Origin of the sequence: Paenibacillus sp. FSL R5-0527 (assembly GCF_038008055.1) — a bacterium.
Taxonomy (GTDB): Bacteria; Bacillota; Bacilli; order Paenibacillales; family Paenibacillaceae; genus Fontibacillus; species Fontibacillus macerans.
Genome location: NZ_JBBOYI010000001.1, coordinates 1,522,057 through 1,752,742, shown reverse-complemented (window position 1 = coordinate 1,752,742; position 230,686 = coordinate 1,522,057). Strand labels below are relative to the sequence as shown.

Sequence of the window (230,686 nt, the reverse complement as noted above, 5' to 3'; positions counted from 1 at the left end):
GAAACGCTTCTTTGACGGATGCGTGCTTTTGCAGTCTGGCGCGGACATAGGAAGCGTGGGATCCCATATATTTGCGCAGCGCAGCTTCAAACAGCTCCGTTTTGTCTCCAAAAGCCGCGTATAGGCTTGGCCGCTGAATCCCCATTCTCGAAGTCAAATCGGTTAAAGACGTAGCTTCAAACCCCTTCTCCCAAAACAATTCCATGGCGGCCTCTAATGCCTTTTCCTTATCAAATTCGCGAAGTCTGGCCATCGTTACCTCCATCATTAAGTATCGATTGGTATAAAATAATTCTATTTTTAAAAGTGTCCATTGTCAATGATCGCTGAAATCACAATGAAATTTGTTGACAAAAAAAGTTTTAAGGCAGTATAGTTTATATTAAATTATGTACCGGTCGGTATATAAAATTCTTTTTTTAGCGATGGAGGGTAAAAGATGGAGAAATCCCAAGCGAAAGCAAGCGCTGGCGCCCGTACTGGCAAGGCTGCGTCTCAAGGAGCCGCCTTAACGTCCGCATCGGCTGCCTCTTCTTTCATGTCGTACAAAATAGCCCTGTTGTTCGCCATCGCCTGCGGCCTGGCGGTTTCCAACGTTTACTATGCACAGCCGCTGCTCGATTCACTGGCGGAACAATTCGATATTACCCGGTCGTCCGTTGGAAGCATCATTACCGTTACGCAAATTTGCTATGCACTAGGGCTATTTATGCTGGTGCCGCTCGGCGATCTTCTTAATCAGCGCCGGCTTATCATCGTGATGATGCTAATATCCGTAGGGGCCCTTGCCGTTGTTGGCACCGCCAATACCGTCACCGTGCTGTTTGCCGGTTTAGCGGTTGTAGGATTGCTTGCGGTCGTAACGCAGGTGTTGGTATCGTACGCCTCCACTTTAGCCGCCCCGGCCGAACGGGGAAGGATCGTCGGGTTGGTGACCAGCGGAGTGGTGATCGGAATATTGCTCGCGCGAACATTTGCCGGGATTTTAACGGATATCGCCGGATGGCGCTCGGTTTATCTGGTCTCTGCAGCTTTAATGCTGATCATGGGTGTAACTTTATACCGGGTACTCCCGCAATATCACGGCAAAAAGGAACCATTATCCTATCCGCAATTGCTGCGCTCGGTGGTTCAATTATTCGTACAAGAAAGAGTGCTGCGCATCCGCGCAGGTTTGGCTTTACTCATATTCACGGCGTTTAGCACATTATGGACATCCCTGGTGCTGCCTTTGAGCTCGCCTCCGGCATCGTTATCGCATACCGCAATCGGGGCGTTTGGCCTGGCCGGCGTTGCCGGAGCGTTGGCGGCGTCTAAAGCGGGGCAGCTTGCCGATCGCGGCCTGGGGCAGAGAACGACGGGCTTGGCGTTGGTATTGTTGCTGATATCTTGGCTGCCGATCAGTTATACCGAATACTCCTTGCCTGTCCTGGTCATCGGCATCCTCCTCCTTGACGCGGCAGTGCAAGCGGTGCATGTCACGAACCAGAGTTTGATTTTTGCCGTGCGTCCCGAAGCGCGAAGCCGGCTCACTGGGGGATACATGATCTTTTATTCCATCGGCAGCGCAACCGGAGCTATCGCTTCAACCCATATCTACGCTTACTTCGGCTGGAGAGGGGTATGCCTGTTCGGCGCCGCCGTCAGCGCCATCGCCCTAGTGTTTTGGGCTTTGACCCTTCGGCAGATTAGACCGGCAGACTAGACCAGCCACATCGGGAAAGCGGACAGTCTTCCTGCCGACCGGTAAACCCCTCATAGAAATGGCCAGCCCCGGCCAGCGCCGTCTACCGGGTCGAAAACGGGAAAATCGCCGAGGCGGGAATGGCGGCCGCTTCAGCCCGCGTGGCCGCGCGCAGCGAGAGACGGATGCCGAAATAACCGAAGGAATTAGCCCTTCAGAAACTTTTCATCCCCCTATTACGTAAAAGTTGATATATGACGATGTTTGTTGATGTTTGGAGGTGGGGGAATTGATAAGAAACCGGAACCGGAACCGGTCCCTGCTCTTGCTTATTCTTGTCCCGCTCGCCGGCGGTCTGCTCTTTGGGGGCGGAAAACCGGCCGAGGCGGGCTATTGGAACGATTTTTGGGGCGGGGTCAATGAACTGTCGCAACTCCCCTCCGAGGTGAGTGAATTAAAAGCGGATTACCAGAACGCTTTGGACAAGCTCGATGCGACGCAGGAAACGCTGGAAAGCTTCCGCTGGCAAAACGAGGAGCTAATGGCGCGCAACAGGGAACTCGCCGCTACCGTATCGGCTTTGACGGAGGCGCAACAGATCCGTGACGCCAATGCCCGAAAAATCCGGGTGATGGTGTTTGCCGGCCTCGCGCTGTTTGCGGGCTATTTTATCGTGCTGCGGCTCATCCGGTTGGCGCTCCGCCGCTGATTTGCCGCTACCGGAGAGGAGGAGTCCATAATGGATATTCTAAAGCACAACGACGGCCTGGCAGGGTTGGGCGGGCATACGGTTACCTTCGACTTGCGCGAAGCCGACAAGCTGCACCTGCTGCACCCCGGACAAGTCATCGCTTACCGCGGCCCGGCCCATCACCGGACCGACAGACTGATGAATATGAAGGGCATCTACCGGAAACGCAAGCTGCTGCGGGCCGATTTCACGGGGCCCTGCCGGGTAACCGCCTCGCTCCCTCCCGCCATCGGTTTGAAAGTGCTCGAGTTTGCCGGGGAGAGCGACTTGCTGTACGACTTCCGGCATCTCTTTTTTTATACCGAAGGCATCCGTATGGAGAACCGCATTCTCAGCATGAAAAACATGATGATCACCCGTGACGCGGTAAAAGTCAAATTTTCCGGCCTAGGGCAAATCGGGATTCTGACCCAAGGACAGGTGATCGAGCTGCCGCTGCATCCCGAAGAGCCGCTTTACGTGGAAGCCGGACGGGTGCTCGCTTATCCCGAGCGCGCCAAGCTGGAGCTCTCCGTTTACGGCAATCATCTGGCCAGCCAGCATATGCGCTACCAATGGAAAATGACCGGACAAGGCTCGGTGCTGGTCCAATCCGGCGGCCCCGGAAGCGGTGAACTGGTACGGGATCTGCAGGCCGAGGACGGCATCATCAAGCGTTTCTTGCGCGAGGTGATCCCTTTTGGCGGCGTGTTTATTAAGTGATCGGCCTCCAAAAATAGGGCTCAAAACAACAAGCGGCGCTTGATTGCGGGACAAGTGCAATAGCGTGGATAAGCCCAATAGCGTGGATAAACGCATTAGTGTGAATAAGCGCAGTAGCGTGAATAAGCGCAGTAGCGTGAATAAGCGCAGTAGCGTGAATAAGCGCAGTAGCGTGAATAAGCGCAGTAGCGTGAATAAGCCAATAGTGTGGATAAGCGCGGGTGGCAACTGCTAGCGTAGAAAATGTACCGTACAGCTTGATCATTCGAGATTAACACGTTAATCAAGCGCCGATTTCTGGGTCGAGCCCAAATTTTTCTGGGTCGAGCCCAAAATAGCGGCACTTTATGTCCTTATTATTCGGAGCCAAGCATGTTCGTCCCCATTAGCGGCATTTTTTGACCTTATTTTCCTATGAAGGGTCCAGAACGCGGGCATTTCCTTGTGATTCGAGAAAATAGCGGCATAAAATGCCTCTATGTCTCTCAAATGGACGGATACTGCCGGAATAACGGCATTTTTTGCCCTTATGTTTTTCGAAGCAGTTTTTCAAAGCAATTTATCAAAGCAGATTCTAAGAGCAATCTGTTTGGCAGGTTGCCCCGGCACAATACAAAAGAGCACCGCCGGTTTATCGACGGGCTCCTCTTTGATGTACAGCGGCGTCCCGCTCGCCTGTGGCCCTTCGGTCCAAGCGGCCAAGTGCCATGGCGCTGAAAGGCTAACCGGGTTAGGATGCAGAGGTGCGCCTGATGGTTTGGTCAAGCGCCGTTGCTGTTTTGAACCTTTTAGCTCGTTTCATTTTTTTATATCTACAGATATGGTCTTATTGTAGGTTTTAATATAATCGAATCCGTCCAGCATTAGGAGTTCCGGTTTGTCCGTGGTGTTAAAAGAATACGTATTCTCCCACAAAATGTTGCCGTTTTTCAAATCCCAAGGGCGGGATGCGGAGATCGATGATACGGGAACTACGTTACCGCCGGCTTGTATGGATAAATGGTCCGTTTCCAAATGTACAAATTGTTTTCTGGCGATCACGATATCATAGCCTGTGTCGGTTTTGGTTACGCTGCGAATCCATATCTTTTCATTTCCTATTTTGATGGATCGGTCTGATGGTGCGGCAAGGGAAACGGGTTCTTTTACTTTCTGATATCCCGGGAAATTTTCGAGTACAAGTTCAATGGTCTTAATCTTGTCTGTTGGAAGCACATCAAATTCAATTTTGAATCCCGAACCATCCGATCTCATTCCCCGAAATTCCACCTCCGTTCCATTAACATAAAGCTTTGTATCGGCTGAATATCTTGGGGGTTCCTCTAATTCATAATGTCCCTTCACGATGGTTGAAGATGGCGAAGCAGTGATGGAGTCATAGTGGACAGTCCCCTGATCGACAGGAACGGATTTGGAAATATCCTCTTTAATGATACTCTTCATCGCTTGAGTAGGGTCAAATTTGAAGGAAATAGGATACGATGCCCGTCCCCCATTGTCCAGCCGTTCACTAAATGTAGCGGTTAATGTTCTGGAGAATGGACTAACCGGCTCGAATTCGTATACTCCCTCGTACCGGGTCTCGTCTTTGCTAGAATCGCCGTTTCCTTGTGTAGGATTTGCATCGGTCAAAAACCCTTTCAATCGATCCACACCGTAACGAACGAAACCATTTTCATCCAATACGGAGCCTGCGGGCCGGTCAATGGTGTAATAAATTAAAAACGCGTTATCGTCGGCGATAACACCGTTAATGGTAATGACAGTACCGTCATCAAGCGTTTTGCTTTGGTTTACCTGTTGTCCGTATCCTTGCTCCGCCACTTCGGAAAAGCTCAGAGAGGTCAACTCGCTTTGATTAAGCAGCTTGCCTCCGTAATAAGCGAAGGCAGGATATTCATACATTCCAGCAATCAGAAGGAGCGCCGCGGCAGTTGATATACCCCATGTCAAAGCCGGATTCTTCTTTCTTTTCTTAGCGGGAACATTCTGTAGCGCATTGCGAAGTCTGCCTTCAAGTTCCGGCGGAGCCTGTACCCTATTCAAGATCTGCTTATGCTCCTGTAATTTCTCTTCGATCGTGTTCATAACGATCACCTCCGATCATGACTTTTAGTTTTTGGATGCCTTGCGAGATTCTTGATTTGATGGTTCCAAGCGGCGCACCGGTTATGTCCGCAATCGTCTGATACGGAAGATCATGAACATAACGAAGTTCGATCGCTTCCCGCTGCTGTGCGTTCAAATGAGATAGCAGCACCTGCATGTCCATCTCGGATTCCGTATAGCGATATGGATTATCGTCAGCCAATGCGGAAAGTGATAGTTCCCGTTCGTCTTCCAGCGGAAGAAACCGCGCCTTTTTGCGGAGCAACGTTTTGCACCGATTGACGAGAATGGTTTTGCTCCAGCTGTAGAAAGCATCGCCCTTTTGCAATTGATCAATCTTTTCATACAGCGTAACAATCATGTCTTCCATCGCATCCATCGCGTCGTGCTCGTTTCCCATGTATGCATAGGCAAGACGATAATAAGCGTCCTGATCGGCTATGACTAGCTGCAGTAAAGCTTCCTTGTTGCCTTTTTGGGCTTGTTTGACCAGATGGCTTACTTTCATGTCCTCCCCCCTTTTCATAAGTAAGAGACCGCAGAGGTTATAAAAGTTCATTTTGCACAAAAAAAGCTCCACACCCAGGTCTCAGGGAAGTTACTGCATCCCTAAGAGGTTGTAGAGGGGATAGATTTAATTGAAACTATATACCATTTTGGAATAAGTGTTTAGGTTATGCGGTCATCTTTATTTCAACTTTTCGAGCTAGTTTTAATGCCCCTTGATCGATATATTTCATATAATAATGCGACAAAATAAATAAGGGCACCATAGAAACCATAAACGTAATTGCATAAGCAAGATTATAACTACAATAATGAATCACTTTACTAAACAGGAACGCGGAGAACGTATTTAGGAAAGTGAAATGAATGAGGTAAAGGGAAAATGAAATCTGTCCTAAATAAGCAAACGGCTTCCATCCAAACACATGCTGCAGCACTTTTAAACGAAGCAGAGCAAACAAAATCATAGCAGAACCTAGGATTCGGGCAAGAAGCCGCGGATCGATGTTAAATTGAATCCATGCATTGATATTTTTTGTCCACACTTCTATCGGTTCGTACATCGTCCCCATTAATGAAGTATAAGGCGCTGAACCTAAGTAAATCCCTATTAAAAGCACAAGTACTGCCATTATTTTACTTTGAACCCATTTGTGCTTAAGCAAATCGGCCAGCAGCATTCCCCACAAAAAAGCGACAAAATAGGTTTGAATCAAAGCAATGGATAAGACCACATACACCATCCATCTTTTTTTCACTCGTCCGAATAATGCAAGAAAACCGAAAATTAAAAAAGAACCTAATAGCTCATAGCCCATTGTCCAAAGGACTGGATTGTAAGGATGGGCATCAAACCGGAAAAATGGATCAAAAATAGCGGCCTTGATAACGGTATATACATTTGTATCTAAAGCGTAGTAGTCCTTTTTCATATCCGTCCATGTTGTTCCCCATATTTCTTGGAGGTAAAAGGCCTTCGTAATAATTGCTAGATACACAAGCAATACGGATACCGCTGCCGGCACGGCAAGCCGAATGTACCTTCGTATAGCGCTGGAATGCAACAATTTTTGAAAGGTCTCGCTATCGAGCTCTTTTTCAAACATTTTGACACTGAGCACATAACCGCTTAACACAAAAAACAAACACACGGCAAATTGTCCATTATAAAATAGATTGATCGGAGAATGTCCGTACCAGATATCCCATTTAAAATGAGCTTGTTCCGGTCTTCCGTTTAACGCAGCTGGATAAAATACTTGTACGTAGTGCGAAATAACCACGGCAAATGCCGCTAGTCCCCTGATGCCTTCCAAATAGAATAGCTTTTTATCGGATGTCACTTCATTCATTTTTTATTTTTTTCCCTACTTTCATGAATAGAACTACTATAACATGCGATGCTGCGCGATTAAATGCACATAGTGAATCATTTTTTATTTTATTCCAAACGGTACCATGCATCCATTGTGATTCTATACCTTTCGTTTCTACTGTTCTCTCTTTGAAATCTCCCTTATCGGTAATTCATCAAGATAACATTCTGTTTCTGAATCAAGCAGATCATTCCCGGCCTCCACAGCAACTATATGACTCTGTGGTTTTATCGGTTTTAAGTGGGAGACTTTTTAATGGCTGCTCTGGCGTACTTTTTTAGTTAACATATACAATTATCTTTTCGTATTTCTTATTTTTATCATTAGTCATATTCATAACCTCCATTTTGATGATATTTGATCACGTCCAGCTGATCGACTCCACCGTTCTCTATCCTCTGCACCAGGAGTCGTGTAGATCATGGTCATTGCATAATTGAAACACGTGATCTGAAGCCTTATATTCAGCGGAATGTGATGGCCAAAATGGACTTGAATGCGGTTAAGGAAAGCCAGGAGGCCATTGCGAAGTGTATTGAAGAAAAATTCTAAGAGAAGACGATTTTGAAGTATTCAGACAATTCGTGGCCCATAATTTCGGAGAAATGCATAAGGAGGTATCAATAAAGCTTCAGTGCCTGTTATACGTAAAGGCAATAAAGAACAATATGTATATTTTAGCAAGCAAACATTATTGGATTTGGAAAGTTACTTGCAGATTAGAGAACTAAGATATTTACCTGAAAGGACCTAAAGCTTTTATTCATTGCAGCACCCATAGATCGTAAAGGAAAAAGTCGGCGTTTGACTGGGCAATCTATCGAGAAGTCAATTGAGAAATCAATTAGGACATTCATCCATACAAACAACAGTGATATATACACATTTAATAGATGATGAGGTGCGCAATCCTGTAAATAACATAGATCGATAACCCTTTGATCTCAATACACTTTTTCGTTTTAGATGAAAAGCAAGTTATATTTGACACATCATATGTTGCCTGTTTTAATGCTTTTTAATCATTTTTTATTTTACATTACAGCCAGTAGCTTTAGCTGGATCTTCGAATCCCCAATGCCATTTAACTCAATCTGCAGCTTAGTTATAGTGAGGAACTGATAGATTTATCAATCAGACGGGAAGCTGCGTATATCGCGGTAGACTGTCTGTAGCGAGCAGATTTAGGTAATTCTGTCGTTGTTGGGAGGGCTAATTCAGTACGTAGTCCTGTGACGCTTTTGCGTCACAAAATAAAAAACAATGCAGATACAACTTGTGTTGTATCTGCATTGCAAGATCATATCGCTTCCGTCGTACCTCTTTTTTAAGGCCACTTAGTGTCAGAACTTTTAAGAACAATTTCTCCTTTTGGTAAACCTGATCCACCGTAAACAGTCACTGTATAAGTGCCTGAAGGAACTTTTGGATTACTATCATTATTTGCAACTTCTACTGTTTTACCTGCTTTAACGGTTTCATTAAAAATAACCGTATTCTTGCTGTTGTGCTTTACTTCGACTCTAAAAGATTCTGCTCCTGTATTTTTTGCATACAGTTTAATATTTGGATATCCAATTGTCACAGAATAATTTAATTTGTGAATATGCTAATATCATAACACAACAAGGTATATACGACCAAATCAGTCATTAAATTACATATACCAACATTGTTCGCCAATAATCTAAGATTCTGATTTTACTTTTTTTAAAATTTCTCCTGTAAAACGAGACTTTCACATTCTTCGACCAAATGAACCGATGCCTCTTCAACGAGATCCTTGGCAACAAGTTCACGCTCAGTGGATCGCTAGTATGCGCAATCATTGATAACAATGTAACTAAGGACAATATTTGTAAATATAATTATTTATTTTGGAGGATTCATTATGAGGACTCAATTGAAATCTACGCTCCTATACGTAAATGGGAAGACCTTCGTTATTATTTTTTTTCTAAGTTTACGAAATTCTCCATAAGTCTGTTGGATATTTTCAACGCGTCGGCTTTGTTAGAAGCTGGTGCAGTTATTAAGTTTCCTTCCCCCTGAACCCACCGTTCAACACTTTTTTCGTTTAATTCATTCAATTGAATTGTTAATTCTTTTCTATTAAAATCTGCAAAAATGATACCATATCTGTAGTTCTCAGGCTTCCAATCAGCCTGTTGATTAACTTGTGTTGACATCATCTTACCATACCCCTCAGAATCAAACAGAATATCTACTTTCCTCATATTTTTTTGTAACTCTAACTCATTTTTTCCACTACCTAAAGTACCTGAAAAGGTACGCTCACCATTCAACTTTCTTTTTAAAGTACCTTGCATAACGACAATTTCAGTTTGGATAATAGAGTCATCATTCAAAACCGTTGAGTAACGAACTCCATTTAGTTTTATGTCCACTGAGATAGGTCGTATGTAGATTAAAAGCAATACAATAGCACTTACTACAAAAATGATTAATATAAATGTAACTGTCCCCTTCTTACTCATCAAGAGCCTCCTTTTTGTATATAAAGTGGATAAATACAAAATAAAGAATAGAAAACTGATAATTTTCAGTTTTCTATTCAGCAATAACTATTTATTAATATACATCTGCCATAAAAGAAGCCATAGGTGGATAATATTCTTTAATAATATCCTGATCAGGGTCACTGTGTGTTCCGCTGTAGTACTTAAGTGTAGGAATGGCACTAACTACATGTCCGGCGGTCTGTGACTCAATATAAAACTGCCGGGCACGTATTACCGACTCCCAGTAACTTGATTGAATAGTATCGTTTGTAGGTATTGATACCGCAATAGCCTCACCATTTTTCCCAACTCCTCTTAAATATGCAAAACAGCTAGACTTAATGAGTGTGATGTGAGTGTTAAATGATAATAGGTATCTTCTTTTTTCTCAGGTTTTACAAATGCAAAGCAAACTGTTGTAGCCGCAGAGCCATAAATATTATAATCAGAACCTGAAAGACTCTCCGGTTGACCTCCATCTGGCCAAAGTAGCTCCCAAGGGTACCAAGAAATTGCCCTAACTGTAGCAACAATTTTTTGAGCATAAATAGAGATTAATTTGTTTAAAAGTCTTTCGGCATTGTCCTGTTTATACCACATATCGAAGTCTATTCTATCCGTCATACTACTTGTTAAATCTTTAGGCACAGCATAGATAGAATAAACATTATAGTATTGTTTGGTTTTACTATCGTAAGTTCTAGAAGGTCCTTTCGAATACCAAGTATTTGAACTCGTACTGTCAGGTACTTCCGGAAACTCTGGTATGGAATTGATTGAGTATTTCCCTTCATTTTCTAATAACGTCTTCACCTCATTATTGTTCAACTTTTTTATCCCCATAGAAACCAATTCAGCCTCAACCCTATTGTACTCTTCTCGTTTTGCTTCTAGTGTGAACGGAAGCTCTCCTGAAATACCTTTTTCCTCTATCGCTTCAGCTAAAAGCAGTTCTGAATTTATCTTACTAAGTTCATCCATTTTAGAACAAAATATATTTTTGAGATATTTGTCATATAATTCCACATACTCCATATTGGTTCAAATTGGTATATAGTACATTAATATTAAAAATTTATAACCCTGGCTCATCGAGAACGCAGCATGGAGAGTAGCGTTGGTTAGCGGATAGATAGCATATATGATATGGGGGGGGATCGGAAAGGAAAGCTGACATTGTCCGAAATGGCTGCCGTTCGTCATATTGTGAGCGAACCTCTACAAGCACTAGGTTCTACTACAGGAAGGTCCATCCTCATTCGCAAAGGTGGATATCCAAACAAATCACTAATAATAAAGATGAGATAAGGGGATTATAGGGAATAATCATATCAACAGAAAGTGCTGAAAGCCGGCTTGAAGGAGGATATTTATGAAGAAGTTTCTTATGAAGTGTTCTTTAGCATTAGTTGCAGTGGTTGGGCTGACAGATGCCCCTTATGTTTTGGCATCGCCAAAAGCGAATGGGGAGTGCTATCCGATAACATTTTTTGATACTCTTGAAAAAGCTGTTACAGAATATAAAGAATTAACGGCTTCTTCGAGTCCTGTATTAATGCCAACATGGTTACCATTTGATGCAACTTTAAAAAGTGTACGTATTGTTGGATGTGGATCTGTCCTAAAAACGGAATATGTAAGTGATAATCAGAAAATCCGTGTTCACGTTAATCCTCAAATTGAGAATTCCAAATTAAGCGGGAGTTACGCCGCCTCCTTAAGTGATGGAACAAAAGCTGAATACAAGGATGGCAAATTATTTTATGTATTACGGTTTGATAAAGAAGAGAGGAACTACATGATCGTCATTGATAAAATAAATGGTAAGCATATCAAAGAAGACGCAGCTATAGAATACTTGCAAAAAATTGCAAATTCTTTGGCTATGGTTAAGGAAGATAGATAATTTTTCAAATAACCGCTCTCATGGTTTGGATGTACAAGAAAAGACGGTTGAGAATTTTACTCAACCGTCTTTTCTCTCAATCCAATGTCTTCATAACTCCATAGGCACTACAACCGAGGGCTAAGGGTGTAGTGACCGCATTCATTTCACCACATTGTTAATCAAATTGTATATTTATAGCCAACGCATCTTCATTTCTTAGTTTTAAGCAGTATGTTTTGTATAGAGCCTTAACTAATAACCACCATGTTGAGCTAATACGGTAAAAATAGGTTGCTGAAGTAAACCCGAAACAGGTAGAATTAGTGCTAACGATAAAAGAAGGCTACAGATCAATTTCTTTTTCATACTACCTGATACACCTCACTAATTATTTTTTTATATTTAAAACAAATCTCTTCAGTAGCCACATGTCTGAATTGTTCAAATAAAACCATGAACTTAATAATACTGTCCTCCTTATTAATCATAACTGAATTTTCCAAACCTTGCAGCATATATTTAAATCCTTTTATGTAGTCACCTTTACGATGAAAATATAGTGATAGGTCATATAAAAAACCAGGGTAGTAATCAGGAATCACCTGACTTTTATACAAATCATTTGTTTGTGGATATACGAATGTTTCGATTTCTGAATTAAATTGTTGGAGAATATGATCCACATCAATTTCATAACGATTTGCGGCATACATAATATTAACCAAAGCTACAAGTATCTCATCCGGTTGACCCTTTATGTATTCTACATATTCTTCTAAAACACTTATATCACCTCCCATAAGCTTATTGGCATAGATATTAGCTGTTGCCCATTCCTTGGATAAATTCAACCAATATAGGGTTTCAGTATCTGTTTCTTTTACCCAGCTTAGATCAGCGTAGTCATATGTGAATTGCAAGGCTTTTTTATAGTCATTCCGACCCTCACATACGTTTGCTTTCAGAAGTTTCGGGTAAGCTAAATAGACAAAAAACGGTCTACTCAACTTGCTTTGTATTTCCTGAAGTGCTGACTCGGAACGTGATTCTCTAAAATACTGTATCTTAGCCTTATTTTCCATTTCATTTGCCAATATTTCTACCCGATCCCATTGATGAAGAGAACGATACAAATTAGCCAAGTCTTTTAGTGCGTCTAGTTGCTGGATTTCATCCATTCGTTCAACATAGGGTTCAAATTGACATGCAATCCTAACATTTGATACCTGGTCTTTTCCAATCCGTATTTTAAACAGCCGGTATTGACATAAAGCCAATCGTTCTGAATATTGCTTTCTCTCGCTCATGGCTACATTTTCATACAGTATTTCTGCCGCTTTATAATTTCCGCTTCCGAATAATTCCTCGGCCAGTTCAAACAATGGGGTGGAATACATCAAATCATCCAGTAAAAAACTTGCCATTTCATGAATACAGTCCAACTTACCTAATTCAGCACACCTATGAAGAAAGGGACCGATTCTTCGCCAGTTTGGATTAATATCTTTTAGAAACTCATTAATATAGTTTTCATAGAAATGTCCTTTAGGAAATCCCAATATCTCTGTAACACGATCCAAATGATCGACGGTTAAGGTTCGGTTGCCATTTAATAAATAACTAAGTGTCCCTACGTTAATATCTAGCTTTATAGCAAGCTGTCTTGTGTTTAAATCGTTCTGTTTCATATAAGAAATAACTTCAGCAAGTATCGTAGATGAGTTCAATGAAACCACTCCTTATTTTTATATTTTCAATAGATTAAGGATTACATCCACAATGCTGGCCTCTGGAATTTTATGTATATTACAAATATATACTTTTTTTGTACTATGGTCAATTTATTCATTATTTTGTAGCATGTCTCTCGCTTATAGAATGATGTTGTATTATTTTAACCAGAACCTGTATCCGTTTGGGTTTGGGTTTTTAGTACATTGTTTGGAATTATCCGCAAAAGTTAAAAAGATATCTTGCATAATAAAGTCAGTTAGGTTGTTTGAACGTTTTAGGGATGTAGCTTCTTCCGAAACGAAATCAACCTACAACTATTGGGTTTCACTTATGGAGGCTTTTCATTGAAGCTAAAGTATGTAAATACACAGCTGAAATAAGAAAGGGAGTGGTTGCATGCTTCGCTCCAATCCGAATGTGCAAAACAGCTACGAATTAGTTTGTTTGACCGCCATTCTGACAAAACATCAAGAAGATCGCCAACCACCTGACCAAGCTGGCCAGATAGGGCGATCTTCTTGTTTATTAATATTTGATAATTCAGTTTCACATCCCTTTCAGCCCGTTAAATGAAGCACCAAAAAGAACCTGAGCAGGTGAACTCCTTGTGTTGAAAGTTTAACTGTGCTATTTCTTGGTTTTAGGTTTAGGTCTCGTTAGTTCAAAACTATGCCTTACCATATCATGAAGATCATCTTCCGGAAGTCCTTCATCTAAAATGATCGTATTCCAATGCTCTTTATTCATATGATATCCCGGCTTGACTTCCTTGAATGCCTGTCGAAGAAAATCGGATCGTTCAGGATCACATTTAAGGTTAACGCAAAGATGTTTATCTCGATTGAATATCAAGGGAAATAACTTCTTGTTTTCTTTATGGCGAATGGCCGTCCATCCTTCTCCGAAGGGTTGATCTTCAAGACTGGGGGCGAAACGTCAAAAAGCCGCCCGGAAAATCACCGGGCGGTCATCCTGCCGGAAATAGCGGTCATTTGTAGCGCTATTTCTGCGATCTCCAGCGGTCTCCTTAATATCTGCCGCCGGTAAACAAGCTCTCTCCGTTGCTGGCAATGACCTCTTTATACCAGTCAAAGCTGTCTTTCCTCATCCGCTTCAGTGTACCGTTCCCCTCGTTGTCTTTGTCCACATAGATGAACCCGTAGCGTTTGCGCATTTCGCCGGTACCGGCGCTGACGATATCGATCGGCCCCCAGTAAGCGTAGCCCAATACTTCGCAGCCGTCTTCCAGCGCTTCGCTGATTTCAATCAGATGCCGGCGCACATAATCGATCCGGTAGGCATCGTGGATTTTGCCGTCTTCGGCAATGACATCCACGTCACCGAAACCGTTCTCGACGATAAACAGTGGCTTCTCGTAGCGATCATACAGCTCATTGCAAACGTAACGCAAACCTTTCGGATCTATGGCCCAGCCATACGAAGATTTCTCCAGGTACGGGTTGTCTATGCCGCGGACTCCGCCGGTCGTCCCTTGAATCGGCATGCCGGCCTTATGAGTGGAGCTCATATAATAGCTGAACGCCAGGAAGGCGCAGGTATGATCCCGAATCAACTCCTTATCCCCGGGCTCCGTGTTCAGATGAACGTCAAATTCCTCGAAAACGCGGTTCATGTAAGCCGGGTAGTGGCCCCGCAGCATTACATCGGAATAGAACAGCGACCGTCTGCGGAATTCGTAGGCTTCAAACACATCGTCCGGATGGCATGTATTCGGGTAAAAGGCGCTCAACGACAGCATGCAGCCCACCTGATTGTCCGGCATAATCTCTTTGCCCAGCTTTACCGCCTTCGCGTTGGCCACAAACATATTGTGGCTGGCCTGGTAAATGCGCCGCACTTTATCCGGCCCTTCATCAATCCGGCAAGCCCCAGCGGCAAACGGAATTTTATGCATATTGTTAATTTCGTTGAAGGTCATCCAGTACTTCACTTTATCCTTGTACCGCTTGAATATCGTTTCACAGAAACGGCTAAAGAAGCCGATCAGCTTCCGGTTCTCCCAGCCGCCATATTCGGTTGCCAGATGAAGCGGCGTCTCGTAATGGGAAATGGTCACCATCGGCTGAATACCGTATTTCAGCAATTCATCAAACAGGTTGTCGTAAAAAGCGAGACCGGCCTCGTTAGGCTCCGACTCGTCGCCTTTCGGAAATATCCGCGACCAATTGATTGACGTGCGGAACAGTGTGAAGCCCATTTCCGCAAACATGGCGACATCTTCCTGGTAACGGTGGTAAAAGTCGATCGCCTCATGGCTGGGATAATACTTGCCGGGCTCCACCCTCTCATCCGCCACACCAGATATAATGCCTCCGCGGCAAACATCTGCGATAGACGGACCTTTGCCGTCCGCATCCCATGCGCCTTCCGCCTGATTGGCGGCAATGGCGCCCCCCCATAGAAAATCTTTTGGAAAAGCCGATCTTGATCTGTTCATTGTATGTTCCTCCTGGTTTTTTATTCTTTTTCTAAAATTTCCGGACAGGTCAGCTTCGGCCGACGATGGTGAGCAGTTGCTCTCCCTCAACCACTTCTTCTCCTTTCTCCTTCATCACCAACACGTCCATATATAAAGCCGTATTGGATACAATGATCGGAGTCGTGGTATCATAGCCCGCCGCACGAATAGCTTCCACATCAAATTCCGCCAATAGATCGCCCGCTTTGACCGTATCGCCTTGTTTGACATGCGAGATAAAATACTGCCCTTTCAGCTTTACGGTATTGATCCCGATATGAATCAGCAGCTCAGCTCCATCCTCCGTCACCACGCTGTACGCGTGCCCCGTTCGGAAGACAAGCGCCACGGTGCCATCTGCCGGCGCATACAGCTTGCCCTCGGAAGGAAGAATAGCCGCCCCTTTCCCCATCGCCAACGAAGCGAAAGCCTCATCCTCCATTTCGGTTAAGGGGATGATCCGCCCTTTTAACGGGCTGAGGATTTCTTGCTTCTCATAGATTTGCAAATCCGATGCTTGTTGCCGTTCAATAGCTGTAGCTCCCCGGGCGGTTGATCCTGCCGGTTCCGCATCCGTATTCTCTTCCACAGGATCGTCGAAGCCAACGAGATACGTCAAAATCACACTGAGGACAAAAGCCACCCCAAACCCGATCGCATAGCCGATAAAACCCGGGCCGACAAAAGCCGGAAAGGTCAGGATGCTTTTGGGGACGAGCGCCACCGCGGACGCGTGATAACCGCCGGCAATCGCGCCGCCGATCCCTCCGCTGATACAGGCCACGATAAACGGCTTCTTCAATTTCAGCGTAACCCCGTAAATCGCCGGCTCAGTTACACCGAATACCCCGGTGATAAATGCGGATAGCGACAGAGACTTCAGCTTTTTATTTTTCGTTTTCAGGAACACGCCGAGGGATGCGCCGGCCTGGGAGATGACCGCAGGCCCGTACAACGGCGACAGAGAGTCCCGGCCGTATTTGGCGATATTATTGAGCATGACGGGAATAAGCCCCCAGTGAACTCCGAAAATGACGAGCACCTGGAAAAGAGCGCCAAGGGCAAACCCTGCGATGATCGGGTTCAAATTATACAGCCATGAAATCGCCGATGCCAGTCCGGTCCCGGCATAGGTGCCGATGGGGCCGATTACCAGATACGTCAACGGCACCATCAAGATCAGACAGATGACAGGCACAAACAAAGTTCGTATGCTTTCATGCAGCTTGTTCTTCAGAAATTTCTCCAGGTAAGACAATACCCACACGGATAAAATGATCGGAATGACTGTTGACGAGTATTGCATCAGAATAACGGGAATCCCCAAAAAATCGATGCTCGTGCCAGCCGTTTTCAGGGCCACGATATCCGGATAAATCAGTGCGCCGGCAATCGTTACGGCGATGAATTGATTCGCCTCAAACTTCCGTGCAGCCGTAATGGCCAGAAAAATCGGCAGGAAATAGAAGAAACTGTCCGCCGCCGCATACAACAGCTTGTACGTCCCGCCGGCCGGATCCAGCCAGTGGAAGTTCGTCGCCAGCGTCAGCAGCCCTTTAAGCAGCCCGGCCCCGGCCAAAACGGTCAGGAGCGGACTGAAGATGCTGGAGATCAGGTCGATCGCCCTGCTGAGCGGCGAACCTTCTTTTTTGGAACCTGTACTCTCTGAAGATTCGCTTTTGCTCTCAAGATGGGCAATGCCAACAATCAGCTTATAGACATCCGCTACCGCATTCCCCACGATAACCTGGAACTGCCCGCCGCTACGAACGACGCTGATGACTCCGTCCAGCTTCTCGATGCTGCTTTTATCCGCTTTACTGTCGTCCCTTAGGGTAAAGCGCAGGCGGGTGGCACAATGGATCAGCGATTGGATATTATCCCTGCCGCCGACGTAATGAACGATACGTTCGGCCAATTGATCATACTTCATGGCGTTATCTCTCCTTGTCAGATGAAAAATAAAAAAACCTGAACCGGCACTGCATCGATTGCGGTGCTGATTCAGGTCAAGCCTGCCCGAAAGCAGTAACTATCCTGATGCGTACATGTAGTTTTCCTCATTCCCGGCTCACAATCCGTTGAATATGAATCGTGAGGTACAGCTTTTCATCCTGCGACATCGTGTGATCATACTTTTTTTCAATAAACGAGCTTATTTTCTCAACGCATTGAAACGCCTGGGGGTAGGAGGACTTTACGACACCATACAATTCTCCGTCCCGATCGCCCATCGTACTGTGGTTGAAAATACGCTGGGCGAAAAATTTCAGATGGGTGACGAAACGGTAATAGTTCAAAGAATTTTCATCCAGCGTGATCGTAAAATGATATTCTACAATCTTGAGAACTTCCTGAAGAAACTTCGTAAGGTTCACCACATTATGCATTTCTTCATTCAATTCGGCGTTGACGAAATGAAAGGCGATAAAACCAGCTTCGTCATCCGGCAAGCGGACGTGCAATCTTTCCTCGATCATGTCCAGCGCCGTTTTGGCTACAGCATATTCGTCCCTATGAATACGCTTGATCTCCCAAAGCAGCGCATTGCTTACTTCGATCCCCTTGCGGACGCGTTCCACAGCTAAACTAATATGATCCGGCAGCGAGATATAGATGCTTTCATTCAAATTTTTCTTGAGCGTTTTTCTGGCATAGCTGATGATATCATGAGCCAGATCCATCTCTTCCGCCGAAACTTCTTCAAGCAGCTTTTTATATTTTTCATATAAACCGGCATCCTCCAGGTAGAACCTTTTCTCGATCCGGCCTTGGTTTACCGCGTCCCCCTCCTTTTTCTGAAACCCGATGCCCTTGCCCATCAAGATCAGTTCATCGCCCCGTTCATTGACCGCGCTTACAATGTTGTTATTAATTACTTTTTTATTTGCATTCCGATCACCCCCCTCGCCCTTCAGATGTCAGCCGCTTGTCCAGGTCCCGCTCCAGAAGAGGCTATATCCCGTTCGCCATTTGAACCGGAAAAAATACCCAAAAAAAAGACAAGGCCTCAGCACAAATAAAACACAGGTCTGTGCTGAGGTCTTGCCTGCATTAAATCAGTAACAATCCCCAGTATATACATTTAGTTGTAAAAATTATTCAACAAACAGACTTACATTAATAATTAACTTAGAAAGCGCAATCATGGAAGCGATGTAACCATAATAATCGATACAATCAAAGAAATCAATAGGTAACTTCAGCAAATTTTTTTTGGCTTAAATCTTGTAAGCCTTCATCGCCTTGCGCAGCTCTTTCAGCGTCGGTCGTTTGCCGTACAGCAGCACGCCCGTGCGGTAAATTTTCGCCGACAGCCAGCCGAACAGGAAAATCGCGGCAGCGAGGATAAGCAGCGAAAGCGCGATCTCCCACACCGGCGTTGTTCCGACGCCGATCCGGACGATCATCGATACGGGCGAAACGAACGGGATATAGGAGCTTATTTTAAGCAGCATCGAATCGGGGCTGCTCAAGCTGAAAATCCCGATGTAAAAAGCGACCAGCGACAGCATCGTAATCGGCATCACCGCCTGGCCGAGCTCCTCCGTCCGGCTCACCAGCGAGCCGATGGCGGCAAACAGCGTCGCGTACAGGAAGTAGCCGAGGATATAGAAGACTAGCCCAAGCACCAGCACCTCGACGCGGATCTGCGATAAATCGAGGTTGAAATCGGCCAGCACCGGCTGGTTGTACGGCAGCGAAACGTTGACCGCAATGACCGCGGCGAACACGAAAATCTGCAGCAAGCCGATAAAAAACATGCCGATGATTTTGCCGAACATCTGCGCCAGCGGCGACACGCTCGTAATGAGAATTTCCATGATGCGCGAGCTTTTTTCCGCCGTCACCTCGGAGGCGATCATATTCCCGGTCATCGTGATCGTCATGAAGAACAAAATGATCAGCGCGTATACGACGACATAGTTGATCGCGCCGGGCTCCGCCCCGCCGTTGCCGCCCGGCCCTTCCTTGGCTCCGTCTTCCGCGGCGGACTTTACGGCATCGATTTGCACCGGCGCGTTGAGCGCGGCGATCTGCTCCTCATTCAGCATGCCCTTCGTAATGTACTGCACCTTGACGTGCTGCAGCGCCGCCTGCAGGGCGGTTTGCAGATCCGCCTTCATCTGGCCGGACTCGGACGTATACGTCACCGCCGGAAAACCGCCATCCGCCCCGGATACAAACTGCAGATAACCGTCGATTTTGCCCGCTTCGAGCTCTTGACCCAGGGCGGCCTCATCCGCGTTTTCGTAGGGGATCAGCGTAAAACTAGCTGCCGGCTGCTTTTCCGCATAGGCCGTTAAGGCTTTCGCCAGCTCCGGCTGGCCGGCATAGACGACGCCGATCTTCGACGGCTGATCGTTGCCCCCGGCAAATTTATCGATAAAATAAGGCACATGGAGGCCGACAGAAACGAGCAACGCCAACACGACCGTCGTGATGATAAAGGCTTTCGTCCGCACCTTGTTCATAAACGTAAAGCCGATCACCGTACGCATTTTATTCATTCGACTCGCCTACCTCCCGAATAAAGATTTGGTTGAGCGTCGGTTCCTTAATCTCAAAATGCTCCACTTCGGCAGAGTCCATCGCGGTTTTCAGAATCGCCTGCGCGGCGGACGCATCCTTGATCCGGAGCAAATAACCGTTATCCGTCCGCTCCACCGCTTTAACGCCGCCTAACCTCTCCAGGCCGTTCACTTCCCCCGCCGTTTTCAGCAGCACCTCTTCGCGGGGATACCGTTTCTTAATTTCCTGCAAATTGCCCTGCAGTACCGTGTTGGAGTGGTGCAAAATCGTAATGTTGCGGCACAGCTCCTCCACATGCTCCATCCGGTGCGTGGAAAATAAAATGCTGGTGCCCTGATCGCGCAGCTCCTTCACCGTGGCCTTGAGCAGCTCGACGTTAACCGGATCCAGACCGCTGAACGCCTCGTCCATGATGACGATTTTCGGCTTGTGGACGACAGCGGCGATGAAGCCCATTTTTTGCTGGTTGCCTTTGGACAGCTCCTCGATTTTTTTGTCGTAATATTCCGGCACTTCAAAACGGTCGAGCCAATATTTCAGGCTTTTGTCGGCCTCCGCCGCCGACATTCCCCTCAGGCGGGCCAAATAAATGATTTGGTCGCTGACCTTCACCTTGGGGTACATGCCCCTTTCTTCCGGCAAATACCCCATCTCGTGTTGGAGCTCCCGGCCGTACGGCTTGCCATGGTACAAAATGCGTCCGCTGTCCGGATAGATCAGCCCCAGCACCATCCGCATCGTCGTCGTTTTGCCGGCCCCGTTTGCGCCAAGCAGACCGTAAATTTCCCCTTCCTCCACCCGAAGCGAAATATGATTAACGGCCGTTTTTTCCCCGAACTGCTTCACCACGTTTTCCAAAACCAACGGATATGCCATCATTTCTCCCCTTCTTTCATAAAAAAATCGCCCGGAGGATAACCCTGCATCCATAACTTCAAAATTTCCTCCAGCTCCATACTCCGGCTTTGAATCACCTGCAGTCCATGGTTCCCGCACCACTGTGTAAAATCGCCATTGTTCCTAACGGCCAGCTTGCTGATGCCGGGGCCATTCTCCCGGAAAATTACGGTGCCAGGGAAATCACCCGGCGTCAAGTTTTCCCCTTTGAGCCAAAATTCTTTCCAGCTTCCAAGCAGCAGGTCTTTTTCGGCCATGCCGAGCACCTTGCCTTCATGAACGAGGGCGATGTAATCGGCCAGCCGCTTCACTTCTTCAACCATATGCGTACTGAGCACGATCGACACCGCTTCGCCACCCTCATCCATAAAATCTTTCAGTTCCTCGATCATCGTACCCCAAGCGAACGGGTCAAGCCCAGACGAAGGCTCGTCAAGCAGCAGCAGCTTCGGTTTGGCCGCCAGCGCGGCGGCGATTTCGAATTTACGCCGTTCGCCTTTGGACATCCGGTTTAAACGTTCGCGCCGCGGCACATCAAAACGGTCCATTAACCGCTCAAACCGCTTCGCGTCCCAATCCGGGTACCAATGGGAGCGGAATTTCGCCGCTTCTTCCGGGGTCACAAAGTTCTCGTCCACCGCCGGATTTTCCGGAACATACCCGATTTGCCGGCGAATTTCAAGCGGCAGTTCACCGCCTGGAGCGAGGCCGTACCATTTGATTTCTCCCTCATCCGGTGCAATGATCTGCAAAATCATCTGCATGATCGTGCTTTTTCCCGCTCCATTGGGTCCGACCAAAGCGACGATATAGCCTGCGGGAATTTGCAAATTCAGCGGGCCGATCATTTTCCTGCGCCCCCGTTTTACGGCCCCAATCAGCTCTATAGCCAGCTCGAATTCCATCAGCTTTCCTCCCCCTTTTTGTCCCCCGGTCCGTATTTCATCCGCAAAACTTGCAAAAACAGCTGTTTCAGCTCTTCCTCTCCGAAATTCATCGATTTCCCGGTATCTACCGCCGCGGCGATGGCCTGCTGCACGACCGTTTTGCGGTATTCACCGCGTTCCTGGGCCCCCACCTTCGCCACAAAGGTCCCGGTTCCTTGCTTCGTCCGCAGCAGCCCCTCGTTCTCCAGATCCTGATAAACGCGGCGAACGGTGATTACGCTGCAGTTCAGGCTTCCGGCGAATTCCCGGATTGAAGGCAGCAATGTTCCTTCTTCGATTTGCCCGCTGACAATCAGCGATTTGAGTTGCGTTTCGATCTGATGATACAACGGCGCTCCGCTCTCCTCATTCAGTTGAATGGGAATCCACATCGCTTTCGTCACCTCCGCCTTCCAGCGCTTTTCCCAAGGTTCCCATTATGCCAGATCCCGCACGGCCAGCTTGCGCTTCGTGACGGCGGCAAACAGGTTTAAGCCCAGTGTTCCGCAGACCAAGGCCCCCCACATCAGCGGCGACAGGAGCGCATATCGCCCGGAGTAATCTACCGTCAGCTTGATCAGATTCCCCCCGAAGCCGTTGACGACAAAAGCGAGCAAAGCGACCAGCACCATCGAGGCCATCGACATCCAAAGATATGTGCTGCCTTTCTTTAAAAATTCAAAGTAAATGTACGCGCCGTTAAGCAGCAATCCGTAGCCGCACCAAGTTAAGGCAAAAGCAATGTATCCCGCCAGACTCAGCTCGCTTCGCAGGGTTGCCGAAAGCAGATAAAGCGCCGCAAAATAAAGCACGCCATTAAAAAAAATCGCCGTAACCAACTGTATAATCCGGCCTAGCATCACCGCGTCCGCCGGGATGGGAAGCGTGCGGTAAAACCGCAGCATCTGCGTATATGAATCTTCTTTAAGGTAGTTAAAAGAGCGCCGCGAAAAATAAAAACCGGTAAACGGAATCAACAGCAGCATGAGAAAATCCGCCAGCGGTTTAAGAAAAGAAGCTTCCCGTTCACCGGGTTCGAACATAAAGCTCATCATCAGCGCCATATACAGCATAAACAAAACGTTCCAGATCAGATACAACCGGTCCCCGTGCAGATCCCTTTTGAAGATGACCCAAGCGTCTTTCCACCTGTTCAATACGCTCAACCTTTCTTTTTCGAAATGTAAACTGGCTCAAAACCGAAATCAGTGGTCGACAAAATAAATTGTCTTGATAATCCCTGCATGCTGCTTTGCACGATTATTCCTTTTGTTCAGGGGGGAGAGGGTAGGGGCTAATCACGGTCCTTTCATTTTTCCCGGTGTCTTGCCCCATTCCTCCCGTCGGGTCTGCCTTCACTTCTCCTAAACCTCCTTCTCAACAAACCTGTCTAACGTTCTCGAACATGTCTGCTTCTCCCAAACCTATTTTCTTCTCCTGAATTTACTCTCTGCTTCCGGATCAAACGGGATAATCGTGCAAAGCGTCCGGACAGCGGGGATATTGATCTCCCGATATTTCTTGCCACGATCGGTTTCCGGCCTCCCTGTCAAGCGCCGATTATTAGGTTGAGCCGTAAAACTTCTACCCAATTTGGGCCGGATACGGTTTAAAGCAAACTCCGAACCGTGCGCTGAATTTTGCGTCAAACTGAACTGTATCTACTGTGTATATATTTATATACAGTATAATGACTAGGGGGGGATTCGTCAAACCTCCCTGCTCAACACGCCTTCTGCAAGCAAAAAAATAACGCCCCGAGTTTATAACTCAGGACGTTACCATATGCGGGACAAGGGATTCGGTTAGCGCTTTGGGTAATGCTTGATTAGCGCTGGGTTAGCACTCGGCTAGCGCGGGTTAGCACTCGGCTAGCGCGGGTTAGCGCTCAGCTAGCTCGGGTTAGCACTCGGCTAGCGCGGGTTAGCACTCGGCTAGCGCGGGTTAGCACTCGGCTAGCGCGGGTTAGCGCTCAGCTAGCGCGGGTTAGCGCTCAGCTAGCGCGGGTTAGCGCTCAGCTAGCTCGTTCCCCGCATCGTCAGACGCCGAGAATCACTTCCCATACCGGCTTGGTATGGCCGCCCGGGTACATCAAGTACAGCAGCACGTAGACGGCCACGCCGGTAATCGCCGTAAAAAACCAGATCACCGAAGTCGTTCTGCCCCATTTGCGGTGTTTCGCGTACTTTTCCCGGAATCCAAGCACCAGCGTCGTGAGGCCGAAGACGGCCGCCACCGTCGCCAGAACGATGTGGAAAATGAGGAAAGTCTGATAATATCCTTTCAGGCTGTCCGGACCGCCCCAGGACGTATTCCCGATAAACACCGTACGGGACATATAAATCAAAAAAAACAGCAGCGCCGCGACCGCGGCGGCGATCATCGTCTTCTTGTGGGCTTCCCGTTTGCCCTTAATGATCAATCGCCACCCGATGGCAACCAGCACCGCACTAATAACGATAAACGACGTGCTGATCGTCGGGAACAACGTGTACAGATCCAATTTCGAACCTCCTAAAAGTTTTGTGAGGACTGTATCCTTGAATTTGTTACGAACAAAACTGGCTTCGTACCCAGCAAACTGATCGTTCCCCCACCTCACGTTGGAAAAATCCAATAGATTGCCGGACATCGAATGCTATTTTGGACTCAACTCGCTTATTTCGGCCCAAAACCGAAACCGGTGCGTGACCGGGAAACAGGTGCGATTGCGTTAAAGTGTGTGTAAATGATCGAATAAAAAAGCGCGAAAAATCTAACGGTTGTGAGCGACGCTATTTGGGTAAAAACGGGGGTTTACAAGATGTAACGGTTGCCAGCGTGCTTATTTCCCTTTTTTTCGCAGGAAAAGGGGCTGTTTCGCCCAAATAAGCGCGAATACAACCGTTAGAAATGCAACCTTCGTTTTTTCGGCCGAATAAGCGCTATGACAACCGTTAGCATAAAATTGTGCCGAATAGTTGTACCTGATAGATGTGCCGGTTAGATCGATCATTCGAGGCAACCCCATTGGTCAAGCGCGATTATTCCGTCATACAGCATGATCCCGCCCCGCGGCGCCTTTATTCCGCAACTTTCCCCGGCGGTATAATCGCCGCATCCGAACGGAGATCGGAAAGTTCCCGCACCTCGGAAAGTTCACGCGCCTCAGAATGCTCACGAACCCCAGAAGACTCACGAACCCCAGAAAGCTCGCGCGCCTCAGAATGACCGCGCGTCCCGGCAAGCTGAACCGCCAGTTCTTCATCGTCGCCTCCGCGGTTCTCCTGCTTGTACCACTGGTAAAAAACATATGCCAGCATCGAGGCGAAGATAAACTCCTGGATGAACTTCATCAAAATGCCGCCCACCTGCTGATCGATGCCGGGTTCCAAGAACCCGAAAAACTGCGGACCGCCGAATTGGCTTAACAGCATCGCGGGATTTCCCGAAACGCAGTACCCCATCGCTCTCGCCCACACGTTCGGATCGCTGTAGGTCGCGTAAAGCGGCTCCTTCGCAAAGATGATCAAGCCGCAGGCCGGCGTAAGCAGCACCATGTTCAGAAAAATAAACCCCATTTTCTTCAGCCCCTGCGCCCCCGGGCGTTCAGGCAGCGGGTTCACCAAAGTCCACCACATCAGCCCCGAAGCGATAAACAGGACGATGTAATAAAGCCGGTGCACGCCGAAATGCAGCATCACGTAATCGTGAACCGCCGGGATATGGTAAAACGAAAACAGTCCGTTAAACACCACGGCCGCCGCCACCGGCTTCACCAAAAACCGCAAATGGCGCAGCGGGCTTCCGGCCAGAAACGCGGCGACTTTCCGCCATACCCAAGGCGGGATCCCCAACATCAGCAGCGGCGGAGCAACCAGATAAGACAATGCCATGCTGAGCATATGGAAGCTGAACATCATATGCCCCAGCAGTTCGACCGGACCGCCCTGAGCCAGGTACAGCAGCGCCATCCCTGCCGCGAACAGCAATTTTCGCCCCGCCGGCACGCGTTCCTCCGCGGCCCATTTCCCGCCGCCCGGACCGATCAGCACGAAATATCCCGCCGTAACCAGCAGCATAAAGGCCAGAAATACCGGACTCCAAACATCCGCAAATTTAAAATATTCTAATCCAAGCATCGTAAAACCTCCCTCCGCCGCCGGATTTTCTGTCTAAATTGTGAAAAAAAGAGGGGGGCCATGATCTCCGGATCAGACCCGCCTCTTTTTCATCTTACCACCACATCCAGTATAAAGCGGCAATGACCGCGGTAAAAGCGACAAAGAATCCCCCGAACATAAACAGGATCGGGATCATGTGGCCTTTATCCTTCATGTGCATCCAGTATCCCAGTTGCACAAGCACCTGCAGCACCGCCATCACCAGCAGCAGAATGACGGTAAACGCCGCGTTCACTCCGCCGGCGGCGACCGCCGCGAAAGCGATCAAGGTCAAAACGATGGAGAACACGAAAGCGATGATATGTTTCTGCGGGCCCTCATGCCGCTGATGGCGTTTGACCGCTTGCGTGCCGTTTGTTTCCTGGCTCACCATCTGTTATACCACCTTTCCGAGCAGGTAGACGACCGTGAAAATGAACACCCATACAACATCGATAAAGTGCCAGTAAATGGCCGACACGTACACCTTCGGCGCCGTTACGACGGTGAGGCCTTTTTTGAACAGCTGACCGATCAACAGCGAGATCCAAAGAATACCGAACAAAACGTGAGCCCCGTGGAACCCGACCAGCGTATAAAAGGCCGAGCTGAACGCGCTCGTCGTCATGCCGTATTCATCGCGATGTACGTATTCGTAAAACTCGTAAATTTCCAGGACGAGGAACGCCAAGCCGAGCACGACCGTGACGGCCAGCCAGGTCGCCAGCTTCTTTTGATCGCCGCGGTGCATCGCCTGGATGGCGAATACGCTCGTCAAGCTGCTCACCAGCAGGATAAACGTCGCCGCCGCCGTCATCGGCAGGCTGAACAATTCGGCCGCCGACGGTCCGTCGGCGACTTGGTTCCGCAAAGTCAGGAAGGTGGCGAACAACGTGCCGAACAGGACGGACTCGCCGCCGAGAAACAACCAGAAGGCCAGGATTTTATTGCGCCCTTCCAGCGTCGCCTTCTCCGGCTCATGAGGCAAAGCGCCCGCAGCCTGATGCGCATGTGGTGTCGTCATGCCGTAACCTCCTTCTCATTCGGCTCTTCCGGTTCGATATGCCAGCCATGGTCGTCATACAACGAACGAAGCAGCATGCATCCAAACGTAATCGCCAAACCGATGATGACTACAATATACTTATTGAAAAGCAGATTCAGGAAGCCGTTCCCGAAATCGTCATTGGTGAACATAAAACCTAAACCGGCGATAAACAGGCCCACCGACATCACAAACGGAAGGATCGTCGGCGAAGGCATGTGAATCGGTCCCACCGGTTCCGCCGGCGTCATCTCCTTGTTGCCGGCCATTTTCTCTTTCCAGAAAGCGTCGAGCCCGCGCACCAGCGGAATTTGCTTGAAGTTGTATTCCGGCGGCGGCGAAGGAATCGCCCATTCCAGCGTACGTCCGTCTTCCCAAGGATCGTTTGCCGCGCCTTTCGGCTGTTTTGCCGTAATTCCGACGTTGATCAGGAACACGATGACGCCCACGCCCATCAAAAACGCGCCTACCGTACTGATCAGGTTCAGCAGGTCAAAGCCCTGGTTCGGCAAATACGTAAACACGCGGCGCTGCATGCCCATCAAACCGAGGAAATGCTGCACAAAGAAGGTCATATGGAAACCGATGATAAACGTCCAAAACTCGACTTTTCCCAATCTCTCGCTTAACATGCGTCCGAACATCTTCGGCCACCAATAGTGCAGACCGGCAAACAAGCCGAGCACCAGGCCGCCGACGATAACGTAGTGGAAGTGCGCCACGACAAAATACGTATCATGATACTGATAGTCCGCAGGGGCCGAAGCCAGCATAACGCCGGTAACCCCGCCCATGACGAACGTCGGGATAAAGCCGGAGGCGAACAGGTTCGCCGCCGTAAAGCGGATTTGCCCGCCCCACATCGTAAACAGCCAGTTGAAGATTTTGATCCCTGTCGGCACGGCGATCAGCATCGTCGAAATGGAGAACAGAGCGTTTGCGACCGGCCCCATCCCCGTCGTAAACATATGGTGAGCCCAAACCATGAAGCCGAGGAAGGCGATCAAAATCGTCGCGAACACCATCGAGCTGTAACCGAACAGCCGCTTGCGCGCAAACGTCGGAATAACTTCGGAAATCACGCCGAAAGCCGGCAAAATCAAAATGTACACTTCCGGGTGGCCGAAAATCCAGAAAATATGCTGCCAAAGCACCGGGTTCCCTCCGCTTTCCACATTGAAGAAATTGGCGCCCAAAATCCGGTCAAAGGTCAGCAGCACCAGGCCGACCGTAATCGCCGGGAACGCGAACAAAATGATGGCCGAAGTGATAAACGTCGTCCACGAGAACATCGGCATCCGCATAAAGGACATGCCCGGCGCGCGCATCGTAATGATCGTCGCCAGGAAGTTCAGACCGCCGATCAACGTCCCCAAACCGGCAATCTGCAGCCCGATCGTGTAGAAGTCCACGCCGTGCGTCAAACTGTAAGTGTTTGAAGACAGCGGCGTATAAGACGTCCATCCGGCATCCGGAGCGCCGCCCATCAGCCAGCTGAGGTTCAGCAGCAGACCGCCGAACAAAAACGTCCAGAATCCGAGCGCGTTCAAAAACGGAAACGCCACGTCCCGAGCCCCGATCTGCAGCGGGATAACCGCGTTCATCAGGGCGAAAATGACCGGCATGACGCCGAGGAAAATCATCGTCGTGCCGTGCATCGTAATCAATTCGTTAAACTGCTGCGCCGACACGAAATCGTTCATCGGCTTTGCAAGCTGCACGCGGATCAGCAGCGCCTCAATCCCGCCGATCCCGAAGAAAAATCCGCCCGCCACCAAATACAATATGGCGATTTTTTTGTGATCGACCGTCGTTAACCAGTCCATCAACCCCTTGTGCCGCTTGACACTGTGAGCATGAGCCAAGGTTTGTACCCCCTTTAAATTGCTATCCATCCATCAGTAGGATAATTTGCTGTTTGCCAAATAGTCGGCGATGGCGTCGATTTGGTCATCCGTCAGCCCCAGGTCTTCCTTCGGGTTCGGCATTTTGTTGCCGGGTTTTACCTTTTGCGGATCCGTCAGCCATTCCACCAGATTATCCTTGATCGGTTTTCCGTCCACCGGCTTGCCCGACGCTTCCGAATTATGTAAGATGCTGGCAACGGTTTCTCTGCTTCCGATCCCCGTCAGATTCGGTCCGACCGGGCCGCCTTGATCACCAACAGCGTGGCAGCTCAAGCATTGCGTCTTGAACACTTCCGCGACTTCCGGATCGGCGATCGTCTGAACCGGGGCTTTCATGGCGTCCACCCATTTGTTGAAGGAATCCTCGCTCACCGCTTTAACCCGGAATTCCATGAACGCGTGGGATTTCCCGCAGAGCTCGGCGCATTTCCCCAAGAAAACGCCTTCGCGGGAAGCTTCGAGCCAGGCTTTATTGATCGTCCCGTCCGTATTCGTGTCGATTTTCCCCGCCAGGGAAGGTACCCAGAAGGAGTGCAGCACGTCGGCCGTTTTCAGCTCAAGCGCGATTTTCTTGCCGGTTGGAATAACCATGTCCTGGGCCGTCGTAATGCCGTAATCGGGATAAGTGAATTCCCACCAGAACTGGTGCGACGTTACTTTGATTTTGACGGCATTTTTATCCTTCGAGTAGTCTTCGCCGATCGCGAACACCTTTTGCACCGTAGCCACGGCCAGAATAAGTACCAGAACTAACGGGATGGCCGTCCAAATAATCTCCAATTTAAAGTTGCCTTCGACTTGCTTCGGCACTTCGGTTTGTCCCGGTTTGCGCCGGTACTTCACCAAGACGTAAGCGGCGATGCCAAACACGATCAACATGACGACGATCATGATCGAAATCGACAGCTTGATTAGTCCGAGTTGCCCTTCGGCCACCGGTCCCTGCGGTCTGAGCACGGACAGGTCCTCGCGGCCGCATGCGGACAAGAGGAGCGAAAGTCCGGCAAACAAAGGCAACAGCCGCTTTACAGCCTTCCACGGTTTCATCATTCATCTACCCCACTTCTTCCGTTTTCTTCCGATCTGGCATACAGTTTCCAGAGAGCGAGCGCTCAAAAATTCCAACAGCCTATCACGGAAACTACATTCCTGTCAATTACAACAATCACCTATTAAATATATGATCGAACCCCTGTTTTGTCAATGATTGAAGGGGAGTTCACAAATTGTTCAAAAACCCGAAAAAGCCCGCCACCAAAGGATTTGTTAGCGTTTTCTAGGTTTCGACATAGGTCGAAAGGGCTGCCAAATTTTGCGTAATCCCCGCCGTGCGAGAGCGTTTTCCGGCTCTGCTTCATTTTTGACATTTCTTTAAACATTATTTCATTTTAGCCAAAAAAAAGAGAGCCCACGCTCTCCCTTATTTTGTCAGCACCAGCGGACCGTCCTCCGTAATGGCCAGCGTATGCTCATAATGGGCCCCCAGGCTGCCGTCCGCCGAGCGGATCGTCCAGCCGTCATCCTCCCACAGCACGGCCCCCGTATCCCCGCCGGTAAAAATCGGCTCAATGGTGATAACCATGCCCGGCCGCAGCGTCACCCCGCTCTTCGGCCGCCCGAAATTCGGCACATCCGGCGGTTCGTGCATCGATCTCCCGATGCCGTGTCCGATCAGCGCCCTGACGATGCCGACGTTCGCCGCCGTCGCCACGCGCTGCACGGCGTAGCCGATGTCGCCGATTTTGTTGCCCGGGTAAGCCTGGGCAATCCCGGCGTCAAGCGCCTTCTCGGTCGTCTGGAGCAGGTTCTCTGCGTCCGGCCCGACCTTTCCGACGCGGTAGGACCAGGCCGAGTCCGCCAGCCAGCCGTTTTTATTGACCACGATGTCGATCGTCACGATATCCCCCGCCTGCAGCTTGCGGTCGTTCGGGAACCCGTGGCAAACGACGTCGTTGACGGAAGCGCAGGTCGCAAACGGAAAACCGCGGTATCCTTTTTGTTCCGGCGTGGCGCCGCGCTCCGCCAGAAACGACTCGACAAAGCGGTCGATTTCCAGCGTCGTGATCCCCGGACCGATCAGCCGGGCAATCCCTTGGTGGCACTCCGCCAGAATGCGGCCGGCTTCCCGCATCCGCAATATTTCCTCTTTCGTCTTTAATTGTATTTTCACGCTTTCCGATTCTCCCCTCATGATGAACGAAAATTTGACGATGACGATTCCATTTATTATATGTAGATAGAGAAGAAAAAAAACGTCCCGGACGCGGGTCCCGCGCCGGAACGAACACAGACTAATCTCAAATGGCTAGGATACGGATGAATCAAGCTTGCCCAGCTCAAGCTCAACAAGGTGGGTCAATTCCTCTTCATAGCCGCCCATGATGCGATACTTGCGAACATATTCTTTCACGAATTTTTTCGGATCTTTCGGTTTGAAGATTCGGGTCATTTCCCGTAAACTTTCTTTAACTTCATCGTGACCTTTCGTTGCCATATGAATTCCCTCCCAGAACGTTTAAAGGTAAATGCTCCGATGCCAGAGAACGCGAAATGTCTTGATCCATGTTTTTATGCAGTCGCTGCGGGCTAGTTTTGGATGACCTCGTATTTTTTCATTGTAGCATATTCGGCATCAGGTTTCAGCTTCTTCCAAACATACATTTTTTGCCCTGCGCCCACATTAATTATATTTATATGTCCGGCCGTAGGTTAAAATAAGGCTTAACCGCAAAAAAGTCAGCTCGACTTAAACAGGAGTGATATTATCTTCATGACTTATCAAACGCCTAAAATCATGATCTTGTACGCCAGCTACGGGGATGGCCACTATCAAGCGTCCAAAGCCCTCGAAGCCAGCTTCCGCAGCAAAGGCATTGCGGATATCGTCCTGCTGGATTTAATGGCCGAAGCCCATCCGCTGCTGAATGAGCTGACCAAATTCGTGTACATGCAAAGCTTCCGCACGCTGCCGCTTATCTATGGTTGGGTGTACAACGCGACCAAAGAAATGCAGTTTGAGACCTCGCCGCTCGGCGTCATCAATTCGTTTGGCATGGGAAAACTTCAGCAGACCATCGACCAACTGCAGCCCGATATCATCATCCACACCTTCCCCCAACTGGCGATGCCCAAGCTGAACAAAAGGACCGGCAAATCGCTGCCCCTGGTCAATATCGTCACCGATTTTGACCTGCACGGGCGCTGGATTCACCCGAGCGTCGACCGCTATTACGTCGCAACCGCCGATTTGAAGCGGGAGATGACGTCGCGGGGCATTCCCGCGGGGAACGTCGTTGTCAGCGGCATTCCGCTGAAGCCCGATTTCTTCAAGGAACCGTCTCCGGGCGGCGAAATCGCGGGCCGGCTTGATCCGCGAAAGAAAACGGTTCTGCTCATGGCCGGCGCTTACGGGGTGATGACGGGCATCCGCGATATTTGCAACCGGCTCGTGTCCTCCGGACGCCATCAGGTCGTTGTCGTTTGCGGCCGCAACCGGAATTTGCACCGCGGGCTGAGCAAGCAATTGGGCGAGCATCCGGACGTGCATGTCTACGGCTACGTCAGCGAGGTGGCCGCGCTGATGCAAGCCTGCGACTGCATTATCACCAAGCCGGGGGGAATCACATTGTCGGAAGCGCTGGCCTGCCGGCTGCCGATTTTCTTGTATCGCCCGGTCCCCGGGCAGGAGCTCAACAACGCCCTGTATCTGCAGAAAAAAGGCGTGGCTATGGTCGCCGAGGATCCCGGAACGCTGACGGGACAAATCGAAGCTCTCCTAAGCGATGAGGAGCGCCAGGCCGCCGTCGCCCGGGAAATCGAAAACCTCCGCAGGCCGGAGGCCGCGGAGGCGATCGTGAACGATATTATGCGGCAATGGTTTACGCCGCCGGAAGGAGAGCTGGTTCTTACCGCCGAGGGCTCGTCATACATTGGGTAGTAAGAATCCAGCTTTGTGAAAGAAGGTGATGCCGTGTCTCCCTTCAAATCTTCCACCGGCCTGTACGAGAACGTCGCCGGATTTCTTTGCTATTTGTTCGCCTTTGTGGGCGGCGTCGCATTTTTGGCCCTCGAACGAAGAAGCCGGTTTGTGCTGTTTCACGCCCTGCAATCGGTCATGCTGTTCGGCGGGCTGATGCTGGCCCACGCGCTTTCCGGCTTCCTGCCGGTGATCGGCGTGGTCGTCAACCTGCTGCTGACCGTTCTGGGCGTCACGCTTTGGGTCGTGCTGATGCTGGCCGCGCTGCAGGGCAAATGGCTGAAGCTCCCCTGGCTCGGCGAACTGGCGGAGAAGCAGCTGCAGCGGATGTAGCCAGGGCTAGGGCTAGCCCTAGGGTTAGAACAAGGCCCAGGGCTTGTCCCCGGCTGCAGAGCAAACGCGGACCAGGACCAGGCCAGAGGCCTGACGGCAAGCCAATTAGCCCTGCTCCGCTTCCTTGGCCCCGGCCTCGGCCTTGCGGCGTCCTCCCAGCCCGTTGAACAGCAGGTTCATGACGATCGCCGTGACGCTGCCCGCCACGATGCCGTTATCCGCCAAAATGCGCAAGTAGGCCGGCAGCCGGTCAAAAATATCCGGCTGCACCGTCACGCCCAGCCCCATGCCGACGGAGCAGGCGATGATCAGCAGATTTTCGTGCCGGTTCAGATCGACCTGATCTCCCAGCATCCGGATGCCCGAGGAAAGCACGAGTCCGAACAGCGCGATCATCGCCCCGCCGAGCACCGAGGTCGGCACAAGCTGCGTCAGCGCGGCGATTTTGGGTACGAAGCCGATCAGGATCAGCAGCCCGCCGGCGACCACGATCACGTCGCGGGTTTTGACCCGGCTCATTTGGACAAGGCCGACGTTTTGCGAATACGTGGTGTACGGGAACGAGTTGAAGATCCCGCCCAGGATGATCGCCAGCCCTTCGGCCCGGTAGCCGCGCGTCAGATCCTTTGATGTGATGTCTTTGTCCACGATTTTGCCGAGCGCCATAAACACCCCGGTCGATTCGGCCACGCTGACGATCGCCACCAGAATCATCGTCAAAATCGCCGACGCGTGGAAGGTCGGTTTGCCGAAATAAAAAGGCTGGATCGCATGGAACCAACCGGCTTCCTTCAGCGGCGTCAGGTCCACTTTGCCGGCCAGCGCGGCCGCGAGCGTCCCGATGACCAAGCCCAGCAGGACGGAAATAGAACGCGGAAACCCTTTGGCGAAACGGTTCATCAGGATGACGAACAGCATCACCCCGAAGCCGAGCACTAGATTGAGCGGGCTGCCGAAGTCCGGGTTTTCGCCCGGGCTGCCGCCGCCCAGATCGGAAATGGCCACCGGAATCAAGGTGACCCCGATGATCGTTACAACCGAGCCGGTCACCACCGGCGGAAACAGGGCGATAAGCTTGCCGAACAAGCCGGCAAACAGGAAAACGAACACCCCCGAGGCAATGATTGCTCCGTAAATGGCGGAAACCCCCATCCCGTCCTGCAGGCCGATGGCGATCATCGGCGAAACCGCCTGAAAAGCGCAGCCCAGCATCACCGGGAGCCCGATGCCGAAGAAGCGGTTGCCCCATACCTGCAGCAGCGTCGCCACGCCGCAGGCGAGCAAATCGATCGCGATCAGATACGTAAGCTGCGCTTGCGTGAAATTGAGCGCGCCGCCGACGATCAGCGGCACGATGACCGCGCCGGCATACATCGCCAGCACATGCTGGATGCCCAGCGAAAATGTTTTAAGCGGATGCCTGTGCTGCTGAAAAATACGTTCTCGTTCCATATTGAACCGTTCCCCCCGAAATTCATTCATGCCTTAAATAATTGCAGCTGCGTTTTGTTTCCCCTATTAATTAGGCTCTTCAACAAAGGTAACCACGCCGTCTTCCAGCGCAGCAACCCGGACCAGCGAATCGACGCGGTATCCCGCTTCCTCCAGGAGGCGGGCCCCCGGCTGAAACGATTTTTCGATGACGATGCCGATGCCGGCGACGGACGCCCCAACCTGCTCAACGATGCGGGCAAGGCCGAAGGCGGCTTCGCCGTTGGCCAGGAAGTCGTCGATGATCAGCACCCTGTCGCTCGGGGACAGAAATTTTTTGGACACCGTAATTTCATTCGTCTCCCGCTTCGTAAACGAGTACACTTTCTCCACGAGAATGTCGTCCTTCAGCGTCAGCGATTTATGCTTTCTCGCAAAGATCATCGGAACCTTCAGTTCCAGCGCCGTCATGATCGCCGGGGCGATGCCCGAGGATTCGATCGTCAGCACCTTGGTGATCCTTTCTCCGGCAAAACGCCGGGCGAACTCTCCCCCAATCTCCCGCATCAGCTCCGGGTCCATTTGGTGGTTCAGGAAGGAATCGACTTTGAGCACCTGATTGCTCAGCACGATGCCTTCGGTCATAACCTTCTCCTTAAGCAGCTTCATTGCAAACCTTCCCCCTTCAATTTTCGTTCCTGCAAAAAACAAAAAGCCCATTTTCCACAATCGGAAAATGGACTACGCGCAGGTAAGCCGCTCTAAATTTCAACTTAACGCCGCAAGCCTTCGGATCTGCTTGAACAGCCGCTTGGCCCGCTTAACCCCTGGGACGCGAAAAGACGCGAAAAATAGAGCTCCTCCCGTAGTCCGATCATTTCCGGTGATCAGGTAGAAACATGCAGGCCAATCCCCGCACTTATACGAGAAAAACATCGAACCTCTTTTAAGCAATGTCAGAAGTATAACGCAAATCGCCCAGGGAAATAAAGAGGGATTTCGTCCCTTTATTGAATATTTTGTAGAAATTCAGCCCCGGCCCCTTGCCGGGACCGAAAAAACCGGCTTATAACAGCTTATATCGGCCGGAATTCGCGCGGCATGAGGTTGGTCAGCAGCGATCTTAACTCGCCGTCTTCCTTGTAGCTTTTCTCTCCCGTATCGAGGCGGCGCACCCGGATTCTGCTGTAATCCGCGCCAGAGTCGGTCGGCTCAAAGACCAGGTTTTCCCGATCCGTCAGCCGCAGCTTATACCCCATTTCCTCGAACATTTGCAAAAAATCCGCTTCCGTCGGCAGCTTGCCTTCGTCCAAAAAGATAAGCCCCCTTAATTCCTTCGGTCCCTCGCTATGCATGACTTCAAAATGGACGATGCATTCCATGCAAATTCACGCTCCCTAATCTCTTACGGTCGATGCGTATAGCATCCCCCGCGTTTTCGGCGGGCATCCGCGCCAAGCGGGGAGTTAACCCGCGGTTTCCGTGCCTGAAAACGGCGCCGCCGCCTAATTATTACTACGTACCATCTCTCCGGTCGGCAGGAAGCGTTTGTGACATTCCGGTGAAATTATCCAGTGCCCCTAAATCACCTGCGCCAAATTTCCCGCGTACCCGCAAGCCCGCGCACCCGCGAACCTAAACCTGCTCCGAACCGCAATGCGGGCACCACTTGGTGCCTTTGACGAGCATAGACCCGCAGATTTGGCATTTGACGGTTGCGATCGTGATGCCCGGCGAAGGCTTCTCTTCATCAGGCTGCTCCGCTTTTTGCGTCCATGAGCGGATTCGCCGGTCAAGCTCCTCCTGCCGTTTGCGTTCCCGTTCCAGACTGCGGAGCAGCCGCTCCTCCTCTTCGGGATCGGCCGGTTCGCGGACCGCCTCGCTGTCCCTCTTCTCCGCGGATTCGATCAAATTGGCCGAAAACAGCAGCTGTTCCAGGTCGATGGTTCTCTTCGTTTCCTTCCCCGGCGGTTCCGGGCTGGCGGCAATTCGGGTATCCTCCGCCGTCGGCGCCGCCGCCCTTACCGGCTCGATCAAATCCTCCGGAATGACCGCTTTTTTCCGTTTGACCAGCTTATGTCCGCAATACTGGCAGAAAACAGCGTCCTCGGACACCGCCCGCCCGCACGCTCCGCACAAACGCTCGTTTTTTAGCTCGGCGACTTTCGCCCGGATCTCGTCCCGCTCCTCGGCCAGCAAGTCGCAGGTTTTGGCCAGATCAAGCATCTCCTTCTCGGCGTAGGACATGTCTTTTTTACGGTAGCCTTCGTAAAAAATTTCCCCCATCTTTTGGTAATACAAACCGAGTTCCCGTTCGATATTTGAAATTTGCGTGTTAAGTTTTCCGATTTCAACGACGTTTTGCGCGCGATCGGTCACCTTTCCCGCGCCATCTTTTAATCGCTGTAAAAAATTCATGATGATTCCTCCCCGCGAAATATTCATTATCATACCAGATTTTTCACCCCGGTGAAAACTGTCCTCAGGCTTATGACGCGGTATTTGACCGTTTTGTTGCTCTGTTGAATACGCTTTCTTTTTGATTCGGGAGGGCGTTCACGGTACAATTAAAGGGAAAACCTGAACTTGATTAGGAGTAGATAGCCTTGAGCGTATTAGATACGAATTCCGATGACAGCGTGCTGAAGCAACTGGATTTAAGGGAGCTGTACCAGTGGGAGATCGGCGAGGATGAGCTGCGCAAGCTGGAGGAATGGAAGAAGCTGCCCTTCCTGTACGAGCTTGCCCTGGATGAGCTGGGGAACAAAATCAAGCTGATCCAAACGGAGTGGAAAATCCACAACGGGTACAGCCCGATCGAGCATATCAAATCCCGGATCAAAGAGCCGAAAAGCATTCTTCAAAAGCTTGAACGTAAAGGCCTGGACTTAACCGTCGACAATATGGTGAACCAAATCCACGACATCGCCGGGATGCGGATCGTTTTTTCCTTCGCGCGCGACATTTACAGCCTGCTGGATCACCTGAAGCACCGGGAAGACATCACCGTCCTGGAGGTCAAGGATTACATTGAAAATCCCAAGCCCAACGGCTACCAGAGCCTGCACGTCATCGTCGCCGTACCGCTGACCTTGTTCGAAGGCCAACGGTGGATGAAGGTGGAAATCCAGATGCGTACCCTGGCGATGGATTTCTGGGCGAGCATGGAGCATATTTTGTACTACAAATACGACAAACAGGTACCGCCGCACGTCGTGCGCGAGCTTTCCGAAGCGGCCAAGGCCGCCGACGCCCTGGACAAAAAAATGCACGGCCTGCGCAAAGAAATCATGGGCGTATCCGAAGCCGCTTTGCCGGAGTAGGCACGCCGCGGGGCAGGCGGATGCGCCGGGTGCAGGCGAGTGCGCCGGGTGCAGGTGAGTGCGCCGGATGCAGGCGAGTGTGCCGGGTGTAGGCGAGTGCGCCGGGTGCAGGTGAGTGCGCCGGATGCAGGCGAGTGTGCCGGGTGTAGGCGAGTGCGCCGGGTACGGCACGTACGGCGGGTGCGGCGTGTGCTAGGAAATCATGGGATCTAAGCCGCTTTACCGGAGTAGGTACGTCACGGGGCGAGCGGATGCGCGGGTTGCGGCGGGTGGAGGCGAGTGCGGCGGATGCGGACGTGGCGAGCCGGTGGTGCCAGCTCTGTGCGGAGCGGAGGATAACCGTAAAAAGTACAACTATTTTCGATGATCTGCCCGCTCTCTCCAAAATAATTGCAAAAAGCGCAAATATTTACTCCTCAAACTCTACCTTCTTTCCAGACACCGATTAAAACTGCACTTTTTACATCTATTAAGCATTCTCCAACCTTTACCGGCCAAAGTACCTGTAATTTTTGCAGCTATTTCGGCCGGTTTGTCATTTTGCCGCGTCTTTTTTCTAAATAAATGTATACCCGACTTTTGTTGCATCCGGCGTTTTCGGCAATCTGCCGAGCGTGCCCGGACGGCATCAGAACGCTTTATTTTGCCGTGCTTAGCTTTTCAATCGCTTGCTGTTCGGACGGCATAAAAAAGAGATCATTCCCGCTGTTGGATTCATAGATGAAGTCCCGCAGGCTTTTACTGGCATATCCCGAAAAATCCCCAACGATGGCAACCTTCGCCTGATAATTGATGAACTTCTGAACAATCTCGCCCGCCAGGCGGGTCTTTAGGTCAAAAAAGCTTTCATTTATCAGGGATTGATCCATCACAATCCGATCGCAGCCAGTTTCATATCGTACGGTGGCCATAAGATCCAGTGCCGACTGAACGTCATGTATAACCACTTCGTTGCTGCTTACGACAGCGATATCGCGTCCGTTAGCTTCCACCTTTTTGATTTGCACAGCAACCCTCCTCCTTTTCGGACTTTCTTATTTTTTAGCGATAAACCTTTGAATATAATCATGACAAATTAAGCGATTATCTTCACCGTTCGGGGTCGGAATTTCAGTGACCCTAAAAAAGCTTAGACCTACAACCATGGCAAGCAGCCCATAAGCAGCGCCGGCCGCATCCAGGGCTGAAAGATGCCCCGATTCATGACCGCGTTCAAAAATCCGGGCAATTCCCCCGCAGGTCAGCCGTATAGCTTTTCGGCAAAATTTCCTGCAGACGGGGGGTCCATCGCCGCTTTCGAAAAAAACTGCACAAACAGCCTGGCCTGATCGTCATGGGGGAGATGCATCTGACCGCCCCGTCAATCGCCGAGACATTGATTTTCCTTTGCCCCTTATCAAGAGGCTGCAACGGCGGCAAAATGTATTTTAATGTAATGTTTAACATTTCATGGGCGTTCATGGAGCCGTCGATTTCCGCTTGGATTTTGACGCCATAGTAGGCCAGAAACACCTTAAACGCTTCGATCGTCAGATGATCCTTGTTTTTATAGTAGTATGTGACAACCCCCTTTGAGCAGTTTGCGTCCTCTGCAACCTTATCCAGCGTAAGTCCATCCATTCCGTGCTTGCTGATGCAGGTCAACGTGGCATTGATGACGTCCGCGCGGCGCTTTGGCTCCATTCCTAATTTGAACATCTTTTCACCTGTTTCTTTTTTATACTGACTAGTCGGAATAAATAAAAGATAGATTACCGACTGTCGGCTGCTAGTACTGCCAACCGTCGGCCTGCAAAATAACGGCACTTTATGTACTTATTATCCGCAGCCAGGCATGTTCATCTCAATTAGGGACAATTTTGGCCCTTATTTTCCTAGGAATGGTCAAAAACGAAGGCATTTCCTGGGGATTCGAGAAAATAGCGCCATAAATCGCCTCTATTTCTCTCAAATAGACGAATATTGCTGGAATAAGGACATTTTTTGTCCTTAACTGGGGGGACTGAACAACCGCAGCTTCATCGCAGTCAGCGATGCACTTTGCCGCGGCGGTACCGGCGGCTTTTCACTGGCCGGGCGCGGGTGGCACGTCAGTGCTGGCTGCGGGCGGGCGCGTCAGTGTGGGCCGGGCGGCGCATCAGCGCGGCCTGCCGCGCAGCGGCGCGCCGAGCCGCTCGGCCCGCTGCCGCACCTGGGCGGCTACGAGCGCCAGCCCCTGGGCCGCGCCGGGCACGCCAGGCAGCAGCGCCGCCCACGGCGCCGGGTCCGGGCCGCCCGGCGGCTCGCCGGCCGCGTCCGGGCGGCCCAGTTCCACGCCGATGTCGTGGAACTCCGGCCCCGGCTCGTGCAGCCGGCCCTGCTCCGCCGCTTCGGCGAGCCACTCGGCCAGGGCCGCGCCGCCGCCCGGCCCGGACGCCCGGCGCTCGCCTTCGCGCGGCCCGGCGGCCCGGCGCAGCGCCGCCTCGGGGTCCGGCAGCGGCGCGGCGGCCGCCCAGGCGTCCCACACGGCGGCGGCCAGCGTCTCGGCCGTCCAGCCGAGCGCCTTCAGGCGCAGCACGGCGTTGCGCGCCCAGGCCGCCTCGGCGGCGGAGACGGCCTCGGCCGCCCGGGCGCAGCCGGGCACGCCGCAGGCGCAGCGCACGCCGCCGCTGTCGCCGCTGCTGCCATCGCTACTGCCTCCGCCTTTGCCGCCGCTGCCACCATCGATACCGCTATCACCGCCGTTACCGCCACTATCGCCGCCATTACCGCCACTGCTGCTATCACTGCCGTCGCTGCCTCCGCTACTGTCACCTTCGCTGCCGCCTCCGCTACTTCCGCCGTCGCTGTCGCCATAGCTGCCACCGCCCCTGCCATCGCCCCTGCCACCGTTACCGCCACTATAGCCGCCATTACCGCTACTGCTGCTATCACTGCCGTCTCTGTCGCTACAGCTGTCGCCATAGCTGTCACCGCCCCTGCCACCGTTACCGCCACTATAGCCACCATCACCGCTACTACTGCTATCACTGCCGTCTCTGTCGCTACCGCTGCCGCCATAGCTGCCATCGCCCCTGCCGCCGTCCCGCCCCGCGGCTTCGCGCCAGGGCGGGCGCTCCGGCAGCAGCGCCGCGATTCCGGCGGCCCCGCGCTCCAGCAGCGCGGCCAGCTCGCGCGGCCGCTCCTGCAGCCGCCGCAGCAGGGCGCGGCCCGCCCGCTCCCGCTCCGCCGCCGGAGCCAAGGGCAGCGTCACCGCATGCTTCCTATCGATTTGGCAGACCAGCCCGTCTGCCGTAAGGCTCAGGGAGCATCCCCTCCCCTCCGCCAACGATCCCGTGCGGCTCATCCGATCCCTCCTTCCAGGATGCTGTCCGTCTGCAGCGCAATCAGGCTGCGCAGCTCGTCGTCGCTCATTTCCGTCAGCCACTGCTCGCCGGAGCCGACGACCTGCTCCGACAGCGCTTTTTTCCGCTCGATCAACTCATCGATCCGTTCCTCCAGCGTCCCCTGGCAAATCAGCTTATGCACTTCGACGTTTTTCTCCTGCCCGATCCGGAACACCCGGTCCGTGGCCTGGTTCTCCACCGCCGGATTCCACCAGCGGTCATAGTGGACGACATGGTTCGCCCGCGTCAGGTTCAGCCCTACTCCGCCGGCTTTCAGCGACAGCACGAACAGCGGCGAGCCGCCGCCCTCCTGAAACAGGCGCACCATCCGGTCCCGGTCCGCTTTCGCCACGCCGCCGTGCAGGAAAAACGGCCGTTCCCCGTAACGGTCGGCCAAAATCTCCTGCAGCAGCTCGCCCATCCGCACATATTGGGTAAAAATCAGCGCCGCTTCCCCGCTGTCCGTAATGATGTCCAGCAGGTCGCCGAGCCGCTCCAATTTGCCGGACCGCAGGGCCGGGTTGCCGGCGCGGGCTCTTTCCGCCACCAGGTCGGGATGATCGCAAATTTGCTTCAGCCGGGTCAGCGACGACAGCACCAGCCCCTTTCGGGCGATACCGTCCCGCCTGCCGATATTCGCCATCAGTTCCTCCGTTACCGAGCGATATAAACGGACTTGCTCCGCCGAAAGCGGGCAATAAGATTTCAGCTCGATTTTTTCCGGCAGATCCTTGCGGATATCCGGATCGCTTTTCAGACGGCGCAGCATAAACGGCGCGACCAATCGGCGCAGCTTTTGCAGCTCGCCGGTCTGTTCGCCGGCGCCGGCCTGGTAACGCGCGCGAAAAGACGCATGGGATCCCAAATAACCGGGATTGAGGAAATGAAAGATCGACCACAATTCGCTGAGCCGGTTTTCCACCGGCGTTCCGGTCATGGCGATCCGATGGACGGCGCTCAGCTTCATTACGCTTTGGGCCTGCTTGGTGCCGAAATTTTTGATGTACTGGGCTTCATCCAACACCACCGTGCCCCACTCCAGCGCCCGCAGCTCCCCGGCGTCCCGGCCGGCAAGCTGATAGGTGGTCAGGATCACGTCGCAGCCGCGGCACGCCGCAACGAACCGCTCCCCGTGGCAGCGGCCGCTGCCGTGGTGGACGTACAATCTGAGCTTTGGGGCGAACCGGCTTAATTCGCGCTGCCAGTTCCCGAGCAGGGACGTCGGGCAAACGATCAGCGATTGACCGCCCCCTCGGCTGGCATTGTCCAGCAGCACGCTGATGACCTGCACGGTTTTGCCAAGCCCCATATCGTCGGCAAGCAGGGCGCCGAACCCCAGCTCCCGCATCGCGGCGAGCCACTGGTAGCCCCGCTCCTGATACGGCCGCAGCGTGCCGTTAAGCCCGGGGGGAACCGGCCGGAGGTGTCCGGCGCCGCGGGCCAAGCCCCCTTCGATGAGCATGGACAGCATTCCCGCCGTCTCGATGCTCTCGACTTCCACGCCCTCAAACAGCGCTTCCCCGGCGCCGCTCGAAAGGTGCATCAATTCGCGGAACGTCAGCGCGCCGTTTTCATGGCGTTTCATAAATTTCAGAACCTGGCGGATTTCCTTGTTGTCAATCTCGATCCATTCACCCCGAAAAAAAACGAGCGGTGTTTTCGCCGCAGCCAGCTCGGCCAGCTCTTCCCGCGAAATTTCCCGGCCGTCCAGCACCGCCGCCGCCTCAAACGCGACCAGTTGCTCAACGCCCATTCGGGGCTTTTCCTGGGCGCTGTCTCCAGGCATGCCCGCCCAGCCCCGGGCTTTGAGGCGGACGCCGGAAGTACGGCGGCCTTCCCGGGTCCAGCGCGAGGGCATCTGCACCGTGACCCCGGTTTTGCGAAGGGTTGCCACTGATTTGCTTAGGAATGAAAACACCTGCTCCGGCTCCAGCAGCAAGCCTTCCGGCCGTGGCCCCTCAAGCGCGGCGGCGATCTCCGGGGACGCCTCCGCCGCTTTGGCCAGCCGCAGCAGCACATGTTCCTGAACATTCCGGTAGAGCCGGCCGCGAATCTCCATATCCCGCTGCGGATAACTCCAAATGAGCCGCAGCGGCAGAAGGACTTCGGCATCCTCGGCCCCTTCGGCCCAAAACGTAAGCCGCCACTGCGGACGGTCCGGATCCCCGTCTTCCGTCCCTGGCCCGTGTTCCCCCGCCGGTTCGATGCGCAGGCACAAGCGGAAGCTCCCCGTCTCCGGCGCGCCGGCTTCCCGCTCGGGGGACTTTGGCCGGCCGCCTCCGGCCTCCGCGATCTCCTCCGTCAACTGCTCCAGCTCCGCCGCGCTTCCCTGAACGTCCGCAGGTTGTCCGCCGCTGAGCAGTCCGTTCCACCACAGCTCGGCCAGTGGCGAATAGCCCCTGCGGTAATCCGCGCGGCTCGGATTCAGTTTCCGGCCAAGCTCACCGGCCGCGGCCCTGGTCTCATGATCGATCATCGCCATCAGAAAAGATTGCAGCACCGACATTTGCCGGTCGAGGAGCGGACCGTCTTCTTCGGCGGCGCCGGTTTGCACCGCGGCCAGGCAGACGGGAGGCATGGAGCCGGCCAGCTGGCGGAACCGCTTCGCATCCCGCTCCGCCGTGAGCAGCGGCCCCCAGGCCGGACGCAGCTGGGCCTGGGCGCCGCGGCGCCGGCCGGCGGCCGGCACCGGCCTGCTTCCGGGCGCGATCCGTCCCCGCCATAGCAGCTCCAGCGCAAACTGCGCCGCCTTGCTCCAATAACCCATCTCCGCCCCGGGCTTGATCCCCTCTCCTTCCCAGTCGGTCTTCTCCCAGCCCAGCAGAAGCCGCCAGGCCTCCGGGACGGGCAGCGCCAGACCTTCAAGCGTGCGGCCGATCAGGCTTTTACGCTCTCCGGACTTAAACGATTTGCGGACGGAGGAAACCGGAAAGCGGACCTCCGCCAGGCGCAGCGCGGCATGCCCGAACGGGCGGACGCCCGGCTCCGGCTCCACGCGCCTCATCACCGAGGTCCATGCATCCACCTTAGCTTCAGATATTTCACCGGAGAAGCAGAACAGAACGTCCCCCAGCCATATTCCATATAGACGTTGATTCATGATGGTCTCCCGTCAATTTCCTGTTTCCAGCCAATTTTTTCTACTACCATCTTATACGAAAACCGGGTTATATAAAACCTGAAGCCGCCATAAGGAGATTCGCTTCTCCTCCGGCGGCTTCAGGCAAGGCGGATACGAACCCGCATATGGCCGGGCTCCCTCGGCTTGCTGTTTTATTTTACGGCGATGACTTCGATTTCGACGAGGCCGTCCTTGGGCAAGCGGGCCACCTCGACGGCGCTGCGCGCCGGATACGGTTCGGCGAAAAACGATCCGTACACCTCGTTTACTTGGGCAAAATCGTTCATGTCTTTCAGGAACACGGTCGTTTTTACGACTTTGTCCAGCCCGCTGCCGGCCGCTTCCAGCACGGCTTTGACGTTGCGCAGCGCCTGCGCGGTCTGCGCCTGGACGCCTTCCGCGAATTGTCCGGTTTCCGGCACAAGGCCCAACTGGCCCGAAGTAAAGACCAGATCGCCCAGCCCGACCCCTTGCGAATACGGCCCGATCGCTCCAGGGGCAGAAGTTGTTGAAATCACTTGTTTGTCCATTTATATCCATCCCTTTCTCAAGTTGAATTACCCGTTTGCATCTATCCGCGCAATCAATAATTCAACTTCTATACTTTCATCTATTGTAGCGATGTTCATCTGCCTTGGGCAAGACTTGTCTCCATTCTTTGTGTCTCCGCCGGCTGCAGGGGCAGATAAAGGGCGAACACACTGCCTTCCCCTTCGGCGCTCTTCATGCGCAGAAATCCTCCGAGCAGGCGGGCCAGGTTGCTGCTGATCGGCAGGCCGAGTCCCGTCCCGCCGTATCTGCGGCTGATCGATCCGTCCGCCTGCCGGAACGATTCGAACACGGCCGATTGCTTATCCTTCGGAACGCCGATCCCGGTGTCGGTTACGGCAAACACGAGCCATTCCCCTTGCTGGACTTCGCCTAGCGCGGCCCGCCGGATGTTGAGCGTCACTTTTCCTTGATGCGTAAACTTAAAAGCGTTGGAGAGCAGGTTCCGCAAAATTTGCGCGATCCGGTGAGGATCGGAAACGATCGTTTCCGGCAGCCCTTCTTCCACCCGCACCTCATAGTCCAGCTTTTTCTGCGAGGCCATAAGTTCAAAATGAACCCGCATCCAGTCCGCCACTTCCGTCAGCACCACTTCCTCGTCCATGATTTCGAGCCGTCCTGCCTCCACTTTGGACAAGTCGAGGATGTCGTTGATAATTTGCAGCAGGTCGTGGCCCGATTTGTAGATGATTCGTCCATACTCCGGCAGTTCGTCCCCGGCGTCCTCGCTTTCGGCGATGATTTGCGCCAGATTGATGATGCTGTTCAGCGGCGTCCGCAGCTCATGCGACATCGTCGCTAAAAATTCAGATTTATAGCCGTTGGCGAGCGTCAACTGCTTGGCCCGGTCCTCCAGCCCGATTTTCGCTTTATGCAGCTCATCCGTCTGCTTTCGCAGCAGCTCGTTGGCGTGCTTCAACTCCAAATTTTGCCGATGTCCCATCTGAAAATCGCGGAGAATCAAGGCAAATACAAAACTAAAGAGCACGGCGAGCGGGAGCATGATCGGCATAATTTTAAACAGATAGGTATGTATAGGGGTAACCCCGAAAAGTATAGTGTTCAAACAATTTATGCCGTTAACGGTCAGGATCGTGACAATCCCCATAAAGGCAAAGCTTTGCTTGGCGCGGTTAAACCAAATTCGCAGGCCGGCGCAAACCGCTCCGAGCACCGTCAAGTTCACAAGCCCGAAGAGCGCGGCGTCGCTTACGCCAAACGATAAGCGCACCAAGCCGATCCCGAGCCCGATCGTCAGCAGGGTAAGCGGGTGCGGATAAACCAGCGTCGCAATGATCAGCGGAACGATCCTGAGGTCGAAAATGATCCGGTCATCCAGAGAGAATCCTAATTTGATGCAAATCCAGCCCGCCGAAATCATCACCAGAACGGACAGAACGTAATTGACGCGCGGCGAAAGATTCCTGAATACATATTTGTGCATCACATTGGCCAAATAAGCGACCGCAATCAGCATTCCCAAATTGATCAGAAGCGTGTTCCCTAGGCTCATAGGCTTCCCACCTCCGTCGGTTCAATGGTATGTATAAGCGATTATCCGGGAGTGTCCTTCTCCATTCCGTTCCGGTAAGCATTTACAAACAGCTCGGCATAATGCGGATCCCACTGGCTTCCCCGGCCCTGCTCGAGGATTTCGAGCGCCTGGGCGGGCTCCAAGCCTTTGCGGTAAGGGCGGTCCGAGGTCATCGCATCAAAAGCGTCCGCCACCGCGATAATCCGCCCAAACAGCGGGATATCTTCCCCGGCAAGCCCGTCCGGATAGCCTTTGCCGTCATACCGCTCGTGATGCGATCTTACCCCAGGCAAAAAAGGAGCCATGGCATCCGCCGGCTCGATCTGCTTCAGGATGGCTTCGCCAAGCACCGGGTGCTGTTTGATCTGCTCCCATTCTTCATCCGTCAGCCGGCCCTCCTTCAGCAGCACGGCGTCGCGAATGCCGATTTTGCCGATGTCGTGCAGAAGCGCCGCCTTGCGCAGCTCGTCGATGCGCTCCTCCGGCAATTCGGCCAGCCGGCCGATTTTCACCGCGTATTCGGCCACCCGCAAGGAATGCCCGGCCGTATACGGATCGCGGGCGTCCAAAGCGGCGGCCAAGGTGGCAAAATAGCTGTCGACCAGCTGGCTGTTGCGCGCCGCCTCGGACCTAAGCCCCCGCAGCATATGATTAAACCCGGACACGAGCCGGGAAAACTCATCGGAATACAAATCCGCGGCCTCCGAGCGGAGATCCCCCGTTTTTACTTCGGCCATGCGCTCATACAGATGCTGGATCGGCAGCATGATTTCCCGCGCCATCAGCCTGGAGCCAATGAAGGCGAAGCCGAGGCCGACCGCCAGGATATATCCCGCCCACTGCCAGTATGCGTAAGCGCCGTACCCCCAGTCCTGAAGCCGGAACTGGACGGAGAGATTGTACAGCAGCAGCGGGGAGGCGCCGATCAGAAAAAAACTCCATTTTAACTTTCGCGATACGGGAACGAATACCCTTCCGCCCAGCGTCAATTCCCTGCCGAACAATTTGCGGCTCCAGGCGCTAAGCTCCTTCAAAACCGGGCGCACCGCATAGGAGGTCAAATAAAACTCGATCAGTGCGTGCATGCCGCAGACGAGAACGCAGCCCAGGGAGGCGAGCAGCACATAATAGGAAGGAATCGTGATCCGGCCGGCGGCCGTAAGCTCCAGCGACAACACAGCCCCGGGCACGACCAGGCCGAGCAAATGCGGCCCGAGAATGCGTTTTACGGCCAGGGAAGGCATCCGGTGCACTCTGATATAAACGTTTTGCAGAACCTGAAAACTCCCGATCTCCTCGAGAAAGGCGCTTCTGACCGGTTTAAGCTGCAGATAAAAGACGGTGCCTTCCAGCAGGAGCATGACGCAGACCGATACGCAAAGCACCCCTGCAAGCCAGATGTACTCATCCCGGGAAACATCCAGCGGCGCAGCGAAAATCAAGCTCGCAATCGCAATGCCCGCCAGAAAGGAGCCGGCCGCATAATTAAGCATGAGACGACGAATAAAAGTTCTGTATACCGTCACGGCGTGTTCCGCCTTCCATTCGCAAATTGTCGGGTAACGCCCGCTTCCTGTATTATCGGCATGAACCGGATCGCATTTCAGATAATATCTGGAACTTTTTGTTTAAAACTCCTTTCTTTTTGTATCTGTATATTCTAGGACCCCAAACGCACGAACGGATCAAACGTCACTTTGGCAATTTAAAAATAAATATTTCAAATTATTGAAAATTGCTCTTAAACCTGCGAAGCCTTGCATGATGGCACATACGCCATTTTGCAAGGTTATTTTATGTCACAATGTACGTGATTTTTTTCACATTAACCTATTTTTTTATATGCTAAAATGCCTTCGAACAAAGGTTATAAGACTCCTTTAGGCCTAGTCCGATCGGCTATCCGGCGGGCTTCCAACCCTATTCGTTATTAAAATGTCTTCACATTTTAATATATAACATCTTTTAAATGGAGGGTTCTATCATGAAAAAAGCATCACTCTTACTCAGCAGCGCTCTTGTACTAGGGCTGTTGGCAGGCTGCGGCTCCGGCGCCCCGGCGGGGAACGGCAGTGCGAAACCTGCGGACACCGCCCCGGCAACGGCGGAAAACGGCGCGAACGCCAACGGCTCCGCGGCTTCGTCCGAACAAGGCCAACATCAGGATGGCGTCTATTACGCGATCGGCGAGGTCGATCCGGACTCCGGCTGGCAATCGTACGTGACTTTGACCGTGTCCGGCGGCAAAATCACCGACGCGAAATGGAACGCGATCAGCGAAAAGGCTCCGGTCGACAAAGTGACTTATTCCAAAGAAGGCAAATACGGCATGAAAGCCGGCGGCGCTTCCTCCGAATGGCATGAACAAGCTGAAAAGGCGGAGCAATTCCTGCTCGAAAAACAGGATCCCAAAGCGGCCGCTTTGAACGATGAAGGCAAAACCGACGCGATTTCCGGCGTTTCCATTCATGTGAGCGACTTCTTTAACCTCGCGGATAAAGCGCTCGCCGCCGGACCGGTGGAACCGGGCATCTACAAAGACGGCACCTACCACGCCGAAGGCGACGCGTTCGATCCGCATTCCGGCTGGAAGGAGACCGCGGACGTCGTGGTGGCCGCAGGCAAAATCATTAAAGTCAACTTCAGCGGCGTCAACGACAAAGGCGAAGACAAGAAACAAAACTCGATCGACGGCAAATACGGCATGAAAGCCGGCGGCGCCCAAGCGGAATGGCACGAAGAAGCCGCCAAAGCGGAAGCGTATCTCGTGGAAAAACAGGACCCGGCTTCCCTTACTTTTAATGAAGAAGGCAAAACCGACGCGATTTCCGGCGTATCGATCAGCTTGAAATCCTATTTCGATCTGGTTGCCAAGGCACTTGAACAAGCGAAATAACTACTACCAACCTATACGAGAAGGTGAACCTCTTGAAAAAGATAGTCGTTTTGGGCGGCGGTTACGGCGGTGTCGTCACTTCCAAGCATCTGGCCAAACTGTTCAAGAAAGACAAGGACGTGCAAATCCAGCTCATCGACCGAAACCCCTATCACACGCTGCTGACCGAATTGCATGAGGTCGCGGCCAACCGGGCTCCGGAGGACTCGGTCAAAATCGAGCTCAAGAAGATTTTTGCCGGGCAAAAGGTGGACGTGGTTCTCGATTCCATCGACAACATCGATTTTGGCGCCAAGAAGCTGCGTTCGGCGAAAAATACGTACAGCTACGATTACCTCGTGATCGGCACGGGCTGTAAACCGACGTTTTTCGGAATTCCGGGCGCGGAGGAGCATGCCTTGACCTTATGGTCCTACGAGGATGCCGTGCGGCTTAAAGAGCAAGTTCGCCGCATGTTCAGCGAAGCGGCCAAAGTGACCGATCCGGTCAAACGGCGGAAGATGCTTACCTTCGTCGTTGTCGGGGCCGGGTTTACCGGGGTCGAGCTGGTCGGCGAACTGGCGGAGTTCCGCGACGAGCTGTGCAAGGAATTTTACATCGACGCGGGCGAAGTCCGGCTTGTCGTGGCGGATATGGCGCCGAAGATTTTGCCGATCCTGCCCGACAAGCTCATTCAGAAAGCGGCCAAACGCCTTCATAAAATGAACGTGGAGATCATCACGAGCGCGAAAATCACCGGCGTAACGCCAGCCAGCGTACAGCTTGGAGACCGCGGCGAGCTTGAAGCCGACACGATCGTGTGGACGGCCGGCGTCGAAGGCTCCGAACTCGTCGGCAAGCTCGACGTGAAGCAGGAAGGCCGCAAGCGGATTGTCACCAATGACAAGCTGCAAAGCATCGACCACGAAGATGTGTACGTCGTCGGCGACAACATTTTTTACATTCCGGAGGGAGAAACCCGCCCGGTGCCGCAAATGGTGGAAAACGCCGAGCAGGCCGGCCCGCTGATTGCGCATAACATTTACGCGGACGTCCACGGCAAACCGAAGAAGTCCTACAAGCCGGGATTCCACGGGACGATGGTGTGCATCGGCAGCCGCTACGGTGTGGCGAATGTCGGCCTGCCGAATAAAATGTTTATGTTAAGCGGCTTTATGGCCATGCTCAGCAAGCACATGATCAATATGTATTATCTGTTCACCGTGGCCGGCTTTGCGAAAGTCTGGACTTATATGATGCATGAATTTTTCCATGTGAACAACCGCAGAAGTTTCGTCGGCGGCCATTTCGCCAAACGTTCGCCGAACTTCTGGCTGCTGCCGCTGCGCCTTTTCGTCGGGTACAAATGGCTGGAAGAAGGTCTCGACAAGCTGCCGAAAATTATGAAGGAACCTTCGAAAATCTTCCTGATTCCGGCTCCACCGCAAGCCAGCGACGTTGTATCCGCGGCCAGCGAAGCCGCCGGCAAGGTTACGGAAACGGTTGACGCCCAAGCTGCGGCATCGGCCGTAGAGAGCGCTTCGACCGCTGTCACGGCGCTGCCTGTTCCGGGATTTATCAAATCCATCGTCAACTGGTTTATGGACGTGTTCTTCTATACGTCCGACGGCGGATATACGGCGTTGGCCACCGTGTTCCAGTTCTTCATGGTATTCATGGAAATCGCGCTTGGCGTTATGATTATCGTTGGCCTCTTCACCGCGATCGCTTCGGCGGCCACCGTCGCCCTCGGCGTCATGATCTGGTCCTCCAGCATGGCTTCCGCGGAAATGCTGTGGTACATGACGGCCGGCATCGCCCTGATCGGCGGTTCGGGCAGCGCGTTTGGTCTGGATTACTACGTTCTGCCTTGGCTCAAGAAACAGTGGAAGAAAATCCCGCTGGTACGAAGATGGTATTTGTACACCGAATAGCAACCATAGCAAGTGACAACCAGCAATTCACCCCCTTGACGAATAATCCGGAGTAATGGGCGCATAAGCCGCGCATTACTCCCCTTTTTCTATTATTGCCGAGTCAGTGGCCCTTGTTCCCTGCAAGCTTACCGCATACCAAGGAGTGTGTCCTTATGAAACCTGTACTCTTCCAAGACGCTTGTCGTTTATTGCAAGGCGAATTATCGCCCGAGGCCGGCATTCATCCCGATATAACGGCAGAAGAAGTCGAACCGTTGGCGAACCTCCTGGAACAATACGATATTCCTAGGGTGCGCCAGCGCCGTTTGTTGACCATTTACATCGCAATCAAGCTCGCCCTTCAGCGCCACAGCCGGTGCGATCATGCGGCTGCCGGCGAAGAGTTGACCCGTTTGGTGCTGGACGGCGACTATCTATACAGTTTTTACGTAGGTTTATGCCTCAAGTGGGAGGAATACGATCTCCTGTCCCATCTGGCCCCCATCATCAAACAAATTCAAATCAAACGCGCGGAAGGACGCGCCGAAGACGAACGGCTGCTTAAGGGCTGGGAGCTGTTCCTGCAGCTGGACTTGAACCGGACCACGACCGGCCGGGCGATTTAGAATTACATTGCGGTTTAGCCTTGAGAATACGAGTTCACGGGAAACGACAACAAGGAGGGGCTTTCCATGAAACTTCATGAGGCGCTTGACATTTCTTTAAAAGCGGTAGACCGGGAAATCGAAAATATGGTCAAATTTGACCGGGACATTCCCCGCGCCTCGCAGCTTGCCAAAAGCATCATCGAACTTATCCGCTCCGGCGGCAAGCGTGTCCGCCCGCTGATGGTCATCGTCGGCAGCCGCTTCGGCCCCGCCCCGGATGAGCAAAAAATTTGGCGTTTGGCCGCGGCCGCCGAGTTTATCCACGCCGCCTCCCTGATTCACGACGACATCATCGACGATTCCCCGGTCCGCCGCGGGCAGAAGGCGATGCATATAAAGCTGGGCGTGAGCGGCGCGCTGCATGTGGGCAACTACATGTCGGCCAGGGTAATCGAGCTGATCTCCGTTTACTCGGCGGACCGGGACAAATACGCGTACAATTTGTCTTCCCTGGCTACGACGCAGTTATGCCTGGGCGAATATCAGCAGTTGGCTCATCTTTACGATTACGGCGTGACGATCGAGCAGTATTTGGAAAAGTCGAAAAACAAAACCGCGCAGCTAATGGCCACCTGCTTGCAGACCGGTGCCCAGGCATCCGGGGCGGACTCAGAAACGGCCGAGCTGCTGTACGCCTTTGGGGAGAAGCTCGGCATGTCGTTTCAAATCCGCGACGATGTGCTCGATTTCACCCAATCGGCGGAGCAGCTCGGCAAGCCGGCCGGCAGCGACCTGCGTAGCGGCCAGATCACCCTGCCCGTGCTGTTTGCGCTGCAGGACGAACGGCTCGCCCCCCGCATCCGGGCGATCACGGCGGCAAGCCCAGCCGCCGAAGTCGAAGCTGTCGTCGCGGCCATCCAGGCGAGCGGCGCGCTGGAGCAAACCGAACGCCTGAGCAGCCGCTACTTAGACGAGGCACGGGAAATCATCGGCCGCCTGGCCCGCTACCCGGCGCATCGCGATCTCCAGGCCTTGCTCGACTATTTTGGCGGCCGGGATCAATAGGCGCGAGGCGGCTGGTTATGAAAACCGCCTGACAGCCCCTTTTAACGGCTCTAACTTCGACTTTGGATCGACTTGAGGGAATGTTGTATGGGGGGTCACCCGCCGTTAAAGTCGTGTTCTTATCTATTCCCTCTTCGGTTCTACTCCGAGAGCCCTTCCCCTTTTTTCAGAGTTGAAGCACTGAGTACTTCGGCTCTAGCGTCAACAATGTAGAGGCGCCACGATCCAGCGGGGTCAGTGTATCTACCTTTTGCACCGTAGCCGTTTCGAGCAGTGTCACAAATCGATACCAGGTGAGGGGGCTAAAGGGACTGTTTAAAGGGTTCGTGTCTTGATGTTCCTTCCTGCTGCCTGCCTTTGCACGATTATTCCTTTCGTTCAGGGAGCAGGGGGTGGGGCTAAAGCAAGTCATGGGTTCCAAAAAAAGAGTAGAAAAAAACAAAAAAGATAAGGAAAAAATGAGGCGGTTCAGGTGAGATTTTCGGCTTGATAAGGGAACGCATGTTTGGTATAATGAAATAAATGGAACCTATGTTCCTATATTTTTAATTCGGGGGCGAGCGGATATGGAAGTCAATACGGGAACGGAACTTCAACCATTCAGTAGCCGTTTTAACTGCGAGCTGGACTGCATGGAGGCGCTAATCGCGATGAAATGGCCAAGCGGCTTTGTCTGCCCGCGCTGCGCTTACACCCGGTGCAGCCGTCTGGCCTCCCGGCATATCCCCTTGTTCGAGTGCGGAAAGTGCAAGCATCAAACATCGCCTTTGGTCGGCACGATTTTTGAAGGAACGCATCTGCCCCTGGTGAAGTGGTTCCAGGCGCTGGAGTTGTTCCTGCTCCCTGACGGCATCTCGGCGATGCGGCTGCGCCAGGTGATCCGGGTCGCCTACAAGACCGCGTGGTCGATGCTGCAAAAAATACGTCATGCCGTGGGGGAGTTCGATGCCCGGGAGCTGCTCTCCGGAGACGTGAAGGTGAACAGCGATCAGTATGGGCGTAATCCGTCCCGGTGTCAGCTTTCGCATCCGTACGCCTCGGCGGTCGTAGCCGGCTGCACGGTAACGGAGTCGGGCGAGCCGGAGCAGGTCAAAATCCGCCTGGTGCCGCATAAGCGGGGAAGCGAAGAAAGGGCCAACCGTCACGATCTAACCGCGTTTATTAGCGGGCATGTGGATGTCCATACATCGGCGGTACAATTGTTCCCTCTGGCCTTTCGGCTGTATACGCCCTTGCGGAGAGTGGTGAGGGAGGCGTGGGAATCGCTGAAGAGTACGTATGGAGCCTTGGGACTGAAGCATCTGCAGGCGTACCTGAACGAATACACCGGACGCCGCCGGCTGCGCCTGCCCGGAGGACTGCCCGGAGCGGAAGAAACGATGCGGCAGGAGTTGCTGCAGATGTGTGTGGCGATTCCGGCGCTCCCTTACCGCCGGCTGATCGCGCGCCAACCGAACCAGCCCCTTGCGGCTGCGGCCTGATCGTGGTGCTTGAAAATATGGGGGGAGTTTGATGCGGATCAACTTAATGGGTAGGGGTTAGCATGAACTGTGCGGGCGTTGCTGCAGACGGAAGGGTTCAGGCTACAGCATAATCACGGTCTTTTCGTTTCCCTCGCGCCTTGTCCTTGATCTCTTGTCTTGATCTCTTGTCTTGATCTCTTGTCCGGTCTGTTTCATCCCTCTAAATCTGATTTCTTCCCCCATGTCCGTCTAAATTATCTCGAACCTATCTGCTTCTCCACCCAATATTTTCTTCTCCCGAGCTCGTCTTTCTCTCTGCTACCTGATTAAACGGGATAATCGTGCAAAGTCTCCGGACAGGGAGTGTTGATCTGCCGCCCCCCCACTTCCCTAACCTCAAGCTTTCCAAGTTGAGTTATAAATTCCAGAATCTCAAAAAAACCGTCCCGAGACTTTCGTTGCAGTCTTGAGACGGTTTTTGATCGACGATACAGATCAAGATAAAAGACAGCTCTTATTGGAAATATCCAATAGAATCCGCTGCAAGTCGCCTGTTATGCTCCACACCAATTACACACCAATTGCAAACCATTTACACGCCACCTGGCGGCAGCGCCCGGTCCTTACTCCAGACGCTCTCCATTCGAGGCGATTACCTGCTTATACCAGTGGAAACTTTGCTTGCGGGAGCGGGCCAGCGTGCCCCGGCCTTCGTTGTCTTTATCGACGTAGATAAAGCCGTAGCGCTTCTTCATCTCGCCGGTTCCGGCGCTGACCAGGTCGATGCAGCCCCAAGGGGTATAGCCGATGAGGTCCACCCCGTCGGCGATCGCTTCCTTCATCGCCTTGATGTGCTCGCGCAGGTATTCGATCCGGTAATCGTCGTGAATCGAGCCGTCTTCCGCCACTGTATCGGCCGCGCCAAGGCCATTTTCCACCACCATCAGCGGAATTTCGTAACGGTTGTAGATGTTGTTCAACGACCAGCGCAAGCCGGTCGGGTCAATTTGCCAATCCCAGGCGCTGGCTTGCAGGTAGGGATTTTTGAGCCCCAGCGATAAATTTCCGCCCACCTGCTCATGCTCCGGGTCGGCGCTAACGCAAACCGAGGAGTAGTAGCTGAAAGTGTAGAAATCGACGCGGCCCGCTTTTAAAATCTCCTCGTCCCCATCCTCCATCACGATCTCGATGTTGTTTTCCCGAAAATACCGCTTCGCGAACCCGGGGTAGGCCCCCCGCACCTGCACGTCCGAGCACAGGAAGTTGCTGAGGTTATCCTTTTGCTGGGCCAGCAGGATATCGTCAGGGTGGCATGTCCGCGGATAGGAGCACATATAGGCGATCATGCAGCCGACCTTGAAATCCTTATTGATGTCATGGGCCAGCTTCACGGCTTTAGCACTGGCGACAAACTGATGGTGCAGCGCCTGATACAAGAGCCGCTGATCCGTTTTGGCCCCATGCCCAAGCTCGGCCCCCTCCTCCGGCATAATGGCGCCGGCGATAAAGGAACCGAACGGCATGGTCAGGATATTGATTTCATTAAAGGTCAGCCAATACTTGACTACGTCTTTATACCGGTTAAAAATCACTTCGCAATACTTCACGTAAAAATCAATCAGTTTGCGGTTCGTCCATCCGTTGTATTGCTGGGCCAGATGCAGCGGGGCCTCGTAATGGGATATCGTCACCAAAGGCTCGATCCCGTGTTTCTTCAGCTCCACGAACACCCGGTCATAAAACCGCAGGCCCTCTTCGTTGGGCTCGGCGTCGTCGCCGTGCGGGAAAATCCGCGACCAGGCGATCGACATGCGGAACACCTTAAAGCCCATTTCGGCGAACAACTTGATATCATCCTCATAACGGTGATAAAAATCGATCGCTTCGTGGCTGGGATAATAGGCGTCCGGCTCCAGTACCGGCGTAATCCGCCGCGGCGTCATATGGGTGCCGGCGGTGATTACGTCGGCCGTGCTCAGCCCCTTGCCTCCTTCGTTGTATCCGCCTTCGATCTGGTTGGCCGCCGTAGCGCCTCCCCACAGAAAACCTTCCGGAAAAGCTATAGCCGTATTAGCCGTATATGCCATTCGTACGTTCCTCCCCAATTATTGAATTTCCCAATTTCCTTAAGACCGCCGCCTCAAATGACCACCGTCAGCAAATCGTCCTGATAATCGACCGCTTTCCGTTCCGTTTCGATGACATCCAAATAATCGCCCGTATTGGAAATGATCACAGGCGTGGTTATATCATATCCTTCCGCTTTGATCGCTTCGGCGTCAAACTCCATCAGCACCTGGCCTTTGCGGACCCGATCTCCTTGTTTGACTTTGGGAGCGAAATATTTGCCTTTCAGCTTTACGGTGTCCTTGCCCACATGGATCAGGATATCCACGCCGTGGTCGCTGGTGATTCCGATCGCGTGTCCCGACGAAAACAGCGAGGTCAGCACCCCGTCGGCCGGAGCGACGACATTGCCTTCGGCCGGTTCAATGGCGATCCCTTTGCCCATGGCCCCCGAAGAAAACGCCTCGTCCGCGATTTCCGACAGCGGTTTTACCGTTCCCTTGAGCGGACTGCCGATCGTCTCCTGCTTCACCAGCGTTTCGGTATTGCAGGCCTCTTTTGGCTTGGCATCATCCTCTTCGTCCTTGTAACCGCCGAAGAACATCAGCAGGAAGCCCAAAACGAAGCTGACGGCCATAGCGATGATGGCCCCATAAAATGCGGCATCCATGCCTTGCGGACCAATAAAGCTGGGAAGCATGAAAATACCCAGACCGCCCATGATATAGATTTGGCTGCCCATGGCGCCGAGAATAGCGCCGCCTGCCGCCGCCGCAATACAGCTTAAAATGAACGGCTTCTTCCGCGGCAAAGTAACCCCATAAATCGCCGGTTCCGTAACTCCGAAAATCCCTGAGATAAAAGCCGGGATTGTCAGCGATCTTAATTTCGCGCTTTTCGTTTTCAGCATAATGGCCAACACCACGCCGATCTGGGCAAACGAAGCACCAAACGTGCCGGCGAGAATCGGATCATGCTTCAGCACCGCCAGATTGTTGATGGCAATCGGCACAACTCCCCAATGCAGCCCGAAGATAACTAATATTTGCCAGAATGCACCCATCAACAAGCCTTCGATCACCGGGCTTAAGTTGTAAAGGAACAATGTGCCTTGCCCGAGCAGTTGGCCGGCCCAGGTCGAGAGCGGACCGATGATGATGAGCGACAGCGGAACAACTACCAGCAAGGTGAAGAAAGGAACCAGAAACGTTCTGACGACACTGGGGATAATCTTTCTAAACAGTTTTTCCAGCTTCGCTCCGACATACGTGGAAACGATGATCGGAATAACGGTTGACGAATAGGACATCAGGATAACCGGAATGCCCAGGAAAGTAATGTACACCGGCGACTCGAAGATCGTGCCGCTAAACAAGGTATACAGCGGCTTGCCCGACCCCATAATGCTGCTGAGCGTCGGATACACGAGTGAAGCCCCGATAGCCATGCCGATAAAAATGTTGGCGTTGAATTTTTTCGCCGCCGTATACCCGAGGAAAATCGGGAAGAAATAGAACAGACAATCGCCTATGGCGTTTAGAATCTGGTATGTTCCCGAAGTGGCCGTGAGCCAGCCCAGAGCCAAGAACAAGGCGTTGAACCCTTTGATCATCCCGGTGGCGGCCAAGACGCCCAGCGTCGGCTGAAACACTCCCGAGATGATGTCGATGAATCTGTTGAACAAGCTCATTTTTTCCCCGGACGGCTCCGCCGCCGCTTCCTGAAAGCCGCCGATTGCGGCCACATCCGCATATACTTCGGGTACGTGATTACCGATAACGACCTGGTATTGCCCGCCACTTTGGATGACTGTGACAATACCGTCCATCGCTTTTAACACTTCCGTGTTGGCCTTGCTCTCATCCTTCAACTTAAAACGCAACCGGGTTATACAGTGGGTCAGGCTGGCTACGTTTTCTTTGCCGCCTACGTTTTCGATAATGGCTTTCGCCAATGCTTCATATTTCATCGCTGCTCCTCCTTAATTATTTGCTAGTATTTATAAAAAAGGCGAAACCATACGGGCAGCTTTTCGCCGCCCCGTTTGGTTTCGCCTGCATGACCAGTAACGATCCGTTCCGGTTATTCGGTTTCTCTTTGCGTTACGCGATGCGTGTGAATCGTCAGGTACAGTTTTTCCTCGTCGGAAAGCGGCATGCCCAAATATTTCTCGATCTTTAGCACACAATCGTAAGCTTGCTTATACTTGGCTTTAACCTGCTTCAGCAAAAAATGATCCAGCGTCTCGACCTTTTCCCGTTTGTTTAAACGTTGGAAAAAATAGCGCAAATGCGTAATAAACCTTTCGTAGCTCACCGACTGCTCGTCAAGTTCGATATTGTACGAATATTTGATGATATTCAAAATATCGCGGATCTTCTGGGTATGACTGGCCACATCGGCCACTTGACGGCTCCCGCCGTTCGTTTGGGCGTTGATCAGATGGAGCGCGATATTGCCCGCCTCATCTTCGGGCAAGCGATTGCCCGTCACCTCCTCGATGAACTCCAGCGCTTTTTGCCCGACCTTGTATTCCTTCGGGTAATACTTCCGGATCTCCCAGATTAGCGGGTTGGCGTTGGCCAGCCCCCGGTCGTGCAGCCGGAACGCGTTGTAGATATGGTCCGTCAGGGCAACGTAGATAAAATCGCTTAGTTTGGTTTGCAGCATGTTTTTTCCGTACTCGATGATGTCGTAGCACAGCGATACGTATTCGGTGGGGATGTCGTCCATCAGCAGCTTGAATTTTTCGGAAGCTTCCGTCTGCTTAAGGATAAACACCTTCTCGATCAGCCCCTTATCCACTTCGTCTCCCGCGCTTTTCTTGAAAGCGATGCCCCGCCCCATCACGACGAATTCCTCGCGCTCCTCATCTCTGGCAATGATGGCGTTATTGTTGAATATTTTTTCGATGATCATCGAAAAATTGCCCCCTCCCCTTTTAAGCAAATGAGTTAAGCAACCAGTTTAACGCTGGGCGGAAAGCCTGTGCCGGGCGTAGCGGGAAACGGCGCATCAAATGTAAACGAATACATTACGAAATTCGTACATGCCGGGCAACAGTGGCCTGCCCCCAAGAAACGCAGCGATTGTCACTTGCTTCGCCGACTAAAACCAAAAAAGGCGGCCCAAAAACATGACAAATCATGTCCCGGGTTTCGCCTTTTCAGTAACAATCCCAAATTCAGAATACCATCGAACATACCATTTGGCAAGCAAAAATGTTTACGCTTTCAGTCAGTCTCTATATCCGTTTATAATCCGGCGAGCATCCTCACCGCGAGAAGCTTGCAGCGAATCTTACAGCAAGAATACAGTAAGAATACAGTAAGAGCCTTACAGCAAGAAATAGTCTCCGAGCGTGCAGAACAATATAACCATGCTGATCACTTGGTTCAGATTGTACGAGGCCACGTTCATCCGTTTGCGGTTCGATGGTTTGATGATCTTATGCTCCGTCAGCAGCAAAATCACCGCAAGGATAATACCCGCCGTGTACATCCAACCGAGATGCCGGATTGGGATCAGGGCGATCAGCAGCAGCACCATGATCAAATGCAGGCCGGCCGCGATTCTCAGGCCGTTTTTGAGGCCAAAAGCGCTGGGGATCGACCACAGCCCGTGGCTCCGGTCAAAATCGATATCCTGCGAGCCGTAAATGATGTCGAACCCGGCGATCCATAACATCACGATCGTGCCGAGAATAAACGGCGTGAAAGCGAACTTCCCGGTCACGGCAAACCACGCGCCGATCGGGGCGGAAGCGATCGTGAAGCCAAGGTACAAATGGCTTAGATAAGTGAACCGTTTCGTATAGGAATAGGACGAGATCAGGAAAATCGCCACCGGCGAGAGCACGAAACAAAGCGGATTCAGCATGGCCGCCGCGAAAATAAAGATCGCATAGTTGACTATGACAAAAACGAGCACCTCCCTTGCCTCCAACAACCGCCGCGGTAGATGGCGATGGGCAGTGCGCGGGTTCTGCGCGTCAAAGGTGCGGTCGACGACACGATTGAAGGCGTTCGCCCCGTTCCGGGCGGCGACCAAGGCGATCAGCCCCCACAGTATGACCCGCCACGACGGAAACCCTTCCGCCGCCCACACCATCGATATGATCGCAAACGGCAGCGAAAACAGCGTGTGCGAAAACATCACCAATTCGCTGTACAACCTGATTTTGGAACCGATTTTTCTAGCTACTTCCATGATATAGTCACTCTCCTTCGTTGCGATAAGCATAGGACTGGGGTGGCTTGGACGGGAAAGGTAGCTTTGGACGGGCAAGGTGAGTTGGGCCGTAAGGCATACGGCCATCCGCTGCCGTCGGCCGTCGCCTGGCTGTCCCCGAATAGCCGGGCAGCAGGTATGCCGAGGATCCGTTCAATACTCGGGGTCTCAAGGGCTGGACAAAAAAAACGCCGCCAACCTTGCCGGCCGCAGAAACTGCCGCAGCCACGAATTCCCTGTCCCCGCTTCCGGTCACTTTCCAGCGCCCGCCCCAGGATAAAATAAACACCGCCGCTATGGGCCGACGTTATGGGCCGACGCTATGGGCCGACGCTAGTACCGTGGTTAGCAGTAGCGGCAAAAAATGCCGCTATTCGCCGCTCTTTGGCCGCATTATGGCAAATAGTTACATTTTATGCCCCTATTTCCGAGGAACCCCCACCAAATTGCCGTTTTTTCCATCTCCGTCCGAAAATAGCACCCTTTTGTGCCGTTATTTTCCGCAGGGCGGCCCGCGCCGCGAAATAAGGGCATAATTTGCCGCTATTTCTCCGCTCCGGCGACGTATAGGTCAAGAGCCGCCGGGAACGGGGACGGCCGGGGATCAGCCATAGGCCGGAGCGCTCTGCACGGGCGCCGGCGGGGATCAGCCATAGGCTGGGCCGCTCTGCACGGGGCGCTGATGTGAACTAGCCATGGGCTGGGCCGCTCTGCACGGGACGCCGGCGGGGATCAGCCATAGGCCGGAGCGCTCTGCACGGGGCGCCGGCGGGGATCAGCCACGGGCCGGGCCGCTCTGTCCGGGACGCCGGCGGGGATCAGCCATGGGCTGGGCCGCTCTGCACGGGACGCCGACGGGGATCAGCCATGGGCTGGGCCGCTCTCTGCCGGGGGCAGCGGGTCCGGTGCGCCGGTACCTGCGGACCGGCTGACCGAGTGACCGGGCGAGCCCGGCTGGCAGGGCTGACGGTGCTGGCCGGCGGTTAGGCCAAGCCGGCCAGCACCGCTTCCAGCGCGGACAACATGCCGTCGATGTCGGCTTCGGCGATGACGAGCGGCGGTTGGAAGGCAAGAACGTTGCGGTTGACGCCGTTTTTGCCGATAAGATAGCCGCGGTCCTTCATCGCCTCGAGCACGTCATCGACGAGCCCGGCCCCGCGCTGCGGCTCATCGGCGCACAGCTCCGCGCCGAGCATCAGCCCCGCGCCGCGCACGTCTAGCGCGAGCTGAGGGAACCGCGCGGCGAGGCGCTCAAGCCCGCCGCGCAGCTGGGCCCCGAGGCGCTCCGCCCGTTCGGGCAGGCGATGCGCCTCGATGTAGTCCAGGACCGCGAGCGCGGTCACGGACGAAACCGGGTTGCCGCCGAACGTGGAGGCGGATGGCCGGGTGAAGCTGGCGGCGATTTCGTCGGTGGCGGCGAAACCCGCCACCGGGATGCCGCCCCCAAGCGCTTTGGCCATCGTCACGATGTCCGGCGCAACGCCGTAGCGGTCCATGGCGAACATTTGGCCCGTACGCCCAAACCCGGTCTGAATTTCATCGGCGATCAGCAGCACCCCGTGCTGCTCCAGCAGCCGCTTCACTTCAGCGAAATACCAGTCCGGCGGCGCGATGATGCCGCCATTGCCCTGGATCGGCTCGGCGATCATCGCGGCGATCTCACCGCCTTTGGCTGCCAGCGCCGCCCGCAGCGCCGCGATGGAGCGCCGACCCGCTTCATCGGCGCTCATCCCCCGCTCGTACGGGCGGGGGATAAACGTCACATCCGCAGCTTCCGCCAGCTGCGAGTCGGTGCGCCACATCTGCAGGCCGGTGACGCTCATCGTCAGATACGTCCGGCCGTGCAGAGACTGCTCCAGCGCCAGAAAGCCGCGGCGTCCCGTATGCAAACGGGCGAGCAGCAGCGCCCCTTCATTCGCCTCCGACCCGCTGTTCACAAAAAACGTCCGGCGAAGCCGCCCGGGCAATACCCCGGCCAGCCGCTCGGCAAGCTCCACATTGGGCTGCGTCAGATAAATCGTGCACGTATGCTGCAGCGTACGCAGCTGCTCCGCCGTCCGCTCGGCGATTTCCGGATTGCAATGTCCGGTGGCCACGACGGAAACGCCGGCGAAAAAGTCGGTGTACCGCGTCCCGTCATGCCCGTACAAATACTGCATTTCCCCTTTGACGAGCTGCGGCGGATTGCGATAAAAATGGCTCGTGCATGGATAAAAATACCGCTGCCGCTTTTGCAGCACACCTTCCGGTCCGATATACGTTTGCATAATTTTCCGCTTCCCTTCTGTTGAGTAAGTCTTGTAAAGGAGCAAGTATAGCGATCCGCCCAACCTGCCCCGCAAAACGACGCTCGCTTACCGCACGCTGCGGGTGGCGTTTGTATAATGGCTGCCTAGCTTGAGTAACAGCTGCTTATTTGGGCCCGCAACCTCTTTTGTTCTCGTCTCCTACTGTATACCTGCCTCCACTGTTGCTCCTACGGCCTTACTTGCAGCTGCCGATTCATTTGGTGCAATTCATTTGACGCCGCCTCATTTTGTGCCCGCGGCTTCTATTGCAGCCTTCGCCCCATTCGTGCCCGCAGCTTCTTTTGCAGCCTTCGCCTCATTCGTGCCCGCAGCTTCATTTACTACCGCGGACTCTTTAGCGGCTGCTGCTTCCGCCTCCGCCTCCGGCTTCGCCGCACTGGCGCTGCCTCCGTCGAACTGCAGCGCTCCAAGCGTATAGCCGGCATAAACCGGGGGCAGCTTGGCAAACTCCGCTTCAGCCGTATCCGGTGCCGCCGCCGCGTTTTTATACGCCCGTACGATACGTTCCAGGTCCTCCGCCCGGTAGGTCGCCCCTTCAATCCGCAGCACGGACGCCCCTGCCGCGGCCAATTCTTTGACGGCCGGCAGCAGGCACAGCTCCTTGGCGAGCATCAGATGGTTACGGCCGTATACGTCCCGGTAAACCGGGTTTTCGCCCTTGTCGGTTTTCAATACGAGGATGTGGTTGCCGGCGTAATGGTTGTCTTCTTCGGCAATCGGTTCGAACACCTCCGTATTTTCATACAGGTCATGCTCCATGTACATGATCGCCGGGGAACCGTGGACAATGACCTCCAGCGCTGCGGGCGCCTCGGCCAGCAGTGCCGCCAGATCGTTTAACGGCATCTCCATGGACGCCGTCATCCGGGTCAAGCCCAGCCCCCGGTAAAAATCGGCGGACAATCTGTTGTACACGTTCAGATTAAAGTCGCCGATCAACGGATATCCCTTGCCGGCAAATTTGCGGATCGCGCCCAGATTCGTCACCATCAAGCCATCGATCGGCAGGCGTTCCCCGGACAGCAGGGCGTCGTAAATTTCAAACTGCAGCTCGTTCATCATTCGCGGCAGGGACAAGTACAGCTTCGCCTTGCCCTTGAGCTCAGCAAGCTCTTTGACGTCGGCCTTCGTAAACGGGCGGTCCGGTTCAAACACGTCGCCGGACAAATACACATGGTCGGCTCCGGCCTTCAGCGCGGCTTTGGCCTGCTCCGTGTTGTTTACGTGTACGGAGACCTCCGCAGAGCCGGCACCCGATGCGGTAGCGCCCCCTGAGCGGCGAGCGCCTTCCCCCGGCTCCCCATGCCGCGCTTTATTCAGCCCTTCCCGAATCGCCGCAATCCGCCCCGCGCTAAGCTCCCGCTCCTGCGTCGGCGTGCTGAACACTTTGCCGGTGCTGTAAAACTTGCCGGTCCCTTCGTAGCGGCGGTTGATGTTCGCTAACCCCGGCCGGCCAAACGCGTAAGCGGTGGAGAAATCGCGTTTGCGGTTTTGGTACAGCAGCTCCGTGTCGCGGCTGCGTTCAAAGCCGACCGGGTCGGCGATGTAGCGGTCGATGGCGTCGCCGTAGGCGCCCACCAGCATCAGAACGAAATCGGCGTCGCGCATGCGGCCTTCGATTTTAAAGGAGGTGATGCCGCCGTGGATCAGTTCCGGGATATGCTCGTACATGAACATGTCTTTCACGGCCAAAGGGTATTCCGCGGGATACACGTAGCCGTCTTTTTTAACGCGGTAATCCCAGCGGCACGGCTTCATGCATTTGCCCCGGTTGCTGCTCATGCCGAATACCATCGAGCTGAAGTAGCAGTTCGCGCCATGCACCGAGCACATGTCCCCATGCACGAAATATTCCAGCTCCATTCCGGTCGCCTGCTGCAAATAACGGGTGGCCGCAAGATCCATTTCGCGGGACGTGACGACCCGGGTTACCCCCATTTCCTGCAAAGCCCGGACCATCTCCACATTGTGCACGTTCATCATGACCGAAGAATGGACATCGATTCCAAGCCCCATCTCCTTAATCAGCGCCAGGAGGGCAAAATCCTGTACGATAATGGCATCGGGACCCGCGTTCTCCAGAAAACGCAAGTACGCCCGCGCCTCGTCCAGCTCGCTTTCGTTCAGCAGATTGTTGACCGTGACGTACACTTTTTTGCCGCGTTCATGAGCCATCCGCACCGCCTCGGTAATTTCCTCCAGGCTGAAATTGTAGCCTTTGCGCATCAGGCGCATATTGAGGCTGGGGCCCCCAAAATAAACCGCGTCGCAACCTGCGTCGATCACCTTTTTGAAAATTTCGAACGTTCCCGCCGGTGCCAACAATTCGACTTCTCTTCCGTTAAAATAACGCGCCACCGCGTCCTCCCCCTCATCCCTGTATAAGTTAAAACTACTCCCGCCTTTCTTAAGTCCAACTAGAGTAATTTTTCGGCTATCCAATACACTGCATGGTTATCTCTAATGGATATGGCATTTACAAAAAGTGGCAGCCAATAACAACAGCGGCCAAAAGCATGTAGGATACCACGAACCACGTATCCAGGCTCTTCCACGTCAGCAGGTGGTATTCCGTGCGCGGCGCGCCAACGACGAACCCCCGGGCCTCCATCGACAGCACCAGCTCCTCCGCCCGGCGAAACGCGCTGACCGTGACCGGCACGAGCAGCGACACGAGCAGCCGCCCTTTCTCTTTCCAGGGCAGCTCTTTCAGGTCCGCGCCGCGGGCCGCCTGCGCCTTGAGAATTTTGTGCGTTTCATCGAGAATCGTCGGGATGAACCGCAGCGCAATGCTCATCATCAGCGTGAGCCGCTCGGATCTTATGCCGATGCGCCCAAGCGGCTTCAGCACGCCGCTTACGCCTTGGTTCAGCAGGCCCGGCGTCGTGGTAAACGTCAACAGCGCGGTAAAAGAAACCAGCAGCCCCATCCGGGCGGCCGCCATCAACCCGCTGCTAACCCCGCCCGCATACAGCGTCCAGGAGCCGGCGCGCCACAACTCCGCTCCTTCATGCACCGTCATACATTGAACAACAAAGATGAACGCCATTAGCGTCCAAAGCGGCTTCGCCGCCTTGACGTAATATTTGAGCGGTATTTTTGTCGCCAGCATGTATGCGGCGGAAAACGCCGCCGCCGCGCCAAGCGCCGCCCACGAGCCAACGGCCACGATGGCCACGAGGTACAGCAGCATCCCGGTCAGCTTGGCCCGGGGATCAACGCCGTGCACCCACGAGCCGGTGTCGATGCAGCGTCCGAACAGCAGTTTGTTCCGCATGTCATCCGCCCCCCTCTCTCGCCGCGCCGCGGACTGCAAACGCCAGCTTTTCCGGGCCTGGCCGCCCAACCGCGTTTGGCTGAACCACCTTTTCTTCCGGGAGCGGCTTGGCTTTGACAGCTTCCGGCCCCACTTCCGGCTCTACCTCTAGGGCAGCCGCGTCCGGAACCGGACGCTGGCTCTCCGTATCCGGCACAGCAGCCGGCGCCGCGTCATTGCCCGCCATGGTGCTAGGCAACGCGCCCTTCCCAGGCACCACCGGGGACGCTGCGGCATTGCCTCCCACGGCGGAGGGCGACGCGCCCAACTCCGGCTCCACCGGGGACGCAGCGGCATTACCCACCACAGCGGAAAGCGCCGCGCCCTTCCCAGGCACCACCGGGGACGCAGCGACATTGCCCACCACGACGGAGGGCGACGCGCCCAACTCCGGCTTCACCGGGGACGCTTCGGCATTGGCCACCACGGCCGAAAGCGCCGCGCCCTTCTCAGACATCACCGGAGACGCAGCGGCGTTCTCCGGCGCGGCTCCCGCCGCATCCATCACCGCGCCCCCCGCCAGCTCTGTTCGCGGCAGCAGCCGCGCCAGCCGCTCGGCCAGCGCTTCCGCCGTCAGGCAGGGCTCCTCCGCCTCCAGCCCAAACCGGGCGCTCACCGCCCTCCAACAGTGGATGCTGTCGGGCAGCTTCAGCCCTTCCGCCTCCAGTCTCGCGGCTTCCCGCACCAATTCGCCCGGCGTGCCTTGAAACGAAACCCGCCCCTCCTTCATGACGATCCACCGCTCCGCGTACGGAAGCATTTCCTCCATACGATGGGTGACGACGATCACCGTCTTGCCTTGCTCCCGGTGCAGCCGGGCCAGCATCCCGGCCAGTTCGGCCCGGCTTTGCGGATCAAGCGTCGCCGTCGGCTCATCGAGCGCAATGACGTCCGGCTCCATCGCCAGCACCGCGGCGATCGCCACTTTGCGCATCTGCCCGCCGCTCAGATGAAACGGGTTGCGCGCCAGGAACGAATCGTCCAGCCCGACCAGTTTCAGCGCCCGGCTGGCCCGTTCCCTGGCTTCGGCCGCCGGGCAGCCGAAATTTAGCGGCCCGAAGCACAGATCCTTCTCTACCGTATCTTCAAACAGCTGCTGCTCCGGGAATTGGAACACCAGCCCTACCCTGCGCCGCAGTTCCCGCAGCCCGGACGCCTTTTCCCCGGCTTGCAGCGTAACGTCCAGCACCCGGGCTTTTCCTCCCGTCGGTTTTAGCAGCCCGTTGAAAAGCTGCATCAGCGTCGACTTCCCCGAACCGGAAGCGCCGGCGATCGCCGCGAAGGCCCCGCGCGCCACACGCAGGGTTACATCCTCAAGCGCGCTGTGCCGCCATAGGCTGCGATCGTCGTACGCAAAGCTTACTTGCCCGAAATCAATGGCCATAACCAGGATGCCTCCTCTTTGCCGCCCCGCGCCAAGTCTTCCGAGACGGAAATCCCCCGCCGCTCCAGCTCCCGCCTCAGCTTCATCCGGAAAGGGAGAATCAGGCGGCAGGAGCCGAGCAGCGCCTCGTCCCGGAACAAATCCTCCGGCGGAAGATCGGCGGCGACCGCCCCTCCGCCAAGCACGATCGCCCGGTCGGAGGCCAAAATTTCTTCGGCGTCATGAGTGATCGATACCATCGTATACTGTCCGCTCTCCCGCATTTCCCGCAGGATGCCGAGCAGTTCCCCCCTTGCCTTCTCATCGAGCATGGACGAGGCCTCGTCAAAAATAACGATGTCCGGCTCCATCGCCAGAATCGCAGCGACGGCCACCCGCTGTTTCTGCCCTCCGGACAATTCCGCAGGGTGTTTGCTCAGCAGATGGCCGATCCGCAGCTTTTCCGCATATGACCGGACGCGGCGCCGCATTTCCTCTCGGGGCAGGCACCGCCCTTCCAAACCGAAGGCGATGTCCTCCTCCACGGTCGCGCCGATAAACTGATTGTCCGGGTTCTGAAAAACCATGCCAATGCGCGGCCGCAGGACATGCACCGTCTCCCGGTTCAGCGGCACGCCTCCTATAAGGATGACGCCGGCGTTTGCGGCCAGCAAACCGCCGAGCAGTTTGGCCAGCGTTGATTTGCCGCAGCCGTTGGCGCCAACCAGGGATACCCAGCCGCCCCAAGGGATGTTTAAGCTTACATCGCCAAGCACCGGACTTGCCGGGTCATAAGCGAAAGAGACCTGATGCACCTCATAAGCGAATCCGTTTTTCTCCAATTTCTCTCCGCTCCCTTCTCCTTTGATCCGGCACGCAGACCGGCAGACTTAGGGCAGGCCAAACGTTATTCCGGCACAAAACCGCTGAACAGCTCCAGCTTCGACAGGGACGGAATCAGATACTTGACCGCGATCCCGACGGCTATGCCGGTGAGCACGCCCATAAGCAGCAGCATCGGTAAATAATAGTAGATTTTCGTCGTGTGAAAATAGAGGGAGGCCGCAGTCAGTTGCCCGATATTGTGGGCGATCCCTCCGACCGTGCTGATGCCGATCAGGCTAAGCCGCTTCCGTCCGATAAGGAGCAGAAACCACATCGCCGCAAAGCTGAACAAAGCCCCCATGATGCTGAACAAAAAGCTGGAAAACGAACCGAAAATAAACGCCGTGAGCAGCGTTTTAAGCAGCACCATCATGAACGCGTCCCGGGTTCTGAGGAAATACAGGCACGTCAGCACCATAATGTTGGCGAGGCCCAGCTTGGCGCCCGGAACGCCCATATTGACGGGAATGATGGATTCCACCAGGCTGAGCACGACCGCCACCGCGGCAAAAATCGCCACGATCACCGTTCTTTTTAAGATCAGATTGGATGTTTCATTTAACGACGGCATCCAGATCGCCCCCTTCCCCGGCGTTCACAACTTCAACCATCAGCTTGTGCGGCAGGCAGACGATCGTTCCGCCGTTGCGGTCGATGAACCCGAAAGTCAGGCACAATTTGTCCGGACAGTCGGCGTCGATCATTTCAATGCCGTAATCGTGGATTTTCAGCAGGTTGTAGCCGTGTTCGGTTTTGATTTCCACGGTTTGTTCTTCCTTAGTCAGCTCCACGGTTTTATACAGCTTCCCGCCAACCGTAATGTTGGCCACGCGCTCGCCATTTTTGTGAACTTTTTCACTTGAATCTCCGCCAAGCCACCTTGGCACGAGAAAAGCCAGTGCGATGACCACGACCAATCCGATCAACAGGATATCTCCGCGCTTCATGGCAAACTCCCCAAACTTCCTTATTTTTTGATTATATAAATCTTAGATGAACCCATTATACATGCTGCCCTCCGTCTTCAAATGTGACAAATGTCTCTTCCCTGCCCTTGCCTCCCGCATTTCACAAAATCATCACTTGGTCATACATTTTATGGAATTTGCCGGTTGAATTAGTGTGAAAAAGATCAGCGACATTGTGAAAAATATCACTTTTACGGCATGTTGGTATTTGCTACACTCAAGGCGACATAACCGGACCGAAAGAAGGCTGCGATCATGAAAAAGAACAAGACGCCCATTCTGCTATTCACCCTCGTTTTGCTGGCCGCGCTGCTCGGCGGCTGCGGCGGCGCAGGCAGCGCGGCCGGAGGCGCGGCTGGCGGAGCAGGCCGCACTGCCGGCGGCTCTGCAGGCGCGGAACCGGCGCAAGCCAACGCAGTCCAGCCGAAATCGCAGACGTATTTTATATTCGACACGGTAGTGACCGTACGGATCTACGACGAGCGGGCCGCCGAGCAAAATTTCAAAGACCTGGATGCCCTGCTCAAAGAAATCGACAGCCGTATCAGCCGCACGGACAGCAGCAGCGAAATCTATAAAGTGAACGCAAACTCCGGCATCGTCCCGGTCAAGGTGTCAACCGAGACGTTTAACCTTGTGGCGAAAGCGCTCGATTACGCCAAGCGGACGGACGGCAGGTTTGACCCCGCCATCGGCAACCTGGTTAGCCTGTGGAACATCGGCCATGAAGGCGCCCATGTCCCGCCGGAGGAAGAAATCGCTGAGGCGAAACGCTTGACCGATTACCGCAAAATTGAGCTGAACGAGGCGGCGCAGGAAATTTATCTTCAAGAAAAAGGCATGTCCATCGACCTTGGTTCGATCGGCAAAGGGTACGCGGCGGACCGGATCTACGACTATTTGGCGAATCAAGGCTTTCACAGCGCGATCATCGATCTTGGCGGCAACGTCTACGCGATGGGCGCAAAGCCGAACGACGACGAATGGAACATCGGCATCCAAGATCCGGGCAAAGAGCGCGGGAACTCAATCGGCACTATTCGGGTGAATGATAAAACGATTGTAACCTCCGGCATTTATGAGCGGTTTTTTATCGAAAACGGCAAGCTGTACCAGCATATTCTTGACCCTACAACCGGTTATCCGGTGGACAACGGGATCAGCAGCGTGACGATTGTGACCGATAAATCCGCGGACGCCGACGCCCTCTCCACGACCCTGTTCGTGCTGGGGATCGACAAGGGCCTGGAATTCATCGAAAACACGCCGAATACGGAGGCCCTGTTCATAACTAAAGATAAAAAGCTGTATGCGACCTCCGGCTTCAAACAACTGCTTCATAAAACGAACGACAGCTACACGTTTGCCAATTAATTAGTACCGCGGCGGCCTTTGCTTCTAAGAAAAACAACGCCTGCCGGAAACAAAACTTCCCAAGTACAAGCGTCTAGGACGATGAGTTGCAAAACGTACAACTGAATTTCAACGGAGAAGCGGGTTAACACGTTTTAATTGCATTTCATACAACTAAACCCAAACCTTTGCGCAAGTTTTCCGAATAGTGCAGGTTTAATTGCATGATTTGCATTTTAACAAGCGCCCCGCTCCATTTTCCGGTCAATAACTGTATCTTTTGCAACTATTCGGCGGTAATTACGCAGATTTCTATAAGACTCCCTTCTCCGGTACCATCTTCCGGTAGCGAGGTCATTTGTGGTGTGAGGGGGACACTACTCTAACGGACACCAGCGGCCTTATCCGCCTATTTCCCGGGTATTTCCCAGCCAAACGGACCCACCTGACCCTATTTCACTCTAAATCAGTTCATCTAGGCCGATTTGAGGTAAATAAAGGCATTTGTGTCCGTTACATTTTGCAAACCTCCGTTTTTCCGCAGGTAGCGGCTCTGGTGTCCCTTAGCCCTCAGATTCCTCTCCCCCTCCCCTCTCTACCTGCACATCGTCTTCTACCCGCCGGAAATATAAAAAGCCCCCGGCTCTAATGAACAAACGGGGGGCCTTATCGGTTCTATTGCATTTTCTTCAAACTTGAGTTATAATTACTCATTAGATTGTTACTACCCGTATCGCAGTTCCTCAAAAGATTATAACTCTCCTTATACCTTCCGGTATGAAATTCCTATTTTAATGACCCAATAAAGTAAGAATTTAGTGTTTTTCTGATTCACACTGGCGCGGTCATCGGAGCCGCAAGGACAAATGAGAGGTAGGGCATTTGTTGTTTTGGAAACCGTTGTTGGTTGTAGTCGAAGAAGGAACGCCCGCTTAAGTCTTCAAGTGTACATGGAGACCGGGGTAAACAATAACCATAAACCGGAGTCGGCTGTTGCCGACGCCGGTTTTTTAATACGGAATACGCGAGATGCAGCGGGAAAATGCCAGATTCAACAGCTGCTGATCGTAAACCCGATATTTCCGGTTCTGCTCCAGCACCCAGCGGGCAAAACCGAACGCCCGGGCATATTGATGCTGGTCGGCGGCATTGATCTGAAAATACATGAGCTCCTGCATAATCCGGTCTTCCTCATGGGACAGCTGCAAGCCCAACTGCGAAAATTGCCGCTGCCGGACTCTCCGAGCGGAATCGTCCTGGATGGCTTTATGCACATGGGATACTTGTCCGGTATGCATACGGTAATACAGCAGGTTCATCGGGATATTCGCCATTTTTATGTGCGGGGCCAACCGGTTCCACAGCTCATAGTCTTCGGCATGGGGATAGTTGCTGTCATATTGGACGCCCAACCGGTGGATCATGCTGTTGCGCATCACTACTGTCGGATGGCAAATGCAGCAATGGAACAGCAGCCAGGTCCGGATTTCTTCGTGCTCCACCGGGTTTACCTTCGGTCTCTTGCCAATGGAATAAGTAAACGCTGAGGCGCACAATTCGATGGACGGATGCTCATCCATAAACGTCACCTGAACGCCCAGGCGGTCCGGCGTAGACAGGTCGTCGCTGTCCATCCGAGCGACATATTCCCCGGTCGCCAGACTTAGACCTTCATTTAGCGAAGCGACCAGACCGTAGTTTTGGGGATGAAAGATTTTACGGACTCTGGGGTCCTCGACCAGCGAAATCAAATGAGCGGATCCGTCCGTAGACCCGTCATCGATTATAATAAATTCGAAATCGGTATAGGTTTGATTCAGTATGCTGTTGATAGCTTCCTGAACATAAGGGGCGTTATTGTATACCGGCATAATGACCGAAACTTTGGGCATGTGAAATATCCCTCCATCATAAAGTCTCTAAACTAAAAGTAGTTTATAGACTAACATATGATAGTAGAGTCCCGGTGGACTAGACCAATTGCGGGATTTGAAAAAAAAGGCGATCCCCCGAATCTTCGAGGACCGCGCGCCAAGGTTTCTGTCCGGCTTTTTTCTTCGGGCAGCGGCGTATTTCACTAGTCTACCGGCCTAATCATCTGTCAAAACAAAATCGTGTTGAAAGATTCAGGCTCCAGCTCGAAGCCGTACGTTTCCGTTCCGTCCGAGATCCGCACCGTTCTCGTCTCCTTGAACGGGTTGGCGATCACTATAACGCGGCCGCCATCCGGCCTTTCGCAGCTGACCGCATTGCCGTACCAATGTCCGTGCTGGCCGATGCGCTTTGATCCCGGCGCGACAAAATGCGAGAAATGCTTCATTACGTAATACTCGGGGTTAAAGATCGCTTCCTTCCGCTCCGGATCGGCCGTAATCAGCGAATTTTGTTCCCAGCCCCAGGTGCTGCGGCCCTTTGGCTCCAGCACCATGTTCCAGTAAATATAAGCGTTGACCCGGTTCGTGAAATAGTGCTGATACAAATTGAAGACGTATTTGGCGTACTCCCAAGTGTTCGTGCCGTCGCCGCATTCGTTTTCCGTCTGCATATAGCGAAGCTCCGGGTAGCTCAAGGCCGTGCGCTGGATCGCCCATTTGCCGGCCCACTGATACCCGACGCCTTTGACATACTTGTAGGCCTCCGGGTCGCTTAACACCGTATGCGCATACGCGTCGTGGTCGGCGGCTTTTTTCTTCAGCCACTCGTCCCACGGTTCCGGCGCATTGATCGTGCCGAGCCAGATTTCCGTATCGAGCCCGTGTTTGTCGAAGGCCGGGCCAAGATAATCGCGGATAAATTCGCGAAGCTGCTCGCCGGTCCAAACGCAGGACGGAAATTTTTGATCGGCCACGACCTCGTTTTGGACATGGACCTGATGGATCGTGATGCCTTCTTCCCGGTACGCCTGGACGAACTTCACGAAGTATAGGGCGTACGCCTCCAGGTTTTCTTTTTCCCAACGCAGCGTTCCATAGTTATAAGCCTTCGGAGTTTTCATCCACGCCGGCGGACTCCAAGGCGAAGCAAACAACTTTAACTCAGGGTTTAGGGCCAACGCCTCCTTGATGTAAGGAATCAGATACTTGCGGTCCCGTTCGATTGAAAAATGCTCCATCGCATAGTCGCCGTCGGTTTCGTTGTGGCTGTACCATTCCAGAGCATAGTCGCTCGCCCCGATCGGAAGCCGGCAGATGCTGAACTTCTGCTCCCCGTCGGGGTGGAACAAATGATACAATACCCGCTTTCGTTCCTCTTCCGGGAGCCCGTTTAACGCCACGTATCCCAGCTCGTTAAAGCACCCGCCAAAGCCTTCCACGCTCTGAAAAACTTCCTCCGTCAGCGTCAGGTCCGCCGCCCTTTCACCCGCGATCGCGGTTGGCGCGGTTTTTTCCACCCATTGCCGCTCCCTTGAGCTTGATATCCATCGTTTCGGTTGTCCCATAGGAAAGAACCTCCTTCTTGTTTAACTTGAGAAAGCTCGAGCGAAAAGCATAAGCACAAAAAAGGTCGTTATTCCGGCGATATCCGCCCATTTGAGAGAATAGAGGAAATTTATGTTGCTATTTTCCCCGGTCGCAAGGAATTGCCGGTGTTTTGGGCCATTCATAGGAAAATAAGAACAAAAAATACCGCTAATGGGGATGAACATGCCTGGCTCCGGATAATAAGAACATAAAATGCCGCTATTTTGAAGGCCCAGCCGACGCTGGGTTTGCTCCAGGCAGCAGCCTGCGGTGAAGCACCCACCGGTTTCTATATAAGTTGAACTTTTGAGTATTGAACCCGCTTGCCTTACTTCCGCGTTTCTTTAGTTCAACTTATACAGGTTAGCCAAATGTATGCTTCGCTCAGCCCTTCACGGCCCCTTCCGCGATGCCTTCCATGATGAATCTTTGGAAGAAGCCGTAAATGACCACCACCGGGATCGCCGTCAGCACAAGCGAAGCCAGAATCAGCGACCATTCCTTGTTGTACTCCCCGAACAGCATGTTGGTGGACAGGATCAAGGTGTAATTGTCCACGTCCGTCAGCATCATCAGCGGAAGCAGGAAGTCGTTCCATATCCACAAAAAGTCGAGAATGGCGATGGTGACGGTAATGGGCAGAAGCAGCGGCAAAATGATCCGGAAAAACGTCTGGAATTCGCTGCAGCCGTCGATTTGCCCGGACTCCTCCAGCTCCCGCGGTATCGATTTGACGAAACCGTGGTACAGAAAGATCGCCATGTTGACGCCAAGGCCGATATAGATGAGCGCCAACCCGTAGGTGCTGCCCTGCACGTGCATCGTTTTGGCCATCCGGGTGAGCGGTATCATGATGGAATGAAACGGCACCAGCATCGAGGCGACAAACAGCAGGAAAATGAAGTTGCTCAATTTGCCCCGGGTGCGGGATAACTTATAGCCGGCCAAGGCCGAGCAGAAGACGATTCCGCCGATCCCGAGCACGGATACGATCACCGAGTTCAAAGAACTGTTTAAGAGATGGATTTTCTCAAATGCCTGCGAATAGTTCTCAAAATGCAGCTTGGCAGGAAGCGCGACAAACGAAGCGAACATCTCCCCTTGGGTCTTAAACGAATTGACGACCGCCATATAGATGGGGAAACACGTGAACAGGGCGCCGACGGACAAAACCAGCCCGATCAGCAGCGAATTGATTTTTTTCATGCTCATGCTTCCACCTCTTTTTTCTTCATGACGTTCATCTGAATCAAGGTGACGACCAGCACGATGGCGAACAAAATCAGCGATTTGGCGCTGGCATACCCGTACCGGAAGTTGTTGGAGAACGCCTCCTCGTAAATGTTCATCGTGATGACCTGCGTGCTGCGCCCCGGACCGCCCCCGGTTAAACCGTACACGACGTCAAACACCTTGAAAGCACCGTTCAGCGTCAGGAAAAAGCAGATCGTCACCGCGTGCGTAATCATCGGCAGGGTCACGCTTTTTAACGTTTGGAACGAATTCGCGCCGTCGATAATGGCCGCTTCCTTCAAGCTTTGCGGCACACCCTGCAGGGCGGCCAGATAGATGATCATCATGTACCCGACCCCGTTCCACAGCGAAACGATCAGGATCGAGTAGAATGAGTATTTCGGATCGCCCAGCCAGGCATGGTCCAGGAAGGTGAAGGCCGCTTTTTCGACGAGCTGCGGGATTACCTGCGAAAACACGAAGGTCCACATAAAGGAGCTGATGATTAAGCTGATCATGTTCGGCATGAAGAAGATCGTCCGGAAAAACCCTTTGCTGCGGGTCCGCGTTTCGATCAGCACCGCCAGCAGTAAAGCGATTACGTTTTGCAAAATAACCATAAACACGACGTACTTCAGCGTAAACAGCAGCGCATTGATGAAATCCGGATCCTCCGTGAGCGCCTCCACGATATTCGCGATCCCCACAAAGCTGTAGTCCTGATTCAAGCCGTTCCAGTCGGTAAACGTATAATACATTCCGCCGAACGTCGGGATGAGCAGAAAGATGGTGTATATAATGAGGGCCGGGGCCGTAAAAGCCAATAGGGAAAAATACTTCTTATAGATCTTGGACGGCATGTTTTTCTCCCCTCCTGTCATTGTCTATGGATGCGGCGGTTCGCCGAAAGTTGAACTTAGGAAGTGTACGAGAGAAGGCAAGAGGGGGAAATGATTCTGAAGAAACGGCAGTGGTCGCCTTTGTGAGCGGATTTCTACCTTTTCTGAATTTAGTTCAATCGTAGAAATCCGCGAACAACAGCGATCGTAAGAACATTTCACCCGGCTGCCTTTTTTCGTTACAAGTATTAGTTCAACTTATCTGTTACTTATTAACTTTGTTAAAGGATTTCCAGGCTTTGTCCAGAGCGGTGATGACGTCGTCCTGCGAGATTTGTCCGGCGATATAGGATTGCAGGGCTTTGCCGGATTCGTCTTTAACTGCCTGCGGAATCCGCGGGTCTTGATACGATTTGCCCGCTTTCACATAAACCATAGCGTCGTCCACCCATGGATAGCTGCTGTAGTCGTGCACGGTGGCGACCGGGTTAAACTTCAACGCCTGGTAGAACGCGCTGGAATCCTTGTCGTCCAGGATGTAGTTGATGAAATCGAGGGCCACTTCTTTGTTTTTGCTCGTTTTGGACACGGCCAGGGAGGTGGACGTGCTCAAGTTGATCATCGTAGCGTCCGGATTGTCGTTGATCGGCAAAGCCGCCACGCCAAAATCGATATCGGGATTGGATTTCAAAATCGTCTCGGCATACCACGGACCTTGCACCCACATCGCCGCTTTTCCGGTGGCGAACATCGCCGCTCCGTCGTCGCCGCCGACTTCAAGACCGTTTTTGGTGCCGTTGGCGTAGACCAAATCGATGATGTTGAACATCTCCTTAAGTTCCGAAAAGGAGCCTTCGTCTTTGTTCATCCGGTCGATGAAATCCGGGGTTTCCGTATTGACCATCGCTCCTACGGTCAGCGGCAGGAACAGTTGGGGGATCCACGACTCTTTGTCGGACAGAACAAACGGCGTGATGTTGCTTTGTTTGAGCTTTTCGACGACCGCCTTCATTTCCGTTAACGTGGTTGGGGGAGTGAGGCCTTGTTCTTTAAAAATCGTCTTGTTGTACAAATACCCCCAGGATAACGTTTCGAGCGGCACCGCGACGACTTTGCCGTCCTCCGTCGTGACCGAAGGCTTTACGCTGTCCAGCAGCTTGCCCACGAACGGCTGATCGGACAAGTCCTCCAGATAACCGGCTTTATAGAAGGGCGGAATTTCATTAACCGCGTGAATGGCGAACACGTCGGGAGCGTCGTTCGAAGCCAGTCTCGTTTTCAGGATTTGCGGAGCGGTATCGGCCGGCGGCATCTCCAGTTGAACCGTAACGTCGATGTTCTTATCCGCCTTTTCCTTGGCCACGAAGGCATCGATATACTTATCGTAATGTTCCTTCAAACGAGGCTGGGCGATAAACATTTTCAAACTGACGCTTTTGCCGCTGGCGCTTCCGCCGCCTGCCCCCGGCGTTTCGTTATTCGCCGCGCCGCTTCCGCCGCCCGATCCGCATCCGGCGAGCAACGTTGCGATTAAAGCCGTTCCGACGATCCCCTTCCACATCTTCATCATTTATGACCTCCTGAACGATTAAGTTTGTTTACGTTTTCATTTTAATCAAAATATGTAAGCGCTTCATTGGACGGGATTAGACTCCTTCATTGGATATTTTTAAACCTTGTGAAGCTTTTCTCGCTTCTCCCGGCGAAAGCCCGAAATGCTTTTTAAACACCCGGTGAAAATAGGACACATCCTCGTACCCCACCATCTCGGCCACGCTCTTGATCGCGACCTCTTCGTCCGCTCCCAGCCACTCCATCGCCTTCTCCATTCTTAATTGCAGCAAATAGTCCGTAACCGTAATGCCGTACTCCTGCTTAAACGCTTTGCTCAAATACTCTTTGCTGACAAAAAACAGCTTGGCCAACTGCTCCAAACCGATCTGCTCGGCATAATGATGCTCAAGATAGGATTTCACCTCGCCCAAATGCAGCTTGTTTTTAAATTTCCGCTGTTTGATCAGTTCCTCCAATGCGGCCATATAGCAGCCTTCCATCAAGCCGGCCGCTTTGTGAAAAGAGTCCGGCACCTCCGTATGCTCCACCAAACGTCCGGGCTCGGCGGCCAGTGCGTTGGCCGCGCAAAGTTCCTTTAAATACAGCAGGATTTCATGCACAAAATAGCGGATCGTCTCCGGCTTCAGGGCCGCGGCAAGCTGCGTATCCGACCGCAGTTCGCCGAACACTTTGCGGATTCCCTCGCCGTTCAATTCATTAAAGCAGGACCCCAGCCGCTTCTTGTAACCGGCCAGCTTCGCGGACAGCTCCAGGTCGATCCCCTGACGGCCGCCGCGCTGCCGCAAGGCTTCCCCGCATTTGGCCAACACCGCGTTTAATTCCTGGGGATCGATCGGCTTCAGCAGATAGTCGGCCGCATTGTAGCGAATCGCCTGTCTGGCGTAATGGAAATCGTCGTACCCGCTGACCACGATCACCTGCTTGCCGGGAAAACGGTCATGGATGCTGCGCATCAGCTCTTCGCCGTCCGAACCTGGCATGCGCATGTCGGTAATGATGAGCTCCGGACCAAGCTGCTCGATCAGCCGCAGCGCCTCCAGTCCGTCCTCGGCCTCCCCCGCGACCACCATGCCCAATTCATCCCACCGGCCCAGGTTTTTGATAATGTCCCGGTTCCACTCCTCGTCGTCGACGATCAACACTTTGAACATGTTTCATCCCTCCTTCTGCTCGGGAAAATGCAGCGTTACGCAAGTTCCTTGGCCCGCCTTGCTGTTCATGTCCACTTTGTATTCCGCTCCAAAATACATTTGAATCCGCGAAGCCACATTGATGAGCCCGATACTCGTCCCCTGCGTCCACACTTGCTCCAGATCTTGATTCAGCTGCGACCGCAGCCGGTTCAGCTGTTCGGGTGCCATGCCGGCTCCGTTGTCCCGGATCATGATGAGCACTCCCGCGGCAGGTTCGCGACGGATCGCCACCTCAAGGCGCCACTCCCCTGCCTTATGATCCAGGCCATGGACAAACGCGTTTTCGACCAAAGGCTGCAAAGTCAGTTTGGGAATCCGGCATTCCAGTACGTCATCGGAAACGCCCAGCTCGTAATGAAGCCTTTTGCCAAACCGCCGCTGCTGAATATTCATGTAATGATGCAGATGTTCAAGCTCCGCTCTGAGGGTCGCCAGCGTATCCGGATCGCGCACGATGTAACGGAACATTTCGCTTAAAGAGCGGATGATTTCGTAGCTTTCCGCCGGTTTTTGCGAGAAGATCATCCCGCCGATCAACTGCAGCGTATTTTGCAAAAAATGCGGGTTGATTTGCGATTGCAGCGCCTTGAGCTCGGCCGTTTTCTTTTCCAGGCGGATTCTGTATTCCGTATTAATATGCTCCCTGATCCGTTCCCCCATCGTGGCAAAATTGGCTTCAAGCAGCCCGATTTCGTCCTTTCGCCTGCTCCGGGGAAACGCCTGCCCCTTGGTCAGATCCAGCTTGCGCATCGCCCTAGCCAGGCCGATGATCGGTTTGGTCGTTTTCCAGGCAAAATAAAAGGCGAACAGCGCGGAGACGGCCACGGAAATCATCCCGACGATCAACCCGTAATTCATCGTTGCCCGGGCGCTTTCGTTTATGACGGCGATCGGGACGACTTTCACCAATCGGAGGCCGGCCGGGTCCACCGTATTGTAGAAGACGAACTCTCCGTCCGTTTTGAAATAGCCCGGACCGGTTTCCTTGGACTTGGACAGCGCCGCGGCCGCATTCTCGGGCAGGACGCCGCCTTTGCCGTAAAGAACGCGGCCGTTCAAATCCGTGACGAACACGGACTGCTCTTTTCCTTCGCCGAGCAAATTCATCGTTTGATCGAAATAAGACCAAAGCACATCCAAGGAGATATACCCGAGCTTCTCCTGGTTTTCAAAACGGTTAATGCTGCGGATCAAGCGTAATTTGTCGGGGGCGGACGGGGGCGTCTCGACGATAAAATCTTTGTTCTGCACAAGCAAATCCCGATACGCGCGCGGCATGCCGCTGATCGTTTCCACGTCGTTTCGCATCGAATTGATCGTAAACAGCGTACCTGTGTCATGCAGGTACAGGATGACGCCGACGAGATGATTTCCGCCGCTGTAATACACGCTGTTGAGCGTATTAAAAACGTTCTGCTGCGCCGTAAAATGGCTGGCCGGGGTTTCCCCTTCGGGCCGGTTCAAATAATCGGTCAGCCCCGGGCTGATCTGGATGGAGTAAATCAGATTGTTCAGCCTGGCGAACTGCTCGCCCAGATAAATCCCCGTCCATTTCATGTTGGACAGATTGGTGCTTATCACTTGCTCCTCCATCGAGGTTCTGCTGTTCTCCGCCGCCAGCGCGGCAACGACCACGACGGGGACGACCGCGATCAACATCATCGTCAAAATCAACTTGTTGCGGATACTCGTTTTAAACGGATCGATGACCCGCTGCCGCAGTCTGCCAAACATGCGATCCCCCCTGATGCCGGAAAATATAGTAGAAAACGCCTCGCAGATGCGGGAGGCGTCTGAAACAATCTATTGTTCTTCAATAATCTTGAATCCCCAGGGCTCCAGGGTCAGGGTCTCACCGGGACTTACCGGCGCGCCCGAGAGAAGTTCATTCCCCTCCCCGTGAGGGTAATTTAGCGATGCCGGCAAATCGGAATAGTTAAAATAGTAGCGGACGGTTTTGCCCATCCCGTTAATCCCGTGTTTGGTAATGAGGGGGAAACGGATGTCTTGATCGGCCCCCCATAAACCGGCCTCCTTCACGGCATGCTCCAGGATCTTGCCCATGATGGCTTCGCCGGTCATGCAGCCGATATAAACGGCCTGCCCTTGGCCGTACCGGTTTTGCGTCACCGCGGCGTATTTCCCCCAATGCGGATGGTCGTAATAGGCGAGCACCTCTACCTCCGCCTCCGTCGGCGTGAGCAGTTCCATCCACGTATGCACCTGGTTGTGCTCCGCCCCGACCCGGAACGGATCGTCTTTCAGCGATACGTTTCGGGGTTCAACGAACATGCTGTACGAAACGCCGCAAGCCTTCCCGATCACCCCCGGCTGGCGTTCGGTGCGGACTTTGACATTTTCGTCCGTAAATCCGCTCTTAAAAGTATAAACGATGTGCCCGCCGTCATACACGAACCGGTTAAGGCGTTCCAGCAGTTCATCGGAAGCCGTGTACAGCGCCGGCACCACAAGCAGATCATACCGCTCAAAGCTTGGGGTGGCGGGCGACACGAAGTCGCAGCCGACATTCATCCGGTACAGCTCATCATACATCATCCGGACGATATCGTTGTAGTTTTTGGCGCTGGTAAAATTAAACTTAAACCATTCCAACGCTGTCAACGACTCGTTGCTGACGAGGATGGCGACTTTGTTCTCCTTCTTCAGGTTCGCCAAATGCGGCGATAACCGGGCAAAATCGCGGCCGATCGTTTTGGCTTCCTCATAGACCGGATTAGGTTCGAAATCGTGGCTGAGCAGGCCTTTCCAGTACGTTTCGATGGAATTGTGGATCGAATGCCAATGCCAATAGGCGACCATATTGGCCCCGGAGGCCAGGTGGCTGAACGCCTGCAATCTCAGCTGCCCGGGATACGGTGTCCAATGGGTGAAAGCTTGCGCCTGCGTCTCGATCACCAAATAATTCGTTCCTTTGGTAGAGCGGGCCACATCTCCGCCGAAGGAAATTTCGCTGCCGGTAAGATCGTCCTGAGAGGGATGATAGATGTCCACCCCGGTGATGTCGAACGGGCGGGCGGCCGCAAAATGGTCGACGTCCGGCTGGATACCGTAGGAATGCCCCCGCCACTCAAAATCGAAGTTTTGCGTGACGAACTGATCCGGCCGCTTGTATTCGTTTACGATCGACACCTGCCAATTCAGAAAATCGGTGACCAGCTTCCGCTGGAACTTGGCAAACTCCGCGCCCAGGCTGCCGTTAATTGTCCCTACCACCGAGGGGAAGTCCTCCCAGCTGTTGATCCGGTTGCTCCAGTAATCCAGCCCAAACGCCCGATTCACCCGGTCCAGCGTTTTGAATTTCTCTCTGATGTATTTGACGAACAGCAGCTGGACGTTGGCGCCCGCCGTGTGGTAATGCTTCGTTTCGTTGTCGGTCTGGTAGCCGATGACCGCAGGGTGGCCGCTGACCCGGGAAATCAGTTGGCGGATGATCCGCTCCGCATAAAACAGGTACGCTGGATGGGTGATGTCCATAATTTGCCGGGCGCCGTATTTGCCGGGGCCTTTGGCCGTTGTCGCCAGTACGTCCGGGTGCTCCTTGACCATCCAGGTCGGCACGGCATACGTAGGCGTTCCGACGATGACATGAATCCCCGCCCGATGCATCGCGTCCAGCACCCGATCCACGGAGGTGAAATCGAACACCCCGTTTTGGGGCTCGTGCGTGCTCCACGTCGATTCGGCGATCCGCACCACGTTGATCCCGGCCTCTTTCATCATCCGGATATCTTCGTTCAGACGTTCGCAAGGCATATATTCGTCATAGTAAGCGACACCGTAAAGCAGCTTTTCCATAAGTTACCTCCCGAAAGTGATCACAAAATGATTACGCTTTCATCGTATTAAAAAAAGCTTCCCCCTTCATTGGACGAAATTAAGCTTTTGGGGTGGACGATTTTAAACCGCCGGGGGAAGGCGCCACAAAAACTCTGTTCAACGCCGCGAAGTTTTGGTATGCTTAACCTCATATCCATCCTCCCGCAGGATGCAAAACCGCTAGAAACAACATAGAGGAATCGCTTAAATATGAACAGCAAAAAGCGCACATACCCCAAAATCCGCCTGGCCGTCCTCTTTTCGCTGATCGTCGGGCTCGCCGTAATTATAACTACGTTTATTTCCGCGGCTTCATCCTATAAAGCCGAAAGAAGCATTTTATACAACCGGACGCTGGAAATGAACTATTCCACTTCGCTGCAGATGAGCCGCACCTTAGGCACTTTATTCAAATCGATGCGGCTGGGGCTGCATACCGTATCCATTCATCTCTTCGACGCGGACGAGGCCTCGCAATCCGCCGACATTCAAGCCAAACTGGATTTCTTCAAGAACAGCAACGACTATTTCAACTCGGTGTTTTGGGCGGACGCCAAAGGCGTCGTTCGCAGCATCGCTTCGCCGAACTATCATTTGGCCGGAACCAAGCTGGTGTCAACGCCGGCGCTGGAAGCCCTGGCAACCCGGAAATCAACGTTGTCGAAGCCTTATACCGGCACAAGCGGACGGCTCATCATCCTGATGACGGAACCCGTGTTCGATAGAAACGGCGTCTATCATGGGTTCATAGGCGGGACGATTTACCTGGAGGAAAACAACATCCTCGACAGTATTTTCAGCGAAAATCTGGCGGATAAGACGGGCTCTTATTATTATATCGTGGATTCCAGCGGCCAGCTGATCTTTCACCCCGACACCAGCCGGCGCGGCGAAAACGTTAGTGAAAACGCTGTAGTCCAAGCTGTAAAAAACGGTGAAAGCGGCCGAAAACCCGTGATCAACACGAAAAAAGTCTCTTTTTTGGCCGGGTACGCCACGGTCCCTGAGGTCGGTTGGGGCATTATCATGCAAACGCCGATCAGCATGGTGGAAAAACAACAAGAAGAGCAGGTTCGCAAAATGCTGCTGATCATGGCCCTTCCTTTCATCCTGATCATGGCGGCTACGATCTATATGGCGCATAAGGTCACCGAGCCGATCGTATGGCTTGCCCAGTTTGCGAGAAGTTCGGTCCGCAATGCCAAGAAACTGCCGCCGATCCGGACAAGCCATTGGATTTGGGAGGCCGACTTGTTGACGAAGACCGTGCTGAACTCCCTGAAGACGATGCAGGATCAAAATGAACGGCTTACCGACAGCACCCGCAAAGATCCGCTGACCGGCCTGCAAAACCGCAGGGCGCTGAATGAGGTATTGGCTTTATTCGATTTCGCCAAGCATTCTTTTTCGATGCTCATATTGGATATCGACCGGTTTAAGCAGATCAATGACACGTACGGTCATCAAACCGGGGATGAAGTGCTGAAATTTGTTTCGGATCTCGTTCAATCGGCCGTGCGGCAGAAAGATTTCTGCTTCCGCTTCGGAGGCGAAGAGTTTATCGTCATTCTTCCCGATACCCCGCTGGCCGTTGCCATTCAAACGGCGGAACGGATTCGCGGCCAACTGGAAGGCACGGTAAGCCCGGCCGGCCGGCCGGTCACCGTTTCCATAGGAGTCGCCGAGTTTCCCGTTCAATCGGATGATCTGGGCGAGTTGTTCCGCTTAGCCGATAAAGCGCTTTATCAAGCCAAGGGCGACGGGCGCAACCGGACCGTTGCGGCAGATGAGAGCTGGGCGGAAGAACGTGTCTCGATCAAGGACCGGTAGCGACCGCTCCTTTTTTTTGCGGATTTGTCACATCCGCGGGCCAGTGATACGTTGTATTAGGGGAAAGGGTGTGAGAATGTGGACGATGTCGATCTGTCGCAAACGATAACCGACATTCTGGAGGGTGACACCGAAAAGTTCGCGGAAATCATGCAAGTCTATCAAAAATCGATTTTCCTGTATTGCTACCATATGTTAGGCAACTATGCCGAAGCCGAGGACAGCGGTCAGGAAGTATTTTTAAAAGCCTACCGTTCATTGGGAAAATATAAACGCGAAGTTCCATTTGGGGCCTGGCTGTACAAAATCGCCTACAATCATTGCATCGATATGATCCGCAAGCGCAAGCTGGCCAAGTACCTCCCCTTCTTCTACCGGGATGACAAAGAGAACAAACCGGTGGACTTGCGGATCGAAGCCCATTATTTTGATGAAATTGTGCATCGGGCCCTGTCGAAGTTATCGGCGGAGGAACGGAACTTGCTGATTTTGCGGTGCGTTGATGAGAAGAGCTATGAGGAGATCAGCCAGATTCTCGGCCGCAGCAACGCCGCTCTCCGCAAGAAATACGGGCGGACGGCGGCGAAATTCCGCCAGTATTACGCTCAGGCGAAAGGAGTATGTGCTTATGATATCGGACAAGGATCAGGATCTGAAACAACTTTTTCGTGAAGCGCAGCTTCCCGAGGTGGACCTGACCCCCAAAGTGATGAGCAAGCTGCGCGCCGAAAAAACAACAAAGGCGCGATTGATCGGGAAACGTAAAGTAGGTTTGCTGGTCATGGCCGGAATGCTGCTGGCGGCCTCCACCGCTTTTGCGGCGTCAAACTACTACTATGCCTTGAAAAGTAAGCACGGGGACATTGTTTGGGAAGAAAAGATATTGGATAAGAGCAGCCCCGAATATAAAAAGCCTTCCATGGACGAGCAACGGCGTTCACTGAGCAGCGCCGGTTTATCCAACGATCTGCTGAAAGATGGGGAGGCTGCGATTTTTTACGTGCTTGAGAACAATCCGAATCATCAAATCGACATCGAATGGAAGCGGGTTCCCTTCCACGATTTGACCGAGCTTCGTTCCCGCATGGCGGGGCAGCCGGTAAAGCTGTTTGATCGTCTCGGAGGCGATTATAAATTCGCTCATGCCACGGTCTCCTTCTACCCGGCCCTTTATGAGAATCCGCTAACCGATAAAGAAGAGGCGGAGATCGCCGAAAAACTGCGGAAGCAAGCGGAAGAATCGGGCAAGGGCTATGCGATGATGCCGATTGAGGTCTCGAAAAATTACTGGATTATTATGAGCTCTTACCAAAGAAACGGTAAAACAGGCATTCTCGCAACGATTTCCAAAACCCCCGGAAAGCAGACGGTTATGCTGCCCGAAGAAGACAAGGACAATCCGCGCGAGACCCTTGAGGTTAAGGGTATAAAAATGCTGTATACCGAATTTGCAACCGGCCGGAATATTCAATGGGTCTATGATATCCCGGGCAGCAAGGAGGCCGTTCATTACATGATCGAAACCGGCTTGCAAATGAACAAAGACCAGTTGATTGAACTGGCCGAGTCTTATTTGGATTAAGCGATATAGCTCCCGCCCTGCCTGCCTGTTTGCGGAATCCGCAGGCAGGGCGGGGAAGATTGCTGCCATAAGAACATAAAATGCCGCTATTTCGGCAATACCCGCCATTTGAGAGAAATAGCGGCATATTACGTCTCTATTTTCCCTCGTCGTAAGGAAATGACTTCGTTCCGGACCATTCTTAGGAAAATAAGTACATAAAATGCCGCTAATGGGGATAAACCTGCTAGGTTTCGGATAATAAGCACATAAAGTACCGCTATGTTGAAGGCCGACGGTTCGACGGTTGATCAGCAGGTAAGTCAGTTGATTGGTCGTTGCAGCAGCCGGCTGTGTTAATCGCCGATTTATAGATTGAGCCCCTAAATACCCTCTATATCCCGCGCTTTTCTCTTTTAAACCCCACCCTTCGCGGCGGCCCCGTCCGGGACATCGATTCGTTGTTACCCGGTTCGAGATATGGATTCGTCCGGATGGCTCACAAAATCCCGTCCGTACACTTCCTCCTGAATTTGTTCAAGCGTCTTGCCGCGGGTTTCCGGGGCCATGACCACGCCGATCACCGCGGCGATGACCAGGAAGCCGATCATCACCATACCGGAAGCGGCAAAACCCATGGAAGTAAGCATGGACGGCACCACCAGCGAGATCAGGCCCACCGCTACCCGGGCGGTGCTGAACAGAAAGCCCTGGGCTTTGGCGCGGTATTTGGTGTGAAACAGCTCGCCCGCCCACAAGCCGTAGAAGGCTTGCGCTCCGAAGCCGGCGGCGACGCCCCACAGCACAACAAAGGCCAGCAGCTCGGCCATGCCCATGCCGCCGAAGGACAGGATCGCCCAGGCGGCAATCCCCATGAATGCGCCGATTCCGTACAGCACTTTCCGGTTGGCTTTATCGCCGAACTTGATGAAAACGAAATACGTCGAGGCTACGGTCAGAATCCAGAGAAAGGCCTGCAGCAAATTGGCCTGGGAGGAGGTGAGGCCGCCGACCCGCTGGTAAATGTAAGGCATAAAGTAGCCCATCACGCCCGCCACCAGGTTCCAGAAGCAGTAAATGCCCAAGAGCAGAACGATCGAGCGCAGATTGGCGCGGCTCTTGAACAGCTCGGCAACCGAACTTTTCGCCGCCTTGCCGCCTGCCAGCGCCTTAGCCTTGGCTTCCCTGGCTTTTTCCTCCTCCCAGATCTTGCTCTCGCTAATCTGCTGCTGCATGATCCAGGTGATCAGGGCGATGACGAACAACTGCCCGAAGATCAACCGGCTGCCCAGCAGGCCAAGCGGAGCCAGCGCCACGGACAGCAGCAGCGATATCGCCGGGCCGATGGACCAGGCGAGTTGCCCCCAGCCTACCCGGGCGGCCCGTTCGCCCGCCGGCGCCTCTTCGGAGATATACGTCCAGGCGGCCGGGATCGCCGCGCCTACCGCGATGCCGGTGATCACATAACCCGCCAGCAGCATCGGAAAATTAAACGAAAGGGCGACGAGCAGAACCCCCAGCATGTACACAAGCAGATCGTATTTGTAAATCAGCTTGCGGCCGTATTTGTCGACCAGAACTCCGCCGATGAGCGCGCCGATCGCCGACCCGAATCCGTTGGCGCTGAGGGCCCCGAGCAGGCCCAGCTTCACGTCGTCCAGCTTCAGGTATTCGACCCACAAGGTAAGGCCTCCGGCGCCGGCGACGATGGAACCGGCCTCCAGGTAATTCGACATGGCGACGGTGATGGTTGACTTGAGGCCGTTCTTCTTCGTTGCTTGAGCGGCAGCCATCACACCCGCCCCTTTCCGGATTCCGGCTCCAGGTGGAACACTTCCGTCAACTCGCGGGATTCCGGACTGTTGTCGGGATTGGTTCGCATAATGTCCTTCATGTAATCCCACCATTTGCGGCAAACTTCCGTCTCCGCGCTTTTGGCCCAGAGCGCTTCATCCTCGATTTCCAGGTAAGCAAACAAGGTATGGGTCGTTTCATCCAAAAAAATCGAATACGTGCGAACCCCGTGGCTTAGCAGCATCTCCTTCATCTCCGGCCACAGTTCGTCATGACGTCTCCGGTATTCCTCATGGCAGCCTGCAAAAACTTGCATGATCGAGGCTTTCCGTATCATGTTACAGCTCCTTCCCGATCCTCAAAATTTTCACGCCTTGTATGTTGGCGCTTACACCTTTCACTATATAAGCGGGGCGTTTTTGCCTGTAGGAGAGATTCTTCGGATCGGGTAGACATTCTTCGGAATATGATATAAAACTGCGGGACGCCAGACCGACAGCCATCCAAACATGCCCTGGACCACGCACCTAGCCGGTTCCTGCAGTCCCCCGGTACTCGGACGGGAGCTGACCGAAATGCTGCCTGAACAGCCGACTGAAATAGCGGACGTCCTGATATCCGACGGCCCGGCTGACGTCCCGCAGCTTTGCCGCAGGGTCGGCGAGCAGCCTTCGCGCTTGCTCCAGACGGGCGCGGGTCACGTATTCGAGCACCGTTTCTCCGGTTTGCAGCTTAAAATACTGGCAAAAATACGTAGGGTTCATATGGACCTGCTCGGCGATTTTTTTCACCGTAATCGGGCTTCCCAGGTTCCGGCCGATCCAGTCCTTGGCCGCTTCAACCGGCTTGACTACGGAGCCGGACCGCGCCTGCCTAAGCGTCGTCACGGCCCGCCTGATCATCCGCAGCGCCAGCACCTTCAGCTCCTGCAGGTTCACCGCTGCCCGCGCCTCCCGCAGCGCCTCTTCGGCCCCCGAATCCCCCACCGTCTCCCCGCACGTTTCAAACAGGGTGGACTGTATCAGAAGCAGCACATTTTCCGAAACTTTGCGGATTCGCGCCGGGGAGGAATACCCGCCGATATGCTCGAACAGCTGCCTGCACACCGCCTCCGCCTCGGCGGCATCGGCCTGCCCGACCGCCCGCTTCATCCGTTGCAGCAGTGAAGGGAGAAGGCCGCCCGGCTGTTCCCCGCCAGTCTCGCCGCCGCTGTGGTGGATGCGTCCGTACGGAAACACCCGGTTCCCCCCTTCCAGCAGGCGGTGCTGCATGGCGGAAAGCGCTTGCCGCTTCGCGTAAGGCAGCAAATACAAATCGCCCATCGGCTCCGCGGATGAGACCGATACGGTAAACGGCGTGTACGTTCTTACCGCTTCGCGGATTCGTCCGGCCGTCTCCAGGGCGGCTTCTTCCCATTCGCCGCCGTCGCTTGCCGCGTCCGGCCCCGGCCGGCACAGCAGCGCCCAGAAATCCGCGCCCGTCCCCCGCCACCACCAGCCGCTCATCCGGTGTTTTTCCGCCGCCGCGCCGACGATTTCACCGGTCATATTTTCCAACGCGTAAAAATAAGCCTGCCAATCTTGAGCGGTAAAGCTTCTCGCTTTGACCGGCAACGTGTCCATAGAAACATACAGCAGGATGTACTCTCCTTTCGGAAAAGAATCCACCCAGAACCCCAAGCGGGCCAGATCGCTTTCGTCCGCCGTGATCCGGGCGAGCGCCTGCGTCTGCTGCGTGAATTTGAGCATCGCCTCCTTTTGGCGCAGCGCGCTCCAATGGTAATTTTGCAGCCGCCGCTCCTCCACTTTTTGCTTGATCTCCGCGAGCACTGCCATTAGCTGCTCCCGGTCGAGCGGCTTTAGTAAATAATCGGCCGCGCCTTCCTTCAGCGCTGTGCGGACGTATTCGAAATCGTTATAACCGGTCAGCACGACGGCCAGAAACGAACGGACTTTGCCCGCTTCCCGGACCAGGGCGAGCCCGTCCATTTCCGGCATGCGGATGTCGGTGATCAGCAGATCGATTTCGGCATCCCGCGTTTGCAGGAAGTCCAGCGCCTCCCTGCCGTCCCCCAAAGCGGCCAGCACTTCCCACTCCTCGCCGCAGGAGGCGACCAGCCGCTTAAGCCCCCGGCAAATTCGCGGTTCATCGTCCACGATCAATACTTTGATAGACCTCATACCTGTCCCTCCTTTGACGATTCCTTCGGGTCTTCCGCGCTCGCCCGCTCGATCCCCGGAATGCGAATGATAATGGTGGTGCCCTCACCCACCACACTTTCCATTTGCAGACCGTACCTGCTTCCCAGCGTATATTGAATGCGTGCGTTTACATTTTTCAGGCCAAAGCCGGAATCCTTCCGCTCCATGGACACGCTCTGCAGCTCACGGTTCAGCGCCTCAAGCCGCTCGCTGCCGATTCCCGGGCCGTTGTCCCGGATGCGGAAGACGACTTGCCGCTCACCCGGGAGCGTGCCTGGTTCTTCAGCGATATGCAGCCCGATCTTTAGACTCCGGCGGCTCTCCATTCCGTATTTCACGGCATTTTCCACGATCGGCTGCAAAATAAACTTGGGCGTGTACCAAGCGGTGTTCACCTCTTCCGTAATCGTAAAATCCAGCCGCTCTTCAAAGCGGAAGGCCTGGATCGTCAAATAATCGCGGACGTGCTGCACTTCCTCGGCAATCGTAACCCATCTCGATTTGTTGGACACCGAGAACCGCAGCATGCGCCCGAGCAGGGTCACCATTTTTACGACCGTTTCCTGCTCCCCTTCTTCCGCGGCCATGCTGATGCTCTCCAGTGTGTTGTACATAAAATGAGGGTTGATCTGCGACTGCAGCGCGTACAGCTCCGCTTCTTTCTGGCTTAACTCGGTCTGCACGTTTTTCGCGATCAGCTCCCTGATCATCGACACCATGAAGGTAAAGCTCCGCGCCAGCATCCCCACCTCATCCCGGGATTGAATCCCCGGATCGACGTCAAACCGGCCTTTGCCGACCTCCTTCATCAGGCGGGCCAATTTCATGAGCGGCCTCGTCACCCGGTAGGAGAAAACGGTGTAGAGGACCAAGGTCACAAGCGCGAACCCGGCAAACAGCAAACCGACGATATTCCGGGTGATGTCGGCCTGCTTCGTCAGTTCTTTCAGCGGGATGCTGTACATCAGCCTCCAGCCGTATCCGGCGGAACGCGAGCTGCTCATAATCCAGGTTTTCCCGCCCGCCTGCTTGCGGAAGCTGCCGTTTTGCACCGGATATTCGCGGATTTCGGCGTCGTAGCCGCCGATCCGCGCGCGGTCGGTATGGTAGAAAATTTCGCCCTGCCCGTTCAGCAGCCAAAATTCCGCCTGCTGGTTCTGTTCGAAATTTTGCAGTATTCGATCAATAAACGACATTTGCACCGCGATAAACATCGTGCCGAGGCTGGTGCGATTGTCCACGTCGTCAATTTGCTTCGTGATCATGAGGTAAGGCTCGCCGCTGCTGAATTTTAGCCCGAAATCGCTGGACAGCAGCAGCTTCGCTCCGCCCCTTAGCTCCAAGTCCTGCCCGTAGGGAATCAGCAGGCCCTTGCTGTCCAGCCCCGTAAAATCGAGGCGGGAAGCGGAGAACAGCCGGTTTTTGGATAAAATGAACACCCCGAGAATTTCCGAATTGCTGCCTTCGAGAAACGTCTTGGACAGATAATTGTTCATTACATAGGTATCCGTATTGAGATCGGAATTGCTCTGGTAGGAATCTTTGCGCAAAATGCGTACAACGTCGGTTGAGCTGAACAACTGCTCGGGAAGCACGGCTAGCTTGCCGATATGCTGATCGATCGAGCCGTTGGCCTGATCAAGGAACTTCGGCATGTACTCGCCGATTTGCTGCACAATCGATTTTTCGTATTGCCGGTAAGAAATGACGCCGAGCAGCGAGATGGGAAGTACGGTGAGCGCCACATAGACGATCAGCAGCTTGGAGCTGAGCCGAAAATCCCGGAACCGCCGCCTTCCTCGCCTAAAAAACATATTCATCCACATTATCCTTGGTAAAATCGAGCGGCTCCCCCATAATCACTGAATCCCCCTTCACCCGAATCTCCCCGACATTGCGGACAACCTGGCCGTTGACGGGAGGTTGGCCGTCAAGCAGATTCACCGCCAGCACGATCGTCAAATACCCCAGCCGTTTCGGACTCCAAAGGGTGGCGTTTTTGACGGTCCCGTTCTTTAGATATTCCCGCATCAGATTCGGCGTGGACAATCCAACCGCGTGGATGCTTCCGGCCTGCCGCTTGTCTTCAAGCGCCTTGGCCGCCGCCGGCAGCGCGACGGAGGAGGTGCCGATGATTCCCGCCAAATCGGGATACTCCTCCATCAATCTGATCGCCTCCGTGTAGGCGAGCTGCGGATCGTCATTGGCCGCGGCGGTCTCGACCAGCTTCATGTCCGGATAATATTGCGCATTCTGCACCTTAATCCATTTCATCCACTCGTTCATGTTGGAGGCGGTGGAAGCCCCGGCCAAAACGGCGTATTGCCCCGTTTCATCCATTTGGATTGCAAGCGCATCCAACAAATGGCGCCCGAGCGTTTCCGGATCGACCATATTGACGAACAGCTCCCGCCCTTCCGGCTCGGTATCCGAATCCCAGGTGATTACCCGGATGCCGCTCTGCTTCGCTTCCCGCAGCACGGGCAGCAGCTTGGCCGAATCGTTGGCCGACACCGCGATCAGATCAACCTTGCGCGAAATCAGGCTTCGGATGACCCGGATTTGCTGCCCGGTGTCCGCCACCGGCGATCCTTCATACAGCAGGTTCGCTCCCAGATCGGCGGCCGCCTCGCGCGCCCCGTCCTCCACCAGATTGAAATAAGAATTTTCCGTGGCTTTCGGTACCATGCCGATCGTGTAAGTTTCCTGGGCAACCGGGGCCGCTTGGCTCTGGGTCTCCTTCTCGTTGGAATATATGACGTCGTATTTGACGGCCGCATCCCCGTTTCGGCAGCCGCTGATGACGACAGCAAGCAGCAGCAGCGCTGCAAACTGCAGCCCGGTGGACCTCGGCCTTGCAATTCTCGGCCTTGCAAACCGTTGTCCTGCAAACCGCAGCCCGGCAAGCCGCAGCATTGCAAACCTCAGCATTACAAACCTCTGTCCTGCAAACCTCAGTCCTGCAAATCTCAGTCCTACAAACCTCTGTCCTGCAAACCTCTGTCCTGCAAACCTCTGTCCTGCAAACCTCTGTCCTGCAAACCTCTGTCCTACAAACCTCTGTCCTGCAAACCTCTGTCCTGCAAACCTCTGTCCTACAAACCTCTGTCCTGCAAACCGTTGTACTTTAAGTCGTTGTCCTGTAAGCCATTGTCCTATCATCCGCGTTCCTATAAGACACATTCTTAACATCCACATTTCTATAAGCCGCATTCCTATACCCCAGCGGCGCAAGGTTCTTCCCCCTTCCTAATTGCACAATATGATTTAGCGATTCAATCGTATCCCCATGTTTTTTTGTTGTCAACGCAATATCGGACTTTCAAATGTTGTTTTGTGTTGTTTCTTGTTGATTCCATTGTCCGCTTCGAAAAGGCAAAGGTATAATATGGTTTGAATGTAGATTTGAAGTTTGGCGAGAGGGGGACAGATGATGGACTTAGTTGACGATGCCTGGTTTACCGTAGAAACGGTTGACAACCGCACCTACGCCATTAGTGAATACGGCCATTGGGAGAAGGTCCACTCTTTTTTGCTGATCGGTGAAGACAAAACCGTCCTTATAGATACAGGGCTAGGCATAGACAATATTAAAAGAATTGCGGATAAGCTGACCCGCTTGCCGATCGTTGTCATCACGACGCATGTCCATTGGGATCCAGCCATGGCGAATTCGATTGCATTTTGGTACACGAAGCCGAACGCGACTGGCGGGTCCACGGCATTCCGGGGTTGCCGATCGAGGTCACCCGTAAAGATGTGAGGCGCGATATCAGCCGCCCTGCTCCAAGGCGTTTCTAACCCCCAACCCGTTCAGCTTTCCAGCGCGGGTGGTCCTTGACCAGGGCCCCAGGCGAGTGAAACGCTGCTGAACATCAAAGCAGGAGTCCGCCGATAAGTCGCGGGGATTTTTTCATTACGCCGATAAAACTAACAGAAACTAGGCTGCCTGAGAAACTTCAGCGAATAACATAAGGACCTAAAGTGTCGTTATTTCGGCGATCCCCGCCCATTTGAGAGGGATAGCGGCATTATATGTCTCTATTTTCCCTCGTCGCAAGGAAATACCCGCGTTCTGAACCGTTCAGAGGAAAATAAGTACATAAAATGCCGCTAATGGGGATAAACAGGCTAGGTTTCGGATATTAAGCGCATAAAGTGCCGCTATTTTGAAGGGCGACGATGATAGGTCAGCAGATAGGCCAGTAGGTAGTCAGTAGGTAGTCAGCAGGTAGTCAGCAGGTAGTCAGCAGGTAGTCAGCAGGTAGTCAGTAGGTAGTCAGTAGGTAGTCAGTAGGTAGTCAGTAGGTAGTCAGTAGGTAGTCAGTAGGTAGTCAGTAGGTAGTCAGTAGGTAGTCAGTAGGTAGTCAGTAGGTAGTCAGTAGGTAGTCAGCAGGTAGTCAGCAGGTAGTCAGCAGGTAGTCAGCAGGTTTGTCAGGCAGGTTCGTCGTTCCAGCAGCCGGCTGTCAAGCGCCGATTTCTAGGTTGAGCCCGGTTTTAGGGGCAAAAACTCCCCCAAACGTTTGTCCTCCCACCCCTCATTGGAAAAATCCAATAGATTGGTGGATAGCGAACGTCATTTTGAGCTCTCATTGGAAAAATCCAATAGAATTCGCTCAACCGCCTCGTTTTTCGCCCTACCCAGCCTATTCTATTGGAAAATTCCAATCAAGCCGTTGCATTCACCAACACGTTTACATTCTATTGGATATTTCCAATCAGAACATTGTGCCAGGTCGCAGCGACCTGCCTCCCGGCTAGATTAGAGCTGGAATATCGGCTTATAATCCGCTTAGATTTTGCTCAACTCCTCCAAAAAGGCCGGTCTTCCACTATACAATGTCATTAGTTCATCGACCATTTGTTGTTGATGGGTTTCGCCCGCTATCTTTTTGTATCTCGTAAGAATGCCGCATACGTTCCGGTAATGTTTTCGTGTGGACGAAGCTTTCGCCGCCAAGCGGATATGCTCTTGATACAACGATAGCACCTCGTCCTTAAACCGCTCCGTCAGTCTGCCGGCATAGGTTTCAATTTCGTCCGGATGCTGCCTTACATATTCCACAAGCCCGTCCAAATCGTTTTCCGCTTCAACCAGCTTAAGGTACAGCCTTTCGCCGCGCCAACCTTTTTGTTCCATCAACTCTTGCTTTAATTGACGATAAAATACTTTCTTATCTCCGCCAATCAATTGCTTCAGCAGGCTGTAATATTCAAAATGTCCATCCAGCAGCAGTTCTTTGGCTAGTTTGATCTGTTCTTCCTTAAGCGATAGTTGTGTATAGGCGTCATATCTGATTTTTTTCCATTGGAAAACGAGCCCCGATAATGCTTCGTCTTGAGCTTCTCCTTCCAAAGCCAAGTCTATGACTTTATGAAAATCCCCTGCCTCCATAAACTTACGCATATACCATTCCCGAAAAAAAGGAAACCGGAGATTTTCCGTGATAAAATGTTCGCTTTCTTCAGGTGTGCTGTATTCCTGTATGATCCCAAACAATATGCGTAACATACTTTCATTACTGTATTTCTTGTACTCGTTGTCGGCATTTTGGCGGATCAAGTGTTCGATCTGCGCTCTCAGCTTGCTCCTGAACGCTTCAACGTCGGCAAAACCGGCGCATATTTCAAGCAGTCCGTTTCGGTAATCATCCCATCTCCCGCAGAGCCCGCCATCGATCTGATCGATCAACTTATTAAATACCCGCTCTTGCCCATCCGCATCCAGATCGCGACTCTCTCCGGCAATTTCCCCGATCAGTTCCAGCGCTTCATCGGCCAAAACGCCGATGTCCCCGTCCGAATCGTCGGCATACTCAAAAGCTTCCATAGTTTCTTCCAGTAACAAAAGGGTGATATCCAAAGCCAGTGGGAGGTTATCCGTCCCCCTTGCCTTCTCTAATATTTCACTCATCTCTTGCGTAAAATCATAGGTTTCCCCATACGGAATGAAGCCGTCCCGACCCGTATATTTTCTGGCGATAGCTTGGATCAGCTTCCGGCAATTCTCCAGTTCCTGTTTGTCGTCCCCTTTGGCATATTTGACCAAAAGGGAGTTTCTTAGCATTGCATCCCCCCGGGCAACTTCCAGAATAATCGCGATCAATTCATCCTTGGAAAGCTGATTCAATACCTCTTTCAACACCGGCTGCCTTTCCGTCCCCGGTTGCTCCGTTTCGTTACGCTCCTCTTCCTCACTGCTTAACATATCCGACAGTTCATAGTAAGCCGCCACTTTGTGCTTGCAAATAGGGCCGTAAGAATAAGGGCAATCACAATGAGAATAGAGGATGTCCCCGTTCTCGCCAAGCTTGACGACGATCTCGTAATGGTCGCCTCCTTCCACCTGGCAAATATATTCCCGATCTCCTTGGTGATAGACGTCAACAACACGGTCATCGATGTAGTAGTCGTATCCCTTAGTTAAAACCGCTTCGGCTATGTCATTCTCGAAATGGTTGATATTCATCCGCAATTCCCTCGTTTTTCTTCGATAAATGGTTCTATCAATAATATAGCACACGAATTCTCACGATAGAGTCATGGAAGGAAAAAACTATCTTTTGTCGAAATTTATAGGAGATGGCTCGAAAATGCTCGAAATGAAGGGGGGTGCAATCATGGAAAAAACGATCGTACATAAGCTTGTTGACGAAGTGATGGACGAAGTGCTCTCGAGCAACCGTGAAGCCCTGGAAAGCGCAGGCGTTTCCAAGGCCAGTGTGGAATTGGCCGTCCGGTTGTCGGCGATGACGACCGTGAAAATCCTCGAAAAGCTCGAACTGATCGAAAAAGATTAAAGAGAACGCCGAACCGACCGTGGAGATCGTGGACGAGTTTTTATCCGCTCATCAGGGCAAGTCAAATCGAAATAAGCAACCTGCTCGAAGACAAAAAACCCGAACGATGCCAAATCCATCGTTCGGGTTCTCTAAAACATCTTCATCCTGGCAAAGTAATGTGAAATGCCCGCCCTGATTCAGAGGCGATGGGTTGTCTTAATTCACGCCGTACCGTTCCCATAAAGCAACAGTTCATACAGTTCGGACAGCGCGCTCACCGTCACCGTCGGAACGGCGGAAGACGCCTTCCTGTTCCGGCCAGGCTGAGATGAACGGCGCACCCAAACCGTTTTCATCCCGGCCTGCTCGGCGCCGGCAATGTCGGTGTCCAGGTTGTCGCCGACCATCACGCATTCGGCGGAGACGACTCCGTATTTGCGCATCGCCAGTTCGTAAAGCCAGGCATGAGGTTTGCCGATGCTCAAGATCGGACCGCCCGTAATCGACTCGACAGCGGCGAGGAGAGATCCCGTTTCGGGAACAATCCACTCGTCTTCCCCCGGATGCATATAATCCGGATTCGTACTGATGACGTGCGCCCCCCGGGCAACCTCGTTCACGATTTGCTCCAGCCTGCGGTAATCGAACTTGGTATCCCGGCCAATGACGACAACATCGGCGGGATCGGACTTCGCCCAATCCAACACGCGATGGCCGGCATTCTCCAACGATGCGTTTAGGCTTGCGCTCCCTGAAACCTTCACCGCCACCAGGCCATAGACATCCTTCAAGTAAGCTGCCGCCGCTTCCGTGGCGCTTATGATCAGCTCTCCTTCCAGTTGAAGCCCCATCTCCGCCAGCCTGGCGCCAATTTCTGCGGAATTCTCCCGTGAGTTGTTCGTAATAAAGCCAATCCGATAACCCTGGCCCCGCAGCAGGTCCATCAAGTCGTTGGCCCGTTCGGCCAGCTTCCGGCCGAAATAGATGCACCCGTCGAGGTCGAAAAACAAGGTGCTGATCCCGTCCATCCATCGATTCATCCCGAAGCTCCGATCTATCGTGTCTTATTTTAACTTGTTCCGCTCTGCCGTTTCTTGACCTGTCACATTCCTGTCTTCTCCGCCCCAATCCCTCCTGTATCGGCCGTCTTTTTTACGTATGCGTCCAACGTCTGCGTACCGCCCTCGCCCTCCAGCAGAATGACCTCGAATTGCGGAACGCCGCCGCGCATTTTAACGGACAAAATGTGATGGATGTCGCCCGGTCCCTCGAAGCAATGCAGTCCGCCCGTTTTGCCCATTTGAATATACTGACGCCCGCGCTTCTCGGTCACTTCCAGATAGTGCACGTGACCGGATACGACGGTGTAAGGACGTTCCGCGAGCAGCCGCTCCAGCCGTTCGAAGACCGGGTCCGGCTTCTTCCAGGCCGGCTGATGCAGGCAGACGAACGTCCAGTCGACGTCGGCGTTGTCCGCCAGCACCCGCTCGAAAAAGTCGATCTGCTCCTCGCTTAGATGCGGGTCAATGAGCGTATCCTCGGTCATCTTCCAGGCCTCTGCCGGGACGTTGTCGCCCGCCAAATCCCGCATCAGGTCCATGAACAGCGCCTGCGGATTGCGGATCAGCTCCCGGTTCGCCTGCTGCATTAACTCCAGCATCGCCTCGGGCAACGACAGCGGCGCCGTCTCCGTATTCGCGACGAGGAACAGCGTCCGATCGTAACGGAACGCATAATAATCGATCCCTTTGCGCTCGCGCCACACCCGGATCATCGCTTCCGTCCCGTAATCATGGTTGCCGACCGTCTGAAACACCGGGACGCCAAGCCCCGCCAGCAGCGGGTCGATGCGATCCCATTCCCCATGCGCTTCCGCTTCGTCCGTCCAGTACCCTTCCACCAGATCGCCGATCGAGACGATAAAGTCGGGATTCAGCCGCTTCGCTGCTTCCAGCCCTTTCTCAAACATTTCATGCACCGCTCCACCGGTCCGGTCGCTGATGAAGGCGAAGTCATAATCGCCGCCCTCCGGCACCGGCAGTTCTCCGAACCACGGGCCTTTGGTTGTGCTGAACTTCGTATCGTCGATGAGGATATCGCGTTTTTTCGTCATTTCCATAACCTCCTGTTAATTAGATTTAAGGTTGAATGAGCGCATTCGCCTGCTTGGCCGCTTCCTTCATCGCTTCCTCGGGCGTCTTCTGGCCCTGCAGCGCAGCCTGGATCTGGTCTGTAATGATCTTCTGCACGCGGGTGCCGCCCGTACCCGGGAAGTTGAACCAGGGCACCATCCCGTCGATCTGCTCGTACGTTGCTTTGTAGACAGGTTTTTCCTCCAAAAACTTCTGCATTTCGGGATCATCCAACGCGGATTGCCGCGACACCATATAGCCGGTGGATTTGGAGATTTGCACGGATCGCTGCGGATCGATCAGAAACTTCATGAAATCCCATGCCGCCTCCTGCTTAGCCGGATCCTGGGTGAAAATCATCAGGTTCGCCCCGCCGGCCGGCACGATGCGTTTGCCGCCGTATGTCGGGAACGGGGCTGTCCGCAAGTCGAATTGCGCCGTCGGCAAAATCTGGCCGAGACCGGCCGTCGTATTGGCCAGCATGGAAACATCGCCCTTCGCCATTGATTCGAAGGTCTGCAGCAACTGCAATAGCGGCATCGATTTATCCTTATTGACCATGTCGGTCACCGCCCGGACAGCGTTCACGCTCGCTTCGGAGTCCAGACCGACCGTCTGGCCGTCGGCAGACATCATGCTGCCCCCGTACGTCTCCATCAGCGCCTGATACAACCAGCCGAAGTCGATCGGCACGCTGGCGCCGTAATGGCCGTCACGGGTCAACTGCTTGGCGACCGCCGGGAACTCTTCCCAGGTCTGCGGCGGCTTGTCCGGGTCCAGCCCGGCCGCCCGGAAATGATCGGCATTGTAGTACAGGATCGGCGTACTGATGCCGTATGGCAGTCCGATCAACTGCCCCTGCTCGTTTTTGCCTAAATTCAACATGGTGGGGAAAAAGTCCGACATGTCGTATCCGTCCCGCTCGATGAACGGCTCAAGCGGCACCGCGTGCATCACGTCATTGGCAAACCGGGTGTAGAGCAGGCCGTTCGACACGATGTCCGGCAGCTTTTTGGCCGCCGCCTGCACCTGCAGCTTCTCCACAATGCCCTCGTAGCTGTTTTGCACAAATACTGCTTTGACCTTCACCTTGTTCTGCGAGCTGTTGTACTCGTTCACCAGGGAGTCGATCAGCTCGCCGCCCCAAATGTTCCAAAATTCGATCTCCACCGGCTCAGATGCTTGCAGCGACGCCGCATCCGCGGACCCGGAAGGCGCCGCCGACGGCGCGCCGCTTGAACCCGAAGTCCCGCAAGCCGCCAACGCGATGGACAGCAAGAGCAGCAGCAATCCCGTTATTGTTTTTCTCACGTCGATTCTCTCCTTTTCTTATGGCGTTTTATATGAACCAGGCGGGGTCCGGCTAACCTTTCAGACCGCTCTGGGCGAAACCGTCGACAATGTGGCGCTGGGCGGCCAAATATAAGACCAGCACCGGGACCATGGACAACGCCGCGATCGCCATCGTAGCCCCCCAGTCCATCTGCGTTTCGGTACGGAAATATTGAAACGCCAGCGGCAGCGGCATTTGATCCGGGTCGGTCAGTACGAGCAGCGGCCAGTTAAATTCGTTAAAATTGGCCATAAACGCGATCACGCCGAGCGTCCAGAGCATTGTGCCGGACATGCGGATGTACACCGTCCACAGCACCCGGACCGCGCCGCCCCCGTCAATCGCGGCCGCCTCCGCCAGTTCCTTCGGGATCGCCAGGAACGACTGCCGCAGCAGGAAAATCGCGAAGCCGCTGGCCAGATGCGGGACGATGACGCCGGCCAGCGTGTTCAGCGCGTTCATCTGATTCACGATCAGATACGTGGGCACTAGCGTCACTTGCATTGGAATCATCATCGTCATCAGCACGAACAAAAACAGGACGTCCCGGCCCGGGAACCGGTAATAAGCGAAGGCGAACGCCGCGCACACGCCGACGAGCATTTGGCCAAGCGTCTGCAGCACGCCAATGCGCAAGCTATTGACCAACCACCGGAAAAAGGGCACCTCGGTCAACGATTTCACATAATTTTCCGGGTGCAGCGGCCCTGTCCAGACAAGATGTCCGGAGAAGACATATTCCTCCGACCTCAGCGAAATTGACACCATCCAGACGATCGGCACTAACGTCAGCAGCGCCAATCCGATCAGCAGGACATGCTTGCCTATCTCCTCCATCCGCTTCCAAAAGCGCTCCATTTCGGCTACCTCCTTTTGATCCATTGGTTACGAATAATGAACTGTACTCCGGGACAAACGGAGTTGAACGACCGTGATGAGCAGGACGAAGGCAAACAGGATGACCGAGATCGCCGCCGCCTTGCCGATGCTGAAAAACTGGAACGCCTCCTGGTACAACTGGTACACCAGCACGTTTGACGAATTGTTCGGGCCGCCGCCCGTCATAATTTTGATCAGCGCAAAATTTTGGAACGAAGAGATGATGCCCATAATGACGATAAACAGCGTGATCGGCGACAGCAGCGGCAGCGTAATATGAACCAGCCGGCGCAGCCGACCCGCCCCGTCGATCGAAGCGGCCTCGTACAGGCCTTTGTCGATCGCCTTCAGTCCCGACACATACAGCAGCATCTCGTAGCCGAAGCCTTTCCAGATGCCGACGATCGCCACCGCCCACAGGGAGGAGGAAGCGTCCGACAGCCAGTTCGGTCCGTCGATGCCGAAGAGCATGAGCAAGGCGTTGACAATGCCGCGCTGATCGTCGTACATCAAGCTCCAGACAATCGCGACGACGGCGATCGGGGAGACAACCGGCAAGTAGAAAAGGAACCGGTACACCACCCGCCCCCGCAGCAGACTCTCCATCAGCAGAGCCAGCCCGAGACCGAGACCGATCGAGACCGGCATCGTCATGAGCAGGTACAGCAGCGTGTTGCGCATGGACATCCAGAATACTTCGTCGTGCAGCAGCCCGGTATAGTTCGCCAAGCCGACGAATGAGCGGTCCGGGCTGATCATGTCCCATTGCTGAAAGCTGAGCAGGAACGTGAACAAGAACGGGTAGACAAAGAAGATCGCGTACAGCAGCATAGCAGGTACCAGAAAAAGCAGGGGCAATAACAGCATTTTTCGGCGATAACCGATCATGGGCTTCCTCAAAAACGGACTCCTCCTTTTTATGCAAAAATGAGAAAAAGCTCGTCCCAACAATACATAGAGGCCAATAAGCCTGTATGATTGTTGTTCAGAGCTTTCTCTTAGACATCACTCTAAACAAGAACCGCAAGGATTCGGATTGATTGCAGATGGACCGTCAGCTGCTGCTGCCGACATGTCTTTATTTTAATCTCGATTGTTTATCGCCGTATTATCGGATTGTCAATCGAGTGTTAAAATACGAACTCAGTCGCTCAGTTGCGCAAAGGTCAGGTTCCACAACGATTTGTCGCTGACCGATAAAGACGTGGCTCCCGCTACCAGCGCGGCGGACGCCTCGGCTTCCGTCCGGATCAAACCACTGGCGACAAGCGGAGTCGATTCCAGATCCGCCGCGAACGTCCGAATGATTTTGTCGATCACGCCGGGCATCAGCTCGACGCCGTCCGGTTCCAACTGGCGGCATAACTTCAACCCGTTCTCCAGCGCGCCCGAATCGATGACGAACAGATGCAGGATGGCGTACAGGCCGCAGCGCTTCGCTTCCTTGATCAGATGCGCTTTCGGCGTAACGATGCCGTCGGCTCCCGCGTATTCGGCAATCCATTCGACACTCTCCCGATCGGTGCTGGACAAGCCGCGAATCAGATCGATGTGGACGAACGCCCCTTTGCCGGCCTGCTTCGTCAGCCGGACGCTGTCGACGATCTCTTTTACGGTTCCCCCCATGAAAAAAAGGTTATCCACAGCGCTGTCCAACGCGGCGTTCAAATCCTCCATCCGGCGGACGGCGGCGATAATCGGATGGCCCCCAATTTTGTGCAACAGCCGCATCATTTTTTTCGCTCCTGTGTTCATGTTGATACTTTTATTATCGGCGCGGATTGTTCGTGGAACACTTGCCTTGGATTAAGGGAATGTAAATGTTCGAAGAAAGACCTTGCTTAAAAATCCACTTCAATCCCTAAACCATACTCATCCGACAAGGTTATATAAGGTCCGTCGCAGGTGAAGCCGCCCCGGATCTTTTCGTTTTCTTTAAAATACATAAAACTGTCCAAGTCTCCATAGACGAAGTTCGGTCTGGATGCCACCAAAGCCGCGCCTGCCGCAATCCCGATCCGGCTCTCCATCATACAGCCAAGCATACACTCTATTCCGCTTGCTTCCGCGATGGAATTGATTTGCAACGCTCGATAAAGGCCGCCGCATTTCATCAATTTAATATTGATGAGGTCCACCGCCTCTTTCTTCACCAGTTTGATCGCATCCTGCGGAGAAAAACAGCTTTCATCGGCCATGATTTTCAGAGGCGATTTCGCGCGGACATAACGAAGCCCGTCGATGTCCCAATGGGGAAGCGGCTGTTCTACCGCCTCCACGCCGTATTCGGCATAGCGGTGAATGACGCGAAGCGCATCGCCGGCGGACCAGCCTTGATTGGCGTCCACTTTCAACCGGATGGCCCCGCCGACCGCTTCCCTGATCCGCCGGATCGCTTCAATATCGTCGTCCGGATTCAGGCCTGCCTTAACCTTGATCTGGCGGAATCCTTGTTCCGCCAACTGGACAGCTTCCTTGGCCATGTCTTCCGGAGCGCCGATGCCGATCGTCCTGTCCGTCTCCATTTGCTTGGCCATTCCGCCAAGCAGGCGATACAACGGCAGCTTCGCATATTGGCCCATAATATCGTAAAGGGCGATATCGATGGCCGCCTTGGCGGCGGCATTATGAACCAGCGTTTTGTCCAGCAAATGGTGAATGGAATCAATGCTGAACGGGTCCAGTCCGATTAAGGCCCGTTTCAAAAGGAGCACCGCGCTTACGATCATGTCGGCCGATTCGCCGGTCACAAACGTGGCGCCGCTTCCTTCTCCGTATCCGACAAGACCTTCATCCGTTTCAATCTTGACGATGACGGTTTCGCTATGACTAATGGAGCCCAGGGCAATCACGACCGGCTGCCGCAATTCCAGCCTTACCTTTTTCGCCGTAATTTCTTTGATTTTCATCGAGTTATGCGCCCTCCTCCCTGTTCATTTATTTTGCCAATGGGGATGCATGTTTCCGAGCACGGCAAAAACCTTGGCCTCTTTTGTACCGGGGTTATACACTAGATGGGGCACATTTTTCTTCATATAAAGGCTGTCCCCTTCCTCCAGGCGGTAGGTCCGTTTATCCGTCCGGTATTCGATGCACCCTTCGAGCACATAACAAAATTCCACGAAATCATGAGTCACCATTTCATCATAGTCCGTCTTACCCGCTTCAATCTTCACCAGCAGGAACGACATATCCGGCTTCTCGCCATTTTTCAACCGGACCGGCGACAGCAGCCGATATTTGGCATGCGCCTGGGGAAAGGTCAGCTCCGCCGCCTGTTCCCCCGCCGCGATAAAAACATCCGCCGGCACTTCATATTCCAATAGAAACAGCAGCTCGACATTCAGCGTTCTGGCGAGTTTTCTAAGGACGGACAGGGAGGGTTCCGCCAGATTGCGTTCGATTTGCGAAATATAAGCGGGCGTGACGCCGGCCAAACCGGCCAAAGCCGTGGTAGACAGCCCCTGCTCCCGCCTTAAGTCCCTGACTTTTTCACCCTTCAGCTTAAAAGAAACTTCCTTGCTGCTAATGGCGCTAACCTCCTATCGTGGATTTGACAATCCATAGAATGGTCGCCGGCTCTTCGTTCGGATTAAAAAGATAATGTCCTGTTCTCCTGGGAATAAAAATGCTGCCGCCTGTTTCGATCCGCACGCTGTCATTTCCGTATCGATACTCAAGCTGCCCTTCCAGGACATAAATGCCTTCGTCCGTGTCCATCGATAAATCCTCGGTGGAGATCCGTTCATGGGGAGGAATCTCCAAACGGAGCACCTCGATTTCCGGAGGCTGGGCGCTTCTCCAGGCCATCGGCGTCAACACTTCGCACTCCCCGGGCAGGTTCAGGAATTTGATCGTTGCCCGCTCGTTTTTGCGAAGCACGATCACCTCTTCATCGGGCTCTTCGGCAAACAACAGAGTGGCCGGGATGTCCAGCTCCTCGGAAAGCCCCCTTAGCACCGGCAGCGAGGGCTCTTGACGGTTATTTTCCAGGTTGGACAGATAACCCGTGGTGACTCCAATCCGCTTCGCCAATTCCGCTAGGGTGAGATTTTTCTGTTTTCTCGCTTCTCGCAGTATATCTCCCAACATACTAATGAGTCCTTTTTGTTTTATTTTCTTGTGAACAGGATCGGTTCCACTGTAAGTTCAAACGGGATGCTTAACGAGGTGATCCGGCCGTCCACGCCCGTAGCGAATGAAACGGGATGCGGGCCGCCGAGCAGTTCGAACGTAAAAATATCGTAATGCAGGTGTTTCACATCCATGGAATTGTTATGAAATTGCATATGCAGCGCGCCGTCCTTCACCGTGATGCATATATCGCCGTAGCCAGGGTTCGTATACTCTCCCGCGTATTCTTCCAAGTCGTGGCTGTAAGGTTTGCCTTCGATTTTCGTATCGTAAATCGCGTGAAGTTGTCCCTTCATCGCGGCCAACAAGGTATTCATGCCATCCTGATATGCCGTGAACCAGTCCTTCTCGCCCGCGTGTCCAAGATACCGGTCATATATTTCCATGGATAACGCCGTCGTAAACAAATTGCTGTTCGCATTGGTGAGGATGGCGCAGCCGATGCGGTCATCCGGCATAAAGGAAATTAAGGCGGAGCCCCCATTTACATTTCCCCCGTGATCCACCACTTTGCGCCCCCGGAACAAATCGACCGTCCACCCCAGCGCATAACCGACCGTGACGCGCTCCGGAAATTCGAACGGCAGGATCTGATACGGGATGTTCGGTTTGTGAAGCTCTTTAAACAGCGCCGCATCGATTAATGGCTGCTCTCCCGCTTTGCCGCCGTTCAGGTTAAAAGCCACCCATTTGGCCAAATCATCGATTGTTGTATTGATGGAACCTGCCGGCCCCATCGCATCGATCACTAATGGCACGGTTTCCTTGTTGACGCCATGTTCATCCGGCGTATACAATCTGGCGTATTTGCTGCTCGGATCCGGATACGGAATACGGAAGCTGTATTCCTTAATGCCCAAAGGCGAGAAAATTCGCTCCTCAACGAATTCCTCCCAGGTCATGCCGCTGATTTTCTCGATTAAGTATCCAATGGCCGCATACATATGATTTTGGTACTGAAAGCCGCTTCTGAACGGGATATTGTTCTTCAAATGACGGATACGGTTAACCGCCAAGTCTTGACGGTTTAAATCATCCCAATTGAACCACATGAGTTCATGTCTCGGCACTCCGGTCCTGTGACACAGCAGATCCCGCGTAGTGGCCTGTATGGAGGCTAACGGATCGGACAGTTTGAATTCCGGCATATACGTCCGGATCGGCGCATCCAGCTTCAGCTTCCCTTCATGGGCCAGAATCGCAGCGGCTGTCGCCGTAAACGACTTGCTGGAAGAGCCGATCGGCAACAAGTGTTCCTTGGTCATCGGAATGTTCTCATCCAGGTTCGCGTACCCGAAAGCCTCGGAATAAATGACCTCCCCATCCTTGATGATGGCCACCTGGGCACCGGGCACGTTCAGGTCGGACATCGCTTTTTCGATGGTCTCATGAAGACCGTTTAAGATTGGATCGCTCATGTGATACCTCCTATCGATTAAGAAGATTCGGTGGGTTACCGCAGTTAACGCCTCATTTTCGAAACCCCTCTAGTCGTGCTTAGAAGTTATGACTATTATTTTAAATGAATCATTTTAATTGTAAATATAAATGTTCGACTTTTTATTTTTATATTTATAATTCAGCTTTTGCAGAACGTGAACCAGGGGAGTAGTACCGAAGAACTGGCGGGTGGCGGGCGTAACAGGGAACAGGTGAGCGGGCGTACGGGGCGGCATCCAGGGGGACTAGGTGCGAAAGCGTAGAAGAGCGCTAGGCGCGATTCTAACGGTTGTGAGCGACGCTATTTGAGCTAAAACGGGGGTTTGCAAAATGTAACGGTTGCCAGCGAGCCTATTCCCCATTTTTCGGCGGTAAAAGGGCTGTTTTCACCCAAATAAGCGCATATACAACCCTTAGAAAAGAAACCTCCCGATTTTCGGCCGAATAAGCGCGATGACAACCGTTAGCGTAGAAAATATTTCGGATGGATCGATCATTCGAGGCTAACCCGTCAGTCAAGCATCGATTTTTAGGCAGACTCGTAGTTCTTCTTTTTAAATTTATACGAAAATGTAATTCCTTATTTTTACGTAAAAGGGCTCAGCTGTCCAGAAATTCTCTTCAGAATTTTTGGACAGTAGGTGAGCTGGTTCTCCTTCATGTGTACAAAATTAACCTATGGGCTCGCTCTAACTTACCCGGTTATTGAGTCTTTTTTCTTTCTTGGGAAAGTAATCCTATTCTAGTTTCTCGTAAGGGAACGACAGATACAATCTGGCGTCGGCTTTACACGGGAGGCTTTCAATCCACGCTCCCGTATAGGGAGCGACCACGAATGCGGCCGCAAATAACAGCGCGCGCTGGACTTTCAATCCACGCTCCCGTATAGGGAGCGACGTTTATCCAGGATAACTCACTGTCCAACTCCGACACCTTTCAATCCACGCTCCCATATAGGGAGCGACTTGAAGCCGGTGAGGTTTGCGAGGGATGCCATATACTTTCAATCCACGCTCCCGTATAGGGAGCGACCATCGTAGCTCTTCACGTGGCCGAGGCCGAGAAGCCTTTCAATCCACGCTCCCGTATAGGGAGCGACCGTATTCAAGGATGGACACGCATGAGGGAGTTCATCTTTCAATCCACGCTCCCGTATAGGGAGCGACGATATGCATTAATGAGCCGTCCGCAGCCGATAGCTTTCAATCCACGCTCCCGTATAGGGAGCGACGAGTTCTATTTTGCAACGGCAGACGGTCGTATCATGCCTTTCAATCCACGCTCCCGTATAGGGAGCGACCGCCCTAGTTAATCAAGTACGTGGCGTAACTGTGGCCTTTCAATCCACGCTCCCGTATAGGGAGCGACCCTGATATATAAGACGATCTTTGACCCAACCGTGCTTTCAATCCACGCTCCCGTATAGGGAGCGACCCTAGCACCAAAGAGCGCGGGGAGTTTCCAAGGCTTTCAATCCACGCTCCCGTATAGGGAGCGACTAATGGAAAGAAAATCGCCCTGGCGCTTTTAAGGCTTTCAATCCACGCTCCCGTATAGGGAGCGACAACGGGATTGTGTCGGCCTGGAATCGAATTTCGCTTTCAATCCACGCTCCCGTATAGGGAGCGACGGCGATCATTTCAACCCCGCATCCAGCAAGGGTTTGAAAACGCTTTAGTGCGAATCCCCTTTTTTATGGTTAATAAATGGGGTAAGTATTGACGTAAAATCCCGAAATCCCGCGCTGGGCAAGAGGTGCGAATGTCCCGGGGTTTTTATGTGAGCTTGGGGTTCGCACCGCCACTATATTCCGTTTTGTTAGAGAACGATTACTTCCCGGTTCATGCTCCAAGGTTACTCCTTCGTATACCGCTCGTTAAACATATCTACATAGGCTTTATGTGGGAATAGCATTGGGTTATTAATCAGCATCAAAAGCTGGTTTAGTTGAAACGTAAGTGAGAGCAGCGAGATTTCTTCTTTTTCCTCACTCTTGCTATCCAGGTTGACGAGTACTCGGTAATTCCGCAAATCGTACTGCTTCTTTTTTTCCTGTGCTTTCGCTGCTTGCTCTTCACTCGTTTCTCCCGAATCCTTTGGCTTGTACCACTCAAATGCCTTGCGATAATCCTCATATTCTTCTTCGTTGTGATTTAATTCATTATACCAATATTCCAGATCCTGCAGAGCGGAAGTCAACGCAACAGTCAAGCGCTTCCCCTTAGGGTGGATAATCATATCGAAACCGTCCGGTATCTTCAGTTCCGATTCGCTGGTATGACACAATATCCGAAGCGGGCGCGTAGAAGTCTGTGTGTGTTTATTTTCTTGCAGGCTATCGCCAAAAATAACGTCAAAATTCATTCTGGCAACGGCTCTTTGAGACGTTTTAAGCCCCCTGATTCCATTCAGCCAATTCTCCAACGCTCCAAAATCCGGACTTTTACTCTTACATTCCACCACGACAGCAACCGCCTCGATCGGAATATATTTTAAGGTTCCATGCCGAAAAATATAGGGAGTGTATTGTTCGTCGTAAATGGCCAGATCGACTTCATTGGATACCCGCCCGGCGGAATCGATGATAAACACGGAACGGGCGATGGAAAACTTCTTCGGAATCAACTGCTCAAACATGGCCTTCCAGATTTCTTCCCGGAAACCGCCTGATGTTCCCGGATGCTGGCTCTGAAAACTAAGTTGGCTGACGATCGATGCCTCCAGTTCGGCGTAGTTGTTCACGATATGGCGAATCGCTTTCTGCCTGTTTTCATCCGCAGTTTCATTACTGTTGCTTTCTTTGCTCATCTTTTAACCTCGCCTGTTTCAAAGTCATTCTTCCATATCCGGCGTTCGTCTTCCCTCCGATACCTTCCTGTTTCAAGGCCCGAAGCACAAGCTGCTCCGCAATCTCCAGCCACGCATCGGCTTCCTCACTGTCCGACTCACAGAACAACATAATTCGGAAATCAGCCACCACCGAGAGGAATGGAACGGGAATCGGCGAATCATCGTCACGAGGAGCATTCGCTCCGCTTTCTACCGGCGCATACTCCGCTTCCGGCCGAAGCCGTTTCGAGGTATCACTCGACAGACTGTTGTAGCTTTGATGATGCGGCGTCATCACATCCGGCAAAAGAGCCGTACGGACCGTTTCGGGCGTTGGAAGCGCATCGAAAAAGCGGATATATCCCGCTTCCTGTTGCGTACCGAACAGTACCTTGTAGCTGTCGCCGTCCATCCGAAAAGACGGGTGCTCCGCCCCAAGATACCGGTGGCAGTAGTGAGCAGCCAGCCCTTTGAGCGCTGTTCCCGGAATGTACGGCACGCCATAAGTCTTGTGCAGCGCCATGCCTGTTTCCAGTACCGTTTGCTGGCCTTGGCCGATAATGCAAGGCGACTCGCTAGAGACAAAGAAAGGTCTATGCCGCCCGGCCATTTTCTGATAGTGTCGCTGATACAGTTTCCTATACCAATCGATTGACTCGGTCCAATAAGTTTCGTATTCTTTCACAACCCGATCGTAAAAAACACCTTTGGTCTCCCCATTTTTGTCCACGATCATTCCGAGGTCGGAATCCTCCTGAAAACCCCGGTATTTGTTCAACATCTGATGCAGATTCACGGCTTCCCCTCCTTTCCTTGATTCATGGGTCAGGATTCCGGCTGGCGGAGCAGCGTTTCGCTGTACCGCTTGAACCAGGTTGCGGCATGCAGAGCACGGCGGGATAAATATCGATAAGGCCCGCTGTCCTTAGGAAGGCTCTTGCTTGTTAGTTCCCCCCGATTGAGCGCTTCCGCCATATGACACAAATAGTCTGCATATGCTTTTCTTACGATCGATTCGGAATCTTCCCCAGAGACGGACTTTGCTTCGTAAAACGCCACAGTCAGCCGCAAGCCGTTCTGAAGCAACAGTGACGGGAATTCGCGGCTTCGCCGGAAGTATTCGGCCGCATCCGAAGAATCCGGATCCATGCTGCTGATGTGACGAAAAGCCACTTCGGCATATTGGTGTTCATAAGAGTTCATACACTTTCTCCTCCGGAAAAACGACATTGCACTCGTCCTTTGCCTACCGTCAGATTGCCGCCGATTTGCAGCATTTTTGTACCGGACAGCCTGCTCAGCAAGCTTTGCTCCGTCAGTCCTTCGATCCTGGTGTACAGACGGTCGCACCAGACAATGCCGTACAGGATGGACTCCGTCGGCAAATATTCCTCAGACCACAACATCCCGTTCTGTACGGTCTTCGTATCGGGCGAAATGCGAATCCGCGGCGTCACTTCACAGCACATGGTTACAAAGTACTGAAAACTCTCATCGGAAACAAGCACTAAACGTTCTTTAAACATACGACGAGACACGTCGTCTGCGAAAATCCGCTCACCTGCCCATGTGGCCAAAAGATCAAGTTTATCCGACTTCAAGGCCCTGCATTCAAATTCATCGAGGAAAAGAGGAAGCGTGTTTTCATCCTTCCAGTCAGCCGCCGAATGAACCGACGGAGCTTTACCATCTCCGGATGCCGAGTTGGTCAATGCGCTCCCGTTCGTAATCCAGGCGCGGGAATCGGTTAGTTCTTGCTCCAGCTCCCCGATATCCGGACAGGCAACCATACCTGCGGCCGCCAGATCGCGGGCCAGCCGCCGGACGGCAAGCGGGCAAGTGACATACGCAAAAGTTCCATAAAAGCTGGCTACCGGGAACGCAAACAACCGGCTGTCCGAAAAGACGAGCGCACCCGCATTTCCCTCAATTCCCTTGCCCCCGGAATCTCTTTGATCCGCCTTTCCAAAAGCGGCATTCAGCCACTCCTCTTTCTTCAACGGAACCGAAGCGGCGTTGCCTTCCCTCTTCTCCAGTTCCGCCGCCAGCGATTCACGCTGCACTCCTTTTATGCTGCTGCCCGGGATATAGGGCCATTCAGTTATTTTTTCTCTCATCATTGGCATATCGATCGCGCCTACACCCTGACCGGTCCCGATATGGACCGGGGACAGACAATGAATCCAATACATCTTGCTGCCAGCAATCATCGAGATTCCACCTCCTGATTTCGTTCATCTCCGCTGTACGCTTTGTCATCCCACACGCCCCATAAAGCCAGTCCAAACCCGTCGTTTCTGTCAAGCATGGCCGTTCGCCGGTTGCGGTCGGATACGGATTGCAGCCACAGCTTTTCCGCGAGCAGCCGCGGGTTCCCCCGCTCGACTTTGAAGAAGTAGACGCTCCCGGCTGGAACCATACGCCGGATGGCCTTTTCCTCCCGCTTACCATAGCTCCAACCAGAAATGGGCTGCCAGCGAGGGACGCAAGCCCATTTGAGTTCCAAAACGATATCTTCCTCACCCACTGCTTCCGGTTTTCCTCTTAAGTCGCTATCAAGCCATCCCGGTAGCCAGCCTTTCGTAAAATACGCCGGGGTTGCCAGCACCATTCGAATATAGCAGGCCCCGTCCAAAGCCTGGAGAATCGAGTCGGGACAGGACCAGACCTCGCCAGCTTCGGTTTCACTGAAATGCGCTAGACGCCGTTTGCCGCCAAACGAGTGGATCGCCGACAAGCCTTTCGGCCAAGCGATGTTCGACTCAGACAAATCCGCTTCTGCCAGCAGATACGCATCCTCAGGAAACACCAGCGCCTCGGTGTCGAACAAAATCCCCTCCATCGCTGTGTGCGATGCCTTGTCAATGGCTACATGCGTGCGGACATCTCGGGGGAACGCCCGCAGGAACGGTTCAGATGCGGCTTCCTTGACGTAAGTCGAACCACCCTGGACGTTTTCCGGCAAGCGTGTCTCATCCGCATACCAGTTGTCCAGCGGTTTCAGCCAATCTTCCGTTAACATGTGCGTTCCGAGCCAAGCGATCATCCATTCAGCGGACAGATATTGCGGCGCTGCGGCCGCGCCCTTGCCTGAGGCACCCGCAGCGGGCCAAAGCCGGTCTCCATGCCAACCGCTTCTGCCTGTACCGAGGAACCCTTCCCCTTCTCCCGGCTTGTGGGGGACGATCCTGTCCACTTCCAACCGGTTCCCGGCCTGCCGAAAATGCAGATCCCGAGGAACCGGGAAATAAGGTTGCTCCTTATAATGCAAAAGAGGACCGCGCACGGCCAGCTTGGCTACCTCGAGCTTTTCTTTCTCGCCGAACGCGGTTGTATGACCGTGTTCCTCCGCCAGCTTCTTCCCCAGCAGCGTACGGAGCGTGCCGGCGACAACACTGGGCGGCACTTCGCTCATGCTGTGCGCCTTGGCGCCGGGATTCGCCTCGAACGGACGGCCATCCCGCAGCATCACCGGTTCAAGAGGGCGAATTTTCAGCCATTGTTTCATAGATCGCACCCGCTTTCTCTAGATTGACGGCAATGATAAACTGCTCGGCCAACATACGCAACCGCTCCAGCAGCGCGCCCTTCCCGCCCAGCATATCGAGCATGGGCGAGACCAGTTCGCGTTGCACCGCTTCCACTGTCAGATGCTCGGGCTTTTTACGAACCGCCAGCCGCTCCAGTTCCTTTTCAAACAATCTGCGCGTCCGCTCTTGATCGGAAAGCCAGAGCGAGCCTTGGCTCAATCGGCTGTACTCCTCATACAAGCCACGCAATTCATATGCAAACGAGAACGAAAATAACTTATCCCGATACCATTGCTGTATCCGCTGCAGACGTTCCACCGGCTGCTCGTCAAAAGACAGGCGTATCCGCATCTGATCGCCGCCGTTGCGTTTGCGGTAAACAATAGCCAGGCTGTTCCGCTCCTGTTTGGCCAAACGCTCGGCTTCCGCCGCCAGTTGCCGAACGTCTCCAAGCATTTCCATCATATGTACGACCGCAATTCCGATGGACAGCGTAGGCCGTCTTCCGTCTTCAGGCATCGCTTCCCTCATAACGCAGGCAAAAGATTGCTGCAAGCTTGCCGCCGCTTCCAGACACTTGTCGATCGGCAAATAGGCCATGACGTCATCGCCGCCGCTGTAAACCAGCCGACCTTCACAGGCGTTGATGATGTTTTCCGCACTGTCGGCGAACCGCGACAGGCGTTCCGTGAACAGGCCATGCTGCTCAAATGTGGACAGCTCGTTTAGAGCTTCGCCCATTCGGTCCCCATCGCAGAGCAGAAACGCATAATACGGTGTCGGGCGAATGCCGATTTTCCGATACAGCGCCTCGAGCTCCGCTGCCGCCTGGGACACGAGCTTCCGCTTTTTTTCATCCTGTATAGGCGGATTGGCATGTTCGTCCACAAAATCCTCGATCCTGCTCTCATAAAACAGCCTAAATAATTGGCCTTCACCGTTCGGATTCAACTTGCCGAACACCGGGTCAATCTCCCGCAGCCTAGAAAAGTAGCCTTCCACTTGATGGCGCAGGTTCTCATCCTTCCGCAGCCGCCGCTGGAAGTTGTTGAACGCCACATCGCAGACGGACAAGAAACGGCTTCCGGCACGCGTGTACAAAGAGAGCCGCTTTACCGCCGAAATGGCATCCAGCGTTTCATGCGATTTGATGCCGAAACGGGCCAAGTCGTTCTGCTTGTCCATCAGCAGCACCGACTCGCGGCCACCGTCAAGGCTCGATTTCTTTTCGCCGGACATTTTTGCCGGTTCGTTCTGTTTGAAATCACGCAAGGTTTTACGGGCGGTCAGCAGCTGTTCGGCGCGTCTCAGCGCTGTTCCGTAATCGTTTAGGTCAGGAAGCGGAACCCAGACCGCATAGAACTCGATAAAGTCCTTAATTTGCCGATCCCACAGATTTTCATTAACATACGGCCGCAACCTCTCCAGCGCTTCGTCGGAGATTTTTTTCCAGGCCCTGGCCACTTCAATGCGGATATCCAGAGCAAGCTGCCCTGGGGAATCGGATTCGACATAACCAAGCAGCTTGTTCGTCACTTTGGTCCGATCCGGCGAAGCTTCCCAATCGATATGCGGATATACGATTATGCCGTTCTTGCCTCGAAAAGCCTCTGCCGCCGCACGGCTAAGCCTGGAGAGAAGAAAAGAACCGAACCACAGATCTCCCGTCCGCCTTGCCTGGGCGATGAAATCCTGCACAGGCCCGATTGAGAACAGCATCAGTTTTCGTTCAGCCACTGCCATTCCCTCACCTTCCCCGAATTTAAAAAAGCAGTAACCGCCGAGGCGGTCACATCCTGCCGGCTGGTAGGTTGACCATTGCTGTGAATCCTCATCGGGTTTTTCGCCCGGCGTTCCGGAAGATACTCCGGGGCTATGTAAACGGCGCTGGGGTGGATATCTTTCCCTTTGAATCGCTGGCTCGCTTCGTACTGCTTGCGTTCTATCTTCTTAAACTCTTTCTTTGACGTTAACTGCAAACGTAAATGACCAAGTCTAGGCTGGTTTAACACAACCGCCGCGCTGATCGCTTTAAAACCGTTTCCGACGGCAACGGCCTTCACAATTACCGGCGAAGCCAGGCGATCACGGTCTTTGGGCACAAGCTCAATATCCGACGGCTCGTATCCCTGATCTTTAGGCGGATGCTTTTGGGTGTCGTTCTGAAAATGAAAAATAATCGGCAACCCTAGTTGAGCACGCGGAAAAGCGACATAGTCCGGGCCTTCCTTGATCGTAGTCGACTTCAGATGATCTTTAACGCCAATTTTCGTAATGCGGCGGATTGAGTCAGCTTCCGGCCAAAATGACCTTGAAAAGCGCTTGGTGCCTCCTTCCTTGTACTCATTTCGAGCATTGCGAAACTTCTGCAGCTCCCTGATGGCCGTTCCCCACACTTTGACAGGCTCTGTATCGCCGCCGTCAAATTTGATCGTGGTGCTTAAGGTTGGCCACTCACGGTACGTTTGCTGAAAATTCGCTTCATTCGAAACCAGGTGTAATTTATATTGCTCCACTTTTTCCTGAAACCATGTTCGGAGTTCATCCGCCCTCGCTGTTTTAGGGGAAAAATTACTGCAATACAGACTCCCGCAGCCTCTTCGCGTTCGCGAACCGATACCGCCAAAATTGATCCAAGCCCATAAAGCGCATTCCACATCAAGCTTGAGCTCTTCCAAGTCCTGAGCGTGTGCTTTTTCGTTAGACTTCGGCAAGTTGTACTCAACATGCAGGGTAAAACAGAAGTTATTCAAATATTGCGGGTCTTCCTGCTTCATTCCCAGGAATGAGAAGAGCGCGTACTGACCTTCCCACGGCTCTCTGACCATTTTTTTCTTACTTTCATCAAACATTGGAGTAGATTTAATTCTCGACGAATCGGTTTCAACCCATATTTTCACCGCACTCGGTCTTTCTGTACTACCGAAAATCTCTACCTCCCGGCTTCTTAATTCCGCTACGTTTTGATAAGTGGCCCCGCGAGTAGCCCGCCACCAAAAACGAAGCTGACCGCGGATCGCGCTACTTCTTACCGGACGCAGCTTGTCAATCCACTGCGGCTTCACCCCTCCGCCGACCATCGGCGTCACCACTCGGATAGTGAAGCAGTCGCGAACCATTTTCTTATTTGCGTCATCCAGTAGCGATTGAACCTCTGACGGCCTCAATTCGGGAGCTTTTAACGTCCGCACTTGGCTTCCACCCCTCTTCTAATTCGACTGATTACGACCCAGGAAAAAAGAACCATTCGCCTTGTTCCACCTATTTCGACCCCTCTCGACCAAAACCCTTTTTTCCATAAATTTCCTAATATGTTATAGGCTTAAAGCAAGAGTGAGAAACGAATCTGAGGGTTGTGATTGCCTTTGTGAGTGGATTTCTACAGCGATTTCCAAGTTAAGCAAAAAACTCCCCCGCGAGGAAGGAGCTCAATAATTTGTCTAATCGTGGATTAGGCTCAATTCATCTAAAAAGGCAGGTTTGCCGTTTATAAACCCGTTAATTCCATAACCCCCCCTTAACTTTATCTATCTCCTCTTTCTAAGCGAAGGAGTAATCATCTAGGCAATTGATAAAGGGGGGCTTCACTCTAAAATCACTCCACATTAAACACGCGAACATTTCCACATTCCTTGAGTGTACAAAAAAAGCCTTTAACCAAAGGCACTTTTCATAAAGATTCTCCTATTCGGGAAGTGGCTATTGATCCTGGTAATCGCAAAGAATCAGACCTTCTTTCATTCCACCCTCTCGTGCAGAGAGGAACGCTGAGGCTTGAGAGTGGCGTTATCTTAAGGGGCACCTTGGTATTGATTTTACATCTTTCAAGCCACGCTCCCGCATAGGGAGCGACCTGGATAAGAGCATATCCGGGCGGCCTGGCGGACTTTCAATCCACGCTCCCGCATAGGGAGCGACCGAATAGGTCATTCCCCCTTGTTGTATTTTGAGCGACTTTCAATCCACGCTCCCGCATAGGGAGCGACGCGGCTCGAAGCGCTGCCTTTTTGCCTGATGCTGTTCGCTTTCAATCCACGCTCCCGCATAGGGAGCGACGCAGATGCCTGCCGTTTTTCAAACATTTCTTTTTCTTTCAATCCACGCTCCCGCATAGGGAGCGACGTCCGGTCTGTAGCCCATATCCTTAGTGATTTTAAAGCTCTTTCAATCCACGCTCCCGCATAGGGAGCGACTAACCCCCTTCGTCGGTATCGCTTGAGCCCCGGAATGGCTTTCAATCCACGCTCCCGCATAGGGAGCGACCAGCATGCCAATATCTTTGTCTGTGGTGTCGTTATACTTTCAATCCACGCTCCCGCATAGGGAGCGACTGCGTTCATCTTAATCCCACACCCAGCAAAGGTTTGGAAACGCTTTAGTGCGAATCCCCTTTTTTATGGTTTAAAAATAGGGAAAATTTAGCCGCAAAATCCCGGAATCCCACGCCAGACAAGAGGTGCGAATGTCCCGGGGATTTTATGTGAGCTTGGGGTTCGCACCGCTGCTATTTCCCCCGTTTTTTACAGCCAATTGATTCTCTTCCTCTTAGTACTTGAAGGCTACATCGTCGTATATTTCTCGTTAAAGTCACAAAGCCTTACGCACTTATTTCGATTCCAATCGGCCAAAACCTTTTTTCCTCACAGTTTCCCAAATATCTCTCTAATGAATCGGTCTACTGACTTTGTAGCCAAGCTAGTTGAGCAATAAACTCCCCTACGAGGGAGGAGTTCTTTAATTAGACCGGTCATGAAATTGACTAAACTCGTCCAAAAAAACCGATTTTCCGCTATACAAATCCGATAATTCCTCCCACGCTCCCGCACAGGGAGCGACACAGGACGATCGCAAAGCCTTCGCGGTCCGACACTTTCAATCCACGCTCCCACACAGGGAGCGACTCGTGTTACTAGTGGAGGAGGCCTACATAAAACCGGCTTTCAATCCACGCTCCCACACAGGGAGCGACGGCTTACGTGTGACTGTCGAGGTAAATCCAGATGCTTTCAATCCACGCTCCCACACAGGGAGCGACTTCGACTAATGTAATGAGAGAGACGTCAGCTATAGCTTTCAATCCACGCTCCCACACAGGGAGCGACGCCCGTTGGCTTCGAAGGTTTCACCGATGCAAATTCTTTCAATCCACGCTCCCACACAGGGAGCGACTGTTTTTCATTATGGCAAATGCTGGGCTGTTTCACTTTCAATCCACGCTCCCACACAGGGAGCGACGGCGTCGAGGATCAGCTGCAGTTCGCGCGTCCGCTTTCAATCCACGCTCCCACACAGGGAGCGACCTTACCTTGTGACCGATACTCAATTCGGCCTTTTTCTTTCAATCCACGCTCCCACACAGGGAGCGACGCTGGACCGTTGATGATTACATCAAGGCCGGGAGAGCTTCAATCCACGCTCCCACACAGGGAGCGACTTTTCCTGGACGGCATGAAATACCTCAAGGTACAAGCTTCAATCCACGCTCCCACACAGGGAGCGACAATCCAGCGGCTGGCTTGCTACGTTAGCGGTCCGGCTTCAATCCACGCTCCCACACAGGGAGCGACTCCGTCCATCTAACCCCCACATCCAGCAAAGGTTTGGAAACGCTTTAGTGCGAATCTCCTTTTTTGTGGTTTAAAAACAGGGTGAATCTGTCGCAAAATCCCGCAATCCCGCGCCGGGCAAGAGGTGCGAATGTCCCGGGGATTTTATGTGAGCTTGGGGTTCGCACCGCTGTTATTTCCCGCTTTTACCAACCAATTGATTACTCTTCAGTACTTCAAGGCTACATCGTCGTATCTTTCTCGTTAAAGGTACATAGCCTTACGCACCTATTTCGATCTCAATCGCCCAAAAACCTTTTTCTCCCACAGATTTCCTAATATCCATCCATGAATAATCGGTCAATTTGGCCGTATAGCCAAGCGGCGCGACTTCTAAATTGAACAAAAAACTCCCCCGCAAGGGAGAATCTCATTAATTTAACCCGTCATGGATTTGGCTCAACTCGTCCAAAAAGGCCGGTTTGCCGCTATATAAATCCGATATTTCCTCGATCATTTGGCGTTGACGGGCGCTGCCGGCTATTTTTTGATATCTTCTAATGATGCCGCATACGCGTTGGTATTCTTTGCGTTTGGAAGCGGCGCTGGCCTCCAAGCGAATCCGCTGCTGATACAAAGCGATCACTTCGATCTCAAACCGCTTCGCCAGCCGGTCGGCATATCTTTCAATTTCGCCCGGATACTCCTTCACGTACGCCAGGAGCTCGTCCAGGTCGTCTTCCGCTTCAATCAGCCTTAGATACAACCCTTTGCTTTGCCAATCCTTTTTTCGCTTGCAGCTCTTGTTTTAGGTGATGATAAAGGGCTGCCGTATCACCGCCGGCCAATTGTTTCAGTTCTTCATCATATCCAAAATCTCCGTCCAGCAACAGCTCCTCAGCCAAGGTTTTCTGCTCTTCCTTAAGCGATAACCGTTTATAAGCCTCATATCGCAGCTTTTTCCATTGAGTTACCAGTCCCGGGAGAGCTTGATCTTGAGCTTGGGCTTCCCCTTCCAAAGCCAGATCCACGGCCTTCTGAAAATTCCCCTCCTGCATGAACTTCTTGATATACCATTCCCGAAAAAAAGAAAACCGGAGATTCTCCACAGCAAATTGTTCGACTTCTTCCGGCGTGCCGTATTGCTGGATCATTTCAAACCAGATGCTCAGCATCCCTTCATTGCTGTAATCTTTATGCTCGTTGCCGGCGTTTTGGCTAATCAATTGTTCGATTTTCATTCTTAACTTGTTCCTCAAAGCTTCAACATCGGCAAAGCCGGCACAGATTCGCAGCAATCCAATGTGGAATTCATCCCAGCCCTCAAAAATCTCGCCATCGCTCCGCTCCATTAACTTCTCGAATACCCGCTGTCTTTGCTCCACATCCAGGTCGCGGCTTTCCTCGGCGATTTCCCCGACTAGTTCCAGCGCTTCTTCTGCCATAACGCCAATATCTCCGTCAGAGTCGTCGGCATACCCGAATGCTTCTATGGCTTCCTCCATAAGCAAAAGGGCGATATCCACGGCCAGCAAGGGGTTGTCCGTATTTCCAGCCTCTCAAATGCTTCACCCATCTCACGCGTAAAATCAGCGGTTGAACCCGTACGGGATAAACCCATCCCGGCCCGCATATTTTCGGACAATGGATTGAATGAGCCTGCAGCAATTTTCCAGTTCCTGCTGCTCATCAACCTTGGCATATTTGAGCAAAAGAGAATTTCTTAAGAATGCATCCTTCCGTGCAACATCCATGATAATTCCGATCAATTCCTCTTTGGGGAGTTGCTGCAACACTTCTTTCAGCTCCGGCGGCTTCATTTAAATAATAGTCATACCCTTTATCTAAAATCGCATCAGTTAGGTCATCCTCGAAATGGTAAATGTTCATAGGCGGGCACCTCATTTTCCCTTCTATAAAAGAGATTCCAGTTCATAATATAGCACATGAATTTTAAGAGTGAAGGTAAAAGAATCTCCCATCCTTTTATTTTTATTCCTAACAAAATGTGACCGATTGCCGTCCATAACTGTGTTATTGGTAAAAGGAGGACAATGCTACCATGCAGCGATCCATGACCCGGCCGGGAAATCATGTGATGAAGAGCTATGAAACTTACGCCAACATGCTGTTCCGGATTGCCATGGTTTATCTGGGCAGCCGTGAGGATGCGGAGGAAGCCACTCAAGATGCCTTCATCAAACTAATGGAAAAAGCACCCGAGTTCAAGGATGCCGAGCATCAAAAGGCCTGGTTGATCCGGGTGATCACCAATCATTGCAAAACGCTGCTTCGCAGAGGCTGGCGCAAGCGGGAGGTTAAGCTGGAGGGCGCCGAGCCGGTTACGGCCGGTGCTGCCGAAGATTCGGCACTGCTCCATCTTGTAATGGCGCTGCCCGTGAAGTATAAGGCGGTCATTCATTTGTACTATTACGAGGATTACCGAGTCCAGGAGATCAGCAAGATTTTGCGGATCAGCGAGTCTGCGGTGAAAATGAGGCTCCAGCGGGGACGACAGCTGTTAAAACTCAAGCTGGAAGGAGAAGAACAGCCATGAATGAAGAACAATTCCGGATGAAATATAAGAAAGCGGTGGATACGATGACAACGAATGAAGCGATGAAAAAACGGATGGAAGACAAACTGCAGGAGCTGCAGCAAGAACGGAAACGTCCGCGCAAAATGGCCTATATCGCCGCCAGCATCGTACTCGCTGCCGGTATCGGTGTGACTGCGTCCGGCTTTTGGAAGCAAGCGAACGAACCGACATCGCCAAGCACCGAGGTAGCCCGGGTGAATCCAGACACGCCTCCCCCAAGCTCATCCGATAGTGTTGTGATTCCCAAGATGGAGCTGCCGAATATGAACTCCGGTGTCAAAGCGAAGATGATCCCTCTGGTCGTCTATAAAGGCAACGTTTATACTCAGGCGGCAACCCGCATCGACGCCGCCGACGCGACTGCGCTGCGAGGCGATAAGCTCGGCCGGACGACGGGCGGCATCGATGAATGGAGCGGCAAGGATAAGTACATCGAGTTGGCCTCCAACATCGGTGAAACGGACATCTACGCCGTAAAGGGGTACGATACGGACTTTCGGATTATGTCCTATACTGAGATCGACGGCCAAGTATATGCCGAGCTGTTCGAGCATACCAACGGCATCACCGTAAGCAGCGGAGCTGATCTGCTCGGTAAACTGAATCTGGAAGACCGGATCGCCTCGGCCAAATGGGAGAGCTTCGACAGCTGGAACAACGGCCTGCAGCAGTATACGCCGCTGGCAAACGACGAAACGCTAGGCAGCTTCCTAGCGGCCCTTCAGGACGCCAAACCGCTGGCAGCAGAACCGCTGATAAATCAGGGCATCTACGATGACGTTAACCGCAAATCACTCTATCTGACGCTCAAGGACCATACCCGCGTGGAACTGACGCTGTTCGGCCGGGGACTGGTACGCTACGGCAATGCACCGGTCTTTTTCGAAGTCGAACCCGGTGCGTTCCAAGCGTTGTGGGAGCATATGACACCATAACAAGGCCGGCAATAAAGCAGCGGCTTGTTTCTTCGGAAGCAAGCCGCTGTTTTTATCTGCTCCATATCATCGTGGACATCGGCCATCGTCATAGCTTTAAATTCAACTTATATCGTTTTCTCCAATTACTGGGTGATGCTCCAAACTTAACGGCTCTGCAAACTTCACATTGTGAAAGTACCGATTGTTCTGCGCTGCGTGCTTAGCACGGTCTTCAGACTTTGATACGTCAAGTTCAACGAATTTACCGTTCGAATCCTGCAAAGTGATTTTTAAGCTGTCGGCGCCTACGTTTAGAGTCAATACCGAGCTCGGCTCAACATCAACTTTTACGATTTCGAATGGGGATATGTCGATCATGGCCTGCAGTGCGATATGCTTAAAGGCGTAGCGGTATGCCCGGTTAACTGCATCTTTCTTGTAGCTTGCCTCTATAACGCCTTTGCCTGCCTTCACCAAGTAATTCAGCGACTGCAATTCAACAGGAATTCTAGGCGCGATCGTCAAGGTATGATGAATCAAATCAGGACGCATGCCTAAGAAGTACTGATACCATACGCGAAGATGCTCGGCATTCGACCAGGCCTGCAAATAGGCACCTGTCAGCTTGGCCCAGCTCTGGCCTTCATGCGGATAGGCGTTCATATTTTCACACAATCCCCCGACTACCCCAAGATTCAAGGCCTGCCAGTTCATGTTCTTGAACAGCTTGTACGCCGTCTCTTCCTGTCCAAGTTCAATCATGCGCTGCATGGCTATGCCGTTCAACCAGAGCCACACGGCACCATTATGGTAAGCCGCGTCTTTATGGTAATGAGGCGTCAAATGAAAGGGATGGAACAACGGATGATGCCGTTCCAGAGAAGAAACGCCCCATGGGTAGACGAGTTCTTCCCAAGCCGTGCGGATTGCCTGGCATTTGAACTCATGGTCTTCAAACAGTTCGAAGGCGAACAATTGGTTCGGCCTTAATGAGAATTCCGCCTGATCATGCGCGTCTAAACGATCCGCCAAAAATGGATGCGCCTGATCCCGAAAGTCGATGCCGAAATGATGCTGCAATTTCTCGGCGATGCCATTCCATTTGACGGCATTCTCCGTGTCGTTCATAAATTCGGCGAAATAAACGCCTGCACGCAATTGATTGTACCAAAGCGCTTGAATGTCATTAGCGCGGGTATCACGCGGTGAATACGAGTTCAAGTCGGCATCCCTCGCATCCATCCAAGTTTCATTAGCGGCGTGCATCAGGTAGCCCTTTTCATCCACCCAATATTTAATGGAGCTCTCGATGCTATTACATACGGCAGGGTATAGTTCCTTGATAACATCCGTATCCCCGGAGTATTTCACATAATCCTGCAACTGGATAATAAATCGCGGTGTACCATCCGTCGTATGGTAATCGATATTTTGAGGAGCCAGGATGTTTGGCACTCTACCGAAAAAGACCGAATTCTTATCCGTATTCTGGAACTCGGCAAAGGACAGCAATATATTTCTGGCCTTCTCGAACTGTCCGGTAACGAGACAGGCCCCGGTCAGAGATATAAACTGGTCTCTTCCCCAATATTCATTGAACCAGGGCAGACCGGCATATATGCCGTCGCCCTGCTGTCTGGTAACCAACTGATCCATCGTCATATGAATCCAGTCCAGCGCCAGAGCGAGGTCCTTATCATCGCTCTCCAGATGAACATTGTGCTGCAGAAAATCCTCCATCCGTTTCATACGTGCAGTTTTCCATTGGAGGCTATTGTCTCTGGTACCATGAATCAAGGCTACCGCTTCATCCGCCGTCTTCTCCGCCGCGATATAGAATCCGCCGGCATTTGCCCCGGTAGTTAAAATGCCCTGCTTAAGTTGAACGGCTTGCCCGTCCTTGGAGCTTACGGCAATGATCCAATCCCCCTCCATCGACTGGAAGAAGACATTTGTCTCTTGCTGGCTCAGCAGCTTAAGCTTCTCCCCCGTGAAATGAATTCCGATCGTACGCTCGGCTCCGGCAACTTGAATCTCCAGTATGTTCTTGTAGTCGAACATCCACAGTTCTTCCTTGAGGCCTCCTTCGTGAATCCGTTCCATTTTGTAAGGATAAACCCAAACCTCGGACTTTCGGTTGTCCAGTGCTTTATGGTCCGCAGTCAGAGCATAGCCGCCAAAAATCCGGTTCTTGGCGATGTTCATCCCCGCAAAGAAAGAGTGCTCCGCATGATTCGTATCATGAGACTGCGTAAAATAATATGCCGCCTCTTTATTCGTAAAAGAAACAGCCCGATTCGCTTCTGCGGGTACGAATATTCTCATTGCATCCAGAATGTTGCTGTTCGGTTGATGACTGCTCATAATTAACCTCCTGAATTCGCCTTAATCGCTTAAATACAAGGCCGCCATGAAAGATCACAGCGGCCCCTGGTAAACAGTCCCATTCTTTTACTTCAAGTCTATTCTTTGACAGAACCTACTACAATCCCTGAAACGAAATATTTCTGCATGAACGGATAAATCATCAGCAGCGGCAAAGTAGAAACTACGATTTTGGCTGCGTTCAAGGTCCGGTCGGAGATCTTCGCAAGCTCCATTAGTTTCTCCGGATCGGTAATGTTCTGAACCTCTACGCTCAGCTGCTGAATATAGGTCTGCAGCGGATAGTTTGAAGTTTTGTTGATATAGACCAGTGCGCCGAAATAATCGTTCCAATGGCCAACAATCGTAAACAGCATGACCGTCGCCAACGTAGGCAACACAACGGGAAGAAAAATGCGCATCAGGATTCTCCATTGCGAAGCCCCGTCAATCGTGGCCGCTTCTTCAAGCGACTTCGGCACCCCGCGAAATGCGTTCATCAGCAGGATGACGTTGCCGATCGGAACGGCCCCTGGCAAAATCAGGGACCAAATGGAATCGAGCAAATGAAGCTGTTTGACCACCATAAATGTAGGGATCAGACCGCCAGAGAACAGCATGGCGAAAATAACGATGTTCATGTACACCTTCTGGCCGCCGAACTGCCTCGGGCTCTTCGATAACGGGTAAGCGGTAAAAATCATTAGCGTCATATTGACGAGCAGACCTAAGGCTACCCGTTCGACCGAGATCATGAACGAACGCCAAAACTGGGAATCCGATAGCAATTTCTCATAGGAACTTAACGTCGGATTGACCGGAAAAATACTGACCAGATTCGCGGAAGCTGCCGCGTTATCACTGAAAGATATAGCTACCAGGTTAAGCAAAGGAACTAGACAAGATAAGGTAAACGCCAGCAATAATATCCAAATAATAATATCTGCAATGCGGCTTTTTACGATTTGAGCGGTAATGGGAGCCACCCCCTTCTTCTAGAAAATGCGATAATCAGTAAGTTTTTGAGCTAGCTTATTCGCGGAAAGAATCAAGATAATACCGACCACCGACCGTAAAAGGCCTACTGCCGTTCCCAAGCTATATTGTCTTTCCACGAGACCTACCCGGTACACGTAGGTATCAATAATATCCGCAGTCTCATAAACCAGCGGATTGTACAGGTTAAAGATCTGGTCGAACCCGGCATTCAGTACATTAGGCAGGTTCAGGGTCGTAACGAGAATAATCGTAGGCATCATGCCCGGAAGCGTAATATGCCACAGCTGCTTCCAGCGATTTGCTCCGTCAATGGAGGCTGCCTCATATTGGCCCGGATCAATCGACGTCAATGAGGCCAGGTAGATGATCGATCCATATCCGAATCCCTTCCATACATCCGTTAGAACCAGCATCGGTCTGAACCAGTCGTTGCTGGCCATGAATAGGATCGGGTCAATGCCGAACCAGCCGAGGAACGTATTGATCGGGCCCTCATAAGAGAAAATATTCATCACTACGGTAGCCAGAATCGCCCAGGACAGAAAGTTCGGCAAGTAAACAACCGTTTGCATAAAACGTTTGGCAAAACGTACGCGCATTTCATTCAGCAAGAGAGCAAAAATGATGGATACCAACGTTCCCGCAACAATTTTCCACACAGCAATGATAATGGTATTGGCAAAGATCAGTTTGCTGTCGGGAATTTGCAGCATAAACTTGAAGTTATCCAGGCCTACCCAGGCTGAGCCGCCGATCCCTTTGGCAGGAATATAGTTCTGAAATGCCATTACAATTCCAAACATCGGAATAAACGAGAATATAATCAGAAAGATCATGCCAGGCAGCATCATGAAGTGGAAGGCTGCTTGATCTTTTTTATTCTTCATTAAGGATCATCTCTTTCAACTTCAATTGGAAGCGAGCGCTTCATTAACTTCCTTGGTAATGATATCGCCACCGGTCTTCTTCCAGCTGTCGACAAAATTATCGAAGGCATCGGGAGTCTGATCGCCGGTAATAATTCTCAAATACATTTCAAGTTCCATTTTGGATAAGGTCGGCCATTTCAATGACATGGAAGGCGTCGTTCCAAAGAACACCGGATTGACCTCCTTGATATTCGCCTCCTTCACCATGCTCGCTGTACTAATGCTGGATGCATAACCTGCCCATGCTACCGAATCCGGAGCCTCGCCTTTCTTCACGCTGTCAAGATATCTCTTGTAAGAATTATACGCGTTGATGTCATTGTTGCTGATCAATTTGCTGGCATCGCCTGTTTCCAGGGCTTCCTTCATAATGTCAACGTTGCGGTAGAAAGCGTCATAGTAGTCGATATTAACCATAATCGGAGATCCACCTACGTTAAGATTGCTATAATCCTCGAACTCTTTCAGAGTCGCTTCGTCCTTCTCTTGATAGCGCTGATAATCAAATTGGAGACTGACCATTTTTACGGCTGCCTCAGGATGTTCGAAGCCTTTGCGCACAACCAGGTAGCTACTGGAAGGATTTCCGGTGAACATCGTAAGCGAACCATCCTCGGACTGCGGAGCTACATAAGATACCCACTCTGCATCCGGATTAAGCTTAAGCGTATCCGCTACTGTCCAGCTTCCCCACCAGTTATCCAGGAAGGAACCGCTCTTGCCGCCAGTAAGCAGCGCTTTACGGTCATCCCCTGTACGAACCGCGAGCTGGCGGTCGATCAGGCCTTTCTTGTACATGTCGGCGATTTTAGTAAGCGCAGGCTTCATTTCGGGCTGGATCGAACCATATACCGCATTTCCGCTGCCGTCGTCAATCCACTGTTTCGGGTACGCTCCGTATAAGGAGAAGATGTTGTTCAACGAATATTGGCCGCCGGAAATACCGGCAACGTTCTCATTGTCAACGACGAGGCCAACCGTTTTTCCCGGTCCGTTACCGCCCGGATCTTTTTCAATGAACTGCGTAATAATGTTCTCCACATCTTCCAACGTCTTAGGCTCTTTAAGTCCTAATTTGTCCATCCAATCCTTCCGCAGCCAGAGGACCCCCGGACCGTGAGAAATTTCCGTAGTTGGAATCGCCATCAATTTACCGTCGAATTTGGCATTCTCCAGTACACGTCCGCCGTAGGAATCATAGATCTCTTTAATCCGGTCGCTTGCCGTATTGTTATATGCTTCTGTAAGATCAGCGATCAAATCGTTCTCATACAACTGCTGTAATGTTGAATAATCAGGAACGACCATAATATCCGGAATTTCGCCGCTGACGATCGCCATCGATACTTTCTGGTTGTAGTCTGTTCCGTCATTGGCTTCGAACTTTGCAATGTTCTGTACGTTAAGCTTCTCCTTGAAGTATCTTGTCCAGACATTGTCCGTAGCGTTATCCTTCTCATAAGGAGTTCCATCCAGCATCGAATAGTTCGATGCCGTTTGACCCACTGTATAAGTTACGGTCTCGGGATATTTCCCAAAAGGAGTAGTCATCGCTTCTTCCCAAGCAGGAGCATTCGCAGTAGCTGCTGCAGAACTGTTATTTCCCTTGTCGGAGTTTTGGCAACCGGCGAGGGACGCTGCCACCAGTAGCGCTGCCAACACAAGTGAACTTGCACGCTTTGTTTTTGATAACATCGATAGACCTCCCTATTTTTATCTTATTAAATTTAATAGCGTTTAACTCACACGATTTTAAAACGGTTTCAAAGCGCCGGCTTGCTAAAAAACCTGAATTCCATAAGTACAAATTTATTCTATGATTGACATGAATAAACGTAAACGAAAAAAAATTACGTTTTATATCAAAAAATACTCGCATTCTCCAGGTCAAATTGCCCGTTCGATAACCGGTAAAGTAAAATCATGCTGTAAAGCAAAATCATGCTGTACATGAAGCAGGAGGATATAATGTTAACGATTCTGGTGGTAGACGATCATAAAGAAGAACGCGAAGGGATCGCCTTCCTTATTAAAGAGTTGGGTCTCCCTCTTCAGCTGGAGACGGCAGACAATGGCCCCAAAGCACTCGATTACTTGAAGCGGCAATCCGTCGACATCTTGTTTACCGATGTAAGGATGCCGCAGATGGACGGTCTGCAGCTAACGAGACAGGCTCTGGAGCTTCACCCCGGGCTCAAGGTCATTCTGTTCAGCGGCTTCGCTGAATTCGAATATGCCAAGACGGCTTTAGCTTTGGGAGTCTCCGATTATCTGCTCAAGCCGATCAATGTCGAAGCTTTCCAAACGACGATAAAAAAAGTGATAGACGAATTGACTGACCGGCAGCAGCAGGACGAAGCCTCGCAGATGAAACAGGCTTATGTAAAGAAACATATTCTCTTTACCTTGGTTAACGGCATCGGGGAACCGCCGTCCATGCAAGGATTGTGGCATGACTTCCCTACCTACTATGAAGGAATGCTCCTGCTGGAATTCGAGAAAAATTTCTTTGAGAACGCTGATCCGGAATTCGAGGAATTTCTGCTCTCCCTGCTCGATACCCCAGCCGACTATTTAAACATGAACGGCTGCCAGAGTCTACTGCTGTTCCCTGAGCAAAGCGGTGTTCATTCAAGTATTTCCTATCAAAAGCTGGCAACGCGTATTCATGATCATATTTTGATGAAATATAGAGCAACCTGTTACATTGGCATTAAAAAAGGGTTAACCGCCATACAGGACCTGTCCGAGATTCTGCCGGAATTGGAGCAATTGATGGAATACCGCTTCTTCCTGCCGGATACCTTCGTGTTTGACACGAAGAATGAACTTCTGTTCTCCGAGCAGCTATTTCCCGACCTGTCCGACACCCAGATTATTGAACAAATCCGCAGCAATATAAAGGACAGAAATATTTTTAGCTTGAAAGCCAACATAGAGTTGCTCTATCAGAAATACTTAAGACAGATTCGGTTTTCGCAATTGTATGTCAAGCATACCTTTTCAACGGTATATCAAAGTATGATGTCTTCCATAAAAGCATCGGAGCGGGAAATCCATCTGGGGATTGATAAAATATATAAAGCTGACGATTTGAGAGATATCAAGAGCATTGTTTGGGAAGGAGTCGTCCACCTTGAACACAGCTTCGGGAATGCGGAGCCTGCCCAGAATAAGGATATCATGTCTATAAGACAGTATATTGAGGATCATTTTGCCGAGGATCTGAGTCTGGAGCTTCTTGCCTCGAGAGTATATTTGTCCCCCCATTATTTAAGCTCGATGTTCAAGAAAACGACCGGCTGCGGGATCAACAAGTACATTAAAAACGTACGCATGCAGAAGGCAAAGGAACTGCTGACAAACACCCATTTGAAGATAGCCGATGTATGTAGCGCTGTGGGTTACCGCAACATCTCTTACTTCTGTCAGAATTTCCGGGATTTCTATGGCCATACCCCCGAGAAATTCAGACAGTATAACCAAGGTGACCTTGAATCCGTGGAGGACTAACATGCAAATCTGGCGATCTCTCAAGAAGTATATCCATGACTTGAACTTTCAGACGAAAATCAAACTCGCCTTTTTGCTAATCAGCATGATTCCGGTCATCGTACTGGGGAGCTTCTGTTTCTCGGAGACAAGATCGCTGCTCATCAATCAGTCGAAATCCGATTTGAACGCCGCCCTGAATCAAAGCGCTTTAACCCTTAACAGTCAACTGGAAGCATACAATAAAATCGTAAACTTTCTGAGATTCAATCAGGAAATCGTAAATGCCGCCAACCATACGTATACCAGTACTTTTGAAATGTACGACACTTTCGTCAACGTGATCGATCAGAATTTCTATACCGCACGCAATTTGAACACAAGCATCGAACAGCTCACGCTATATACGGGAAGCAATCTCCATCAGCATGGGCAAACGGTACACCCTATTGATGAAATCAAGAATACTGACTGGTATCCGCCGGTCATGAACTCCACCAATGTATTGTGGTTTTCTGACAACGATAAAATTTTTAGCGTCACCCGGATTCTTAATACGAAAGAGAGAAATCCGAAAGATAATATTTTGTATGCATGCATCAACTATGAGAGTCTTATGCAGCCTTTTGAAACGTTGGAGGCTCAGGGAGCGAAGCTCCTTATATTGGATGGTGAGGGGCAAGCTGTATATTCCTCGGAACAAGAGTACCCTGCTTCTCTTTTCACGGAACCGTCCGTAGAGGAATTGGATTGGAATGGAGAGAAATATACCGTACTGCATTCAAGCATTTCTACCTCTGGGTGGACGGTATTCCTGTACAAACCTACAGGTCTGATTACCAATTCAGCCTGGCGGATCGTCTCGACCGTTCTGCTCATGATTATAGCCTGCATAGCCGCGGTAGCTGTAGCTGGCTCCCTGTTCTCACGCAAATTTATATCCAGGATTCAGCATCTGCGAAATAATATGAAGACGGTTGAGGAAGGATCGTTGGAAGTGACTGTATATAGTGACTCCAAGGATGAGATCGGGGATCTGATCCGGGGCTTCGGAAACATGGTCGTCAAAACGGAGGACTTGATCAATAAAGTGTACCGAGAAGAAATAGCGCGTAAGGAATACGAAATGAAAGCTCTGCAGGCCCAGATCAATCCTCATTTCCTCTACAACTCGCTCTCGCTGATCAATTGGCGTGCGCTGCGGATCCATGCAACCGACATTAGCGAAATGGCCCAGCTCTTATCCACGTTTTATCGCACGACGCTCAATAAGGGCGACAATATGATACTGGTAGCGAATGAGATTTTAAATGTGCAGTCGTATATGAAGATCCAATTGATTATGCACAGCAACAGCTTCGATGTAGAGTATCAAATAGACGAAGCCATTCTCGCCTATCATATGCCTAACCTGATGCTTCAGCCGCTTGTGGAGAATGCGATAATTCATGGAATCGAAAACAGGGGCAAGGGTGGAGAGATTAAACTATCGGGCAGATTGGAGGATGGTTGTATCGTTTTTCAGGTAGAAGACAATGGAATCGGTATAGAACCGGAACGCCTTGTTCAATTGCTTGAATCCAAACCTACAGGCTATGGACTTAAAAATGTGCATGATCGTACAAAAGTGATGTACGGCCCGGAATACGGATTATCGATACAAAGTGAAGTGAATCAGGGGACCAGGGTTACGCTAAAATTCCCGGTAAACAAACACTGATAAAAGAAGACGGATCGCAGGATACGATGGAGTGACATCGCTCTCCGGAAATCCGTCTTTTGGAGAATTCCAGATGCCGGCGAAATCGCTAATACGAAGGCGCTCACTTGAGATTTTACTGATATTCCGCAGTTTCGTCCAGCAAGGTAATGACAAGTTGAATCCCGTCCTTAATGCCTTGCATGTACAAAAGTTCATTCTCTAAAGCCCGCCTGAAGTGATGCTTATCCTCCCAATCCATATACTCCGGCAGCTTCTTTTTATCCTCGTCGGGAAACATCGCCTCAAAAGCCGAATGTTCTTCGGCACGAAGTTTACGCATCTCAGGATCACGTGCGATCCGTGCCGACACGTCATCCAGCCTTTGCTGAATTGCGCTTTGCAGCCATGCTGGAAATTGCATTGTTTCTTCCCCTCCTCTAAAAATAACCTTAGCTCTATTATGGAGGAGTTTATAATTGAATTTAATGAGTTTTGAGGGTAATATTTTTGATAGTTTTAAAAGGTTAAGTTTTAGACGGATCGATCTCAATCTTCAACCCTTCCCCCCTCAAACCGGGCAACACAAAAGGAACCCGCATCTTTTCGATTCCCGTTTTGTCATTTACTAAGGTAAAATAAGCCAATAAAATGCCTTTAACGGCATTTTTCGTGGACAGGTTCGCGCACCAGCAACTCGCCAATGGTAACCTCCCTTTCGCTCTCACCAAACCCGAGGGCAATATGATAATCGAAAAAAGGAACGGAGCTCTTGCTTCCGCCAAGACACACAATCGGGAATCTCCATTTGGTAAAATCCTTTACCGTAGCCTCGGCCTCTTCTAAGGTAAGAGTTTTAGGCCCAACGTTCAGGTTGCTTAATCCATGACGTATCACTGGATAATACGCAAACTCCATGAGGTGATCTCTAAACTTAGGAATTAATGCCCCATGTAGATAGCAAGGGCCGATCATTCGGCAAAACCTCCCTAGCCCGACCGGTGAATACCCTGATAAATCTAATTTTTGGTTCCCTAGTACTTGACGCTTCTTGGGTGATAGCCACAGAATCGCCTTGTCCATCGTTATTTTCATTAGAGCTTATTCCATCATTTCAGTTATCTACCATTAGTTTCTATGGTATAATTTGGTTTGTACAACATATCAGCTAACAGGGCGGCAGCCAAATCTCCCGGAAGGGAGGTGAGGCTATGACAGTATATGAAGCATTATCCTTGATGCTCGCATTCGGCATGTTTCTGATTGCCGTGCTGTCTTTCCATAAAAGGAAATGAGCCGCCCTGTGATTAGGATGACGGCTCATTTCCAATGACCTGAATCTGGCTGCCCGCTCTTTTAGCGGTGGTTGTACAGGGGACCGGCTGCAACCGGTCCTTTTTCTATTTTTATGTTATCACATTGAAAATATTCAGGCAATGCATTTACTTTACAGCGCCCGTTCCGGCTAACACGTCGTCATCTTTTATACTAAGCTTACCGGTAGACAGCTGGCGAGCGAACTGGAATACGTATCTCGACCGGCTGGGCAATTTTCCGGACAAGCTAGCCACCGAGCTTAAGCCCGCCAATTAATTCTATAGAAGCGGAGTTGGGTTGACTCCAACAAGCGTAAACGGCTGCCGACGTTCTCTCTGGCGTCGGCAGCTGAACCAGTAAATCAAAACAGCCTGGATCGAACGCCTTACGCTACCTTTCTATACGATTGCCGGATTGGGCCCGAGAATTCGCAAGTGTCAAGTTGCGAAATTTCGTATGGTGTCCAAATATTTTCCCCGGTCGTATTGAAAGTTTAGTTCATGCGATTCGCTAATATGTCTGACTTCTTCCAGCTTTTCAACTAATTGTTCAGCAAACTCAATTATATTGTTGCGTGAGAAAACAAATCGTTTTGAAGACGGTAAAGACTTATCCATAAACGGGGATTGCTCTGTAAGCCAGATAACAGCGTCATCTTCATGGAAAACATCCACGTAATATCCCCCGCAGCCAAATATTCCACACGTGCATGTAAACATCGGATATTTGCCTGGACTAAGCAATGATTGAAAAAAAACTTTTTCCACAAAAACCTCATCTTCATCAAATTTGTGTCCATTAACGTAGAGATCAACTCTGTAATCCAGCACCGGCATTAACACTCTTTTATGCTTGGAGATCTTTTTGTACTCCTTCCTGACCTCCATCTCAATCTCAACGGATAAAGTATCGTGCATTAATTTCATTTCGTAAATGCTCCTCTCCCAGGAGTACACCAGGTTCATTCCAAAAAACGACTATATCGAGTATAAAAAGTCGTTATCATATCAAAGAAATTTTGACGCAAATCTGCTAAGTGATGATCACTTTTGATTTTGGTTTTTATGTATTCGAATATTTTATCCTGTTCCCTTTTATGTGTGACGACAACAAAACTGTAATCTAGCCCCATAAAACCACCTCATTGCGATATGAATTAACTATTATTGCAAAGTATACATCCATGACACGAGAGATAGACACCATGCTTATCGCATTTCGGATAACCGTATGGAATGGTGGGGCTGTCATCTCCTTCTTCAATCTCAGACCATTCCAAGTAGTTGTTTATATCGACACTTCTTTTTTCAAAAGCACTAATCATTAATTCAAATTGTTGCAAGCATCTCTGGACCATTTCTTGATTAGGTTCATAATTGAGCCGTTCCCATCCTAACCCGTCCATAGCTGATGCAATAGTTCTAAGCATAAATTCTTTCTCCGCTTCAAAAGAGTCGATTGTCCACGGCATTTCATCAATGTCAAAACCCACCGTTCCAATCCCAACGCAAGCTTGATCCCTCTGGGCCAACCAGATGACCAGTTCTTTCTCTCGGTTTGTTGTAGCTAAGATCGACCCGCTTAAAGCAAGGACCTCAATAAAAACGGAAGTCAATCCATTGGACATATGCAAATCTTCAACGGAATAAGCCGGATCTTCGGGTAATGAAATACTATTCCCCATCCCCACACCCACTTTCGGTTCTTTTAATAGGATTTGAAATCCTCGTCATAACTAAAAACTCCAAATGAAGCGGGCTTGGATTTCTTATCCTTCATTCGATTCCCTCCTTAGCTTATCCTTGCCCTAATCGGGCCAGCGCGCGCTTGGCGGCAAGCTTTCCATTATGCATTCCATGTTGTGAAAGCTCTCTTAATTTCTCTCTAGCCGGCAAATATTTGTGATAACCCAAAATGTCGCATGCCCGTTCTTGCACATACATATCCTCGTCATCCAAAAACTTTAGCAGAGTATCCAAGTGGTTATACGGCGTTAACGCCAAAACACTGTAAATATACTGGCATCTTACATCATCGTCCAAATTGGGGGGTTGCAGCATATGATTGATTTGCTCAATACTTTGAAGGTCAGCAGCGTTCGACTCTTTATTGTTATTTTGACCTTGCGGATAATCTTTTTTCAGATCGTCCCAGTCGTGATTCGGATTTTGTTCCAATGCAGCAATAAAAGAGCCGGCGCTCCTAAAAGCAGGAGAAAGATCGGTTTCTTCATGATTCAAATAACAACATATTGAACTCCCTGATACCAGATTGACTTATTGTAACCACAGTATTCCCATTATATGTTAAACCCGGATTTTAAGCATTGAGGTATAGTAAAGCTTGTGCTACGATAAAAATAGTAAAGGAGCCGTGCTCGCAACACGGACTCCCTGTACACTTGCCGCCTTAAAGAGCGGTCGGCTGTGCTAAGGTGCTACGATCGAAATAGACCGCATCCTTTGCGTGGAGGGCGGTCTATTTCTTTGTGTTTTGATTAAGCGCTATAATGGCCACAACCAACGTCAACAGCGCAATGATTAGCGCGCCAAAACTGATCATGATCATCAAAGTGTCTTTAATCGCCACAGGCATCACCTCCCTTCCGGGAGATTAGCCGACCACCCTTATAAGCCAGTTTCGTGTACATGCTTATTGTAACAGAATTTGGCAGCCGGGTAAGAAATGATTTTAACAATTTTATTGTTATTGCTCGTACTTTGCCAGAATCCTCCCAACGTATTGCCGAAAACCCTCCCGCACTTCGGATGGCCCCACAATTTCGCATTTATCCCCAAAAGCGAGCAGCTTGTCGTAACCAAATTCATTAGGAATGATAGGATACGCAGCCAAGCAAGTATTTCCCTCTACCTTGATTACATTTCCTTCGCCAAATCGCTCAATCACTTTGTCCATCATAGAGCGGTCAATACGGATCGTAACCGAAACCCAATCTTGATTCATCCAATCCGCTCCATCCATCGGAAGCGGCGAAAAATCCCGCGGCACAAAAGTTTCCGGAGAAACTTCCAGTTTGCTCATACGAGCCAGTTTGAATATCCGGTAATCCCTTTTTTCAACACAATAACCTTGCAGATACCAGCTGCTTTCTTTGAATACGACCCGGTAAGGTTCGACTTTTCGGGAACTTACATGGCCCGCCTTATCAACGTAATCAAAGATCAGGCAGCGATCTTCATTCAAGGCCGTTTCCACATGGCTCAGCAGCGTGCGCAACGATTCATTTCCCTGATTCAACGATAAATCGACAACAAACTTTCCTTCCGGAATCGGTGTCCCGTCTTCATGACCAATAGCGCTCAATTTCTCCAGGACATGGACAATTTTTTTATGATTAAACAGCTGCTTATAGCTTTTCAAACTGGTTACCAGTGTTTGAACGTCTGTACGCGTAAACAACTTTTTGTCCACTTTATACGATTTCATCAGGCCAACGCCGCCCGTTGCTCCTTGATGGGTGAAGATGGGCAGCCCGGCAAACGTCAATGTATCGATATCGCGGTAGATGGTTCGTCTGCTAACCTCAAGTTTCTCGGCCAGTTCCCGCGCACTGATAACCTCGTGTTCCAACAATATGACGATTATCGCAATTAAACGGTCTATTTTCATGCCGCACCTCCTCCTCAAGTATGCCATACTGCTGTCATATTTGGCATGCTACGCTATATGCGCATTCAAAATGAACCTTATGGAGGCAGTTAAAAATGAGCAACTTCAACATTGAAAGAAAGGCATCTTTCCGTATGATCGGATTTAAAACCGCATTGACAGGCGCAGCAAGCGTCCACTCGCCGTATTTTTCCAACCAGAAGACTTCGTTTTTCAAAAGCACCGTAGACAACGGGAAAATGGCGGCATTGCGTCCATTGGCAGAAAGCCTCTACGGTTACGCTGCCGTGGCCATGAATCACGACACTGCGTTTTATTATGCCGGCGTCCAATCTTCCCGGCCCTTGCCGGACGGGGCAGAAGAAGTATGGTTCCCGGAAAGCGAATATTTGGTTCTATCGGGCGGCGGCGGTTTGTCGCGCCTGGCTTTTGATAAACTGGAGGATCAGGCTTTTGGGACCATCTTAACGGATACTTATGAGTGGGAATATTCCGGCGCTCCAGTCGCAGAAATTTTGCTTAACGGAAATCCGGCAGACGCAGAAGTGGAAGTATGGGTGCCTGTAAAGAGACGTAATGAGCAGTAGACTTATATAGACCGCATCCTTTGTCTGGAGGGCAGTCTATTTCTTTGTGCTTTGATGGATCGCTACAGTTCTTTTAACTTCACAGCCTTTTCTCCCAGTCGTCCCGCCCTAACTGGCGCTCTCCAATCCGCCAAAATTAAGGACAAAGCGGGATTCCCTCCCGGTTCCCTCTTCCGGGATAATAAAAGAAAGAAATATCCCTTAAAAAAACAAAATTGGGAGGGAATGTTGATGTTGCACCGTTTAAAAGGAATGGCCCTATTATCACTGAGCTGCTTGTTAGCCTGGACCGGATGGGCCGGCTCCAGCCAGGCCGCCGCTTCTCTATCGGAGAAGGCTCTCGAAGCTGAGGTGGAGTGGAGCAGAGAGTACGGCGAAAGCTACGCTTCTCCCCAGGGGCGTTCGGTGATCCCCACTACTGATGGGGGTTATGCCGCGGTTGGCGCTGCCGATAACGGCGGCGAAGAGGTAGGGTATGTGGTCAAGGCGGACGAGGATGGTGCCGTGGAGTGGGAGCAACGGCTGCAGATCACCGGAGACTACACCAAGGAGGGCGTTGAGGCCCGCCAAATTATCCAGACGCAGGATGGAGGATATCTCGTAACCGGTGCGATCACCGACCGAACCGAGAGACCGATCACCCTTCCTTATTTGGCCAAGCTTGACGGCCAAGGACAAATCGAATGGGCCCGCTATTATAAAGACCTATATATCGGAACGCATTTATATGCGGGATCCGTGGCGGAAACCCCGGACGGAGGTTTTGCCGTTACCGGGTACAGCGTCAATTCGTATTGGGAAGCCCCCGCCTACCTGCTTAAGGTCGACAATGAAGGAAACCAGCTTTGGTTTAAAACGTACCGCTTTGGGGAAGGAAATAACCAGGTTTTTAATGAGGTCATCACCGCGCCCGACGGAGGGTTATTGGCGGTAGGCTATATCGACAGCGTGATCAACTCGGACGCGGACGCCTCCGTGATCGTGAAGGTGGACGCCCAAGGTGAAGTCGAATGGGAGCAGAAGCAACCCGCTCCGCAGACCGGCCGCGCCGCCTATTCGGCTCAATTGTCGGCGGACGGAGGTTATATCGTATACGGGTTGATGTATCCAAACGATGAACGAACCGCTTTTCTCCTGAAAGCGGATGCAGATGGCAATATCGTTTGGGAGAAAAACTATTCTCCCCGCGACGACAACGGCTCTTACAGACAATTAGTGACCACAAAGGACGGATACGCTCTTTTAGGCAGTTCGACCCGCAAGGAAGATTCGAAGTATCAATACCAGATCTCCTTCATCAACCAGGATGGCGAGCTGACCGGCAAACTGCAATATGCGGCTCCGGGACTTGCCGCCGTAGGAAAAGGATCCCCCACTCCGGACGGAGGCTTCATCCTGTCGGGCCAAGTGAAGGAAGAGGGAAAATACCGCATGCAGTTGGTTAAGCTCTCGGGAACTGGCCAAGAGCCTGGTGATCTGGAATTGGCGGACCTTCGCTTCGTCGATTCGGCCGTGAAGCTGGAGATCGGCGAGCGTAAGCCGAGCGTCCTCGAAGCCGTTTATACGGACGGAAGCGTCACCGATGTGACGTATTTTGCCGGCTTCAGTTCTCTGAATCCGGAGATCGCCGACGTGGATAAGGCAGGCGTGCTCACGGGCATATCCTCCGGAACCGCCGATATTGTCGGCGAATACGGCGGGCTTAGAGCCGTTCTATCGGTTACGGTTAATGACGGCTCAGGTGAACCCCAGCCCGGCCCCGGACAATTCTACCTGGATTCGGAAGACTACTCAGTAACTGTCGGCAGTGAGTTGGATATCGAGGCGTTGTTCACCGGCGAGGACGGAAACACGTTGAACGTCACCCGCGAAACCCAGTTTACGACGGCTAACCCGAAAATCGCCCAAATTGACGAAAGCGGCTATATCACCGGCATTAGCCCGGGACTCACCTCCGTGACCGCCGTCTACCAAGGCCATGCTTATACGTCCACCCTTCTCGTCGTTAGACCGTATACACCGCCCGTTGTGATGGACGACTTTGACGACTTTAGAGTAATTGAGGATTTGGACCGGTAAGAGCCACGCTGCCGCTTACCGCAAAAGCCCATCCATTTTTAAATGGACGGGCTTTTTGCCGTTTGGACTTCTAATTGCACCGTTGCTTTCGAACCGTCATCGGTGTCAAACCTCATCTCCCAGTTCCCTTCCTGATCCGGTCCAAAAATGTGCTCATATGTCGTGTTCTCTCCGGCACCAAGCTTAGCTTGAACCCAAGTTAGGTTCGTTGGAGAAATTAGTTTATAGTTGACGGAGCGTTATCAGATCGTCGGAATTGGTAAATGCTGAGCATGCAGAGGTAACCGCAATCAAAAGAAGTGCTGCTGCCAGAGCATATAACCTCTTTTTCATATCTACAACTCCATATTCATAATATATTTTCCTTTTTAAGTTAACTCAAATGCTGTATTGTGTAAATACTTGCTCAAAATTGGATTAGACGGAGGAAACATTTGCGACATGTTCAAAATCAAATTATCCCTGGCACCGATTGTACTAATTATATGCACTCTGGGATTCGGAGCGATTTCCCTGTTCGTACAAGACAACGAAATACGCCATTTCGATCAGGTTATCGCCTCGTGGATTCAGCATTGGGAGACCCCGGCTTTGACGGTGTTTATGAAGTTTTTTACGACGATCGGCGGGGGGCTGCCGCTGATTCTTGTGATTATCACGGCCATGGCAGTTTTATATACCGTCCTGGGGCACCGGAGAGAACTTGTCTTCTTGGCCGGTGTTATGCTTGGTTCAACCGTACTGAACTGGGCACTAAAAACGCTGTTTCATCGCGCGCGCCCCGTCATTCACCGGATTATCGAAGCTGAAGGCTACAGCTTCCCGAGCGGACACTCCATGGCCGCGTTCAGTTTTTACGGCGCCCTTGCTTTTCTGATTTGGAGACATGTACCCACTTCATTGGGCCGCTCGCTAATGATCGTTCTGAGTACCCTGTTTATTTTGGCCATCGGAATCAGCCGAATTTATTTAGGGGTGCATTACCCGAGCGATGTTCTCGGAGGTTATTTCGTTAGCGGGTGCTGGTTGACTGCGAGCATTTTGTGGTATAAGAAAAACGTACTCGATCGTACTCCCTAAGAAGCCAGACTGCATTAAGCGGCAGTTTTAAACCGCGATAGAATGCGGGGCATGAAGCCGCCTAACAAGAAGGGTAGTTCCACGAAATGCAAAAGTGCAGGCGGTTTTTGTCGAAATCCCTCAAAACAGGCAGTTCAAATGCCGTGGGGAAAGTGCAGTTCGTCTCCGGTCAAAAGCTGCTTTTTTATCGGATAGGCCCAAATGAGATGTACTTTTGCACTTCAATCGCTCTAAAATCGTTATTGGCGAAAAATAGGATGCACTTTTGCAGTTGACCACATCGCCCCCATCAGGTCGTCCTTCTTCCTGTGAAAAACGATGAACTCGGCTTTCAGCTTTCAGCGTTCAACTCCACCGCTCCCCAGCATCTCATTAGCTATGGTCAGAAAATCTTCCCGGCTGATTTCGAATTGTCCGAAGCGAAAGGAATATCCCCAGTTGCGTTTTCCCTTGGTGAACGTAAGCTTGTCCAACAGAGCGGCGATTTTAACGGTGCGGCAGGGGAAATAATGCATATTCCGGCGATATGGAATAAAGTCATCGCTCATTTTAAATGGATATACGATATCGTCTGCCACCTGGCCAATCGCCGTAAACGCCTGCAGAACTTCCCCGCCCTTCATCTCTGTCCGCGGCGAGTAATAGATGAGCCAATCGCCCGACCGCATTCTTCCGAGCGGGCGGGCTTTCCCATGGCAAGTCTGGGCGATCCCTTCCCTAACCCCGCGGCTGACATGCGATGCGGAGACTACGCCAATCCAATAGCGGCTCCCTTTAGTTATATCGTTCCCGGCAAACCCCAAATCAGGTGACTTGTCGATCATTTTATCGCGGCCTCCTTTTGATTTGTATAACGAAAGTATACAAAAACGCTGCTGACAACAGCATGTCAGTAGCGTTTCACGGATTTGCAGTGCATATTAGTTATATGGTTTTATTGCTTTGATAACCGCCGATTGAATATAGTCTTCCAAATAGCCGCCAGGCTCCCAATCCTTAATAAACTCATGGGATTGATCTTTCGGTTCAACGGCAATTTCCTGAAATCCGCTGTTCCGGAGCATTTCCTTAACTTCTTCGACGGTATTTTGATTAATTAGATAATTTAAAACCCAGCGGATTTCATGAACAGCATCCGCCAGGTTGTTTGTCTGCCTTTCGAAAAACACAGCATAGCTCCGGAGACAGCAGCCGGTTGACTTCGGCATGGTTTAATTCATAATAGCTCCATGTGCCCTTAGTCTCTCTGGTGATTAATCCGGCTTCAAACAGAATCTTTAAGTGATACGAAAGTTTCGATTGCGGCATATCCACGATATCCATTAAATCGCAAACGCACACACTTCCTTTTTGCGTCAGTTCATACATAATTTGCAGGCGTTTTTGATCGGCCAGCGCCTTGAACTTAGCTTCATATTTTGCAAAATCAACCGTTTCATCCGCCTTCGAAATGACGGGCAGCTCTCTTATCATATCACCACGCTCCTTTAGCAGCAGGCTGGGCAACAGGGTGCGGCCGATTTCGCAACCAGCGTTTGGAAAATCTTCGCTTGTTTCCGATCTTTTCGGTTCGGCCACATCCATGCCCGGCGCGCCTGTTGTTCAATTTCATTTTGCTGGAACTGCATGAGTTTCTCCATGACATAGTGATTCATCATCGTGCCCCCACCATTCATCAAATATTTTTGATGTACGAATCATATCACGGCCAATTGGGAAATTCAACATTAAATCAAAATAGTTTGATTTTTTCTATTCCGCACAACATAAGTGATTGATAATATAATTGATTGATTATATAATCTGTTTTGCTGAGTTCGCCAATTTTAATGAAAGGTGTTAACAGATGACCTCACCCGAAACCTCCATCGCTGAAATGGCGGAAACGCTGAAGTTGCTTTCGGATAAGACGCGTTTAATGATCGTCGCCCTCTTGAAAGAACAAGAGATGTGCGTATGCGATATCGTGGATATTCTTGAAACGACGCAGCCTAATATCAGTCAACACTTAAAGAAATTAAAAACGGGCGGAATTGTGAACGAAACCCGCCGCAGCCAATGGATTTATTACGCATTAAACGTCGGCGACAAACCTTATTTGAACGATATCTTAAATCAACTCCCTTCCATGAAGGAGAAAATAAAAGCCCATCATCCTAATCGTTGTTGTTAACCCGGGAGGTCTCCTATGCTTATTATCGCCACAATGGTCTTTCTTGTTACCTTGATTTTCGTTATCTGGCAGCCAAAAGGGTTAAACATCGGGTGGTCCGCATGCGGAGGCGCCATTGCCGCCTTAATCTGCGGCGTTGTAAATCTGCAGGATGTGTGGGACGTAAGCCGAATCGTTTGGAACGCCACATTGGCGTTTGTTGCAATTATTCTGATTTCCCTTATTTTGGACGAAATCGGCTTCTTTGAATGGGCCGCGCTGCATATGGCTCGTTTTGCGCGCGGGAACGGCATACTAATGTTCATCTACGTGATCCTGCTCGGAGCCGTTGTTGCTTTTTTCTTCGCCAACGATGGGGCCGCCCTTATTCTTACACCGATTGTCCTGGCCATGGTCAGGGCGCTCCATATGGATGAGCGCATGATCATTCCCTTCATCATGGCCAGCGGCTTCATCTCTGACACGGCATCGCTGCCGCTCGTTGTCAGTAACCTTGTGAACATCGTTTCGTCCGATTTTTTCGGGATTGCTTTCTTGGAGTACGCAAGCCGCATGATCATCCCGACCCTCTTCTCGGTTGCTGCGAGCCTGCTGGTTCTATACTTGTTTTACCGGAGGAGCATTCCGAAGAAATACGACGTATCGCAGCTCCTGAGAAATCCGGTTGAAGCGATCAAAGACGTTCGTTTGTTCAAGATTTCCTGGGTTATTTTGGCGGTCCTCTTTATCGCCTATCTCGCCAGCGAATTTATTCAGATCCCCATCTCCATCATTGTCGGCGCGGCAGCTTTGGTTTTACTGCTGTTCGTAAAACAAAGCCGGGGATTTCATCCCTGGAAGCTCGTCAAAAGCGCTCCTTGGTCTGTGGTGGTTTTTTCCATCGGTATGTACGTGGTTGTCTATGGGCTCCGAAACGTAGGTTTAACGGATCAACTCGCGGAGATGTTCGAATGGATCGGGGCTCAAGGCCTGTTCGCCGCAACGATCGGGGCTGGATTTATTGCGGCAATCCTGTCGTCCGTCATGAACAACATGCCTACGGTCATGATCAACGCCCTGGCCATTGACGGAACAAGCGCAACCGGACTAATAAGGGAAGCATTCATCTATGCGAATGTCATTGGTTCCGATTTGGGGCCCAAACTTACGCCAATCGGTTCGCTGGCCACCCTGCTTTGGCTCCATGTCCTAGCAAACAAAGGCGTTAAAATCACGTGGGGCGCGTATTTTAAGACGGGTATCGTCTTGACGGTTCCCGTATTATTTTTAACGCTCTGCGGTTTGTTCATTGGGCTAAAAATAATAGGTTAGTTCAAAAAAATAATGAATGTAAAGGGGAATTTGAAAATGAGTACAAAACCGCTTGTTTACTTCTTGTGTACGGGAAATTCTTGCCGCAGTCAAATCGCCGACGGATTTCTGAGCGCTCTTGGCGGAGACAAATACGAAGTAAAAAGCGCCGGCCTTGAGGCACATGGGCTTAATCCCCGCGCCGTTCAAGTGATGCGGGAAGCCGGGATCGATATCAGCGGAAACAGTTCCGATGTCATCGATCAGGACATCTTAAACCGCGCCACTTACGTTATTACGTTATGCGGACATGCGGACGAGCACTGTCCTGCGATTTCAAATCCAAAGATGATCAAATGGCATTGGGGTTTCGACGACCCGGCCAAAGCAACCGGCACCGAAGAAGAAATCATGGCGCAGTTCCGAACTGTTCGGGACGCTATTAAGGCCAGAATCGAATCGTTCGTTCGGGACGGCCGGTAAAGAGGTTCTGCCCGCGGGATTCCACGTCAGGAGGCCTGCTATACGGAGGAGTCCAAAGAGTTTCCGGTACTCCTCCGACTGCGGCAGGCGAATGTGGTAGACTGCATACATTCTTAGCAAGAAACTAAGATTTCACAAAAACTTTACGATCATTTAATTCTTGGATGTCGCGATGATTGTGGTCGTAGTATTTATAAAATTCATTCAGTTGCTCCTGGGAAAGTTCAACAGGCTCCGTTAGAATATACCATTCCACATTTTCGGTTAATGGAGGTGTCGTCAAGGACCCCAAATAATGATAATAGCCCAAATGAGCAGGGAGCAATTGGCCGATATCCAGGTTGTCGATCGTTATTCCCTTCTCCCCTTGTGCATTCGCTTTTGCCGCGTCCAAAATTTGCCCGAAGGCTTTATTTTCTTCTCCTGCAGCAAACATAACCCCGATCACGGCGATCCGGCCGTCTTGAGCTTGGTGCACAAAGTGCCCTTCAAGCGGAAAGTGCTTGCCATCGATCGTATGCTCGCTTTCGGCATGAAAATGAACTTGGGACAGCGTAAACGTCCGATCATTTATTTCTGCGGTACCGCGTAAACCCACCTGTATGCTGTGCCCGTTATCCTCAATGGAAGTGCCCACCTGATCATAGCTTAATGCCAAATCAGTTCCCTCATAATCAATAAGCTTGGATGTAACAATGTTTATTGGAGATTGCATTTTCCCCGATACAAATTCCCACTCCTCTTGATGGTCATACGTGAAGTGGCTTACTTCCTTAACCGTTGGATTTTCTTTCTGAGAATCCGTAGTTAAGTTGGTTGCCGCGTGACTCGCAGAACAACCCGCCAACAATATAAAAGCCGTAAATCCGAATACAATGAAATTTTTCTTCATACTATACCCTCTTAACATCTATTTTCTTGATCATTATACTCCTTACCCATTTTGATGTAATGCATCTTACCAACCATATTCAAACGGATACTATAGTTCTACGGGTACAACAAATTATTCAAAACTTCGACATATATGTAAATATTATTACCTAATATATATTATAATCTCATTGACAATTATGGGGTCATAATATAGTATGTAGTAAATAAATCCAATATATGGATTATCCATCATTAAGGGATCAATTTCCATAAGAATGGACAGGCTTCTTTGGAATTGGTTCATAAAAAGTTCATTGAAGGGAGGGATTTACAGGCTCCGATTACCCGCGTCTCAAGTCAATGAAAGCGTTGTCAAAATTGAACTTGGAAGCTCGCAGAAAATTCTATTAAAAAATGCAAGGAGGAGTAGAATCATGACAGCCCGGACTTTTGTGAATCGTCATAAGTTTTTTATGAAATGGTTTGTTGTTTCGGCAGGTACTCTGTTTCTGATGCTGGCAGGTTCGTTGGTGTTTGCGGACAGCGCTTCCGCGCACGGATATTTGACGGACAGCCGCGCCCATCTATGTTCCACGGGCCAAAACAGCGATTGTGGACCAGTGAAATGGGAGCCTTTCAGTGTGGAGGGCCGCGGAGATTTCCCTGAATTCGGCGTCCCTGACGGCCAGATCGCCAGCGGCGGGAAATTTTTTGAACTCGACGAACAAACGGCCGATCGCTGGACCAAGGTAGATATGGTAGGCGGGGAGCATACGTTCCATTGGAAGCTTACAGCCAATCACAGCACGAATACATGGGATTATTATATTACGAAAAAAGACTGGGACCCCAATTCCCCGTTAAAACGGGCGGATCTTGAGTTGTTCTGCCGCTATATCGATGACGGCGCGATTCCGCCAATCGACGTTTATAACGATTGCTTTGTGCCGAACGACCGGGAAGGCTACCACGTCATCGTGGCCGTTTGGGATATTGCGGATACAGTGAATGCTTTCTACCAAGTGATGGATGTGAACCTCAGCATCAATCCGTCGGCGCCAACCACGCCCGAGCCCGGTTTCCCGGGAGACCCGAACCGTTTCGGAAAGTACCTCATCTGGAATCCGATCAGGGTCTATACCGAAGGTGAAATCGTTGTGCATAACGGGCAATTCTGGCAAGCCCTGTGGTGGACCCAAGGACAAGAACCCGGAACGACGGGAGAATGGGGTCCGTGGAAGCTGATCGGCGACGTGCCGCCTGGCGAGGAAAGCAGCGCGGGATCGGGCAGCGTATAAGAGCGCATCCTGCAAGAGCCAGAGGGGAATTCCCTCTGGCTCTTTGATCGGTTATTTTTTCAAATGATACGGAACCGTGGCGACGATGACATCCCTCCGGTAAAGCAGATGCGCGCGAATCAACAGGCTCGATTGATTGTGCAGGATATTGTGCCATCCTTTTTTCGGAATAAATTGCGGGATGACCACAGTCACCTGATAATTTGCTTCGTGCGCCTTTTTTTGCACCGTATCCACGAACTTAATCAACGGGTGAATTATGCTTCGATACGGAGAGTACAATGTCACCAATCTAACGTCCGGCTGCCATTTTTTCCACTTCTCTTCAAACACCGCTTCGTCCGCCTTCTCAAAAGGGACGTGCACCGCAATGATTTGATACGGGGACAGGGACTTGGCATAGTTCAGCGAATTCTCCACCACGCGCGTGATTCCTGCAACGGGTACGATCACCACGTTTCCTTCGATCGGCACAGCCCGCTCGCAAGTTGAAATTCTCAACTGTTCCGCAATCGCTTCGTAGTGCTTATGAATCCGATAAAAGGAGTAAATAATTAAAGGTAAAAAGATAAGGACCGGCCAGACATTATGGAACTTGGTGATGAAAAACACCACGCTGACCAACAGACTGATCAAGGCCCCGATGGTATTGACCAAAAATTTCTTGATCCAACCTGGAGGTTTTTCCCGTAACCACTTTACCATCATCCCTGACTGGGACAGTGTAAAAGGAATAAACACGCCGATCGCATAAAGCGGAATTAAAAGTTCGGTTTTCCCTTCGAAAACGATGATCAGCAAAATCGAAAACAGCCCCAGGAAAATGATGCCATTCGAATACCCCAGCCGGTCTCCGCGAACCGTAAACGCTCTTGGGATAAACTTGTCTTTAGCCAAATTAACGGCAAGCAACGGAAAAGCGGAATATCCGGTGTTGGCAGCCAGAATAAGAATCAAAGCCGTCGTTCCCTGAATGAAGAAATACATGATATTTCTTCCGAAAGTGTGTTCCGCGATCTGGGAAAGCACGGTAACCTCCGCAAGAGGGCCTACGCCATAATAATAAGCCAGAAAAACAATTCCCGTGAACAATACAGCCAATATGCCCCCCATGGCCAGCAAGGTTTTTGCCGCATTACGCGGAGCCGGCTCTTTAAAGTTGGGGATGGCGTTTGAGATCGCTTCTACCCCTGTCAAAGCGGAACATCCGGAAGCAAAGGCACGAAGCAGCAAAAATAAACTAATTCCAGCCACCGGAGAACCAAGCGGAGCGTGTAATTCCGGCGAAATTTGGCCGGTCATGATTTTATAAAGGCCGGAACAAATCAAAATCACCAGGGCTAGAACAAATAAATAAACGGGAAAGGCAAAAATCGTTGCCGATTCGGTGACACCACGCAAATTGAGAATGGTAATTAACAATACAAAACCTACGGCTATGGGCACCGTGTATGGATGAAGGCCCGGAAAAGCCGAAGTAATGGCGTCCGTACCGGCCGAGACGCTTACCGCAACGGTCAAGATATAGTCAACAAGTAATGAACCGCCGGCAATCAGTCCGGGAATTACACCCAGGTTTTGCTTGGAAACCACATAAGCCCCACCGCCGTGAGGATAAGCAAAAATAATTTGCCGGTAAGACAAAATAAGCGCAACCAGCAAAACCAAAACACCAGCAGCAATGGGAATCGAATACCAATAGGCTACCGCTCCCACGACCATTAAAACAAGCAGGATCTGTTCCGGCCCGTAAGCGACCGATGACAAGGCATCGGAAGAAAGGATGGCCAGCGCTTTGGTTTTGCTTAGCTTCTGTTCGCCCAGTTCCGTTGATTTTAACGGCCGTCCAATAAGAAATCGCTTTATATAAGAAAGCACAGGGGGTCACCGCCTAAATTACGTTGTTTTTTTATATTGCTCGGCAGAAATAAGTATTATTTCAAATACAAACTGAAGATTAAGGGCAAATCGGCCAATTTGAGGCAATAAAAAAACACAGAGACCCCTGTGCTAAATTTCACAAGCCATGCAACCCACTCCTGACTACGCTTAGAAACAAAATAAATCATACGTTCAGTGTAAAAGTTTGTAAAGCAGGAGTATGGAAGGTGAACTCTCGGAATCATACAAAAGATCATATGTTAATCGCTTACAATTCAAGAATACTCTCCAAATCAACGTTTATTAATGACTGACGCTATTTTTTAAACATTTCAAAAAATAAATTGAACCAACAGCATATACCAGGGTACCTCTTCATTGGATGCCGAGATCATCAGCGAACTGATCTTATCCGGAAAAGCAAGTGCAATTGCGGCGAAAAAAAAACAGCTGGCGGAATCCGCAAACCGGTTGTTTACGGAGTTTTTCCCGCAGCTGCCTCGTACCGGCCATCCACTAAGCTTCTATAGATGGCTTCCCATATCGGATAATGCCGATGGAACGCACATGGAGAATTATTTTCTGAATATTTACGAATAGCCCTTTCTTCCACCAATTCTCTGGAGGAATTACAACGAGGATTAGCGATTTTGAGTAGCCACTTTCCTGAATTGATCGGTTCGCGCAAAAATGCGGCTCCCCTTTAGGACATATTGATCGCTGCCTTTCCATGTATGCGATGTTTTATTTTTTCTTCTAATTTGCACATAATTATATGGATCAGGCGCATATACTTTATATCCTTTAGCCCGGCATCTGCTTAAAAATGAGACGTCTTCTCCTAGCGACACATGGGGAAATCGGACGCGGTCGAACACACGTCTTTTAAATAAGATGGTCCCTCCCGCAACTACACCGACGAACTTATTCTGTTGTTTGGGAAAGCGAAGAACGAGCAATTTCTTGGCTTCGAGGTACGCCAAGTACGCTCGTTTTCCCACCACATCGGCATTTGACCGGTTTAAAGCCTTCATTTGCCCGGTTAGATAATAAGGCGAGTAGAAATCGTCATCGTCAAACTTGGTGATGTACAGGTATTTCGTTTTACTGACGGCATAATTAAGGCAGCTGCCTAAGGATTCTTTTTCAGGAAGCTTGTAGACGGAGACATTTTTATACTTCCGGGCAATTTTTCGGTACTTATCTAATTCCATGCTATCTTTATTCAAGATAATAACCAGTTCTTTTACCGGGTAAAGCTGATTTCTGTAATTTTCAAGAATATTATTGAAAAAACGCGGGCGGTTCGTGCTTGTTATGATGGATATCCCTTTTAACGAGCTAGAAGTTTGGCCCAACTCCCTTTCACCTCCAAGTCAATCAATAACGGTATATGCTGAGCCGCATAGCAGTGCTTGTTCGTTTGTTCCTGCAATGGCCGGCGCCATCTCCTTCTTTTATTTCAGCAGGATTTGCGTTTGAAGCAACATGGCTCCCCATATCAGAAGGCTGCCTCCCCAGCATGTTCGCGAAATCCAGCGCTCGGCCGGCCCCCCGTTTTTAAACAACCGGAGAGCGATTTTAAGCTTCGGCAGCAGCAGGAAGTGAATCCCTTCGTCTCCGAATATATCCCCGGCGAGGTGCGCCCACCAGCCGATGACAAACCCGATCGCTGCCATATTGATGATTTCCGGTTGCTGAGCGAAAAAATTAAGCAGACCTATGGATAGTACGGCCGCAAACTCCGGGGTATGAATCACCCCGCGATGTTTAACCAGCGGAAGAATGAGAAAGGCAAAGCCGGCGAAGGCCGCAATCCAGTGTAAGTCATATATCGCGTACCCTGCTAATAATAAAGCGCCGATACCGATCAAAACCAAACTGCGCAGCCTTGCCAGCAGCCAGAACAGGATAGCAGCCCCGAGCCATAACGGCCCGCTCTTCACCCATTCCCCTAAATGTCCCGGTACATTTCCAAATTGCTGATAAGCCATTAACCCTATACCGACGATCCCGACAAATCCGGACAAGGTTTTAAAGAGACGCCGGTATCGCAGGGGAAACTGGATTCGATTGCTCACCGTGCTGGTTTTATGATCAAAATCCGGAAATACTCCGCCGATTCCTGCCGCAGCCACAAGCGCGGCTGCAATTCCTGCATCGGTTTGCATGGCTAATGACGGCATCATAAGCAGGCCGGCCGATCCCGCTGTCACTGCCAAAGCAACATGCCCTTTTTTATTCACATTCATCACCTTATTTCTGCAATAATGAAAACACCTTAAAGGCGGCCTTTCTATTCTACAAGAATTTTTAAAATTTGCGAACAAAAAACAACCCTTGCCCCGGAAAAACAAGACAAGGGTTGCCGGCTAGGTTCCCAGCAATAAATCCGGCTTCGCGATATTAGGGCGCTGCACCAGCAACAATTCCCGTCCCTGCCGCAAATAGGACTTGATCGTTTCCACCCGGCAGTTCAAGACATAAGCCGTTTCCTCGGGCGTCAGCCGATGAGCGTACTTGAGAATCATCGCGATCCTGGGATAAAAAGGTACCTGGCGTAGCAATTCTTCCGCCTCATCCCCCGGTTCGCCGACGCGCTCTGCTTCGGTACCGGTCTGCACTGAGCAGGATACGGCGAGCGAATACAGCCATACATGAAACGGAACGGAGAAATCGTATTCACCGAGCCGCTGCCTGGCCGTCACAAATGTACGGACTACTAGATCCTGAACCGCGGTTTTATTCCCGGCCATCCGGAAGCATAAGTCGAAAACCTGTTTATTATACATGTCTATCAGCTTTTTGAAAGCGCGGAGTTCACCGGCAAGCGAACGTTTAATCAGGCGATCGGGCTTAATCTTCATGGTCGGACACCATTGCTTTCAGCTTAACAATTTCCAGCTTGCGAATCCGATGGCGGTCTTTTTCCCGGACTGTAAACTGCAACGGGCCGTACGTCCATTCGCTTCCCTTCTTTAAACCCGGATTTTGCGTATAGACCCATCCCCCGATCGTATCCAGTTCTTCGTCAAGCAATTCGATGCCCAGCAGCGAACAGACCGACTCCAGCGAAACTTTACCGTCCACGAGAATGTGGTTTTCTCCCAGCTTTTCAATTTCGGCTTTTTCTTCCGTATCGAATTCGTCGCGGATTTCGCCGACGATCTCTTCCAAAATGTCCTCGATCGTGATCAAACCGGAGGTGCCTCCATATTCATCGACCAAAACGGCCATATGCACCGATTCCTGCTGCATGCGCAAAAGCAGATCCTTTACCGGCATAGCTTCCGAGACAGACAGGATCGGCTGAATCAGCTTGCGTATTTCCACCTTCGGATCATCGCTTAGCTGCATCAAAAATTGCTTGGTATTGATATAGCCAAGAATATGATCCTTGTTGCCCTCCACCACGGGAAACCGGGTATATTGCTCGGATTTCATGATCTGCAGCGCCGCTTCTTTGCCGGCATGAACGTCGATGCACATCATATCCGTACGCGGCACCATAATTTCACGGGCCAGCCGCTCGTCGAAAGCAAAGATTTTGTTCACATACCCGTATTCCGCCTGGTTGATCATCCCGCTCTTATAGCTTTCCGTAAGAATAATGCGCAGTTCTTCCTCGGAATGGGCCTCCTCGTGTTCTTTGGCCGGCTTAATTCCGAAGATGCGCACCAGGCGGTTGGCGGAACCGTTCAAAGCCCAAATAAACGGATACATCGCTTTATAGAAGTAGATCAAAGGCTTAGCCGTCAGCAAAGAGACCGTTTCCGCTTTTTGAATGGCCACGGTTTTAGGAGCCAATTCGCCCAGCACGACGTGAAGAAAGGTGATCGAAGCGAACGCGATGCCAAAGGATAAAATGCTGCTGACTTCCGCAGGCAATCCGTACCGGTTAAAGACAGGATGCAGGATTTTCTCCACGGTGGGCTCCCCCAGCCATCCAAGTCCCAACGCGGTGATCGTGATGCCGAGCTGGCAGGCGGATAAATATCCGTCCAGATTGCTCGTAACCCGCTGCACGGCCAATGCATTTTTCCGGCCTTCCAGCACCATCTGATCGACCCGGCTTGATCTCAGCCGTACGATGGCGAACTCGGCCGCCACGAAAAAGGCGGTAGCCAAGATCAGCAAAGCAACCAGAAACAAATTCAAAGCGTACATGCAAGCACTCCTCGTTTGATCAATTCTTCGGAACTTTTTATTTATGAGTTCTTATGAACTTATAATATCAAAGTTCATATGTCGATATCAATATCTGACTTTGCCTGTTTTGGGGCAAATTGCTCCAAATTCGAACTTCTCCACGCCTTTTTAACCCGCAATGCCCGATTTGCTTCTTCTTTGACTTTTTCTCGTCACCGTCGTAAGATGAGTTCGTAAGAACTTATATGGAGGAATTAAACATGGAAACATTCCATCTCACCCGCAGTGAAATGTCGCAGCTCCTGCTTAGCCTGAGCGGTCAAAGCCAAAAAGCGCCCAAAAACATCCTCCAGGAAGCATGGGCGAAATCGCATAAGGAATTGATAGCAGGCGGCAACTCATTAGGCGCCTTTATCTCCACGGCCCTGCCCCCGATCTTTGAAAAATTGATGAACATGAATCCAAGCGATCTAGGACTGTCGCTTAACGATATCGTTGCCTTGGGCTCTCAGATCGAATACAACCACTTTGCACTGACAGCGGTGCAAAATTGGGTGAAACGCGATTTGAAGGAGATTATCGGTACTCCGAGGTTAGGAAAGAAATATTCGGTCGAACAGGCGGCAATTCTGTTCATCATCGAGGATTTGCGGGCCGCCTTGGACCTGGAGTCCATCAGAAAGCTGCTTTTGCTGATCTTCCACGATTTTAATGATCAAGCCAAAGATCTCATCAGCCCCATCGATTTGTACGCAGGCTATTCCGGGATTTTCGAGGAGCTTGACCAGAACAATGACCAGGTGCTGGATCTCCAATCCGGCCACTTGAGCAGAGACAAAAAACAGGATCATCTCATGGAAACGACCGTGAAGAAAAAAGCGGATGAATTTGCGCTTGGTCTTACCGGCTTAAATCCCCAGCAGCAGGAAGCGGTCAGCAATACGATCGTAATCGCCATGTTGTCCGTTCAAACCACGTATTTTCAAACCTTGGCCAAACGTTTCCTCAACGCTTCTCTTTTTCTGCACAATTTAAGGTAGGGAGATGAGCGGGCCAAAGCAAAAAAGCGCGGCTTCCGAGTTTTCGGAAACCACGCTTTACTTTATATTATGAAGATGCTAGCCCTGTTCATTGTTTCACTAGATTAAATCGGACTTTTCCAACAATCTCTTGATGATAGCGGCAATTTCAGCCCGCGTTATGAACGCCTTAGGCTCCAAATTCATGTTATTTCTTCCCGACACGATCCCCGCCTGAACCGTATCGGCTACTCCGGCCGTTGCCCAAGCCGAGATTTCCGTTTCATCTTGATAAGGCTGCAAAATAGCATCCAGGGACGAACCACTCGCAATGCGATCTTTCAACCCTGTTATCTTCATAGCATTGGCCACGATCGCCATCGCCTCTTCGCGGGTAATTTTCCCATCGGGGCGGAACGTTCCGTCCGTATATCCTTTGATCAAGCCATATTCGTATGCCGTGTTCACGGCACCGGAATACCAGTCCGCCGCTTTAACATCGGTAAAGGAACTTGCTCCTGCCCCAACACCCAATCCGAGGCCGCGAACAATAATCGCCGCAAACTCGGCGCGGGTAATCTCCCGATCAGGGCTAAACAGATCGTCGCCCGTTCCACCCGCGATCATCCGGGAACCCATGTCATTGACGTAGTTTTTGGCCCAGTGGTTTTCCATATCTTTAAACGCCAACGGGTGCCATACTACCGCATAGGTGCTGTTCGTCAAACTATTGATTTTGGCGTAATAGATGCCATCTTCTTTGATCACCTTGGTGGGTACATGACGAACGAATCCATCCGGTTCTACCACCACACCGGTGGTAATCCGGTTCGGGTCGATCCCTTCCGGAAGCGCTAAGGCGCGCTCCACATATGCGTTGAATTTTGCCGCTTCTTCGGTACGGTCACCGTAGACCGCGCTCACTTTGAAGTTAAGCGGAGGTACGACCAGCGTCAGTCCGTCCCGCTCGGCCGCAGTCTCCACCGTACGTACAGTCTCTGCCTGCGGTTCGGAAATTTCAATCTTGACTTTGATATCCTGCAAAGCCAGGTCTTTACCGAAACGCTCCGAAATGGAATCAATATCGATTTGTTCCGCAGGCAAGGTGTAAGTTGCCTTCTCCGTGCGAATCACCACAACGGCTTGCTCGGTTTCCATATTTTTGATCATGCGTCCATTGAATTCGCCAACGACAATATCGCTCCCGGCAGAAACAGATAGCGTTATGGTAGCGCCTTTACCTTCGTCTGTGAGCCGCTGCCGCAACTTTTCTTCGTTCACGGTAATGGTCATGATTTTTTGTCCGTTCACGTCCTCTATGGCAGCCGTTCCCACATTGTCAAGCTTCCCGTTCACAAGCACGTCTACCCCTGTATTCTCCTGCTCTGGCTTCTGCTCTGGCGCCGGCTGAGAAGAGGAATTGCTATGATTATTTCCCGACCCGGTATGTGTACCGGAATTTCCGTTATCACTCCCTGGTGTGTCTCTCGGCGTAACGGCATTGGACGGTGCAGACGGCGCACTGCTGCCTACGGCATTTTTAGCTTTCATGATGAAGGTGTACGTGGTTCCGTTCAATAAACCTGGGACGGTAATCGAACTTGAACCGGCGTCTCCGGTGGCAACAAGCGCCCCTTGCGCAGTGAAGACTTCGTATCCCGTAATCGCACTTCCGCCGTTATCCTTCGGAGCCGTAAAGGTAATCTTAGCGCTGCCTTTGCCCGCTTCCGCCGTCACATCGGTTGGTGCTGACGGAAGGGTTGCAGGCGTTGCGCTCACCTGATTGGACTCGCTTCCGAGTCCTTTATCGTTACCTGCCCTCACTACAAAATAATAGGTTGTTCCGTTATTCAAATCCGGCACCAGATAAGTTGCACTTGTCACTGTCGCGATGGAATCGGCGTCAAATTCACCCGGTGTGGTCGACATGTACAGATTGTAATACGTGGCCCCGGTCACCGTGTCCCATCGCAAATCAACTTGACGGTCCCCTGCCGTGGCGGCCAAATTCAGCGGACTAGCGGAAATATCCGGTAAGCCGACAACTTGGGTAACTGTAAAAGTTGCACTTGCCATGTTGTCTGCCGATACAGTAACCGTGGCCGTGTAAGTTCCCGCCGCCAGTCCAGGCTTGGCTTGAATCGCAAAGGTTGTTGATGCATCAGGATCCAATGTACTTTGCAGAGGCAAAGTAAAGTCAAATGCGTTGGCATGAACACCGCCGAGCGAGACGCTTAAGTTTGAAAGGCCGATGGTGCCTGTATTAAGAATTCGAATCGCTTCCGCTTCCAAACGGCCGTAACCTTGAACCAGCCCAGGCAAGGTCATATCGCTGATCGGCTCAATGGAGAACGTATGGGCTATCGTATAGGTGAAAGTTGCAACCTCGCTGCTTTCCGAGCCATTTTTTACGGCAATAGCCTTCAAGATCACCGTACTGCCCGGCGTTCCCGCAATAGTGACGGCAGGTCCGCGCGGACTATCGGACGTAGGGTTGGTTCCATCTGTCGTATAGTAGATGGCTGCCCCGGGCGAAGTTGCGCCGAGCGTTACTAGGCTGTGATTTGCCAGCACCGTACCACTGGCCGGATTGGCCGTTGGAGCAGCCAGGCGCTCTTTAACCGATACGGTTATGTTTTTAGCTGCCACGCCGCCATTTCCGTCGCTGACTTGAACCGCAAGCCAGTCTGTACCGTAATACCCTTCTGCCGGCGTGTAACTGACGGTACCTCCGGGAACGATATCGGAACTTCCGCTAGGCGCATTTGCCCCGGAAATACTTACCGTACCATGCACCGGTGAGGAAATTAGCGTCCAGGTCAGAGTCTGGTTTGGATCCGGATCGCTGACATGCAATAGAGGTTTAAGATCAACAGGGTCCGAGTCTTGAGCGACTGTCACCATCGACTCGGTGCCAATAAAGGCCGGTATGGTATTTTGTCCCAGGATTTTCTTAAACGTTCCCTGACCGTCAAACATGAATATTTTGTTTGTATCGCCATCCGCAACATAAATATTTTCGTCGTCATCTACGGTTATATGGCGCGGAAGTTGTAAATCGGGATGTCCAAGCGTCAAAGTATAACTTCCGTCTTTGTTAAAAACTTGCACGCGTTTATTATTTGAATCCGCAATGTACAATCGATCCTTACCGTCAATATATAGTCCCATGGGGGAATTGAGGTGACTGTTGTCGTTGCCTGAAACATTTTGTACCCCAATCATTTTAACCTGCGTATAAGTATCATCGCCATTGTGCTGGAACACCAGTACAATATGGTTCCAATATTGAGAGATGTAAAGGTTGCCTTCGGAATCAACCGCAACTCCCATCGGTCTGTCCGAAGTCGAAGCAACCGGGGTATATACTCCCGTCTCAATGTCCATCCTGTATACGCGATTCCAATTTTGGTCCGAAAAAAAGATATGCCCGTTTTCGTCAAGCGTCATGGCTTCAGGCGCCGGGTTGGCGAGATTAGGCAGCGAAATGGAGCGAAGCCAGCCGCCCTCGCTGTTGAACTCCTGAATCCGGTTATTAAAGGCATCGAAAACGTAGATATTTTTCGTGGAATGCTCGACGGCAACATATTTCGGAATATTGAAATGAGCATTGTCCGCTCCCGAAACCCCTTTTTCGCCGAGCGTTTTATACACGCTTTCATCTTGATTAAAAATTTGAATCCGTTGGTTACCCAAATCCGTTACATATAACTTTCCATCATCGGCCGCCAAACCTAAAGGGGCACTTAAATCCCAACCCGGCTTCACCACCGTTGCCGCCGCTTCAACGTGGACGCCAAAACTCCCCGCAACCCCCGTCACGAAAATCATAAAAATCATAGCAAGCTTACGAAACATACTCACCCTTTTTCACTCCCTCACTTTCCCCCGAAAAATATGTAGAAAATTGTCGTTTGAACACAATTGTATCGAGGGCCAATAAACAAATAATAAACAAGTGAGGGGAGTGAAGCTTTAGAGTGCAAAATATTGGAAAAAATTTGGAAATTCGGCTTTACATAAAAAAAACGCGGCCCCCGAAAACCTCGGAAGCCGCGCTGTGCTTGTCATTATGGAGATGCTGGCGAAGGAATTCGAACCTTGGAGATCAGACCCACTGTAATCTCGGCTGGGTTCTGTCGAATTGTTAAAGCGGCTGCATAACTACTTCCCCTGCTTGACCTGGACCCGCAGCTCGTCTTTCGGCTGATTGGTGGTATACATATAAATGTAAATGTCCTGCTCGGTTTTGTTAAAGTTCTCGTACACGTCTATATTCTCATTCCCCTCGTCTCCAAGCATGCGGATGAGCGCAGACTTCCCGTAATTTCGCTCCCCGCCGTCGAGATAATAGGTCTGATTCACCCCGCCAAACGCCGGATCGCTGCTCCGGGATTCTACATACAAATTGCCGTCCTTCATATAATAGGTCCATGTGATCGGATGCCCCGCGATGCTGGAGCTCACGGTTTGCCGCTTCGTCGAGATGCCGGTTAGCCGGATCGGCTGGTTATCGCCCTTGTGCTCGTCGACACGGTGTTTTGCAATCAGTGTTATCGGCTCATTGGCCAACGCTTCCGGTGTAACACCGGCCATTTCGAACCGCAGTTCGGTTTGGGCCGGTTCATTGGAAAAGGGCCAGAGTCCGCCCTCGAGAAGCTTGCCCCCAACATCCAGCTGATATTCCGTATAAGGCACCCCCGCGTATTTCTCTTCATGGGTCAATACAAGCCGAACCTGGGTTGGTGTAACGATCATTTCAGCGATTTTTGTTCCTCCCGGCACCTCCTTGAGCGGAATGTTCAGCCGGTCCTTAAACGAGCTGCGTTCCAGTTGCTTCTTCGAGAGGGCGGTACGGAGACTCCAAGTTCCAGCGGCCGTTCCCAGCGTACGGTCATATTTGAGCTGGAACGAAGTTCCTTCAGCCCGTAAGTCAGCTGCCGAAAAAATCTGCTGGTTCGAATATTCGCCAGGGGCTTCAGGTGTTCCGAATACTGAGGGCTTAGATTCCCGGATTCGCTCGCCTTTAGCGTTGACGGCTTCGATACGAACCCAGCTGTTATTCTGAAGCCACGGGTCGGTGAAGGAAATAACGGATTTCAGCAGCACCTGTCCCTCGGCTTGCTCGAAGGATTGCAGCGTAACGGTGCCGATACCGTCCTTCTGGATGTTGAATGTCTGGGTCTCCGTACGGTCGGGACGAAAATCGATGGCTTGGCTGCCGTCTCCGATGAAGCGGATATTTTCCACGAAAAACTCCACATCGGCCTCACGCTCATTGAGCACCCAATCCGTTTCGAAATATCCCTGATATACCTTAAGCCCTTCATTCCAATGATAGCTGTTGTTCCCCTCAATCACCCGGCCGTTGCCATCGCGAAGTCCGATATTTTCGAAGCTGATAGCCTTCCCTTTCCGGGCCGGGCCGGGATCGAGGCTGTACAGGAGGAAGGTCCGGTTCTCATCGGTAAAAGCGGTATGCAGCGTAAACGTTATGCCGTCCTGGGTGACCGACTGTTCGATCGTTTGGCCAAGGCCCTGTTCCAGGGCCGTCTGAATCCCGGCTCTGTAAGATAGAAGGTTCGACCAGTCGTACGTAACCGCTGCATATACTGGCGTAGCTATAAGGGCGACGGACAACGAGACGGCGATGGCGGTCCGCTTCCGGCTGCGTCGGCGTGGAATTGCCGCTTCCCCTCCGGCGGCCATCCGCAGCTCGTCTTGGCGGATGCTGCTCCACATCCGCTCGAAATCCGGATAAGACACCGTGTCCGCGTGTTTCAATTGGTCTTTTAACTGGCTTTCAAAACGTTCCAATTCGTTCCTCTCCCTTCAACCATATAGGGTGGTTCTGTTCCAGTTTCTTGCGCATCATTTTCAACGCTTTATGAAGCCTTGATTTTACGGTTCCTTGCGGAATGCGCAGTGTTTCAGCGATTTCTGCCATCGACAGTTCGCCGATATAGCGGAGGGTCACGACCGCCAGCAGCTTATCGGGCAACTGCTTCAGCAGCCTCTCCCATTCGGCGGAGGCCTCCTTCTCGAGCACGACCGCGTCCACAGGTTTAACCGCTGCTGCGACGGCGTGCTCATGCAGGCGCTGCACCTCGGATTGCTTCTCCCGCTTCGTCCGGTTTTTTCGAAGCAGGTTCAGGCAGTGATTCATGGTAATGCGCATAATCCAGGCCCGCACATGCTCGATCCGCTGCCAGTCCTGCCGAAACACGGTAACGAAGACGTCATGGCATACATCCTCCGCGTCCTGCGCGTTCCGGAGCATATAGTAGCAGGTTCGGTAGACGTCTTTGTTGTAGCAATCAAACAGCTCACGTTCCGTCAATTGCTGCACTCCTTTCTTTGCGTTATGTCTTATAAACAGATGACCCTTGAAAAGGGTTCATTTTTTTAAAAACTTTTCAATAAGAACGAAAAGAACATTCAACTACTCTACAATAACAAAAGAACACCCGTCCCGCTCTAAATAGTGGGGCAAGTGTTCTTCCCGGTTTGGATGAGGAGTGTTAATCGCAAATCTGGCTATTCCTGACAGGACACTCACACTCTAATGTTAACGATGATCTATCCGTTTGTACTAAGCGTGAGCAAGCGTTTTAGATTGTCATCAATAAATTGATTGTCGGCACTGTTGATTCCGCGACCGGCAAAATGCCCCCAAATCGACTTAATAGGGTTAAAAACAGCATTAGGCATAAGTTTAGCCTCATATTCGTTATCGTCCGCCGTGCAGAAGAGATCCGTGCTCCCCGGCATAACGCAGGCAAGCGCCTTAATGCTACCCAGCGCTTCATCGAAATCTCCGTTATAGGAGGGGTTTGCACTAATATCTGCATGTTGTCCTGTCCATAACATGGCCAGGACATTGTGCGGATCCATCTTCATAAAGCTATTTTCCCAGACGCCAGCCACAAAATCCGCCAATGAGTCAAATCCCAGTTCACGATAAAGTTCCTCTTTGTAAAAGGCCTGCGATAAGCCCCAGCCCGCATAGACACGGCCAACGGCGCGCATGTCTGCGGTTGTCAACTGGTTTAGCTTACTTGAATCGAAGCGGGCGGCAGCCATGAGCGCTGCTTTCATTCCATCGAGGACCAAAAACGTATGTGGCCAAGTCTTGGCAACTCCGGCAAAAGGCGCGATTCGTTCCACCATGTCCGGATAACTTGCCCCCCATTGGAACGCTTGAATACCTCCCATTGACCATCCAACGACGAGAGCGATCTTTTGAATGCCGAATTTTTCGGTCACCAGCCGATGCTGGAATTGAACATTGTCATAGATGGTTACCTGCGGAAAATGAGCCCGGTCGAATGGGGGCGGCGTGTTCGTAGGAGACGAAGATAATCCGTTGCCCAGCAGATTGGGGACGATAATGAAATATTCTTGCGGATCCAGGGCCATGCCGTTTCCAATCAACCATTCATTTTGCACATGCGTGTCGCCAAAAGCCGTTGGATAGACGATGACATTATCTTTCTTTTCATTTAATCTGCCATAGGTCTTATAAGCTAGAAAAGCGCCCGGCAACGTCACTCCTGATTGCAAGGTTACGTCACCCAATTCAAAAATCTCATAATCCATCGTATTGTTTGCTCCCTTCAAACTGAACCCATGCATTTAGATGTATTTCTTGTTGTTAGTATAGATCTGTGATACTCTCAATAAAAGTGAATAGAATTCAAAGCAGTATTCAATAATATTGAAAGTAAAAGAGGCAAATATGATGGAATTACGCCAATTGATTACGTTCCGCACGGTTGCATCAACTTTAAATTTCACTCGGGCTGCTGAAGTGCTGGGCTATGTCCCCTCCAACGTCACGATGCAAATCAAAGCATTGGAGGATGAGCTGGGTGTTCGTCTTTTTGACCGCTTGGGCAAGCAGCTCGTTCTTACAGCTGCGGGCAAACGCTTTTTAACTCATATCCAAGGCGTTCTAAACAAATTGGACGAAGCTCGCAGCGTCGTTCATGACAATGAAGTGCTAAGCGGTACCCTAACGATAAGCGCCAATGAGGTTATTTGCGCCTATCGCCTTCCAGCGGTCTTTCAACGATTTCGTTTGCAGCATCCGGGAGTTCGTTTGATCTTCCGCTCCGTTCCAAATCAAGAGCTCAAGCAAACACTCTTTGAGGGAACCGCGGATGTTGTCTTTATGTTGGACGAACCCATCCGCTCGAGCGGACTTGCCGTGGAACCGTTGGTGGAAGAAACTTTCCGCTTGTTGGCTGCTCCGGATCACCCGCTTGCAAAACGAACTGAGCTGCAGCTGGAAGATTTTCACGGAGAAGTGTTCCTGACAAATGAAAAGGGTTGTCCCTATCGAACCATGTTTGACCGGTCATTTGAGAAAGAGGGCATTGATAGTATTACGTATTTAGAGTTTCAAAGCGCTGAGGCCATTAAACAATGTGCAATTTCCGGAATCGGTATTGCCTTTCTTCCTGAAATCGTAGCGGAAGCCGAAGCTGAACGGGGCAAACTTGTTGCTCTTCCATGGCAAATCCCGGACTTGCACGTGTATACGCAGATGTCATGGCATAAAGACAAGTGGCTTTCACCCATCATGTTGTCTTTCATTGAAGCAGCAAGGGAGGTTCTCGCTATAGAGGAGGGGAACAAAACTGTTTAGCCTATTCATAAAAAAATCCCCGAGCTGGCACCGTTCGAGCAGGTAACGGTAATCAACCAAGTGATTTATAGGTTATATATTTTGTTTCTATTTTTACTCTAGTAATGTATATTTCAGTTAAGTCTTCTTTTAAACGTCACTTATTTATTACCGAGTTGTTCCGCCAAACCGATTAGAAGTCCTTCAATTCCACGAATGTAGCAGAGCCGATACGAGTCCTCGTACTGAACGACTTCGCCAACTAGCTGAGCACCATACTTAGTGAGTCTGGATACCATTTCGTCAATGTCTTCAACGGTGAACATGACGCGTAGATAACCGAGGGCATTTACAGGAGCAGTTCGGTGATCTGATATAGTAGGTGGGTTGAGAAATTGCGAAAGTTCAAGTCGGCTGTGGCCATCCGGGGTAACCATCATAGCAATCTCTACACACTGTGAACCCAACCCGGTTACGCGGCCAGCCTATTCACCTTCGACAGTAGCTCGCCCTTCGAGCTTCAAGCCAATCTCCTCGAAGAAAGGGATTGCGTCATCAAGGCATTCTACAACGATGCCAACATTGTCCATCCTTAGTAATTTGTTTTTTGCCATAGTTTTATCTCCTTATGTGTACAAATTTATTACCTGATCATCTTCATACTTATTCTATGAAGAATTACCAATCGATTCCAATTTATTAACATCTTGTCATAGTATAGTAAACTCCTAATATTTTTATACTTTAACAATTCGGAGTTACGAAATTATCTCCTGCTTATTATTTTTGATCATTAAACTAAACTGCCCGTTAGTTTAACAAGTAGGTGTATACCCTCATCGATTTTATCAATTAAAGAGTTGGTTGATAATAATAAATTTCCGCGTCATCCCGCAGATGCCACACCTCCAGCTCCACTTGATCTAGTGGGGTTTCAATATCGATTATAAATTCCTTCCTAACAATGTCCCCACTCGTTGTGCCATGCAGTGAGGGGGGTAGGGCTTTCCGTTCTTGAACCACCATTCCACTACCCCCACGATAGCAGCTCCAAAAAATTGAATAATCACATCTTCACCGTCACTCAATTCTTGAGATTTTCCATTGGTTATGTTTTCTCCATTCTTTAACTCTTGAAGGACAAATTCAAGGAACCGACTGCGAAAAAAAGGACCTCCTTTACTCGCTAACATCGTTGAAAAGAATAAATAATGACTCTCAAAGTACTCGAACCATAACAACACCGTATCAATATAATCGGTATTATTAGCTGCTAATTCGCAGAGTTCCCGCAGTTCGTAAATATGTTCTTCGATTAGCTTATCTAAAAGATCAAATTTATCCATGTAGTGAAGATATATTGTTCTTCGGCTAACATTTGCCCTATCGGAAATTTCTTGTATAGTAATCTGATCAAAATTTCTTTCAGTCATCAGTTCAATAAAAGCTTTTTTTATCGCTTCTTGAGATTTGATTATTCTTCTATCCACCTTAGACACTGCGAGAGTCACCAAGCTTTCTGGAAAAATACACAATTTTAAATGATTCGTGAACAAATGAACAAATCACGGCTATTTGGTAATTACGGATACCTTCTTTTTCGTTTATATTATACACAGTTGTTATCTAATACACTAATGTGCATTTCGAAGGGGGAACAACTCAGTGAAAATCACGGTAATTGGCGCGACGGGTGCGACAGGCAGGAAAGTGATAGAGCGAGCACTTGAATTGGGACACGAGGTTGTAGCCGTGGCTCGTCGGCCGGAAGCCATCGCCCCCACAGCACGCCTCAGCGTCCGACAGGGAGACGTGCTCGATATGCCAAGCATTGCCAAGGCCTTGGCCGATACAGATGCGGTAATTAGTTGCATAGGTCCGACCAGAAACTTTTCGCCGGGCACCATAATGTCGGAGGGCATCTCGAACATCCTCAAAAACTTTTCGCCAGGCACTGTCATGTCGGAGGGTATCTCGAACATCCTGGCAGCCTGTCAAAGCGCCGAAGTCAAGCGCTTCGTCATGCAGAGCGGCATCGGTCTGAGCGACGGAAAAGAGCTTTCCACGCTCAATCGCTGGGCCATACGCATTTCGGGCCGCATCTTCTCGAAGGCGGTCGAGGACAAGGCCATTGCCGAGCGTGCAGTGCAACAGAGCGACCTAGAATGGACCATTGTACGACCGGGCGCACTTAGCGACGCAGCTTCCACTTCGAAATATACAGCAGGCCCCTCCACCCGCATCGCTCCGCTCCTGCCGCTTTCCTTCGCAGACTGCGCCGACTGCCTCGTACGGGCGGCGACGAATGAGCCAACCTGGATCAGGAAGATCGTTAACGTTGGGCGGTGAGGGGGTTATTTTAAAGGGATGGAGATAGCCGAAGATCGACGGTCCCCGGTTAATATTTTCGCAACAGAACGGTGTCATTCGCCTATACACACGCCATAACAACGTCTGCACCAAGCTTTAAAGCAACAAAGGTTAGAAGAATGTTAAAAGTTCCCCTTCTGGCGCAAAAAAGCACGGCCCCCGAAAACCTCGGAGGCCGTGCCGTTCTTGACATTATGGAGATGCTGATGAAGGGATTCGAACCCCCGACCTACGCATTACGAATGCGTTGTAGACTGTTTCCGCACAGTTCCTATGAGTACCCGATTCCCAAAATACAAGCATTTTCTTAATGTTTAAGTACCGTGCAGTTCCATGTTGGTCCGAAATGCGGTAGAAGATTTGGTAGAAGAAGTGCCGGCGGTAAACATAGAATAAGATCGGGGTTAATTTAAGCTCGCGCTCAATAATACAGGTAATAATCGATATTACTGGTAGTCGGCTTTACCTTCTTTGCCTCCTCCGTCCCCCGCTCCCATGCCTCCAAGATGACGATCGTATCCAAACGCGGATTATCCGGCCAGAAGATATATTGTTGCTCGACCAGCCCGCGCAACCCCTCAAATATATCGCGCTGGTTCCGCCCCGTCTTTTTTTCCAATTCAACCACTGTCGGCATTCGTTTTCGCTGCGTTGAAAAATTAGACAGAATCCGGAGCAGTTTTCGCTCCAAGTCGTTAAGCATATAATCACCTCAAGTATAAGAACGTTTGTTTGTATTATATGCATTATGGAGCATTTTTATCAATAGTCAAAATTGTCCCCCATATTTTGTGATACGTATTATTTATACGTTGACACGTACTAATGATACGTGTATAATAAGAAGTGTAAGGAGGATGGCAATGAAAGCATATAGTTCAAGGGAAATAATAAAAATGCTTGAAGAGGACGGATGGTTCTTAATCGGGGTACATGGTAGTCACCATTACTTCAAACATCCGACAAAGCCCGGTAAGGTTACGGTGCCGCATCCTAGAAAAAGCTTTCCTCCAAAGACACAAGCAAGTATCCTAAAATCAGCAGGGTTGTAGGGCCGCAAGGCCCTCCCCTCCAAGGAGGTATCATATATGGGAAAGAAAGACGTTTATCGGTTCTGGGCGCTTATGGATATGGCAGATGAAGGCGTTTCTGTTCACTTCCCTGATCTGCCTGGTTGCCTGACAGCCGGAGATACGGCCGAAGAGGCACACATAGCCGCACGTGAAGCGCTGGAGGGATTTCTGTACGTTATGGAACAGGATGGCGACGTGATTCCCGAGCCTTCCCCGCTGGATGCCATTTTGCGCCAGGCGGATCCTGGGGAATATCCATGTGAGGTAACGGTTTGGATGCCAGCGATCCGTGACGCAATGGAATCCAAGGCGGTCAAAAAGACACTCACTGTCCCGAAGTGGTTAAACGATGAAGCCGAGCGAAAGAATCTGAATTTCAGCCAGGTGTTGCAGGCCGGGCTAAAAGAAGCACTGGGCATAGAAAACCGCAAATAACCCGCCCGATGAGGCCCGAGGGATGCGGGCCGAAACCTAGCGCCGATACCGGCGCGATGGTCGCGTATATCTGTACGCAGGAGGCATAAAAAATGAAGCCCACCGACCATAGGTTAGTGGGCTTTGTTTATTGGAGTGCTTTACTGCTATTGAAACGTATCTCAACGACTTTGTTATTTGTTTCTCTTTCAAAAAAGAAGCCATTTTCTACATTATTCAGCGTTTCTAGAAATTTAGAGGGGATTCTTAATTCATTCAGAATATCTTGACGACTCTTTACCCCATGACTGATAAGTAAATTGGCTGCCTGTCTAAACGAAACCGGTGATTCCCTTTCAATCTCATCGTCAAGCGGTTCTATCTTCCCATGTTTTTTTATTTGTCTCATAAGCATTTCATATCTAGACTCCGTTATAATCTCCAAGTCTTTGCAACGCCTTACAATTGCCGCAAGCGACACACCCCAGCGTTGTTTCAGTTCAATCAAATGCGGGATTGCTGTTGAATAAAGTTCATTTAGAAATGACTCTCTTGGGAGTAAAAATGCAATTGCCAATCTGTATGCTTGTGACTCAATGGTATCATAAAACTCTTTATCGTTATTGGCTCTTTCTTCGTAATCACTATCAGTATGCAAAATCAGATGTGCAAATTCATGCATAGCATTAAGTCTTAATCTGCAAGCTGAAAATTCTTTCGATCCAACAATCATGAACGGTATTCCATTTCTCCATTGAGAAAATGCATCAACCTTATCGATTCGTTTATCAAGTTGTGCAATAACCACACCATTGTTTTCAAGCAGCCTATATACATGGCTTATAGGCCCAAGACCAAGACCCCAATGTCTTCTTACTGCAATCGCCACATCCTCAATGTCTTCCAGTGAACTATTTACATCAAAATCCAGAGTGGGAAAATTTACTTTTGTAAAATCAATATATTGGCTATAGTAATCATATATTTCTTGCATTTGCAACATAACAAAACGAGACATTTCTTTTGCTTTTTTTAATGAAGTTTTGTTAGAGCGAAACAGGAAAGGTCCTTCATTAACCGGAGATAACGGTTTAAAAAAATAACTAGCGGGAAAACCAGTCACGCTTTGAATTTTGAGTATTGTTTCATATCCTGGTGGGATTCTATTCGTTTCAAATTGATTAAGCGCCTGCCTGCTAACACCTATACGATCGGAAAATTCAATAGTTGATAATCCTAAAGCCAAACGGAGTTGGCGCAAACGATCAGGAACAAATTGCTGTTGAATGGATGAAGTTCTTGTTGGAGTTCCAAGATCATTTTTTTTATTCAATTCCCGACACTTCCCTACGTTTAATGTATTCATCTTTGACTGCTGCAACAGTTTCTTCTTTAATCTCTTCTCTTTCAGGGATTGCATTTTGAACCGGAATAATCGCATTAGCTAAGTTGTATTGAAAAAGCCACATGTTTATCTCACAATTCGGTATTCCCATATGCATAAAATCAAGTTCAGTTTGTCCTCCAAATGTTAATATTGTGTAAAATTTAGCCTTTGTCTCAATATGGTTATCGATTTGGAAAACATCATCTTTATTGATAAGCTCAATCTGAGAATTTAAATTTGCATTCATGCTCCTAAATTTGGCATCTCGTGGGAAAGCATCATAGCTCGTTGTTCTGCTGACTGTAAATATAGAATTCCCATACTGGAATTTATAATGCGGAAATGTCCCACGAGAGTTGTTCGATTCATATGTAATTAAATCAAGGCCAAATCTTTCCGCTCTGTTCTTTATTGAAAATTCAATCGCTGTATTCTGCAATTGAGATCTATTCCGTCTCCCAACAAAAGCCTTTAAAAAATCATTATCATCCATACAACTGTTTGCCAATTCCGTTCCCTGTTCAACTGAAACCTTTAAATGGCCTAAAATATAAGCGTTGAAATTCGAGAAAAATTCCTTTTCAGCAAAGGTTACTTCATTATCCATTTATTAGCCCCCCCAACTTTACATTTTTCGATGTAAACCAATTATAGCAAAATTCCTTTAATGTGTAAAGTGATTTTACAATAAAATACAATTGTGAAGAAATAAAAAAAGCCCCACCAGCTTGACGCTGACAGGGCTCTTTCTACCGGTTCTTCCGGATTACATATCAAAGGGGATATGCTGATTTCATTGTATTCCATATATTAGGAGATTACAAGTTGTACCCGCCACTCTCCGGCTTGGTGGGATTACTGATAATCCCAAGCGTAGCCAGCAGTCCCAGGATCACATCAGCGATCGTCACAAGTTCCTCTTTCATAACATCGGTCAACTCAAACGCCCCCGTTACATGTCCAATAAGTTGAATCAACAGCAAAGCCTGCGAAACAACACTCACCCAAAGTGCGTAGTTTCTCCATCTTTTCTTATTCATACTTAATCCGTCCTTTCAATTTTGATATTGTAGTCGGAGCAGGCCGCGCCGTTTACTCCGGCCGAATTTCGTCCATCCCGCTTTTAAAAAGCAAAAGCCCGGATTGCTGCTCCGGACTTTCGATTGATCAACGTATGTGATTATACCGTCAGACGGTAACCCCCCCATTCCTGGAGAGTAATTTCAACGGCTTCTCGAATCAGATCGGAACTGCGGTGATCTGATTCATTCCGAAATATCGTACATTCCCACGCATCCAGCCCATCGTCACGTATGCCGCTCCAAGTGACCCATACGGCGTTTCCGTCCTTTGCCCGGAGTACCAAATTACGTCCAGGGCGGCAAAATTGCGGAGAGCCCACTTTCTGCCGGGAGTAATGCCGGTCCGCCAGCAGGCGGCAATCTTGATCTCCTTTGTTTGTTATAACCCACATGCTACTCCTCCGGGATGCCCGCAGCTCTCCGCAGGTAATTCGCCAAATTGTTAAAGTGCGTCATGCCGGTCTTGTCCCCAGCCGCCTGGGCCTTAAACCATGCCGGCGAGAGCCAGCGGAAAATGATTTCCTGGGCGTTTGATTTCGGCAGTTTCGTGAGTGGCAACGCAGCCGCCCCAGGTTCCAGCGGGATGCCGGCAGCCAAACGGAGGTTGTTCGCCAGATTATGAAAATGGGGCTTCCCCGTCTCGTCCCCAGCCTTCTGTGATGCAAACCACGCCGGGGACACGTAGTTGTCAATCAGCGATTGGGCGACACCGGCCGGCAGCGGAGTAAAATCCGGCGCGGCGATCGGCGCGGCCAACTCGGCGGCAACGTCGGTGATGAGGTCTTTCAGCGTTTTACCGCCGGCTTTCAAAGCCTGCTCGCAGTCGTATTTTCTTCCCGGGTCCAGTTGCTTGTGCGAGGGAATGTGCCTGGACGGGTTTTTGCCCCAGCGATCGCAGCAATAAGCCAAGTACCAAACGAAACGCTTGTATGCCTCGGTAAAGTTGATCGTCTTTCCTGCTTTACTTGTCCCGTAACACAACTCAATGCCTAGCGCGGCGTCGTTGGCGTCATATCCCAGCAGATCGTTGTCCATCGGCACGTCGTATCGGACGTGCCAAGCCTTCTCCGCCGGATCCGGACCAGTGCCGGTCGGGATGATCTCCAGGATCTTGGTGTCGTCGATAAAAACATGCGCAGAAGCGGACCGGTCCTTTTGCGTGTTAAAATATGTGTAATGGTTGTCCGCCGTCGCCCCCGGGTTGCCCGTATCGTGCGCAACAAAAAAGGCCGGCGTTCCCGTCTTTAGCCGGGTGCCTGGCCGCACGTTGGGGCGCTTGTTAATGTAGCGCCGCTCGATTGTGTATTTGTTTATGTCCAATTTCCTCACCCTTCTTTATGGTGTCTCGGAAAGCGTTCCTTGATATCACGCAACTCCCCGATAATTACATCGTATTTATCCGAAAATTTGTCCAGCAGATCCTGCAGGCGGCCCTCACGCTCCTTGTTTGCTTTCATGACATAGATCAACAACCAAACAAAAAGCAGCGCAAACGGGCCCTGAGTCAAAAAATATTTGATTAGATCATTCTCCATCCCTCTTCCCCCATATCTCTCTCCAAAAAAAGTAGAGCCCTCCGGATCAGCTCCGAGGGCAAAATAAAAACGCCTATTCGGCGGGTGGTTCCTGCGTCGGCTCCTGACGCGGCACTTCTTCAAAAGTACCATCTGCAAGACGGCGCTTGCCTAAAAGGGACGTATCGAATGAGTCAACCTCGAAAATATTTTCGGCATCGGGCACGTTTTTGTGACTGCTCACAACCATGACGATACCTTGATCAACTTGTACATATGGCATTTGATTAACCTCCAATCAGCTGTATTCGATAACTTCGAAATAAACTAAAATTCGACCGTAATAGTCGTTATCACTAACCGGGGTGTCAGAAATATATACTCTAACCGTTGTTGCGTTTTCCAGATAAACTACGGGGTGTGTTTTGTATGGTTCAATGGTACTGTTCATCTGAGGATTCAGGCTAATTCCCGTAACATTAACCGACGTTTTGTCGAAGCTTACCGCTGGTATCGTTATTCTAATGTCATAAAGTCTGTTAGGGTTTAACCATACGGGAAGATCCGCCACATATCTCGTCACTCTTTTCACGCCACCAACTCCTTTCCACGTTACCCCATTATCAGCCGAGTATTCCAGGACATCACCGTTTATACGGAGTCTGAGATTAGCGGTTGCACTACTTGCAGCAGCCGCTAAATCATAAGCAGCCTTGACCGCACTCGGTGTTGCAGCCTGGTCCGTGGCCGTACTGCTCGTAGATGTATTAAGCTGCACTATACCGCGAGTTTGCGTCGTGGCACTCGGTAGGTCAGAGGCGGGATGAGTGTGCGATTTTTGAGCTGCATAACTATTGGTGTAGTTTTTCGCTGTCTGCACAGCCTCATTAATCTGCGTTTGAGTTTCCTGCTTATATTGTTCAAAGGCTTCTTTGGGAACGACACCATTTCCGGCAGGGTCGGAACGGATGCTTTCCACCTGCGCGGCCAACTCCCGGTCATTCTCGTATAACGTCGTTATCGGGATATTCAGCACGTCCGCATGCCCCTGATCCGTGGGAACAAATTTACGTGGCTCTTTGATGGACATTCGTGGATTCCTCCTTGTCAGTAGATATCGTCAATCTCAAATATAAACTCCATGTCGGCGTCCTTGACCTTGTTGGTCATCGTGCGAATCGCGGTGAATTTTCCTTCCGTATCCACGAGGGCCAGTTCATTAATGATGGCCCCGGCCAGTTCGTTCTCGGCTAGAGAACAGATGTACCGAATTGTAGCAGGAGCGATGAACTCATAGCTGGAGATGTCCTTCACAAGGAGTTGATTCTTCAGCGCCTGCTCCGTCCCATCAAGCGGAATCGGCTTGCCCTCTGCATCTACGCCACCGCTTCCGAAAGCCATCTTAACCACTTTCGTCAGTGCTGTCCCTTCCGCCCTTGCACGGGCCATTTGTTCACGGGCGTAAGCCGTTGTGACGGTCAATATTTGGTCAGCCATGTGCTACCTCCTATACCTCAAGTATCTTTTCCTGGGAGCTCAACAGGCGGCTGCCATCCAGCGGCACGCTGCCATCCAGCAGCCAATAGTTTTGCCGGGCCTTAACGACGCCATCTTGCTTATTTTGAATACGGTGCGATGTCCGGATTTCCAAACGTTGTCGGTTCCGCTGCCTCTCACCTGTCCAACCGGACAAGCTGACCGTACCATCAAGCTGCTGCATCCCATCCCAATACCAGGGCTTGCCGCCGAAAAAGCGGACGCGGCTGCGGAGATGTACCCGATAGCGCTGGCTGTAGACATGCCGGAAGTCTGTTCTTATAGCCGGCACAGCCCTGTTGATGTGGACTGGGCGCATATATTCGAAATCAGCAAACAAACTACCGAAATCCAACTCCGCGTCAATCGAGTAAATGAACCTAATAGTCCGGGCTGAGAAGTCATCCTGTACGTCAATCAGTTTGCCGTATCTGCTGCCAAGCGATCGTAAGGTAGCCAAAGTAAACGGTAATTTCGACAGCTTCTTGCGTCGTATTGCTTCCCGGCGCTGCTCATATGTTCCGATCTGTTGCCCGTGAAGGTACATCCATTCCCACAGCGGGAGTGCCCAGGTTGCCCGCTGCAGCAGAAACTGATTGCTCAGGTCATCGATTGTACTACCGCGGTCATTGATCTCAAGCTCCATAACGCCAAAATGCCGCTCGGCCATGTCGATCTCGTACATGTACGGCGGCAGCATTTCCCGGTATCGCAGAGGAATCATGTTAGAACCACCTCAACCTGCAGAATAGATGTCTTCGGCAGTTCGACATCATCTGTTGTCCCGTTTAATGTCAGGCTGTCGTAGTCCTCAACACCATTAACTAGCAGTAAAGCCCCCACGTAGTTATACATGAGCTTTGAACGCCCTTCAGCATACTCCAAAATCCGCTTACGAATCGGTTCAATCAATTCCTTTCGTTCAAGGTTCGTAACAAGCTGAGCTTCAATGGTCAGTTTAAAGATAGGTGCAGGATGAACAGCCAGGTCATGGCCGGCAATTCGCCGGTCCTCCCACATTTTGGCCTTAACCTTCTCGGCAAATTCTTCGGTTACGGGATTCCCCTGCAGGTCAGTCAAATATAAATCAATAGACACATCACTACGTGCCTTTTCCACAGCCACAGCGCCGCCCACGCCTTCGATCTGTTTGGCCCACATTTCATAGTCCTTCCGGCGCCCGCTGCCTTCTTCGGCAAATTTCTGTTCAAGCATGCGGAGCCGCAAAGCGTTATCGTCTTCCCCTTCCTTCCGCGTCATCCCTTCACCCCAAACATGGGCGTCCAAAAATTCGTTGTCGGCCCAGATGGGAAAAGCCTGCAGAAAACCATACATCCATAGCTCCTGCTGCTCCGCATACTCCATTGCAATCGGATACCACAAATCATAAAAATATTCCCCCGGGTCCATTGGTGGAGGCGGTAGGCCGCGTTCCTGGGCTAGGGAAATTGCACGATTGACCCAGCGCCGGTAAATTTCCTCCGGCGTCTCCTGCAGGATGGGGATGGCTGGGAACGCTGGTAGGTCAGTCAATTTAATCGTCATATACTAATGTCCTCCTCCAATTCGGCTGTTCCCGCCAATCCGGTCAATTTGATGACTAAATGCAGGTTCTGACCTTCCCGGACAAGTTCCTGAACTTCGGCCTTCTGGATTTCAACATGAGCCGTCAGGGCTTCTTCGATATCGCGGGAGATCTCTTCATCTGTCCAGTTCTTCCATTCGGATTTTTCGACTCCTACATCCCCGTCATACACCACGTATTGGAAGCGCTCAGTGTTAAGAATTTTCAGGGCCGTCTGTGTGAGGAACTCAGCATAGGACGCTGTGCGTTTCGGCGTGCCGTCATCATTAGTGACAAGCTGCCTGGTGCGGTAATCAATGACATACGTCCATTTGGATGCTGACGGGACGGATTCGACCAGGTCAACCTCGTCCAGCCCCTCCAGATCGACGGGATCAGGGAACAAGCTTTCGTCCTCAGACACCTAAGCCCACATCCTTTCCGTGTACGTAGTAGCGCTGGCCGGACAGCCTTGAAACAATGAGCCTGTCCCCCGGCTGAAGGGGACTGGGAATAATCAGCTTGCCGCGCAGGATCGAGCGAGGCGTTTGCTTGTATTCGGATCCGCTCTCATACTCAATGCCGTCGGCAAGCACGCCGTCGACACTTCCCTTTGCTTCGTCGTCTTCCACGTATTCGGACACGACAAAATCGGCAACCACTTCTCGGTCCTGCAGGTATTCCGCGAAGACCAGCTTGTCAGCCGTATATGGGACGGAATCGCCATCCACTTCAATACTGGGACTGCCCGGCCAGCTCAGCAAGGTTGCTCGCTCCGTATCTCGGGCGTCAATATGGTCTTTAGTCTTCTCCCGAAGCAGTCTCACTGCATTATTCAGCACCGCTACTCCCTCCTTTCCAGATCCATCTGCAGTGTGTACATACCGTTTTTGTACGTGGTCTCGACGCTTTCGACAATCCACTTTGATACGTTTCCCGTGTTTATTAGAACCAGCCAGCCGGCGCGCAGGCCGGCCAGCTTGTGGTCGGAGTGTCTTACTTTGATCTTCTTGATCTGCTTGGGGGAGGACAAAGCCTTTAGCCTCTGCTCGGCGACCTGATCCGGCTTCTCATCCTCTTCCACTTCGATGATCTCCTGCATACGGCCCAAAGACTTCACATTGCCGGCGTTGGTCTTAGTGACGGAGGAAACAAGCTTGTCATCCTTGTATTTCTCGGCGGTGACCACCGTGTATGTCTCTTCGATGCTGTATCCGGAAGTGCTAGATTCCATCTGCTCCGGCACAAAAATAGGGACCGTTGAATTGGTCCCCTCCCTCACCACCTGCAGATAGAAGCTTTGATCCGTTCGCACCGTGTCCACATGGTATCGGTAGCCGCTTCGCTCATATGCTTTTTGCAGCACGTCCAAGACCAAGTCGGAATACGTCATGGTGCCGTACCGTTCATCCAAGCTAAAACCAAATGATGGGCAGCGGAAATCTACGCCAGTGGATTGGATATACTTCTGCAGCTCCGCCCCGGCCTCACCCTTAAGATATGGCCGTGTACCTTTGTTTTTACTCAAATACCAGCCGATCTCCCGGGCGTCGATCTCCCAAGAGTCCGAAAATTCGTCCTTCTCATATTTGACGATTGGCCCGTGGAAAAACTGGTTTTTAGCGTGCAGCAGCGCCCCTTGCACACGCTGCGAAAAGCACATCAGCATACCGGCTACCTTAAGCCCCTCACCTCCCCGTAGCCGGACCGTGGCGCTGCGGGCGATCTCGTCCCGGGCTGATGACCAAGATATCTCCTCGATCGCATCGGTGATAGATTGGCGCGCGCTCTCTTTGCCATATACAACTCCAAAGCCTGCCATGACTATTTCCCTTTCGCACTGTTGTTCTTTTCTTCAATGCGCTTCTTCTGTGAGATGTAATCAAAATCGCCTTTGGCGTTCGCCTTCGCCGCCTTCTCGGCTGCGGCCTTGGCCTTGGCGTCTTTGCTTTTTTGATTTTTTTTATCCTCTTTATTCGTCGTATTGGGGCGAGACTTCGCCGCCTTCGTTATGATAACCCCGGGCTTAAGCAGCTGCTTGGAATTGCTGTAGGAAACGATCTTGACCGGCTTGTATTCAACCAGTGTGAAATTGACGTGAAGATTACCCTGACCGTCTTTATACGTCAGGTCCATTCCTTCTAGCAGCATGGTTTGTGAAAACAGCTCCTCAAAATTGAGGATAATCGGCTTTGCCTTCCATTCCTCCAGCAGCTTCCAAGTTATTTCGGGGCTCTTATACGTGACGGTTTGCTTCTCCGACGTTTCCCAGATCTCCTCCCACCCCCGAGGCAGGATGGCCGTGAAAGAAACCCGCTTCGCTTTGGAAACGGGATTTCCGGTACGTTCCTGCCCCGTGACTACAGTGAACGTCTCCACTTCATTTCCGGATGTGATCTGAATTTCGGCCGGGGTGATCGGAAACGTGAGCCGGATAGCTCCTTGTGATAGCGCCAGCATGGTTTATCCCCCCGTCTCCAGTACTTTGTACAATTCTTCGCCGAACACCCGCCGGATCAACGCGCGGCCCTCTGGGCTGGTCAGCATTTGGGCAAACTGCGTAAAATCCGTGATGCCCTTCGCCAGGTCCCCGAAATCTATGTTGATACTGCCGATCGTCACGGTTCCGGGAGTTTTTGACGGTGCCATATTCAGCGATTGAGCCACGGGGATGCTGCTGCCTGCGGTCAAGCCTTGAGGCCCTTCGATTCCTTGGACCCCTTGACGTATCGAACCGGCAATGAGACTCATGCGTCGCTGGATCGGTTCCGGACGCAGGCCACCTGCGAACATGGAAACAAAGTTTCCGGCCCACGTGTCCGAATCACTGGCTGGCCCCTTTTTGGTCGGTGAATGGAATCCAAGGAAATCCCCGATGATGCCCGCTGCATCCGTTACAGCAGAAGTCAGGGAAGTGAATTTGCTGCGAATCCCGCTGACCATCATATCAATGAGATTGCTGCCCCAGCTGACTCCCTGACCAGCAATGTTCTTGAGGTTCGTCAAATGTTGGCGCGTTTCCTCCGCTGCTTGTTTGGACGAGCCCCCAATGCCCAAAAGCTGCTTACCTGCGCTGATTGCACCCAGGGCAATTTCTTTCGTCGCACCAGTAGCCAAACCACCAAGGACGCTCGCCTGCTTACCAGCTTCCCCTACAACGGAACCAATACTTTTAAAGCCCTGGATAGCCGTGTCTACCCCGGTCACTTTCAAAGCCGCGGACACACCACTTTTCATCTTCTGACCAACTGGTCCGTCGAGGGCGCCCTTCACAGCGCCAACAATTCCTTTCTCACCGAGATCTTTCGCAAATTGCTTGACCTGGGTTTGAGCAGCCGGCGGAAGGATGCTCATGGCCACATTTGCAGCTTTGCCGGCGAATGCCGTGGCTTTGTCCTTCCCACCCTGGAACGTTTCCGAAATATTTTTTCCCATTGTGGTAAAGGTGTTTTTGGCAGAATCAATGAGATTTGATGCTCCCTCTACGACCTTGCGCGTCAGCCCGCTTTCATCCGCCATCCTTCCAAGCTTTTCGCCGACCCAGCTGCCTGCAGCAGCTCCGACGGCGGTGCCAACCGGTCCAAGAAATGACCCAATCGCTCCGCCTGCAATGCCGCCTGCTGTGGAGCCGACCATGCTGCCGCCACTGGTTGCCAGCCCTTCTTTTAAGCCGCCTTGTTTGGACGCTTGATAAAGATCGTAAGCGCTCATGCCGACAGTAGCGATCGTACCAGCGATACCGGCAGCCTTTGCAACTGGCTTAAGGTACTTCGCTCCTTTTCCAAGCGCGCCGCCAACTTTCCCCATCCAGCCCCCACGAGGCGGGATGGGTGGTTCAGGCGGTGGCGTTGGTGGAGTAGGCCGCCGGAAACGCCAGGGGTTTTCCCGCGTCCCAATACGTGGATTCGGGTTAGGTGGATTCGGATTACCGGCGCCTCCTGGACGGCGAATACGGATACTACCCCGGCCACCACCAGCGCCACCGCGCCGGCCCCTTCTTCGACGAGAACCGCCATCGTTGCCGAATCCCCCGCCGGAAACCGGTCCATTTACGTAAACCACTCTTGCATTTATGGTCATTGATGAAGCAGAGCGCAGGCCTCCTAAGCTTCCACCGTCCGAGTTCGGATTACTACGTCCCCAATCTCGGCGAATGCCTCGTCCTCCCATACGATCCCTGATCCGCTGCGCACGCTGCGCCGGGGTCTCCGCTCCGGGATCAGACGGTTGGGAAGAACCTCCGCGAAGCCAGTTCCAGGCGGATTTTATTCCCTTCCCAGCTGCGCTGCCTTTACCACCGACCCATTTGGCAGCACTCATCATGTCTTTGTTTAACTGCTTAATGCCTTTTGTGAGGCCGACTATCCCTTTAATAGCCGCCACGGCCGCCAGCCCCATTAGTGCCGTATTAATGACCGTCATGTGGTCCTTGTAAAATCCAACTGCTGTTGTCACTGCGTTGGTTACGCCAGTTCCAAAAGCCTCTATTTCGTCCTTGTTCTCGACTAGCAGGTCGTTAAACTCTTTAAGCGCTGGCAATGCTGCTGTCGTAAGATTGATGCCGATGTCTTGTAACTGCAGGCTGATTTCCGCTTGCGTTTGTCTGATCGGTGTCATCGGATCAGCAGCTTGTTGCGCCGCGATCAGTCGGTCGAGAGTTCCTCGCATGTCAGGTGCTTTTTGAAATGCCACACCGTATGTTTTTAAAATTGCATCGGCATTATCTTCTGCCGCACCCGACCCTAACATTGTAAGTGACTGCTTCAATTTATTCCTATCCTGACTAGCAAGATCGGCAAGTAATGCAGCAACAGCCCCCTGAGCTCTTTGCTTCTCGCCCGAGTTAATATCTGCTGTAAATGCTTGGGCTTGTCGCTGTGCTTCATCTTTACCAAAACCACGTGTTTCAAAATAAGAGGCCATGTCACCAGTGTTCAATGCTTTTACACCAAACGTCTCTTTAAAAAAATCTGCAGGTTTATCAAAATTAAATGCCCCTTCCTGAACACTTCGGCTCAGAAAGTTGGAAAACTGATCAGAACCCAACCCTAAGCTAGCAAAGTAAGGGCTGTACTCCCAATAGGTATCAGCCAAATCGCGTTGACGATCCCCTACTGCCTCATAGGCATACGCCATACTATCCCCAATTTGCGTTGGCGATTCCTTAAAAACATTAGTGCTCTGTACGATCGCACGATCAGCTTCTTCCATCCCTAGATCTGGATGAATCATTTGAAGTTTTGCAGAAGCACTCAGCGCTTCTGCAGCTTGCGATTTATCAGAAATCATAGGTGCAATGTCCGCAAGGTTTCCAGCACCTGTCGCACGATCCGGTACAATCCCTTGGGCGAACAACTGGTCATTCAGTGCCAGTGCCTTGTTACGTTCTTCAGCAGGCAGATACGGAGCACTCCGTGCAGCCTCACGACTGTAGTCCATGACACCGCCGAACATTGAATCAGCAATGCTACCACCGATGACGATGCCCCCAGCTGCGGCGGCCAATGCCCCAATTTTTCCAGAAATGTCGTCAATGAGCGGGCTGATCTCGTCGTCCGCTTGTAACCGCACCTTGGAATCAGACATGCCTCTGATTTGGCTGTCAGCACGGTCTGCAGAGCGGCGAAGATCATCCGCTCCAGCCCGGGCGCGCCGGAAAGGGTCATCCACTTGGATCCGTCCAAGTCTCCGTAGATCATTGGCCGCGCCATTTATCCGTCGTCCAAAATCGTCAACAGATTCGCGGGCTCGACGGCTGCTGGAAACAAAGTCGTCAAACATACTGCCGGATCGGCGCCGGAACTCCATAAGGTCATCCGAAGCGCCCTGGATCAATGTCCGCATCTGCCGCAACGCGCCGGATAGCAGATCGCGTGCTTCAAAAGGCACAGTCACTTTTGCTGTGTTTGCTATGTCATTCACCCCCTATCTTTTCAGACGTTCCAGTTCTTCCTGGGCGAGTTGGCTTGCAGCTAGGCAGAAATAATACTGCCGTTCTCGATTTACCTCGTATGGCAGTACGTCAGCCGGGAGCCGCTTTTGGTTAATCCAAAAGTGAGCTACCCAGCTGGCCTCCCCGTCCCGCTTGATTAGTTTTTTGCTTCTTTAAGCAGTGCATCCTTGGTCTCCTGAAAATTCCGGACAGCTTTACTCAAAACCGCATAATGATCAGGGTTATGAAACATCCGCGGCGGCAGCTCGTTTTTGTTGATGCAGTTATAAGCTTTCAGAAGCTCTTTGTTGTTCCAGTCGAAATCGTGCTCTGTGGCCTTTACGATCATAGCGTCGATCTCATTGAACGACTCTTTGGGAGTTCCGTCATCGTTGAATGCCACATCATAGCAACGACGAATGTCCATCGTGGTCAGACGACGCACAGACCACTTGTCCCCATCGACCTCCACTTCAATCTGTTCAGGCTTTGCTGCGGCCGTACCAGCCGCCAAATATTTTTGCAATTTATCGCTCATGATTTTTGCCTCCAAGTTTTTATTTTTTTGTAAAGAAAAAAGGGACGCCGAGCGCCCCACTAAGCCATGTAATCCGGGAATTTCTCAACAAAATCGAAATCCGTGGCTGTGCCGGAAAGAGTAATGTCAATGCCGTTCGTGGCATCGATTTGGGCCACCAAGATGTCCATTTCATCGTGGATGTGAATGCCGGTGATTAGCACCCGCTCCACATTCCCAGTGATTTTGTCCTCGAGGGAACCAGTTATCCGCTCCAGAAACATCGTTTTCCCCGCTTTGAAGTCATCCAACAACCGGTACCGCAGCCGTGATTCGAGCTTAGACATAACCAGCTTGACGGGAATCTCATACCCAACGATCTGTTTGGTCTTCGTCATACGACGGGCTCGGACGATATCCAACGTCTCAGGCGTCAGCTTTACCTCAACTTCCTTAATGGTCTGGATTTCATCACCATTATCGTCCTGGATGGACAGGTTGCGGCCAATAAGTTCACGTTCCATCTATTTATTGCACCTCCCAGTCAATGTAGAAGAGCTCGATAGCGTCGAGAGGCTTGGCGCCCAACGAGAAATATGCATAGTCAAAGTCGCTTGTCTTGGTGGTGCTTTCGGCAAAACTATACGTGTCTGCGATTGCCTTCTGCTGTGCGCGAATTTTGAGGTATTCCAGCACAGCGGCAACAAACATGCCGCGGCCCTCTTTATCGTTATCCAGTTTGGCCTTCCATTTCTTCGACGCCTCGTAGATGTCGTTCAGAATCTGGTCAATCGTCGCAGACACGCGGATCTTCCCAAAATCCTCCCGCTCGTTTGCCCCGATGGTGGAAAGCGTGTTGATAGCCTGCTCTATGATGTAATCGTAGCCGTCTCGCGTGGCCATGAGAGTCCCTTCGGCCAGGCCCTTAAGAATTTCAGATTGACTCCAATCTACCTTGGCCATCTTCATTGGCACCTTCACGCCGGTGAAGGACTTATTGGCAGGCGTACCAGCCACCAGGCCTGCCACCCACGCAGCCCACTCCACGGACGTGTACGTCTTGCCGTTGGTGTGCGTCCCGGCCAACGAACAGTTGATAATGAAGCGGGCGTTCATTGCCCGGCTGCGGGCATTGTGCTTTTCAATGTCTGCGTCTTCTGCTGCCGGTCCCCCAATGACCAAAGTCGCAAGCTTCTTACCCTTATTCCGGCGATCCAGAAGCCATTGTTTAGCCGCAGCCTGGACTGCTGGATCGGTTGCCGACAAGTAAATCGTGTCAAACGTCAGGCCGTACACCCGGTTAAATATGCGGTTCCAGTCGGCCGCAGCGAGCACAGCCGTACCAGAAGTGCCGCCGGCCAGCTTCGTGTACCCCACGTCTTCCCAGGCTACGTCCCCAACAGCTTTGAAACGGACCATGGCCGACTTTTGCAGAGCATCGACAGCAGCGGCTTTGTCGGCCACAAGGTAAGTCTCCGTGTCATAAACGCCTTTAGAATCCCGGATGATGATTTCCTTTTTAGTCTCATCAACCAGAGCCGTGCGGATCATGTACTCAAAATCGTTGCCGCGTGTACCTGGGTACCGCGCCTCAATGGTGTAACTGTCAGCCACGGTCGCAGCAGCAGTCTTTTCTTCCCCGCTTGTGACCCGGTACCCTACGACAGTCGCTCCAGATTCGGCGGCCAGCTCCAACACATCCACAAGCAGCCCCGATTCCTTCAGTCGCTCAGACGTGTCCGCCATGTCTACCGCCTGATTCGGCGCTCCCCATTCGGCCTGGTAAGGCACAAGCACCCTACCTGTTTTCGCCACTACACGAGCCCTAGCTTTGACCAGGAGCTCAACATAACCGCCGGGGCGTTGTCTTTCAATCGACATTCTCTGTTCCCTCCTTCGTTTTTTTTACCTGCTGTTTGCCTGCAGGCTGCTCCTGCTTTGCCGGCCGCCGATAGGCATCCAACCGCCGCTGTACTTCCTGCTGGCTCAACAGGTCATCAGGCTTGCAATCAAAAAGAGCGCCGGCAATCTCGTAGGGCTCTGCCCTAACAGCCGCGGCGCTCTCGATCCACTCCTGCTTATTCCGTTTGTTCAAGTCTTCGCTCATGCGTCGATTTCCTCCCCATTATGAGCAATGTAAAAATGATTGATCTTTTGTATTGGCTCCCCGTCCTCCCGAACCAACGATTTCGGTACATGCAGTAAATACGAGTACCGAAAGGTCACTTCCGCCCGGTCATTCCCCGAGCGGATCCGCGGGGGCTCAATGACAAGGGCAACGCCGAAACGCCGGGAAGCCACATTGTACCGTTGCTGGCGCAGATACAGGAAAAACGGATTGAGGTCGAACGGGATCGGCTCCCCTTCATTCGCCCCCTCTATGCGCTCCTTATCAAAATGGAACACAAGCCCTACGTCCTCAATGATGCGGTCAGAACGCGGGGTATGAACCTTATCCGATACCATATCCGTCTCAATAAAAACGGACGGCCGTTCAAAATTGCCTGCCTGCCACTGCGCCCGGTCCCGAAGGACAGGGAGATCCGGATACACCCGCTTCACAATTTCTGCCCACGCCTTTACTCCGACATCCATCATCGTCCCAACATCCTTTCCAGTTCGCGTTCCAGCCGCTGCATGATAAATTCGTTCATCCCGCCCCGGAAATTGTCTGTGGCGATATCTAAGTAGCGCCTGCCAATGAAGGACCGCGGCTTGGCCAGGAAGCCAGTCTTGGCCGATGGATCATACTCAAATCTGCCATTTTTCCAAACACCAGGAACAAAGTGGGCCTTCTCGATCGTATAACCGTCATTCAGATATTTGGCGTAAGGCAGGTTGGAACCGACCTCAAGGACTAGGGAATTGCGATCCACGTCCCATTCCCATACGTTTCCGTCTTCCCCGCGAGAAAATGAACCCCATAGCGTGCCTGTGTCGATCAAATTTTGCTGCCCTATCTCGTCAATGATCAGGTTCAGCAGCGCTTCTCCGGCCGCCTCTGCGATGTTTCGCAGGATGCGCTCTATTCCATCGTTCGCCAGCTGCCGGAAGCGCCGGGCAAGCCCGTCAAAATCATGCACGTTCACTGCCCTTCACCTCACAAGTCACCAGTATTTCGCGCCAGTAACGGCGCGGGATAGAGTCAATGACCAGGTAACGGCGCCCAGCAAGTACTACCTCATCGCTGAACTGGACATCTGCTTTTTTGGGGACGCCGATTGTCTTTTTGACAATGTATATGACGGGCTTTTCATCCGTCTTTTCAGATGTCTCCGTCTTGATCACGAAGCACTTCAGGTCACCGACCTTGCCGCTTTTACGGTCACTAAATAGATCATCGCCGTTGTCACCTTCACCTTGCTTGCTGCCCACCCGGTACAACGCCAGCGGTGTTTTAAATCGATGATTCATAGCACATACGCCGTGACGTTACCCGTTTCCGGCCCCTCCTGCTTCTTGACCCACAGAAACAGGATCGCATCCACGTCCGGGTTACCCGTGGTCTTTCCTGCGATGGCCTGCCGGGTGTACGTCCAGGCTCCGTCACTTTCGGAAGCATAATTCCGGGCAACTGCTGCCAGGTACTCCTCGCTATCCTGTAGAGCCAGACCTTCGGCCAGCTTGACCCATGCCAGCATTAGCCGCGGGTCTACCTCCGCTGGGAAGGGTACGGGCAGATACAACTCGATGCGTACCTGTGCGTCATCAATGTATTGCTGCAGCAGCTCCGGCGCTGCCTCTTGGATAGGGGTTACGCGGCTACGCTGTTGGAGAATTGTTGGTGTCAGCATCATTACCGCCAACTCCCTCCGACTTTCCTGAATCACCTCCAGGTGGCGTGTTGCCGCCTTGCAATGCAGCTAACAGCTCCGCCTTCTTCATATCCGCGAAACCTTCAACACCCGCCGCTTTGGCCTTGTCCTTGAGCTGCGGTACGGTCAAGTCCTCCAAAGGAATGACCTTCTTCTCGTTAATCTCAAAGTCCTTGAGTTCCCGAAATTTCTTTACAATAGCTTCGCCTTCAACCAGCACGGGCACTCTTGGTTCAAAGCGGATGCCATACAGTGTGAGAGAGGCGTTCGTCCCCCGAAATGTGATATACGGCATCAGAATTCAACCCCTTCCACGAACGCGACGGCGGCCGGCTCTTCAAAGATTGCATCGAAGTCCGAGTGAATAGCATAGAAGCGTTTGTCCGCATAGATAGCTTCCTTGCCTTCGGTCGTTTTACGAATCTGCATGTCGTAAGTGTGGACCATAACAAAGTTGGGATGATACGTGAACAGAATCGCACCTTCCGGCATACTCCAGACTTCTTCGACATCATAGGAATTGACTTTCTTCACACCACCGGTTATTTGCAGTTGGATCGACGCGCTGGTATCTTTCTCAGCTAGCTTTTGCAGACGCTTGGAGTAGGTATTCGGATGCATGAAGTATTTAAATGTTCCACCGGACCGGTAGCGTGTTGCAATAGACCGCTCCACTTCAAATAGTATGCCTTTCTTCTGAGAGTCCGTGAGCTTCGTCCAATCGAGGTAGTTGCCCGTGGTACGTGCAAGCTTAAGCCATCCGTCATTGATTTTCAGGAACTCGTAATCCGGATCGGTATTTGGCGTTGCAGTATCCCCGTTGAAGCCAATGTCCTGCATATTTTCGCCATAGTTCCGTGCCATTGCCGCCATGATAATTTCCTCGGCGTTTTGATTACGAACCCGCTGCGTTTGCCGGATGAATTCCTCCGTGATCTCGAAGGGCAATACCACTGGCTCAACAGCATAGGGAACCTGCGGAAATTGTGGCGTAGCAGTATTGCTGGCCATCACATTTTCTTTCTTGCTACGCAGATTCCGACCCGTTACGCCGATTTTGTCGATGGTGCCTTTGGCGCTGATCCGATTAACATGCCGAATACCTTGCAAAAAATTGTTGGACTCATACGCCATGGTCGTAAAAGCATCAACTTGCTCATAATTAAGTGCAGTATTGTCCAACGAGGTTACGATGGTAGATTTTTGAATATTGCCCTTAACGAGTTGACCATTTGTTTTCATAAAGTGCTAATCCTCCTTCGATTAAAGCAGATTGGCGAAACTTACTCTGCCATCCGATTTTTGAATACCTTCGTCCTGATCGCCGCCCTGAGCGGAGCCGCCGCGGCTGTTCTTGACCACCTGCACATCATTGGCCAGCGCTTGCAGTTGCTCATTCAGCGGTTCAAGCGCCTTGGCGATGGCATCGGTCAGAGCATCAGGCTGCGAATATTCACCGCCCGCCGGATCCGTATCAGTTCCTTCACCCTTTTTAAGCTCTGTAACCTCGGCCGAAAGGTCCTTCACCTGTTTAGCGATAGGCTCCACGGCAGCTTGTACAGCTTTTGCAATATCCTCAGCTTTCAAATCTTCTTCCTCCTCTTGCTCCCCATCCTTGGCAGGAGCCGTTTTATTTTTGAGCTCGGTCAGCGCCGCAATAGCGTCATCGATGTGTTTCATATTGCTGTTTGAAATTTTCTTGCCGGCCTTGGCGATCTGTTCCGGCGGCTTGCCGATGGCCTTCACGATGTCCTCCTGGATCAGCACTTCCTGGGCAATCGTCACAAAATCCTGCAGGGCTTCCCGGATCACTTCCGGATCGGTTTCCATGCCACTGTCCCAAGAGTCCCAATTAAAAAGGACCGAATTCAATGCATCCTGGGCTGCCCAGAATTCCCGCTTCGGTCGGTTTTTATTGTATTTGTCAGCGACGGTGCCCTTCTCGATGATTCCGAGAGCCTTAGCGATTCGATGGAGGAGTCCTTTGGAAACTTCCTCATCCCCGTCTTCTTCGATCTCTTCCCGCTTGCCAACGCCCCACATACTAAAGCCGGTGATCTCACCTTTCTTTATTGCATCCCAAGTGTCATCGTCTGTGACCTTCACCCCGGCCACCCAAGAGCCTTTTGCGATGACCTGATCGCCGATCTCCATATCACACGGAGCGATATATGATTCCACCACATACCCCTTGTCTGCCTGAAGATCATGCTGCTTATCGATATTGTAGGTATGCTGGTTCTCCATAAAGAGATGAGCGGCTTTTTCGATTTCCTCGGCACTCATCTGGTCGTCATGGGCATCCGGCGTATCCGGCTGGTACACCACGCCGATGACAATTCTCTTCTCATCATCGACCTTCGCGATCTGCACCTGCTTCTGTATTGCATTTTTCCCGACAGCTTTGATAATGGCAAACGGTACGCCATTGGCACCTTTATCTACAAGCGACAGGTGCGTGATTTTAGCATCCTTCAATTGAAATCCCATAAGTTCAGTTCACCCCCCTTCCGGATTGAGTGCATAACAAATAAACCCGACATGATAAACTGCCGCGTTTGAATGATCATGCTTATTCTCCTTCCCAGTTAATCGAGCACCGACTGCATGGTGCATCGGCAATTGACGATCTCTTTTGCCTCGCCCGCCGGATCGCCCGGATACATCAGTTTGCTATTCCCTACCTCAAAGGGTTCATCCAAGGGCTTAATCTGGCCATTCGCTTTTTTATGCGTTTTGCGTGTTCGGCTTCCGCCAGCGGAACGCCATTTCTTGCCCTTCACTACTTCTGACTGCTTCCATCCTTCGACCTTTCCGCCGTTCGCGGCCGCCGTGCTCATGGTTCGGGAAATCCGGACGGCACGTTTCATGGAGAAAGGTCCTTCCTCGCCCTCTGCCGCGGTCTTGCTGACCCCCTGAACGAGCAATGCCCGCTCGGAAGGTGTTTTCCCTTCTTCAATCGCTTTGCCGAAGCTACGCAGCAGTACATCTGTAGAAGATTTGTTCATGTCAGGTACTAGCTTCTTGAGCTTCTTCGTGAAACGACCAGCAGCCTTATTACTGGTGTTCCAAACCTTCTCCTTGTCCAACGCAGCTAACTCTGTTTCCCCAGCCAGGTGGAACAGCGGTTCAAATGCTTCCTGTACGGCCTGCTCAAACAGCTCCGCGAATACATCCGTTGTATGCAGTGCAATGAGTACCTTGGTCAGCTCGTCGATATCCCCCAGGGCTTCCTCGCTTAATTCTTCAATAGCGTCATGCAATGCCTGTCCTTGTAGCTCCAGAATCTCAATGATCTTGTCTTCGCCTTGCTTGTACAGTTCCTTCAGCACTTTACGCTCGGCGTGTGTCAGCTCAAGACTATCTAGAAACTCATCGTCATCGGCCTTGGCGATCAGCGCCCAACAGGACTCACACATGGAGAGCAGCCTCCTTGTCAGCCTGTTTTAACAAGCGCTTGGCAATTGTAGCAACGCGGTTTTGCAGGTCGTCCGTATCATCTTCAGATTCAGGATCGAGTATTGCCGGCTGACTGCTGGCGAGTTGGGCAATCGGCGTGTCCAGATATTTCGGATCGTACTTGCTCTCGTCAATGGTGGTCCCCAACACATCCTCGGCAATCGGTATCAGATCGCGCACAAGCATAATGCCGCGGTCTGCGATAAAGTCGAGCATTGCCTTGCGGTCCGCCGGATCAATGATGTTCGGTCCACGCAGCACTGCACGGACCCGGAAAATCTCCATGGCCGGGAAGAGCCGCTTGTTAAATACCTCGTTCATAATCCATTTCCGGTAAGGCTCAAATACCTGCTCTTCGGCGAATTGCAGCGCGGCCTGCGCCGTAGCCCGGTTGTAATCAGAACTCTGGCCAACCAGGATCGGCGGCAACCGAAAAGCAGACAGGATGTCCGCTTTCTTCTCCTTACCGTATTCCAGGAAGAGAGCGTCCTGCTGCAGAAGGTCATTCAGCTTGTCTAGCTTGATGGCCACCTTTTCAACCTTTTCATCCAGAATGCCACCTGTTTCCTCGCCGATCGCTTCCAAGTACAAGATGCCGCCCTGTGACTGCGAGCCCTTGACGTTTTTTAGCAGCTCTATGGATTGCTTTGTCAGGCGACCATTCGTGACCGTCAGAATCATGGAGAGCATCCGCCCATTGGAAAAATAGGACACGTTCAGTTCCTCGGCTTCCCGGGACCCAATAACCCCCGGGGCATTGCCGAACCAACGAGGTTCCCCGTAAGGACCATCGTTGCCTATCCTCAAGGGAATAATTTGGTTCTCAGAACCATCAGTTCCAAATGGGCGGAACCAAACCACCGATGTTCCGCGCTTCATGGCATAACGACGCGCATAGATTTCCTGTGTGAACTCCTCAACTTTCTTAGTAGAGCTGATACGCCGCTTCCGCCGGATCGTTACGCGGTTGCTTTCCTTGGTGCATCGTACATACTTTGGATCCATGCGAAAAATCGTTGGGAACTCACTACCGTCTGGCCAGGCTACTTCCACATTGGCCATCCCCGTGCTTTCTAAATCATCGATCAACTGGGAAATGATTTCATCAGGTGTGTCCTCCAGATTGCACGTTTCCAGGAACCGCTCAGCCCGGTCCCACTCCTCCTTAGCCGTGCTGTCATCTTCGCCAGGCAGATACTCCAATGCAATGCCGTATCCGGCGATGTTATGTTTGTAGGCCTCAATGCATTGCGGGATGATGTTGCTGTTTTTGACAAGCAATCTGCAGGAAGCAGGGTCATTCCCCGGTGCAAAGGGAAGCAGCCCATGCATGTCATACAGACTGTCAAAGGCATCCGGCAATTGGGCACTGGAGGGAATATGACGTTCACCTTCAGCCTTTGTAATCGGAATCCAAGCTGCATTTCCCTCACTCATTGTTAAATCCACCCCGCTCCCGTATTAGAATTTTCCTCAGCTCTTTTATTCTGTTTCTTCTCATACCATTCGAACCACTTATCAGCAACCTGACGAACCTGCAGTGCAATGGAATATGCAAGAATTCTATCGTCATGGCACCCGCTGTCTGCCTCGGCCTTGCCGTTTTTGTCAATAAGCGTCATACACTCGCTGTACAAGTCTGGACAGTAGATGTTGTAAAGCTCGTCCCGAATGGCTTCCTTGAAATCGGAAATCATGACAGGGCGAGTCGCTTGGTTGGTGTTCCAGCCAAGCGAAGCCTTCTTATGCATGTACAGAAGCGGATAATGGCACGTGTTGAACAATGTATTCAACACCGATTCCCCGGTATTGTTATTCTCCACCGCCAGCAGCGCCGTATTGTAATACAATCCCAGCGTGTTCAGCTTCTTGCCGTACAAGTCGGTGTCCCATTTGCCGTGTAGAGCGGCGCACATCTCGCCTGTACGCACCTCAAGGACGTAGGCAGCATCATAGTCACCGTCCTCTTTACCCTTGGCCGTATCAGCAGCCAGAACGTACCGTTTTCCCGGGTCCGGCTTCCGATAAATGACCAGCTCGCCAGCATGAGACGGAGTAACCTTGCCTTTTACAAAATCAATCTCATGCCGTTGACCGATTACGCTAATCGCATCACGCAGGCGCTTAATGAATTTGTTGTCGAAGATGCCTTCACCGGACAGCAGGAAAGCATCATCTGGTTCGGAAGGATACTCCTGGTCGAACTGCCGCGGATCGCCGCCACAATCATTCCGGATCGTATACCTGCGCCATTGCAATTGCTCATTATCCAAGCCGTACTTAACCTTCAGCTCCCGTTCCTCTTCCGTCAGCTCAAAGCCCGGGGGAACCGGCTTGCGGTAATCCGGCATTTCGTACCACGCAAAAAAGAGCGGAGTAAAGTCACTCTCGCCCTTGACGGCTGCATCCCACATTTGCTTAAACTCTTCCATGCCGTTCGCAGTGGATTCAATGACGCCTATGCTGCCCGGCTCCTTTGATAAAGCAGCAAGCAGGGACAGCAAATGCCGTTTTTTCTTCTTAGCTGGCCAGAACGCCACTTCGGAGGCATGCAGATAATGAATGGTGTCCGAACGGGCAAGGACCCGGCTTTCCGCTGTTTGAACGGTGATCTTCGACTTCAGCCCTGGGTTCTTCCGCCGGTCTGTCGTCCGGATCGCGGGATTTTCGAAGGTCAGCTTCTTGGCGTTGTTCTTCCTGGACATGGGCTGTATGATCGCCGGCACACGCTCGTAGTAGAGTTGGAACATATCATACAAGTTGTTTGAAGCCTCGGAAGATTGAGCAACGATAAAGGCGTTCTTGGCTTCCTGTAATGAAGTGAAGTAATATATCAATGCTTCCGTCACCGTGGAGAATCCCATCTGACGGGCTTTCAGGATGATTATGCGAACAGGCCTTCCGGCTTCGAGATCAGCAATCACCTTCATAGCGTAGCGACGCTGAGCATCGTTTAAAATCAGCGGCACCATCTGCCCCAGCTTGTTCTTGATCTTCAGCATGCGGAAACAGAATTGTTCGAAGTCTGAAAGGATGCCTTTCAGTTCGGCCAATTTCTCCGGCTTGTCGCGCAGCCTACGCTTTATGCGGCGTCGGTGTTCCTTAGCTAATGTCACTACCATTCCAAATCACCGTCATCATCGTTGTCATCGTCGTCATCCTCCTCCCCTTCCTTGCCGCCGTAACCCAGCGCCTTAAACTTGTCCAGTTCCAGACGTTCGCGGGCGATGGCCAGCTTTTCCTTCTCCTGTTCAATAGCAGCTATCTGAGCAAGGGTACGAAGTTTCTTGTCGCGGACCTTGTTAAGGTGTTCTTCCTGCTTGAGAATCTTATCCAATTTTGAAGCAACAACGGTCGTAACCTCCGTAACCTTCATACCTTCGGTCTCAACCGGCAAGTTTATCCGTTTCCCCGTTTTTGGACTGACATAAGGGACTTTATCCTGTCGCTGGCACAGTTCCTCCTTAATCTTTTTCTCCTCGTCGGTAAGCCCAGATTCAAGCTGTTTTATGCGGCGCATCGTTCGGCGTTCCTGGACGATAAGCGTTTTTAATGTCCGTTTAAGCTCGTCCAGTGTGTCAACCTCAATAGCTTCAAACAGCACTTGCTCCTGCTCATCGAGCGTGTCAAGAAAGATCGTTTCATAAATGCCATGCTTCAATGCCTTTTTATTCCTGAGCGGCCCGCCGTGTCCGCCGCGGTTCCCCTTGGCATTTTGATTTCCCGGGGGTGCCCCGCCGCGGTTACCGACGGCGTTTTTGTTCCCTTTGGGAGCGCCGCGACGTGGAGCGCTCCCTTTATCGTCGAGTGGAGCGCTCCCTTTGAGTGTTCCTTCCCAATTGTCCAGAGCCTTCCACTTTCGGACTTTGCTGTCCGGCACACCAAGAGCGGCGGCGATGTCCTTTAGCTTCATCGTCCCGCCGCTCTTGAGCCACATTTCTTTAGCCTTGTCCCGCTCGGGACTACGTTCTCTGGCCATTACATTACCACCACCCCCAACATCGACTTCCGAAGCATATAAAATATTTCTTCCCTTGGCCTGATATTATGCTGTATATTTAGCCCGAAAGGAGGTGTCCCATATGTTACCATTTGGCGTATATATTAAGGATGAAGTTCCTGGCGAGTGGAGGATCTACACACCGCAAGGTCTCATCGCACCATCTGGAACCATATCCAGACCTTACCCAACCAGAGAAGCTGCGTTAGAAGCTGCGAAAAAGGGAATCTACGATTAATTTCAAAGCTCGTCCTTCTGCAGCTCGATATCTATTTCAATCAACTTCTTCAGGTCGTCTACCGTCTTGATTTCGATACGGCCGTCCTGAAAATCTTTAACCCACTTGGCAATGCCGGCCTTTATGATCTTTCGGTACTGTGCCTTTGACTCGAGTATTCCTTCCATCACCGTGAGCTCATGCTGCAGGAGGATGTCTTTTTCCTCAGGTGTTCTCATTGCTGTTCCCCTCGGCTTTCCTTTATGATGGAATGCGAGATAGCGGATGTCTGCAAAATGCCACGCGTGGCGGGCCGCTATCTCAGCCGGGGGATACCCTGGGCCAAAGGGAGGACGTGACCGCGTCCTCCTTTTATTTTGGGTACGGTTTATGCAATGGGAGAATCTTTTTACGCATTTTTTTATTCATCGGCATGAGATATTTGTGTTTCCCAACTGTGATGTAGACTTCAGCATGAGGATCTAAGTTCTTTCGGATCCACTCTATTCGTTGACTACCTGTCCCATACTTTGAATGAATCGATTTTGGATGTACCTTCTTACCCTTTATGATGAAGTAATGCTCACCATCAGTTTTCCCTTCGTAAATCCAATTGGTTGCCTGGTAGATGCCGCCGTGATGGTTCTGTTCAACATCGGCATAGCTCACAATCAATTGGACATTAGGCGACTGCTCCTTTAGGAATTTGAGTGCCTTGGCCAGAATCTCCGAAACAAACGACTTATGCTTGGTTAACGCTACCCGCGTCAGCTCGCAGCATTCTTTCTGCGTCAAACCATAAGGTGAACCAATGTGTTGCGTAGCGCCCCTGCTGAAGATCACCACACCGATGAATTGGTCATCCTCCCAAGCCCCGACCTTGACGGACTTCCCGGCGGGCAAAGATTTGCTGTAGTGAAAGTTCTCGCAAGCAAATTTCGCGGCTTCATGTGTTGCCCAAGCTACTTTTAAATCAGTCATTCCCGTTCGAACTCCATTCCGCAATGCGGGCAGGTTACCAGTTTGGAACTCAGTACGCCCAGATCCCCCTGGTCATCTGCCGTGCCTTCCTCAAAATTTGGGATCTCAATCTCGCCAAGCACCTGCTTCAGCTCCACCTCATCAAAGCCGGATAATTCAATATCAGCACCAGCCTCCCGCAGCTCTGAGAGCAGCTGAGCCAGTGCATCCTCATCCCAGCGGCCGGAGACTTTGTTCAAAGCCAGGTTAAGCAGCCGCTCCTGCTCGTCGTCCAGGTTGACGACGGAAACCTCCAGCTCCGTGTGCCCAAGCTCGTGAACCAGGATCTTGTAGCGCTGATGCCCGCCGACCATGTTGCCGGTTCGCTCATTCCAAACGATCGGCTCAACGTATCCAAAGGATTCGATGCTGCGCCGCAGCTTTTCGTATTCCGGATCGCCCGGCTTCAGGTCTACGCGCGGGTTATAGGCCGCTGCGTTGATTTGGTCGAGTGGTATGATTCTGATGTCCATTGCGATGCTCCTTTCAATGTTTTTTGACAACAAAAAAACGCCATTTAAGGCGCTTTTGAAGAGTTTGCATCATCTGAATTGGGGATTACCCCAAACAACTCATTAATCCCTATTTGTATCTCGCTTATTTTGTGATTAATAATTTCCGTGTCGTAAGACGGCTTTCTCGCAGCCATCTCAAGGTCACTTACTCTCCGATTTAGATTTAGCAACACAGATGACATTTTATCCAGTATTTCATACAGCTTCTCGTCCTTCATAGCCGCCTCCCAACATTTGTTACTTCAACTTTACCATATTAACTCTATTGTGTTGAGTTGGTTTTCCATATGGGGACATGCAAAAATAGGGCCGTACAGCAACGCTGCGGCCCCTCCCTGCCCTTCTATGTAGTTCTGCCTCTATTCCGACGAACAAAGCACGGACGCCTGAAATCGACTTCTATTTAGCCATATGAGCAAAAGAAAAGCACCAAGGCACTTTACTCATCTATTTTTGGGACAGTTCTTTTTGACGTATTAATTTTTTCAATTCCTTTTTTTTCATCTTGTGTTTTTTTCCTATTGAATCAATAACGTATAGAGATTTTGTGTTTTCATCAACAGAATCAAAAGTGTGTAAAACAACTTGGTGTCGTTCACCTGGCTCCAATTTTTTAGGTAATCCTGGTACAACTATTATATAGTGCCCCGCACCTTCGACCTCACGTTTTAAATCAGTGGCTACCCGGTCTAAATGAATTGGTTTTCTTCCTACATTTGTAAACTCATAGTATAGAATCTTTTGAGTTTGTTTATAATCGTCCAGTAATAATCCATAGAAGCCAGAAACCTTTATTTTCCCCTTATCTCGTAAGGAGTTATAAATATTCCATATTAGAACCAGTGTTGATACAAAAGCTGCGTACGCAGCAATTATGTCTTTAATATCTATTAGAATCACCCCCTCGACTCATTTCGACGTCAGGTAGGTTTTTCCTCTTTCACACACCGCGGCTTCGGACAAAACTGCTTCGTCCCTGTCCAATGCCCCCAAATACAGCTTTTGCACCGTTCAGGCTGCTTCGGTTCCAAACGTGGTCGCTGCAGCTGATTACGTCTCCCGGCCATGTCGTCGCTCACCTCGATTCCTCGCCGACCTGCCATATGTCATCTTGACCAGCCATTTGATGATCTTCACGATCCATCACGCTCCGTTCGACAAAATAAAAAAGCCGCTCCGGGAAGGAACGACTTCGGAATATATATTCAGTTCATACCTGCAAAGAGATCCGTAAGAGCATTGCGACCGTGCCGGCCGCCGCAAAAACGCTGCGCTCTTTGCTATAAAAAATAAGTACTTAGTAACTAGATACGTAATACGTATGGCAAAACCATTTTAACGAGCTGCCGAAAATATAGTCAAAAATGCTGCCTCTTGAAATGAACCGAATTTCGCATTATCCCCCGATCACGCTCCTAATTCCTCACTATTTTGATATTGTCCGCCAAAAGGGTTATTCTGGAAGAAAGGGATCAATTGAAAGGAGGAACGCTGTTGACAACCACTAAAAAAGAGGCTGGCATAATTGCCGGCATAATCGTAGGTGCATTTTTACTTTCACTGATTGTGAATGCAATTCTAAAGACCCCATATTTAGTCCAATCCTTTTCACCAATATTCAAATGGTAATAGAAAAAGCGAGAAGAGGTACGCCCCGGTAATAATGCCGCAATCATGCGGCCGTGCGTGTCATTCTCGCCTTTTTCTATACTAACAATATAACAGGGAAAAATGGTCAGGTGGTGTTCAAAATTTCCCGGACTGCACCGCACTATCACCAGATTGTCGTCAAAATTCTTGCTTGATGTAATCATAAAAACCCGTTAATTTTAACGAGTTAGCCACGGACTCAATCCCCGTTTCAATTCGACGGTCTACAGTGCTGGCCGCCTCGCCTCTCCGCATAAACATAATTGTTTCCTTCCGAGAGTATCCTTCAATAAATCTAAAACGAATGGCTTCTTTTACTTCCAGATCAATGATTTGGTTGTATGCCCTATAAAGAAGCTCTGTGAAAATTTTATATTGTGAGTAAACCCATCTTTGCTTTTGATTCAGGATGACGGCATTTGCGGTCTTGTCCGCATGCAGATCCTCCTGATCGATCCGGCGAGCTGCTTCCCCATCGATCGCAACTTGTGCCATTTCCTTCTCGTGGTTTTCGAAGTCCTGCATAAACAAGCGCATCATTCTATATTTACCGAGGTAGAATTCCGCTTGCTGGATCTCCTCTTCCGATGCTTTTGCAAAAAGCTCACATTGTTCCCATGGTCCCCACGCCATCGCCATTCCCCTCAATCCCCTTTATGGTATAATTCATCGAGAGGAATAAATCACGATTGACCCCCGCCCCGGCCAAGGTTATGGGGGTCTTTAGGTGTTACTCTAATCCCAGGCCAATAGCCATTGATCTACCCAGAGTAATGCTCAGTAGCACCTTGTTTCCATCAATTTCATAGCCTACTCCTGGACACGTCCGTTCCAGATATCCATTAATGTCCTTCGTTTTCACAGTGCCTTGCTTTTTCCCATTAATAATTAGTTGATAAGTTTTCATGAGTGCATATTCCTCTCCTATTTAAGATATTTTCCCCAGCGTCCCTGCTTCGGAGCTGTAATTTCAAAAGCGAGCTGGTTCCGCGGCGCCGGTGGCTTGTCCGCTCCGATGCGGCGAAGGTGCTCGGCGAGCTGCTCCGGCGTCCAGATTTCCCGCTTAAGCCCCTTGTCCAGCATCCGGATCACCTTCCCCTAAAACAGCCTCGATTTTATATGTGGCAGCATCACAGATTTCGGACACTTTGCTTCTGGTCGATCGATTATCTTTAATTAATTTGAATCTTCCCCACGCTTCTTCTAGTGCTTTACGCAGGCGACCATTTTCCTCTTGTAGCAGCTTTCTGTTATGTTCCAGGCTTGATACCGAAAAGTCCCTATCGTTAATATCCCGTGCTTGCCTCTCAATTTCCGCAAACAATTCGTCAATGACTTCATCATAGGATTTACATGCCATAATAAGTCCTTGGATCGTATGTGTTGTTTTGGGCTGCAAATTGGATGTTTTCATGTGATGTTCCGTATTTTTTATAGCCAGCGCTAACTCTGGTTTTGACCATACATGCAGTTTTTTCAATTCTGCGATCCTTGCGTTCATACCATTCCCTCCCCCGGAAACTCATCCCACGTTCTTCCGTTCAGCAGCCGGCCGGCGGCATTTTTTCCGACTTTCCAAACCAACTCATCGTCAGACGAACGAGTCCCAAAATCGTAAGCGACACTCGCGGGTATATGATCGTCGAAGTTACTTCCCGGCGACCACTCTCCCCATTGTTTGAAGAAAAACGGGACGCCGGTCGCCTGGCATTGGTCCCGCAGACTTCGTGCCCAATCAGGGTGCATCGGCCGTGCCTTGGAGCCGCTCTCCCCGCCGACGATGACCCAGTCGATACCATCGATAGCTGAAACTCCGTAACCTTCATTGTTCGGATGCTCAATCTGGAATGTGCCTCGGACGGACTCCAGGTCAACCGGTCCCAACAGCGGCTGCTCGCAGGATAGGAACCGTACCGCCGCCGGCGTCTGCAGCAGCATCGGAATGCGCTCATCAGCCGCCTGCTGATTCTCCACGCTGACGCCAAGCCAAACATTCGGAAGCGGCCATTCTGGCCATTTGGGCAATGTGCTTCCGGGCGGCGCAATGTTTGCTGCATCCTCCGGACTCATCCATCCCCACTGTTCCATGTAAGGAGAAATATCCGCGAGTTTATCCTTCGCAAAGGGCGAGCCGGGATGCGTCATATATTTGAACATCCGCTCCGGCCGCTTGGTCAGAATCTGGAATGTATGCTCGGGGCACAGCGCCATGACGGCGAAAACCTGATCGATGTAGTCGTCCGGTACATCCTGGTGAAATAAGTCGCTCATGCTGTTGACGAATATCCGGCGCGGGCGCCGCCACCGCAGCGGCTGGTCCAGCTTCTCCGGCCGAAGCGTAATCTTAAAGCCTGTTTCAAAGTAATGCCCCGGCGTTCCCTCGAACCGCTCTGTGAAAGTCTTGGCGTAGCAGTTGCGGCAGCCCTCCGACACCTTTGTGCAGCCTGTGACCGGGTTCCAGGTCGCGTCAGCCCATTCGATTCCTGTTTTGTCGCTCATGGCCGGCCCCCCCAATTCCACAACCTCTGCTGCCCCTTGGCCGGGATTGGCTCCGGCAGTCGGCGGACGTCGGTAAGCTCCCAGGCAAAGCGCCCCTTTTCATACCAGCCGAAATGAAATTCGTTGTCCAATGTGCTGAAATGAGTCTTGCGCTTCTCGGATTCCAAAATAACCACGCCGCCCAGCACATCCCGGAAAACCTTGAAGCATTCCCTTAATTCTGATACGGCCACCACCGCCCCAGTAGGCAGGTTGTCTGCGGTATACCCGTGTTTGGCAAGCACACTGCGGAATGGTTCCTGCTCGCAGATTTCCCGGTCCACCTTCTTTCCGGCGTGGATCGCGAGCGAGCCTCTGTGCTTTGTCGGCCAACTGCGCGTCTCGAATCGCTTCTCGCCTAGGGCGATTAATGAAGCCCAGGGCTGGAGTATCGTTATGGCCTTCATATTTGCTCCTCCTTCAGTATCCTTACAATATCCCAGAGCAACCCATTTTCAGTTTTTAAACGAGATATTTTAATCTCCAACTCTTTAATCCGCGAGTTCAGAGACCTTACCTCTTCATCTCTCTTCATGTCTGAATCTGAGAATTGTTCTTCGGAGTTTTTTGTCTCAACCAACCCCCACTCCTTCTTACGTCTGTATAAAGCAGAATCACCCATGCCGAATTGTTTAGCGATACGAGCATCCGTGTACCCCTTCAATCGGAGCTCTTGATATTGCTCCTTTGTGACATTGAATTTTTTCTGCAATAAAGTCCCCTCGCTTCCCTTATCTAGGCCGAAATATATGGCCGCCTTCTTCTGCACCTCGGATAACATATTGGTAATATCCTTACAGGTACACAACATATGTCTTGCGATTTCGAAGAGCTTTAATCCGTCCATCATATATTTGAGCATTTTTGTTTCACCTGGTTCCAACGTCTGGATGAACTGCTCAACAATGATTTCGCTCATATCATCCTCACATTTGATGAGGTCGATCAATTCAACTCCTGGCTTCTCAATTCCAAACTTTACATGTTGATTCAAAGACTTGATCTCTTTTAGTCGGGTGAATTGTAATATCTTTGCTGCCCTATCAGGGCGAATCCCAAGTGATTCTGCTACCTTCTCCGGGGATTTGTTCTTTATGTCTTCTTGAAAAATCTGATGAATCAAGCGGTTAGTTTTTTGAGGTAACCGGATGATTGCAGCCTTATCCCGAATATAGTTGACTATGTGGCCTTTGATGTAGGGATAAGCATATGAATAAAAGCCGCCCCGACAGGGATCGAATCTTTCGTAAGCCAATAGTAATCCAATCGTCCCCTCGCTGATCAAGTCTTCTAAATCTATCCCAGTTGCATAACAAAGTGCTCTGTACTTACCAGCAATTCGCCGTACAAATTTGAGACTTTCTCTAATAACTTCTTCTTTTTGCCTGGCAGAAGAAGTGGTTTCCTGTAGCTTTAGAATAGCCATAGCTTCATCCAGCCGGCACTTCTTTGTCAGCAACCACCCGGAGCGTCCGGGGGCCGGGACCCTTGGTCACGAACCCCTTCCGGACGAGCTGATCCAATAAATTAAAAGCAGTAGACGAGGATTGAAGCCCCAAATGATCAGCCATCTCCCGGATCGTCGGAGGGTAGCCTTTACTGGCTACGAAAGATTTTATGAATTCAAGCGCCTCAGTTTGGCGCCGGGTTAGTGGTTTGTTGGCCATCGTGTTTCCCCCTAAAATAATGTCAATTGAATTGGCTTATCGATTTCCTTTGTTCGCTTTCTTAGCTTAGCTGTTCTCTCCGGTTTTCCAATCACATCGGGAGCCGGTTCCGGAGCAGCTTTCATCAATTCGTCCAACTTTTTAAAGGTCCGTCGCCAGTGCCACACGTCCGAAAAATAAAGGGGCGTGTACCAAACATCCCTGCCGTCTAAATTGTCTGTGGCCGGCTGGCTGAGCGTGTCTCCGATTACTACGTACCCAGCGCAGCCGAGCAACGATAGCTGGATGTAGCACATCAGCGCGGCCGTCTGATCAATGTCCTGGGCAACAAACAGCACATGATTCTGATAGTTAACCCCTTTGGACCTGGCCGCATTCGCAAAGGCGATCAGAAGAGCTCCAGCCCCGCATGCCGGATCATTCACTGAAATGTAACCTTTACACTCGACCAGCGTTTTTATGTCACCGGCTTGCATCTCCCCCATCGCTCGGCAGAGGCTATAGGGAGTGAAAAACTGACCTTTCCAATGGCTACCGAGCTCGAGCTGCATAAACAAGTTTCCGAGAAAATCCTGTTCCGGATCCGCGTCTAGGGCCTCGACCACCGTGGACAGCAGTTCCTGGAAAATCTTCTGCTCCTTTTCGTCGTACCTGGCGATCCGCTCAAGGTACTGCTGCTCTCGCTCGTCATATCTCGCTCGATCAAACCGGTTGGAAATCGCGCAAGCGGCCATCAGGATGAAGTCGCTCCAAACTTGCCAGCTTTGCTGTTTGTATGAGAGCCGCTGAAAGGTATCCACAAAGCGCTTTTGGTAAGTAGTTAAGCCGAGTGTGCTTTTGACCATTTTGTAACCTCATATGCTTGCTCGTTATGCGCCTGAAAGAACCGTTGCACATGCTCCGTCACATCCTGGCCAGGAAGCAACTCGGCGAGATCGGTCGCAACAAATCCAACCACTATCTGCAACAACTCGAACAGTTCGCGCATGATACGTTCCCTGTCCAGACCCGCCGATTCAAACGTTCCGCCAAGGGCATCAAGCCCTTGGTACACATTTAGCCGTTCCCGAACGGGATCGGTGCCGGCGACGATCGGAACGTGTAGCGTGACTGATGTTCCAAATGCCGGCGCCACAATCTTGCCGGCCTGCCTTACTGCGGAAAGCTCCTCTTGCAACCTTTTGTTCTCTGCCTCCAGCTCAGCAATCCGTGCACCGGCTTGGTCAGAAATCACAGCAGCTCCGGTTAATGCATCTTTCAGCCTTGAAATTTCGTCTGCCTGATCCTGCGCCACTGCCGTAAAGCGTTTCTGAACGCTCTCCGCCTCTTCACGAGCCTTCTTCAACTCACCTTCCAGATCAGCAATATACTCGCCTTTACGTTCAACGTCGTTTTTCCATAGAGCGACCGCGGCCTGAAGCTCTGCCAGCTCCTGATCCTGATTGGTGGGGCGTTTCTCCTCAAAAGGCTCAGCTTTTGGTGCCTGCTTCGCAGGCGCTAGAAGCTCCAATTCCCGTTCTTCCGCATCAACCTCTTTAATGCCCCAGTCCTTAAGCAATTTATAAAATGTGGCGTAGCCAACCCCCAACTGTTTGACGATCTGATTCCTGTTCTTCCCGCTCAATCTTAACTGCAGATATTGCTCTTTGGTCATATTGATTTCAGCCTTTACCCCTTTGGCCATTTCCCCCGTACCTCCCCTATACTTCTCCAGTTCCTCAGGCGTCAAAGTGTACTCAATCACCGGCCCGCTCCCCCGCGTGCGTGCTTCAACATCCCGGCGTGGAACCGGAATGACATTTCGCTCACTCGTCCTGGCTGCCACATCCTACACCTCCATACTCAATTTCGCTTCTCCCCACGTTTTCTTTGGCGCATCTTTCGATAGATGTCCGCCATAATAATGCCTGTCCGGGTGAGCTCCGCGTTATTTTGAATCAGACCTTTTTTGTTCAGGACCGCGAGTTGGGCTCGAGAAACCAGAATTAAATTATTCGTATCAAAATTGCGCCGGTTCCCGTCGCCAAATATGACGACGTGTCCTTTAGGGATAGGCCCGTTATGCTGCTCCCAGATAAGATTATGCTTTCCCCTCCATTTGTTCGGGTCTGCAATCTTGACGTCTACGTAGTCATAGCCATTGACCCTTTCCGAACCTACTGGAACATAATTGTGTGGCGTATGCCCTTTTTTGAACTGTGTCTCAACTCCGCCCTGACATAATCCCTTTTTTCCTTTATTGAAAGGAACGCTGCCTGGTTTGAATCTAGAATCGACGCCGCTCTTCAAACCATTGTTTTTCACGAAAGCACGGATTTGCGACTGCTTAAGCTCGATACCGAACTTTGAATTGATCAAATCAGTCAATTCGGGAATCAACTGACCTTGCACATTGGATCGGATAAATTCCTTCTGCTCTGGGGTAAACCGGAACATCTATCGTCCCTCCAGCATTTGGGGAATAGTCGTGTTCGCATTCATTCTGTCATCGGCAAGTTTTATAGATTCCAGAACGAGAGTCCCGTTCGCAATAATCTGAGACGCTACGCTCGTAACGGCTTTCGCTCTATTGATTTCATCTGCCAATTTATCCCCGGCTAGCTCCTCGTCACTCAAGCGTTCAAGTTGGGCAAATAAATGGTTGTTCAAATCTCCTAACGTATTTCGCATATTCAATCCCCCATAAGAATAAGATCATATGTTTGGTCACACGGCCACAAACGACCCGCCCGGATCGGTATGGCCCCGGGTATGGAGGAAAGCGGCTTATGCCGCTCCCCCGTCTTTCATCATCTTAGTAACACGTTTTTTATATTCGGAGTACTTAGAACTAATCTGAGAACTCGAAACGCCTGCTTCCTGGGCGATCTGCATCCATGTCTTGCCTTCACTCTTGCGTCGTTTCAGGAGTTGCGGGAAATCGAAAGGAATATCTTCGAAAACCGGTTGTTGATTCAAGATATACTCCTCCAGCTCCTCCTTGCCGATCTCGACCTCCCCAGCCGGGTCGCCACCAGCCGGGGTTCCCGCTTCCGGATCATGCTGGCCACCGTCATCCGTAAAGTCCATTTCCCCCTCGACGGAGTCGCCGCCATCCGTCATCCATTCCGGGACATTCTCGCCGAGTCCTGAGCCCAATTCCGTCTGGCCGGGATCGCCGGCATCCTCTCCGCCTGCAGGAGCCGCACCTTCTTGTTCCCCGGCGGTGGAGCCGTCCTCATTCTCCAAGTCCTGACCAAATAACGTTTGCTCGTTCTCGTCGTCCTCCTGGCCTTCCGGCTTCTCAACCTTAGTCACGACGCCAGATTGGTCAGTGGTCACGAAGCGACCGGTAAGTTTCTGATACATGGGATCCTCATCCCCGAAGTCAAAGGAACCTTGTGGGTCACCCAAGAAGACGTTAATCTTCTCACCCTGATTACTGCTTAGGAAAATCAAATGCTCCTGTGCAGATTTCAGCGGAATTAGCAATTTCAACTCCACATTTGATTCCTTGATATTGATTCCTTTCGCAATTTCAGCCGTAAATTTCGCATAATCTTCCACGTTCACGCCACCCCTTTAATAAATTTTTGATGATATGCCCAGCAAAGAGCGATTGCGTCGGACGGATCAAAAAGACGTCCCTTCAAGTCCCCTGCTTTGATCTTCTTTTTCGGATCATCTTTCTTGTAGTAAACCGGCACTGCGATCTCGTCATAATCCAAATCAAAAAGCATCTGCATTTCGATTGCGACCGTCTCTTTATCCGCATTTCCCTTGCCAGTTTGCAATTTAAGCTCAGACGGCCGAATAGCAGCCATTTTCACTCCGATATGCAGAGCAGCCAACGTGACCATCGAATACGCTCCGACCAGGGCAATAACACTATTGGCATTCTTGAAATGCACTGGCCGCTCCAGGACGATAATATCAGGACGATGCTTCTTAATCAGGCCAATCGTGTCCTGATACACCGCATCAAGCACGTTAGGCATTTTGATCGCGGTATAATCGCGGAGGCCAAAATCGAGAGGTTTCCCGCGCTCCATCGTTGCCCAGCCCGCGTAATTTGTGCCGTGATCTACTCCCATAATCCTCATATCTCGGATCTCCTTCCCGTAATGCCGGTTCAAATAGCACATAAACCTCACCGATCTGCCGTCCATCGTCGTCGTAAATCAAATCCCAGGGAACGTCCTGGAAGAACGGATCGACCCGTGGAGCTTTCAAGAGTCTTGCTCCCTCGGGGCAAAATCAAAAACTTCTACTTCCTGACCATCAGGAGTGACCACAACTCGGCCATAACCCAAAGTCCCCAGGAAACCGTAAGCCGCCCAGTCGCACCCTTTCCCTTCCCCCGTTCGGCCAATACATTCTTGGTAGGCCCTATTCGCTGCTTCTCCGGGGGCTGCCCCCCTTGAAACAAAGTCTTTAGGGCTCTGGATATTCCCGCATCGAGGACACTTAAACTTCCATTCAGCTGTTCTATCCCCAAATCGCTCTCGTGCTTCTGTACGCCATTCGTCCAGCGTTTGTTTGATCATACAAGTTCCCCCTTCACGCCCAGCGGCGCTTATGAATATCAGTGACTTTATGCTGTTTCGGCGGCGGCTGTGGACCAGGATCAGTATGAATCCGGTCACAGTCCACGAATTTATTGAATTGCTTCAGGAAGACCAATTCGACCGTCCCGACCGGACCATTCCGCTGCTTGGCTATGATAATCTCGATGATTCCTTTCTTCTCGCTTTCCTGGTCGTAGTAGTCGTCCCGGTACAAGAACGCAACTATGTCGGCATCCTGCTCCAACGATCCGGATTCCCGCAGATCGGACATCATCGGACGCTTGTCCTGCCGCTGCTCGACGTTCCGACTCAGTTGGGACAATGCAATGATCGGTACATCCAGTTCCCTGGCCAACTGCTTTAGCATCCGAGAAATCTCGGATACTTCTTGCTGTCGGTTCTCGCCAGGTTTGCCTCGGCCGGCACTGGCGATCAGCTGCAGATAATCGATCACGATCAGACCGAGGCCTTCTTGCTTCTTCAGCCGGCGGCATTTCGCCCTGATGTTGGCCACCGTGATCCCCGGCGAGTCGTCGATAAAGATGTTCGAGGCACCCAGGACGCCGGCGGCATCCGCCAGCTTGAGCCAATCCTCTTCTCCCATGTCGCCGATCCGGAGTCGGTTGGCCTCCAGCCCTCCTTCCGCACTCACCATCCTGGCCACAAGCTGCGGCGCGGACATCTCCAGGCTAAAGATTGCAACCGGGGCCACACTGCGGACCGCCACGTTCTGGGCGATATTCAGTGCGAACGCCGTCTTCCCGACCGAAGGCCGGGCGGCCACGATGATCAAATCGCTCTTCTGTAAGCCCGCCGTGATCCCGTCCAGGTCGCGGAATCCGGTGCGCAGGCCCGTCACCTTGCCGGACTTAAACGCTTCAGACTTGATCTCCGTCGTCTCGATCACCTCAACGACAACATCCTTGATCCGCTTAAAATCCTGCGGTGGCGCCGATCGGTCCGCCAGCGACGTCGCAACCTGCTGCGCCGAGGCAACCAGGCGTTGAATGTCTTCACCGGCGGCAGCTGCTTGGATGATGCTCATGTTTGATCGAATAAGATCCCGAACCAAAAACTTGTTTTGTACCCCGGCGACGTAAGTTTGCATGTTGGCCGTCGATGGAACCGCGTGGGCAAGCTTCGCCAGATAGCTTACTCCGCCGATGTCCTCCAGTTCGCCGCGGTCCTTCAGCCTGGCCGTCAGCGTCACCAAATCGATCGGCTGCCCCTCGTTGGCAAGTTCGATAATCCGGCGAAAAATGATTTGATGGCCAGCGTGATAAAAAGCCTCGGGTAACAGCGACTCGGTATATTCCAGCGATTCCGGCTCGATCAGGATCGCCCCGAGGACTGAGCATTCTGCAGCCAGATCGTTCGGCATTTCCGGGAGAATCGACTCAAGAGATGCCGAGCTTTGCATAGATGGACTCCTTCCAGCCGGGCGGCGGCGGACATGCCTGCTTTGCCGCTTCTTCTCGCGCTGCGAAGTATTCGGCGGTTGCTTCTTTCATCCGGTCCCGCTCAATCTGCTCGCCGAGGCTTCCGCGGATCTCCGCAATGTTTGGCGGATACTTGCTGGTCCTGATGTGTTCATCAACGTTTTGCCAAGCTATTTCTTTCGGGAAGTCCCGAAGATACTTGTGATCCTCTTTGACTCTATCTACCGAAGCGTCAAAAGTCGGGTAATATTTCGTGATGTGCTTGTAAAGCTCTGCGATTTCAACGACTTCCACGGTTTCGTTCCTCCTCGATAAAGCGATCTAGTTCGTCAATTCGCACTTGCTGCCTGGTTTTTCTTTTTTCTGAACCGGGGACTCTGGCTGGCCTCGAACTCACACCAGGCTGTTCAAGGAAAGCTAGTAAATCGTCCCAACAACCAAAAATCACGGCCTTGCAGTATGAAAACAGCCTAATCTTATCCGATGGCCGCCTTCGGGTAGCCTTTTTACGGGCAATTGCCAGGTCGATGAAAAAGTATACGAAATCCAGCGGAATGGCCTCGTTCGCAACCTCACGCACATGTTCCCAGTCAGCGGGCACAGGATTAAGCAGCTCGTTTTTCTGCATGTAGTACCTTTCGATTTGGAGAACACGCTGTTCGATTGTCGGTTTATCAAGGTCTATTTGGCCTGTGGAGACGGAACCCACAGCGGACGACAGAACCCCGGACCTTGAGCTCAACTCTTTTTGATCATTTTCTGGCAACCCATCTGTCCATCTATCAATCAATATCTCTGTAATATCTTTATTAGATCGGCAGTTTTCTGCCTGTTGATCGGTAGTTTCTTGCCGATCTCTATCGTTCAGATCGGAAGAATGTTGCCTATCTCCTTGGTCAGAATGGAAATTTTCTTCCGATCTGTTTTTGAATTTTTTGGAGTTTCGGACCGTGAAAATGAGCCCGTATGGTGCCCTGGTGACTCGTATGTAGTTGTTATCTTCGAGCGTTTTAATCCATGACCGGATCGTCCGGTTCGAAACTCCAAATTCCTCTTCCAGTTCGCTTATTTTAACTGGCTTGTTCCCAAGGACGATCCCCCAGACAGTTCCGTCCTTTTCCTTCTCGGATGTCGTGGAGCTGATGCACCAAAGGAAAAGCCAGATGGCTGATCCTATTTTTTTGTAATGTCTATGTTCCAAGAGTCCTGAATACATCGGAAAAGGATAGCTGCCTTCGGGCATTTGATCATCCCCCAGCCTAATCCCGCACGATTTTAACGAAAGTCCCTTTTACGCCCTTTTCAGTGGCCGAATTCTGAAGCCCTTCCGTAAGGGATTCAAGCATAGTTCCGATCATTGGGCCGTACCCTTCAGGCTTAAAGTCAAATCCGATCAATGAGCCTAGTGTAAAGGCGACGGAAGTATAGAAATGGCCATGCTGCTCAATCCCCGCCTCCTTCGCCTCCTCGTTTTTCTCAGAAAGGAAATCCACGATTTCCTTTGACCGATGCATTAATTCTTCTTGTGTCATCGTACTCATATCGATCGCTCCTTCATTGTTTTTTCCTTCCAGGCTTTGTCTCCAAGGCACCGGCCTGGCGAAACTTCGAAATGCCGGCGCCCGCGGACGAAGGAAACAAACTTCCCGGTCGCCCGCTCATAATACATACCATTAAGAACAGCTTGATGAGGCTGCTCTTCGCAAACCTCGAATAGATCGAGCTGTACAGGTTCTTTCACCCGTCAGGCCCCCTATCATCCCGTAAATACACAATCGGGTATCTAACGCGGACCACCGTCCAGCCTGGGTAGCCGAGGGCAAAGTAGTCCCGCGTCTTCCGCATAAATGCCTCACGATCAACACGCATCAGTCGCCAGATCCGGTCGCCCATCATGCTCTGCAGCAGCGGCCGGCCGAACTCATCATTCATGCCACGAACACTTCGACTCCGCCGTCCGCGTTGTCAAAGCGGATGACCTGGTCAAACGCCGCCTGGGCATCCTCGATGTGCGTAATAACCAGCACGCGGCGGAAGCGGCCGGCGACCGACTTGATCGCCTCGAGGACGAGTGCTCGGTGCTCAGCGTCCTGACTGCCTAAACCCTCATCGATGGTCAGCCATTCCACCTTACTGCCGGCACGCTGAGCAAGCAGCTCGGCCAGAGCGAAGCGGATGGCATAGTCGATGCGAAGCTGCTCGCCGCCGGAAAATGTCTCATATGGTCGTTCCGCCGTCCAGTCGCCGATCATAATGTCGAGCGTCTCGGCAACACCGTCCCGGTACTTGAGCTCGCGCTGTGTCTCGAAGCGGACGTAGTGCTTGCCCTTCGACATCTGACCAAGAATCTCGTTTGCGATCCGCTCGAGCTGCGGTACGGCGTTCTCGATAATCAGCGCCGGTATCCCGTCGCGGCCGAACGCCTTGATCAGCGTTTGATACCGGGTCCACCGCTTTGCCTTTGGCTCAAGATCGGCCGCCAACTGGTCGCGCTCCTGCTGATCCGCCTCGAGCGTGGCAAGTACCGACTTAATACCGCCTATCTGTTCAGCCAGTGCAGCGAGCTGCCGGCGTCGATCTTGTAACACGGCCTGCAATTGGTCCAAATCACGATGCAACCTATCATAATCAAGCGTGTCAATGACCAGGCTGTTCTTCTCGTTCTCCAGCTCTTCCTTACGGCTATTTTTGCCGGTGATCTCCCGATCAATGGCGGCAATCCGTTCCTGGGCGTTCGCGGCAGCCTCGCGGGCAGCGCTGATTTCATCTTTTAGGCGTGCCCAGCGCTGTAGATCGGCGGCTCTAGCGGACAGTTCCGGCAACGGCGTCAGGGCAGCCTCAAGCTCGACCGTTCTTTGCTGTAGGGAGTCCCACCGCTGCCTTGCCACCTCGATGCGTTCCAGTTTCTCACTCTGCTGCTGCTCCAACTGCTGAAGGAGCTCTTCCTTGCCGGCAAGCTGGGCATAAGTGGTGGCAGCCTTGCGGAGCCCATCCACCTTGACCTTGCAATCCTGGTGTGCTACCGGATCGTACCTGATCTCTTGCTGTTCAGTCTGCTTTTCGGAAATCGTCAACTTCAACCTGTTCAGTTCTGTCCGATCCAGGTTTTCCAGGCGGCGCCGCAGCTCCGGAAGTTCCGCAACGGCTGCGGCGGCCGCTTGCTGGAATTTACATGTCGGCAGACAACCGCTGTCGTGGATGTGAGCCTCCTGCTGTTCAAGAGAGGAAATCTTATCCGTTAAGCGCTGCTCTTCCAATTTCAGACGGGATTCTTCTTTATCCCGCTGATTTTCGAGGCTCCGGATTTCTGCATCCAGTAGATTCCAGTTTTCGGCTTGAAGTTCAAAATCTTGCAGGCGCTGCGACTCCATATCATACATTTCCGCCTGTTGCTTGAGTCCATCCCGCCCGTCAAGCTGCTGCCGTAAGTCCGTTATGCGATCGTTCAACCGTTGATGGTCGTCTTTCAGTTGGAAAACCTCCAGTTGCGTAGTGCTCAAGTCACTCTGCAACCGCTCCAGTTCCGGCCTCTGGGCCTCCAGCCCAGCGATCTGCTGCTTGACCTCTTCCAGTTCAGCAGCCTTGGCCAGGATGGCCGCTTCGTTCTCCAATATTTTCTGGGCGCGCTCGAGGCGCACCTGGTGATCGGAACGTTCTTTTTCTAGCACCGCGATCTCATCATCGATCGTCGCCGTATCGCGATCAATCTGTAAAATACGGGACCTTTTAACCTCGAGTACCGCGAGCTGCGCTTCGCTTTCCCGAACCGCCCGTTCATCCTTGGCCACCGTTGCCTGTGTAAAGTCGTGCTGGCTCTCTCCCCTACGCAGTTCTTCCTCCTTAGCCGGGCGGCCGGCCAGGCGTTCGTCCAGCATCATGAGTTTGTCTTTCGACTTTTCGATCTCGATATTCAGCAACCCGGCCCGCTGCCGGGCCTGCTCCTGCAGCTGCTCATAAACGTTCAAACCGAGGATCTGTGAGAGGATTTCTTTCCGCTTGCCTGCTGTCGCACCGGTGAAGGCGTTGGCCTGGCCTTGCAGGATCATGCTGCTGGCCGTAAACGTCTCGTCGTCCAGATTGAGCAAAGCGCGGATTTTTGCCTCCGTGTCGGCAATCTTCTCGGCAGACCGGCTTTCCCAGGCACCGTTAACTTGCTGCTGAAGCTCAAGCGTGGATTTGCCTTTGCCCTTTGTGCTGCGCGTCCGGATGACCCGGTAAACACTACCCTGATGCTCAAATTCGAAGGTGACGGCCATCTCTTGCGCGCCGCGGCGGACCAGGTCGTCCATGCTGATCCCCTTGATCACATCGCCGAAGAGGGCAAAGCGCGGTGAAAGTGTAAAGGCAGATGATTTACCGGCGCCGTTCCGGCCGGCAATGGCTGCCAACGTCACAGCCGACAAATCAATGTCGGCATATTCGATAGCTCTGAAATCTTTGATGATTAGACGAAGAGGAATCATACCGGTGAAGCCCCCCTTGCCGGAACCTGAGTGCGAACCTGCTTGCGGGCCACTTCCCAGGCTTTGGTGTAAGCTTCTTCCACGCTGTCACCCGGTGCAATGGCCATAGTGACGCCCGCATCCAACTTGAGGCTTTCATAATTACCAAGGTTTTTCGTATAGGTCATGCTGACGCAGATTTCACGGATTTCCATTTTTACACCTACCCTTCGTGCGCCATTTGATCATGCGTATGGCATGGCTTATCGGCGCAGTAAAGGTTAGTTTTGCTATTAACAAATGCCTTTCGGCTTACTGGATGTCGATCACGGAAGATAATTGTTCCGGGCTTCATTTCATTAGAAGGCCGTTCTGCTCCACAATGTGCGCAACGAATCAATTCACTCATATTGTCCCCTCCATCAGTTCCGTCGTCATTGCCTGCAGCTCACCGATCTCCGCCGGCTCGTACCCCTGATTCGCACTCCAAGCGGCCAGCGCCGTTAACGGATTCAGACCTTCCGTCACTTCCGCATCTCGGATCCGCTCCGAGCGCTCAACCTCTGCCCGGATCTCTGCAACGAAGAAAGCGCCAGAGTCGTACAACGCTTTTTCCAGCATCCGCCGGTCAAACCGTTTCTGCAGCTCCTCGCTGCAGGTGTACCGAACCCGAACAATTGCATCTTTAATAGAAGAAAAATCGTCCACCTGGCCGTCCAGCCAGGCTTCGATGTCCATATCGCACCAGTCGATCGTATGGAAGCGGCGCGCCGGTGTCTTAATGAATTCTGAATTGGCAAATTTCGTCGTGAACGTTTCTGTATCGTGTATCCAGAAGCCTGGTGTCGTTTGCTCATCACCGAAGTTATGCCGCTCCGGAGCGCCGGAATAATAAACGTTGCTGCCAGCGCGCTGCGGGCGGTGAATATGGCCAAGGCAAACGAGATCAAACATTCCAGCCGCCTCGTCCGTCAGGATCGGCTCATTTTGCAACAGCGCATCCTCAAAGCCGGTGTCGGCCAGATCATACGTCAAGTGAGACATGAGGATGACGGGGCCGTCGAGCCCGGCACGGAGCTCGCGACAAGTATCCGTTATCCATTCCGTCATCTTGGTGTGAAATTCATGCGGCGGTAGCCCAGCGAAGTCATCCTTCAGGGCAAACGACGAACGGTTCATGCCTGGGAGGCAGGCAACCAACGGACCCCCGTCGCTCGGAAGTGAAGCAATTCCCGGTTCGGTGAGAACCTCGACGCCAGGAATCTGCATTTCCCGAATCAAATGGTAGGCGCTGATCGCGTCGTGCGATGGCGTACCGCTGATCACAATGACCTCTATGCCGGCTTCCGAGAGCCGACGGAGCCAAGCCACGAACGCCTTGATCTCCGTCGTCGCCCGGTCGATGAACACCCGGGCGTCCTTAAACGCGTCGCCAGCAAACAGCACCAACTCGCAGCCTTCTGCAATAATGCGGTCAGCTGCCCAATCCATCGAGCGGGTAATATCGTCGAAGCGAGCTGACGGCGTGGGGCCTGGATACCCGAAACCCCAGTGTGGATCGGCAATATGTGCTATCTTCATTGCAAGTCCTCCGGAAGATCACTGAAATCAATTTCACTGGAGGACCCACCGGACTCCAGAAAATCGCCGACCGTTTTCCAATCCGCCTCAGTCTGAATATCCTGGATGACTTTCTTGATAGGCCGGCCAAGCGCGGCGGTCGCTTCATCAGCCAAGCCGTTCCAATCCAAATCAAGTTGCTTCATCAGGGCGAGAACGCGGTTTTTCTGTGCTGCGCTGCCAGATGCTCCGGACGATCCCCCACCTTGGTATCGACCACTACTCGCATTGGCAGTACGCCCCTTTTTCTTTTTACGATCTTCCTGGGGCACGTCCGCAAATTCATCCATTTCAGACTCTTCCAGTGTAAAAATGCCGCTCGAGCGTGTGCATTGAAGTGTCAAGCCTACATAGGCGCGCTTGTATGCCATTTTCAACACTGTGTTCCATTGCGAGTGCAGGTCTTCATTTGGAATGCGGAACTGCCTGTATGTCTTCCCGGTTTTCTGTCCGTTCTCCCAAACGTCCTTATCCTCATAGAGCAAATCCTCTTTATCAAGATGACGGGGTACCTTGTTCTCGCTTACCCAGCGATAACGATATTTGGATTCAAACGTGCTGCATTCTCCAACTCCCTCGCCGACAACAATGCCGGATGCGCGATGAACCATCTGTAGCGTAAACTCCACACGGTAGTAACCGGTATCGAAATCCCGCTCTTCCGTCTTGTTCTTCACATGTGCCGCGAATCCGTATAATTCACATAGTTTTTCGGCTCCGGGCTTGTAAAGCGTCGGCTTCTGAGTCCCCGGGACGACACCAAAATCCTCATCCTTGACCATGATCTGTTTGAAAAAATCCTGCAGAAACTCGTATTTTTGCTTCATATCGGTCAGCCTCCGTTTAAAATCGGCTACGCTGCCGAACTCAAGATCAACGATTGCCCCTCCCCCGGCGTTTCCGCCGGAGGACTGAGGCAATACTGTCAGGTTTCCATCGCTCAATTAGGCCGCCTCCTTCAGCAAATTGACAACCGCCTTTAGAGCCTCCAACTCCGTCCGGAGTACACGCAGTTCTACCTGAGCCTTTAAAACTTCTTTCTCAGCACCTGCCACCTCTTCGCGGTACTGGCCAGTAAAGGAACGGAGTTGAGCGCTCCGAATCGCCTCATTCTTCCCGTCAATAGCCCCGCTGTTCATGATCTCGTCTTCCCTTTTTTGCAAGTCCAACTTGTACCAACGAAGGCCTTCCTCCGCTTTCAATAAAGCATATTCGGCCTCCGCAATCTTCCCTGGTAATGCCAGCAAACGACCGGCGATCTCTTGTTTAGTCACGCGATTTCCTCCTCGGATTGATTTTTTTCGTGGTTTAAAGCTTGCTGGTCCGGCGTCTCCGGGTAGCGGATGCTGTCCAGATACGTTTTAACAGCATATTCAATCATGGCCATGTGCTCCGGATCAGCAAATACTTGGATAACTCCGAAATCACCGTGCAGGCAAAGTGCTGGCGCGCAATATCTCGTTTCCGGCACAACGCCTACCTTAATGTTTTGGCCGCTCACGTCAACGGAATAGGCCGTTCCCAATCCGGTTCCCCCTCTTGTGTAGTCGGCCCCCAATCTGCTATAGTGGGGGCAGAAACTTAAATTAGTACCAGACTTGACCCGTTGCCGCGGGTCATTCTTCGTTTTCACAGTCTTCGCACTTCCGCGGATAGCCTGGTTCATCGCCGTCAATCAGCGTGCCGCAGCACTCACACAACAGGCCATCCAGGGCCATTTCAGCTGCTTCTCCCATCCTGTAGTTCCCCTCCTTCCTCCACAGGAATCAGGTCCGCATACCGCCAAACCGCATCCCGGGCGAGATAACCATCCTCGTTGCGTTTAAATTGCCGGACCATCCCGCGAACCAGTCTTTCAACCTGTTCGGCCGGAAGGTGCGCTTCTTGCTCAGCTGCTAGAATCATGAAACCGATCGCTGCTGATCTGTTCATTTCGCCGTTGCCACCTCCGCCGGTCCGTCTTCGACAATCGTTTTCCAGTCCAAAACCACTGGACAGTTCTCGGTGCTGGCGATCAGATTGCCGTTTTCATCAAGTACATGGAATTCAGAAAAAACTCCATCGCCATGCTCATATCCAACCTGTTTGATCTCGATCACCTCACGGCCTTCGATCTCCGTACCGACCTCGAAAATCCGTGTCGGATTACTGACTACTGTCAGCTTTTGGATAACCTGTACCAAAGCTCTCACCTCCTTTCCCAGCCTTCTATGTACTTTTCAAGGCAGTTTCCCGCCTTTGATGCGTCAGCCGCATCTCTCGGCGCCGAACGGAGAAAAGGTTATGAAACCGTCCGACGCCGGGAGACGGGGCCGAAGCCCTGCCTTAATCCTCGCTCTCCTGCTTTTCAAGGCGACCGTTAAGATAAGCGGCGTTGATCAAATGAGCGATCGTTCCGCTCGTATCCTTCTCCCACCCGTTCAGCCACTTGACTACCCTGATTTCCTTTTCGGTAAGCTCCCTGCCGATCAGAAACTCCACGCTGGTTTTATCGATCATGCCGGCTCCCCCTTGCGCTTCCGGCGTTCGTCAGCTAAAATGGACGACAAGAGACTCATAAGACGTGATCTCAAACGAAGTGTCCGCCCTGGCCGGCGGGCATTTTTCATTTCTGCTTCTGCAAAATTGATCATGGTGTTCAGATAAGTGATGCCATCAGCCAATTTATATGGATGCACCATTCTTTCCGGCTGCCGGACGATTAACTGCAGGTTATGCTCAGCTGCTTGACCGGCTTCCCAGGCTTGTTTCGCTAAATCCTCTCTATTCATGCTCCATCCCTCATTTCATATATTTCTTGGCCTTCATCTCAGACCGATGTTCTCGGAACATCTTCGAAAAGGAGAAGCCGTATTCCCGACAAAGCATCGTAATATTGTGCAACAGCGCCGTTACCGCTTCGATCTGCTCCATGATGGAAACCTTGATCTGCTGCTTTTCTTTTGGTGTAAGCTGATCAAGCCGTTTCGTAATTGGTGCTTCTTGCAACGCAGCCTCCGCCTCGTCCATCTCCTCGAGGGTTTTTAGTGTGGTAGTCGATTTATGTAAGTCGGCGCCGTCCAGCCAAGGAACAAAAGCGCCGCCGGTCACCTCGGCTGCTGCAGCAATAAATAACTGCCCGTCATCGTAGTGCTCAGATGCTGCCCGCATTACTTCTTTCGAAGGCTTTCGGGTCCCCTTAATGATCTTCCCCACCATTGACGCATCAACGTGAGTGACGCGGCCGACCTTCCCTCGGGTTTCCCCTGTTCGTTGGAGCGCCTCTTCGAGAGCCGGTCCGAATTGTCCAATTGCCATTTAATTACCGTCCCCTTTGTCCATTTTTGGGGATGAGGACGGACAGGGAACTGCAGTAATATGAAGTTGTGAGCAAAACTTCCCCTATCGTCATCCCCTCATCCGCCGGCGGCCGGTACCGCCCCGGCGGGTTTCTTCTATCCTTTTTAATTCAGCCCGCGCATCCCGCAGGATCCGCTTTCGTTCTAGTTGTGATATTGCTTCCGGATTGACCGAATAATGCGATAACGATAATTCCAGAGCCGCTTCAATTGCCATCCCTTTGAGCGTCACCCTTATGACGATCGCAGCGATCAGCCCAGCGCGTGATGATTGGCGTATCCATCGGAATCGCTTCATGTTAGTCACCCGAAGCTTTCTTGAAGCGTTTTTTGTACCATTCCAGAAACTCACCCCAGATTACCCGATCTCCTCCGCCCGCATTGTAAACAGGACAACCGGCTTCGGATATCATGTCATAAACGGTTTGCTTACGGATCTTCAACCGTCTTCGCAGCTCGGGAATCGTTATAATATCTGTTTCTGAATACGGAGCCTGATTCAATGTGAGGCACCTCCTATTCAAATTTCACGAGGACGTAACGGCTTCGGCTCGGCTCATGGCTGATATAATTGAGCTGCCATCCCTCGTCCAGCAACCGGTTTGCTTCCTCGGGATCGCGGGTCTCATGGATTTTCTTGATGTCTTGCAGGTTATATTCCAATTCAAAGCACCTCCCGGTTAAATCATTTTTGCTTCGAGCTCTTCGATCTGCCGGCATATCTCTTGCAGCCATTTCATATCGTTCAGTTCGTATGCAACAAATGACAAATTTTTCAATTCATCTAGTCGCTGAATCAGTGATAAATTTTCCTTCAGCAAAGGTTTCAGCATCTTAATTGCGACTTCGTCAAGATTCAATTTTCCTTTTTGATTCATCGACATCCAGGTTACCAAGGCCATCTTACGATGTATGGAATGAATGCCGATCAGGTTAACCACCTCCCTCCGGTTGTGTTAGGAGTCGCCTCTATCACGCGTGTCCCTTTCGGATATTGCGGAATGTTCACATAATTTCCCATCCTCTGATAAAATGGAAGTTGTCGAAGCTTACCATTTTCAAAGCGAAAGAGGGTGAACCCGTTGGACAGATTTGAGAAAAAACTTCTGAATGTTGCTTACGAGAGTTATTCAAAAAGCAATGACTCCCGAACCAAGATTCGTGGTAACAATGTTGAAGAAATCATGCATTACTTCAATGCTGCAGTATCCTTGGTAGACAAGGGATTAATAAGCGTTCTTTCAAATAACCTTAACTTGGAGTCATACTCCCCTTTCGATACCGTTATCCATTATGAATTGACCGATCTCGGACTCAGCACAGTTCAATCTTTATCAGGAGACTGACTGTTCTTTATCGGGAACGCGAGGGTTAATCGAACCTCGTACTCAGCAGGATGTAGAGTCAGTTCCTTGTAATACTTATACAAATCGGATGCAGACATTTTTTTAAATTCTTCTGCTAGCACTTCACAGAGATATGGGATCATTTCTTGAGGCGATGCGTTTTCGTTCTGATGTAACGCCTCAAGAAACCTATCTACTGCTCCTTGGAAATCAGGAGGCATGCAATCGGCACAGCATGGACATTGCTCCACCTCCCCCACCTCCCCTCACGCCGTGTCCTTTTCGGATATTGTAGGTTGTTCGTTCAAATCAGCGCTTATTGTTTTGAATTTCAACACATCCGGATTAAAAAAAATATCTCCTAATGGGCGTCCCAATGCATCAGATATTTTTTTCATCGTATCAGCACTAGGGTTATAAGCGCCCGTTTCAATCTGAGATAAAGATGTCCTTTCCATCTCGATGAGAGCAGCTAATTCCTGTTGAGTCATATTTAATTCCTTTCGGATCCGGGCAATGTGATTCCCTAACACCGTGCTCATTTGCATCACCTCACTTGCTGTTTTGTATTTCTAAACAGATAATATACCGTTGTGTTTTGAATGTCAACACATGTTTTGAATTTCAGAACATAATTTTGTTGTATGTTGTGTTTTGGCATACAAAACATTTAATATTTACTTTAGGTGATGCCATGTGAAAGATACCAAGAGACTTGGTAAATTGATAAGAGAGCTGAGGCTTAAAAATGATTTGTCTTTACGGGATCTAGAGAAAAAATCCGGTGTAAGCTATTCATTCATAAGCTCTATTGAAAATGATAGATATCAAGCATCAAGAGATAAAATCATTTCTTTGGCAAATGCTTTAGACGGCGCAGATGTAGATGAATTGTTGTTATTGGCAGGATTTGCACCCGAGGCGAATATCAACAAAACTCAAGAACAGATTTCTAAAGAACAAGCTGAGTACGAAGAATTCATCAGCAATCCGGAACACGGTATCTTTTTTAAGAATTATCTGAGCGCCCCTGAGGAGAAACGCGAAGAAATGCGTATCATTTTCGAGGCTCTGATGGAAAAGGAAAGAGGTCGTAAGCCCGGGGATCGACAGAAAGATTGAGCAAATCCCCCAGCCGATGGGGTCTCATGAAGGATTTGAACTAGTAATGGCATTCATTTTCGTTGTCAGTGTTATTGCTTTTGTTATGTTCTTGATTTGGGGTATTGCCGCTAAGATTCAAAAGAAGAAAGCCCGGTGGAAGTTTCTTGTCTCCCTGTTGAGCTTGGTAGTAGTGTTTATTGCTTTTCCTTCACCAGATGATAAAGCCACCAGGTCTGATTCTGATTCTCATGCGCAGAACAATCAGACCACAATATCGTCCCTTGAGCCGGATGAAACATCTAATCAGCAGCAGCCGAATAACGACTCATTCAGCGAAATGCTCACTTTTGATGAATTTAAGGAAAATTATCAGAATGCCGTAACTAAATACAGTCTTGACAGGTTCTCCATTAAAGATATGGAGGCAAAAGAAGAAACTGCAGGTGGCGGGACTTTTAATTATTTGCTAAATAACAACATCGCTCTCTCAGGCACCTACAATGAGAGTAAAAATATTGAAATTATTTCTTTATTGGTCGAGGGAGACGGAACTGAAGAGACTGGACAAGATATCATGGTATCAATGGGATTGTTCCTTATGGGTACAAATCCAACCTTAGAAACAACTGACACAGAGGATATACTTCGAGAAATAGGATTAGATGGAAGTGATCCGAATAAAATTATAGATGGAACCTCTACAGTCAAAAGTGGAATTCGTTACACCATGAAGCTAGTGAACGATACAAAAGTGGTTATGTTGACTGCTACAAACGCTAACGACTCTTGAGAGATAAAAACTCGATTCTCATAACATATCAGTTCTTCAGGGCTGTTGTAAAAAGTTCTATACGCCTTGAATTTTTGCATAATGAAATTACTAAGGAGGAATGCCTTTGTGAGCGACCAAATCCTGAATCAAATTTTAGAGAAACTTCAGTCAATCGAAAACAAAGTGGATGTACTGGAAAAGAATCAATCACTTATACAGGAAGACATCCGTTCCATAAAAGCAGATACGACTGACATTCCATTAATTAAGCGAGCTGTTCTGGAAACCCGTGATGATCTAAAAGAACTCGGCAGCTCCCAAACGAAGATTAAATCAGAGCTTAACACCCATGAATACAGTATCGACATTCTTAACCGCCGGCAACTTAAACTAGAAGCCGGTCTGGAAAAACTCAAAAATAAATAATCGCTGCAATTCCTAAGCCGGTAACGGCTTTTCTTTTCAGCCCAAAAACGAACATACATTCTCGTACTGGAGGAAATCACCATGTTTAACTACTACCAAATGACCATTTTGGAAGAGTTCGTAGAAGCGACCTACAAGCGGGTTAATATCACAAGCCCGCTCCATATCACCGTAAAAGAGTTGGCCCAACGCTTGAATGTGTGGGTTCACTACAGACCGGTCGGCAGCCGGGCGTTGGAAGCCGTACCTGGGATGTACAGCATGTTCTTAGATAGTAGGCTAGATCCAGATCAGCAACGTCTGGACTTTTTACACGAGCTGTGCCACCTGCTCCGACATGCAGGCAATCAAATGACCTTGCCGGAATCATTCACCAGGATGCAGGAAATTGAGGCCGAGCAGTTTGTCCTATACGCTTCCATGCCGGCGTCAATGGTATCCCGGCTAATCATGCCTGATAGCCGCACAGAAGCAATATCCTGCCTGATGGATACGTTTGGTGTCCCCTACGATCTCGCTGCCATACGAATGGATCAAATTCAACGCCGCATATTACTTGGCTATCGAGAGAGCAAACGTAAGCGTCGAGTTTATGAACCTGTGTGGTCCCAGGAAACAAAAAGAATTCTGAAACAACTCGATCGCCAATTAATCGCAAGGGGGTTGCCCGGTTATGAAGATCATGGCCTTGTGTGATTCGTACAAGCTGCCGGCCGTCGTCAAAAAATGTGAAATTTAATAGTTGGAGGACATTATGAAGGGTCATATTGCAAAAAAGGGTAACAAGTACTATATCGTTGTTGATATGAAGGATGAGGCGGGTAACCGCAAAAGGAAGTGGCTTTCGGGACCCAATGGAGGATTTGAAAAGAAGCGTCAAGCGGAACTCGCCATGCCTGACATCCTTAAGGCTTTGCATGAGGAAACTTTCGTCGAGCCCACAAAAAAAACGTTTGGTGAAATCCTCAAAGTTTGGCTGGAGGATAAAAAACCGACGGTAAAATATAATACTTGGAAATCGTACGAATGGTTAGTTAAAACCCACATCATTCCGGCGCTCGGAAAAATCCAAGTGTTAAAATTACGACCGCAGCACATCCAAGATTTTTATTATAAACTGCTTGAGAAACTGTCCGTTGGATCTATTAGAAAAGTGCACGTCATTATTAATGATGCCTTAAGTCGAGAGGTTTCCTGGGGGCACATTAAACAAAACGTGGCCCAATTCGTAAAATTACCATCCGGTAAAAAGTCCAAATTTAAAGTACTTAATGAAGAACAACTAAAAATATTCCTGGACGCAACCAAAGAAGACCAATACTACGAAGCATTTGAAATCGCAGCGTCAACTGGCATGCGGCAGAGCGAGCTTTTGGCATTGCTATGGACCGAAGTGGATTTGAAAAGAAAAATTGCTTCCGTCCGTCAAGCATATACACTGTCTGAAGACGGGGGGCATGATTTTGACGATACAAAATCGGATAGTAGCGAAAGGCCGATTGCACTATTTCCGCATACAGCCGAAGTTTTAGAAGCACTGTTTGCCAAACAACAACAAAGACAAAAAGACAACAAACTTTACAAAGATTCCGGGTTGGTTATCCAGACAAGCGTAGGGACGCCTTTAAGCCCAAGAAATCTGATGCGTAATTTTTATAGGATATTAGATAAAATTCAAGAGGAGCACCCTGATTTTCCACGCATTCGCTTCCAGGATCTCCGTCACACGCACGCAACTTTACTTTTAAAAGCGGGTATTCACCCAAAAATAGTCCAGGAACGTTTAGGCCATTCATCCGTGATGGTCACATTAGACATCTATTCACACGTCCTTCCTAATTTGCAGGAGGCGGTATTAAAAAATATAGGTGATTCCATAACCGGTAGCTCTACAACTGAGCTCGGAACGAGTGAATCGCCCACTTTACTCGAATAAAGGGTAGAAAAATGGTAGAAGATCGGCTTATCACGCAAAAAAGCACGGCCCCCGAAAACCTCGGAGGCCGCGCCGTTCTTGACATTATGGAGATGCTGATGAAGGGATTCGAACCCCCGACCTACGCATTACGAATGCGTTGCTCTACCAGCTGAGCTACATCAGCAAGTTCACTTTTAGCGAACAAAAATTATTATACCGCGTTTTTTAAAAAATGCAAGCCCTAAAGTTTGGAAATTTTACGCAAACCCGTTTTGCCCGGAATTTGTGGTGCTTTCGGCGCATTGCGTGCCGCGCAACGGCACAACCACGTGCTCCTACCACACACATGGCGCTGCCACAACCAAGCCGCTTGCACTACAGCTTCTCTCTCACGGATTGGAGCTTCTGCTCGGACGAACTCGCTTTGTCGCGGCGGTCGTCGATCTTGATCGAAGTCGACACCCGGCCGGCGCCCGACTGGAACGGCGCTTCATGAATCGCCCGGATCGCCGCAAATACGTCGTCCAGCGATCCTTCAATGATCGTGCTCATCGACGTCAGCGTGAACTTAACGCCTTCCTGCTTCTCCAATACCCGCTGCAGCTCGGCCACGTAGGAGCTTAGGCTGGTGCTGCCCGTACCAATCGGAATAACCGTTACTTCCGCAATCGCCATTTCCGTTCCCCTCACTTTACTGTATTTATTCCTATATTATTTTATCAATTCCCCGCCGGTAAATACAAACAAAAAGGAGCTCAAAAATATAAGAACAAAAAATGTCGTTATTCCGGCGAGATTCGTCAATTTGAGAAAATAAAGGAAATTTATGTCGCTATTTTCTCGGACCGTAACAAAATACCGGAAATCTGGACCGTTCATAGGAAAATAAGAACAAAAAATTCCGCTAATGGGGATGAACATGCTCAGCCCCGGATAATAAGTACATAAAGTTCCGCTATTTTGAAGGCCGGCGGTTGGCTGTTCCAGTAATCGGTGGTTGGCCGACGGTCGACCAGTAGGTTGGCCGTTCCAGTAACCGGTGGTTGGCCGACGAACGGTCAGCCGTTCCAGTAACCGGTGGTTGGCCGACGAACGGTCAGCCGTTCCAGCAACCGGCAGTCGGCCGACGAACGGTTCGCCGTTCCAATAACCGGCTGTCAAGCCCCGATTTCTAGGTTGAGCCACCAAAAAAATCAAAAAATTTTTTTCGTTCCCCGCTCCGCGCATCACCTGCGGGCTCCGGCGGTTTTGTCCCGGCTTCCGGCTTGTCCATGTGATGCAAGTCACACTTTCAACACAATATATTGTGCTAATCTTGTTTCAGCGAAACAAAATATAGTGTGAAACACTAAAACCTGCGAGGAACAGGCAGGATGTCCGTATGCAGCTTTTACATATGCCTTATTGGATCGACAGCCGTTGTAGTTGTAGAAGAGTCTTCACTAGGCAGCGCATTCGGGCATGTTCAACCTGGGCAGGTTGGAGATGCCTTTTTACTTAGCGTTAAATAAATTAGCTTTTGGGGAGGAGCATTTAGATATGGCATTGCTAAACCAAACCTTCACCGGCCGGGATACCATGCTGGATGAAGTCATTCAAATGGGCGAGGAAATCATTCAAAGCCGCAACCTGGAGGTGCTGCGCGAGAACGCGAATTTGAACGGCGAAAGCTTCTCGGGGAAAATGAGCAAATTCGGCAGCGAGTACGCCAGATGGTATGCGACGCATTTCATCCTGCCCAAACGGGTGGTGCAGGCGATTCAAGACAATATCGTCTACGTGCATGATCTTGATCAATATGCGATCGGAACGACGAACTGCATTTTCATTCCGTTCGAAAAGCTGCTGCGCGAAGGGTTCAACACCGGCAACGGCAGCGTCAGACCGCCGAATTCGATCATGACCGCGATGGCGCTGGTGGCGATCATTTTCCAATCCCAGCAAAATTCCCAGTACGGCGGCGTATCGGCCAACAAGCTGGATTTCGACCTCGCTCCCTACGTGGCCAAATCGTTCGAGAAATATTTCCGCAAAGGCCTGGAATATTTCGAAGAAGGCGCCCAGGGCGCCGAATTGGCCGGGAACGGAGACATCTCGATGAGCCGCAGCGACCTGCAGGAGCGTTGTCCGAAATCGTTTAAATTTGCGCTGAAGGAAACCGAAACCGAAACGCTGCAGGCGGCCGAAAGCCTGATCCACAACCTCAACACGATGTCGAGCCGGGCCGGCGGGCAAATCCCGTTCACCAGCATCAACTACGGTACCTGCACATCGCCTGAAGGGCAAATGGTGATCAACTCCCTGCTGACGGCCACGATGCGGGGGCTGGGCAGCGGGGAAACGCCGATTTTCCCGATCCAGATTTTCAAATGCAAACAAGGCGTCAACCAGAACCCGGACGAACCGAACTACGGACTGTTCCTGAAAGCGGTGGAATGCTCGGCCAAGCGGCTGTATCCGAACTTCGCCAATCTGGACGCCCCACTCAACCTGATGCATTACGATCCGAGCGATCCGGACACGGAATTCGCCACGATGGGCTGCCGCACCCGGGTGCTGGCCGACCGGTTCGGCCGGAACCATCTTTCCGGCAAAGGCAACCTGTCGTTCAACACGCTGAACTTGGTCAAGCTGGGCCTCGAGCACGGCATTGCGCTGGGACGGCGGACAGAGGCGGACGAGCGCGGTTTCTACCGCGAGCTTACGCATTACATGGACATCGCCCTGGAAGGGCTGCTGCATCGGTTTAAAATTCAAGCGGCCCAAAAAGCCAAGGCATCCGACTTTATGATGCGCGAAGGCGTGTGGGAAGGCGGCGAACAGCTTGGACCGGAGGACCCTGTCGGCGATTTGCTCAAGCACGGCAGCTTGTCGATCGGGTTCATCGGGCTGGCGGAATGCATGAAGGCGATGTACGGTAAGCACCACGGAGAGGATGAAGCGGTCTATCAAAAAGCGTACGAAATCATCGCCTACATGCGCGATTACTGTGACCGCCAAAGCGAAATTCACAACCTGAACATCACGTTGTTCGCCACCCCGGCGGAAGGCTTGTCCGGAAAGTTCACGAAACGCGACCGCGCGGTTTACGGTCCGATTCCCGGCGTGGCGGACAGAGAGTACTACACCAATTCGTTCCACATCCCGGTGTATTACAACATCAGCGCGGCAAAAAAAATCGAGCTGGAAGCCAAGTTCCACGGGCTTTGCAACGCGGGAGCCATTTCGTACATCGAACTTAACGGCAATGCCCGGAACAATCAGGCCGCTTTTCTGAAAATCGTTCAATACGCCCTGCAGCAGCAAGTCAGCTATTTCAGCATCAACCATCCGATCGACCGCTGCTCGGCCTGCGGCTACGAAGGCATCATCGGGGCGACCTGCCCTTCCTGCGGCAGCCATGAGAACGATGTGCACATCCGCCGCCTGCGCCGGGTCACCGGGTATCTGACGGGGGATTACCAAACGCGGTTCAACGCCGCCAAACAAGCGGAAGTCCGCGACCGGGTCAAACACGACGCATGAATATTTGCGGCTACTACCCGGAATCCATCAATGAAGGCGAAGGCCTGCGGGCCGCAATCTTCATCAGCGGCTGCCGCCATTACTGCAAGGGCTGCTTCAGCCCGGAGACGTGGAATTTCAATTACGGCGAGCCGTTTACGCCAGAGCGGGAAGCGGAAATCATTCATGACATTAAAAATAACCCCCTGCTGAGCGGTCTAACGATTCTCGGCGGAGACCCCTTTTTCTCCGCCGCCGAGGTCAGCGGGTTTATCGACCGGCTTGTGGCGGAAACCGGGCCGATTTCGATTTGGATTTACAGCGGGTATACGTATGAGGAATTGACAGAGCATCCCTGTTCCCCCGAATATGAGCTGCTGCGGCGCTGCGAGGTGCTGGTGGACGGGCGTTTCGTCCAAGAGCTTCGCGACCCTGCCCTGCTCTATTGCGGCAGCTCGAACCAACGGCTGATCGATATCCGGCGAAGCCTGGACAGCGGACAAGCGGTTCTTTGGGAGCCAAGCCTCCCGTTCATGCGATAAATATGATCCTCGAAGAGCGCAGATGGCTGCGCTCTTTTTTTTTCGGACGCCTCCCCAAGCGCTTGTTAATCTTCAGTTTAAAAAGTGGGATATAATAGAATAATGTCGACTTGCAAAGCAATCCGTTCGGGAAGGAAGTTTGATACATGGATTTGTTGATTACGGTTATTTTACTGCTTATCTGTCTGGTCGTTTCCAACATCATCAGCCACTACATTCCGTTTATCCCCACCGCGCTCACCCAAATCGTGTTTGGCATCGCCATCGCGCTGGCGTTCAACGGGATTCATCTGGAGATCGAAACGGAATGGTTTTTGCTGTTGTTCGTAGCCCCGCTGCTGTACAACGACGGAAGGCACTTCCCCCGCGAAGAGCTGTGGAAAATGAAGGGGCCCATTTTCGGCAACGCCATCGTCCTCGTTCTGCTGACCACAATCGGCGGCGGTTATTTCATCCACGCGATCATTCCGGAAATCCCGCTCGTTGCCGCCTTCGCGCTGGCCGCGATTCTGTCGCCGACCGACCCCGTTGCCGTAAACGGGATCGCCAAGCGGATTCATATTCCGGACAAAGTGCTGAATCTCGTCCGCGGGGAGTCGCTGATCAACGACGCTTCCGGTCTGGTTGCCTTCAACTATGCGGTCGCGGCGGTTGTGACCGGCTATTTTTCGCTAAAGGAAGCCGTTTACGACTTTACATACATGTTTATCCTCGGCGCCGTTTTGGGCCTCGTGCTCAGCCTGGCCATGACCTGGCTGCGGTTTTCGCTGCGCAAACAGGGCATTCAGGACGCCACCCTGCATTCGCTGCTGCAGATTCTGACTCCGTTTCTTATTTTTATCGTCACCGAAAACCTCCTGCACGCTTCCGGCGTCATTGCGGTTGTCATGGGCGGCATCGTCCATTCCCTGCTGCGGGAACGAACGGAAACGCTGCTCGCCGAGGAGCAGGTCTTGACGGAGAATATATGGCAAACCGTGCTGTTCATCCTGAACGGGGTCGTCTTCCTGCTGCTGGGGCTGATCATCCCCTCGTCCATGCGCGCCACGGTGGAAAACCCCAACATCGGCAATACGCTGGCGATCGGCTACGTTTTGGCCATCGGGGTTGCCATATTGGCGATTCGTTTTGTCTGGTCTTATTTCTTCTCGCTGTACGATTACAAGGTCTCCAAGTCGCAGGAAACCCCCAAGCCTTCCGTTAAAAACAGCCTTCTGGTCAGCCTGACGGGCGTTCGCGGTGCCGTTACGATGGCCGGGGTGTTGTCCATTCCGTACGTGGTCGCCAGCGGACAGGCTTTTCCCGAACGGTCGCTCATCCTGTTTTTGGCTGCGGGCGTGATTTTGTTCACCCTGATCGCGGCTACCCTCTTGCTGCCGCTGTTCAGCAAAGGGGCGGTCGAGGGCGAAGAAACGGACGAGTACATCGATATGGCCGAAGCCCGCAGCCGGCTGCTGCGGGTCGCGCTGCAGAAGATCAAGGCCGAAATGAACGATTACAATAAAACCGCCGCCTATCAATTAATGGACGAATACAAAATGCTGTTCCGCCCCATGTATCTTCAGCAGGACGCCCACAGGCTGGAGCGGTCGGAAGCTTTGGGGAGAATGACCGAAATCCAGCTTGGGGCGTTAAAAGCCGAACGGAATTACATTCACGAAACGATGCAAAGCGGCGGAATGAGCAAAGAGATGTTCGAAACTTTCGAGAAGGCGCTGGACCTTCGCGAAGAAGGGCTCTGCAGAACCGCCCGCGCCCGGATTTCGTTCCTTATCGGCAGCGCCGTCCGCGACTGGCGGCGGGCCACCCGCAAATACCGGCAGTTCGCCAGGCTTCACCCCGGCCAGAAAATCCAGGTTGAGGCGCTGCAAGCGGCGCTTGAGTACTTGAAGGGCCTAACCCGGGAAAACGAACAGGACCCCGCCCTGCAAAGAGTGATTCTCCAGTACAAGCGGGTCATCGCCCAATTGACCGGTCCAGGGCCGCAATTCAGCGAACAGATGGAAGCGCAAAAAGAAGAACTGCGGATCCAGGTGATGGATGCCGAACGCGCGGAAATCCACAACATGTACGAAGCCGGCAGCATCAATTGGGAACAGGCCAGGGAGCTCAGAAGAATGGTCAACCAGGTCGAAAGCGTCACGCTGATCGAACACGCGGAATAACAAGAATGGCAAACAAAGGGGCGTTCCGGTTGGCCTTACCAACCTTTGGAGCGGCCCTTTTTTTCGGCGCAAGGAACCTTTTCTCCCGCTGGTTCGTCAAGTAAACAAGATAAATTACGGAAGGAAGTGTACCTGCAAATGTCGCAATGGGCTGTAAAAATCATGCTGTCACTGTCGGTAACCGCGATGTTGGCGGGAGCTTTATTAACGGGGTGCGCCGATAAAAAGGGGGCTGCCGGCCCGGGACCCGGGCCAACCGGTACGGAGCAAAACGCGCCGGGGCAGGGACAAGCAAACAACGCTAACGGAAGCGAAAACGCCGGCGGAAGCGGTGGCGGAAATGGTGGCGGAAGCGATGGCGGAAATGGCGCTGCGGCGGCATCCGGCTCCGAACAAAACCGCATCCTTGAACAGTTTGAGCGTCTGCAAGCCGGCCAATCCGAGGCCAAGGACTATCTGGCCTTTTTCGATGAGCATTTGGCTGCCCTGCCCCAGGACGACGCCGACCGGCTGATGCAGAAACTGCTCGCTTTTTACGGGGAAGACCTGCTCAAAACGCAGGATAAATTTGCCGAAGAAGCCGTCCTCCAGGCGCTCGGCGAACTCGGCTGGCCCATTTTGGACGAACAGCTGAAGCAGATCAAAGACGCTGCCGTCCGCCAAACCGTCCTGGGCGCCCTGGCCGGCGGCTACAAGCTGGAAACGGCCGAAGGCATGGTGTTTCCCGTGGTCGACTACGGAGCGCTTAAAAAATACAATCCGGCGCTAAGCGAAAAAATGCAGGACTTTATCGCGCTGCTCGCCCTGGATTCGGACGCCAAAATGGCCAGCGACGGCGGGCTCGTCATCACTTGGGATGAATTGGCCAAGCGGGCCGCCGCCGCCGAACAATATTTTACCCGGTATGCAGGTACGCCTGAGGCCGAGCAAGCTAAAAAGCTGTTTTATACCCGCTATCTGACCACCTATCTTTACGGGCTGGACAATACGCCGATTTTCGATTTCGACACCTTCAAGTTAACCGACGAAGTCAAAGCCAGTTACGAACACACGGTCAAAACGTACCCGGGCACAAAAACGGCCGCAGCCGTGCAAGGCTTTCTGAACGTGCTGAAAAGTACGGATTGGCAGGTGTTCACCAAAGAAAAAGGCATGCAAACCGATATCCCCGCGGTAAAACAATACCGCGACCGCGTTCTCGCCGGAGATGCGGATTAAGCCTTAAATCCCGCAGGTGCTGCGTTTGCCGTTCAAAGCGGAAACCCGCAGCTTTGCCCATGGCAGCGGCTGCCCTTCCGGATGGCTTATGTGCACCGTCCGGCTTTCCCCGGGAAGCAGGTCAAAGTAGTTGTCGCTATAGCGGACGCGGCCCAGCGGCAGCTCCAGCTTCACGAACCGCGCGGCCCCCGGCCCCGCCGCGGTTACCGTCACCGTTTGCGCCGCCTCGTCCACCCGCACGTCCAGCCGCGTTCCCGGCAGGCGCAAATCCTTCGGGTCGCGCAAGTAGTAGCGGTTCGCCGGGGCGGCAAAACCGGAGGCGGTCAGCACCGCCGCGACCTCTTCCGGCGCGGCTCCGCGCAAGGCGGCCGCTTCCTCCAGCGCGCCGATCCGCACCGCGGATTGCGGCGGAATGTCCGCCGCAAAAGCGGCCCGGTTCAAGGCGCCCCCGCCGCTCAAGGCGTGCACCGTCAGCTCCACCGTCCCCCGCAGCGGCTCCAGCGTGTCATTGACCACCCACACCTTCAGCGGTTCGCCCGGCTCATGCTCCAGCGAAAGCAGCACGGGGCTATAGAACGTTTTGGCATAGTAAAAAGAAGCCTTCGGCAGCAGTTCGTAATCGATCATGGACCAACTCGTGCCCGGCCAACTGTCGTTCAGCTGCCAGACGAGCGCGCCGCTATTGCGATGCCGGTTCCGCCGGAAATGTTCAATCCCGTACTTTAGCCCCTCGGCCTGCGTCAGCATTGAAAAATCCATGTATTCCTCAATATCGCGGGGAATCCCGGTATAGCCCTCCATCAGCAAAATGCCTTTGCGGTGGTTCGTATCCTTGTTGCGGTAAGCCATCTCCGCGCTCCCCCAGACAAACTGGCCGGCAGGGATGTTTTTTTCCAGCGTGTAGCGGTTCGCTGAGGCGTGCATGCCGAATTCGCTGCTGAACAAGGCGAAATCCCGCTTATAATTTTTGAACGTTACGCCCTCGACGCTGTAATCGAGCCGCGGCTTCTCCCCCTGCATCCGCGGATACACCGAACCGTGCCACACCTGCCAGTTATGGCGGTCTCCGGTGTGCGGATCGTTGGCGTCGTAGCCGCCGCCTGCCCCGTAAGGCGAAGAAGGCCAATACGGGCGGGCCGGGTCCAGCTCAGCCAGCACCTCCGGAATCAGCTCATGATAAATGCGCTCCCCGAAAAAGGGCCCGGTTATGTCCCCGGCGGCGCTTTTCATGTCGTACAGCCAGTCGATTTCATTGTTGCCGCACCAGAGCGCGAGGGACGCGCGGTTGCGCAATCTTTTGACGTTATCGATGACTTCGTGCCGCACGTTGTCCATAAAGTCCTGGTTGAAATCGGGGAACAACGCGTTGGCGAAGGCAAAATCCTGCCACACCAGCACGCCCTGCCGGTCGCATTCGTCATAAAAGACATCTTTTTCGTAAATGCCCCCCGCCCAGACGCGCAGCATGTTCATATTTCCTTCTACCGCTAGATCGATCAGCCCGCGATAGGTGGACTCCGAAATCGAGCCGATCAGGTTGTCGGCCGGAATCCAGTTGGCGCCTTTGGCATAAACCTTAACCCCGTTAAGGATAAAAGCAAACGCGTTGCCGCCTTCGCTGTTCCGCAGAGCAAGCTCCAGCGTGCGGATGCCGAACGGCTGTATGCAGCGGTCAACCTCCTCGCCTTCGGCGCGCAGCACGACCTCCAGCGTGTACAAGTACGGCTCGCCCAAATCGTGCGTCCACCACAGCCGGGGAGCGCGGACCCGCAGCTCGGTCTCGGCCCGTCCAAAAGCTCTGCCGGCCCCATGGGTGTGGGCGGTTCCGCTGCCGGTCCCGCCGCTGTTAGCACCGGCGCTTCCCAGGCTGCTCTCGCCCCCGCTATCACCGGCGCATCTCAAGCCGCCGTCGCTGCTGCCTGCACTGCTGCCGGCACTGCTTGTGTTGCCTGCCCCGCCATCGCCGCCTGTGCTGCTTACGCCACTACCGCCGTCATCACCTTCACCAACGAAACTGCCTGCGCCTTCGGCAGCGCCGCCTTGTCCCGCCCGGCGGTCCCCAAGGACCGCCAGGACGGCGCATGCCGCCTCCAGCCCAGCGGCATCCAGCAAGCGGACCACAGCCTCGGCCCGTGTCCCCTTCCGGAAAGCCTCGGCCTCCGCGCTAATATGAAGCACCGCTTCCCCGGCCTCCACGGACCGCGTGCAGGCGTACACGCTGGTCAGCTTGGCCAGCTTGCGGCGCGTGAGGTGCACCTTGCCCCAGATGCCCGCGGTCACGATTCTCGGCCCCCAGTCCCAGCCGAAATTCATTGCCGCCTTGCGGATCCAGGGCCGTTCTTTTGTATAGGAGGACCATTCGAACTGTTCCTTGTCCTGGTGATGCAGATACAGCGGATCGAACCTGACGGCCAGCACGTTCCAGCCCTCGCGCACAATCCGTGTCACGTCGAAAACATACTCCCGGAACATGTTGGCCGTCCTGCCGATTTCATGCCCGTTGACGTAAACCGCCGCAAACGTATCCAGCCCCTCGAACTTAAGCTCGATTCGCTCCCCTTGCTCCGGCGCGGCGTCCAATGTAAACGGTGTGCGGTACCACCATTCCTTGTGCTCGATCCAACGGCATTTGGCATCGTTATGCCCGAAATACGGAGGATCGATGATGCTCCGTTCCAGCAGCGCCGAATGCACGTCCCCCGGCACGGCGGCGTCGATCCAAAAGCGGTCGTCCAACCCCGGCGCCGCCAGTTCATGGGCAGGCTTTTCCCCTACTTCAAAATGCTGCAGTTTCCAAGGACCCGACAATTCCATGCTGCTTCCCTACTTCCCGAAAAAATTTGGTTTATGCCTCCCCATACAGCAAACCGCCGCCCAGCGCCTCCTCGCGGAACTCGCTGGGCGTTTTTCCCGTGTGCTTTCTGAACAGACGGCTGAAATATTTCACGTCCTCATATCCGGTCATCGCAGCGATTTCGCTCACCTTGGCCGGGGTTACCGCCAGCAGATTCATCGCCCGGCGCATCCGCATCCCGGTGACGAAGTCGCCGAAGGTGCTCCCGGTTTCCTTTTTGAACAGCTCGCTGAGATGGCCGGGGTGAAGGTGCACGTACGCGGCCACGCGCTGCAGGCTGAGCGCCTCCGCCGGGCAGGACGCCATATAC

General features: G+C 51.6%; 227 protein-coding genes, 2 tRNA genes, 4 pseudogenes, 3 CRISPR repeat arrays and 1 riboswitch (2 of these 237 running past the window's edge). Of the genes and pseudogenes, 46 read left to right on the top strand and 187 right to left on the bottom strand.

Annotation, left to right across the window (positions count from 1 at the left end):
* Positions 1–253 carry the start of a TetR/AcrR family transcriptional regulator gene (locus NYE69_RS07795; RefSeq protein ID WP_340925685.1) on the bottom strand. The gene continues 329 nt to the left of window position 1, outside the view, so 253 of the gene's 582 nt are visible here — the first part of the coding sequence; the start codon lies at positions 251–253; the stop codon falls past the left edge of the window.
* A gap of 285 nt (positions 254–538) precedes the next feature.
* On the opposite strand from NYE69_RS07795, the gene NYE69_RS07790 reads away from it, so the two are divergent.
* From NYE69_RS07790 to NYE69_RS07780, 3 genes are all read left to right on the top strand, one after another.
* Positions 539–1,705 carry an MFS transporter gene (locus NYE69_RS07790; RefSeq protein WP_340930313.1) on the top strand — a complete coding sequence of 389 codons (1,167 nt, stop codon included), beginning with the start codon at positions 539–541 and terminating at the stop codon, positions 1,703–1,705.
* Between the two features lie 268 nt (positions 1,706–1,973).
* On the top strand, positions 1,974–2,393 hold the full coding sequence (locus tag NYE69_RS07785; RefSeq protein ID WP_340925681.1) for a hypothetical protein: 420 nt from the start codon (positions 1,974–1,976) through the stop codon (positions 2,391–2,393).
* 30 nt (positions 2,394–2,423) lie between these two features.
* Complete coding sequence (locus tag NYE69_RS07780; protein WP_340925680.1) at positions 2,424–3,137, top strand: AIM24 family protein; 714 nt, start codon at positions 2,424–2,426, stop codon at positions 3,135–3,137.
* A 798-nt stretch (positions 3,138–3,935) separates the two neighbouring features.
* Here NYE69_RS07780 and NYE69_RS07775 read toward each other — a convergent pair.
* From NYE69_RS07775 to NYE69_RS07750, 6 genes are all read right to left on the bottom strand, one after another.
* The gene (locus NYE69_RS07775; protein ID WP_155621319.1) at positions 3,936–5,225 is read right to left on the bottom strand and encodes a DUF4179 domain-containing protein; all 1,290 of its coding nucleotides are present in this window, start codon (positions 5,223–5,225) and stop codon (positions 3,936–3,938) included.
* A complete protein-coding gene (locus NYE69_RS07770; protein ID WP_155621320.1) occupies positions 5,191–5,754 on the bottom strand; it encodes an RNA polymerase sigma factor in 564 nt (187 codons plus the stop codon). Before NYE69_RS07770 ends, NYE69_RS07775 begins: the two co-directional genes overlap by 35 nt.
* Before the next feature lie 166 nt (positions 5,755–5,920).
* Positions 5,921–7,105: an acyltransferase family protein gene (locus NYE69_RS07765; protein WP_155621321.1), complete on the bottom strand. Its 1,185-nt coding sequence runs from the start codon at positions 7,103–7,105 to the stop codon at positions 5,921–5,923.
* Between the two features lie 1,351 nt (positions 7,106–8,456).
* Positions 8,457–8,714: a DUF2808 domain-containing protein gene (locus NYE69_RS07760; protein ID WP_230877257.1), complete on the bottom strand. Its 258-nt coding sequence runs from the start codon at positions 8,712–8,714 to the stop codon at positions 8,457–8,459.
* Between the two features lie 361 nt (positions 8,715–9,075).
* Positions 9,076–9,627 (bottom strand): hypothetical protein, encoded by a 552-nt coding sequence (locus NYE69_RS07755; protein WP_155621322.1) that lies wholly within the window; start codon positions 9,625–9,627, stop codon positions 9,076–9,078.
* 339 nt (positions 9,628–9,966) lie between these two features.
* Entirely contained in the window at positions 9,967–10,677 is a 711-nt protein-coding gene (locus NYE69_RS07750; RefSeq protein ID WP_196427593.1) for a hypothetical protein, read from the bottom strand.
* 346 nt (positions 10,678–11,023) lie between these two features.
* On the opposite strand from NYE69_RS07750, the gene NYE69_RS07745 reads away from it, so the two are divergent.
* On the top strand, positions 11,024–11,557 hold the full coding sequence (locus tag NYE69_RS07745; RefSeq protein ID WP_340925670.1) for a hypothetical protein: 534 nt from the start codon (positions 11,024–11,026) through the stop codon (positions 11,555–11,557).
* Positions 11,558–11,901: 344 nt separating this feature from the next.
* Here the strand turns inward: NYE69_RS07745 and NYE69_RS07740 are convergent, their stop codons facing one another.
* The 18 genes and pseudogenes from NYE69_RS07740 to NYE69_RS07655 form a co-directional block, all read right to left on the bottom strand.
* A complete protein-coding gene (locus NYE69_RS07740) occupies positions 11,902–13,275 on the bottom strand; it encodes a helix-turn-helix domain-containing protein (RefSeq protein WP_240752368.1) in 1,374 nt (457 codons plus the stop codon).
* A 625-nt stretch (positions 13,276–13,900) separates the two neighbouring features.
* Positions 13,901–14,206 (bottom strand): annotated as a pseudogene (locus tag NYE69_RS07735) (MmcQ/YjbR family DNA-binding protein); the annotation flags it as partial.
* A 94-nt stretch (positions 14,207–14,300) separates the two neighbouring features.
* Positions 14,301–15,731 carry a glycoside hydrolase family 1 protein gene (locus NYE69_RS07730; RefSeq protein ID WP_340925666.1) on the bottom strand — a complete coding sequence of 477 codons (1,431 nt, stop codon included), beginning with the start codon at positions 15,729–15,731 and terminating at the stop codon, positions 14,301–14,303.
* Between the two features lie 49 nt (positions 15,732–15,780).
* Positions 15,781–17,685: a beta-glucoside-specific PTS transporter subunit IIABC gene (locus NYE69_RS07725; RefSeq protein WP_340925663.1), complete on the bottom strand. Its 1,905-nt coding sequence runs from the start codon at positions 17,683–17,685 to the stop codon at positions 15,781–15,783.
* Between the two features lie 127 nt (positions 17,686–17,812).
* Positions 17,813–18,670, bottom strand: a complete 858-nt coding sequence (gene licT, locus NYE69_RS07720; protein WP_230877258.1) for a BglG family transcription antiterminator LicT — start codon at positions 18,668–18,670, stop codon at positions 17,813–17,815.
* A 303-nt stretch (positions 18,671–18,973) separates the two neighbouring features.
* A complete protein-coding gene (locus tag NYE69_RS07715; RefSeq protein WP_240752367.1) occupies positions 18,974–20,263 on the bottom strand; it encodes an ABC transporter permease in 1,290 nt (429 codons plus the stop codon).
* Positions 20,256–21,161, bottom strand: a complete 906-nt coding sequence (locus tag NYE69_RS07710; protein WP_340930309.1) for an ABC transporter ATP-binding protein — start codon at positions 21,159–21,161, stop codon at positions 20,256–20,258. The genes NYE69_RS07715 and NYE69_RS07710 overlap by 8 nt, the downstream gene beginning before the upstream one ends.
* Positions 21,161–22,087: an ATP-binding cassette domain-containing protein gene (locus NYE69_RS07705; RefSeq protein WP_340925661.1), complete on the bottom strand. Its 927-nt coding sequence runs from the start codon at positions 22,085–22,087 to the stop codon at positions 21,161–21,163. The genes NYE69_RS07710 and NYE69_RS07705 overlap by 1 nt, the downstream gene beginning before the upstream one ends.
* Entirely contained in the window at positions 22,087–22,500 is a 414-nt protein-coding gene (locus NYE69_RS07700; RefSeq protein ID WP_340925658.1) for a GntR family transcriptional regulator, read from the bottom strand. The genes NYE69_RS07705 and NYE69_RS07700 overlap by 1 nt, the downstream gene beginning before the upstream one ends.
* A 45-nt stretch (positions 22,501–22,545) precedes the next feature.
* Positions 22,546–23,265 (bottom strand): hypothetical protein, encoded by a 720-nt coding sequence (locus NYE69_RS07695; RefSeq protein ID WP_340925656.1) that lies wholly within the window; start codon positions 23,263–23,265, stop codon positions 22,546–22,548.
* An 881-nt stretch (positions 23,266–24,146) separates the two neighbouring features.
* Positions 24,147–24,611, bottom strand: coding sequence for a DUF420 domain-containing protein (locus tag NYE69_RS07690; protein WP_340925654.1), 465 nt, complete (start codon positions 24,609–24,611; stop codon positions 24,147–24,149).
* Positions 24,612–25,170: 559 nt separating this feature from the next.
* A complete protein-coding gene (ctaG, locus tag NYE69_RS07685; protein ID WP_340925653.1) occupies positions 25,171–26,229 on the bottom strand; it encodes a cytochrome c oxidase assembly factor CtaG in 1,059 nt (352 codons plus the stop codon).
* A 94-nt stretch (positions 26,230–26,323) separates the two neighbouring features.
* On the bottom strand, positions 26,324–26,644 hold the full coding sequence (locus NYE69_RS07680) for a cytochrome C oxidase subunit IV family protein (protein WP_036626305.1): 321 nt from the start codon (positions 26,642–26,644) through the stop codon (positions 26,324–26,326).
* A gap of 3 nt (positions 26,645–26,647) precedes the next feature.
* Positions 26,648–27,274 carry a cytochrome (ubi)quinol oxidase subunit III gene (locus tag NYE69_RS07675; RefSeq protein WP_328272827.1) on the bottom strand — a complete coding sequence of 209 codons (627 nt, stop codon included), beginning with the start codon at positions 27,272–27,274 and terminating at the stop codon, positions 26,648–26,650.
* Positions 27,271–29,121, bottom strand: a complete 1,851-nt coding sequence (gene ctaD, locus NYE69_RS07670) for a cytochrome c oxidase subunit I (RefSeq protein ID WP_328272833.1) — start codon at positions 29,119–29,121, stop codon at positions 27,271–27,273. The genes NYE69_RS07675 and ctaD overlap by 4 nt, the downstream gene beginning before the upstream one ends.
* A gap of 72 nt (positions 29,122–29,193) precedes the next feature.
* Positions 29,194–30,252: a cytochrome c oxidase subunit II gene (coxB, locus tag NYE69_RS07665; protein ID WP_240752364.1), complete on the bottom strand. Its 1,059-nt coding sequence runs from the start codon at positions 30,250–30,252 to the stop codon at positions 29,194–29,196.
* 370 nt (positions 30,253–30,622) lie between these two features.
* On the bottom strand, positions 30,623–31,372 hold the full coding sequence (gene map, locus NYE69_RS07660) for a type I methionyl aminopeptidase (protein ID WP_340925648.1): 750 nt from the start codon (positions 31,370–31,372) through the stop codon (positions 30,623–30,625).
* A gap of 135 nt (positions 31,373–31,507) precedes the next feature.
* Positions 31,508–31,696, bottom strand: a complete 189-nt coding sequence (locus NYE69_RS07655) for a hypothetical protein (RefSeq protein ID WP_036626318.1) — start codon at positions 31,694–31,696, stop codon at positions 31,508–31,510.
* 276 nt (positions 31,697–31,972) lie between these two features.
* On the opposite strand from NYE69_RS07655, the gene NYE69_RS07650 reads away from it, so the two are divergent.
* Both NYE69_RS07650 and NYE69_RS07645 read left to right on the top strand, forming a co-directional pair.
* On the top strand, positions 31,973–33,139 hold the full coding sequence (locus NYE69_RS07650) for an MGDG synthase family glycosyltransferase (RefSeq protein ID WP_340925642.1): 1,167 nt from the start codon (positions 31,973–31,975) through the stop codon (positions 33,137–33,139).
* 33 nt (positions 33,140–33,172) lie between these two features.
* Entirely contained in the window at positions 33,173–33,511 is a 339-nt protein-coding gene (locus NYE69_RS07645) for a DUF4870 domain-containing protein (RefSeq protein WP_340925641.1), read from the top strand.
* A gap of 105 nt (positions 33,512–33,616) precedes the next feature.
* Here NYE69_RS07645 and NYE69_RS07640 read toward each other — a convergent pair whose 3' ends face one another.
* The 4 genes from NYE69_RS07640 to NYE69_RS07625 all read right to left on the bottom strand — a co-directional run bounded on the left by NYE69_RS07640 (position 33,617) and on the right by NYE69_RS07625 (position 37,360).
* Positions 33,617–34,963 (bottom strand): nucleobase:cation symporter-2 family protein, encoded by a 1,347-nt coding sequence (locus tag NYE69_RS07640; RefSeq protein WP_340925639.1) that lies wholly within the window; start codon positions 34,961–34,963, stop codon positions 33,617–33,619.
* A gap of 66 nt (positions 34,964–35,029) precedes the next feature.
* The gene (locus NYE69_RS07635) at positions 35,030–35,611 is read right to left on the bottom strand and encodes a xanthine phosphoribosyltransferase (RefSeq protein ID WP_213511167.1); all 582 of its coding nucleotides are present in this window, start codon (positions 35,609–35,611) and stop codon (positions 35,030–35,032) included.
* Between the two features lie 177 nt (positions 35,612–35,788).
* A riboswitch (purine riboswitch) is annotated at positions 35,789–35,889 on the bottom strand.
* 129 nt (positions 35,890–36,018) lie between these two features.
* On the bottom strand, positions 36,019–36,324 hold the full coding sequence (locus tag NYE69_RS07630; RefSeq protein ID WP_155621331.1) for a hypothetical protein: 306 nt from the start codon (positions 36,322–36,324) through the stop codon (positions 36,019–36,021).
* A gap of 253 nt (positions 36,325–36,577) precedes the next feature.
* Positions 36,578–37,360 (bottom strand): zinc ribbon domain-containing protein, encoded by a 783-nt coding sequence (locus NYE69_RS07625; protein ID WP_340925632.1) that lies wholly within the window; start codon positions 37,358–37,360, stop codon positions 36,578–36,580.
* A 224-nt stretch (positions 37,361–37,584) separates the two neighbouring features.
* Here NYE69_RS07625 and NYE69_RS07620 point away from each other — a divergent pair, with 224 nt between their 5' ends.
* The gene (locus NYE69_RS07620) at positions 37,585–38,265 is read left to right on the top strand and encodes a GTP pyrophosphokinase (protein ID WP_340930306.1); all 681 of its coding nucleotides are present in this window, start codon (positions 37,585–37,587) and stop codon (positions 38,263–38,265) included.
* 638 nt (positions 38,266–38,903) lie between these two features.
* Here NYE69_RS07620 and NYE69_RS07615 read toward each other — a convergent pair.
* From NYE69_RS07615 to NYE69_RS07585, 7 genes and pseudogenes are all read right to left on the bottom strand, one after another.
* Positions 38,904–39,272, bottom strand: coding sequence for a DUF4180 domain-containing protein (locus NYE69_RS07615; protein WP_340925629.1), 369 nt, complete (start codon positions 39,270–39,272; stop codon positions 38,904–38,906).
* A gap of 27 nt (positions 39,273–39,299) precedes the next feature.
* Positions 39,300–39,963 (bottom strand): annotated as a pseudogene (locus NYE69_RS07610) (TetR/AcrR family transcriptional regulator).
* Between the two features lie 439 nt (positions 39,964–40,402).
* Positions 40,403–41,590, bottom strand: coding sequence for a hypothetical protein (locus NYE69_RS07605; RefSeq protein ID WP_340925627.1), 1,188 nt, complete (start codon positions 41,588–41,590; stop codon positions 40,403–40,405).
* On the bottom strand, positions 41,587–44,730 hold the full coding sequence (locus NYE69_RS07600; RefSeq protein WP_340925624.1) for a DEAD/DEAH box helicase: 3,144 nt from the start codon (positions 44,728–44,730) through the stop codon (positions 41,587–41,589). The genes NYE69_RS07605 and NYE69_RS07600 overlap by 4 nt, the downstream gene beginning before the upstream one ends.
* Positions 44,731–44,903: 173 nt before the next feature.
* Positions 44,904–45,281, bottom strand: a complete 378-nt coding sequence (locus tag NYE69_RS07595; protein WP_340925621.1) for a RidA family protein — start codon at positions 45,279–45,281, stop codon at positions 44,904–44,906.
* A gap of 95 nt (positions 45,282–45,376) precedes the next feature.
* Positions 45,377–46,813, bottom strand: coding sequence for an ATP-binding protein (locus tag NYE69_RS07590; protein ID WP_328273270.1), 1,437 nt, complete (start codon positions 46,811–46,813; stop codon positions 45,377–45,379).
* 41 nt (positions 46,814–46,854) lie between these two features.
* Positions 46,855–48,360: an HD-GYP domain-containing protein gene (locus NYE69_RS07585; protein WP_340925615.1), complete on the bottom strand. Its 1,506-nt coding sequence runs from the start codon at positions 48,358–48,360 to the stop codon at positions 46,855–46,857.
* A gap of 458 nt (positions 48,361–48,818) precedes the next feature.
* Here NYE69_RS07585 and NYE69_RS07580 point away from each other — a divergent pair, with 458 nt between their 5' ends.
* The 5 genes from NYE69_RS07580 to NYE69_RS07560 all read left to right on the top strand — a co-directional run bounded on the left by NYE69_RS07580 (position 48,819) and on the right by NYE69_RS07560 (position 54,779).
* Positions 48,819–49,730, top strand: coding sequence for an FMN-binding protein (locus NYE69_RS07580; protein WP_340925612.1), 912 nt, complete (start codon positions 48,819–48,821; stop codon positions 49,728–49,730).
* Positions 49,731–49,762: 32 nt separating this feature from the next.
* On the top strand, positions 49,763–51,643 hold the full coding sequence (locus tag NYE69_RS07575; RefSeq protein WP_340925611.1) for an FAD-dependent oxidoreductase: 1,881 nt from the start codon (positions 49,763–49,765) through the stop codon (positions 51,641–51,643).
* Positions 51,644–51,798: 155 nt separating this feature from the next.
* On the top strand, positions 51,799–52,251 hold the full coding sequence (locus tag NYE69_RS07570; RefSeq protein ID WP_340925607.1) for a hypothetical protein: 453 nt from the start codon (positions 51,799–51,801) through the stop codon (positions 52,249–52,251).
* 66 nt (positions 52,252–52,317) lie between these two features.
* Entirely contained in the window at positions 52,318–53,298 is a 981-nt protein-coding gene (locus NYE69_RS07565) for a polyprenyl synthetase family protein (protein ID WP_340925605.1), read from the top strand.
* Between the two features lie 566 nt (positions 53,299–53,864).
* A complete protein-coding gene (locus NYE69_RS07560; RefSeq protein WP_340925603.1) occupies positions 53,865–54,779 on the top strand; it encodes an IS1595 family transposase in 915 nt (304 codons plus the stop codon).
* Positions 54,780–55,384: 605 nt separating this feature from the next.
* Here NYE69_RS07560 and NYE69_RS07555 read toward each other — a convergent pair.
* The 11 genes from NYE69_RS07555 to NYE69_RS07505 all read right to left on the bottom strand — a co-directional run bounded on the left by NYE69_RS07555 (position 55,385) and on the right by NYE69_RS07505 (position 69,878).
* Positions 55,385–56,848 (bottom strand): glycoside hydrolase family 1 protein, encoded by a 1,464-nt coding sequence (locus tag NYE69_RS07555; protein WP_340925601.1) that lies wholly within the window; start codon positions 56,846–56,848, stop codon positions 55,385–55,387.
* A 53-nt stretch (positions 56,849–56,901) separates the two neighbouring features.
* Complete coding sequence (locus NYE69_RS07550) at positions 56,902–58,797, bottom strand: beta-glucoside-specific PTS transporter subunit IIABC (protein ID WP_340925598.1); 1,896 nt, start codon at positions 58,795–58,797, stop codon at positions 56,902–56,904.
* A gap of 113 nt (positions 58,798–58,910) precedes the next feature.
* Positions 58,911–59,747 carry a BglG family transcription antiterminator LicT gene (gene licT / locus NYE69_RS07545; RefSeq protein ID WP_340925596.1) on the bottom strand — a complete coding sequence of 279 codons (837 nt, stop codon included), beginning with the start codon at positions 59,745–59,747 and terminating at the stop codon, positions 58,911–58,913.
* Positions 59,748–60,164: 417 nt separating this feature from the next.
* Positions 60,165–61,037 (bottom strand): UbiA-like polyprenyltransferase, encoded by an 873-nt coding sequence (locus NYE69_RS07540; RefSeq protein ID WP_036626355.1) that lies wholly within the window; start codon positions 61,035–61,037, stop codon positions 60,165–60,167.
* A gap of 1,004 nt (positions 61,038–62,041) precedes the next feature.
* Entirely contained in the window at positions 62,042–63,325 is a 1,284-nt protein-coding gene (locus NYE69_RS07535) for an aspartate aminotransferase family protein (RefSeq protein ID WP_340925592.1), read from the bottom strand.
* Between the two features lie 264 nt (positions 63,326–63,589).
* The gene (locus NYE69_RS07530; protein ID WP_326045725.1) at positions 63,590–65,725 is read right to left on the bottom strand and encodes a peptidase U32 family protein; all 2,136 of its coding nucleotides are present in this window, start codon (positions 65,723–65,725) and stop codon (positions 63,590–63,592) included.
* 118 nt (positions 65,726–65,843) lie between these two features.
* Positions 65,844–66,644: an energy-coupling factor transporter transmembrane component T family protein gene (locus NYE69_RS07525; protein WP_326045726.1), complete on the bottom strand. Its 801-nt coding sequence runs from the start codon at positions 66,642–66,644 to the stop codon at positions 65,844–65,846.
* A gap of 1 nt (position 66,645) precedes the next feature.
* A complete protein-coding gene (locus tag NYE69_RS33655; RefSeq protein ID WP_445744757.1) occupies positions 66,646–68,067 on the bottom strand; it encodes an ATP-binding cassette domain-containing protein in 1,422 nt (473 codons plus the stop codon).
* The gene (locus NYE69_RS07515; RefSeq protein WP_340925588.1) at positions 68,043–68,888 is read right to left on the bottom strand and encodes an ATP-binding cassette domain-containing protein; all 846 of its coding nucleotides are present in this window, start codon (positions 68,886–68,888) and stop codon (positions 68,043–68,045) included. The genes NYE69_RS33655 and NYE69_RS07515 overlap by 25 nt, the downstream gene beginning before the upstream one ends.
* A gap of 65 nt (positions 68,889–68,953) precedes the next feature.
* Entirely contained in the window at positions 68,954–69,502 is a 549-nt protein-coding gene (locus NYE69_RS07510; protein ID WP_340925586.1) for a Gx transporter family protein, read from the bottom strand.
* The gene (locus NYE69_RS07505; RefSeq protein ID WP_340925584.1) at positions 69,486–69,878 is read right to left on the bottom strand and encodes a NusG domain II-containing protein; all 393 of its coding nucleotides are present in this window, start codon (positions 69,876–69,878) and stop codon (positions 69,486–69,488) included. Before NYE69_RS07505 ends, NYE69_RS07510 begins: the two co-directional genes overlap by 17 nt.
* Positions 69,879–70,154: 276 nt before the next feature.
* Here NYE69_RS07505 and NYE69_RS07500 point away from each other — a divergent pair, with 276 nt between their 5' ends.
* Positions 70,155–71,273 (top strand): FAD:protein FMN transferase, encoded by a 1,119-nt coding sequence (locus NYE69_RS07500; RefSeq protein WP_340925582.1) that lies wholly within the window; start codon positions 70,155–70,157, stop codon positions 71,271–71,273.
* 989 nt (positions 71,274–72,262) lie between these two features.
* Here NYE69_RS07500 and NYE69_RS07495 read toward each other — a convergent pair.
* From NYE69_RS07495 to NYE69_RS07460, 8 genes are all read right to left on the bottom strand, one after another.
* Positions 72,263–73,144 (bottom strand): glycosyltransferase family 2 protein, encoded by an 882-nt coding sequence (locus NYE69_RS07495; RefSeq protein ID WP_340925581.1) that lies wholly within the window; start codon positions 73,142–73,144, stop codon positions 72,263–72,265.
* Positions 73,145–73,353: 209 nt separating this feature from the next.
* The gene (locus NYE69_RS07490; protein WP_340925579.1) at positions 73,354–74,691 is read right to left on the bottom strand and encodes a glycoside hydrolase family 30 protein; all 1,338 of its coding nucleotides are present in this window, start codon (positions 74,689–74,691) and stop codon (positions 73,354–73,356) included.
* A gap of 406 nt (positions 74,692–75,097) precedes the next feature.
* A complete protein-coding gene (locus tag NYE69_RS07485) occupies positions 75,098–75,925 on the bottom strand; it encodes a carbohydrate ABC transporter permease (protein WP_340925577.1) in 828 nt (275 codons plus the stop codon).
* Positions 75,922–76,806 carry a carbohydrate ABC transporter permease gene (locus NYE69_RS07480; RefSeq protein ID WP_340925576.1) on the bottom strand — a complete coding sequence of 295 codons (885 nt, stop codon included), beginning with the start codon at positions 76,804–76,806 and terminating at the stop codon, positions 75,922–75,924. The genes NYE69_RS07485 and NYE69_RS07480 overlap by 4 nt, the downstream gene beginning before the upstream one ends.
* Before the next feature lie 244 nt (positions 76,807–77,050).
* Entirely contained in the window at positions 77,051–78,352 is a 1,302-nt protein-coding gene (locus NYE69_RS07475) for an ABC transporter substrate-binding protein (RefSeq protein WP_340930304.1), read from the bottom strand.
* 79 nt (positions 78,353–78,431) lie between these two features.
* Positions 78,432–79,511, bottom strand: coding sequence for a response regulator (locus NYE69_RS07470; protein ID WP_340925574.1), 1,080 nt, complete (start codon positions 79,509–79,511; stop codon positions 78,432–78,434).
* Between the two features lie 3 nt (positions 79,512–79,514).
* Positions 79,515–81,287 carry a cache domain-containing sensor histidine kinase gene (locus NYE69_RS07465; RefSeq protein WP_340925571.1) on the bottom strand — a complete coding sequence of 591 codons (1,773 nt, stop codon included), beginning with the start codon at positions 81,285–81,287 and terminating at the stop codon, positions 79,515–79,517.
* A 69-nt stretch (positions 81,288–81,356) separates the two neighbouring features.
* On the bottom strand, positions 81,357–83,369 hold the full coding sequence (locus tag NYE69_RS07460; protein WP_340925568.1) for a beta-galactosidase: 2,013 nt from the start codon (positions 83,367–83,369) through the stop codon (positions 81,357–81,359).
* A 231-nt stretch (positions 83,370–83,600) separates the two neighbouring features.
* On the opposite strand from NYE69_RS07460, the gene NYE69_RS07455 reads away from it, so the two are divergent.
* The 3 genes from NYE69_RS07455 (at position 83,601) to NYE69_RS07445 (ending at position 86,802) form a co-directional block, all read left to right on the top strand.
* Positions 83,601–85,220, top strand: coding sequence for a sensor domain-containing diguanylate cyclase (locus NYE69_RS07455; RefSeq protein WP_340925566.1), 1,620 nt, complete (start codon positions 83,601–83,603; stop codon positions 85,218–85,220).
* 78 nt (positions 85,221–85,298) lie between these two features.
* Positions 85,299–85,892 carry an RNA polymerase sigma factor gene (locus NYE69_RS07450; protein ID WP_340925563.1) on the top strand — a complete coding sequence of 198 codons (594 nt, stop codon included), beginning with the start codon at positions 85,299–85,301 and terminating at the stop codon, positions 85,890–85,892.
* Positions 85,849–86,802, top strand: coding sequence for a DUF4367 domain-containing protein (locus NYE69_RS07445; protein WP_340925561.1), 954 nt, complete (start codon positions 85,849–85,851; stop codon positions 86,800–86,802). Before NYE69_RS07450 ends, NYE69_RS07445 begins: the two co-directional genes overlap by 44 nt.
* Before the next feature lie 443 nt (positions 86,803–87,245).
* Here the strand turns inward: NYE69_RS07445 and NYE69_RS07440 are convergent, their stop codons facing one another.
* The 5 genes from NYE69_RS07440 to NYE69_RS07420 all read right to left on the bottom strand — a co-directional run bounded on the left by NYE69_RS07440 (position 87,246) and on the right by NYE69_RS07420 (position 93,707).
* On the bottom strand, positions 87,246–88,574 hold the full coding sequence (locus NYE69_RS07440) for an MFS transporter (RefSeq protein WP_340925559.1): 1,329 nt from the start codon (positions 88,572–88,574) through the stop codon (positions 87,246–87,248).
* Positions 88,574–88,912, bottom strand: a complete 339-nt coding sequence (gene rhaM, locus NYE69_RS07435) for an L-rhamnose mutarotase (RefSeq protein WP_155621346.1) — start codon at positions 88,910–88,912, stop codon at positions 88,574–88,576. The genes NYE69_RS07440 and rhaM overlap by 1 nt, the downstream gene beginning before the upstream one ends.
* Before the next feature lie 190 nt (positions 88,913–89,102).
* Positions 89,103–90,755 carry a helix-turn-helix domain-containing protein gene (locus tag NYE69_RS07430; protein WP_340925555.1) on the bottom strand — a complete coding sequence of 551 codons (1,653 nt, stop codon included), beginning with the start codon at positions 90,753–90,755 and terminating at the stop codon, positions 89,103–89,105.
* A complete protein-coding gene (locus tag NYE69_RS07425) occupies positions 90,752–92,596 on the bottom strand; it encodes a sensor histidine kinase (RefSeq protein WP_340925552.1) in 1,845 nt (614 codons plus the stop codon). The genes NYE69_RS07430 and NYE69_RS07425 overlap by 4 nt, the downstream gene beginning before the upstream one ends.
* Positions 92,580–93,707 carry an autoinducer 2 ABC transporter substrate-binding protein gene (locus tag NYE69_RS07420; RefSeq protein ID WP_340925550.1) on the bottom strand — a complete coding sequence of 376 codons (1,128 nt, stop codon included), beginning with the start codon at positions 93,705–93,707 and terminating at the stop codon, positions 92,580–92,582. The genes NYE69_RS07425 and NYE69_RS07420 overlap by 17 nt, the downstream gene beginning before the upstream one ends.
* Between NYE69_RS07420 and NYE69_RS33650 the strand changes: the two genes are divergently transcribed.
* Entirely contained in the window at positions 93,619–94,029 is a 411-nt protein-coding gene (locus NYE69_RS33650) for a Cys-every-fifth RiPP peptide CefA (RefSeq protein ID WP_445744756.1), read from the top strand. The genes NYE69_RS07420 and NYE69_RS33650 overlap by 89 nt on opposite strands.
* Positions 94,030–94,209: 180 nt before the next feature.
* A pseudogene (locus NYE69_RS07415) lies at positions 94,210–94,574 on the top strand (MBL fold metallo-hydrolase); the annotation flags it as partial.
* A 994-nt stretch (positions 94,575–95,568) separates the two neighbouring features.
* On the opposite strand, the gene NYE69_RS07410 reads toward NYE69_RS07415, so the two are convergent.
* Entirely contained in the window at positions 95,569–97,245 is a 1,677-nt protein-coding gene (locus NYE69_RS07410) for an SWIM zinc finger family protein (RefSeq protein WP_340925548.1), read from the bottom strand.
* Positions 97,246–97,396: 151 nt separating this feature from the next.
* On the opposite strand from NYE69_RS07410, the gene NYE69_RS07405 reads away from it, so the two are divergent.
* Positions 97,397–97,576, top strand: a complete 180-nt coding sequence (locus NYE69_RS07405) for a hypothetical protein (protein WP_340925546.1) — start codon at positions 97,397–97,399, stop codon at positions 97,574–97,576.
* Positions 97,577–97,779: 203 nt separating this feature from the next.
* Here NYE69_RS07405 and NYE69_RS07400 read toward each other — a convergent pair whose 3' ends face one another.
* From NYE69_RS07400 to NYE69_RS07300, 21 genes are all read right to left on the bottom strand, one after another.
* On the bottom strand, positions 97,780–98,598 hold the full coding sequence (locus NYE69_RS07400; protein WP_340925544.1) for an HAD-IIA family hydrolase: 819 nt from the start codon (positions 98,596–98,598) through the stop codon (positions 97,780–97,782).
* Positions 98,599–98,660: 62 nt separating this feature from the next.
* On the bottom strand, positions 98,661–99,671 hold the full coding sequence (locus NYE69_RS07395) for a metallophosphoesterase family protein (RefSeq protein WP_340925542.1): 1,011 nt from the start codon (positions 99,669–99,671) through the stop codon (positions 98,661–98,663).
* 25 nt (positions 99,672–99,696) lie between these two features.
* The gene (locus NYE69_RS07390; protein WP_340925540.1) at positions 99,697–101,001 is read right to left on the bottom strand and encodes an ABC transporter substrate-binding protein; all 1,305 of its coding nucleotides are present in this window, start codon (positions 100,999–101,001) and stop codon (positions 99,697–99,699) included.
* Positions 101,002–101,053: 52 nt separating this feature from the next.
* Positions 101,054–101,881 carry a carbohydrate ABC transporter permease gene (locus NYE69_RS07385; protein WP_340925538.1) on the bottom strand — a complete coding sequence of 276 codons (828 nt, stop codon included), beginning with the start codon at positions 101,879–101,881 and terminating at the stop codon, positions 101,054–101,056.
* Between the two features lie 27 nt (positions 101,882–101,908).
* Entirely contained in the window at positions 101,909–102,802 is an 894-nt protein-coding gene (locus NYE69_RS07380) for a carbohydrate ABC transporter permease (protein ID WP_340925536.1), read from the bottom strand.
* Positions 102,803–103,045: 243 nt separating this feature from the next.
* Positions 103,046–103,636: a glycerol-3-phosphate responsive antiterminator gene (locus tag NYE69_RS07375; protein WP_340925534.1), complete on the bottom strand. Its 591-nt coding sequence runs from the start codon at positions 103,634–103,636 to the stop codon at positions 103,046–103,048.
* Between the two features lie 107 nt (positions 103,637–103,743).
* The gene (locus tag NYE69_RS07370) at positions 103,744–104,811 is read right to left on the bottom strand and encodes a mandelate racemase/muconate lactonizing enzyme family protein (RefSeq protein ID WP_340925532.1); all 1,068 of its coding nucleotides are present in this window, start codon (positions 104,809–104,811) and stop codon (positions 103,744–103,746) included.
* A gap of 24 nt (positions 104,812–104,835) precedes the next feature.
* Entirely contained in the window at positions 104,836–105,405 is a 570-nt protein-coding gene (locus NYE69_RS07365; protein ID WP_340930302.1) for a helix-turn-helix domain-containing protein, read from the bottom strand.
* Positions 105,406–105,436: 31 nt separating this feature from the next.
* Positions 105,437–105,994, bottom strand: coding sequence for a helix-turn-helix domain-containing protein (locus tag NYE69_RS07360; protein WP_340925530.1), 558 nt, complete (start codon positions 105,992–105,994; stop codon positions 105,437–105,439).
* Between the two features lie 20 nt (positions 105,995–106,014).
* Entirely contained in the window at positions 106,015–107,454 is a 1,440-nt protein-coding gene (locus tag NYE69_RS07355) for a serine hydrolase (protein WP_340925528.1), read from the bottom strand.
* 820 nt (positions 107,455–108,274) lie between these two features.
* A CRISPR array of direct repeats spans positions 108,275–109,106; the repeat unit is 32 nt; unit sequence CTTTCAATCCACGCTCCCGTATAGGGAGCGAC.
* 224 nt (positions 109,107–109,330) lie between these two features.
* Positions 109,331–110,284, bottom strand: a complete 954-nt coding sequence (locus NYE69_RS07350; RefSeq protein WP_328269483.1) for a DUF6602 domain-containing protein — start codon at positions 110,282–110,284, stop codon at positions 109,331–109,333.
* Positions 110,262–111,101 carry a type III-B CRISPR module RAMP protein Cmr6 gene (cmr6, locus tag NYE69_RS07345; protein WP_340925525.1) on the bottom strand — a complete coding sequence of 280 codons (840 nt, stop codon included), beginning with the start codon at positions 111,099–111,101 and terminating at the stop codon, positions 110,262–110,264. The genes NYE69_RS07350 and cmr6 overlap by 23 nt, the downstream gene beginning before the upstream one ends.
* A gap of 29 nt (positions 111,102–111,130) precedes the next feature.
* Entirely contained in the window at positions 111,131–111,508 is a 378-nt protein-coding gene (cmr5, locus tag NYE69_RS07340) for a type III-B CRISPR module-associated protein Cmr5 (protein WP_328269485.1), read from the bottom strand.
* Complete coding sequence (gene cmr4 / locus NYE69_RS07335; protein ID WP_328269486.1) at positions 111,505–112,515, bottom strand: type III-B CRISPR module RAMP protein Cmr4; 1,011 nt, start codon at positions 112,513–112,515, stop codon at positions 111,505–111,507. The genes cmr5 and cmr4 overlap by 4 nt, the downstream gene beginning before the upstream one ends.
* The gene (gene cmr3 / locus NYE69_RS07330) at positions 112,512–113,813 is read right to left on the bottom strand and encodes a type III-B CRISPR module-associated protein Cmr3 (protein WP_340925522.1); all 1,302 of its coding nucleotides are present in this window, start codon (positions 113,811–113,813) and stop codon (positions 112,512–112,514) included. Before cmr3 ends, cmr4 begins: the two co-directional genes overlap by 4 nt.
* A complete protein-coding gene (gene cas10, locus NYE69_RS07325) occupies positions 113,782–115,578 on the bottom strand; it encodes a type III-B CRISPR-associated protein Cas10/Cmr2 (RefSeq protein ID WP_340925520.1) in 1,797 nt (598 codons plus the stop codon). Before cas10 ends, cmr3 begins: the two co-directional genes overlap by 32 nt.
* Positions 115,554–117,026, bottom strand: a complete 1,473-nt coding sequence (cmr1, locus tag NYE69_RS07320) for a type III-B CRISPR module RAMP protein Cmr1 (protein WP_340925518.1) — start codon at positions 117,024–117,026, stop codon at positions 115,554–115,556. Before cmr1 ends, cas10 begins: the two co-directional genes overlap by 25 nt.
* Before the next feature lie 630 nt (positions 117,027–117,656).
* Positions 117,657–118,166: a CRISPR direct-repeat array (repeat unit 32 nt).
* 472 nt (positions 118,167–118,638) lie between these two features.
* Positions 118,639–119,402: direct repeats of the CRISPR family, unit length 32 nt; unit sequence CTTTCAATCCACGCTCCCACACAGGGAGCGAC.
* Between the two features lie 259 nt (positions 119,403–119,661).
* On the bottom strand, positions 119,662–119,787 hold the full coding sequence (locus tag NYE69_RS07315; RefSeq protein WP_328269488.1) for a hypothetical protein: 126 nt from the start codon (positions 119,785–119,787) through the stop codon (positions 119,662–119,664).
* Positions 119,788–119,814: 27 nt separating this feature from the next.
* Positions 119,815–120,147, bottom strand: coding sequence for a hypothetical protein (locus NYE69_RS07310; RefSeq protein WP_328269489.1), 333 nt, complete (start codon positions 120,145–120,147; stop codon positions 119,815–119,817).
* Positions 120,128–120,826, bottom strand: a complete 699-nt coding sequence (locus NYE69_RS07305) for a hypothetical protein (protein WP_340925515.1) — start codon at positions 120,824–120,826, stop codon at positions 120,128–120,130. The genes NYE69_RS07310 and NYE69_RS07305 overlap by 20 nt, the downstream gene beginning before the upstream one ends.
* Before the next feature lie 144 nt (positions 120,827–120,970).
* Positions 120,971–121,201, bottom strand: coding sequence for a hypothetical protein (locus tag NYE69_RS07300; RefSeq protein WP_328269491.1), 231 nt, complete (start codon positions 121,199–121,201; stop codon positions 120,971–120,973).
* Between the two features lie 242 nt (positions 121,202–121,443).
* On the opposite strand from NYE69_RS07300, the gene NYE69_RS07295 reads away from it, so the two are divergent.
* Both NYE69_RS07295 and NYE69_RS07290 read left to right on the top strand, forming a co-directional pair.
* The gene (locus NYE69_RS07295; RefSeq protein ID WP_328269492.1) at positions 121,444–121,938 is read left to right on the top strand and encodes an RNA polymerase sigma factor; all 495 of its coding nucleotides are present in this window, start codon (positions 121,444–121,446) and stop codon (positions 121,936–121,938) included.
* Positions 121,935–122,915 (top strand): hypothetical protein, encoded by a 981-nt coding sequence (locus NYE69_RS07290; protein ID WP_328269493.1) that lies wholly within the window; start codon positions 121,935–121,937, stop codon positions 122,913–122,915. The genes NYE69_RS07295 and NYE69_RS07290 overlap by 4 nt, the downstream gene beginning before the upstream one ends.
* 102 nt (positions 122,916–123,017) lie before the next feature.
* Here NYE69_RS07290 and NYE69_RS07285 read toward each other — a convergent pair whose 3' ends face one another.
* The 4 genes from NYE69_RS07285 to NYE69_RS07270 form a co-directional block, all read right to left on the bottom strand.
* Positions 123,018–125,261, bottom strand: coding sequence for an amylo-alpha-1,6-glucosidase (locus NYE69_RS07285; protein ID WP_340925511.1), 2,244 nt, complete (start codon positions 125,259–125,261; stop codon positions 123,018–123,020).
* A 98-nt stretch (positions 125,262–125,359) separates the two neighbouring features.
* Entirely contained in the window at positions 125,360–126,238 is an 879-nt protein-coding gene (locus NYE69_RS07280) for a carbohydrate ABC transporter permease (protein ID WP_410998849.1), read from the bottom strand.
* Positions 126,239–126,256: 18 nt separating this feature from the next.
* Complete coding sequence (locus tag NYE69_RS07275; protein ID WP_328269497.1) at positions 126,257–127,147, bottom strand: ABC transporter permease; 891 nt, start codon at positions 127,145–127,147, stop codon at positions 126,257–126,259.
* 21 nt (positions 127,148–127,168) lie between these two features.
* Positions 127,169–128,884, bottom strand: a complete 1,716-nt coding sequence (locus NYE69_RS07270; protein ID WP_036626397.1) for an extracellular solute-binding protein — start codon at positions 128,882–128,884, stop codon at positions 127,169–127,171.
* Positions 128,885–129,157: 273 nt separating this feature from the next.
* On the opposite strand from NYE69_RS07270, the gene NYE69_RS07265 reads away from it, so the two are divergent.
* Both NYE69_RS07265 and NYE69_RS07260 read left to right on the top strand, forming a co-directional pair.
* Positions 129,158–130,702 (top strand): response regulator, encoded by a 1,545-nt coding sequence (locus NYE69_RS07265; RefSeq protein WP_340925503.1) that lies wholly within the window; start codon positions 129,158–129,160, stop codon positions 130,700–130,702.
* A 1-nt stretch (position 130,703) separates the two neighbouring features.
* Positions 130,704–132,401, top strand: coding sequence for a cache domain-containing sensor histidine kinase (locus tag NYE69_RS07260; protein WP_340925501.1), 1,698 nt, complete (start codon positions 130,704–130,706; stop codon positions 132,399–132,401).
* A gap of 115 nt (positions 132,402–132,516) precedes the next feature.
* On the opposite strand, the gene NYE69_RS07255 is transcribed toward NYE69_RS07260, so the two are convergent.
* Together NYE69_RS07255 and NYE69_RS07250 are read right to left on the bottom strand one after the other, a co-directional pair.
* Positions 132,517–132,804, bottom strand: a complete 288-nt coding sequence (locus NYE69_RS07255; RefSeq protein WP_326043690.1) for a hypothetical protein — start codon at positions 132,802–132,804, stop codon at positions 132,517–132,519.
* 233 nt (positions 132,805–133,037) lie between these two features.
* A complete protein-coding gene (locus NYE69_RS07250; RefSeq protein ID WP_340925498.1) occupies positions 133,038–133,475 on the bottom strand; it encodes a hypothetical protein in 438 nt (145 codons plus the stop codon).
* Between the two features lie 116 nt (positions 133,476–133,591).
* On the opposite strand from NYE69_RS07250, the gene NYE69_RS07245 reads away from it, so the two are divergent.
* A complete protein-coding gene (locus NYE69_RS07245) occupies positions 133,592–133,675 on the top strand; it encodes a putative holin-like toxin (protein WP_326043699.1) in 84 nt (27 codons plus the stop codon).
* A 459-nt stretch (positions 133,676–134,134) separates the two neighbouring features.
* On the opposite strand, the gene NYE69_RS07240 is transcribed toward NYE69_RS07245, so the two are convergent.
* The 5 genes from NYE69_RS07240 to NYE69_RS07220 form a co-directional block, all read right to left on the bottom strand.
* On the bottom strand, positions 134,135–134,623 hold the full coding sequence (locus NYE69_RS07240) for a hypothetical protein (protein WP_340925496.1): 489 nt from the start codon (positions 134,621–134,623) through the stop codon (positions 134,135–134,137).
* Between the two features lie 230 nt (positions 134,624–134,853).
* On the bottom strand, positions 134,854–135,381 hold the full coding sequence (locus NYE69_RS07235; protein WP_340925494.1) for a hypothetical protein: 528 nt from the start codon (positions 135,379–135,381) through the stop codon (positions 134,854–134,856).
* 112 nt (positions 135,382–135,493) lie between these two features.
* Complete coding sequence (locus tag NYE69_RS07230; RefSeq protein WP_340925492.1) at positions 135,494–135,937, bottom strand: HEAT repeat domain-containing protein; 444 nt, start codon at positions 135,935–135,937, stop codon at positions 135,494–135,496.
* A 238-nt stretch (positions 135,938–136,175) separates the two neighbouring features.
* The gene (locus NYE69_RS07225) at positions 136,176–136,292 is read right to left on the bottom strand and encodes a putative holin-like toxin (RefSeq protein ID WP_340925490.1); all 117 of its coding nucleotides are present in this window, start codon (positions 136,290–136,292) and stop codon (positions 136,176–136,178) included.
* 111 nt (positions 136,293–136,403) lie between these two features.
* Positions 136,404–137,327 (bottom strand): helix-turn-helix transcriptional regulator, encoded by a 924-nt coding sequence (locus NYE69_RS07220; RefSeq protein WP_340925488.1) that lies wholly within the window; start codon positions 137,325–137,327, stop codon positions 136,404–136,406.
* A 95-nt stretch (positions 137,328–137,422) separates the two neighbouring features.
* On the opposite strand from NYE69_RS07220, the gene NYE69_RS07215 reads away from it, so the two are divergent.
* The 3 genes from NYE69_RS07215 to NYE69_RS07205 all read left to right on the top strand — a co-directional run bounded on the left by NYE69_RS07215 (position 137,423) and on the right by NYE69_RS07205 (position 141,073).
* Positions 137,423–137,914, top strand: a complete 492-nt coding sequence (locus NYE69_RS07215) for a GyrI-like domain-containing protein (protein ID WP_340925486.1) — start codon at positions 137,423–137,425, stop codon at positions 137,912–137,914.
* Between the two features lie 231 nt (positions 137,915–138,145).
* On the top strand, positions 138,146–139,993 hold the full coding sequence (locus NYE69_RS07210; protein WP_340925484.1) for a hypothetical protein: 1,848 nt from the start codon (positions 138,146–138,148) through the stop codon (positions 139,991–139,993).
* 441 nt (positions 139,994–140,434) lie between these two features.
* Positions 140,435–141,073: a phosphatase PAP2 family protein gene (locus NYE69_RS07205; RefSeq protein ID WP_340925483.1), complete on the top strand. Its 639-nt coding sequence runs from the start codon at positions 140,435–140,437 to the stop codon at positions 141,071–141,073.
* Positions 141,074–141,411: 338 nt separating this feature from the next.
* On the opposite strand, the gene NYE69_RS07200 is transcribed toward NYE69_RS07205, so the two are convergent.
* From NYE69_RS07200 to NYE69_RS07190, 3 genes are all read right to left on the bottom strand, one after another.
* Positions 141,412–141,897: an EVE domain-containing protein gene (locus NYE69_RS07200; protein ID WP_340925481.1), complete on the bottom strand. Its 486-nt coding sequence runs from the start codon at positions 141,895–141,897 to the stop codon at positions 141,412–141,414.
* A gap of 96 nt (positions 141,898–141,993) precedes the next feature.
* Entirely contained in the window at positions 141,994–142,242 is a 249-nt protein-coding gene (locus tag NYE69_RS07195) for a hypothetical protein (protein ID WP_340925479.1), read from the bottom strand.
* The gene (locus NYE69_RS07190; protein ID WP_082207944.1) at positions 142,196–142,546 is read right to left on the bottom strand and encodes an ArsR/SmtB family transcription factor; all 351 of its coding nucleotides are present in this window, start codon (positions 142,544–142,546) and stop codon (positions 142,196–142,198) included. Before NYE69_RS07190 ends, NYE69_RS07195 begins: the two co-directional genes overlap by 47 nt.
* A 373-nt stretch (positions 142,547–142,919) precedes the next feature.
* Between NYE69_RS07190 and NYE69_RS07185 the strand changes: the two genes are divergently transcribed.
* Genes NYE69_RS07185 through arsC form a run of 3 tightly spaced genes read left to right on the top strand, consistent with a single transcriptional unit; the run spans position 142,920 to position 145,019 of the window.
* On the top strand, positions 142,920–143,246 hold the full coding sequence (locus NYE69_RS07185) for an ArsR/SmtB family transcription factor (protein WP_340925477.1): 327 nt from the start codon (positions 142,920–142,922) through the stop codon (positions 143,244–143,246).
* A 15-nt stretch (positions 143,247–143,261) separates the two neighbouring features.
* Positions 143,262–144,557, top strand: a complete 1,296-nt coding sequence (locus NYE69_RS07180; RefSeq protein ID WP_340925475.1) for an arsenic transporter — start codon at positions 143,262–143,264, stop codon at positions 144,555–144,557.
* A gap of 36 nt (positions 144,558–144,593) precedes the next feature.
* On the top strand, positions 144,594–145,019 hold the full coding sequence (arsC, locus tag NYE69_RS07175; RefSeq protein WP_328271627.1) for an arsenate reductase (thioredoxin): 426 nt from the start codon (positions 144,594–144,596) through the stop codon (positions 145,017–145,019).
* 124 nt (positions 145,020–145,143) lie between these two features.
* On the opposite strand, the gene NYE69_RS07170 is transcribed toward arsC, so the two are convergent.
* Positions 145,144–145,911 carry a carbonic anhydrase gene (locus NYE69_RS07170; RefSeq protein WP_340925473.1) on the bottom strand — a complete coding sequence of 256 codons (768 nt, stop codon included), beginning with the start codon at positions 145,909–145,911 and terminating at the stop codon, positions 145,144–145,146.
* A gap of 418 nt (positions 145,912–146,329) precedes the next feature.
* Here NYE69_RS07170 and NYE69_RS07165 point away from each other — a divergent pair, with 418 nt between their 5' ends.
* Positions 146,330–147,193: a lytic polysaccharide monooxygenase gene (locus NYE69_RS07165; RefSeq protein WP_340925471.1), complete on the top strand. Its 864-nt coding sequence runs from the start codon at positions 146,330–146,332 to the stop codon at positions 147,191–147,193.
* Positions 147,194–147,244: 51 nt separating this feature from the next.
* Here the strand turns inward: NYE69_RS07165 and NYE69_RS07160 are convergent, their stop codons facing one another.
* The 5 genes from NYE69_RS07160 to NYE69_RS07140 form a co-directional block, all read right to left on the bottom strand.
* Positions 147,245–149,071, bottom strand: a complete 1,827-nt coding sequence (locus tag NYE69_RS07160) for an APC family permease (protein ID WP_328271624.1) — start codon at positions 149,069–149,071, stop codon at positions 147,245–147,247.
* A 644-nt stretch (positions 149,072–149,715) separates the two neighbouring features.
* Positions 149,716–150,432, bottom strand: a complete 717-nt coding sequence (locus NYE69_RS07155; protein WP_340925469.1) for a glycosyltransferase — start codon at positions 150,430–150,432, stop codon at positions 149,716–149,718.
* A 99-nt stretch (positions 150,433–150,531) separates the two neighbouring features.
* Positions 150,532–151,320 carry a metal-dependent hydrolase gene (locus NYE69_RS07150; protein WP_340925467.1) on the bottom strand — a complete coding sequence of 263 codons (789 nt, stop codon included), beginning with the start codon at positions 151,318–151,320 and terminating at the stop codon, positions 150,532–150,534.
* Positions 151,321–151,446: 126 nt separating this feature from the next.
* Positions 151,447–151,941: a sigma factor-like helix-turn-helix DNA-binding protein gene (locus NYE69_RS07145; protein ID WP_340925465.1), complete on the bottom strand. Its 495-nt coding sequence runs from the start codon at positions 151,939–151,941 to the stop codon at positions 151,447–151,449.
* A complete protein-coding gene (locus NYE69_RS07140) occupies positions 151,931–153,241 on the bottom strand; it encodes a hemolysin family protein (protein WP_340925463.1) in 1,311 nt (436 codons plus the stop codon). Before NYE69_RS07140 ends, NYE69_RS07145 begins: the two co-directional genes overlap by 11 nt.
* 242 nt (positions 153,242–153,483) lie before the next feature.
* Between NYE69_RS07140 and NYE69_RS07135 the strand changes: the two genes are divergently transcribed.
* A complete protein-coding gene (locus tag NYE69_RS07135; RefSeq protein ID WP_340925461.1) occupies positions 153,484–154,263 on the top strand; it encodes a DUF1836 domain-containing protein in 780 nt (259 codons plus the stop codon).
* A gap of 99 nt (positions 154,264–154,362) precedes the next feature.
* Here the strand turns inward: NYE69_RS07135 and NYE69_RS07130 are convergent, their stop codons facing one another.
* The 4 genes from NYE69_RS07130 to NYE69_RS07115 form a co-directional block, all read right to left on the bottom strand.
* Entirely contained in the window at positions 154,363–158,100 is a 3,738-nt protein-coding gene (locus NYE69_RS07130; protein WP_340930299.1) for an S-layer homology domain-containing protein, read from the bottom strand.
* A gap of 306 nt (positions 158,101–158,406) precedes the next feature.
* On the bottom strand, positions 158,407–160,059 hold the full coding sequence (locus tag NYE69_RS07125; RefSeq protein WP_340925459.1) for a DUF4179 domain-containing protein: 1,653 nt from the start codon (positions 160,057–160,059) through the stop codon (positions 158,407–158,409).
* Positions 160,046–160,582, bottom strand: coding sequence for an RNA polymerase sigma factor (locus NYE69_RS07120; protein WP_328271617.1), 537 nt, complete (start codon positions 160,580–160,582; stop codon positions 160,046–160,048). Before NYE69_RS07120 ends, NYE69_RS07125 begins: the two co-directional genes overlap by 14 nt.
* Positions 160,583–160,821: 239 nt before the next feature.
* The gene (locus tag NYE69_RS07115; RefSeq protein ID WP_340925457.1) at positions 160,822–161,841 is read right to left on the bottom strand and encodes an alpha/beta fold hydrolase; all 1,020 of its coding nucleotides are present in this window, start codon (positions 161,839–161,841) and stop codon (positions 160,822–160,824) included.
* A gap of 142 nt (positions 161,842–161,983) precedes the next feature.
* Here NYE69_RS07115 and NYE69_RS07110 point away from each other — a divergent pair, with 142 nt between their 5' ends.
* Positions 161,984–162,892: a LysR family transcriptional regulator gene (locus NYE69_RS07110; protein WP_340930298.1), complete on the top strand. Its 909-nt coding sequence runs from the start codon at positions 161,984–161,986 to the stop codon at positions 162,890–162,892.
* Positions 162,893–163,032: 140 nt separating this feature from the next.
* On the opposite strand, the pseudogene NYE69_RS07105 reads toward NYE69_RS07110, so the two are convergent.
* A pseudogene (locus tag NYE69_RS07105) lies at positions 163,033–163,485 on the bottom strand (VOC family protein).
* Between the two features lie 330 nt (positions 163,486–163,815).
* Complete coding sequence (locus NYE69_RS07100; protein ID WP_340925455.1) at positions 163,816–164,370, bottom strand: TetR/AcrR family transcriptional regulator; 555 nt, start codon at positions 164,368–164,370, stop codon at positions 163,816–163,818.
* Positions 164,371–164,536: 166 nt separating this feature from the next.
* Between NYE69_RS07100 and NYE69_RS07095 the strand changes: the two genes are divergently transcribed.
* Positions 164,537–165,220, top strand: a complete 684-nt coding sequence (locus NYE69_RS07095; protein WP_340925453.1) for an NAD(P)-dependent oxidoreductase — start codon at positions 164,537–164,539, stop codon at positions 165,218–165,220.
* A gap of 225 nt (positions 165,221–165,445) precedes the next feature.
* Here NYE69_RS07095 and NYE69_RS07090 read toward each other — a convergent pair.
* Both NYE69_RS07090 and NYE69_RS07085 read right to left on the bottom strand, forming a co-directional pair.
* A tRNA-Thr gene (locus NYE69_RS07090) sits at positions 165,446–165,513 on the bottom strand.
* A gap of 149 nt (positions 165,514–165,662) precedes the next feature.
* Positions 165,663–165,944: a hypothetical protein gene (locus tag NYE69_RS07085; protein ID WP_340925451.1), complete on the bottom strand. Its 282-nt coding sequence runs from the start codon at positions 165,942–165,944 to the stop codon at positions 165,663–165,665.
* Positions 165,945–166,104: 160 nt separating this feature from the next.
* Between NYE69_RS07085 and NYE69_RS07080 the strand changes: the two genes are divergently transcribed.
* Both NYE69_RS07080 and NYE69_RS07075 read left to right on the top strand, forming a co-directional pair.
* Positions 166,105–166,293: a type II toxin-antitoxin system HicA family toxin gene (locus NYE69_RS07080; RefSeq protein ID WP_340925449.1), complete on the top strand. Its 189-nt coding sequence runs from the start codon at positions 166,105–166,107 to the stop codon at positions 166,291–166,293.
* Positions 166,294–166,329: 36 nt separating this feature from the next.
* Positions 166,330–166,749: a type II toxin-antitoxin system HicB family antitoxin gene (locus tag NYE69_RS07075; RefSeq protein WP_340925447.1), complete on the top strand. Its 420-nt coding sequence runs from the start codon at positions 166,330–166,332 to the stop codon at positions 166,747–166,749.
* Between the two features lie 127 nt (positions 166,750–166,876).
* Here the strand turns inward: NYE69_RS07075 and NYE69_RS07070 are convergent, their stop codons facing one another.
* From NYE69_RS07070 to NYE69_RS06720, 71 genes are all read right to left on the bottom strand, one after another.
* Positions 166,877–168,061 (bottom strand): helix-turn-helix domain-containing protein, encoded by a 1,185-nt coding sequence (locus NYE69_RS07070; RefSeq protein ID WP_340925445.1) that lies wholly within the window; start codon positions 168,059–168,061, stop codon positions 166,877–166,879.
* Positions 168,054–168,722 (bottom strand): hypothetical protein, encoded by a 669-nt coding sequence (locus NYE69_RS07065; RefSeq protein ID WP_340925443.1) that lies wholly within the window; start codon positions 168,720–168,722, stop codon positions 168,054–168,056. Before NYE69_RS07065 ends, NYE69_RS07070 begins: the two co-directional genes overlap by 8 nt.
* Before the next feature lie 211 nt (positions 168,723–168,933).
* Positions 168,934–169,155 carry a phage holin gene (locus tag NYE69_RS07060; RefSeq protein ID WP_340925441.1) on the bottom strand — a complete coding sequence of 74 codons (222 nt, stop codon included), beginning with the start codon at positions 169,153–169,155 and terminating at the stop codon, positions 168,934–168,936.
* Between the two features lie 140 nt (positions 169,156–169,295).
* Positions 169,296–169,589 carry a hypothetical protein gene (locus tag NYE69_RS07055; protein WP_340925440.1) on the bottom strand — a complete coding sequence of 98 codons (294 nt, stop codon included), beginning with the start codon at positions 169,587–169,589 and terminating at the stop codon, positions 169,296–169,298.
* 1 nt (position 169,590) lies between these two features.
* The gene (locus tag NYE69_RS07050; protein WP_340925439.1) at positions 169,591–170,526 is read right to left on the bottom strand and encodes a peptidoglycan recognition protein family protein; all 936 of its coding nucleotides are present in this window, start codon (positions 170,524–170,526) and stop codon (positions 169,591–169,593) included.
* Positions 170,523–170,732, bottom strand: coding sequence for a BhlA/UviB family holin-like peptide (locus tag NYE69_RS07045; protein ID WP_340925437.1), 210 nt, complete (start codon positions 170,730–170,732; stop codon positions 170,523–170,525). Before NYE69_RS07045 ends, NYE69_RS07050 begins: the two co-directional genes overlap by 4 nt.
* Before the next feature lie 73 nt (positions 170,733–170,805).
* Positions 170,806–170,994, bottom strand: coding sequence for a hypothetical protein (locus NYE69_RS07040; RefSeq protein WP_340925435.1), 189 nt, complete (start codon positions 170,992–170,994; stop codon positions 170,806–170,808).
* 15 nt (positions 170,995–171,009) lie between these two features.
* Positions 171,010–171,801, bottom strand: coding sequence for a phage tail protein (locus tag NYE69_RS07035; RefSeq protein WP_340925433.1), 792 nt, complete (start codon positions 171,799–171,801; stop codon positions 171,010–171,012).
* Between the two features lie 17 nt (positions 171,802–171,818).
* Positions 171,819–172,208, bottom strand: a complete 390-nt coding sequence (locus NYE69_RS07030; protein ID WP_340925431.1) for a phage tail-collar fiber domain-containing protein — start codon at positions 172,206–172,208, stop codon at positions 171,819–171,821.
* Positions 172,209–172,218: 10 nt separating this feature from the next.
* Positions 172,219–172,971, bottom strand: coding sequence for a putative phage tail protein (locus NYE69_RS07025; protein ID WP_340925429.1), 753 nt, complete (start codon positions 172,969–172,971; stop codon positions 172,219–172,221).
* Positions 172,968–173,792: a baseplate J/gp47 family protein gene (locus NYE69_RS07020; RefSeq protein WP_340925427.1), complete on the bottom strand. Its 825-nt coding sequence runs from the start codon at positions 173,790–173,792 to the stop codon at positions 172,968–172,970. Before NYE69_RS07020 ends, NYE69_RS07025 begins: the two co-directional genes overlap by 4 nt.
* Positions 173,789–174,235, bottom strand: a complete 447-nt coding sequence (locus tag NYE69_RS07015; protein ID WP_340925425.1) for a DUF2634 domain-containing protein — start codon at positions 174,233–174,235, stop codon at positions 173,789–173,791. The genes NYE69_RS07020 and NYE69_RS07015 overlap by 4 nt, the downstream gene beginning before the upstream one ends.
* The gene (locus NYE69_RS07010; RefSeq protein ID WP_340925423.1) at positions 174,228–174,653 is read right to left on the bottom strand and encodes a hypothetical protein; all 426 of its coding nucleotides are present in this window, start codon (positions 174,651–174,653) and stop codon (positions 174,228–174,230) included. The genes NYE69_RS07015 and NYE69_RS07010 overlap by 8 nt, the downstream gene beginning before the upstream one ends.
* A gap of 2 nt (positions 174,654–174,655) precedes the next feature.
* Positions 174,656–175,633, bottom strand: coding sequence for an XkdQ/YqbQ family protein (locus tag NYE69_RS07005; RefSeq protein ID WP_340925421.1), 978 nt, complete (start codon positions 175,631–175,633; stop codon positions 174,656–174,658).
* 2 nt (positions 175,634–175,635) lie between these two features.
* A complete protein-coding gene (locus NYE69_RS07000) occupies positions 175,636–176,271 on the bottom strand; it encodes a hypothetical protein (RefSeq protein ID WP_340925420.1) in 636 nt (211 codons plus the stop codon).
* A gap of 3 nt (positions 176,272–176,274) precedes the next feature.
* On the bottom strand, positions 176,275–179,733 hold the full coding sequence (locus NYE69_RS06995) for a tail tape measure protein (protein ID WP_340925418.1): 3,459 nt from the start codon (positions 179,731–179,733) through the stop codon (positions 176,275–176,277).
* Positions 179,734–179,900: 167 nt separating this feature from the next.
* Complete coding sequence (locus tag NYE69_RS06990; RefSeq protein ID WP_251588384.1) at positions 179,901–180,281, bottom strand: hypothetical protein; 381 nt, start codon at positions 180,279–180,281, stop codon at positions 179,901–179,903.
* 59 nt (positions 180,282–180,340) lie between these two features.
* On the bottom strand, positions 180,341–180,784 hold the full coding sequence (locus NYE69_RS06985; protein ID WP_340925416.1) for a phage tail tube protein: 444 nt from the start codon (positions 180,782–180,784) through the stop codon (positions 180,341–180,343).
* Between the two features lie 4 nt (positions 180,785–180,788).
* Entirely contained in the window at positions 180,789–182,141 is a 1,353-nt protein-coding gene (locus NYE69_RS06980) for a phage tail sheath subtilisin-like domain-containing protein (protein ID WP_340925415.1), read from the bottom strand.
* Positions 182,131–182,367 (bottom strand): hypothetical protein, encoded by a 237-nt coding sequence (locus NYE69_RS06975; RefSeq protein ID WP_340925414.1) that lies wholly within the window; start codon positions 182,365–182,367, stop codon positions 182,131–182,133. The genes NYE69_RS06980 and NYE69_RS06975 overlap by 11 nt, the downstream gene beginning before the upstream one ends.
* Positions 182,364–182,858, bottom strand: coding sequence for a hypothetical protein (locus NYE69_RS06970; RefSeq protein WP_340925413.1), 495 nt, complete (start codon positions 182,856–182,858; stop codon positions 182,364–182,366). The genes NYE69_RS06975 and NYE69_RS06970 overlap by 4 nt, the downstream gene beginning before the upstream one ends.
* Positions 182,855–183,349 (bottom strand): HK97 gp10 family phage protein, encoded by a 495-nt coding sequence (locus tag NYE69_RS06965; RefSeq protein ID WP_340925412.1) that lies wholly within the window; start codon positions 183,347–183,349, stop codon positions 182,855–182,857. The genes NYE69_RS06970 and NYE69_RS06965 overlap by 4 nt, the downstream gene beginning before the upstream one ends.
* A complete protein-coding gene (locus NYE69_RS06960; RefSeq protein WP_340925411.1) occupies positions 183,336–183,674 on the bottom strand; it encodes a hypothetical protein in 339 nt (112 codons plus the stop codon). Before NYE69_RS06960 ends, NYE69_RS06965 begins: the two co-directional genes overlap by 14 nt.
* The gene (locus NYE69_RS06955; protein WP_340925410.1) at positions 183,671–184,057 is read right to left on the bottom strand and encodes a hypothetical protein; all 387 of its coding nucleotides are present in this window, start codon (positions 184,055–184,057) and stop codon (positions 183,671–183,673) included. Before NYE69_RS06955 ends, NYE69_RS06960 begins: the two co-directional genes overlap by 4 nt.
* Entirely contained in the window at positions 184,023–184,370 is a 348-nt protein-coding gene (locus NYE69_RS06950) for a Rho termination factor N-terminal domain-containing protein (protein ID WP_340925409.1), read from the bottom strand. Before NYE69_RS06950 ends, NYE69_RS06955 begins: the two co-directional genes overlap by 35 nt.
* The gene (locus NYE69_RS06945; protein ID WP_340925408.1) at positions 184,370–185,317 is read right to left on the bottom strand and encodes a major capsid protein; all 948 of its coding nucleotides are present in this window, start codon (positions 185,315–185,317) and stop codon (positions 184,370–184,372) included. Before NYE69_RS06945 ends, NYE69_RS06950 begins: the two co-directional genes overlap by 1 nt.
* 21 nt (positions 185,318–185,338) lie before the next feature.
* Positions 185,339–186,565, bottom strand: a complete 1,227-nt coding sequence (locus NYE69_RS06940; protein ID WP_340925407.1) for an XkdF-like putative serine protease domain-containing protein — start codon at positions 186,563–186,565, stop codon at positions 185,339–185,341.
* 98 nt (positions 186,566–186,663) lie between these two features.
* Positions 186,664–187,494 carry a phage minor head protein gene (locus tag NYE69_RS06935; RefSeq protein ID WP_340925406.1) on the bottom strand — a complete coding sequence of 277 codons (831 nt, stop codon included), beginning with the start codon at positions 187,492–187,494 and terminating at the stop codon, positions 186,664–186,666.
* Positions 187,487–188,971, bottom strand: coding sequence for a phage portal protein (locus tag NYE69_RS06930; RefSeq protein WP_340925405.1), 1,485 nt, complete (start codon positions 188,969–188,971; stop codon positions 187,487–187,489). The genes NYE69_RS06935 and NYE69_RS06930 overlap by 8 nt, the downstream gene beginning before the upstream one ends.
* A 2-nt stretch (positions 188,972–188,973) precedes the next feature.
* Complete coding sequence (locus NYE69_RS06925) at positions 188,974–190,656, bottom strand: DNA packaging protein (protein WP_340925404.1); 1,683 nt, start codon at positions 190,654–190,656, stop codon at positions 188,974–188,976.
* Positions 190,650–191,513: a phage terminase small subunit-related protein gene (locus NYE69_RS06920; protein ID WP_340925403.1), complete on the bottom strand. Its 864-nt coding sequence runs from the start codon at positions 191,511–191,513 to the stop codon at positions 190,650–190,652. Before NYE69_RS06920 ends, NYE69_RS06925 begins: the two co-directional genes overlap by 7 nt.
* A gap of 261 nt (positions 191,514–191,774) precedes the next feature.
* Positions 191,775–191,990: a hypothetical protein gene (locus NYE69_RS06915; RefSeq protein WP_340925402.1), complete on the bottom strand. Its 216-nt coding sequence runs from the start codon at positions 191,988–191,990 to the stop codon at positions 191,775–191,777.
* Positions 191,991–192,123: 133 nt separating this feature from the next.
* On the bottom strand, positions 192,124–192,732 hold the full coding sequence (locus NYE69_RS06910) for a Mom family adenine methylcarbamoylation protein (RefSeq protein WP_340925401.1): 609 nt from the start codon (positions 192,730–192,732) through the stop codon (positions 192,124–192,126).
* Positions 192,729–193,244, bottom strand: coding sequence for a ParB N-terminal domain-containing protein (locus NYE69_RS06905; RefSeq protein ID WP_340925400.1), 516 nt, complete (start codon positions 193,242–193,244; stop codon positions 192,729–192,731). Before NYE69_RS06905 ends, NYE69_RS06910 begins: the two co-directional genes overlap by 4 nt.
* Positions 193,245–193,288: 44 nt before the next feature.
* On the bottom strand, positions 193,289–193,504 hold the full coding sequence (locus tag NYE69_RS06900) for a hypothetical protein (protein ID WP_340925399.1): 216 nt from the start codon (positions 193,502–193,504) through the stop codon (positions 193,289–193,291).
* A 229-nt stretch (positions 193,505–193,733) separates the two neighbouring features.
* Complete coding sequence (locus NYE69_RS06895) at positions 193,734–194,186, bottom strand: hypothetical protein (RefSeq protein WP_340925398.1); 453 nt, start codon at positions 194,184–194,186, stop codon at positions 193,734–193,736.
* A gap of 572 nt (positions 194,187–194,758) precedes the next feature.
* The gene (locus NYE69_RS06890) at positions 194,759–195,100 is read right to left on the bottom strand and encodes a hypothetical protein (protein ID WP_340925397.1); all 342 of its coding nucleotides are present in this window, start codon (positions 195,098–195,100) and stop codon (positions 194,759–194,761) included.
* The gene (locus tag NYE69_RS06885) at positions 195,075–195,575 is read right to left on the bottom strand and encodes a hypothetical protein (protein ID WP_340925396.1); all 501 of its coding nucleotides are present in this window, start codon (positions 195,573–195,575) and stop codon (positions 195,075–195,077) included. The genes NYE69_RS06890 and NYE69_RS06885 overlap by 26 nt, the downstream gene beginning before the upstream one ends.
* Positions 195,576–195,666: 91 nt before the next feature.
* Complete coding sequence (locus tag NYE69_RS06880) at positions 195,667–195,843, bottom strand: hypothetical protein (RefSeq protein WP_340925395.1); 177 nt, start codon at positions 195,841–195,843, stop codon at positions 195,667–195,669.
* Positions 195,844–195,860: 17 nt separating this feature from the next.
* The gene (locus NYE69_RS06875) at positions 195,861–196,019 is read right to left on the bottom strand and encodes a hypothetical protein (RefSeq protein WP_340925394.1); all 159 of its coding nucleotides are present in this window, start codon (positions 196,017–196,019) and stop codon (positions 195,861–195,863) included.
* Entirely contained in the window at positions 196,000–196,437 is a 438-nt protein-coding gene (locus tag NYE69_RS06870; protein ID WP_340925393.1) for a hypothetical protein, read from the bottom strand. The genes NYE69_RS06875 and NYE69_RS06870 overlap by 20 nt, the downstream gene beginning before the upstream one ends.
* Positions 196,434–197,435, bottom strand: coding sequence for a DUF5131 family protein (locus tag NYE69_RS06865; protein ID WP_340925392.1), 1,002 nt, complete (start codon positions 197,433–197,435; stop codon positions 196,434–196,436). Before NYE69_RS06865 ends, NYE69_RS06870 begins: the two co-directional genes overlap by 4 nt.
* Positions 197,432–197,881: an ASCH domain-containing protein gene (locus NYE69_RS06860; protein WP_340925391.1), complete on the bottom strand. Its 450-nt coding sequence runs from the start codon at positions 197,879–197,881 to the stop codon at positions 197,432–197,434. Before NYE69_RS06860 ends, NYE69_RS06865 begins: the two co-directional genes overlap by 4 nt.
* Entirely contained in the window at positions 197,878–198,900 is a 1,023-nt protein-coding gene (locus tag NYE69_RS06855; protein WP_340925390.1) for a sigma-70 family RNA polymerase sigma factor, read from the bottom strand. Before NYE69_RS06855 ends, NYE69_RS06860 begins: the two co-directional genes overlap by 4 nt.
* Before the next feature lie 4 nt (positions 198,901–198,904).
* Complete coding sequence (locus NYE69_RS06850; RefSeq protein ID WP_340925389.1) at positions 198,905–199,141, bottom strand: LexA family protein; 237 nt, start codon at positions 199,139–199,141, stop codon at positions 198,905–198,907.
* A gap of 11 nt (positions 199,142–199,152) precedes the next feature.
* Positions 199,153–199,986, bottom strand: a complete 834-nt coding sequence (locus NYE69_RS06845) for an N-6 DNA methylase (RefSeq protein ID WP_340925388.1) — start codon at positions 199,984–199,986, stop codon at positions 199,153–199,155.
* Entirely contained in the window at positions 199,962–200,825 is an 864-nt protein-coding gene (locus tag NYE69_RS06840; RefSeq protein ID WP_340925387.1) for a hypothetical protein, read from the bottom strand. The genes NYE69_RS06845 and NYE69_RS06840 overlap by 25 nt, the downstream gene beginning before the upstream one ends.
* 158 nt (positions 200,826–200,983) lie before the next feature.
* Entirely contained in the window at positions 200,984–201,577 is a 594-nt protein-coding gene (locus NYE69_RS06835; protein ID WP_340925386.1) for an HNH endonuclease signature motif containing protein, read from the bottom strand.
* A complete protein-coding gene (locus NYE69_RS06830; protein ID WP_340925385.1) occupies positions 201,578–201,811 on the bottom strand; it encodes a hypothetical protein in 234 nt (77 codons plus the stop codon). It lies immediately after the preceding gene.
* 96 nt (positions 201,812–201,907) lie between these two features.
* Positions 201,908–202,687, bottom strand: coding sequence for a hypothetical protein (locus NYE69_RS06825; protein ID WP_340925384.1), 780 nt, complete (start codon positions 202,685–202,687; stop codon positions 201,908–201,910).
* A gap of 2 nt (positions 202,688–202,689) precedes the next feature.
* Complete coding sequence (locus NYE69_RS06820; protein ID WP_340925383.1) at positions 202,690–203,223, bottom strand: crossover junction endodeoxyribonuclease RuvC; 534 nt, start codon at positions 203,221–203,223, stop codon at positions 202,690–202,692.
* Positions 203,224–203,349: 126 nt separating this feature from the next.
* Positions 203,350–203,667, bottom strand: a complete 318-nt coding sequence (locus tag NYE69_RS06815) for a VVA0879 family protein (protein WP_340925382.1) — start codon at positions 203,665–203,667, stop codon at positions 203,350–203,352.
* A gap of 13 nt (positions 203,668–203,680) precedes the next feature.
* The gene (gene dnaB, locus NYE69_RS06810; RefSeq protein WP_340925381.1) at positions 203,681–205,108 is read right to left on the bottom strand and encodes a replicative DNA helicase; all 1,428 of its coding nucleotides are present in this window, start codon (positions 205,106–205,108) and stop codon (positions 203,681–203,683) included.
* Positions 205,086–205,421: a hypothetical protein gene (locus tag NYE69_RS06805; protein WP_340925380.1), complete on the bottom strand. Its 336-nt coding sequence runs from the start codon at positions 205,419–205,421 to the stop codon at positions 205,086–205,088. Before NYE69_RS06805 ends, dnaB begins: the two co-directional genes overlap by 23 nt.
* Positions 205,408–206,370 carry an HTH domain-containing protein gene (locus NYE69_RS06800; protein WP_340925379.1) on the bottom strand — a complete coding sequence of 321 codons (963 nt, stop codon included), beginning with the start codon at positions 206,368–206,370 and terminating at the stop codon, positions 205,408–205,410. Before NYE69_RS06800 ends, NYE69_RS06805 begins: the two co-directional genes overlap by 14 nt.
* A 16-nt stretch (positions 206,371–206,386) precedes the next feature.
* Positions 206,387–206,668 carry a hypothetical protein gene (locus NYE69_RS06795; RefSeq protein ID WP_340925377.1) on the bottom strand — a complete coding sequence of 94 codons (282 nt, stop codon included), beginning with the start codon at positions 206,666–206,668 and terminating at the stop codon, positions 206,387–206,389.
* The gene (locus NYE69_RS06790; RefSeq protein WP_340925375.1) at positions 206,665–206,868 is read right to left on the bottom strand and encodes a hypothetical protein; all 204 of its coding nucleotides are present in this window, start codon (positions 206,866–206,868) and stop codon (positions 206,665–206,667) included. Before NYE69_RS06790 ends, NYE69_RS06795 begins: the two co-directional genes overlap by 4 nt.
* A 187-nt stretch (positions 206,869–207,055) precedes the next feature.
* Positions 207,056–209,590, bottom strand: a complete 2,535-nt coding sequence (locus NYE69_RS06785; protein WP_340925373.1) for an AAA family ATPase — start codon at positions 209,588–209,590, stop codon at positions 207,056–207,058.
* Positions 209,587–209,784, bottom strand: coding sequence for a hypothetical protein (locus tag NYE69_RS06780; RefSeq protein ID WP_340925371.1), 198 nt, complete (start codon positions 209,782–209,784; stop codon positions 209,587–209,589). Before NYE69_RS06780 ends, NYE69_RS06785 begins: the two co-directional genes overlap by 4 nt.
* 190 nt (positions 209,785–209,974) lie before the next feature.
* Positions 209,975–211,150: a metallophosphoesterase family protein gene (locus NYE69_RS06775; protein ID WP_340925369.1), complete on the bottom strand. Its 1,176-nt coding sequence runs from the start codon at positions 211,148–211,150 to the stop codon at positions 209,975–209,977.
* Positions 211,147–212,133 carry a hypothetical protein gene (locus NYE69_RS06770; RefSeq protein WP_340925367.1) on the bottom strand — a complete coding sequence of 329 codons (987 nt, stop codon included), beginning with the start codon at positions 212,131–212,133 and terminating at the stop codon, positions 211,147–211,149. Before NYE69_RS06770 ends, NYE69_RS06775 begins: the two co-directional genes overlap by 4 nt.
* Positions 212,134–212,463, bottom strand: a complete 330-nt coding sequence (locus tag NYE69_RS06765) for a hypothetical protein (RefSeq protein WP_340925365.1) — start codon at positions 212,461–212,463, stop codon at positions 212,134–212,136.
* Positions 212,460–212,714: a hypothetical protein gene (locus tag NYE69_RS06760; RefSeq protein WP_340925363.1), complete on the bottom strand. Its 255-nt coding sequence runs from the start codon at positions 212,712–212,714 to the stop codon at positions 212,460–212,462. Before NYE69_RS06760 ends, NYE69_RS06765 begins: the two co-directional genes overlap by 4 nt.
* 194 nt (positions 212,715–212,908) lie before the next feature.
* Positions 212,909–213,121 (bottom strand): hypothetical protein, encoded by a 213-nt coding sequence (locus NYE69_RS06755; RefSeq protein WP_340925361.1) that lies wholly within the window; start codon positions 213,119–213,121, stop codon positions 212,909–212,911.
* A complete protein-coding gene (locus tag NYE69_RS06750) occupies positions 213,118–213,372 on the bottom strand; it encodes a hypothetical protein (RefSeq protein ID WP_340925359.1) in 255 nt (84 codons plus the stop codon). The genes NYE69_RS06755 and NYE69_RS06750 overlap by 4 nt, the downstream gene beginning before the upstream one ends.
* A gap of 142 nt (positions 213,373–213,514) precedes the next feature.
* Positions 213,515–213,688, bottom strand: coding sequence for a hypothetical protein (locus NYE69_RS06745; RefSeq protein WP_340925357.1), 174 nt, complete (start codon positions 213,686–213,688; stop codon positions 213,515–213,517).
* Complete coding sequence (locus NYE69_RS06740) at positions 213,685–213,960, bottom strand: hypothetical protein (protein WP_340925355.1); 276 nt, start codon at positions 213,958–213,960, stop codon at positions 213,685–213,687. The genes NYE69_RS06745 and NYE69_RS06740 overlap by 4 nt, the downstream gene beginning before the upstream one ends.
* Positions 213,961–213,970: 10 nt before the next feature.
* Positions 213,971–214,486: a helix-turn-helix domain-containing protein gene (locus tag NYE69_RS06735; RefSeq protein WP_340925353.1), complete on the bottom strand. Its 516-nt coding sequence runs from the start codon at positions 214,484–214,486 to the stop codon at positions 213,971–213,973.
* Positions 214,487–214,826: 340 nt separating this feature from the next.
* Positions 214,827–215,030: a hypothetical protein gene (locus NYE69_RS06730; protein ID WP_340925351.1), complete on the bottom strand. Its 204-nt coding sequence runs from the start codon at positions 215,028–215,030 to the stop codon at positions 214,827–214,829.
* Between the two features lie 13 nt (positions 215,031–215,043).
* A complete protein-coding gene (locus tag NYE69_RS06725; RefSeq protein ID WP_340925350.1) occupies positions 215,044–215,190 on the bottom strand; it encodes a hypothetical protein in 147 nt (48 codons plus the stop codon).
* Positions 215,191–215,207: 17 nt separating this feature from the next.
* Positions 215,208–215,468, bottom strand: coding sequence for a DUF7667 family protein (locus NYE69_RS06720; protein ID WP_340925348.1), 261 nt, complete (start codon positions 215,466–215,468; stop codon positions 215,208–215,210).
* Positions 215,469–215,609: 141 nt separating this feature from the next.
* Between NYE69_RS06720 and NYE69_RS06715 the strand changes: the two genes are divergently transcribed.
* The gene (locus NYE69_RS06715; RefSeq protein WP_340925346.1) at positions 215,610–215,873 is read left to right on the top strand and encodes a hypothetical protein; all 264 of its coding nucleotides are present in this window, start codon (positions 215,610–215,612) and stop codon (positions 215,871–215,873) included.
* Positions 215,874–216,139: 266 nt separating this feature from the next.
* On the opposite strand, the gene NYE69_RS06710 is transcribed toward NYE69_RS06715, so the two are convergent.
* Positions 216,140–216,415, bottom strand: a complete 276-nt coding sequence (locus NYE69_RS06710; protein WP_340925344.1) for a helix-turn-helix transcriptional regulator — start codon at positions 216,413–216,415, stop codon at positions 216,140–216,142.
* Positions 216,416–216,569: 154 nt separating this feature from the next.
* Between NYE69_RS06710 and NYE69_RS06705 the strand changes: the two genes are divergently transcribed.
* The 5 genes from NYE69_RS06705 (at position 216,570) to NYE69_RS06685 (ending at position 220,111) form a co-directional block, all read left to right on the top strand.
* On the top strand, positions 216,570–216,995 hold the full coding sequence (locus NYE69_RS06705; protein WP_340925342.1) for a helix-turn-helix domain-containing protein: 426 nt from the start codon (positions 216,570–216,572) through the stop codon (positions 216,993–216,995).
* 46 nt (positions 216,996–217,041) lie between these two features.
* Positions 217,042–217,767: a hypothetical protein gene (locus NYE69_RS06700; RefSeq protein WP_340925339.1), complete on the top strand. Its 726-nt coding sequence runs from the start codon at positions 217,042–217,044 to the stop codon at positions 217,765–217,767.
* A gap of 108 nt (positions 217,768–217,875) precedes the next feature.
* The gene (locus NYE69_RS06695) at positions 217,876–218,175 is read left to right on the top strand and encodes a hypothetical protein (RefSeq protein WP_340925337.1); all 300 of its coding nucleotides are present in this window, start codon (positions 217,876–217,878) and stop codon (positions 218,173–218,175) included.
* An 81-nt stretch (positions 218,176–218,256) separates the two neighbouring features.
* Positions 218,257–218,871: an ImmA/IrrE family metallo-endopeptidase gene (locus tag NYE69_RS06690; RefSeq protein WP_340925335.1), complete on the top strand. Its 615-nt coding sequence runs from the start codon at positions 218,257–218,259 to the stop codon at positions 218,869–218,871.
* Between the two features lie 58 nt (positions 218,872–218,929).
* Positions 218,930–220,111: a site-specific integrase gene (locus NYE69_RS06685; protein WP_340925332.1), complete on the top strand. Its 1,182-nt coding sequence runs from the start codon at positions 218,930–218,932 to the stop codon at positions 220,109–220,111.
* A gap of 93 nt (positions 220,112–220,204) precedes the next feature.
* Here NYE69_RS06685 and NYE69_RS06680 read toward each other — a convergent pair.
* The 3 genes from NYE69_RS06680 to NYE69_RS06670 form a co-directional block, all read right to left on the bottom strand.
* A tRNA-Thr gene (locus NYE69_RS06680) sits at positions 220,205–220,277 on the bottom strand.
* A 191-nt stretch (positions 220,278–220,468) separates the two neighbouring features.
* Positions 220,469–220,768, bottom strand: a complete 300-nt coding sequence (locus tag NYE69_RS06675) for an MTH1187 family thiamine-binding protein (protein WP_340925330.1) — start codon at positions 220,766–220,768, stop codon at positions 220,469–220,471.
* A gap of 36 nt (positions 220,769–220,804) precedes the next feature.
* A complete protein-coding gene (locus tag NYE69_RS06670) occupies positions 220,805–221,323 on the bottom strand; it encodes a hypothetical protein (RefSeq protein WP_340925328.1) in 519 nt (172 codons plus the stop codon).
* Between the two features lie 309 nt (positions 221,324–221,632).
* Between NYE69_RS06670 and NYE69_RS06665 the strand changes: the two genes are divergently transcribed.
* The 4 genes from NYE69_RS06665 (at position 221,633) to NYE69_RS06650 (ending at position 227,522) form a co-directional block, all read left to right on the top strand.
* Entirely contained in the window at positions 221,633–223,618 is a 1,986-nt protein-coding gene (locus NYE69_RS06665; protein WP_340925326.1) for an anaerobic ribonucleoside triphosphate reductase, read from the top strand.
* Positions 223,615–224,139: an anaerobic ribonucleoside-triphosphate reductase activating protein gene (nrdG, locus tag NYE69_RS06660; RefSeq protein WP_328271612.1), complete on the top strand. Its 525-nt coding sequence runs from the start codon at positions 223,615–223,617 to the stop codon at positions 224,137–224,139. Before NYE69_RS06665 ends, nrdG begins: the two co-directional genes overlap by 4 nt.
* 146 nt (positions 224,140–224,285) lie before the next feature.
* Positions 224,286–226,304 carry a Na+/H+ antiporter gene (locus tag NYE69_RS06655; RefSeq protein WP_328271611.1) on the top strand — a complete coding sequence of 673 codons (2,019 nt, stop codon included), beginning with the start codon at positions 224,286–224,288 and terminating at the stop codon, positions 226,302–226,304.
* Between the two features lie 138 nt (positions 226,305–226,442).
* Positions 226,443–227,522, top strand: coding sequence for a hypothetical protein (locus tag NYE69_RS06650; protein ID WP_340925322.1), 1,080 nt, complete (start codon positions 226,443–226,445; stop codon positions 227,520–227,522).
* Between the two features lie 3 nt (positions 227,523–227,525).
* Here NYE69_RS06650 and NYE69_RS06645 read toward each other — a convergent pair whose 3' ends face one another.
* Both NYE69_RS06645 and NYE69_RS06640 read right to left on the bottom strand, forming a co-directional pair.
* Positions 227,526–230,336 (bottom strand): beta-mannosidase, encoded by a 2,811-nt coding sequence (locus NYE69_RS06645; protein WP_340925320.1) that lies wholly within the window; start codon positions 230,334–230,336, stop codon positions 227,526–227,528.
* A gap of 31 nt (positions 230,337–230,367) precedes the next feature.
* A protein-coding gene (locus tag NYE69_RS06640; protein WP_340925318.1) for a helix-turn-helix domain-containing protein crosses the window boundary here: on the bottom strand, positions 230,368–230,686 show its 3' end. It continues 1,265 nt past the right edge of the window; only the last 319 of its 1,584 coding nucleotides appear in the window; its start codon lies beyond the right edge, outside the window — the gene reads right to left on this strand; it ends in the stop codon at positions 230,368–230,370.

Excerpts from the sequence above, each read along its gene's own strand:
- NYE69_RS06675 (WP_340925330.1), bottom strand. The coding sequence starts at position 220,768 with ATGGCGATTGCGGAAGTAACGGTTATTCCGATTGGTACGGGCAGCACC.
- NYE69_RS07430 (WP_340925555.1), bottom strand. The coding sequence starts at position 90,755 with ATGAGGTCTATCAAAGTATTGATCGTGGACGATGAACCGCGAATTTGC.
- NYE69_RS07600 (WP_340925624.1), bottom strand. The coding sequence starts at position 44,730 with ATGAATCAACGTCTATATGGAATATGGCTGGGGGACGTTCTGTTCTGC.
- NYE69_RS07190 (WP_082207944.1), bottom strand. The coding sequence starts at position 142,546 with ATGATAAGAGAGCTGCCCGTCATTTCGAAGGCGGATGAAACGGTTGAT.
- NYE69_RS07385 (WP_340925538.1), bottom strand. The coding sequence starts at position 101,881 with ATGGAGCGCTTTTGGAAGCGGATGGAGGAGATAGGCAAGCATGTCCTG.
- NYE69_RS07065 (WP_340925443.1), bottom strand. The coding sequence starts at position 168,722 with ATGGATAATGAAGTAACCTTTGCTGAAAAGGAATTTTTCTCGAATTTC.
- NYE69_RS06690 (WP_340925335.1), top strand. The coding sequence starts at position 218,257 with ATGTTTAACTACTACCAAATGACCATTTTGGAAGAGTTCGTAGAAGCG.
- NYE69_RS07775 (WP_155621319.1), bottom strand. The coding sequence starts at position 5,225 with ATGAACACGATCGAAGAGAAATTACAGGAGCATAAGCAGATCTTGAAT.
- NYE69_RS33655 (WP_445744757.1), bottom strand. The coding sequence starts at position 68,067 with ATGGCCATTGATTTCGGGCAAGTAAGCTTTGCGTACGACGATCGCAGC.
- NYE69_RS07140 (WP_340925463.1), bottom strand. The coding sequence starts at position 153,241 with ATGTACGCTTTGAATTTGTTTCTGGTTGCTTTGCTGATCTTGGCTACC.
- NYE69_RS07745 (WP_340925670.1), top strand. The coding sequence starts at position 11,024 with ATGAAGAAGTTTCTTATGAAGTGTTCTTTAGCATTAGTTGCAGTGGTT.
- NYE69_RS07490 (WP_340925579.1), bottom strand. The coding sequence starts at position 74,691 with ATGGGACAACCGAAACGATGGATATCAAGCTCAAGGGAGCGGCAATGG.
- NYE69_RS07405 (WP_340925546.1), top strand. The coding sequence starts at position 97,397 with ATGGAAAAAACGATCGTACATAAGCTTGTTGACGAAGTGATGGACGAA.
- NYE69_RS07455 (WP_340925566.1), top strand. The coding sequence starts at position 83,601 with ATGAACAGCAAAAAGCGCACATACCCCAAAATCCGCCTGGCCGTCCTC.
- NYE69_RS07275 (WP_328269497.1), bottom strand. The coding sequence starts at position 127,147 with ATGAAGAATAAAAAAGATCAAGCAGCCTTCCACTTCATGATGCTGCCT.
- dnaB (WP_340925381.1), bottom strand. The coding sequence starts at position 205,108 with ATGCAAAGCTCGGCATCTCTTGAGTCGATTCTCCCGGAAATGCCGAAC.
- NYE69_RS06945 (WP_340925408.1), bottom strand. The coding sequence starts at position 185,317 with ATGAAAACAAATGGTCAACTCGTTAAGGGCAATATTCAAAAATCTACC.
- NYE69_RS07580 (WP_340925612.1), top strand. The coding sequence starts at position 48,819 with ATGAAAAAAGCATCACTCTTACTCAGCAGCGCTCTTGTACTAGGGCTG.
- NYE69_RS07725 (WP_340925663.1), bottom strand. The coding sequence starts at position 17,685 with ATGAAGTATGATCAATTGGCCGAACGTATCGTTCATTACGTCGGCGGC.
- NYE69_RS07165 (WP_340925471.1), top strand. The coding sequence starts at position 146,330 with ATGACAGCCCGGACTTTTGTGAATCGTCATAAGTTTTTTATGAAATGG.
- NYE69_RS06745 (WP_340925357.1), bottom strand. The coding sequence starts at position 213,688 with ATGATCGATAAAACCAGCGTGGAGTTTCTGATCGGCAGGGAGCTTACC.
- NYE69_RS07115 (WP_340925457.1), bottom strand. The coding sequence starts at position 161,841 with ATGGATTATGAGATTTTTGAATTGGGTGACGTAACCTTGCAATCAGGA.
- cas10 (WP_340925520.1), bottom strand. The coding sequence starts at position 115,578 with ATGGCAGTGGCTGAACGAAAACTGATGCTGTTCTCAATCGGGCCTGTG.
- NYE69_RS06850 (WP_340925389.1), bottom strand. The coding sequence starts at position 199,141 with ATGGCCAACAAACCACTAACCCGGCGCCAAACTGAGGCGCTTGAATTC.
- NYE69_RS07240 (WP_340925496.1), bottom strand. The coding sequence starts at position 134,623 with ATGAAATTAATGCACGATACTTTATCCGTTGAGATTGAGATGGAGGTC.
- NYE69_RS07705 (WP_340925661.1), bottom strand. The coding sequence starts at position 22,087 with ATGGAATTCGAGCTGGCTATAGAGCTGATTGGGGCCGTAAAACGGGGG.
- NYE69_RS07570 (WP_340925607.1), top strand. The coding sequence starts at position 51,799 with ATGAAACCTGTACTCTTCCAAGACGCTTGTCGTTTATTGCAAGGCGAA.
- cmr4 (WP_328269486.1), bottom strand. The coding sequence starts at position 112,515 with ATGATTGCTGGCAGCAAGATGTATTGGATTCATTGTCTGTCCCCGGTC.
- NYE69_RS06775 (WP_340925369.1), bottom strand. The coding sequence starts at position 211,150 with ATGAAGATAGCACATATTGCCGATCCACACTGGGGTTTCGGGTATCCA.
- NYE69_RS07085 (WP_340925451.1), bottom strand. The coding sequence starts at position 165,944 with ATGCTTAACGACTTGGAGCGAAAACTGCTCCGGATTCTGTCTAATTTT.
- NYE69_RS06835 (WP_340925386.1), bottom strand. The coding sequence starts at position 201,577 with ATGTTCCGGTTTACCCCAGAGCAGAAGGAATTTATCCGATCCAATGTG.
- NYE69_RS07465 (WP_340925571.1), bottom strand. The coding sequence starts at position 81,287 with ATGTTTGGCAGACTGCGGCAGCGGGTCATCGATCCGTTTAAAACGAGT.
- NYE69_RS07290 (WP_328269493.1), top strand. The coding sequence starts at position 121,935 with ATGAATGAAGAACAATTCCGGATGAAATATAAGAAAGCGGTGGATACG.
- NYE69_RS07625 (WP_340925632.1), bottom strand. The coding sequence starts at position 37,360 with ATGAATTTTTTACAGCGATTAAAAGATGGCGCGGGAAAGGTGACCGAT.
- NYE69_RS07055 (WP_340925440.1), bottom strand. The coding sequence starts at position 169,589 with ATGTGGGTTATAACAAACAAAGGAGATCAAGATTGCCGCCTGCTGGCG.
- NYE69_RS07505 (WP_340925584.1), bottom strand. The coding sequence starts at position 69,878 with ATGAAGCGCGGAGATATCCTGTTGATCGGATTGGTCGTGGTCATCGCA.
- NYE69_RS07510 (WP_340925586.1), bottom strand. The coding sequence starts at position 69,502 with ATGCCGTCGTTAAATGAAACATCCAATCTGATCTTAAAAAGAACGGTG.
- NYE69_RS07000 (WP_340925420.1), bottom strand. The coding sequence starts at position 176,271 with ATGCTGGCGCTATCACAAGGAGCTATCCGGCTCACGTTTCCGATCACC.
- NYE69_RS07060 (WP_340925441.1), bottom strand. The coding sequence starts at position 169,155 with ATGAATAAGAAAAGATGGAGAAACTACGCACTTTGGGTGAGTGTTGTT.
- NYE69_RS07025 (WP_340925429.1), bottom strand. The coding sequence starts at position 172,971 with ATGATTCCTCTGCGATACCGGGAAATGCTGCCGCCGTACATGTACGAG.
- NYE69_RS06665 (WP_340925326.1), top strand. The coding sequence starts at position 221,633 with ATGGCATTGCTAAACCAAACCTTCACCGGCCGGGATACCATGCTGGAT.
- NYE69_RS07295 (WP_328269492.1), top strand. The coding sequence starts at position 121,444 with ATGCAGCGATCCATGACCCGGCCGGGAAATCATGTGATGAAGAGCTAT.
- NYE69_RS07300 (WP_328269491.1), bottom strand. The coding sequence starts at position 121,201 with ATGAAGCCGCCGGAGCTGAAAGAAGTGTTGCAGCAACTCCCCAAAGAG.
- NYE69_RS06870 (WP_340925393.1), bottom strand. The coding sequence starts at position 196,437 with ATGAACGCAAGGATCGCAGAATTGAAAAAACTGCATGTATGGTCAAAA.
- NYE69_RS06815 (WP_340925382.1), bottom strand. The coding sequence starts at position 203,667 with ATGATCAAACAAACGCTGGACGAATGGCGTACAGAAGCACGAGAGCGA.
- NYE69_RS07715 (WP_240752367.1), bottom strand. The coding sequence starts at position 20,263 with ATGAATAAAATGCGTACGGTGATCGGCTTTACGTTTATGAACAAGGTG.
- NYE69_RS06655 (WP_328271611.1), top strand. The coding sequence starts at position 224,286 with ATGGATTTGTTGATTACGGTTATTTTACTGCTTATCTGTCTGGTCGTT.
- NYE69_RS07605 (WP_340925627.1), bottom strand. The coding sequence starts at position 41,590 with ATGAGCCGCACGGGATCGTTGGCGGAGGGGAGGGGATGCTCCCTGAGC.
- NYE69_RS07205 (WP_340925483.1), top strand. The coding sequence starts at position 140,435 with ATGTTCAAAATCAAATTATCCCTGGCACCGATTGTACTAATTATATGC.
- rhaM (WP_155621346.1), bottom strand. The coding sequence starts at position 88,912 with ATGATACGGAAAGCCTCGATCATGCAAGTTTTTGCAGGCTGCCATGAG.
- NYE69_RS07350 (WP_328269483.1), bottom strand. The coding sequence starts at position 110,284 with ATGAGCAAAGAAAGCAACAGTAATGAAACTGCGGATGAAAACAGGCAG.
- NYE69_RS06920 (WP_340925403.1), bottom strand. The coding sequence starts at position 191,513 with ATGGCCAGAGAACGTAGTCCCGAGCGGGACAAGGCTAAAGAAATGTGG.
- NYE69_RS06860 (WP_340925391.1), bottom strand. The coding sequence starts at position 197,881 with ATGAAGGCCATAACGATACTCCAGCCCTGGGCTTCATTAATCGCCCTA.
- NYE69_RS07400 (WP_340925544.1), bottom strand. The coding sequence starts at position 98,598 with ATGAATCGATGGATGGACGGGATCAGCACCTTGTTTTTCGACCTCGAC.
- NYE69_RS06925 (WP_340925404.1), bottom strand. The coding sequence starts at position 190,656 with ATGGTAGTGACATTAGCTAAGGAACACCGACGCCGCATAAAGCGTAGG.
- NYE69_RS07020 (WP_340925427.1), bottom strand. The coding sequence starts at position 173,792 with ATGACGATTAAATTGACTGACCTACCAGCGTTCCCAGCCATCCCCATC.
- NYE69_RS07475 (WP_340930304.1), bottom strand. The coding sequence starts at position 78,352 with ATGAAGATGTGGAAGGGGATCGTCGGAACGGCTTTAATCGCAACGTTG.
- NYE69_RS07550 (WP_340925598.1), bottom strand. The coding sequence starts at position 58,797 with ATGAAATATGAAGCATTGGCGAAAGCCATTATCGAAAACGTAGGCGGC.
- NYE69_RS07370 (WP_340925532.1), bottom strand. The coding sequence starts at position 104,811 with ATGAAAATCAAAGAAATTACGGCGAAAAAGGTAAGGCTGGAATTGCGG.
- NYE69_RS07470 (WP_340925574.1), bottom strand. The coding sequence starts at position 79,511 with ATGTTCAAAGTGTTGATCGTCGACGACGAGGAGTGGAACCGGGACATT.
- NYE69_RS07445 (WP_340925561.1), top strand. The coding sequence starts at position 85,849 with ATGATATCGGACAAGGATCAGGATCTGAAACAACTTTTTCGTGAAGCG.
- NYE69_RS07595 (WP_340925621.1), bottom strand. The coding sequence starts at position 45,281 with ATGGACAAACAAGTGATTTCAACAACTTCTGCCCCTGGAGCGATCGGG.
- NYE69_RS07410 (WP_340925548.1), bottom strand. The coding sequence starts at position 97,245 with ATGAATATCAACCATTTCGAGAATGACATAGCCGAAGCGGTTTTAACT.
- coxB (WP_240752364.1), bottom strand. The coding sequence starts at position 30,252 with ATGATGAAACCGTGGAAGGCTGTAAAGCGGCTGTTGCCTTTGTTTGCC.
- NYE69_RS07655 (WP_036626318.1), bottom strand. The coding sequence starts at position 31,696 with ATGGCAACGAAAGGTCACGATGAAGTTAAAGAAAGTTTACGGGAAATG.
- NYE69_RS06935 (WP_340925406.1), bottom strand. The coding sequence starts at position 187,494 with ATGTGTGAGTCCTGTTGGGCGCTGATCGCCAAGGCCGATGACGATGAG.
- NYE69_RS06645 (WP_340925320.1), bottom strand. The coding sequence starts at position 230,336 with ATGGAATTGTCGGGTCCTTGGAAACTGCAGCATTTTGAAGTAGGGGAA.
- NYE69_RS06780 (WP_340925371.1), bottom strand. The coding sequence starts at position 209,784 with ATGGAAATCCGTGAAATCTGCGTCAGCATGACCTATACGAAAAACCTT.
- NYE69_RS06740 (WP_340925355.1), bottom strand. The coding sequence starts at position 213,960 with ATGAATAGAGAGGATTTAGCGAAACAAGCCTGGGAAGCCGGTCAAGCA.
- NYE69_RS07360 (WP_340925530.1), bottom strand. The coding sequence starts at position 105,994 with ATGTTGGGAGATATACTGCGAGAAGCGAGAAAACAGAAAAATCTCACC.
- NYE69_RS07540 (WP_036626355.1), bottom strand. The coding sequence starts at position 61,037 with ATGGAAGTAGCTAGAAAAATCGGTTCCAAAATCAGGTTGTACAGCGAA.
- NYE69_RS07485 (WP_340925577.1), bottom strand. The coding sequence starts at position 75,925 with ATGAGCATGAAAAAAATCAATTCGCTGCTGATCGGGCTGGTTTTGTCC.
- NYE69_RS07730 (WP_340925666.1), bottom strand. The coding sequence starts at position 15,731 with ATGAACAGATCAAGATCGGCTTTTCCAAAAGATTTTCTATGGGGGGGC.
- NYE69_RS06820 (WP_340925383.1), bottom strand. The coding sequence starts at position 203,223 with ATGAGGATTATGGGAGTAGATCACGGCACAAATTACGCGGGCTGGGCA.
- NYE69_RS07700 (WP_340925658.1), bottom strand. The coding sequence starts at position 22,500 with ATGTGGATTCCCATTCAACTGAATGAGGAGAGCGGAGCGCCGTTGTAT.
- NYE69_RS07110 (WP_340930298.1), top strand. The coding sequence starts at position 161,984 with ATGGAATTACGCCAATTGATTACGTTCCGCACGGTTGCATCAACTTTA.
- NYE69_RS06985 (WP_340925416.1), bottom strand. The coding sequence starts at position 180,784 with ATGGAACGTGAACTTATTGGCCGCAACCTGTCCATCCAGGACGATAAT.
- NYE69_RS07355 (WP_340925528.1), bottom strand. The coding sequence starts at position 107,454 with ATGAGCGATCCAATCTTAAACGGTCTTCATGAGACCATCGAAAAAGCG.
- NYE69_RS07630 (WP_155621331.1), bottom strand. The coding sequence starts at position 36,324 with ATGGAATGCATCGTCCATTTTGAAGTCATGCATAGCGAGGGACCGAAG.
- NYE69_RS07220 (WP_340925488.1), bottom strand. The coding sequence starts at position 137,327 with ATGAAAATAGACCGTTTAATTGCGATAATCGTCATATTGTTGGAACAC.
- NYE69_RS07235 (WP_340925494.1), bottom strand. The coding sequence starts at position 135,381 with ATGGGGAATAGTATTTCATTACCCGAAGATCCGGCTTATTCCGTTGAA.
- NYE69_RS06955 (WP_340925410.1), bottom strand. The coding sequence starts at position 184,057 with ATGATGCTGACACCAACAATTCTCCAACAGCGTAGCCGCGTAACCCCT.
- NYE69_RS07650 (WP_340925642.1), top strand. The coding sequence starts at position 31,973 with ATGACTTATCAAACGCCTAAAATCATGATCTTGTACGCCAGCTACGGG.
- NYE69_RS07755 (WP_155621322.1), bottom strand. The coding sequence starts at position 9,627 with ATGAGTAAGAAGGGGACAGTTACATTTATATTAATCATTTTTGTAGTA.
- NYE69_RS07045 (WP_340925437.1), bottom strand. The coding sequence starts at position 170,732 with ATGGAGAATGATCTAATCAAATATTTTTTGACTCAGGGCCCGTTTGCG.
- NYE69_RS07770 (WP_155621320.1), bottom strand. The coding sequence starts at position 5,754 with ATGAAAGTAAGCCATCTGGTCAAACAAGCCCAAAAAGGCAACAAGGAA.
- NYE69_RS06735 (WP_340925353.1), bottom strand. The coding sequence starts at position 214,486 with ATGGCAATTGGACAATTCGGACCGGCTCTCGAAGAGGCGCTCCAACGA.
- NYE69_RS06940 (WP_340925407.1), bottom strand. The coding sequence starts at position 186,565 with ATGGGATTTCAATTGAAGGATGCTAAAATCACGCACCTGTCGCTTGTA.
- NYE69_RS07420 (WP_340925550.1), bottom strand. The coding sequence starts at position 93,707 with ATGCTGAGGTTTGCAATGCTGCGGCTTGCCGGGCTGCGGTTTGCAGGA.
- NYE69_RS07210 (WP_340925484.1), top strand. The coding sequence starts at position 138,146 with ATGTTGCACCGTTTAAAAGGAATGGCCCTATTATCACTGAGCTGCTTG.
- NYE69_RS07285 (WP_340925511.1), bottom strand. The coding sequence starts at position 125,261 with ATGAGCAGTCATCAACCGAACAGCAACATTCTGGATGCAATGAGAATA.
- NYE69_RS06905 (WP_340925400.1), bottom strand. The coding sequence starts at position 193,244 with ATGGACATCAGAATCATACCACTCGACCAAATCAACGCAGCGGCCTAT.
- NYE69_RS06975 (WP_340925414.1), bottom strand. The coding sequence starts at position 182,367 with ATGAGCGAAGACTTGAACAAACGGAATAAGCAGGAGTGGATCGAGAGC.
- NYE69_RS06875 (WP_340925394.1), bottom strand. The coding sequence starts at position 196,019 with ATGCTGGACAAGGGGCTTAAGCGGGAAATCTGGACGCCGGAGCAGCTC.
- NYE69_RS06950 (WP_340925409.1), bottom strand. The coding sequence starts at position 184,370 with ATGCCGTATATCACATTTCGGGGGACGAACGCCTCTCTCACACTGTAT.
- NYE69_RS06785 (WP_340925373.1), bottom strand. The coding sequence starts at position 209,590 with ATGATTCCTCTTCGTCTAATCATCAAAGATTTCAGAGCTATCGAATAT.
- NYE69_RS07780 (WP_340925680.1), top strand. The coding sequence starts at position 2,424 with ATGGATATTCTAAAGCACAACGACGGCCTGGCAGGGTTGGGCGGGCAT.
- NYE69_RS06845 (WP_340925388.1), bottom strand. The coding sequence starts at position 199,986 with ATGGTCAAAAGCACACTCGGCTTAACTACTTACCAAAAGCGCTTTGTG.
- NYE69_RS07250 (WP_340925498.1), bottom strand. The coding sequence starts at position 133,475 with ATGAAAATAACGATGGACAAGGCGATTCTGTGGCTATCACCCAAGAAG.
- NYE69_RS06865 (WP_340925392.1), bottom strand. The coding sequence starts at position 197,435 with ATGAGCGACAAAACAGGAATCGAATGGGCTGACGCGACCTGGAACCCG.
- NYE69_RS07225 (WP_340925490.1), bottom strand. The coding sequence starts at position 136,292 with ATGCCTGTGGCGATTAAAGACACTTTGATGATCATGATCAGTTTTGGC.
- NYE69_RS06710 (WP_340925344.1), bottom strand. The coding sequence starts at position 216,415 with ATGAGCACGGTGTTAGGGAATCACATTGCCCGGATCCGAAAGGAATTA.
- NYE69_RS07525 (WP_326045726.1), bottom strand. The coding sequence starts at position 66,644 with ATGCGGAACAAACTGCTGTTCGGACGCTGCATCGACACCGGCTCGTGG.
- NYE69_RS07425 (WP_340925552.1), bottom strand. The coding sequence starts at position 92,596 with ATGAATATGTTTTTTAGGCGAGGAAGGCGGCGGTTCCGGGATTTTCGG.
- NYE69_RS06650 (WP_340925322.1), top strand. The coding sequence starts at position 226,443 with ATGTCGCAATGGGCTGTAAAAATCATGCTGTCACTGTCGGTAACCGCG.
- NYE69_RS07480 (WP_340925576.1), bottom strand. The coding sequence starts at position 76,806 with ATGCCGTCCAAGATCTATAAGAAGTATTTTTCCCTATTGGCTTTTACG.
- NYE69_RS06915 (WP_340925402.1), bottom strand. The coding sequence starts at position 191,990 with ATGAGAACACCTGAGGAAAAAGACATCCTCCTGCAGCATGAGCTCACG.
- nrdG (WP_328271612.1), top strand. The coding sequence starts at position 223,615 with ATGAATATTTGCGGCTACTACCCGGAATCCATCAATGAAGGCGAAGGC.
- licT (WP_340925596.1), bottom strand. The coding sequence starts at position 59,747 with ATGATCATCGAAAAAATATTCAACAATAACGCCATCATTGCCAGAGAT.
- NYE69_RS06980 (WP_340925415.1), bottom strand. The coding sequence starts at position 182,141 with ATGTCGATTGAAAGACAACGCCCCGGCGGTTATGTTGAGCTCCTGGTC.
- NYE69_RS07305 (WP_340925515.1), bottom strand. The coding sequence starts at position 120,826 with ATGGCAGAAGAAGCGCTGGAACTAGTCGGGGAAATCGCCGAGGAAAGC.
- cmr3 (WP_340925522.1), bottom strand. The coding sequence starts at position 113,813 with ATGAAACAATGGCTGAAAATTCGCCCTCTTGAACCGGTGATGCTGCGG.
- NYE69_RS07560 (WP_340925603.1), top strand. The coding sequence starts at position 53,865 with ATGGAAGTCAATACGGGAACGGAACTTCAACCATTCAGTAGCCGTTTT.
- NYE69_RS07675 (WP_328272827.1), bottom strand. The coding sequence starts at position 27,274 with ATGACGACACCACATGCGCATCAGGCTGCGGGCGCTTTGCCTCATGAG.
- NYE69_RS07130 (WP_340930299.1), bottom strand. The coding sequence starts at position 158,100 with ATGTTTCGTAAGCTTGCTATGATTTTTATGATTTTCGTGACGGGGGTT.
- NYE69_RS07590 (WP_328273270.1), bottom strand. The coding sequence starts at position 46,813 with ATGAGCCTAGGGAACACGCTTCTGATCAATTTGGGAATGCTGATTGCG.
- NYE69_RS06800 (WP_340925379.1), bottom strand. The coding sequence starts at position 206,370 with ATGCCCGAAGGCAGCTATCCTTTTCCGATGTATTCAGGACTCTTGGAA.
- NYE69_RS06970 (WP_340925413.1), bottom strand. The coding sequence starts at position 182,858 with ATGATGGATGTCGGAGTAAAGGCGTGGGCAGAAATTGTGAAGCGGGTG.
- NYE69_RS07255 (WP_326043690.1), bottom strand. The coding sequence starts at position 132,804 with ATGCAATTTCCAGCATGGCTGCAAAGCGCAATTCAGCAAAGGCTGGAT.
- NYE69_RS06890 (WP_340925397.1), bottom strand. The coding sequence starts at position 195,100 with ATGATTACATCAAGCAAGAATTTTGACGACAATCTGGTGATAGTGCGG.
- NYE69_RS06910 (WP_340925401.1), bottom strand. The coding sequence starts at position 192,732 with ATGACTGATTTAAAAGTAGCTTGGGCAACACATGAAGCCGCGAAATTT.
- NYE69_RS07565 (WP_340925605.1), top strand. The coding sequence starts at position 52,318 with ATGAAACTTCATGAGGCGCTTGACATTTCTTTAAAAGCGGTAGACCGG.
- NYE69_RS06880 (WP_340925395.1), bottom strand. The coding sequence starts at position 195,843 with ATGAAAACTTATCAACTAATTATTAATGGGAAAAAGCAAGGCACTGTG.
- NYE69_RS07245 (WP_326043699.1), top strand. The coding sequence starts at position 133,592 with ATGACAGTATATGAAGCATTATCCTTGATGCTCGCATTCGGCATGTTT.
- NYE69_RS07185 (WP_340925477.1), top strand. The coding sequence starts at position 142,920 with ATGACCTCACCCGAAACCTCCATCGCTGAAATGGCGGAAACGCTGAAG.
- NYE69_RS07395 (WP_340925542.1), bottom strand. The coding sequence starts at position 99,671 with ATGACGAAAAAACGCGATATCCTCATCGACGATACGAAGTTCAGCACA.
- NYE69_RS06830 (WP_340925385.1), bottom strand. The coding sequence starts at position 201,811 with ATGCGAAATACGTTAGGAGATTTGAACAACCATTTATTTGCCCAACTT.
- NYE69_RS07440 (WP_340925559.1), bottom strand. The coding sequence starts at position 88,574 with ATGGCTGCCGCTCAAGCAACGAAGAAGAACGGCCTCAAGTCAACCATC.
- NYE69_RS07215 (WP_340925486.1), top strand. The coding sequence starts at position 137,423 with ATGAGCAACTTCAACATTGAAAGAAAGGCATCTTTCCGTATGATCGGA.
- NYE69_RS06700 (WP_340925339.1), top strand. The coding sequence starts at position 217,042 with ATGGCATTCATTTTCGTTGTCAGTGTTATTGCTTTTGTTATGTTCTTG.
- NYE69_RS07035 (WP_340925433.1), bottom strand. The coding sequence starts at position 171,801 with ATGTCCATCAAAGAGCCACGTAAATTTGTTCCCACGGATCAGGGGCAT.
- cmr5 (WP_328269485.1), bottom strand. The coding sequence starts at position 111,508 with ATGAACTCTTATGAACACCAATATGCCGAAGTGGCTTTTCGTCACATC.
- NYE69_RS06795 (WP_340925377.1), bottom strand. The coding sequence starts at position 206,668 with ATGAGTACGATGACACAAGAAGAATTAATGCATCGGTCAAAGGAAATC.
- NYE69_RS07375 (WP_340925534.1), bottom strand. The coding sequence starts at position 103,636 with ATGATGCGGCTGTTGCACAAAATTGGGGGCCATCCGATTATCGCCGCC.
- NYE69_RS06900 (WP_340925399.1), bottom strand. The coding sequence starts at position 193,504 with ATGAAGGACGAGAAGCTGTATGAAATACTGGATAAAATGTCATCTGTG.
- NYE69_RS07500 (WP_340925582.1), top strand. The coding sequence starts at position 70,155 with ATGAAAAAGAACAAGACGCCCATTCTGCTATTCACCCTCGTTTTGCTG.
- NYE69_RS07765 (WP_155621321.1), bottom strand. The coding sequence starts at position 7,105 with ATGAATGAAGTGACATCCGATAAAAAGCTATTCTATTTGGAAGGCATC.
- NYE69_RS06685 (WP_340925332.1), top strand. The coding sequence starts at position 218,930 with ATGAAGGGTCATATTGCAAAAAAGGGTAACAAGTACTATATCGTTGTT.
- NYE69_RS07005 (WP_340925421.1), bottom strand. The coding sequence starts at position 175,633 with ATGGCAGGCTTTGGAGTTGTATATGGCAAAGAGAGCGCGCGCCAATCT.
- NYE69_RS07260 (WP_340925501.1), top strand. The coding sequence starts at position 130,704 with ATGCAAATCTGGCGATCTCTCAAGAAGTATATCCATGACTTGAACTTT.
- NYE69_RS06755 (WP_340925361.1), bottom strand. The coding sequence starts at position 213,121 with ATGAACAGATCAGCAGCGATCGGTTTCATGATTCTAGCAGCTGAGCAA.
- NYE69_RS07270 (WP_036626397.1), bottom strand. The coding sequence starts at position 128,884 with ATGTTATCAAAAACAAAGCGTGCAAGTTCACTTGTGTTGGCAGCGCTA.
- NYE69_RS07640 (WP_340925639.1), bottom strand. The coding sequence starts at position 34,963 with ATGGAACGAGAACGTATTTTTCAGCAGCACAGGCATCCGCTTAAAACA.
- NYE69_RS07180 (WP_340925475.1), top strand. The coding sequence starts at position 143,262 with ATGCTTATTATCGCCACAATGGTCTTTCTTGTTACCTTGATTTTCGTT.
- NYE69_RS06840 (WP_340925387.1), bottom strand. The coding sequence starts at position 200,825 with ATGGCCAAAGGGGTAAAGGCTGAAATCAATATGACCAAAGAGCAATAT.
- NYE69_RS07170 (WP_340925473.1), bottom strand. The coding sequence starts at position 145,911 with ATGAAGAAAAATTTCATTGTATTCGGATTTACGGCTTTTATATTGTTG.
- NYE69_RS07075 (WP_340925447.1), top strand. The coding sequence starts at position 166,330 with ATGGGAAAGAAAGACGTTTATCGGTTCTGGGCGCTTATGGATATGGCA.
- NYE69_RS07135 (WP_340925461.1), top strand. The coding sequence starts at position 153,484 with ATGGAAACATTCCATCTCACCCGCAGTGAAATGTCGCAGCTCCTGCTT.
- NYE69_RS07145 (WP_340925465.1), bottom strand. The coding sequence starts at position 151,941 with ATGAAGATTAAGCCCGATCGCCTGATTAAACGTTCGCTTGCCGGTGAA.
- NYE69_RS07265 (WP_340925503.1), top strand. The coding sequence starts at position 129,158 with ATGTTAACGATTCTGGTGGTAGACGATCATAAAGAAGAACGCGAAGGG.
- NYE69_RS06960 (WP_340925411.1), bottom strand. The coding sequence starts at position 183,674 with ATGAATCATCGATTTAAAACACCGCTGGCGTTGTACCGGGTGGGCAGC.
- NYE69_RS06855 (WP_340925390.1), bottom strand. The coding sequence starts at position 198,900 with ATGGCTATTCTAAAGCTACAGGAAACCACTTCTTCTGCCAGGCAAAAA.
- ctaG (WP_340925653.1), bottom strand. The coding sequence starts at position 26,229 with ATGCTTGGATTAGAATATTTTAAATTTGCGGATGTTTGGAGTCCGGTA.
- NYE69_RS07790 (WP_340930313.1), top strand. The coding sequence starts at position 539 with ATGTCGTACAAAATAGCCCTGTTGTTCGCCATCGCCTGCGGCCTGGCG.
- NYE69_RS07200 (WP_340925481.1), bottom strand. The coding sequence starts at position 141,897 with ATGATCGACAAGTCACCTGATTTGGGGTTTGCCGGGAACGATATAACT.
- NYE69_RS07680 (WP_036626305.1), bottom strand. The coding sequence starts at position 26,644 with ATGGTGAGCCAGGAAACAAACGGCACGCAAGCGGTCAAACGCCATCAG.
- NYE69_RS07030 (WP_340925431.1), bottom strand. The coding sequence starts at position 172,208 with ATGGCTGACCAAATATTGACCGTCACAACGGCTTACGCCCGTGAACAA.
- ctaD (WP_328272833.1), bottom strand. The coding sequence starts at position 29,121 with ATGGACTGGTTAACGACGGTCGATCACAAAAAAATCGCCATATTGTAT.
- NYE69_RS07040 (WP_340925435.1), bottom strand. The coding sequence starts at position 170,994 with ATGCCATATGTACAAGTTGATCAAGGTATCGTCATGGTTGTGAGCAGT.
- NYE69_RS07495 (WP_340925581.1), bottom strand. The coding sequence starts at position 73,144 with ATGCCCAAAGTTTCGGTCATTATGCCGGTATACAATAACGCCCCTTAT.
- NYE69_RS07710 (WP_340930309.1), bottom strand. The coding sequence starts at position 21,161 with ATGGCATATCCGTTGGTTTTGGAAAACGTGGTGAAGCAGTTCGGGGAA.
- NYE69_RS06885 (WP_340925396.1), bottom strand. The coding sequence starts at position 195,575 with ATGGCGATGGCGTGGGGACCATGGGAACAATGTGAGCTTTTTGCAAAA.
- arsC (WP_328271627.1), top strand. The coding sequence starts at position 144,594 with ATGAGTACAAAACCGCTTGTTTACTTCTTGTGTACGGGAAATTCTTGC.
- NYE69_RS07555 (WP_340925601.1), bottom strand. The coding sequence starts at position 56,848 with ATGGCATATACGGCTAATACGGCTATAGCTTTTCCGGAAGGTTTTCTG.
- NYE69_RS07635 (WP_213511167.1), bottom strand. The coding sequence starts at position 35,611 with ATGAAGCTGCTTAAGGAGAAGGTTATGACCGAAGGCATCGTGCTGAGC.
- NYE69_RS07460 (WP_340925568.1), bottom strand. The coding sequence starts at position 83,369 with ATGGAAAAGCTGCTTTACGGTGTCGCTTACTATGACGAATATATGCCT.
- NYE69_RS07080 (WP_340925449.1), top strand. The coding sequence starts at position 166,105 with ATGAAAGCATATAGTTCAAGGGAAATAATAAAAATGCTTGAAGAGGAC.
- NYE69_RS06990 (WP_251588384.1), bottom strand. The coding sequence starts at position 180,281 with ATGAGCGATAAATTGCAAAAATATTTGGCGGCTGGTACGGCCGCAGCA.
- NYE69_RS06930 (WP_340925405.1), bottom strand. The coding sequence starts at position 188,971 with ATGAGTGAGGGAAATGCAGCTTGGATTCCGATTACAAAGGCTGAAGGT.
- NYE69_RS07535 (WP_340925592.1), bottom strand. The coding sequence starts at position 63,325 with ATGCAAACGTATATCGGACCGGAAGGTGTGCTGCAAAAGCGGCAGCGG.